The sequence below is a fragment of the Streptomyces sp. NPDC103540 genome (assembly GCF_055584445.1).
Genome location: NZ_JBVJMA010000004.1, coordinates 286,318 through 517,003 on the forward strand (window position 1 = coordinate 286,318; position 230,686 = coordinate 517,003).

Annotated in this window: 187 protein-coding genes, 1 tRNA gene, 1 pseudogene and 1 riboswitch (2 of these 190 running past the window's edge); of the genes and pseudogenes, 91 read left to right on the forward strand and 98 right to left on the reverse strand. The window is 73.3% G+C overall.

The genetic code is table 11. The annotated features are described in order from the left end of the window. The 3 genes from ACZ6ZI_RS12135 to ACZ6ZI_RS12145 form a co-directional block, all read right to left on the reverse strand. Positions 1-130, reverse strand: the 5' end (the start) of a protein-coding gene (locus ACZ6ZI_RS12135; protein ID WP_469519038.1) for a GNAT family N-acetyltransferase. Its footprint begins 710 nt before the window's first position; the window shows 130 of its 840 coding nt (coding positions 1-130); it begins with the start codon at positions 128-130; its stop codon lies beyond the left edge, outside the window. A 260-nt stretch (positions 131-390) separates the two neighbouring features. Next, positions 391-1,191, reverse strand: a complete 801-nt coding sequence (locus ACZ6ZI_RS12140; RefSeq protein ID WP_469519039.1) for a PaaX family transcriptional regulator — start codon at positions 1,189-1,191, stop codon at positions 391-393. Positions 1,192-1,195: 4 nt separating this feature from the next. Continuing rightward, positions 1,196-2,815 (reverse strand): AMP-binding protein, encoded by a 1,620-nt coding sequence (locus ACZ6ZI_RS12145; protein WP_469519041.1) that lies wholly within the window; start codon positions 2,813-2,815, stop codon positions 1,196-1,198. A 119-nt stretch (positions 2,816-2,934) separates the two neighbouring features. Here ACZ6ZI_RS12145 and ACZ6ZI_RS12150 point away from each other — a divergent pair, with 119 nt between their 5' ends. The 3 genes from ACZ6ZI_RS12150 (at position 2,935) to ACZ6ZI_RS12160 (ending at position 5,093) form a co-directional block, all read left to right on the forward strand. Further along, a complete protein-coding gene (locus tag ACZ6ZI_RS12150) occupies positions 2,935-4,059 on the forward strand; it encodes an acyl-CoA dehydrogenase family protein (RefSeq protein WP_363052826.1) in 1,125 nt (374 codons plus the stop codon). Then, a complete protein-coding gene (locus ACZ6ZI_RS12155) occupies positions 4,056-4,487 on the forward strand; it encodes a RidA family protein (protein WP_363052828.1) in 432 nt (143 codons plus the stop codon). The genes ACZ6ZI_RS12150 and ACZ6ZI_RS12155 overlap by 4 nt, the downstream gene beginning before the upstream one ends. 231 nt (positions 4,488-4,718) lie before the next feature. Further along, the gene (locus ACZ6ZI_RS12160) at positions 4,719-5,093 is read left to right on the forward strand and encodes an ankyrin repeat domain-containing protein (RefSeq protein WP_469519044.1); all 375 of its coding nucleotides are present in this window, start codon (positions 4,719-4,721) and stop codon (positions 5,091-5,093) included. A gap of 76 nt (positions 5,094-5,169) precedes the next feature. Here ACZ6ZI_RS12160 and ACZ6ZI_RS12165 read toward each other — a convergent pair whose 3' ends face one another. Together ACZ6ZI_RS12165 and ACZ6ZI_RS12170 are read right to left on the reverse strand one after the other, a co-directional pair. Beyond that, on the reverse strand, positions 5,170-5,715 hold the full coding sequence (locus ACZ6ZI_RS12165; RefSeq protein ID WP_469519046.1) for a hypothetical protein: 546 nt from the start codon (positions 5,713-5,715) through the stop codon (positions 5,170-5,172). Positions 5,716-6,139: 424 nt separating this feature from the next. Continuing rightward, complete coding sequence (locus ACZ6ZI_RS12170) at positions 6,140-7,510, reverse strand: aminopeptidase P family protein (protein ID WP_469519048.1); 1,371 nt, start codon at positions 7,508-7,510, stop codon at positions 6,140-6,142. 171 nt (positions 7,511-7,681) lie between these two features. On the opposite strand from ACZ6ZI_RS12170, the gene ACZ6ZI_RS12175 reads away from it, so the two are divergent. The 14 genes from ACZ6ZI_RS12175 (at position 7,682) to ACZ6ZI_RS12240 (ending at position 24,422) form a co-directional block, all read left to right on the forward strand. Continuing rightward, a complete protein-coding gene (locus tag ACZ6ZI_RS12175; RefSeq protein ID WP_469519051.1) occupies positions 7,682-10,084 on the forward strand; it encodes a collagenase in 2,403 nt (800 codons plus the stop codon). Between the two features lie 112 nt (positions 10,085-10,196). Next, on the forward strand, positions 10,197-11,396 hold the full coding sequence (locus tag ACZ6ZI_RS12180; RefSeq protein ID WP_469519054.1) for an NAD(P)/FAD-dependent oxidoreductase: 1,200 nt from the start codon (positions 10,197-10,199) through the stop codon (positions 11,394-11,396). Continuing rightward, on the forward strand, positions 11,396-11,713 hold the full coding sequence (locus ACZ6ZI_RS12185; RefSeq protein WP_469519057.1) for a (2Fe-2S)-binding protein: 318 nt from the start codon (positions 11,396-11,398) through the stop codon (positions 11,711-11,713). The genes ACZ6ZI_RS12180 and ACZ6ZI_RS12185 overlap by 1 nt, the downstream gene beginning before the upstream one ends. Continuing rightward, positions 11,694-13,187, forward strand: coding sequence for an FAD/NAD(P)-dependent oxidoreductase (locus ACZ6ZI_RS12190; RefSeq protein ID WP_469519060.1), 1,494 nt, complete (start codon positions 11,694-11,696; stop codon positions 13,185-13,187). The genes ACZ6ZI_RS12185 and ACZ6ZI_RS12190 overlap by 20 nt, the downstream gene beginning before the upstream one ends. 135 nt (positions 13,188-13,322) lie before the next feature. Next, the gene (locus tag ACZ6ZI_RS12195; RefSeq protein ID WP_469519063.1) at positions 13,323-14,249 is read left to right on the forward strand and encodes a dihydrodipicolinate synthase family protein; all 927 of its coding nucleotides are present in this window, start codon (positions 13,323-13,325) and stop codon (positions 14,247-14,249) included. A 181-nt stretch (positions 14,250-14,430) separates the two neighbouring features. Further along, on the forward strand, positions 14,431-15,435 hold the full coding sequence (locus tag ACZ6ZI_RS12200; protein WP_469519065.1) for a proline racemase family protein: 1,005 nt from the start codon (positions 14,431-14,433) through the stop codon (positions 15,433-15,435). Further along, entirely contained in the window at positions 15,432-16,472 is a 1,041-nt protein-coding gene (locus tag ACZ6ZI_RS12205) for a proline racemase family protein (RefSeq protein ID WP_469519068.1), read from the forward strand. Before ACZ6ZI_RS12200 ends, ACZ6ZI_RS12205 begins: the two co-directional genes overlap by 4 nt. Beyond that, positions 16,469-17,449 (forward strand): ornithine cyclodeaminase family protein, encoded by a 981-nt coding sequence (locus ACZ6ZI_RS12210; protein ID WP_469519071.1) that lies wholly within the window; start codon positions 16,469-16,471, stop codon positions 17,447-17,449. Before ACZ6ZI_RS12205 ends, ACZ6ZI_RS12210 begins: the two co-directional genes overlap by 4 nt. A 61-nt stretch (positions 17,450-17,510) precedes the next feature. Further along, entirely contained in the window at positions 17,511-18,221 is a 711-nt protein-coding gene (locus ACZ6ZI_RS12215) for a GntR family transcriptional regulator (protein ID WP_469519072.1), read from the forward strand. A 353-nt stretch (positions 18,222-18,574) separates the two neighbouring features. Further along, positions 18,575-20,320: an ABC transporter substrate-binding protein gene (locus ACZ6ZI_RS12220; RefSeq protein ID WP_469519074.1), complete on the forward strand. Its 1,746-nt coding sequence runs from the start codon at positions 18,575-18,577 to the stop codon at positions 20,318-20,320. A 22-nt stretch (positions 20,321-20,342) separates the two neighbouring features. Next, positions 20,343-21,401 carry an ABC transporter permease gene (locus ACZ6ZI_RS12225; RefSeq protein WP_469519077.1) on the forward strand — a complete coding sequence of 353 codons (1,059 nt, stop codon included), beginning with the start codon at positions 20,343-20,345 and terminating at the stop codon, positions 21,399-21,401. Beyond that, entirely contained in the window at positions 21,398-22,384 is a 987-nt protein-coding gene (locus tag ACZ6ZI_RS12230; protein WP_363052857.1) for an ABC transporter permease, read from the forward strand. The genes ACZ6ZI_RS12225 and ACZ6ZI_RS12230 overlap by 4 nt, the downstream gene beginning before the upstream one ends. Next, positions 22,384-23,427 carry an ABC transporter ATP-binding protein gene (locus tag ACZ6ZI_RS12235; protein ID WP_469519079.1) on the forward strand — a complete coding sequence of 348 codons (1,044 nt, stop codon included), beginning with the start codon at positions 22,384-22,386 and terminating at the stop codon, positions 23,425-23,427. The genes ACZ6ZI_RS12230 and ACZ6ZI_RS12235 overlap by 1 nt, the downstream gene beginning before the upstream one ends. Beyond that, positions 23,424-24,422, forward strand: a complete 999-nt coding sequence (locus ACZ6ZI_RS12240; RefSeq protein ID WP_469519082.1) for an ABC transporter ATP-binding protein — start codon at positions 23,424-23,426, stop codon at positions 24,420-24,422. The genes ACZ6ZI_RS12235 and ACZ6ZI_RS12240 overlap by 4 nt, the downstream gene beginning before the upstream one ends. Before the next feature lie 85 nt (positions 24,423-24,507). On the opposite strand, the gene ACZ6ZI_RS12245 is transcribed toward ACZ6ZI_RS12240, so the two are convergent. After that, entirely contained in the window at positions 24,508-26,595 is a 2,088-nt protein-coding gene (locus ACZ6ZI_RS12245; protein WP_469519085.1) for a S9 family peptidase, read from the reverse strand. A gap of 82 nt (positions 26,596-26,677) precedes the next feature. On the opposite strand from ACZ6ZI_RS12245, the gene ACZ6ZI_RS12250 reads away from it, so the two are divergent. Both ACZ6ZI_RS12250 and ACZ6ZI_RS12255 read left to right on the forward strand, forming a co-directional pair. Beyond that, positions 26,678-28,243 (forward strand): MFS transporter, encoded by a 1,566-nt coding sequence (locus ACZ6ZI_RS12250; RefSeq protein ID WP_469519087.1) that lies wholly within the window; start codon positions 26,678-26,680, stop codon positions 28,241-28,243. A gap of 34 nt (positions 28,244-28,277) precedes the next feature. Continuing rightward, positions 28,278-28,835: a hypothetical protein gene (locus tag ACZ6ZI_RS12255; protein WP_469519090.1), complete on the forward strand. Its 558-nt coding sequence runs from the start codon at positions 28,278-28,280 to the stop codon at positions 28,833-28,835. Positions 28,836-28,901: 66 nt separating this feature from the next. Here the strand turns inward: ACZ6ZI_RS12255 and ACZ6ZI_RS12260 are convergent, their stop codons facing one another. From ACZ6ZI_RS12260 to ACZ6ZI_RS12285, 6 genes are all read right to left on the reverse strand, one after another. After that, on the reverse strand, positions 28,902-29,549 hold the full coding sequence (locus ACZ6ZI_RS12260) for a dihydrofolate reductase family protein (RefSeq protein WP_469519093.1): 648 nt from the start codon (positions 29,547-29,549) through the stop codon (positions 28,902-28,904). 91 nt (positions 29,550-29,640) lie between these two features. Beyond that, positions 29,641-31,032, reverse strand: a complete 1,392-nt coding sequence (locus ACZ6ZI_RS12265; protein ID WP_469519096.1) for a cytochrome P450 — start codon at positions 31,030-31,032, stop codon at positions 29,641-29,643. A 543-nt stretch (positions 31,033-31,575) separates the two neighbouring features. Next, the gene (locus ACZ6ZI_RS12270; protein WP_469519099.1) at positions 31,576-33,306 is read right to left on the reverse strand and encodes an ADP-ribosylglycohydrolase family protein; all 1,731 of its coding nucleotides are present in this window, start codon (positions 33,304-33,306) and stop codon (positions 31,576-31,578) included. After that, positions 33,303-34,022, reverse strand: coding sequence for a DarT ssDNA thymidine ADP-ribosyltransferase family protein (locus tag ACZ6ZI_RS12275; protein ID WP_469519101.1), 720 nt, complete (start codon positions 34,020-34,022; stop codon positions 33,303-33,305). The genes ACZ6ZI_RS12270 and ACZ6ZI_RS12275 overlap by 4 nt, the downstream gene beginning before the upstream one ends. Beyond that, entirely contained in the window at positions 34,019-35,404 is a 1,386-nt protein-coding gene (locus tag ACZ6ZI_RS12280; RefSeq protein WP_469519103.1) for a 3'-5' exonuclease, read from the reverse strand. The genes ACZ6ZI_RS12275 and ACZ6ZI_RS12280 overlap by 4 nt, the downstream gene beginning before the upstream one ends. Before the next feature lie 128 nt (positions 35,405-35,532). Next, complete coding sequence (locus tag ACZ6ZI_RS12285; protein WP_363052873.1) at positions 35,533-37,062, reverse strand: helix-turn-helix domain-containing protein; 1,530 nt, start codon at positions 37,060-37,062, stop codon at positions 35,533-35,535. Between the two features lie 629 nt (positions 37,063-37,691). Here ACZ6ZI_RS12285 and acnA point away from each other — a divergent pair. The 4 genes from acnA to ACZ6ZI_RS12305 all read left to right on the forward strand — a co-directional run bounded on the left by acnA (position 37,692) and on the right by ACZ6ZI_RS12305 (position 44,096). Beyond that, positions 37,692-40,406, forward strand: a complete 2,715-nt coding sequence (acnA, locus tag ACZ6ZI_RS12290; RefSeq protein WP_363052875.1) for an aconitate hydratase AcnA — start codon at positions 37,692-37,694, stop codon at positions 40,404-40,406. Between the two features lie 340 nt (positions 40,407-40,746). Beyond that, a complete protein-coding gene (gene ngcE / locus ACZ6ZI_RS12295) occupies positions 40,747-42,174 on the forward strand; it encodes an N-acetylglucosamine/diacetylchitobiose ABC transporter substrate-binding protein (RefSeq protein WP_469519106.1) in 1,428 nt (475 codons plus the stop codon). A 38-nt stretch (positions 42,175-42,212) separates the two neighbouring features. Further along, the gene (locus ACZ6ZI_RS12300) at positions 42,213-43,157 is read left to right on the forward strand and encodes a carbohydrate ABC transporter permease (protein ID WP_363052879.1); all 945 of its coding nucleotides are present in this window, start codon (positions 42,213-42,215) and stop codon (positions 43,155-43,157) included. Positions 43,158-43,169: 12 nt separating this feature from the next. Then, complete coding sequence (locus ACZ6ZI_RS12305) at positions 43,170-44,096, forward strand: carbohydrate ABC transporter permease (RefSeq protein WP_469519108.1); 927 nt, start codon at positions 43,170-43,172, stop codon at positions 44,094-44,096. A gap of 40 nt (positions 44,097-44,136) precedes the next feature. On the opposite strand, the gene ACZ6ZI_RS12310 is transcribed toward ACZ6ZI_RS12305, so the two are convergent. Both ACZ6ZI_RS12310 and mgtA read right to left on the reverse strand, forming a co-directional pair. Then, positions 44,137-44,865 carry an MgtC/SapB family protein gene (locus tag ACZ6ZI_RS12310; RefSeq protein WP_469519111.1) on the reverse strand — a complete coding sequence of 243 codons (729 nt, stop codon included), beginning with the start codon at positions 44,863-44,865 and terminating at the stop codon, positions 44,137-44,139. Between the two features lie 43 nt (positions 44,866-44,908). Beyond that, positions 44,909-47,629 carry a magnesium-translocating P-type ATPase gene (gene mgtA, locus ACZ6ZI_RS12315; RefSeq protein ID WP_469519114.1) on the reverse strand — a complete coding sequence of 907 codons (2,721 nt, stop codon included), beginning with the start codon at positions 47,627-47,629 and terminating at the stop codon, positions 44,909-44,911. Between the two features lie 558 nt (positions 47,630-48,187). Between mgtA and ACZ6ZI_RS12320 the strand changes: the two genes are divergently transcribed. From ACZ6ZI_RS12320 to ACZ6ZI_RS12345, 6 genes are all read left to right on the forward strand, one after another. Then, positions 48,188-49,402 carry an ROK family transcriptional regulator gene (locus ACZ6ZI_RS12320; RefSeq protein ID WP_469519117.1) on the forward strand — a complete coding sequence of 405 codons (1,215 nt, stop codon included), beginning with the start codon at positions 48,188-48,190 and terminating at the stop codon, positions 49,400-49,402. 118 nt (positions 49,403-49,520) lie between these two features. Next, on the forward strand, positions 49,521-50,633 hold the full coding sequence (locus ACZ6ZI_RS12325; protein ID WP_363052887.1) for a sugar ABC transporter substrate-binding protein: 1,113 nt from the start codon (positions 49,521-49,523) through the stop codon (positions 50,631-50,633). A 180-nt stretch (positions 50,634-50,813) separates the two neighbouring features. Then, on the forward strand, positions 50,814-51,602 hold the full coding sequence (locus ACZ6ZI_RS12330; RefSeq protein WP_363052889.1) for an ATP-binding cassette domain-containing protein: 789 nt from the start codon (positions 50,814-50,816) through the stop codon (positions 51,600-51,602). Positions 51,603-51,628: 26 nt separating this feature from the next. Beyond that, complete coding sequence (locus tag ACZ6ZI_RS12335) at positions 51,629-52,927, forward strand: sugar ABC transporter permease (protein ID WP_469519586.1); 1,299 nt, start codon at positions 51,629-51,631, stop codon at positions 52,925-52,927. Positions 52,928-53,170: 243 nt separating this feature from the next. Continuing rightward, positions 53,171-55,087, forward strand: a complete 1,917-nt coding sequence (gene dxs, locus ACZ6ZI_RS12340; protein WP_363053042.1) for a 1-deoxy-D-xylulose-5-phosphate synthase — start codon at positions 53,171-53,173, stop codon at positions 55,085-55,087. A gap of 115 nt (positions 55,088-55,202) precedes the next feature. After that, the gene (locus tag ACZ6ZI_RS12345) at positions 55,203-56,699 is read left to right on the forward strand and encodes an amino acid permease (RefSeq protein ID WP_469519124.1); all 1,497 of its coding nucleotides are present in this window, start codon (positions 55,203-55,205) and stop codon (positions 56,697-56,699) included. 93 nt (positions 56,700-56,792) lie between these two features. On the opposite strand, the gene ACZ6ZI_RS12350 is transcribed toward ACZ6ZI_RS12345, so the two are convergent. Further along, positions 56,793-57,905, reverse strand: a complete 1,113-nt coding sequence (locus ACZ6ZI_RS12350) for an LCP family protein (RefSeq protein WP_469519126.1) — start codon at positions 57,903-57,905, stop codon at positions 56,793-56,795. 133 nt (positions 57,906-58,038) lie between these two features. On the opposite strand from ACZ6ZI_RS12350, the gene ACZ6ZI_RS12355 reads away from it, so the two are divergent. Then, positions 58,039-59,169 (forward strand): PLL family lectin, encoded by a 1,131-nt coding sequence (locus ACZ6ZI_RS12355; RefSeq protein WP_469519129.1) that lies wholly within the window; start codon positions 58,039-58,041, stop codon positions 59,167-59,169. On the opposite strand, the gene ACZ6ZI_RS12360 is transcribed toward ACZ6ZI_RS12355, so the two are convergent. From ACZ6ZI_RS12360 to ACZ6ZI_RS12375, 4 genes are all read right to left on the reverse strand, one after another. Beyond that, positions 59,121-60,206: a hypothetical protein gene (locus ACZ6ZI_RS12360; protein WP_469519131.1), complete on the reverse strand. Its 1,086-nt coding sequence runs from the start codon at positions 60,204-60,206 to the stop codon at positions 59,121-59,123. The two genes, ACZ6ZI_RS12355 and ACZ6ZI_RS12360, sit on opposite strands and share 49 nt — an antisense overlap. Beyond that, positions 60,203-61,120, reverse strand: a complete 918-nt coding sequence (locus ACZ6ZI_RS12365; RefSeq protein WP_469519588.1) for an N-acetylneuraminate synthase family protein — start codon at positions 61,118-61,120, stop codon at positions 60,203-60,205. Before ACZ6ZI_RS12365 ends, ACZ6ZI_RS12360 begins: the two co-directional genes overlap by 4 nt. Positions 61,121-61,126: 6 nt before the next feature. Further along, positions 61,127-61,909, reverse strand: a complete 783-nt coding sequence (locus tag ACZ6ZI_RS12370) for an acylneuraminate cytidylyltransferase family protein (protein ID WP_469519134.1) — start codon at positions 61,907-61,909, stop codon at positions 61,127-61,129. 97 nt (positions 61,910-62,006) lie between these two features. Continuing rightward, positions 62,007-63,329, reverse strand: a complete 1,323-nt coding sequence (locus ACZ6ZI_RS12375; RefSeq protein WP_469519136.1) for a DUF6716 putative glycosyltransferase — start codon at positions 63,327-63,329, stop codon at positions 62,007-62,009. Between the two features lie 264 nt (positions 63,330-63,593). On the opposite strand from ACZ6ZI_RS12375, the gene ACZ6ZI_RS12380 reads away from it, so the two are divergent. Further along, the gene (locus ACZ6ZI_RS12380; protein WP_469519139.1) at positions 63,594-64,571 is read left to right on the forward strand and encodes a glycosyltransferase family 2 protein; all 978 of its coding nucleotides are present in this window, start codon (positions 63,594-63,596) and stop codon (positions 64,569-64,571) included. Next, positions 64,568-66,307, forward strand: a complete 1,740-nt coding sequence (locus tag ACZ6ZI_RS12385; RefSeq protein WP_469519142.1) for a polysialyltransferase family glycosyltransferase — start codon at positions 64,568-64,570, stop codon at positions 66,305-66,307. The genes ACZ6ZI_RS12380 and ACZ6ZI_RS12385 overlap by 4 nt, the downstream gene beginning before the upstream one ends. Before the next feature lie 106 nt (positions 66,308-66,413). Here the strand turns inward: ACZ6ZI_RS12385 and ACZ6ZI_RS12390 are convergent, their stop codons facing one another. The 6 genes from ACZ6ZI_RS12390 to ACZ6ZI_RS12415 form a co-directional block, all read right to left on the reverse strand. Next, complete coding sequence (locus tag ACZ6ZI_RS12390) at positions 66,414-68,543, reverse strand: 3-hydroxyacyl-CoA dehydrogenase NAD-binding domain-containing protein (protein WP_469519144.1); 2,130 nt, start codon at positions 68,541-68,543, stop codon at positions 66,414-66,416. Next, positions 68,540-69,766, reverse strand: coding sequence for a thiolase family protein (locus ACZ6ZI_RS12395; protein ID WP_469519146.1), 1,227 nt, complete (start codon positions 69,764-69,766; stop codon positions 68,540-68,542). Before ACZ6ZI_RS12395 ends, ACZ6ZI_RS12390 begins: the two co-directional genes overlap by 4 nt. 64 nt (positions 69,767-69,830) lie before the next feature. Next, the gene (locus tag ACZ6ZI_RS12400; RefSeq protein WP_469519150.1) at positions 69,831-70,658 is read right to left on the reverse strand and encodes a ferritin-like domain-containing protein; all 828 of its coding nucleotides are present in this window, start codon (positions 70,656-70,658) and stop codon (positions 69,831-69,833) included. A gap of 128 nt (positions 70,659-70,786) precedes the next feature. Further along, on the reverse strand, positions 70,787-72,064 hold the full coding sequence (locus ACZ6ZI_RS12405) for an HRDC domain-containing protein (protein ID WP_469519151.1): 1,278 nt from the start codon (positions 72,062-72,064) through the stop codon (positions 70,787-70,789). 124 nt (positions 72,065-72,188) lie between these two features. Further along, positions 72,189-72,851, reverse strand: a complete 663-nt coding sequence (locus ACZ6ZI_RS12410) for a helix-turn-helix transcriptional regulator (RefSeq protein ID WP_007267191.1) — start codon at positions 72,849-72,851, stop codon at positions 72,189-72,191. A gap of 299 nt (positions 72,852-73,150) precedes the next feature. After that, on the reverse strand, positions 73,151-73,807 hold the full coding sequence (locus ACZ6ZI_RS12415; protein WP_469519153.1) for a DUF3000 domain-containing protein: 657 nt from the start codon (positions 73,805-73,807) through the stop codon (positions 73,151-73,153). A gap of 91 nt (positions 73,808-73,898) precedes the next feature. Here ACZ6ZI_RS12415 and hemE point away from each other — a divergent pair, with 91 nt between their 5' ends. After that, complete coding sequence (gene hemE, locus ACZ6ZI_RS12420; RefSeq protein WP_469519156.1) at positions 73,899-74,963, forward strand: uroporphyrinogen decarboxylase; 1,065 nt, start codon at positions 73,899-73,901, stop codon at positions 74,961-74,963. A gap of 73 nt (positions 74,964-75,036) precedes the next feature. On the opposite strand, the gene ACZ6ZI_RS12425 is transcribed toward hemE, so the two are convergent. Together ACZ6ZI_RS12425 and ACZ6ZI_RS12430 are read right to left on the reverse strand one after the other, a co-directional pair. After that, a complete protein-coding gene (locus ACZ6ZI_RS12425; protein ID WP_469519158.1) occupies positions 75,037-76,419 on the reverse strand; it encodes an FAD-dependent oxidoreductase in 1,383 nt (460 codons plus the stop codon). A 60-nt stretch (positions 76,420-76,479) separates the two neighbouring features. Further along, positions 76,480-77,571 carry a DUF4349 domain-containing protein gene (locus ACZ6ZI_RS12430; protein ID WP_469519160.1) on the reverse strand — a complete coding sequence of 364 codons (1,092 nt, stop codon included), beginning with the start codon at positions 77,569-77,571 and terminating at the stop codon, positions 76,480-76,482. A 140-nt stretch (positions 77,572-77,711) separates the two neighbouring features. Between ACZ6ZI_RS12430 and hemG the strand changes: the two genes are divergently transcribed. Further along, the gene (hemG, locus tag ACZ6ZI_RS12435; RefSeq protein WP_469519163.1) at positions 77,712-79,160 is read left to right on the forward strand and encodes a protoporphyrinogen oxidase; all 1,449 of its coding nucleotides are present in this window, start codon (positions 77,712-77,714) and stop codon (positions 79,158-79,160) included. A 23-nt stretch (positions 79,161-79,183) separates the two neighbouring features. After that, the gene (hemQ, locus tag ACZ6ZI_RS12440; RefSeq protein WP_363052919.1) at positions 79,184-79,897 is read left to right on the forward strand and encodes a hydrogen peroxide-dependent heme synthase; all 714 of its coding nucleotides are present in this window, start codon (positions 79,184-79,186) and stop codon (positions 79,895-79,897) included. A 105-nt stretch (positions 79,898-80,002) separates the two neighbouring features. On the opposite strand, the gene ACZ6ZI_RS12445 is transcribed toward hemQ, so the two are convergent. The 4 genes from ACZ6ZI_RS12445 to ACZ6ZI_RS12460 all read right to left on the reverse strand — a co-directional run bounded on the left by ACZ6ZI_RS12445 (position 80,003) and on the right by ACZ6ZI_RS12460 (position 85,171). Then, positions 80,003-81,655 (reverse strand): alpha/beta fold hydrolase, encoded by a 1,653-nt coding sequence (locus tag ACZ6ZI_RS12445; RefSeq protein WP_469519167.1) that lies wholly within the window; start codon positions 81,653-81,655, stop codon positions 80,003-80,005. Between the two features lie 134 nt (positions 81,656-81,789). After that, a complete protein-coding gene (locus ACZ6ZI_RS12450) occupies positions 81,790-82,803 on the reverse strand; it encodes a TIGR04222 domain-containing membrane protein (RefSeq protein WP_469519169.1) in 1,014 nt (337 codons plus the stop codon). Next, positions 82,800-84,278 (reverse strand): MbnB/TglH/ChrH family RiPP precursor modification enzyme, encoded by a 1,479-nt coding sequence (locus tag ACZ6ZI_RS12455; RefSeq protein WP_469519172.1) that lies wholly within the window; start codon positions 84,276-84,278, stop codon positions 82,800-82,802. The genes ACZ6ZI_RS12450 and ACZ6ZI_RS12455 overlap by 4 nt, the downstream gene beginning before the upstream one ends. Before the next feature lie 143 nt (positions 84,279-84,421). Next, positions 84,422-85,171 carry an aminoacyl-tRNA hydrolase gene (locus tag ACZ6ZI_RS12460; RefSeq protein WP_469519175.1) on the reverse strand — a complete coding sequence of 250 codons (750 nt, stop codon included), beginning with the start codon at positions 85,169-85,171 and terminating at the stop codon, positions 84,422-84,424. A 71-nt stretch (positions 85,172-85,242) separates the two neighbouring features. On the opposite strand from ACZ6ZI_RS12460, the gene ACZ6ZI_RS12465 reads away from it, so the two are divergent. After that, complete coding sequence (locus ACZ6ZI_RS12465) at positions 85,243-85,917, forward strand: AIM24 family protein (protein WP_469519178.1); 675 nt, start codon at positions 85,243-85,245, stop codon at positions 85,915-85,917. 40 nt (positions 85,918-85,957) lie between these two features. Continuing rightward, the gene (locus ACZ6ZI_RS12470; protein WP_469519181.1) at positions 85,958-86,206 is read left to right on the forward strand and encodes a hypothetical protein; all 249 of its coding nucleotides are present in this window, start codon (positions 85,958-85,960) and stop codon (positions 86,204-86,206) included. A 30-nt stretch (positions 86,207-86,236) separates the two neighbouring features. Here ACZ6ZI_RS12470 and ACZ6ZI_RS12475 read toward each other — a convergent pair whose 3' ends face one another. The 5 genes from ACZ6ZI_RS12475 to zapE all read right to left on the reverse strand — a co-directional run bounded on the left by ACZ6ZI_RS12475 (position 86,237) and on the right by zapE (position 91,339). Beyond that, a complete protein-coding gene (locus ACZ6ZI_RS12475) occupies positions 86,237-87,133 on the reverse strand; it encodes a polysaccharide deacetylase family protein (protein WP_469519184.1) in 897 nt (298 codons plus the stop codon). Between the two features lie 17 nt (positions 87,134-87,150). Beyond that, the gene (locus ACZ6ZI_RS12480; RefSeq protein ID WP_469519187.1) at positions 87,151-88,059 is read right to left on the reverse strand and encodes a PPK2 family polyphosphate kinase; all 909 of its coding nucleotides are present in this window, start codon (positions 88,057-88,059) and stop codon (positions 87,151-87,153) included. Between the two features lie 114 nt (positions 88,060-88,173). Continuing rightward, positions 88,174-89,616 (reverse strand): alkaline phosphatase PhoX, encoded by a 1,443-nt coding sequence (locus ACZ6ZI_RS12485; protein ID WP_469519190.1) that lies wholly within the window; start codon positions 89,614-89,616, stop codon positions 88,174-88,176. 178 nt (positions 89,617-89,794) lie between these two features. Next, entirely contained in the window at positions 89,795-90,220 is a 426-nt protein-coding gene (locus ACZ6ZI_RS12490; RefSeq protein ID WP_469519194.1) for an OsmC family peroxiredoxin, read from the reverse strand. Positions 90,221-90,280: 60 nt separating this feature from the next. Beyond that, complete coding sequence (zapE, locus tag ACZ6ZI_RS12495) at positions 90,281-91,339, reverse strand: cell division protein ZapE (RefSeq protein ID WP_469519590.1); 1,059 nt, start codon at positions 91,337-91,339, stop codon at positions 90,281-90,283. Between the two features lie 84 nt (positions 91,340-91,423). Between zapE and ACZ6ZI_RS12500 the strand changes: the two genes are divergently transcribed. The 4 genes from ACZ6ZI_RS12500 to msrB all read left to right on the forward strand — a co-directional run bounded on the left by ACZ6ZI_RS12500 (position 91,424) and on the right by msrB (position 94,768). Continuing rightward, positions 91,424-92,206 carry a pyrimidine reductase family protein gene (locus tag ACZ6ZI_RS12500; protein ID WP_469519197.1) on the forward strand — a complete coding sequence of 261 codons (783 nt, stop codon included), beginning with the start codon at positions 91,424-91,426 and terminating at the stop codon, positions 92,204-92,206. A gap of 147 nt (positions 92,207-92,353) precedes the next feature. After that, positions 92,354-92,821 (forward strand): indole-3-glycerol phosphate synthase, encoded by a 468-nt coding sequence (locus ACZ6ZI_RS12505; protein ID WP_363052931.1) that lies wholly within the window; start codon positions 92,354-92,356, stop codon positions 92,819-92,821. A 126-nt stretch (positions 92,822-92,947) separates the two neighbouring features. Next, entirely contained in the window at positions 92,948-94,342 is a 1,395-nt protein-coding gene (gene murC, locus ACZ6ZI_RS12510; RefSeq protein WP_469519201.1) for a UDP-N-acetylmuramate--L-alanine ligase, read from the forward strand. Between the two features lie 15 nt (positions 94,343-94,357). After that, positions 94,358-94,768: a peptide-methionine (R)-S-oxide reductase MsrB gene (gene msrB / locus ACZ6ZI_RS12515; protein WP_469519205.1), complete on the forward strand. Its 411-nt coding sequence runs from the start codon at positions 94,358-94,360 to the stop codon at positions 94,766-94,768. Positions 94,769-94,869: 101 nt separating this feature from the next. Here the strand turns inward: msrB and ACZ6ZI_RS12520 are convergent, their stop codons facing one another. The 5 genes from ACZ6ZI_RS12520 to ACZ6ZI_RS12540 form a co-directional block, all read right to left on the reverse strand. Beyond that, positions 94,870-95,787, reverse strand: coding sequence for an NAD-dependent epimerase/dehydratase family protein (locus ACZ6ZI_RS12520; protein WP_469519208.1), 918 nt, complete (start codon positions 95,785-95,787; stop codon positions 94,870-94,872). Then, positions 95,784-97,202 (reverse strand): cytochrome P450, encoded by a 1,419-nt coding sequence (locus tag ACZ6ZI_RS12525; RefSeq protein WP_469519211.1) that lies wholly within the window; start codon positions 97,200-97,202, stop codon positions 95,784-95,786. The genes ACZ6ZI_RS12520 and ACZ6ZI_RS12525 overlap by 4 nt, the downstream gene beginning before the upstream one ends. 62 nt (positions 97,203-97,264) lie before the next feature. Further along, the gene (locus ACZ6ZI_RS12530) at positions 97,265-98,866 is read right to left on the reverse strand and encodes a class I adenylate-forming enzyme family protein (protein WP_469519215.1); all 1,602 of its coding nucleotides are present in this window, start codon (positions 98,864-98,866) and stop codon (positions 97,265-97,267) included. Continuing rightward, a complete protein-coding gene (locus ACZ6ZI_RS12535; protein ID WP_469519218.1) occupies positions 98,866-99,615 on the reverse strand; it encodes a glycosyltransferase family 2 protein in 750 nt (249 codons plus the stop codon). The genes ACZ6ZI_RS12530 and ACZ6ZI_RS12535 overlap by 1 nt, the downstream gene beginning before the upstream one ends. Then, positions 99,612-100,634, reverse strand: coding sequence for a 3-oxoacyl-ACP synthase III family protein (locus ACZ6ZI_RS12540; RefSeq protein WP_469519221.1), 1,023 nt, complete (start codon positions 100,632-100,634; stop codon positions 99,612-99,614). Before ACZ6ZI_RS12540 ends, ACZ6ZI_RS12535 begins: the two co-directional genes overlap by 4 nt. 191 nt (positions 100,635-100,825) lie before the next feature. Here ACZ6ZI_RS12540 and ACZ6ZI_RS12545 point away from each other — a divergent pair, with 191 nt between their 5' ends. The 3 genes from ACZ6ZI_RS12545 (at position 100,826) to ACZ6ZI_RS12555 (ending at position 103,310) form a co-directional block, all read left to right on the forward strand. Further along, positions 100,826-102,352 (forward strand): hypothetical protein, encoded by a 1,527-nt coding sequence (locus ACZ6ZI_RS12545; RefSeq protein ID WP_469519226.1) that lies wholly within the window; start codon positions 100,826-100,828, stop codon positions 102,350-102,352. Positions 102,353-102,379: 27 nt separating this feature from the next. Next, positions 102,380-102,718, forward strand: a complete 339-nt coding sequence (locus tag ACZ6ZI_RS12550) for a hypothetical protein (RefSeq protein WP_469519229.1) — start codon at positions 102,380-102,382, stop codon at positions 102,716-102,718. 61 nt (positions 102,719-102,779) lie between these two features. Next, positions 102,780-103,310 carry a hypothetical protein gene (locus ACZ6ZI_RS12555; protein ID WP_469519231.1) on the forward strand — a complete coding sequence of 177 codons (531 nt, stop codon included), beginning with the start codon at positions 102,780-102,782 and terminating at the stop codon, positions 103,308-103,310. Positions 103,311-103,325: 15 nt separating this feature from the next. Here the strand turns inward: ACZ6ZI_RS12555 and ACZ6ZI_RS12560 are convergent, their stop codons facing one another. Further along, complete coding sequence (locus ACZ6ZI_RS12560) at positions 103,326-105,878, reverse strand: GTPase-associated protein 1-related protein (RefSeq protein WP_469519234.1); 2,553 nt, start codon at positions 105,876-105,878, stop codon at positions 103,326-103,328. A 706-nt stretch (positions 105,879-106,584) separates the two neighbouring features. On the opposite strand from ACZ6ZI_RS12560, the gene ACZ6ZI_RS12565 reads away from it, so the two are divergent. Next, on the forward strand, positions 106,585-108,645 hold the full coding sequence (locus ACZ6ZI_RS12565; RefSeq protein ID WP_469519236.1) for a phosphocholine-specific phospholipase C: 2,061 nt from the start codon (positions 106,585-106,587) through the stop codon (positions 108,643-108,645). A 186-nt stretch (positions 108,646-108,831) separates the two neighbouring features. Beyond that, on the forward strand, positions 108,832-109,590 hold the full coding sequence (locus ACZ6ZI_RS12570) for an alpha/beta fold hydrolase (protein ID WP_469519239.1): 759 nt from the start codon (positions 108,832-108,834) through the stop codon (positions 109,588-109,590). A 61-nt stretch (positions 109,591-109,651) separates the two neighbouring features. Here ACZ6ZI_RS12570 and ACZ6ZI_RS12575 read toward each other — a convergent pair. Together ACZ6ZI_RS12575 and ACZ6ZI_RS12580 are read right to left on the reverse strand one after the other, a co-directional pair. Beyond that, a tRNA-His gene (locus tag ACZ6ZI_RS12575) sits at positions 109,652-109,724 on the reverse strand. Positions 109,725-109,837: 113 nt separating this feature from the next. Next, positions 109,838-110,761, reverse strand: coding sequence for a CTP synthase C-terminal region-related (seleno)protein (locus tag ACZ6ZI_RS12580; RefSeq protein WP_469519241.1), 924 nt, complete (start codon positions 110,759-110,761; stop codon positions 109,838-109,840). 94 nt (positions 110,762-110,855) lie between these two features. On the opposite strand from ACZ6ZI_RS12580, the gene ACZ6ZI_RS12585 reads away from it, so the two are divergent. Then, entirely contained in the window at positions 110,856-111,698 is an 843-nt protein-coding gene (locus ACZ6ZI_RS12585) for a LysR family transcriptional regulator (protein WP_469519244.1), read from the forward strand. A 28-nt stretch (positions 111,699-111,726) separates the two neighbouring features. Here the strand turns inward: ACZ6ZI_RS12585 and treZ are convergent, their stop codons facing one another. Beyond that, entirely contained in the window at positions 111,727-113,478 is a 1,752-nt protein-coding gene (treZ, locus tag ACZ6ZI_RS12590; RefSeq protein WP_469519247.1) for a malto-oligosyltrehalose trehalohydrolase, read from the reverse strand. 110 nt (positions 113,479-113,588) lie between these two features. Here treZ and ACZ6ZI_RS12595 point away from each other — a divergent pair, with 110 nt between their 5' ends. Further along, positions 113,589-114,161 (forward strand): FHA domain-containing protein, encoded by a 573-nt coding sequence (locus ACZ6ZI_RS12595; RefSeq protein ID WP_469519250.1) that lies wholly within the window; start codon positions 113,589-113,591, stop codon positions 114,159-114,161. A 129-nt stretch (positions 114,162-114,290) separates the two neighbouring features. Beyond that, the gene (locus ACZ6ZI_RS12600; RefSeq protein ID WP_469519253.1) at positions 114,291-114,749 is read left to right on the forward strand and encodes a GNAT family N-acetyltransferase; all 459 of its coding nucleotides are present in this window, start codon (positions 114,291-114,293) and stop codon (positions 114,747-114,749) included. 5 nt (positions 114,750-114,754) lie between these two features. On the opposite strand, the gene ACZ6ZI_RS12605 is transcribed toward ACZ6ZI_RS12600, so the two are convergent. The 3 genes from ACZ6ZI_RS12605 to lpdA form a co-directional block, all read right to left on the reverse strand. Continuing rightward, entirely contained in the window at positions 114,755-115,618 is an 864-nt protein-coding gene (locus ACZ6ZI_RS12605) for an SDR family NAD(P)-dependent oxidoreductase (protein ID WP_469519256.1), read from the reverse strand. 166 nt (positions 115,619-115,784) lie between these two features. Further along, positions 115,785-117,044, reverse strand: a complete 1,260-nt coding sequence (locus tag ACZ6ZI_RS12610) for a M14 family zinc carboxypeptidase (RefSeq protein ID WP_469519258.1) — start codon at positions 117,042-117,044, stop codon at positions 115,785-115,787. Between the two features lie 233 nt (positions 117,045-117,277). Then, positions 117,278-118,708: a dihydrolipoyl dehydrogenase gene (gene lpdA / locus ACZ6ZI_RS12615; RefSeq protein WP_469519261.1), complete on the reverse strand. Its 1,431-nt coding sequence runs from the start codon at positions 118,706-118,708 to the stop codon at positions 117,278-117,280. Positions 118,709-118,791: 83 nt separating this feature from the next. Here lpdA and ACZ6ZI_RS12620 point away from each other — a divergent pair, with 83 nt between their 5' ends. Beyond that, on the forward strand, positions 118,792-119,697 hold the full coding sequence (locus ACZ6ZI_RS12620; protein WP_469519264.1) for a LysR family transcriptional regulator: 906 nt from the start codon (positions 118,792-118,794) through the stop codon (positions 119,695-119,697). Positions 119,698-119,985: 288 nt separating this feature from the next. Here the strand turns inward: ACZ6ZI_RS12620 and treY are convergent, their stop codons facing one another. Further along, complete coding sequence (treY, locus tag ACZ6ZI_RS12625) at positions 119,986-122,298, reverse strand: malto-oligosyltrehalose synthase (RefSeq protein WP_469519267.1); 2,313 nt, start codon at positions 122,296-122,298, stop codon at positions 119,986-119,988. Positions 122,299-122,380: 82 nt separating this feature from the next. On the opposite strand from treY, the gene ACZ6ZI_RS12630 reads away from it, so the two are divergent. Further along, positions 122,381-123,661: an MFS transporter gene (locus tag ACZ6ZI_RS12630; protein ID WP_469519270.1), complete on the forward strand. Its 1,281-nt coding sequence runs from the start codon at positions 122,381-122,383 to the stop codon at positions 123,659-123,661. Here ACZ6ZI_RS12630 and glgX read toward each other — a convergent pair. Continuing rightward, positions 123,646-125,760, reverse strand: a complete 2,115-nt coding sequence (gene glgX, locus ACZ6ZI_RS12635; protein ID WP_363053046.1) for a glycogen debranching protein GlgX — start codon at positions 125,758-125,760, stop codon at positions 123,646-123,648. The two genes, ACZ6ZI_RS12630 and glgX, sit on opposite strands and share 16 nt — an antisense overlap. Before the next feature lie 297 nt (positions 125,761-126,057). Between glgX and ACZ6ZI_RS12640 the strand changes: the two genes are divergently transcribed. Next, a complete protein-coding gene (locus ACZ6ZI_RS12640; RefSeq protein ID WP_469519274.1) occupies positions 126,058-127,317 on the forward strand; it encodes an SAV2148 family HEPN domain-containing protein in 1,260 nt (419 codons plus the stop codon). A gap of 119 nt (positions 127,318-127,436) precedes the next feature. Continuing rightward, positions 127,437-128,156 carry an exonuclease domain-containing protein gene (locus ACZ6ZI_RS12645; protein WP_469519276.1) on the forward strand — a complete coding sequence of 240 codons (720 nt, stop codon included), beginning with the start codon at positions 127,437-127,439 and terminating at the stop codon, positions 128,154-128,156. Positions 128,157-128,192: 36 nt separating this feature from the next. Here ACZ6ZI_RS12645 and ACZ6ZI_RS12650 read toward each other — a convergent pair whose 3' ends face one another. Together ACZ6ZI_RS12650 and ACZ6ZI_RS12655 are read right to left on the reverse strand one after the other, a co-directional pair. After that, on the reverse strand, positions 128,193-128,855 hold the full coding sequence (locus ACZ6ZI_RS12650) for a hypothetical protein (RefSeq protein ID WP_469519278.1): 663 nt from the start codon (positions 128,853-128,855) through the stop codon (positions 128,193-128,195). Positions 128,856-128,875: 20 nt separating this feature from the next. Continuing rightward, on the reverse strand, positions 128,876-129,736 hold the full coding sequence (locus ACZ6ZI_RS12655; protein ID WP_469519594.1) for a phosphotransferase enzyme family protein: 861 nt from the start codon (positions 129,734-129,736) through the stop codon (positions 128,876-128,878). A 163-nt stretch (positions 129,737-129,899) separates the two neighbouring features. Here ACZ6ZI_RS12655 and mgt point away from each other — a divergent pair. The 3 genes and pseudogenes from mgt (at position 129,900) to ACZ6ZI_RS12670 (ending at position 132,879) form a co-directional block, all read left to right on the forward strand. Then, positions 129,900-131,188 (forward strand): annotated as a pseudogene (gene mgt, locus ACZ6ZI_RS12660) (macrolide-inactivating glycosyltransferase). After that, positions 131,185-131,748 (forward strand): DUF1697 domain-containing protein, encoded by a 564-nt coding sequence (locus ACZ6ZI_RS12665; protein WP_469519281.1) that lies wholly within the window; start codon positions 131,185-131,187, stop codon positions 131,746-131,748. Before mgt ends, ACZ6ZI_RS12665 begins: the two are co-directional and overlap by 4 nt. Positions 131,749-131,877: 129 nt before the next feature. Next, the gene (locus ACZ6ZI_RS12670; protein WP_469519284.1) at positions 131,878-132,879 is read left to right on the forward strand and encodes a ketopantoate reductase family protein; all 1,002 of its coding nucleotides are present in this window, start codon (positions 131,878-131,880) and stop codon (positions 132,877-132,879) included. 73 nt (positions 132,880-132,952) lie between these two features. Here the strand turns inward: ACZ6ZI_RS12670 and ACZ6ZI_RS12675 are convergent, their stop codons facing one another. From ACZ6ZI_RS12675 to ACZ6ZI_RS12740, 14 genes are all read right to left on the reverse strand, one after another. Beyond that, entirely contained in the window at positions 132,953-133,702 is a 750-nt protein-coding gene (locus ACZ6ZI_RS12675; RefSeq protein WP_363052963.1) for a sirohydrochlorin chelatase, read from the reverse strand. A gap of 10 nt (positions 133,703-133,712) precedes the next feature. Then, a complete protein-coding gene (locus ACZ6ZI_RS12680) occupies positions 133,713-134,609 on the reverse strand; it encodes an ABC transporter permease (RefSeq protein WP_363052964.1) in 897 nt (298 codons plus the stop codon). Beyond that, a complete protein-coding gene (locus ACZ6ZI_RS12685; RefSeq protein WP_469519288.1) occupies positions 134,596-135,390 on the reverse strand; it encodes an ABC transporter ATP-binding protein in 795 nt (264 codons plus the stop codon). The genes ACZ6ZI_RS12680 and ACZ6ZI_RS12685 overlap by 14 nt, the downstream gene beginning before the upstream one ends. Positions 135,391-135,422: 32 nt before the next feature. Further along, the gene (locus ACZ6ZI_RS12690) at positions 135,423-136,562 is read right to left on the reverse strand and encodes an aliphatic sulfonate ABC transporter substrate-binding protein (protein WP_469519292.1); all 1,140 of its coding nucleotides are present in this window, start codon (positions 136,560-136,562) and stop codon (positions 135,423-135,425) included. Between the two features lie 215 nt (positions 136,563-136,777). Then, entirely contained in the window at positions 136,778-138,121 is a 1,344-nt protein-coding gene (locus ACZ6ZI_RS12695; protein WP_469519294.1) for a sulfate adenylyltransferase subunit 1, read from the reverse strand. Positions 138,122-138,123: 2 nt separating this feature from the next. After that, entirely contained in the window at positions 138,124-139,065 is a 942-nt protein-coding gene (cysD, locus tag ACZ6ZI_RS12700; RefSeq protein ID WP_363052968.1) for a sulfate adenylyltransferase subunit CysD, read from the reverse strand. Further along, positions 139,062-139,607: an adenylyl-sulfate kinase gene (gene cysC, locus ACZ6ZI_RS12705; RefSeq protein WP_363052969.1), complete on the reverse strand. Its 546-nt coding sequence runs from the start codon at positions 139,605-139,607 to the stop codon at positions 139,062-139,064. Before cysC ends, cysD begins: the two co-directional genes overlap by 4 nt. 26 nt (positions 139,608-139,633) lie before the next feature. Beyond that, the gene (locus tag ACZ6ZI_RS12710) at positions 139,634-140,350 is read right to left on the reverse strand and encodes a phosphoadenylyl-sulfate reductase (protein WP_469519298.1); all 717 of its coding nucleotides are present in this window, start codon (positions 140,348-140,350) and stop codon (positions 139,634-139,636) included. Continuing rightward, entirely contained in the window at positions 140,347-140,526 is a 180-nt protein-coding gene (locus ACZ6ZI_RS12715) for a hypothetical protein (RefSeq protein ID WP_054227894.1), read from the reverse strand. Before ACZ6ZI_RS12715 ends, ACZ6ZI_RS12710 begins: the two co-directional genes overlap by 4 nt. Then, positions 140,523-142,229, reverse strand: coding sequence for a nitrite/sulfite reductase (locus ACZ6ZI_RS12720; RefSeq protein ID WP_363052971.1), 1,707 nt, complete (start codon positions 142,227-142,229; stop codon positions 140,523-140,525). The genes ACZ6ZI_RS12715 and ACZ6ZI_RS12720 overlap by 4 nt, the downstream gene beginning before the upstream one ends. Before the next feature lie 218 nt (positions 142,230-142,447). Further along, the gene (locus ACZ6ZI_RS12725) at positions 142,448-142,531 is read right to left on the reverse strand and encodes a putative leader peptide (RefSeq protein ID WP_363053047.1); all 84 of its coding nucleotides are present in this window, start codon (positions 142,529-142,531) and stop codon (positions 142,448-142,450) included. 413 nt (positions 142,532-142,944) lie between these two features. Further along, positions 142,945-143,508 carry a GNAT family N-acetyltransferase gene (locus tag ACZ6ZI_RS12730; RefSeq protein WP_363052972.1) on the reverse strand — a complete coding sequence of 188 codons (564 nt, stop codon included), beginning with the start codon at positions 143,506-143,508 and terminating at the stop codon, positions 142,945-142,947. Between the two features lie 5 nt (positions 143,509-143,513). Further along, positions 143,514-144,779 carry a GAF domain-containing protein gene (locus tag ACZ6ZI_RS12735; RefSeq protein ID WP_469519598.1) on the reverse strand — a complete coding sequence of 422 codons (1,266 nt, stop codon included), beginning with the start codon at positions 144,777-144,779 and terminating at the stop codon, positions 143,514-143,516. A gap of 420 nt (positions 144,780-145,199) precedes the next feature. Continuing rightward, positions 145,200-146,855 (reverse strand): acyl-CoA dehydrogenase family protein, encoded by a 1,656-nt coding sequence (locus ACZ6ZI_RS12740; RefSeq protein ID WP_469519304.1) that lies wholly within the window; start codon positions 146,853-146,855, stop codon positions 145,200-145,202. A 17-nt stretch (positions 146,856-146,872) separates the two neighbouring features. Here ACZ6ZI_RS12740 and ACZ6ZI_RS12745 point away from each other — a divergent pair, with 17 nt between their 5' ends. Both ACZ6ZI_RS12745 and rsgA read left to right on the forward strand, forming a co-directional pair. Then, positions 146,873-147,988, forward strand: a complete 1,116-nt coding sequence (locus ACZ6ZI_RS12745) for a YihY/virulence factor BrkB family protein (RefSeq protein ID WP_363052974.1) — start codon at positions 146,873-146,875, stop codon at positions 147,986-147,988. 398 nt (positions 147,989-148,386) lie between these two features. After that, complete coding sequence (gene rsgA, locus ACZ6ZI_RS12750; protein ID WP_469519308.1) at positions 148,387-149,505, forward strand: ribosome small subunit-dependent GTPase A; 1,119 nt, start codon at positions 148,387-148,389, stop codon at positions 149,503-149,505. Positions 149,506-149,617: 112 nt separating this feature from the next. Here the strand turns inward: rsgA and ACZ6ZI_RS12755 are convergent, their stop codons facing one another. Next, positions 149,618-150,103, reverse strand: coding sequence for a DUF456 domain-containing protein (locus tag ACZ6ZI_RS12755; protein ID WP_363052976.1), 486 nt, complete (start codon positions 150,101-150,103; stop codon positions 149,618-149,620). 24 nt (positions 150,104-150,127) lie between these two features. Further along, complete coding sequence (locus ACZ6ZI_RS12760; protein WP_469519601.1) at positions 150,128-151,105, reverse strand: helix-turn-helix domain-containing protein; 978 nt, start codon at positions 151,103-151,105, stop codon at positions 150,128-150,130. A 1,133-nt stretch (positions 151,106-152,238) separates the two neighbouring features. Here ACZ6ZI_RS12760 and ACZ6ZI_RS12765 point away from each other — a divergent pair. The 3 genes from ACZ6ZI_RS12765 (at position 152,239) to ACZ6ZI_RS12775 (ending at position 154,717) form a co-directional block, all read left to right on the forward strand. Then, positions 152,239-153,321, forward strand: coding sequence for a protein phosphatase 2C domain-containing protein (locus ACZ6ZI_RS12765; RefSeq protein WP_469519311.1), 1,083 nt, complete (start codon positions 152,239-152,241; stop codon positions 153,319-153,321). Between the two features lie 262 nt (positions 153,322-153,583). Then, positions 153,584-154,177, forward strand: coding sequence for a thiamine pyrophosphate-dependent enzyme (locus tag ACZ6ZI_RS12770; protein WP_469519314.1), 594 nt, complete (start codon positions 153,584-153,586; stop codon positions 154,175-154,177). An 87-nt stretch (positions 154,178-154,264) separates the two neighbouring features. Continuing rightward, positions 154,265-154,717: an ATP-binding protein gene (locus tag ACZ6ZI_RS12775; RefSeq protein ID WP_469519316.1), complete on the forward strand. Its 453-nt coding sequence runs from the start codon at positions 154,265-154,267 to the stop codon at positions 154,715-154,717. A gap of 53 nt (positions 154,718-154,770) precedes the next feature. On the opposite strand, the gene ACZ6ZI_RS12780 is transcribed toward ACZ6ZI_RS12775, so the two are convergent. Further along, on the reverse strand, positions 154,771-155,829 hold the full coding sequence (locus ACZ6ZI_RS12780) for a DUF2637 domain-containing protein (RefSeq protein ID WP_363052980.1): 1,059 nt from the start codon (positions 155,827-155,829) through the stop codon (positions 154,771-154,773). 192 nt (positions 155,830-156,021) lie between these two features. Next, entirely contained in the window at positions 156,022-156,897 is an 876-nt protein-coding gene (locus tag ACZ6ZI_RS12785) for a (2Fe-2S)-binding protein (RefSeq protein WP_469519320.1), read from the reverse strand. A 173-nt stretch (positions 156,898-157,070) separates the two neighbouring features. Here ACZ6ZI_RS12785 and ACZ6ZI_RS12790 point away from each other — a divergent pair, with 173 nt between their 5' ends. Continuing rightward, positions 157,071-157,706, forward strand: coding sequence for a GntR family transcriptional regulator (locus ACZ6ZI_RS12790; protein ID WP_469519603.1), 636 nt, complete (start codon positions 157,071-157,073; stop codon positions 157,704-157,706). 91 nt (positions 157,707-157,797) lie between these two features. Here the strand turns inward: ACZ6ZI_RS12790 and ACZ6ZI_RS12795 are convergent, their stop codons facing one another. Then, positions 157,798-158,559 (reverse strand): hypothetical protein, encoded by a 762-nt coding sequence (locus tag ACZ6ZI_RS12795; RefSeq protein WP_469519606.1) that lies wholly within the window; start codon positions 158,557-158,559, stop codon positions 157,798-157,800. A gap of 173 nt (positions 158,560-158,732) precedes the next feature. After that, positions 158,733-160,409, reverse strand: coding sequence for a PucR family transcriptional regulator (locus ACZ6ZI_RS12800; protein ID WP_363052983.1), 1,677 nt, complete (start codon positions 160,407-160,409; stop codon positions 158,733-158,735). A gap of 254 nt (positions 160,410-160,663) precedes the next feature. Here ACZ6ZI_RS12800 and ACZ6ZI_RS12805 point away from each other — a divergent pair, with 254 nt between their 5' ends. The 5 genes from ACZ6ZI_RS12805 (at position 160,664) to ACZ6ZI_RS12825 (ending at position 167,585) form a co-directional block, all read left to right on the forward strand. Further along, positions 160,664-161,557: an FAD binding domain-containing protein gene (locus ACZ6ZI_RS12805; protein WP_469519323.1), complete on the forward strand. Its 894-nt coding sequence runs from the start codon at positions 160,664-160,666 to the stop codon at positions 161,555-161,557. Between the two features lie 2 nt (positions 161,558-161,559). After that, positions 161,560-162,165 (forward strand): (2Fe-2S)-binding protein, encoded by a 606-nt coding sequence (locus ACZ6ZI_RS12810; RefSeq protein ID WP_363052985.1) that lies wholly within the window; start codon positions 161,560-161,562, stop codon positions 162,163-162,165. Between the two features lie 2 nt (positions 162,166-162,167). Beyond that, entirely contained in the window at positions 162,168-164,573 is a 2,406-nt protein-coding gene (locus ACZ6ZI_RS12815) for a xanthine dehydrogenase family protein molybdopterin-binding subunit (protein WP_469519327.1), read from the forward strand. A gap of 321 nt (positions 164,574-164,894) precedes the next feature. Beyond that, the gene (locus tag ACZ6ZI_RS12820) at positions 164,895-166,358 is read left to right on the forward strand and encodes an NCS2 family permease (protein WP_363052987.1); all 1,464 of its coding nucleotides are present in this window, start codon (positions 164,895-164,897) and stop codon (positions 166,356-166,358) included. A gap of 75 nt (positions 166,359-166,433) precedes the next feature. Next, positions 166,434-167,585: an XdhC family protein gene (locus ACZ6ZI_RS12825; RefSeq protein ID WP_469519330.1), complete on the forward strand. Its 1,152-nt coding sequence runs from the start codon at positions 166,434-166,436 to the stop codon at positions 167,583-167,585. Positions 167,586-167,776: 191 nt separating this feature from the next. Here ACZ6ZI_RS12825 and ACZ6ZI_RS12830 read toward each other — a convergent pair whose 3' ends face one another. Both ACZ6ZI_RS12830 and cobN read right to left on the reverse strand, forming a co-directional pair. Then, positions 167,777-169,993, reverse strand: a complete 2,217-nt coding sequence (locus ACZ6ZI_RS12830; protein ID WP_469519333.1) for a terpene synthase family protein — start codon at positions 169,991-169,993, stop codon at positions 167,777-167,779. Between the two features lie 260 nt (positions 169,994-170,253). After that, positions 170,254-173,865, reverse strand: a complete 3,612-nt coding sequence (gene cobN / locus ACZ6ZI_RS12835; RefSeq protein ID WP_469519337.1) for a cobaltochelatase subunit CobN — start codon at positions 173,863-173,865, stop codon at positions 170,254-170,256. 53 nt (positions 173,866-173,918) lie between these two features. Then, a riboswitch (cobalamin riboswitch) is annotated at positions 173,919-174,018 on the reverse strand. A gap of 422 nt (positions 174,019-174,440) precedes the next feature. Between cobN and ACZ6ZI_RS12840 the strand changes: the two genes are divergently transcribed. The 3 genes from ACZ6ZI_RS12840 to ACZ6ZI_RS12850 are packed head-to-tail and all read left to right on the forward strand — an operon-like array spanning position 174,441 to position 177,972. Then, complete coding sequence (locus ACZ6ZI_RS12840) at positions 174,441-175,823, forward strand: cobalamin biosynthesis protein CobG (RefSeq protein WP_469519339.1); 1,383 nt, start codon at positions 174,441-174,443, stop codon at positions 175,821-175,823. Further along, entirely contained in the window at positions 175,820-176,467 is a 648-nt protein-coding gene (locus ACZ6ZI_RS12845; protein WP_469519341.1) for a precorrin-8X methylmutase, read from the forward strand. Before ACZ6ZI_RS12840 ends, ACZ6ZI_RS12845 begins: the two co-directional genes overlap by 4 nt. Continuing rightward, positions 176,464-177,972 (forward strand): precorrin-2 C(20)-methyltransferase, encoded by a 1,509-nt coding sequence (locus tag ACZ6ZI_RS12850; protein ID WP_469519342.1) that lies wholly within the window; start codon positions 176,464-176,466, stop codon positions 177,970-177,972. The genes ACZ6ZI_RS12845 and ACZ6ZI_RS12850 overlap by 4 nt, the downstream gene beginning before the upstream one ends. Positions 177,973-178,085: 113 nt before the next feature. On the opposite strand, the gene ACZ6ZI_RS12855 is transcribed toward ACZ6ZI_RS12850, so the two are convergent. The 5 genes from ACZ6ZI_RS12855 to ACZ6ZI_RS12875 form a co-directional block, all read right to left on the reverse strand. Then, positions 178,086-178,586, reverse strand: a complete 501-nt coding sequence (locus ACZ6ZI_RS12855) for a hypothetical protein (RefSeq protein WP_469519345.1) — start codon at positions 178,584-178,586, stop codon at positions 178,086-178,088. 244 nt (positions 178,587-178,830) lie between these two features. Beyond that, positions 178,831-179,607 (reverse strand): cobalt-precorrin-6A reductase, encoded by a 777-nt coding sequence (locus ACZ6ZI_RS12860; protein WP_469519348.1) that lies wholly within the window; start codon positions 179,605-179,607, stop codon positions 178,831-178,833. After that, positions 179,597-180,346 (reverse strand): precorrin-4 C(11)-methyltransferase, encoded by a 750-nt coding sequence (cobM, locus tag ACZ6ZI_RS12865; protein ID WP_469519350.1) that lies wholly within the window; start codon positions 180,344-180,346, stop codon positions 179,597-179,599. The genes ACZ6ZI_RS12860 and cobM overlap by 11 nt, the downstream gene beginning before the upstream one ends. Next, on the reverse strand, positions 180,343-181,641 hold the full coding sequence (cbiE, locus tag ACZ6ZI_RS12870) for a precorrin-6y C5,15-methyltransferase (decarboxylating) subunit CbiE (protein ID WP_469519354.1): 1,299 nt from the start codon (positions 181,639-181,641) through the stop codon (positions 180,343-180,345). The genes cobM and cbiE overlap by 4 nt, the downstream gene beginning before the upstream one ends. Then, on the reverse strand, positions 181,638-182,855 hold the full coding sequence (locus tag ACZ6ZI_RS12875) for an MFS transporter (protein ID WP_363053000.1): 1,218 nt from the start codon (positions 182,853-182,855) through the stop codon (positions 181,638-181,640). Before ACZ6ZI_RS12875 ends, cbiE begins: the two co-directional genes overlap by 4 nt. 205 nt (positions 182,856-183,060) lie before the next feature. On the opposite strand from ACZ6ZI_RS12875, the gene ACZ6ZI_RS12880 reads away from it, so the two are divergent. Beyond that, a complete protein-coding gene (locus ACZ6ZI_RS12880) occupies positions 183,061-184,047 on the forward strand; it encodes an ArsR/SmtB family transcription factor (protein ID WP_469519357.1) in 987 nt (328 codons plus the stop codon). A 145-nt stretch (positions 184,048-184,192) separates the two neighbouring features. Then, a complete protein-coding gene (locus ACZ6ZI_RS12885) occupies positions 184,193-185,629 on the forward strand; it encodes an FAD-dependent oxidoreductase (protein ID WP_469519360.1) in 1,437 nt (478 codons plus the stop codon). 47 nt (positions 185,630-185,676) lie between these two features. Here the strand turns inward: ACZ6ZI_RS12885 and ACZ6ZI_RS12890 are convergent, their stop codons facing one another. Then, entirely contained in the window at positions 185,677-186,582 is a 906-nt protein-coding gene (locus ACZ6ZI_RS12890) for a trypsin-like serine peptidase (RefSeq protein WP_469519362.1), read from the reverse strand. A gap of 226 nt (positions 186,583-186,808) precedes the next feature. After that, positions 186,809-189,160: an immune inhibitor A domain-containing protein gene (locus tag ACZ6ZI_RS12895; protein WP_469519365.1), complete on the reverse strand. Its 2,352-nt coding sequence runs from the start codon at positions 189,158-189,160 to the stop codon at positions 186,809-186,811. Between the two features lie 236 nt (positions 189,161-189,396). Here ACZ6ZI_RS12895 and ACZ6ZI_RS12900 point away from each other — a divergent pair, with 236 nt between their 5' ends. Beyond that, positions 189,397-190,128, forward strand: a complete 732-nt coding sequence (locus tag ACZ6ZI_RS12900) for a tyrosine-protein phosphatase (protein WP_469519368.1) — start codon at positions 189,397-189,399, stop codon at positions 190,126-190,128. Positions 190,129-190,589: 461 nt separating this feature from the next. Further along, on the forward strand, positions 190,590-192,659 hold the full coding sequence (gene fusA / locus ACZ6ZI_RS12905) for an elongation factor G (RefSeq protein ID WP_469519371.1): 2,070 nt from the start codon (positions 190,590-190,592) through the stop codon (positions 192,657-192,659). A 114-nt stretch (positions 192,660-192,773) separates the two neighbouring features. Here fusA and ACZ6ZI_RS12910 read toward each other — a convergent pair whose 3' ends face one another. Further along, complete coding sequence (locus tag ACZ6ZI_RS12910) at positions 192,774-194,798, reverse strand: CASTOR/POLLUX-related putative ion channel (protein WP_469519374.1); 2,025 nt, start codon at positions 194,796-194,798, stop codon at positions 192,774-192,776. 191 nt (positions 194,799-194,989) lie between these two features. Between ACZ6ZI_RS12910 and ACZ6ZI_RS12915 the strand changes: the two genes are divergently transcribed. Further along, positions 194,990-195,355, forward strand: a complete 366-nt coding sequence (locus ACZ6ZI_RS12915; RefSeq protein WP_363053008.1) for a zinc ribbon domain-containing protein YjdM — start codon at positions 194,990-194,992, stop codon at positions 195,353-195,355. Positions 195,356-195,419: 64 nt separating this feature from the next. Here the strand turns inward: ACZ6ZI_RS12915 and ACZ6ZI_RS12920 are convergent, their stop codons facing one another. Together ACZ6ZI_RS12920 and ACZ6ZI_RS12925 are read right to left on the reverse strand one after the other, a co-directional pair. Further along, complete coding sequence (locus ACZ6ZI_RS12920) at positions 195,420-197,243, reverse strand: TerD family protein (protein ID WP_469519377.1); 1,824 nt, start codon at positions 197,241-197,243, stop codon at positions 195,420-195,422. 311 nt (positions 197,244-197,554) lie between these two features. After that, complete coding sequence (locus ACZ6ZI_RS12925) at positions 197,555-198,670, reverse strand: magnesium and cobalt transport protein CorA (protein WP_469519379.1); 1,116 nt, start codon at positions 198,668-198,670, stop codon at positions 197,555-197,557. 67 nt (positions 198,671-198,737) lie between these two features. Between ACZ6ZI_RS12925 and ACZ6ZI_RS12930 the strand changes: the two genes are divergently transcribed. Both ACZ6ZI_RS12930 and ACZ6ZI_RS12935 read left to right on the forward strand, forming a co-directional pair. Beyond that, positions 198,738-199,865: a winged helix DNA-binding domain-containing protein gene (locus ACZ6ZI_RS12930; RefSeq protein ID WP_469519382.1), complete on the forward strand. Its 1,128-nt coding sequence runs from the start codon at positions 198,738-198,740 to the stop codon at positions 199,863-199,865. Between the two features lie 105 nt (positions 199,866-199,970). Beyond that, on the forward strand, positions 199,971-201,521 hold the full coding sequence (locus ACZ6ZI_RS12935) for an AMP-binding protein (protein ID WP_469519386.1): 1,551 nt from the start codon (positions 199,971-199,973) through the stop codon (positions 201,519-201,521). Between the two features lie 75 nt (positions 201,522-201,596). On the opposite strand, the gene ACZ6ZI_RS12940 is transcribed toward ACZ6ZI_RS12935, so the two are convergent. Further along, positions 201,597-202,085, reverse strand: a complete 489-nt coding sequence (locus tag ACZ6ZI_RS12940; RefSeq protein ID WP_469519388.1) for a glutathione peroxidase — start codon at positions 202,083-202,085, stop codon at positions 201,597-201,599. A gap of 41 nt (positions 202,086-202,126) precedes the next feature. After that, positions 202,127-203,044: a hypothetical protein gene (locus ACZ6ZI_RS12945; RefSeq protein ID WP_469519389.1), complete on the reverse strand. Its 918-nt coding sequence runs from the start codon at positions 203,042-203,044 to the stop codon at positions 202,127-202,129. Positions 203,045-203,313: 269 nt separating this feature from the next. On the opposite strand from ACZ6ZI_RS12945, the gene gcl reads away from it, so the two are divergent. Next, entirely contained in the window at positions 203,314-205,095 is a 1,782-nt protein-coding gene (gene gcl, locus ACZ6ZI_RS12950) for a glyoxylate carboligase (RefSeq protein ID WP_363063210.1), read from the forward strand. A 165-nt stretch (positions 205,096-205,260) separates the two neighbouring features. Here gcl and ACZ6ZI_RS12955 read toward each other — a convergent pair whose 3' ends face one another. Continuing rightward, positions 205,261-205,656, reverse strand: coding sequence for a cupin domain-containing protein (locus ACZ6ZI_RS12955; RefSeq protein ID WP_469519394.1), 396 nt, complete (start codon positions 205,654-205,656; stop codon positions 205,261-205,263). 52 nt (positions 205,657-205,708) lie between these two features. Here ACZ6ZI_RS12955 and ACZ6ZI_RS12960 point away from each other — a divergent pair, with 52 nt between their 5' ends. Then, positions 205,709-206,695 (forward strand): GlxA family transcriptional regulator, encoded by a 987-nt coding sequence (locus ACZ6ZI_RS12960; protein ID WP_469519396.1) that lies wholly within the window; start codon positions 205,709-205,711, stop codon positions 206,693-206,695. A gap of 566 nt (positions 206,696-207,261) precedes the next feature. Here the strand turns inward: ACZ6ZI_RS12960 and ACZ6ZI_RS12965 are convergent. From ACZ6ZI_RS12965 to ACZ6ZI_RS12975, 3 genes are all read right to left on the reverse strand, one after another. Beyond that, positions 207,262-208,719 carry a catalase gene (locus tag ACZ6ZI_RS12965; protein WP_363063228.1) on the reverse strand — a complete coding sequence of 486 codons (1,458 nt, stop codon included), beginning with the start codon at positions 208,717-208,719 and terminating at the stop codon, positions 207,262-207,264. Positions 208,720-208,958: 239 nt separating this feature from the next. After that, positions 208,959-209,849, reverse strand: coding sequence for a 2-hydroxy-3-oxopropionate reductase (locus ACZ6ZI_RS12970; RefSeq protein ID WP_363063204.1), 891 nt, complete (start codon positions 209,847-209,849; stop codon positions 208,959-208,961). Between the two features lie 75 nt (positions 209,850-209,924). Further along, positions 209,925-210,758, reverse strand: a complete 834-nt coding sequence (locus ACZ6ZI_RS12975) for a TIM barrel protein (RefSeq protein WP_363063201.1) — start codon at positions 210,756-210,758, stop codon at positions 209,925-209,927. 125 nt (positions 210,759-210,883) lie between these two features. On the opposite strand from ACZ6ZI_RS12975, the gene ACZ6ZI_RS12980 reads away from it, so the two are divergent. The 8 genes from ACZ6ZI_RS12980 to ACZ6ZI_RS13015 all read left to right on the forward strand — a co-directional run bounded on the left by ACZ6ZI_RS12980 (position 210,884) and on the right by ACZ6ZI_RS13015 (position 218,433). Beyond that, on the forward strand, positions 210,884-211,135 hold the full coding sequence (locus tag ACZ6ZI_RS12980) for a YkoF family thiamine-binding protein (protein ID WP_363063199.1): 252 nt from the start codon (positions 210,884-210,886) through the stop codon (positions 211,133-211,135). Continuing rightward, positions 211,132-211,530, forward strand: coding sequence for a helix-turn-helix domain-containing protein (locus ACZ6ZI_RS12985; RefSeq protein WP_363063197.1), 399 nt, complete (start codon positions 211,132-211,134; stop codon positions 211,528-211,530). Before ACZ6ZI_RS12980 ends, ACZ6ZI_RS12985 begins: the two co-directional genes overlap by 4 nt. Positions 211,531-211,684: 154 nt before the next feature. Next, positions 211,685-212,200, forward strand: coding sequence for a 2-oxo-4-hydroxy-4-carboxy-5-ureidoimidazoline decarboxylase (gene uraD, locus ACZ6ZI_RS12990; protein WP_363063195.1), 516 nt, complete (start codon positions 211,685-211,687; stop codon positions 212,198-212,200). A 2-nt stretch (positions 212,201-212,202) separates the two neighbouring features. Then, positions 212,203-212,592, forward strand: coding sequence for a hydroxyisourate hydrolase (uraH, locus tag ACZ6ZI_RS12995; protein ID WP_007267387.1), 390 nt, complete (start codon positions 212,203-212,205; stop codon positions 212,590-212,592). A 1-nt stretch (position 212,593) separates the two neighbouring features. Next, entirely contained in the window at positions 212,594-213,517 is a 924-nt protein-coding gene (pucL, locus tag ACZ6ZI_RS13000; RefSeq protein ID WP_469519403.1) for a factor-independent urate hydroxylase, read from the forward strand. 191 nt (positions 213,518-213,708) lie between these two features. Then, positions 213,709-215,112, forward strand: coding sequence for an 8-oxoguanine deaminase (locus ACZ6ZI_RS13005; protein WP_469519406.1), 1,404 nt, complete (start codon positions 213,709-213,711; stop codon positions 215,110-215,112). 354 nt (positions 215,113-215,466) lie between these two features. After that, complete coding sequence (locus tag ACZ6ZI_RS13010; protein WP_469519410.1) at positions 215,467-216,867, forward strand: nucleobase:cation symporter-2 family protein; 1,401 nt, start codon at positions 215,467-215,469, stop codon at positions 216,865-216,867. Positions 216,868-217,368: 501 nt separating this feature from the next. Beyond that, complete coding sequence (locus ACZ6ZI_RS13015; protein WP_469519412.1) at positions 217,369-218,433, forward strand: Rossmann-fold NAD(P)-binding domain-containing protein; 1,065 nt, start codon at positions 217,369-217,371, stop codon at positions 218,431-218,433. Here ACZ6ZI_RS13015 and ACZ6ZI_RS13020 read toward each other — a convergent pair. The 5 genes from ACZ6ZI_RS13020 to ACZ6ZI_RS13040 all read right to left on the reverse strand — a co-directional run bounded on the left by ACZ6ZI_RS13020 (position 218,430) and on the right by ACZ6ZI_RS13040 (position 223,415). After that, positions 218,430-219,062 (reverse strand): 3'-5' exonuclease, encoded by a 633-nt coding sequence (locus tag ACZ6ZI_RS13020; RefSeq protein ID WP_469519414.1) that lies wholly within the window; start codon positions 219,060-219,062, stop codon positions 218,430-218,432. The genes ACZ6ZI_RS13015 and ACZ6ZI_RS13020 overlap by 4 nt on opposite strands. Before the next feature lie 94 nt (positions 219,063-219,156). Further along, positions 219,157-220,440, reverse strand: a complete 1,284-nt coding sequence (locus ACZ6ZI_RS13025) for a GDSL-type esterase/lipase family protein (RefSeq protein ID WP_469519416.1) — start codon at positions 220,438-220,440, stop codon at positions 219,157-219,159. A gap of 252 nt (positions 220,441-220,692) precedes the next feature. Continuing rightward, the gene (aceB, locus tag ACZ6ZI_RS13030; protein WP_469519419.1) at positions 220,693-222,312 is read right to left on the reverse strand and encodes a malate synthase A; all 1,620 of its coding nucleotides are present in this window, start codon (positions 222,310-222,312) and stop codon (positions 220,693-220,695) included. 273 nt (positions 222,313-222,585) lie between these two features. Then, positions 222,586-223,242 carry a nucleotidyltransferase family protein gene (locus ACZ6ZI_RS13035; protein WP_469519422.1) on the reverse strand — a complete coding sequence of 219 codons (657 nt, stop codon included), beginning with the start codon at positions 223,240-223,242 and terminating at the stop codon, positions 222,586-222,588. Continuing rightward, on the reverse strand, positions 223,173-223,415 hold the full coding sequence (locus ACZ6ZI_RS13040; RefSeq protein WP_469519424.1) for a hypothetical protein: 243 nt from the start codon (positions 223,413-223,415) through the stop codon (positions 223,173-223,175). Before ACZ6ZI_RS13040 ends, ACZ6ZI_RS13035 begins: the two co-directional genes overlap by 70 nt. 88 nt (positions 223,416-223,503) lie before the next feature. Between ACZ6ZI_RS13040 and yczR the strand changes: the two genes are divergently transcribed. After that, the gene (gene yczR / locus ACZ6ZI_RS13045) at positions 223,504-224,991 is read left to right on the forward strand and encodes a MocR-like transcription factor YczR (RefSeq protein WP_363063178.1); all 1,488 of its coding nucleotides are present in this window, start codon (positions 223,504-223,506) and stop codon (positions 224,989-224,991) included. A 19-nt stretch (positions 224,992-225,010) separates the two neighbouring features. Here the strand turns inward: yczR and ACZ6ZI_RS13050 are convergent, their stop codons facing one another. After that, the gene (locus tag ACZ6ZI_RS13050; protein WP_469519429.1) at positions 225,011-225,640 is read right to left on the reverse strand and encodes a response regulator; all 630 of its coding nucleotides are present in this window, start codon (positions 225,638-225,640) and stop codon (positions 225,011-225,013) included. Further along, the gene (locus ACZ6ZI_RS13055) at positions 225,637-226,953 is read right to left on the reverse strand and encodes a sensor histidine kinase (RefSeq protein ID WP_469519432.1); all 1,317 of its coding nucleotides are present in this window, start codon (positions 226,951-226,953) and stop codon (positions 225,637-225,639) included. The genes ACZ6ZI_RS13050 and ACZ6ZI_RS13055 overlap by 4 nt, the downstream gene beginning before the upstream one ends. Before the next feature lie 134 nt (positions 226,954-227,087). Between ACZ6ZI_RS13055 and ACZ6ZI_RS13060 the strand changes: the two genes are divergently transcribed. Together ACZ6ZI_RS13060 and ACZ6ZI_RS13065 are read left to right on the forward strand one after the other, a co-directional pair. After that, a complete protein-coding gene (locus ACZ6ZI_RS13060) occupies positions 227,088-228,176 on the forward strand; it encodes an ABC transporter permease (RefSeq protein WP_469519434.1) in 1,089 nt (362 codons plus the stop codon). Beyond that, positions 228,173-228,874: an ABC transporter ATP-binding protein gene (locus tag ACZ6ZI_RS13065; RefSeq protein ID WP_469519437.1), complete on the forward strand. Its 702-nt coding sequence runs from the start codon at positions 228,173-228,175 to the stop codon at positions 228,872-228,874. The genes ACZ6ZI_RS13060 and ACZ6ZI_RS13065 overlap by 4 nt, the downstream gene beginning before the upstream one ends. A 128-nt stretch (positions 228,875-229,002) precedes the next feature. Here the strand turns inward: ACZ6ZI_RS13065 and ACZ6ZI_RS13070 are convergent, their stop codons facing one another. Next, positions 229,003-229,806: an IclR family transcriptional regulator gene (locus tag ACZ6ZI_RS13070; RefSeq protein ID WP_363063168.1), complete on the reverse strand. Its 804-nt coding sequence runs from the start codon at positions 229,804-229,806 to the stop codon at positions 229,003-229,005. Positions 229,807-230,133: 327 nt separating this feature from the next. On the opposite strand from ACZ6ZI_RS13070, the gene allB reads away from it, so the two are divergent. Then, positions 230,134-230,686, forward strand: the 5' portion of a protein-coding gene (gene allB / locus ACZ6ZI_RS13075; protein ID WP_469519440.1) for an allantoinase AllB. It continues 791 nt past the right edge of the window; 553 of the gene's 1,344 nt are visible here — the first part of the coding sequence; its start codon is at positions 230,134-230,136; its stop codon lies beyond the right edge, outside the window.

Genomic DNA, 230,686 nt, shown 5'->3' on the forward strand with positions numbered 1-230,686 from the left:
CGTGCGGTCCGCGCCGTTCCAGGGTGTCCAGGACGGTCACGAGGTGGGTGTCGACGACGGGCCGGGCGGTCACGGCCCGGCGCGCGGCGGGTGGGAAGGCCGCCGGATCGGTGCTGAAGGTCCAGGTCATGCCCCATCGTGCCGGGGCGCGCGGCGGGCCGCACCGGGATTTCGCACGGGACCGTCTCCCCCGTGCGGGGGAGCGGGTCCCCCCGCACGGGGGAGGGCGGGGGCCCGCGGTGTTGGGATCTTGCGGTGAGAGCGAAGGGAGGGTGCCGGACGGCACCCCGGGCCCCGCGGGGCCCCGGACGAGGAGGAACCGTGAACGGTCGGGCAGGGGCAGGGGCAGGGGCAGGGGCAGGGGCAGGGGCAGGGGCGAGGGCGTGGCGCTCAGGGGTGGACGAAGAGCGCGCCGGTGGCGTGCAGACGGCCGTGGAGTTCGGTGAAGACGGCGGCGGCGCGGTCGCCGGGCCAGTCCGAGGGCAGGAGGTCGCGCGGCAGCCCCGGGTCCGCGTAGGGCAGCCGCCGCCAGGTGTCCAGGACCTGGAGGTAGTCCCGGTAGGCCTGCTCGGGGGAGGGTTCGGGACCGCACTGGAGGGCGCGCAGGACCGGTTCGTGCCGGTCGAGGAACTCCTCGTGCTGTTTGGCGAGCGCGGCCAGGTCCCACCAGCGGGCCACCGCCTCGGCGGTGGGGGCGAAGCCGAGGTGGGCGCCCCGGAACAGCTCCACGTAGGCGGTGAGGCTCAACCGTTCCAGGGTGTGCCCGGTCTCCTCGGCCACCTGGGCGGGGGCGATCCACACCCCCGGGGCGACCGATCCGAAGCCCAGCCGGGCGAGGCGCGAGCGCAGCAGGTGCCGCTTGTTGCGTTCCTGCTCGGGGACGGAGAAGACGGCGACGAGCCACTCCTGCGACACCGGGGCGGTCCCGTAGATCCGCCGGTCCCCGTCGTCCAGCAGCTGCCGGGCCTCGTCCGAGAGGGCGTAGGCCGCCGCGCCGTCCGCGGCCTTGGCGGGCAGCAGGAAGCCGCGCCGCTTCAGCCGGGACACGGAGGAACGGACGGAGGGCGCGTCGACGCCGGCCGCGCCCAGCAGGCGGACCAGCGCGGACACCGGCACGGGCCCCTCGAAGGCCCGCCCGTAGGCGCCGTAGAACGTGACGATCAGGGATCGCGGAGTGTGCTGCTCGACCACGGGTTCACTCTAGATCGCGCAGCCGGAACCGCTGCAGTTTCCCGGTGGCGGTCCGCGGCAGCACGGGCACGAAGACGAAGGAGCGGGGGCACTTGTGCGGGGCGAGCTCGCTGCGCATGAAGTCCCGCAGGGCCTCCTCGCCGAGGGACACCCCCTCGCGCAGGACGGTGTACGCGACCACGACCTGTCCGCGGCGCTCGTCGGGCCGGCCGACCACGGCGACCTCCACGACGTCGGGGTGGCGCAGCAGGGCCTCCTCGACCTCCGGGCCGGCGATGTTGTACCCGGAGGAGATGATCATGTCGTCGGCGCGGGCGACGTAGCGGAAATAGCCGTCGGGATCGCGGACGTAGGTGTCGCCGGTCAGGTTCCAGCCGTCCCGCACGTAGTCGCCCTGCCGCGGGTCCGCCAGGTAGCGGCAGCCGACCGGGCCGCGCACGGCCAGCAGTCCCGGTTCGCCGTCCGCGACGGGCCGCCCGGACGCATCGACGATCCGGGCCTCCCAGCCGGGGACCACCCGCCCGGTGGTGCCGGGGCGGATGTCCTCGTCGGCGGCCGAGATGAAGATGTGCAGCAGCTCGGTGGCGCCGATGCCGTTGATGATGCGCAGTCCGGTGCGGTCGTACCAGGCCTGCCAGGTCGCGGCGGGCAGGTTCTCGCCCGCCGACACGCAGCGGCGCAGCGCGGACAGGTCGTAGGCGCCGGTGTCGTAGGGGCCCAGGGTGTCCAGCATCGACCGGTAGGCGGTGGGCGCCGTGAACAGGACGGTCACCCGGTGCTCGGCCAGGGCCGGCAGCAGCTGACGGGGTGCGGCCTGCTCCAGCAGCAGCGCGCAGGCCCCGGCGCGCAGCGGGAAGACGACCAGTCCGCCCAGACCGAAGGTGAACCCGAGGGGCGGGCTGCCGGCGAACACGTCGTCGGGTCGGGGGCGCAGCAGATGGCGGGAGAAGGTGTCGGCGACGGCGAGGAGGTCACGGTGGAAGTGCATGCACCCCTTGGGGCGTCCGGTGGTCCCCGAGGTGAAGGCGATCAGCGCCACGTCGTCGGCGGAGGTGTCCACGGCGGCGTAGGGGGCGGTGTGGGCCTCGGCCAGGCGCAGCAGATCGTCCGGTTCCCGGCCCCCGTAGGCGGTGATCCGCAGACCCGGCACCTGGGCCTTGGCCAGGTCGTCGAGGGCGTCGGTGTGACACAGGGCGTGCCGTACCTCGGCCATCGCGCACACGGTGGCCAGCTCCTGGGCCCGCTGCTGCGCCAGTACGGTGACGGCGACCGCTCCCGCCTTCATCACCGCCAACCAGCAGGCGGCGAGCCAGGGGCCGGTGGGTCCGCGCAGGAGCACCCGGTTGCCGGGGACCACGCCGAGGTCCTCGGTGAGGACGTGGGCGACGCGGTCGACGCGGTCGCGCAGTTCCCCGTACGACCACACCTCGCCGGATCCGCCGCGGAAGGCCGGGCGGTCGGGCCCGAACCGCTCGATGGTGGCGTCGAGGAGCTCGGTGGCGCAGTTCAGCCGGTCCGGATAGGCCAACTCGGGCAGTTCGAACAGCAGCCGCGGCCAGGCGTGCGCGGGTGGCAGGTGGTCGCGGGCAAAGGTGTCGGCGTGAGCGGAAGGCTTGAGCTCCAAGGCGGGTTCGCCCCCTTGCAACGTCCGGAATTGGGGTGGAGCCGGCCGTGCGGTCGCCTTCAAAGCGTATCGTGATGGTGACGGCAGTCAACAGGACGCGATAAGACTGGGGCATTCGGATGACCGGATTCGCGCTCGGGGCGGAAGAAGAGGAATGGTGCGCCGGTCTGCGCGCCATGGCGGGCGAGCGGCTCAGGCCGCTCGCCGAGAAGGGTGAACCCGGCCGGGTGAACCGGCCGCTGCTGGCGACACTGGGGGAACTGGGCCTGCTGGACCGGGTGTTCACCTCCGGGGCGTTGCAGTTGTGCCTGCTGCGCGAATCCCTCGCCTACGGGTGCACCGAGGCGGAGACGGCCCTCGCCCTCCAGGGTCTGGGCGCGGACCCGGTGCTGCGCGCGGGCACCACCGCCCAGCAGGACCGGTGGTTGCCGGGGGTGCGTTCGGGCCGGCTGGTGGCGGCCTTCGCGCTCAGCGAGCCGGGGGCCGGTTCGGACGCGGCGGCCCTGGCCCTGGCGGCGGAGCCGGACGGCTCCGGCTGGCGGTTGCGGGGGGAGAAGTGCTGGATCTCCAACGCCCCCGAGGCGGACTTCTACACGGTCTTCGCCCGCACGGGCGAGGCCCCGGGGGCGAAGGGCGTCACCGCCTTCCTGGTGCCGGGCGACCGTCCGGGGCTCACGGGCCGGGCCCTGGACATGCTCTCGCCGCACCCCATCGGCTCCCTGTCCTTCGACGGGGTGCCGGTCGGCCCCGAGGACGTCCTGGGCGAGCCCGGGCAGGGCTTCGCCGTCGCGATGCGGACGCTGAACCTCTTCCGGCCGAGCGTGGGCGCGTTCGCCGTCGGCATGGCGCGGGCGGCCCTGGACGCGACCCTGTCCCACACCCGCGACCGCACCGCCTTCGGCGGGGTGCTGGCGGACCTCCAGACGGTCGCGCACCGCGTGGCGGAGATGGCCACCCGCACCGAGGCCGCCCGCCTGCTGGTCTACGCGGCGGCGGGCGCCTACGACCGGGGCGCCCCGGACGTGCCGAGGCGCGCGGCGATGGCCAAGCTCCTCGCCACCGAGACCGCCCAGTACGTGGTGGACCACGCCGTGCAGCTGCACGGGGCGGTCGCACTGCGGCGCGGCCACCTGCTGGAGCACCTGTACCGGGAGGTGCGCGCCCCCCGCATCTACGAGGGGGCGAGCGAGGTGCAGCGGAGCATCATCGCGAAGGAGCTCTACCGGGAGGTGGCGGCCCGATGAGCCCCGACCGTGCCGACGCGCCGGGCGCGGGCGGCCTGGAGCGGATCAACCCGGTGGAGCTGTCGCCCGCGACGGGATTCACGCACGCCGTCACCGCCACCGGGGGCCGGCTGGTGTTCCTCGCCGGGCAGACCGCGTTGGACGGCTCAGGCAAGGTCGTGGGGGAGGACCTGCCGGCGCAGTTCGAGCGGGCCCTAGGCAACCTCCTCACCGCCCTCGCGGCGGCGGGCGGCGCCCCGGCGCACCTGGCCCGGGTGACGGTGTACGCGGTGGACGTGGAGGCGTACCGCGCCCACGCCCCCGAGCTGGGCCGGATCTGGCGCGCGCTGGCGGGCCGGGACTACCCGGCGATGGCGGTGGTCGGAGTCGTCCGCCTCTGGGACACCGAGGCCCTCCTCGAACTCGACGGCATCGCGGTCCTCCCCTGACGACCCGGCCCCCTCCCTTCCCCACGCTGCCGCCCGGGCGGTCCGTCCGGATGCCTTGCCGACCGGACGGAGCCGGGGCGGGGTGGGGGATCGGCGCGATGGGTGGTGGCGGTCCCGTCGCGCCGAGCGGCCGGGCCGCGCCACCGCTCGACGCGCGCGGCCCACGGCCCGACCGTGTGATCGCCGTCTCCGACCGCTTCGACCCCGACGGCCCGTAGGATGCGAGGCCGGATGACCGAGAACTCCTGGACCCCCGCGCATCAGGCCGTCGAGGCGGGCGACTTCGACGGGTTGATCCGCCTCCTCGACGAGGGGGCGGGCGTGAACGAGGTCTGTAGTGGGGTGACCCTGCTGGAGCACGCCATCGACCTGGAGGGTGACGCGGCGCTTCGGTCGGGAAGCCCGATCGACAGTCGCCTCACCGTGATTCTGCTGGCCTACGGGGCGGATCCGATACCGCGGCCACCCGGGCGGATGAGCGCGGTCGACCTGGCCGACTTCCACGGCCACGACATCGCGTACCGCCTGATCGACCGCATCACCGAGGCCACCGCCGCCGCCGACCGCCCGCGCGGTGCGCCGTGGTTCCGCAGACGGAGCCGGTAGGCCCGGACTCGCCCCCGGGGGGCGGGTGTTCCGGTCACGACACCACGACCTGTCCGATAGCGGACCAGCCAGGTGACTACGTGCCGGACACGCCTTGGCTCATCAGCGGCGAGCCGACCAGTTGCCAGGTGATGGCGCCCTTCTTGTCGCCCTCGATGTCGTAGACGACCGTCGCGTCGCCGGACCACTGCTTGCTCGGGTCCAAGGTGGCCTCCGGGCTCAGGCAGGTGAAAGCGCCGTTGTTCGTGGCGTTGATGTCGGCCGTGAGGTCACAGGTCTTGCTGTTGACCACGACGTCGGTGCCGCCCGGCACACGGCTCTCCAGCCGCGTCGTGACCTTGAACGAGGCGAAGCGCTTGCTGTTGTCGATCTCGCCGTCGTTGATGAAGCCCCAGTTGACGGTCGCCTTCCCGCGGACCTTGTTGCCCGGGAGGGCCTCGACGCAGGTCGGCACGTAGAGCTGCGCCTCGGGGATCGTGCCCGGCATCGACTGGATCCGCCCGTTGGCATCGGCCGCTGAGCAGGTCTGCGCCGCGGCGGCGGACTGCGAGACGGAAATGATCCCCGAGAAGACGACGGAGGCTGCGGCGACCGCGGAGGCCCGGAGAAGGTGCTTGTTCATAAGGATGTATCCCCCATGTGATTGGGAGTCGATCTTAGGCGGCCGCACTCGACCCGGAGAGCGTTTTTGCAAGTCAGAGCCTATGTGGCCGGCATTCACCCCCCGCCCGGAACCGTGGGGAAGGGGCGCTGGACCCCTGCCGTTGCAGGCGCCGGCCGATGCCGCGACACAAGCGGAATCCGGGCGCGGCGGAGGCGAGGCGATTATTGGCCGAAGCTTCACGGTGGCCGTGGTCCCGGCTTCGACAAGGCGATCCACCGTGACCGCGACCTGGTCGCGGCAGAGCGCGCTTTGCCCCTCCCAAGCGGTTCCGTGCGATCGCGACCAGGTCCGATCGGCTCGCCGGCCGCCACCGTTCCGGAATCCTCCCAACCCCGCTGATCCTCTGACTCCACGAGCCAGAGGATCTTTTGTCGGACACGCCCTACCCGTTCAGGAGGTTGCCCATCCACTCCTCGATGGCCGTCGGCGTGCGCGGCAGGGCCCCCGACATCAGGCGGGCTCCGTCGGCGGTGACGACCAGGTCGTCCTCGATGCGTACGCCGATGCCGCGCAGTTCGGCGGGGAGGGTCTCGTCGTCGGGCTGGAGGTACAGGCCGGGTTCGACGGTCAGGACCTGACCCTCCTCCAGGACCCCGTCGAGGTACGTCTCGGCGCGGGCCTTGGCGCAGTCGTGGACGTCGAGGCCGAGCATGTGCCCGCTGCTGCACAGGGTGTAGCGCCGGTGCAGGTCGCCGTCCGCGTCCTTGAGCACCCCCCACTCCGTCAGGCCCTCCGCGATGACCCGCATGCCGGCGCGGTGGAAGTCCCGGAAGCTCGCCCCGGGGCGCAGCGCGGCCATGCCGGCCTCCTGGGCGGCCAGGACCAGCTCGTACACCTGGCGTTGGACCGGCGAGAAGCGGCCGGACAGCGGCAGGGTGCGGGTGATGTCCGCGGTGTAGAGGGTGTCGGTCTCCACGCCCGCGTCGAGGAGCAGCAGGTGGTTCGGGTCGAGGGGGCCGTCGTTGCGGATCCAGTGCAGTACGCAGGCGTGCGCGCCGGAGGCGGCGATGGTCTCGTAGCCGGTGCCGTTGCCCTCGGCCCGGGCGCGCAGGCCGAAGACGCCCTCGATCCAGCGTTCCCCGCGCGGGTGCGCGAGGGCGCGCGGCAGGGCCCGTACGACGTCCTCGAACCCGGCGGTGGTGTGGTCCACGGCCAGTTGGAGCTGTTCGACCTCCCAGGCGTCCTTGACGAGGCGCAGTTCGGACAGGGCGCTCGCCAGCTCGGCGTCCGTGTCGGCGCGGCGGGCCGGAGGCGAGCCGAGGGCGTCGAGGTGGGCGCAGCGGATGCCGGTCAGGGTTTCGGCCTCGGCCAGGTCCGGGCGGCGGCCGACCCAGAACTCGCCGTAGCGGCGGTCGCGGAAGAACTCCTCGTTCCCGTCGGCGCGCGGTGAGCGCGGCCGCAGGTACAGCACCGCCTCGTGACCGTGCGGCCCGGACGGTTCCAGCACCAGGACGTGACCCACCTGGTCCTCGCCCGTCAGTCCGGTCAGCCAGGCGTACGCGCTGTGCGGGCGGAAGCGGTGGTCGCAGTCGTTCGTGCGCACCTTCAGCTCGCCGGCCGGGATGACGAGCCGCTCGCCGGGGAAGCGCGCGGAGAGCTTGGCCCGGCGAGCGGGGGTGACGGCGTGGGCGGGCACGCGAGCGGACGCGGAGAGCGGTGATGCCGCCCAATTCCCCGCCATGAAGCGGGACAACTCCGCCGATACCGGCAGGTCGTGGCTGCCGATGTTGAGGCGCGAGCGGGTGTCTGTCACGGAGGCTCCCTCAAGAAGCGCTGAACTGGTGGGCGCACAGGTCTTGCCAGTGCAATTTCACATTACTATGTTACAGCTCACACCGCGGCACGTTAATCCCCGTCAAACGCCGCGTGAAGCAGGGCAGTTCACGCAGATTTCCCCCACTCCCCTCCACGCCAGGAGTTTTCGGTGTCCCAGCACAGAGCCGTGCGTACCTCCCTCCTCTCCGCCGCCGTCGCGGTCACCCTCCTCGCCACCGCCGGCCAGGCCGTGACCCAGGCCGCCGAGCGGGGCGCCCCCGTGGCGGCGAACGGCGCCACCGCGCCCGCGACCTTCGCCTCCGGGGCCCCCGGTTCCACCGCGCCGAACCCCTTCGACGAGGTCGAGCACGTGGCCGACGCCCGGCAGCCCGTCGCCGCCCCCGCGCCGGCCCCCGGCGGCAAGGCCGCCTCCGACGGCCGGATCCCCGGCGCCGCCCCGGCCGTCTCCACGCCGAACTCCACCGCCTCCGCCGAACGCGCGGAGAAGAGCCGCGCCGCGGCGGCCGCGCCCACCGCCCGGAGCGTGGCCGGCGGCGTCCCCTGCACCCTCGACGGGATCACCGGCCTCGGCCCCGAGCAGTTCGCCGACTTCCTCGGCGACCAGGCCGTCCTCGCCGACGGCTGCCTGCGCGGGCTGATCTGGACCTGGGACGCCCGACTGGCGCCCGTCATGTCCGACGCCCACGTCCAGGCGGTCGCCCGCCGCATATCCGGCCTGGCCGCCGCCCACGACGGCGCCAACTCCTCCCACCTGGAGGAGATGTTCACGTACCTGCACGCCGTCGCCTACCACGACTTCTCGCGCGACGAGATCGACACCACCGACGCCCCGACCGTCGCCGCCGTCCGCAAGGCCATCGACGACTTCGGCAACGCCGCGCGCACCTTCGACGCGACGCCCTCCAACGCCCGCACCCTGCGCGAGGCCCTCTACGCCGCGGGCCCCGGCCTGCGCCAGCACCAGCTCGGCCTGATCAAGAAGGTCCTGGCCACCCTCGACGCCTCCCACCCGGCGACCAACCGCGACCCCGGCTGGGGAGGCGCCGCCCTCGCCGCGCTGTCCACCAACTACCTGGGCGTCTACCCGGGCAACAACGACGCCGCCTTCCACGCGGCGGCCAAGGCCGACCCCTCCTACCGCGAGGCCTTCAAGGCCCTCGCCGGGTACACCCACCTCAAGGGCACCGCGAACGCCTGGGTGGTGCGCGACGCGCTCGGCGAGTACGGCCGCTTCGGCCAGATCGCGGGCCTGCGGGACTCCGTCGTCGCCGACCTCGGCGCCCTGCTGGGCCCGGTCAAGGCGGACTTCGGCAGCGAACCGTGGGCCAAGCTCGTGTCCTGGCTGAACTTCTACGAGGCCTGCAAGCCGTACGCGGTGTGCAAGGACGACATCGAGAAGCAGATCTTCCCGTACACCTACTCCTACGACGGCGGCGCCATCAAGGTCCGCACCGCCCTGGACCGGGCCACCGTCGACCAGCTCTACTACGCGAGCAAGCAGGTCAAGTCGCAGTTCCACCGCGTCATAGGCACCGACCAGCCGCTCGCCGGGGACCCGAACGCCACGCTGAACATCGTGCTCTACGCCTCCCGCGCCGACTACGAGAACTACCACCCGATCCTGACCGGGTACGACACCAACAACGGCGGCATCTACATCGAGAACGGCGCCACCTTCTACACCTACCAGCGCCGCGTCCCCCAGGATTCCTCGCTCACTCTCGAAGAGCTCTTCCGCCACGAGTACACGCACTACCTCAACGGCCGTTTCGCGGTCCCCGGCTTCTTCGGCCAGGGCCCCTGGTACGAGGGCGACCGGACCACGGCCATGGACGAGGGCACCGCCGAGTTCTTCGACGGCGCCACCCGCGACAACGGCATAGCCGTGCGCAAGTCCCTGGTCAAGAGCATCATCGGCGACACCGCGGGCGGCGGACCCCGCATGACGGTGCAAGAGATCCTCAACGCCACCTACGACGGCGACGGATTCCGCTTCTACAGCTACGCCGGCACCTTCTTTGAGTTCCTGTGGGCGGAGAAGCCCTCGGCGCTGCGCGAGATGTACACGCACCTGCGCAACAACGACGTCGCCGGATACGACGCCTGGCGCGTGCGGATGGGCTCGGACTCCTACCTCCAGCGCGACTACAACCGCTTCCTGGACGCGCAGATCGCCAAGGTCGACCAGCTGTTCGTGCCGAACACCACCTTCACCCCGAACGAGCAGCTGCGCGACTCCGCCCTCGCCTCGGTCAAGTCCTCCTTCGCGACGGCCACCTACAACACCCCGGACTGCGTGGAGAACGGCGAGCCCGGCAAGCGCCGCTTCACCTGTACCGGGCGGATCACGGCGAACCTGAAGAACTGGCGCAGCGACGACCAGAACTTCAAGGACATGTCCGAGACGGTGGACTACTTCATCCTCGACCGGGCGGGCGCCGCCTCGAACAACCTGGCCGACATGAACTGCTCCTTCGGGCCGTTGGAGATCTGGTCCAACAAGACCGCGGGCACCTCCTCCTACAACTGCGAGGGCCCGCTGCGCGGCTGATCCCGGCCGCCGCAGGCCCCAGGCCGGTCCCGGACCCGAACGGGGGGCGGGACCGGCCGGGGCACCCCAGGAGTCACTGGGAACCTTCTAAAGAATGTGACATATTACTGCCGTGTCCCAGACCCCATCCCCGGACGTCGTGATCATCGGCGCCGGCGTCGTCGGAGCCGCCTGCGCGTACTACGCCCGCGCCGCCGGCCTCTCCGCGGCCGTGGTCGACCGCGGCCCCGTCGCCGGCGGTACGACCGGCGCCGGGGAGGGCAACCTCCTGGTCTCCGACAAGGAGGCCGGCCCGGAACTCGACCTCGCGCTCCTGTCCACCCGCCTGTGGCGCGAGCTGGCCGACGTCCTGCCCGCCGAGACGGAGTACGAGGCCAAGGGCGGCCTCGTCGTCGCCCCGGAGGAGACCACCCTGAAGGCCCTGCGCGCCTTCGCGGAGGGCCAGCGCGCCCGCGGGGTCGAGGCCGTCGAGGTGGACCGCGACGCGCTGCGCGAGCTGGAACCGCACCTGGCCCCCGGCCCGGCCGGAGGCTTCCTCTACCCGCAGGACGCCCAGGTCCAGCCCGCGCAGGCCGCCGCACGGCTGCTCGCCGCCTCCGGTGCCCGCACCCACCTGGGGGAGGAGGTCGTCGAGGTGCTCACCTCGGACGGCGCCGTGCGCGGCGTGCGCACCGCGGCCCGGACTCTCCTGGCCCCGGCCGTGGTCAACGCGGCGGGCACTTGGGCCGGGGAGGTCGCCGCCCTCGCGGGGACCACCCTGCCCGTCCTGCCGCGCCGCGGGTTCGTCCTCGTCACCGAACCCCTGCCCCGGGTGGTCCGCCACAAGGTCTACGCCGCCGACTACATCGCGGACGTGGCCAGCGACTCCGCCGCGCTCCAGTCCTCGGCGGTGGTCGAGGGGACGCCCGCGGGGCCGGTGTTGATCGGCGCGACCCGTGAGCGCGTCGGGTTCGACCGGGGCCTGTCGCCGCAGGCCCTGCGCCGCCTCGCCGCGCAGGCGGCCGCGCTCTTCCCCGTACTGGCCGACGTCCGCGTCATGCGGACCTACCACGGCTTCCGCCCCTACCTGCCCGACCACCTCCCGGCGATCGGCCCCGACCCCCGGGTCCCCGGGCTGTTCCACGCCTGCGGCCACGAGGGCGCGGGCATCGGCCTGGCCCCGGCCACCGGCGCGCTCCTCGCCGCCGCCCTCACGGGCGGTGAACCCCCGCTGTCCGCGCACCCGTTCCGCCCCGAGCGGTTCGACGGGGCCCCGGAGGGGGAGAGCCCGCCGGACGGGCGGTCCCGTAGCGTTCCGAGGAGGAACCCCTGATGCGCCGTCGCAGCCCCCGCTCCCTGGTGGGCGGCGCCCCCGAGCCCGCGCACACCGTCACCTTCGACGGTCGTGAACTGCCCGCCCTGCCCGGCCAGTCCGTCGCCGCCGTGCTGTGGGCCGCCGGGATCCTCGCCTGGCGCACCACCCGCGAGGGCGGCGCCCCGCGCGGCGTGTTCTGCGGGATCGGCTCCTGCCACGACTGCCTCGTCACCGTCAACGGCCGCCCCAACCAGCGCGCCTGCCTCGTCCCGGCCCGCCCCGGGGACGCCGTCACCACCCAGGAGGGCACCGGCCATGGCGACCTCGCCGTCTGAACCGTCCCGCGGCGCGTCCGCCCCACCGTCCGCCGCGCCGGCCGCCCCACCGTCCGCCTCACCGGGTCGCGCCGAACCCCCCGCCCGCGCCGCGACGCACGACCTGGCCGTCGTCGGCGCCGGCCCCGCCGGCCTCGCCGCGGCCGTCACCGCCGCCGACCTCGGCCTGCGGGTCGCCCTGCTCGACGCCGGCGAACGCCCCGGCGGCCAGTACTACCGCCACCCCGCCCCCGGCCTCGGAGCCGCCCGCCCCCAGGCCCTGCACCACGACTGGCGGGCCTTCGCCGCCCGCGAAGCCGCCCTGCGCGCCCACGTGTCGGCGGGCCGGGTCGCCTACCTGCCGCTGCACCACGTCTGGACGGTGCTCCCCGAGGGCGACGGCTGGATCCTGCACGCCGTCGCCGGCCCCGAGGAGGCCGCCGCGACCCTGCGCGCCCGCCACGTGCTCCTGGCCACCGGCGCCCACGAGCGCCAACTGCCCTTCCCGGGCTGGACCCTGCCCGGGGTCATCGGCGCGGGCGGGGCGCAGGCCATGCTCAAGGGCGGTCTCGTCCTGCCCGGCCGGCGGATCGTCGTCGCCGGCAGCGGCCCCCTGCTGCTCGCCGTCGCCGGGTCGCTGGCCGCCGCCGGTGCGCGCGTGCCCGCCGTCGTCGAGGCCGCCTCCTACACCGGCTACGCCTCCGGCGCCGCGGCCCTGCTGCGCAACCCCGGCAAGCTCGCCGAAGGCGCCACGTACGGCGGAGCCCTGGTGCGCCACGGCATCCGCCTGCTCACCCGGCACGCCGTGACCGAGGCCCACGGCCGGGCCCGGGTCGAGGCCGTCACCCTCACCCGCCTGGACCGCGACTGGCGCCCCGTGCCCGGCACCGCGCGGCGCGTGCCCTGCGACGCGGTCGCGGTGGGCCACGGGCTCGTGCCCCAGCTCGAACTGGCCACGGGCCTCGGCTGCGCCACCCGCCCGGCCCCCGACGGCACGGTCGCCCTGGAGCTGGACGCCGCGCAGCGCACCTCGGTCCCCGGGATCTGGTCCGCCGGCGAGACCGGAGGCATCGGCGGGGCCCGACTGGCGCTGACCGAAGGGGAGATCGCCGCCCACGCCATCGCCGGCCGGTCCGTGCCCGCCCGCCTCGGGCGGGCCCGCGCCCGGCTTCGGGCCTTCGCCGGGGCGATGGCCGCCGCCCACCGCCCCGGATCCGGCTGGACCGACTGGCTGACCGACGGAGCCGACGTGTGCCGCTGCGAGGAGGTGCCGGCGGGCACGATCCGCGAGGCGGTCCGCGACCTCGGCGCGCGGGACGCCCGTACGGTCAAACTGCTCACCCGGGCCGGGATGGGCTGGTGCCAGGGGCGGATGTGCGGCCCCGCCGTGGCGGCCCTCGCGGGGGCGGAGCCGACCGCCGACCGCCGACCGCTGTCCTGCCCGGTCCCGCTGCGCCACCTCGCGGCGCTGCCGGAGACGCCGCCGGCCCCGTAGCCCGCGCGCCGCGACCCCGGCGTGGTCGCCACCACCGAACTTCCCCCGTCCGGCCGCCGATCGGGCCCCTCCGGGCCCTTGTGGCCGACTCGCACCCACTAGTAAAATGTCACACACCACACTAGGGAGCCACCCATGACCCACGCGCCCACCCCCGCGCCCCGTCCCGACACCCGCACCCGCCCCTGGCACGGCATCATGGTCGCCACCGCCCTGCCCCTGCGCGAGGACCTCGGCGTCGACTACGACGCCTACGCCGAACACGTCGCCTGGCTGATCGCCGAAGGCTGCGACGGCGTGGTCCCCAACGGCTCCCTCGGCGAGTACCAGACCCTCACCGACGAGGAGCGGGCCCGGGTCGTGCGCACCGCGGTCGAGGCCGCGGGCGACGGTGCCCGCGTCATGCCCGGCGTCGCCGCGTACGGGAGCGCCGAGGCCCGCCGCTGGGCCGAACAGGCCGCCGAGGCCGGAGCCGGCTCCGTACTCCTGCTGCCGCCCAACGCCTTCCGCGCCGACGAGGTCACCGTCCGCGCCCACTACGCCGACGTCGCCCGCGCCGGGGTGCCCGTCGTCGCGTACAACAACCCCATCGACACCAAGGTCGACCTCACCCCCGACCTGCTCGCCCGACTGCACGGCGACGGCAGCATCGTCGCCGTCAAGGAGTTCAGCGGCGACGTCCGCCGGGCCTACGAGATCGCCGAACTCGCCCCGGGCCTCGACCTGCTCATCGGCGCCGACGACGTGCTCCTCGAACTGGCCCTGGCCGGCGCCGTCGGCTGGATCGCCGGCTACCCCAACGCGCTGCCGCGCTCCTGCGCCACCCTCTACCGGGCCGCCGTCGCCGGCGACCTCGACACGGCCCTGCCGCTGTACCGGTCCCTGCACTCGTTGCTGCGCTGGGACTCCAAGACCGAATTCGTCCAGGCCATCAAGCTCTCCATGGACCTGGCCGGACGCCCCGGCGGAGCCACCCGCCCGCCGCGCTTCCCCCTCACCGGGGAGATCGACGCCGCCGTCCGCGCCGCCACCGAGAAGGCCCTCGCCGAGGGACTCCACTAGGCCCTCCCTTCCGGATCCGGCCCGTACCGGCCCGCGTCGTTCGGCATCACGTCCCGACGCCGCGGGCCCGACCGGCGGGATCCGGGGAAATGATCCGGGACGATCCGGGGTGATCCGGGCCGTCCCCCAGGGGGACCGACGAGCGGCCGGCCACCGGCCCGCAGACAGGAGGGGGCACCCGATGCGCACACGTCACGTCTACCACGCGGTCGACTCGCACACCGAGGGCATGCCGACCCGGGTGATCACCGGGGGAGTCGGGGTGATCCCCGGCGCCACCATGGCCGAGAAACGGCTCCACTTCATGGCGCACTCGGACCGGGTCCGGACCCTGCTCATGTACGAGCCGCGCGGCCACGCGGCGATGAGCGGCGCCATCCTGCAACCCCCCACCCGACCCGACGCCGACTTCGGCGTCCTCTACATCGAGGTGTCGGGACTGCTGCCCATGTGCGGGCACGGCACGATCGGGGTGGCCACCGTCCTCGTCGAGACGGGCATGGTCCCGGTCGTCGAGCCGGTCACCACCGTCCGCCTCGACACCCCGGCAGGGCTCGTCTCGGTCGACGTCCGCGTCGAGGACGGCGCCGCCACGGCCGTCACCCTCACCAACGTCCCCTCCTTCTGCGTCGGCCTGGACCTGAAGGTCGACGTCCCCGGCTTCGGGACGGTCACCCACGACCTCGCCTACGGCGGCAACTTCTACGCCTTCGTCGAACTGGACGACCTCGGGCTGCCCTTCGACCGGGCCCGCGGGGACGACCTGCTCGCGGCCGGCCTCGCCGTCATGGAGGCGATCAACTCCTCGCCCGGACGGCCCGTCCACCCCGAGGACCCCGCCATCGCCGGCGTCAAGCACGTCTACCTCGCCGCCCCCGGCTCCGACGCCCGCCGCTCCCGGCACGCCATGGCCATCCACCCCGGCTGGTTCGACCGTTCGCCCTGCGGGACGGGCACCAGCGCGCGCATGGCCCAGCTGCACGCCCGGGGGCTGCTGCCCCTGGACACCGACTTCGTCAACGAGTCCTTCATCGGCACCGAGTTCACGGGCCGCCTGATCGGGGAGACCACCGTGGGCGGGGCGCCCGCCGTCGTCCCCACCGTCACCGGCCGGGCCTGGATCACCGGCACCGCCCAGTACTTCCTCGACCCGTCCGACCCCTTCCCGGGAGGGTTCCTGCTGTGACGCCCCCACCCACCGCGCCGACCGGCGTCCGCGCCACCGACTACCACACGGCGGGCGAACCCTTCCGGATCGTCGACCTCACCACCGACCCCGTCGCCCCCGCCCCCGGGGACACCGTCGCCGAACGCTGCGCCACCGTCATCGGCGCGGGCGGCTCCGGCACCGCCCCGCGCCGGGGCCCGCTGGACGACGTACGACGCCTGCTCGTGCAGGAGCCGCGCGGGCACGCCGGGATGTACGGCGGGTTCGTCGTGCCGCCCGACGACGACGGCGCCCACTTCGGGGTGCTGTTCTGGCACAAGGACGGCTGGTCCACCGCGTGCGGCCACGGCACCCTCGCGCTCGGCGCCTGGGCCGTGGACACCGGGCGGGTGGCGGCCCCCGCCGACGGGGACGTCGAGGTGCGGATCGACGTCCCCTCCGGCCGGGTCGCCGCCACCGTCCACCGGACCGCCGGCCGCACCACCGGGGTCACCTTCCGCAACGTCCCGGCCCGCGTGGGCGCCCGCAAGGTACCCGTCGCCACCACCCTCGGCATGGCCGAGGTCGACATCGCCCACGCCGGCGCCTGCTACGCCTCCGTCGCGGCCCGGGACCTGGGCCTGACGGTCGACCGGGCCTGCCTGCCCGAACTCGTCCGCGTCGGCCGCGAGATCCGCTCGGCGCTCGCCACCCACCCCGCGACCTGGCACCCCGACGGACCGCTGCTCTCCGGCGTGTACGGGGTGATCCTCCACGAGGAACTGCGCGACACCCCCTTCGGCCCGCACCAGCGCAACGTCACCGTCTTCGCCGACGGGCAGGTCGACCGCTCGCCCTGCGGCTCCGGGACCTCGGCCCGGCTGGCGCTGCTCGCCGAGGACGGGCGCCTGGGGGCGGGGGAGGACCTGCTCCACGAGTCGGTGGTCGGCACGGTGTTCACCGGTCGCGCCCTCGCGGGAGGGGTCACCGAGGTCACCGGCACCGCCTACCGCACCGGCGAGCACCTCTTCACCGTCGACCCGCACGACGCCCTCGCCGCGGGCTTCACCCTGTGACGGGCCGGGCGTCGACGTCGACCCCGGCCGCCCCGCTGCCGCAGTTCGGCGCGGAGCGGACGGCCGCGCTGCTCACCCCCGCCCGGGCCGCGGACGCCCTGGCCGACGCCCTGCGCGCCGGACTCGACCCGGAGGGCTGCCCGCGGCGCACCGCCGTGGCCACGCCCGGCGGCGAACTCCTGCTGATGCCGGCCGCGTCGGAGGCGTACGCGGGCGTCAAGATCGCCGGGGTCGCCCCCGGGAACCCGGCGCGCGGCCTGCCCCGGATCACCGGCGGCTACCTCCTCCTCGACGGTCCCACCCTGCGCCCGCTGGCCCTGATGGACGGCGAGGCCCTCACCGCGCTGCGCACCCCGGCGGTCTCCGCGCTGGCCCTGCGGCGACTGGCCCCGACCGGGCGGGCGCTGCGACTGGTGCTGTTCGGCTCGGGGCCGCAGGCGTACGGGCACCTCGAAGCGATCCTGGAGCTGCGGGAGTTGGCGGAGGTGATCGTCGTGGCCCGGGATCCCGGGCGGGCGGGCCTGCTGGTCGCGCACGCCCGCTCGCTCGGCGCCGACGCCCGGACGGGCACGTCGGAGGCGGTGGCGGAGGCGGACCTGGTGGTCTGCTGCACCAGCACGCGCGAACCGCTGTTCGACGGGCGCCTGGTGCCCGACGGGGCGGTGGTGGTGGCGGTCGGCTCGCACGAGCCGGACGCCCGGGAGACGGACACGGCCCTGGTGCGGCGGTCCGCCGTGTACGTGGAATCGCGCGCGGCGGCGCTGCGGGAGGCGGGGGACCTGCTGGTGCCGGAGGCGGAGGGGGCCATCGGGCCCGGTCATATCACCGCCACCCTGGCCGACCTGGTCGCGGAGCGGATTCCCGCGGGAGGGCGGGCGGGTTGTCCACAGCTCTTCAAGAGCGTCGGCATGGCCTGGGAAGATCTTGCCGTGGCGGTCGCGCTCTACGAGGCCGCCGGAGCAGATGGCACAACGTGACATTGTACGCTGGTGCTCCTGCCCAACTGTGGCGGTGTCGGGGGTCTCGGAGGAAGAGCACATGGGTGACCTGAAGCAGAACAGTCTCATCAAGGCCCAGGAACGGCTCCGCGACCAGGTCGGCCACGCCCTCCGAGCGGCCCTGATAGCGGGCGAGCTGCGCCCGGGAAGCGTCTACTCCGCGCCCGGCCTCGCCGCCGAACTCGGCGTCTCGGCCACGCCCGTGCGCGAGGCCATGCTCGACCTGGCCCGCGAGGGCCTGGTCGAGCCCGTGCGCAACAAGGGCTTCCGCATCACCGAGGTCAGCGAGCGCGACCTCGACCAGTACACCGAACTGCGCACGATGATCGAGGTCCCGACCATCGGCCGGATCACCGAGATCGCCACGGCCGAGCAGCTGGAGGCCCTGCGTCCGGTGGCCGAGGAGATCGTCGCCAACGCGCGCGAGCACAACCTCATCGGCTACCTGGAGGCGGACCGCCGCTTCCACCTCGGCCTCCTCGCCCTCGCGGGCAACGACCGCCTCGTGGAGACCGTCGGCGACCTGCGCAAGCGCTCCCGCCTGTACGGCCTGACGGGCCTGGACGAGGCGGGCAAGCTGGTCTCCTCGGCCGAGGAGCACATCGAGCTGCTCGACCTGATGCTCACGGGCGACGCCGAGGCGGCCAAGGCCTGCATGCAGCGCCACCTCGGACACGTCCGTTCCCTCTGGGCCCAGGGCCGTGACGAACCCGTGGGCCGCCCGTCCGGCGGTCTCGGCTCGGGCGTCTAGGACTTCCGGAGCCCTCCGGGGCCCTCGGGCCCGCGTCGGGGTCGAGGGCGGGACCGTACCCGCGTACGCGCGACGGGCGCGGGTGGAGAAGTGGGTCGCGAGCGGCCGGCGGGGGTTCCCGCCGGCCGCTTCCGCGTGCGCGCCGGCCGACGCTTCGGGAGCCCGGCCGCGGACCGGCGCCCGCGGACCGCGGACCGGCGCCCGCGGACCGCATCGGGTCGCGTCAACGGGCCCTGGACCGCGCCGATTTGGACACGGCTGGATAACGGCGCCGCCAACCCCTTGTCAGTACAATTTCACATTACTATGTTACCGGTCACATCATAGAGCGCGGCCCTTCACTGGAGTGACCCATGACCAAGCGCACCCAACTCGCCCTCGCCACCGCCCTGGTGGCGGCCCTCGCACTCGGCGCATCGGGCTGCTCCGACAACGCGAAGGCCCCCGCGGCGAGCGGCGGCGGCGTCAACCCCGCCGCCGCCAACGACGGGAAGATCCTCGGCGGCACCCCGGTCAAGGGCGGCACCCTCACCGTCCTGTCCAACCAGGACTTCGCCCACCTCGACCCCGCCCGCAACTGGGTCATGCCGGCCATGGACTTCGGCACCCGCCTGCTCTACCGCACCCTCGTCACCTTCAAGGCCGAACCCGGCAAGGGCGGCAGCGAACTGGTCCCCGACCTCGCCACCGACCTCGGCACCCCCTCCGACGGCGGCAAGACCTGGACCTTCACCCTCAAGGAGGGCGTCAAGTACGAGGACGGCACCCCGATCAGGGCACAGGACATCAAGTACAACGTCGAGCGCTCCTTCGCCCCCGACCTCACCGGCGGCCCCGACTACGCCGCCCAGTACCTGGCCCGCACCGAGGGCTACAAGGGCCCCCTCCAGGGGCAGCACCTCGACTCCATCAAGACCCCCGACGACCGCACGATCGTCTTCGAACTCAAGCGCCCCGTAGCCGAGTTCTCCGCGACCGCCACCCTCCCCACCTTCGCGCCCGTCCCGCAGTCGCAGGAGAAGGGCACCCAGTACGACGCCCGCCCCTTCTCCTCCGGCCCGTACCGGATCGACTCGTACGACCGCGACAAGAAGCTCGTCCTGGTCCGCAACGAGCACTGGGACCCGAAGACCGACACCGTCCGCAAGGCCTACCCCGACCGCTTCGTCGTCGTCATGGGCCTCAAGGGCGGCCAGATCGACGACCGCATCATCGCGGGGGAGGGCGCCGACGCCTCCACCGTCCAGTACGCCGACATGCGCCCCGAGAGCGCCCCCAAGGTGCTGCCCAAGCCCGACGTCAAGGCCCGCCTCCTCGCCGAGTCCCAGGGCTGCACCGAGATGCTCCACCTCAACAACTCCCGCGCCCCCTTCGACGACCCCAAGGTCCGCGAGGCCATGCAGTACGCCGTCGACAAGGAGGCCGTCATCACCGCCGGCGGCGGCCCCGCCCTCAACGAGGTCGCCACCGCCTACCTGCCGCCCGCCCTCTCCGGCGGCAAGCAGGCCGACACCCTGAAGATCCCCGCCGCCGGCGACCCGGCCAAGGCGAAGGAACTCCTCAAGGCGGCCGGCAAGGACAAGCTGAAGGTCTCCCTCGCCGTCTCCACCGGGGACAAGGGCAAGGCCGAGGCCCTCCAGCAGGGCCTGGCCCGCGCCGGCGTCGAGGTGGTCGTCGACACCATCGACCCCGGCGCCTACTACGACGTCATCGGCGACCTCTCCACCACCCCCGACATGACCCTCTCCGGCTGGTGTCCCGACTACCCCTCCGGCTCCACCTGGATCCCCTTCGTCTTCGACGGACGCACCATCAAGGAGAAGGGCAACCAGGGCAACAACAGCCAGTTCCGCGACGAGGCCACCATGAAGCGGATCGACGAGATCAACGCCATGGCCGATGCCAGGCAGGCCAACCAGGCCTGGATCGACCTCGACGCCGAGATCATGAAGAAGTCGCCGTCCGTCCCGCTCCTGCTGGAGCGCAAGCCGCTGCTGGTCGGCCCCAACGTCGCGGGCGCCTACGGCCACCCCGTGTGGACCGGCAGCATCGACTACGCCACCGTCGGCCTCAAGGACCCGTCGAAGAGCCAGGGCTGAGGAAGCCGGAGCCGACGACACCATGACCACCACCGCACCGGACGCCGGCGGGCCCACGCCCCCGGCCCCGGACGGCGCACCGGCCCCGACCGCCCGCGAGGAGGCCGTCGCCAAGGAGGCCATCGCCAAGGAGGCCATCGCCAAGGAGGCCGCCCGCGAGGGGGACGCCCGCGCGACGGCCCCCGGCAGCAGCCCCTGGCAACTGGCCCGACGGGAACTGGGCCGCCGCCCCGCCGTCCGCGTCAGCCTCTGCGTCGTCCTCCTGTTCGTCCTGATGGCCGTCGCCGCGCCCTGGCTGGGCGCGCTCGGCGGCTGGTCCCCGGACGAGTTCGACAAGACCGCCATCGACCCCTACCTCGGCGGACAACCGCTGGGCTCCCTCGGCGGCATCAGCGCCGAGCACTGGCTCGGCGTGGAACCCGTCACCGGCCGCGACCTGTTCGCCCGCGTCGTCCACGGCGCCCAGGTCTCCCTCCTCATCGCCTTCGCCGCCACCGCCATCGTGGTCCTGACCGGCACCGCGGCCGGCATCGCGGCGGGCTACTTCGGCGGTCGCGTCGACGCCGCGCTCTCCCGGCTGATGGACCTCACCATGTCCTTCCCCTCGCTGATCTTCATGATCGCGATGCTGTCGGTGGCCAAGGACGTCAACCGGATCGTGCTCATGACCGCCGTCATCGGCCTCTTCGGCTGGCCCGGCGTCGCCCGCGTGGTCCGCGGCCAGACCCTCTCCCTCAAACACCGCGAGTACGTCGACGCCGCCCGCGTCGGCGGCGCGACCTCCTGGCGCATCCTCACCCGCGACATCCTCCCCGGGGTGTCCGGACCGGTCATCGCCTACACCACCCTGCTGATCCCCGGCATGATCAGCACCGAGGCCGCGCTCAGCTACCTCGGCGTCGGCGTCCGCCCGCCCACCCCGTCCTGGGGCCAGATGATCGCCGAGTCCGTCGCCTTCTACGAGACCGACCCCATGTACTTCGTGATCCCGAGCGTCTTCCTCTTCCTCGCCGTGCTCGCCTTCACCCTCCTCGGGGACGCCCTGCGCGACATCCTCGACCCGAGGGGCGGCCGCACGTGATCCTCTACCTCCTGCGCCGCCTGATCGCCCTGGCCGCGGTGCTCCTGGCCATCGCCGCCGTCACCTTCCTCATCTTCTACGTCCTGCCCTCCGACCCGGCCGCCGCCGCCTGCGGCAAGACGTGCAGCGCCGAACGCCTCGCCGACGTACGCGTCCACCTGGGCCTCGACCAGCCCCTGTGGCGACAGTTCGCGGACTTCGTCACCGGCATCTTCACGGGCCGCACCCTCGGCACCGGCCAGTACGCCCTGCACTGCGACTTCCCCTGCCTCGGCTACTCGTACGAGAACTCCCTGCCCGTCTGGGACCTGCTGATGGACCGGCTCCCGGTCTCGGCCTCCCTCGCCCTCGGCGCGGCCGTCCTGTGGATGGTCCTGGGCCTCGGCGCCGGCGTCACCGCCGCCCTGCGCAAGGACTCCGCCACCGACAAGGCCCTGATGGTCGGCGCCGTCGCCGCCGCCTCCCTGCCGGTCTACTTCACCTCCGTCATGCTCATCTACGGAGTCATCCGCATCGCCGGACTCCTGCCGTACCCCACCTACCGCGCCCTCACCGACGACCCGCTCGCCTGGGCCGGCAACCTCCTGCTGCCCTGGATCGCGCTCGCCCTGCTCTACGCCGCCATGTACGCCCGCCAGAGCCGCGGTTCGATGATCGAGGCGATGGCCGAGCCGTACATCCGCACCGCCCGCGCCAAGGGCATGCCCGAGCGCACCGTCGTCGTCAAACACGGCCTGCGCTCCGGAATGACCCCCATCCTGACCATCTTCGGCATGGACCTCGGAGGCCTCCTCGCCGGAGCCGTCATCACCGAGTCCATCTTCGGCCTGCCCGGCATCGGCCGCCTCTTCTACGGGGCGCTCGTCAACTCCGACCAGCCGGTGGTCCTCGGCGTCACCCTGCTGGCCGCCTTCTTCATCGTCGTCGCCAACCTCGTCGTCGACCTCCTGTACGCCGTCATCGACCCGAGGGTGAGGTACTGATGCCCCCTCCCACCGCCACCCCCGACGCCCCGCTGCTCCACGTCCGCGACCTGCGCGTCACCTTCACCACCCCGCGCGGCACCGTCCGCGCCGTCGACTCCCTCGACTTCACCGTCGAGGCCGGACGCACCCTCGGCATCGTCGGCGAATCCGGCTCCGGCAAGTCCGTCACCTCCCTCGCCGTCATGGGCCTGCACCGCGAAGGCGCCGAGGTCACCGGCTCCGTCACGCTCGCCGGACGGGAACTGAACGGCCTCGGCGAGAAGGAACTCTCCGCCGTGCGCGGCCGGAGGATGGCCATGATCTTCCAGGACCCGCTCTCCAGCCTGCACCCCTACTACACCGTCGGCGAGCAGATCGCCGAACACTTCCGGGTCCACTTCAAGGCCGGCCGGGCCGCCGCGCGCAGACGCGCGGTCGACATGCTCGGCGAGGTCGGCATCCCCGAACCCGCCCGACGCGCCGGGGAGTACCCGCACCAGTTCTCCGGCGGCATGCGCCAGCGCGCGATGATCGCCATGGCCCTGGCCTGCGAGCCCGACCTGCTGATCGCCGACGAACCCACCACCGCCCTCGACGTCACCGTCCAGGCCCAGATCCTGGAACTGATCGCCCGCCTCCAACAGGAACGCGGCCTCGGCGTCGTCATGATCACCCACGATCTGGGCGTGGTGGCCCGCGTCGCCCACGAGGTGCTCGTCATGTACGGCGGCCGGGCCGTCGAACAGGCCCCCGTCGACGCGCTGTTCGCCGACCCCGCCCACCCCTACACCCGCGGACTGCTCGACTCCCTGCCGCGCCTGGACTCGGCCGACGACGTCCCCCTGCCCTCCATCCCCGGCTCCCCGCCGTCCCTGCTGGCCCCCGCCCCGGGCTGCGCCTTCGCCCCGCGCTGCCCCCGCGCCGCCGCTGCCTGCACCGGGACGCGTCCGCCGTTCGAGACGTACGGGGACCACCCGGAGCGCGGCGTCGCCTGCCACTTCCCGGGAGACCCGCGGCCGGCCGGCGCGGGGACCCGTAGCGCCGAGGAGGCGGCCCGATGAGCCAGAACCCGCCCGCCGGGGGCGCCGCCGCGCCCCTGCTGTCCGTACGCGACCTGACGATGACCTTCCCCGGGAAGCGGACCCTGACCGGGCGCCGGGGGGCGCCCGTGCGGGCCGTCGACGGGGTCTCCTTCGACCTGGAGGCCGGCCGGACCCTGGGGCTCGTCGGGGAGTCGGGCTGCGGCAAGTCCACCACCGGCCGGATGCTGGTCCGGCTGCTGGAGCCCACCTCCGGCAGCGTGACGTTCGAGGGCAGGGACATCAGCCGGCTCTCGCAGGGGGCCCTGCGGCCCCTGCGCCGGAACATCCAGATGGTCTTCCAGGACCCGCACTCCTCCCTCAACCCCCGCCAGACGGTGGCCCGCATCATCTCCGACCCGCTGCTGGTCCAGGGGTGGAGCGCGGCCGACGCCCGCCGCCGGGCCGCCGACCTGATGGAGCTGACGGGACTGATCCCCGAGCACATCGACCGCTATCCGCACGAGTTCTCCGGCGGACAGGCCCAACGCATCGGCATCGCCCGCTCGCTGGCCACCAACCCCCGGCTGGTCATCGCGGACGAACCGGTCTCCGCCCTCGACGTGTCGGTGCAGGCGCAGATTGTCAACCTCATGGAGCGGCTGCGCGCCGAACTCGGCCTCGCCTACGTGTTCATCGCGCACGACCTGTCCGTGGTCAAGCGCGTGTCCGACCGGGTCGCCGTCATGTACCTCGGCCGGATCGTCGAGATCGGGGACAAGCGGTCCCTCTACGAGGACCCGCAGCACCCCTACACCCGGGCGCTGCTGTCCGCGGTCCCGCTGCCCGACCCGGCGGCGGAGCGGCGGCGCGAGCGGATCGTGCTCCTCGGTGATCCGCCGAGCCCGGCCTCCCCGCCGCCGGGGTGCGGCTTCCACCCGCGCTGTCCGAAGGCGCAGGAGGTCTGCCGCACCGAACGGCCGGTACTGAGAACGGCCGCCTCGCGCGAGGTGGCGTGTCACTTCCCGGGTGACTGACGGGGATCCACGGGAAGAGGAAGGGCCCCGGAGCCGATGAAGCCTCCGGGGCCCTTCCGCGTGCGCGTCGAGCACCGTACGCCGTCTAGACGGCCAGGACCTCGCGGAAGAAGGCCAGCTCCTGGGCCATCACCTTCTCCCGGGTGCCGTGCGGGGTCATGTGCGTGACGCCGGGCAGGGCCAGCAGCCGGTGCGGGCGGCCCGCGTCGGTGAGGGCGCGGGACAGGCGCAGGGTGTGCGAGGGGTGGACGTTGTCGTCGGCCAGGCCGGTGACCAGCAGCAGGGGCCGGCTCAGCGAGGGCGCGTCGGGGATCAGCGAGTCCCGTTCGTACACCTCGGGGTGCTCCTGCGGCAGGCCCAGGTAGCGCTCGGTGTAGGCGGTGTCGTAGTGGCGGAAGTCGGTGGGCGCGGCCCCGGCGGCGGCCGCGTGGAAGACGTCGGGCCGGCGCAGCACGGCCAGGGCGGACAGGTAGCCGCCGTAGGACCAGCCCCGTACGCCGACCCGGCCGAGGTCCAGGTCGCGGTGGCGGGCGCCCAGGGCCCGGAGCGCGGCGACCTGGTCCTCCAGGGTGACGTCGGAGAAGCCCCGGTGCACGGCGTGGGTGAAGGCGGGGGAGACGTAGGGGGTGCCCCGGTTGTCGACGGTGACCACGGCGAAGCCCTGGTCGGCCCACCACTGCCGGGCCTGCCAGCGGCGGGGCTCGGCGCAGACGTCCTGGAAGCCGGGGCCGCCGTAGCTGTCCATCAGGACGGGCAGTCGGTGTCCGGGCACGTGGTGGCGGGGCAGTACGAGTGCGGTGGGGAGGCCGTGCTCGGTGACGCGTTCCAGGAGGGGGACGACCCGGTGGGGCAGCGGGGCGGACAGGTCGGCCGGGGCGAACTCCCGGCCGTCGGCGGTGCGTCCGGCGAAGCGCACTCCGTCGGCGTCGGCGGAGGTCAGCAGCAGGGCGCCGGCGTCGGCGGCGGCCACGGAGTGCACCCCGGGGCCGTCGGCGAGCGGGGTCCGCTCGCCCGTGGTGGGGTCGAGCAGCAGGACCTGCTGTTCGGAGGGGTCGCGCAGGCCGGCCTCGACGATCAGGCGTCCCTGGTGGACGCCGACCACGCGGCGCACCTGGATTCCTTCGTCGGTGAGGGGTTTGCCGTCGACGGCGAGCCCGCGGGCGGCCCCGTCGGGGGTGTCGACGGCGGTGAGCGTCCGTCCGTCGGCCAGCCGCGCCGGGGTGCCCGGCACCATCGGGTCCACCCAGCGGGGGTGCGTGGTGCGCGACAGCTCGCGGGTGCGGCCGGTGGTGGGGTCGGCGGTGAGCAGCAGGACGGTGCGCTGGAGCCGGTCCTGGACGGTCAGCAGGATCTCGCCCGGGCCCGCGTCGCCGTCGCCGTCGCCGGTCCAGTCGACGTCGGAGACGTACGGGAACTCCTCGGCGTCCCAGTCGAGGCGCACCCGGGCGCCGTCCGGGCCGAGCACCCACAGCCGCACGTCGGCGTTGGGTCCGCCGGCCTCCGGGTAGGCGAAGTCCTCGGCCGGCAGCTCGGGGTGCGCGGGGTCGGCGAACCAGCGTCGCGGCAGGGCGCTCTCGTCGACGCGGGCGGCGAGCAGGCTCTGCCCGTCCGGTGCCCACCAGTGGCCCCGGGCGCGTCCGAGTTCCTCGGCGGCGGCGAACTCCGCGATGCCCCAGCGGGCCCCGTCGTCGGGGCTGATCCGCCCGCCCGGGACGGTGTGGAGGGCGTCGTCGTCGCCGACGTAGGCGGTGCGCGAGCCGTCGGCGTTCGGGCGGGGGTCGAAGGCGGGGACGGCGGTCGGCAGTTCCTCGGGGGGCGCGTCCGCGCCGGCGGTCACCGCGTGGAGCCGTCCGTGGAGGGAGAACACGGCGCGCCGGCCGTCGGCGGTCAGGGCGTAGGAGCCGATCCCGTCGGCGACCAGGCGGGTCCGTTCGCGCAACCGGCGCTCGGCGAGCGGGAGTCGGCCTCCGGGGACGCGCAGGGCGCGGGGGTCGGCCAGCAGGGTCTCGGCGCCGGTGGTGGTGTCGAGGACCCAAAGGGCGTCGAGCGGGTCGGTGGGGCCGGACGAGCGCAGGAACCACAGGAGACGGCCGTCGTCGCCGAACGAGAAGGCGCGGGGGGCTCCGTGGGTGAAGCGTGCGGTGTCGGCGGAGAGCCTGAGGAAGGGGTCCATGACGGCAGTGTGGCATGTGAAATATCACATGGCCTAGCCCATTCGAGTGGTGGTCCTTGAAAACCGGACATAGCGTCGACTAGTGGACCCGAACGCTCAGCCGACCAACAACGGGACCGACGGCACGGTCCGAGGGAGCGGAAACGGACTGGCCCTGTTCGTCATCGCCTCCTGCCAGCTCATGGTCGTTCTCGACATCACCATCGTGAACATCGCGCTGCCCCACATCCAGACCGCGCTCGACTTCTCGACCGAGAGCCTGTCCTGGGTCGTCAACGCCTACACCCTCACCTTCGGCGGACTCCTCCTCCTCGGCGGACGCACCGGCGACATCCTCGGTCGCAAACGGGTCTTCATCTTCGGCGTCCTGCTGTTCGGCCTCGCCTCCCTCCTCGGCGGCCTCGCCCAGAACGCCGGCCAGCTGATGGCCGCCCGCGCCCTCCAGGGAGTCGGCGGCGCCATCGCCTCCCCGACCGCCCTGGCCCTGATCACCACCACCTTCCGCGAAGGCCCCGCCCGCAACCGCGCGTTCGGCGTCTTCGCCGCCGTGTCGGCGGGCGGCGGCGCGATCGGCCTCCTCGCCGGCGGCCTCCTCGTCGAATGGCTCGACTGGCGCTGGGTCCTGTTCGTCAACGTCCCCATCGCCGCGCTCATCGCCGTCCTCGCCGCCCGCGTCCTGCGCGAATCCGAACGCCGCCCCGGACACTTCGACCTCGCCGGCGCGCTGCTGTCCACCGGCGGCATGGTCGCCCTCGTCTACGGGTTCATCCGCGCCTCCCAGGAGGGCTGGCGCGACGGGGTGACGCTCGGCTCCTTCGCCGCCGCCGTCGTCCTGCTCGCCCTGTTCGTCTTCAACGAACGCCGCTCCCCCCAACCCATCACGCCGCTGCACATGTTCGCCGACCGCAACCGCGCCGGGACCTACGGCATCATGCTCTTCCTCGCCTGCGCGATCTTCGGCATGTTCTTCTTCCTCACCCTCTTCGTCCAGAACGTCCTCGGCTTCAGCCCGCTCCGGGCCGGCCTCGCCTTCCTCCCGGTCAGCGTGATGATCGCGCTGGCGGCCGGCTTCGCCTCACAGCTGCTGCCCCGCTTCGGACCCAAACCCTTCATGGTCGCGGGCGCGCTGTGCTGCGCCGTCGGACTGGCCTGGCTGACGCGTACGGACGTCGACTCCACGTACCTGGGCAGCGTGCTGGGGCCGATGGTGGTCTTCGCCACCGGCATGGGCCTCCAGTTCGTGTCGCTGACCCTGATGGCCCTGTCCAACGTGCCCGACCGGGAGTCGGGCGCGGCCTCCGGCCTGCTCAACACGATGCAGCAGATCGGCGGGTCGCTCGGCCTGTCCATCCTGGTCACCGTCTTCGGCACGGCGAGCCGGCACGAGGCCAAGGTGCAGGTGCCGGCCTTCCTGGAGAGCGCCGGACCCGTACAGAAGGCCCTCTTCGCGCGCACCGGGCAGCTGCCCGGACCGTGGGCCGAGCGCGTCCTCACCTCGGGCGTGAGCGCGTCCTTCGTCGCGGCGTCGCTGTTCACCCTCGTCGGCGCGGTGATCGCGGTGTTCGTCATCCAGGTCCGCCCCTCCGACCTGGCACGACTCCAGGGCAACCACACCCCGGCACCCGTCCCGGGCGAAAAGGGTCTGTAGGGTCGACGGATCATCGGACCACGGGGGGACACCAATGTACGGATCGACCATGCGCCGCGCGGCGCTCGCGACGCTCACCGTCACGCTGGCGGCGTTCGCCGTCGGCTGCGGCGGCGAGGAGAAGCCGGCCGCGCCCACCGCCAAGCCCCCGGCCTCCGCGCCCGCTTCGGCTCCGGCTCCGGCCTCGAGCCCCTCCGCCTCCGCCTCGGCCTCCCCGTCGAGCCCGCGCGGCGCCTCCGCGTCCCCCGCGTCCCCCTCGGCCTCCGGGGGCACGACCGCCACGCCGCCCGAACTGGTCCGCGACGCCTTCGCGGGGCTCCAGGCCACCCTCCAGGAGTCGTGCACCCCGGGCAACTGCGCGTACTTCCTCGGACGGGTCCACGACGAGCTCCACCGCATGGACCGCGCCATGAAGGCCGACGCCAAGGGGCCGGGCCACTTCCCCGAGCCGATCGCCCTGATCGCGAAGCTCGACAAGGAACTCGGCGGGGACCGGACCTTCGAGAACCTGAAGAAGCACCAGAGCGTCCTGATCTCCACCCGCGACGAGATCAACAGCTGGATGCAGGACCACCCGGACGACTACCGCTAGTCCGGTCCCGGTCCCGGTCCCGGCCCCGGCCCGGCCCCGGCCCCGGCCCCGGTCCGGGGCCCGGGGTCACCTCCGCCAGAACAGGTGGTGCGTGACCTCGCCGCCCGGGCTCGGCACCACCTCCAGGTGGAACCGGTCGAGCAGCTCGGCGGGCGACTCCCACAGCCGCGCCCCCGACCCCAGGTCGACGGGGGACACCGCCACGTGCAGGGTGTCGACGAGGTCGGCGTCGAGGAACTCCCGGATGACGCCGGCCCCGCCACCGAGGCGCACGTCCTTGCCCCCCGCCGCCTCCCGCGCCCGTGCGAGCACGGCGGCCGGCTCGCCGGCGACGAAGTGGAACGTGGTGTCGGAGAGCGTGAACGACGGGCGCTCGTGGTGGGTCATGACGAACACCGGGGTGTGGAACGGGGGCTCGTCGCCCCACCACCCGCGCCAGTCGTGGTCGCGCCACGGACCGCGCTGGGGTCCGAACTTGTTGCGGCCCATGATCTCGGCCCCGATGTTGTGCCCGAAGTCCCGGGTGAAGTAGTCGTCGAGGCCGCGGCTCCCGCCCGGCTCGGTGCGCCCCGGCCAGCTCGCCGTCGCCCCGGCCCAGGCGAACATCTCCGCGGGCTCGGCGTGCCCGAACGGCCGTTCCAGGCTCTGCCCCTCGCCGGCGCCGAACCCGTCGCGCGAGACGTTGAAGTTCTGGACCCTCAGCAGTTGCTCCACCCCGCCATCCAACCCGCACCGCCCCCCGCCCGCGACCGCCAACCCGGGGAATCCCGCGCCGCGCGGGACCGCGGCGGACGACACGGTCGGCTCAACGGTCCACCCGACGGATCCGGCAGCGCGAGGGACCCTCCGTACGCAGGGTGATCCCGGCGCTCACCGGGACCTCGGTGTCCACGGCCTCGAACTCGTACGCGCGCAGGATCATGGCCAGCGCGATCACCGACTCCAGCATCGAGAAGTGCTGGCCTATGCAGGCGCGCGGCCCGCCGCCGAAGGGGAACCAGGCGTAGCGCGGCCGCGCCGCCTCCGCCTCGGGGGTGAACCGGGACGGGTCGAAGCGGTCCGGCTCGCTCCAGTAGGCGGGGTGGCGGTGCGTCACCCACGGCGAGAGGATCACGTCGGCCCCCGCCGGGATGGTGTACCCGCCGATCTCGGTCGCGGCGACGGCCCTGCGCCCGATCACCGGGGCCGCCGGATAGAGCCGCATGGCTTCCTTGAGGACCCGGGTCAGGTACGGCAGACGGTCCAGGTCCGCCGCCTCGGGCGTACGGTCGCCCAGTACGCGGGAGACCTCCTCCCGGGCCCGCGCCTGCTCCTCGGGGTGACGGCCGAGCAGGTGCAGGGCGAAGCCCAGCGAGGTCGCGGTCGTCTCGTGACCGGCCAGCAGGAAGATCAGCACCTGGTCGCGCAGCTCGGTGGCGTCGAAGGCGGCGTCGTCCGCGCTCTGCGCGGCGGCGAGCAGCGTCAGCAGGTCCTCGCCCGGGCCCTCGCCGCGGGAGGCGTCGCGCCGCCCCGCGATGATCGCGTCGCAGACGGCGTACAGCTCGTCCATCGCGGCGGCGGCCCGCCGGTTGCCGGGGGTCGGCCAGCCGCGCGGGATGTTGGCGGGGGAGTAGCCGCGGCGCAGCACGTACTCGGTGATGACCGGGAAGCACCGGTCGACCACGTCCACGGTGGTCTCCACGTCGGTGCCGAAGAGGATGCGGGCGACGGCGCGCAGGGCCAGGTGCATCATCTCGGAGGAGACGTCGACGATCCCGTCCCGCGCCCGCGCCCAGGAGGCGAGGACGGCGTCGGTCTCGCCGGCCACGGCCGTGGCGTACCCGTCGACGCGCCTGCGGGTGAACAGCGGCTGCACCAGTCGGCGCTGCCGCAGGTAGTCCTCGTCCTGGCTGGTCAGCAGTCCGTTGCCGAAGGAGGTGCGGACCTCCTGGTAGAAGGTGTTGTCCTTGCGGAAGTTGGCCGCCTCGCCGGCCAGCACCCGCTGGGCGCCCTCGGCCGAGAACACGCAGTACAGCTCGGCGCGCAGGCCGGGCGGGCCGGCGAGGACCCGTACGACGTCCCCGTGCCGCCGGTTGGCGCGCAGGTAGGTGCCGAGCGAGTCGGCCTTCAGGTCCGGGAGCGATCCGAGCAGCGGGACCCCCTCCAGGTCGGGGATCGACGTACCCGTACCCGTGCCGTGCCCGGTGTCCACTGCCATGGCCGCCCCCTCGAAACCGTACCGACGGACCGATTCTGACGCTCGAACCCGTGTTCCGGCGAGGTCGTCTTCAGGTCATCCGGCCAAAAGGCACCGGCTCGCCGCACCTTTGGCACGTACGCCCCGACCCGCTCCGAAGACGTCGCGGGGGCGGCCCCCGCGGCGTGCGGGGACCGCCCTCCGGAGGACGTCATGACCTGCGACCGGGTTAAATGTCCCGGAACTCTGCTGCATGCATTCCGACCTGCGGAAACTAGGCTCTGCCAAGATCACCTTGCGCAAGCCCTGCACGAACGGGCTGGTCTGCATATCGGGCGGCCCTCTCGTACATGCTCCGGACCGCCTGACGGACCTTCGCACCTGCCCCAGAGACCCGGTGGACTTGCCTACGGAGAGTAAATGCCGGAGTAGCGTGTCCGAGGCGGTCCGCGAGGGTGTAAATGTCGACTTCGTTCGCCAGCGCCGTGTTGGCGATGCGGTGTCGGAGGGCGCGCATGTCCTTGTTCCGCGACCTTGAGGCGACATACCGGCCACGAGGTCCTGCTATGCGGCGGGGCGCCCATCCACCGGCCAAACCAGGACCTCGTGGCCGTCCGGGTCGATCACCCGCAGAGAGCCCGGGATGTCGCGGGGGCCCCGCGGGGTGACCGGCACGTTGTACTTCTCCACCATGGTTGTGATGCGCGCCGGGTCCGAGGTCTGCACGGTGAACTGCAACGGTCCTGCCGTCGGAGTGTCCAGGGGGCCCGACATCTCCAACAGGGCCAGCCAGGGCGTCACGTACAGCACAGGCCCTCTGTCTTGCACAGGAAGCCCGAGTACCTCGCCGTAGAACTTCCGGGTCTCAGCGAGGTTGCGTACGTGGATGGCCATGCGGGTCACCGTCGCGGTGGGGGCGGCGCGCGGTTCCTGGCCTACGAGGGCCGGAGACCCTCCCCGCTTCACCGCGCGATCCACGTACATCGACTGGCCATCGTCCAGGGTCAGTGCGAAGCGCGTGACGTCCTGGCTCTTGCTGTCCAGGCTGTAGTGCCGCACCTGTGTCACAGCGCGGCCGTCAACGAATCGCTCCGTGCTCCCGTCCTTCGTGAGGGAGCTGAGCCACTGGGCCTGTTGCACCTCCCGGCGATCCTTCTCGGTTGCGTCCGAGGCAGGGAGAGGTTCAATCAACGCGGCGGCCGTGCGCGAGAGGCAGGCGTTGTCCTGCACCTCGCGCATGAGCGGCGCAATCCAGTCCGTGCCGTGCAGAGCGCCGAGCAGAGCGGCGGTCATCGAGGCGAGCGTGTCGGTGTCGGCACGGTCCAGGAAGGCAGCCCTGAGTAGCCCCATGGTCGGACGTACGGAGGAACGCGCCGCCAGGTAGCAGGCGGCGGCCGCCGAGACGGTTCCTGCGCCATTGCGCTGCTTGTCGAAGCAGCCGAGCGCCGCGAGGGTCTGCGCGTCGTCGGCAAGGGCAGCCCGCTCCAAAGATGATCGCGCCGTTGCGAGCAGCGTGTCCATCTCCCGAGCGGTGTCGGCCCATACTGTCTCGAACGAACCACCGGTGGCGTCCGTGAAGGCGGCTGACCAGCCCTCGGGGAGGCCCCCGCGCGCGAGGGCGGGGTCGCGCCACTGTGGCATGTCGGCCAGGGCGAGCACGACGTCCCCGTACTCGCCGGCGTCCTGCTGACGTAGTGTGTGTCGGATGGCCAGGGCGTAGACCGCCGCGCCTAGCAGCGCGCGCGGATGCCCGTGGGTTAGAACCCCGTCGGCCACCACGCGCGACATCAGTCGCTCGGGAGAGGAGTCGGTCAGCGTGTGGACGGCGTGGGGTGCGATCCTCATGGCCACACCGTTGGCCCCGGCGTTGAAGTAGGCGCCGGTTTTCGTGCGTTGACCCTCCCAAGGGCGGGCACCGGCCTGCCAGCTGCGGCACGCGCTGAGCACGGCCCGACCGCCACCGCGCTGGTAGAGCGGCCATGCCGGGAGCTCGACTTCGGTGAGCCAGGTCCGCCAGTCGTCTCCGCGTAGGCAGGCGCGCGCCGTGGCGAGCAGTAGCTGGGTGTCGTCGCTGTACTCGCCCGCTGCGACCGGGTCCCGGTAGCGGGTGTACTGGCTGCCTGCCCAGCGCGCCCACGGACGGAAGGCGAGAGCCGGGGCTATGGTGCGCGAGGCCTGACCTCCGACGATGCCGCTGCGCTGCTCCTGTGGCCAGCCCAGGGCATCACCGACGGCTGCCCCGAACAGCAGCCCGCGGGTACGGTCCAACAGGTCTGCCGGCTTCTGTCCGGTCACCGGGTCATCCCATCACTCTGCGGCGGCACCCAGACGGCCTCGGTGAGGGGAGGCCCGTTGCGCACGCGGCTGCTCAGTCGATTCCTATCAAACAGCACCGGCTCCACGAGCCAGGTCAAAGGCGGTACTTCTGCCTTGAGGACGCGTAGCCGTGCCAGCTCGTTGCCCACCGCCTCGTGGCTGGGCATGGCGACGGCCAGTATGTGTTTGAGTTCAATGGGGCCCGGTACCAGCACCTCCGCCTGCAGGTTGGTGGCGGCCCCTTGGAGATGGGCAGCTCCGCGCGGCCAGCCATCGCTCGTTGCGGCGAAGAGTTCCATCAGCGCGTCGGGGCCAGGGCGCAGTCGCGCGCCGTTCTGCTTCGCTGCGTTGCACGGTGCGAAGAGCGTGCCCTCGCGCAGGGCTAGCTCCACGTCGAGGAACAGGCAGATCCAGTCCGGGTAATTCTGGTGGTCGGGCTTCTGCCGAGCCTGTGCGAGGTAGTAGCCGTTGGGGAACTGGAAGGTGCAGCACACCTTGTCGGGCTGTTGGTCGAACCTCTGGCGATCGGTGGGGGTGAACTGCTCGGGTGCCGCTTCAGCGAGGTCCTTGCTGCTGCGGATCGCCCCGTCGCGCAGGATATGCGGGAAGCTACGGGCAGGGGTGAAGTGAGCGAGCCGGGTGGCGTTGCTCCGTCGCAGCGCTTCGGCCAGGGCGAGGCCGCTGGTGCGGGTCATGGCTGCACCTCCGCGCACAGGCCGTCACCCTCGGGCAGCAGGCGCGTCTTCGTTCCGCTGTAGGTGATGACCAGGTCCGACTTGGCGCGAGTGATCCCGACGTAGAGGAGCTTCGACTCCCGCTCGAACGCGTCGTCCACGCCCAGTGCCTTGACCACTTCGGGAAGGGGCACTGCGTTCTCAGAGCAGAAGGGCATCAGGACTGTGTCGAACTCGAGGCCCTTCGCTGAGTGGTACGTGGTGCAGTACACCCCCGGCGCGTAGTCCCAGCGGAACTTCTGGTCCTTGTCGATCCGGCGAGCCGTCAGACCCGTGCAGGCCTCGTCCACGTCGGCCCAGGTACGGCCGAGTACGGCGACTGTCCCCACCTGGCCCAACTGCCGGGCGGTCGACTGGATCACCGAGATCTCCTGTGCGCGGTCGGTGCACGCGACGAGAGTGGGCAGCGAGCCCTTGGAGCGGGGCGCGATCGGTGGCACAAGCTCGTCGGTGCGGCCGAAGAAGGGCAACTCGCTCAGCGCAATGGCGAAATCAGCGATGGCGGTGGAATTGCGATAGTTGTCCTTGAACATTTCGACGCGGGCCACTTTCAGGCCGCAGGCCCGCCACGACATCCCCTGCCCGTAGATCTGCTGGGCGTAGTCGCCGAAGAAGGTCACAGAACCCTCGGGGTCGACCACCTCCGCGAGCGACCGGATCTCCTCCGGGGAGAGGTCCTGGCCCTCGTCGATGATCACGTGCCGGTATATTCGCGGCCCGTCATCCGCGGCCTGATGGTCGCGCACAGCGGCGGCCATGTCGTGCCAGTCGTACGTGTGGCTCTCCGCTGCCCGCCGCAGCCGGTACTCCTGCGCGATCTCCCAGACGACCTCGCGCAGCGAAACGCTGAGGGGCGTCCGGCGGCCCAGTCGGTCTACGGCCTCGTACGCCTCCCAAGTACGCAGGCCCATGCCGGAGATCCAGGCGATCTCGTCCTCGAACCATCCGGGATCCCTCTCGAAGAACTTGTGCGTCGCGTATCTCGAGGACACAGCCTTCAGGGCGGACCGGATCAGCCGCCGGCGAGCATGGGACGAGGCGATCGCCTGGCCCTTCATCGCGCCGTGGTGATGCAGGAAACCGCGGGCGAACCGGCCGTAGGTGCGGATGTCGAGTCGGTCTGTTTCGCCGGCGAAGTGTTTGAGGTAGGAGACGAGAGCGTTGTTGTAGGTCACGAGCAGAGTTCTGCCGGAGCCCGCCACTCCTGGATCTGACAAGTACAGCGCCCGCAGCATGGCCATCACGGTCTTGCCGGTTCCCGCCGTACCGAGAACCACGTGATGGCCGACCGCGGGCAGGTACGCCACGTCCGACTGCCGTCCCACCGGCTCCGGAAGCCCCATCCCCCACCCCTTCAGCTCTGAGGCACCGTCAGTGCCTCTGTGAAGGATGCCTGTTCTGCCCGGATGGTCCAGATGGTTTTGCGCCAAGGGCCCCGCCAGGGCCAGGCGGGGCCCGGATTCCGAGTCCCTCAGATGTCCCGGAAGATCTCGATCTGCGCGCCGACCGAGTTGAGGCGCTCGGCGAGTTCCTCGTAGCCGCGGTTGATGACGTAGACGTTGCGCAGGACCGAGGTGCCCTCGGCCGCCATCATCGCGAGCAGGACGACCACCGCGGGGCGCAGGGCCGGCGGGCACATCATCTCGGCCGCGCGCCAGCGGGTGGGGCCCTCGACCAGGACGCGGTGGGGGTCCAGGAGCTGGAGGCGTCCGCCGAGGCGGTTGAGGTCGGTCAGGTAGATGGCCCGGTTGTCGTACACCCAGTCGTGGATCAGGGTCTGGCCCTGGGCCGCGGCCGCGATGGCGGCGAAGAAGGGGACGTTGTCGATGTTGAGCCCGGGGAAGGGCATCGGGTGGATCTTGTCGATCGGGGCTTCGAGCTTCGAGGGGCGCACCGTCAGGTCGACCAGGCGGGTGCGGCCGTTGTCGGCGACGTACTCCGCGGAGCGGTCGTGGTCGAGGCCCATCTCCTCCAGGACCGCGAGCTCGATCTCCATGAACTCGATCGGGACCCGGCGGATCGTCAGCTCCGACTCGGTGACCACGGCGGCGGCCAGCAGGCTCATCGCCTCGACCGGGTCCTCGGAGGGGGAGTAGTCGACGTCGACGTCGATCACGGGGACGCCGTGGACGGTGAGGGTGGTGGTGCCGATGCCCTCGACCTCGACGCCCAGGGCCTCCAGGAAGAAGCAGAGGTCCTGGACCATGTAGTTGGAGGAGGCGTTGCGGATGACGGTGACGCCGTCGTGGCGGGCCGCGGCCAGCAGGGCGTTCTCGGTGACGGTGTCCCCGCGCTCGGTCAGCACGATCGGGCGGTCGGGGGAGACGCCGGCCTCGACCTGCGCGTGGTAGATGCCCTCGGTGGCGGTGATGTCCAGGCCGAAGCGGCGCAGGGCGATCATGTGCGGCTCGATGGTGCGGGTGCCGAGGTCGCAGCCACCGGCGTACGGCAGGCGGAACTGGTCCATCCGGTGCAGCAGGGGGCCCAGGAACATGATGATGCTGCGGGTGCGGCGGGCCGCCTCCGCGTCGATGGCGTCCATGTCGAGGCGGGCCGGGGGGACGATCTCCAGGTCCACGCCGTCGTTGATCCAGCGGGTGCGGACGCCGATGGAGTTCAGCACCTCCAGGAGGCGGTAGACCTCCTCGATGCGCGCGACCCGACGCAGGACCGTACGACCCTTGTTGAGCAGCGTGGCGCAGAGCAGGGCCACGCAGGCGTTCTTGCTCGTCTTGACGTCGATGGCGCCGGAGAGCCGTCGGCCGCCGACGACGCGCAGGTGCATCGGGCCGGCGTAACCCAGGGAGACGATCTCGCTGTCGAGCGCTTCGCCGATTCGGGCGATCATCTCAAGGCTGATGTTCTGGTTGCCGCGCTCGATGCGGTTCACGGCGCTCTGGCTCGTGCCGAGCGCGTCGGCGAGCTGACTCTGTGTCCAGCCACGGTGCTGCCGGGCGTCACGAATGAGCTTGCCGATGCGTACGAGGTAGTCGTCTGCCATGGGTGCACGGTATCTCAGATATGAGATGGAGATCGCTTCGGGCGGGGCGGACGGGTGTTACTGCCCGTCAGTTCGCGCTCCCGGTGCGGCGGGTGCGCGGGGTGTGAGCTGCGTCGTTGTCCGTCGGGGCGGGTGGGGCTGTTGTTGTTTCCGGAACACAAAAGGAAGTTGGTCCGTTTTGCGCGTCCTGTGATGAATTGGAGCACGGTGTACGGGGCTCCGCCCGGCGGGTTCGGCCGTTCGGTGGCACCGACGCCTCCCGACCCCGGCGCCTCGTCGCCCCCTCCGCCCGCCCCGACCGCCGGCCCGCGCGCGACCCCGCCGGGGGAGCGGGCGGGCCTCGTCCGCGGCTCCCGCGGCGGCTCGGCCGGGGGTGTCCGACGCGGGCGTCCGGGCAGGCCCGTGCCCCCGGTCGACGGAAGGTCGCGACGGGTCGTGGGGCGCGCGCCTCGTCGTCGCCCCGGACATGTACTAGAGTTATCTCGACATCGAGATATCTGCCGAAGGCGTACCGCAGCCGCCCCCGCTGGTAAGGGTTACCTAACTTAGCCTTACCTTAGCGGATTGGCCAGAGGGCGTGGCGGCAGGATTGCGGTAATACGCGCGAATCATGCATGAAGGAGACTGTCGTGTCGGCGAACAGCTTCGACGCCCGCAGCACGCTGCAGGTGGGCGACGAGTCGTACGAGATCTTCCGGCTGGACAAGGTCGAAGGCGCCGCCCGCCTTCCCTACAGCCTGAAGGTCCTGCTGGAGAACCTGCTCCGTACCGAGGACGGCGCGAACATCACCGCCGACCACATCCGGGCGCTCGGTGGCTGGGACTCCCAGGCCCAGCCCAGCCAGGAGATCCAGTTCACGCCGGCCCGCGTGATCATGCAGGACTTCACCGGCGTCCCCTGCGTCGTCGACCTCGCCACCATGCGCGAGGCCGTCAAGGCGCTCGGCGGCGACCCGGCGAAGGTCAACCCGCTGTCGCCGGCCGAGATGGTCATCGACCACTCGGTCATCGCCGACAAGTTCGGCACGAAGGACGCCTTCGCGCAGAACGTCGAGCTGGAGTACGGCCGCAACAAGGAGCGCTACCAGTTCCTGCGCTGGGGCCAGACCGCCTTCGACGACTTCAAGGTCGTCCCCCCGGGCACCGGCATCGTCCACCAGGTCAACATCGAGCACCTGGCCCGCACGGTCATGGTCCGGGGCGGCCAGGCCTACCCCGACACCCTGGTCGGCACCGACTCGCACACCACCATGGTCAACGGCCTGGGCGTGCTGGGCTGGGGCGTCGGCGGCATCGAGGCCGAGGCCGCGATGCTCGGCCAGCCGGTCTCCATGCTGATCCCGCGCGTCGTCGGCTTCAAGCTGACGGGCGAGCTGCCCACCGGCACCACCGCCACCGACCTCGTGCTGACGATCACCGAGATGCTGCGCAAGCACGGCGTCGTCGGCAAGTTCGTCGAGTTCTACGGTGAGGGCGTCGCCGCCACCTCCCTGGCCAACCGCGCCACCATCGGCAACATGTCGCCGGAGTTCGGCTCCACCGCCGCGATCTTCCCGATCGACGGCGAGACCCTGAAGTACCTGCGCCTGACCGGCCGCGACGCCCAGCAGGTCGCGCTCGTCGAGGCGTACGCCAAGGAGCAGGGCCTGTGGCTGGACCCGGCCGCCGAGCCGGACTTCTCCGAGAAGCTGGAGCTCGACCTCTCCACGGTCGTCCCCTCCATCGCCGGCCCGAAGCGCCCGCAGGACCGCATCGTCCTCGCCAACGCCGCCGAGCAGTTCGCCGTGGACGTACGCAACTACGTCAGCGACGACGAGGAGGCCGGCAAGGAGTCCTTCCCGGCGTCCGACGCCCCGGCCGCCGCCAACGGCGTCCCGACCCGTCCGACCCAGGTCACCCTGGCCGACGGCACCTCCTTCGAGATCGACCACGGCGCCGTCACCGTCGCCGCGATCACCTCCTGCACCAACACCTCGAACCCCTACGTCATGGTCGCCGCGGCGCTCGTGGCCAAGAAGGCGGTCGAGAAGGGCCTGACCCGCAAGCCCTGGGTCAAGACCACCCTGGCCCCCGGCTCGAAGGTCGTCACCGACTACTTCGACAAGGCCGGCCTGACCCCGTACCTCGACAAGATGGGCTTCAACCTCGTCGGGTACGGCTGCACCACCTGCATCGGCAACTCCGGTCCGCTGGACGAGGAGATCTCGAAGGCGATCAACGAGCACGACCTCGCGGTCACCTCGGTCCTCTCGGGCAACCGCAACTTCGAGGGTCGCATCAACCCCGACGTCAAGATGAACTACCTGGCGTCCCCGCCGCTGGTCGTCGCGTACGCCATCGCGGGCTCGATGAAGGTGGACATCACCAGCGAGGCCATCGGCACCGACGCCGAGGGCAAGCCGGTCTTCCTCGCGGACATCTGGCCCTCCGAGGCCGAGGTCAACGACGTCGTGGCGAACGCCATCGGCGAGGACATGTTCAGCAAGTCCTACCAGGACGTCTTCGCGGGCGACGCCCAGTGGCAGGCGCTGTCGATCCCGACGGGCAACACCTTCGAGTGGGACCCGCAGTCGACCTACGTCCGCAAGCCCCCCTACTTCGAGGGCATGACGATGGAGACCACCCCGGTCTCCGACATCGCCGGCGCCCGCGTGCTGGCGAAGCTGGGCGACTCGGTCACCACCGACCACATCTCCCCGGCCGGCGCGATCAAGGCCGACACCCCGGCCGGCAAGTACCTCACGGAGCACGGCGTCGAGCGCCGCGACTTCAACTCCTACGGTTCCCGCCGCGGCAACCACGAGGTCATGATCCGCGGTACGTTCGCCAACATCCGCCTGCGCAACCAGATCGCGCCGGGCACCGAGGGCGGCTTCACCCGCGACTTCACGGTCGAGGGCGCGCCGGTCTCCTTCATCTACGACGCCTCCCAGAACTACCAGGCCGCCGGCATCCCGCTGGTCATCCTGGCGGGCAAGGAGTACGGCTCGGGCTCGTCCCGCGACTGGGCCGCCAAGGGCACCGCGCTGCTCGGCGTCAAGGCCGTCATCGCCGAGTCCTACGAGCGCATCCACCGCTCGAACCTGATCGGCATGGGCGTCCTGCCCCTGCAGTTCCCCGAGGGCGCCACCGCGGCCTCGCTCGGCCTCACCGGCGAGGAGACCTTCTCCTTCACCGGTGTGGAGGAGCTGAACGACGGCACCACCCCGCGCACCGTCAAGGTCACCACCGACAGCGGTGTCTCCTTCGACGCGGTCGTCCGCATCGACACGCCGGGCGAGGCCGACTACTACCGCAACGGCGGCATCATGCAGTACGTGCTGCGCAACCTGATCCGCGGCTAAGGACCAGGGCACGCCAGGCGGAGGCCAATCAGTCTCCCCGGCGCCGACAGTCGGCACCATAGGGCCGTATCCCCTGCGAAGGGGATACGGCCCTTCCGCTTTTCGCGGCGAGGTCTCAGATGACGGACAGGTCTCAACTCGGAAAAGCCGGGAACGATCCTTGTGCACGATCTTGCTCCGGCGAGCGGAAGTGGACTATACCTGTGCCCGTCCGGGGCCACCGCGCGACGAGCGGGCCCGGACCGGGGGATGGCGGTGACCTGCGATGATGCCCTCCTGGGCAGCAACTGCCGTGATTTCCGGCCTCCTTCACACTTCTGACGAAGGCGAGGACATGAGCATGGGATCCACTGGTGAGGGCCTCGGCCGCCGTGATCTGATCAAGCGTTCCGCGGCGCTCGGACTGATCGCCGTGCCGACGATGAGCTTCCTGTCGGCCTGCGCCTCCGGCGGCGAGGACACCTCCACGAAGGGCCCGGACAAGGGGCTCGTGTCCAAGGAGAACCCGTTCGGCGTCGCCAAGGGCGGCAAACTCGACGTGGTCGTCTTCAAGGGCGGTTTCGGCGACGACTACGCCAAGGCCTGGGAGGCCGCCTTCGACAAGAAGTGGGGCACCACCAGCTCCCACCTCGGCACCCAGGAGATCGCCGCCAAGCTCCAGCCCCGCTTCAACGGCGGCAACCCGCCGGACGTCGTCGACGACTCCGGCGCCCAGCAGATCAAGGTCGACGTACTCGCCAAGGGCGGCCAGCTGGCCGACCTCACCGTCGTGCTCGACGCCCCCTCGCTCGACGACCCGACCAAGAAGGTGCGCGACACCCTCATCGCGGGCACCGTCGAACAGGGCACCCAGGGAGGCAAGTTCGTCTCCCTGAACTACGTCTACACCGTGTTCGGCCTCTGGTACTCCGGCAAGCTCTTCAAGGAGAAGGGCTGGACCGAGCCCAAGACCTGGGACGAGTTCCTGGCCGTGTGCGCCAAGGCCAAGGAGGCCGGCATCGGCGGCCTGGCCCACCAGGGGAAGTACCCGTACTACATCAACGTCGTGATCATGGACCTGATCGCCAAGAAGGGCGGTCTGGAGGCCATGAAGGCCATCGACAACCTGGAGCCGAACGCCTTCGAGGGCAACGCGGCCGCCCTGGCCGCCGTCGAGGCGGTCTACGAGGTGGTGGAGAAGGGCTACCTCATGCCCGGCACCAACGGCCTCACCCACACGGAGTCCCAGACCGCCTGGAACCAGTACCGGGCGGCCTTCATCCCCTCCGGCTCCTGGCTGGAGAACGAGCAGCTCAAGCAGACCCCCGACGACTTCGACATGAAGTTCCTGCCGGTGCCGGTCCTCGCCGACAGCAAGCTGCCCTTCACCGCCATCCGCGCCGGCGCCAACGAGCCCTTCATCGTCCCGGAGAAGGCCGCCAACAAGGCCGGCGGCCTGGAGTTCCTGCGCTCCATGCTCTCCCGCGAATGGTCGACGATCTTCGCCCAGCAGGCCAACTCGCTCACCGTCGTCAAGGACGGCGTGGACCCGAGCGTCAAGCTCCGCCCGGGCACCCAGTCGGCCGTGGCCGCCGTCAAGACGGCCGGGGAGAACACCTTCAACTACCTCTACCCCGACTGGTACAGCGAGATGGACACCGAGATCCAGAACGCGTCCAATGAGCTGATGGCCCAGCGGATCCAGCCAAAGGAGTGGATCAAGCGGGCACAGGCTGCGGTAGACAAGGCTGCCAAGGACCCCAACGCCAAGAACAACCACCGCAGCTGACCCCACGTCCACCGGCAGCGTCATCAGGGACGGACACCATGAGCCAAGTAGCCAGGGGCAGGGGACGGACCGGCTTCATCGCCGGCTTCCTCATCCTGCCGCTCGCCCTGTATCTGACTTTCGTCATCTGGCCGTACGTTCAGACGTTCGGCTACTCCTTCACCAACTGGTCGGGCCAGTCGCCGACGTTCGACTTCGTCGGCCTGGAGAACTACTCGGCCCTGATGAAGGACGAGGTCTTCCGCGGCGCCCTGTGGCACAACCTGCTGCTCCTGGTGTTCGTCCCGACGATCACCATCCTGCTCGCCCTCTTCTTCGCCTTCATGGTGAACGCGGGAGGGCGCAGCGGGGCCGGCGGGGTGCGCGGCGTCCGCGGATCGGCCGTCTACAAGATCGTCTACTTCTTCCCGCAGGTCCTCTCCCTCGCCATCCTCGCCGTCCTCTTCGGCGCCGTGTACCGCAGTGACGCAGGCGGCCTGCTGAACGGGTTCCTCGCCAAAATCGGCCTCGTCGACCCGGCCCGTCCCGTCGAATGGCTCAACCAGCCCAACCTGGTCCTGTGGTGCCTGCTGCTCGTGGTGGTCTGGCACGGCGTCGGCTTCTACCTGGTCCTCTTCTCGGCCGCCATGCAGTCCGTGCCCAAGGACATCTACGAGGCCGCCCTGCTCGACGGCGCCGGCCGCGCCCAGACCTTCGTCAAGGTCACGCTGCCCCTGCTCTGGGACTCCGTACAGACCTCGGCGGTCTACCTGGGCATCGCCGCGATGGACATGTTCGTCCTGGTGTCGACCATGACCTCCGGCCAGTTCGGCGGCGGCCCCGACCACCACAGCGAGGTCATGGCCACCGTCCTGATGCGCAACTTCCTGTACTTCGGCAAGAGCGGCTACGCGTGCGCCATGGGCGTCGTAATGCTGGTCCTGACGATGATCCTCTCCGTCATCACGCTGCGCGCCACCCGCCGCGAGCGCATCGAGTTCTGAGCGGGAGACACCGTGACCACAGTCATCAAGGCACCCGGCGAGTCCGCCGCCGAGAAGTCGGGCGGCGGCGGCAGGCCGAAGGGGGACCGGAAGACCGGCTCCGAGGGCGTGGTGCTCAACGTCTTCTCCCACGGCTTCCTCGCCCTGTGGGCCATACTGATCGTCCTGCCCCTGATCTGGTTGGCGCTCGGCTCCTTCAAGACCGACTCGCAGATCGGAGGCTCGGCCCTCAGCTGGCCCTCCAACTGGCACTTCGACGCCTTCGCCCGGGCCTGGGACAAGGGCATCGGCGGCTATTTCGGCCACACGCTGATCGTGCTGGCCTTCTCCGTGCCGCTGACCATGCTGCTGGGCTCGATGGCGGCGTACGTCCTGGCCCGCTACCCCTTCCGGGGGAACCGGATCGTCTACTACTTCTTCGTCAGCGGGGCGATGTTCCCCGTGTTCCTGGCGCTCGTCCCGCTGTTCTTCATGGTCAAGCGCCTGGACATGCTGAACACGTACCAGGGGCTGATCCTGGTCTACGTCGCCTACTCGATGCCCTTCACCGTCTTCTTCATGCACTCCTTCTTCCGCACCCTGCCGACGGCGGTGCACGAGGCGGCGGTGATCGACGGGGCCTCCGACACCCGGATCTTCTTCCAGGTGATGCTGCCGATGGCCAAGCCCGGCCTGATCAGCGTGGGGATATTCAATGTCCTGGGCCAGTGGAACCAGTACATCCTGCCCTCCGTGCTGATGCAGCCCCAGAGCGGATCGGACCCCGAGCGCTACATGCTCACCCAGGGCCTGATCCAACTCCAGTACCAGATGGGCTACGAGACGGACCTGCCGGTGCTGTTCGCCGGCGTGACCATCGCGATGATCCCCATGCTGGTGGTCTACCTCTCCTTCCAACGCCAGATCCAGGCCGGACTGACCTCCGCCACCCTCAAGTAGCGCGCCCGGCGGCGGCGCCCCGCGTCGGCGGGGCGCGCCGTCAGCGGGCGCCGTCGGGGACCACCGACCAGCCGACCGCCGAGACCGACGGGTCGAGCGAGAGGTTGCCCACCGCCTCCTCCAACGCGCGACCCTCCTCGCCCTCGGCGGTCAGCAGCGCCGAGACCGTCACCAGTCCCGGGGCCGGGCCGTCGACACTGCGGATCTCCCGCAGTCGGCAGCCCGGCCGGCCCAGCGCGTCGACCACGCGGCGGCGGAGGTGGGCCTCCTCCGCCTCGGGGCAGACCGCCTCGAAGTGGTAGTCACGGGCGACCTCGGCCCCGCCGCGCGGCGCCCGGTCCAGCCGCCGGCCCAGCGGGCGCAGCAGCAGGTTGGCCCCGACGACGCCCGCCGTGCCGCAGGCCGCCAGGACGAACAGGCCCACCCCGGCCAGGCAGCCCACGGCCGCCGAGCACCACAGGGTGGCGGCCGTGTTCAGGCCCTGGATGCCGAGCCCGTCCCGCATGATGACCCCGGCGCCGAGGAAGCCGATCCCGGAGACGATCTGCGCCGCGACCCGCGAGCCGTCGTACCCGACCTCCGAGACCGTGCTCAGGAAGCCGTACTGCGAGAGCAGCACGAACAGTGCCGCCCCGCCCGCGACCAGGGCGTTCGTCCGCAGGCCCGCCATTCGGGCCCGCCACTGCCGCTCCAGGCCGACGATCGAGCCGAAGCCGAGCGCGGCGGCCAGGTGCGCGGCCATCTGTCCTTCACTGATGATCGTGCTCATCGCCGTCCTCCTTCCCCGCCTCCCGGCGCGGTGTCCGTTCCGGCTACAGCCAGGTGCCGAAGCGGCGGATGTACCGGGTCTTCACGAACTGCGTGAGCGTGCAGTACGCGAGCAGCACGCCGACCAGCCACGGGAAGTAGGAGGCGGGCAGGGCCACGAAGCCCAGCGAGGGGGCCAGCGGCGAGAACGGCAGCCACAGCCCCGTCAGCACCGCGAGGACGGTCATCACCATGACCGGCCAGGAGGCGCGGGACTGGACGAAGGGGATCTTCCGGGTGCGGATCATGTGGACGATCAGGGTCTGCGAGAGCAGTCCCTCGACGAACCAGCCGGACTGGAAGAGCGCCTGGTGCGACTCGCTGTTCGCGGCGAACACGTTCCACATGATCGCGAACATGGCGATGTCGAAGATCGAGCTGATCGGGCCGATGGTGACCATGAAGCGGAGGATGCCCTTGGCGTCCCAGTTGCGCGGCTTGCGCAGGTACTCCTCGTCCATGCGGTCCCAGGGGGTGGCGAGCTGGGAGATGTCGTAGACGAGGTTCTGCACCAGGAGCATGATCGCGAGCATCGGCTGGAAGGGGATGAACGCGCTCGCCACCAGGACCGAGAAGACGTTGCCGAAGTTCGAGGACGCCGTCATCTTGATGTACTTGATGGTGTTGCCGAAGGTGGTGCGGCCCTGGACGACGCCCTGCTCCAGGACGGTGAGGTCCTTCTCCAGCAGGATGATGTCCGCCGACTCCTTGGCGATGTCCACGGCGGTGTCCACGGAGACGCCGACGTCGGCGTCGCGCAGCGCGGCCGCGTCGTTGATGCCGTCCCCGAGGAAGCCGACGGTGTGCCCCTCGGCTTGGAGGGCCCGTACGATCCGGGCCTTCTGGACCGGGTTGACCTTGGCGAAGACGCTCGTACGCGCGGCCAGCTCGCGCAGCGCCGTGTCGTCGAGGCCGTCGACCTCGCCGCCCGAGACCACGTGGCCGACCTCGATGCCGACGTCGGCGCAGACGCGCGCGGCGACCAGCTCGTTGTCGCCGGTGACCACCTTGACCGTGATGCCCTTGTCGGCGAGGCCGCGCAGGGCCGCGGCGGCGGAGGCCTTCGGCGGGTCGAGGAAGGCCAGGAAGCCGACCAGGGTCAGGCCGTCCTCGTCGGCGACGGTGTAGGTGTCGCGCGGGGCGTCGACGGTGCGCGTGGCGACGGCCAGGACGCGCAGGCCCTGGCGGTTGTGGTCCTCGGCGACACGGGTGACGCGGTCGCGCAGCCGCTCGTCGAGTTCCACCGTCTCGCCGCGGTCGCGCAGGTGGGTGCAGAGGGCGAGGACCTCCTCCACCGCGCCCTTGGTGATCACGACGTGCTCGGCGGGGCCGGCGCCGGCGGCGAGGGCGTTGCGGGACAGGACCACGGACATGCGGCGTCGGGCGAAGTCGAAGGGGATCTCGTCGACCATCGAGAACCGTGCGTCGACGACAACCTCCTCGGCCTCGTCCACGCGGTCGATGACCGCCCGGTCCATCAGGTTGCGCAGGCCCGTCTGGAAGTGGGCGTTGAGGTAGCCGTACTCCAGGACCTCGCCGTCCTCGGCGCCGTGCACGTCGAGGTAGCGGTCCAGGACGATGCGGTCCTCGGTCAGGGTGCCGGTCTTGTCGGTGCACAGCACGTCCATCGCGCCCAGGTTCTGGATCGCGTTGAGCCGCTTGACGACGACCTTCCGCCGGGACATGGCCACGGCTCCGCGCGCCAGGTTGGCGGAGACGACCATGGGCAGCATCTCGGGGGTCAGGCCGACCGCCACCGCGACACCGAAGAGGAATGCTTCGTTCCAGTCGCCTTTGGTGAACCCGTTGACCATGAAGACCACCGGGACCATGACCAGCATGAAGCGGATCAGCAGGAAGCTGACCCGGCGCACGCCGTTGTCGAAGTTGGTCTGCGGGCGCTCGCCGACGAGCGAGCCGGCCATGGAACCGAACCAGGTGTCGGCGCCCGTGGCCACGACGACGCCGGTCGCCGTGCCGGAGGTGACCGAGGTGCCCATCAGGCAGAGGTTGTCGGCCTCGACGGGGTCGCCGGAGCCCTCCCGCCCGAGGTCGTCCGGCCGGGTGTCGGCCTTGGCGACCGGCAACGACTCGCCCGACAGCGCGGCCTGAGCGACCATCAGGTCCTTGGCGGTGACGAGCCGCAGGTCGGCCGGGACGATGTCGCCCGCCGCGAGCCTCACCACGTCGCCCGGCACCACCCGGTCCATCGGCACCTCGAAGGTGGTGGGCGCCGCGCCGCTGCCGACCCGCCGCTGGACCGCGCAGGTGGTGGTGACGAGCCGTTGCAGCGCGTCGGCGGCGCGGCCCGAGCGGTACTCCTGCCAGAACCGCAGCAGACCGCTGACCCCGACCATCACGCCCAGGATGACGACGCCCGGATCGGCGGGGTCCTGCCAGAACATCACGGCCGCCAGGAAGACCAGGACGCCGATGAAGGGGTTGCAGTACGCCTTGGCGAGCTGGACGAACCAGCGCGGCGCGCGCTCGCGGTCGACGGCGTTCGGACCGTGGAGCTCCAGGCGCAGCGCGGCCTCGGCGTGGGTGAGGCCCTCGCGCGAGGAGTCGACGTCCTGGAGCACCCGCACGACGGGGCGGGCGGCGACGGCCGCGAGGCGCTCGGCGACCCGGCGGGTCCCGGCCTCCAGTTCGGCGGCCCTGCGCTCGCGGCGGGTGCGGCCCGGCGGCGCGAGCTTGGTCGGGGTACGGGGGGTGAGCATGGTCATGACGAATCCCTCCCTCCACGGTGCCGGAGCGGCGCGCGGCCGCGCGGTCACGTGGAGTGGTCATGGTGCGGCGCGGCGTGGCGCGAGGGGCCACGGCCGAGCCGAGGGGCATGGGTGGCGCGTGCCCGGCACGAAATGCGGGGCATGCGCGAGGAATGAAAAGATGCACGGAGCGGCGAAAGGCGGTGCCGCACGTACGCGCGGAAGGTCGGCCGGCCCGGAAGGGTCAGCGGACGTGAGCGCTGCGAGGACTTCGGTCGGGACTCATCCCGAACACCTCCTTGCGTAGCGCTGTCATGGCGGGCGCCCGATCCGACCGGAAAAGTCGCAGATGACCGGCGCCTCAGCGACCGTAGCACGATCTCGGAGCGCCGTTGTTCATACTTTTGGTCGGACGTGTCCGGTTCGTGCCGTGTCAGCCTCTTGACGTCGGGAGGGGCAAAGGCTCGACTTAAGGTTCACAAGTTGGAGAGACGCCGGGGTCCTGGAACTCGCATCCGCGACGCCCGGCCGGGGGGCGACGGCCGGCCGTCGCTTATGGGCAGGAGTGGATGAGTCGTGCAGACTCCCGGATCGCAGTCGTCACTGCATCGCGCGAATCTCGAACGGGTCGTGCGGGCCGTACGCCTCGCGGGATCGCTGACGCAGGCGGAGATCGCCCGCACCACCGGACTGTCGGCGGCCACGGTCTCCAACATCGTCCGTGAGCTCAAGGAGGGCGGGACGGTCGAGGTCACCGACACCTCCGCCGGGGGTCGGCGGGCGCGCAGCGTCTCCCTCAGCGGGGACGCGGGCATCGTCATCGGGGTGGACTTCGGCCACACCCACCTGAGGGTGGCCGTCGGCAACCTCGCCCACCGGGTGCTGGCCGAGGAGTCCGAGCCGCTGGACGTGGACGCCTCCTGGGTGGAGGGCTTCGACCGGGCGGAGGCGCTGGTCGGACGCCTGGTCGAGGGCATCGGCGTCAGTCTGGACAAGGTCGTCGGGGTCGGTCTCGGCGTCCCCGGTCCCATCGACGTGGAGTCCGGGACCCTCGGCTCCACCGCCATCCTGCCGGGCTGGGCCGGGATCAACCCCCGCGAGGAGCTCTCGCGCCGCCTCGGGGTGCCCGTCCACGTGGACAACGACGCCAACCTCGGGGCCCTGGGCGAGTCGGTGTGGGGCAGCGGCCGCGGGGTCAAGGACCTCGCGTACATCAAGGTCGCCAGCGGCGTCGGCGCGGGCCTGGTGATCAACGGTCAGATCTACCGGGGTCCGGGCGGCACCGCCGGGGAGATCGGGCACATCACCCTGGACGAATCGGGTCCCGTCTGCCGCTGCGGCAACCGCGGCTGCCTGGAGACCTTCGCCGCGGCCCGCTACGTCCTGCCCCTCCTCCAGGGCAGCCACGGACCGGAGTTGACCATGGAGCGGGTGGTCGAGCTGGCCCGCGACGGGGACCCCGGATGCCGTCGGGTGGTGACCGACGTGGGCCGCCACATCGGCAGCGCGGTGGCCAGCCTGTGCAACCTCCTGAACCCGAGCAGGGTGGTCCTGGGCGGCTCCCTGGCCGAGGCCGGTGAACTGGTCCTGGCTCCGATCCGTGAATCGGTGGGGAGGTACGCGATCCCCAGCGCGGCGCGCCGTTTGTCGGTCCTCACCGGGTCGTTGGGCAGCCGCGCCGAGGTCCTCGGCGCGCTGGCCCTCGTCCTGAGCGAGATGGGCGATTCAACGCTTTTGGCGGAAAATGGGTCTGGGGTGCGGGCACCCGCGGTCATGTCTTCAAACAGATAACGGATGGCACCGTTGTCATCTCGTTAAGGATTCACTCCTTGACGGCAAACTCGCGGCCGGGGTTGACTCACATCCACCTCGGCCGCGGTGTTGCGGCCTCGTCAGGGAGGTTCAACCCATGAACACGCGTATGCGTAGAGCCGCCGTTGCCGTCGCCGCCGGCGCCATGGCCGTTTCGCTGGCCGCCTGTGGCAGTGCCAAGGAAGCGGGCGACAAGCCGAAGGAATCGGGCGCGGCCAAGGGCGACGCGATCAAGGTCGGTCTGCTCCTGCCGGAGAACCAGACCGCGCGCTACGAGAAGTTCGACAAGCCGCTGATCGAGAAGAAGGTCGCGGACCTCACCGGCGGCAAGGCCGAGGTCGTCTACGCCAACGCCAAGCAGGACGCGACCACGCAGAACTCCCAGGTCGACACGATGATCACCAACAAGGTGGACGTGCTGATCCTCGACGCGGTCGACGCCAAGGCCATCGCGGGCGCGGTCAAGCGGGCCAAGGACGCGGGCATCCCGGTCGTCGCCTACGACCGCCTCGCCGAGGGCCCGATCGACGCCTACACCTCCTTCGACAACGAAGAGGTCGGCAAGGTCCAGGGCAAGGCCCTGCTGGAGGCGCTGGGCGACAAGGCCAAGGACGGCCAGATCGTCATGATGAACGGTTCGGTCACCGACCCGAACGCCGCCCTGTTCAAGAAGGGCGCGCACTCCGTCCTCGACGGCAAGGTGAACATCGGCAAGGAGTACGACACCGTCGAGTGGAAGCCGGAGAACGCCAACACCAACATGGCGGGCGCCCTTTCCGCGCTCGGCAAGGACAAGGTCATCGGCGTCTACTCCGCCAACGACGGCATGGCCGGCGGCATCATCACCGCCCTCAAGGCGGCCGGCCTGTCCCCCCTGCCCCCCGTCACGGGCCAGGACGCCGAACTCGCCGGTGTGCAGCGGATCGTGTCCGGTGAGCAGTTCATGAGCGTCTACAAGCCGTACGCCCCCGAGGCCGCGGCCGCCGCGGAGATGGCCGTAGCCCTCGCCAAGGGCGAGAAGATCGACGGCGTCATCAACAACAAGGTCGACAGCCCGACCACCAAGGGCGTCCCGTCCGTGCTGATCCCGGTCGTCTCCCTGACCAAGGCCAACATCAAGGACACCGTCGTCAAGGACGGCGTCTACAAGGTCGAGGAGATCTGCACCGACAAGTACGCGGCCGCCTGCGCCACCCTCGGCCTGAAGTAGGCCCCGCCGCCTCCCCTCCGGGGGACCCGGCCCTCCTGCCCTGCCCGGCGCCCCGCCCTCTCCACCCCGCCACCCGCGGGGCGCCGGGCAGAATCGTTTCCCCGCTTTTCGCTCGTACCCCCCATCCGCCCCGCTCCTGCTCTTTTGCACGACATCCCCGCCGGTCAGGCGGCGAAGGAGATGGTTCATGTGTCCGCTGCGCCCGTGCTGGCGTTGCGAGGGGTCTCGAAGCGGTTCGGCGCCGTCCAGGCCCTGACCGACGTAGAACTCGAGATCCACTCCGGTGAGGTGGTCGCCCTGGTCGGCGACAACGGCGCCGGCAAGTCCACGCTGGTCAAGACGATCGCCGGCGTGCACCCCATCGATGACGGAGTCATCGAGTGGGAGGGCCGCCCGGTCTCCATCGGCAAGCCCCACGACGCCCAGAACCTGGGCATCGCGACCGTCTACCAGGACCTCGCGCTGTGCGACAACATCGACGTCGTCGGCAACCTCTTCCTGGGTCGCGAACTCAAGCGCTTCGGCATCCTCGACGAGGTGGAGATGGAGCGCCGCGCCCGCGAACTCCTGACCACCCTGTCCATCCGGATCCCCAGCGTCCGCATCCCCATCGCCTCGCTCTCCGGCGGTCAGCGCCAGACCGTGGCGATCGCCCGCTCCATGCTGGGCGAGCCCAAGCTCGTCATCCTCGACGAGCCCACCGCCGCCCTCGGCGTCGAGCAGACCGCACAGGTGCTCGACCTCGTGGAGCGGCTGCGCGAGCGCGGTCACGCCGTGATCCTCATCAGCCACAACATGGCCGACGTCAAGGCCGTCGCCGACAAGGTGGCGGTCCTGCGGCTGGGCCGCAACAACGGTGTCTTCAGCGTCGCCGACACCTCGCAGGAAGAGATCATCTCCGCCATCACCGGGGCCACGGACAACGCCGTGACCCGCCGGGCGGCCCGCACCGGGGAGGCCCGCAAGTGAGCACCCACGACCCCGTCGTCGATCCGCTGGGCAAGGGTCCCGTCGGAGAGCCGGCCGACCGCGGACACGTCGACCCGGTCAACCCGGCGGCCGCGGCCGACGCGATCCCCGCGGTCGACCCCCGCCTGCTCGTGCGCGAGCAGGGCCTCTCCGGTTACCTGAACGAGTTCCGTCGCAAGTTGAAGGCCGGTGACCTGGGCTCCGTACCGGTCGTCCTCGGCCTGATCGTCATCTGGAGCATCTTCCAGGGGCTGAACTCGAACTTCCTCTCCCCGGAGAACCTCACCAACATCGCGATCACGATGGTCGCCACCGGCATGATGGCCGTCGGCATCATCTTCGTGCTCCTGCTCGGCGAGATCGACCTGTCGGTCGGCTCCGTCAGCGGTGTCTCCGGGGCGATCGTCGCCGTCCTCGCCGTCACCAACGGCGTGAACGAATGGGTCGCGATCCTCGCGGCCGTCGCCGGCGGCGCGCTGATCGGCTCGATCCACGGCTTCTTCTTCGCCAAGGTCGGCGCCCCCGCCTTCGCCGTCACCCTGTCGGGCCTGCTGTTCTGGTCCGGCGCCATGCTCCAGATCCTCGGCAGCAACGGCACCATCAACCTCGACTCCGAGGGCGTGGTCGGCAAGCTCACCACGTACTACTTCTCCGACGTGGCCGCCGGCTACGGGCTCGCGGCGGTCGCCGTGGTGGCGTACTTCCTCGCCACCTACTTCGACAACCGTCGCCGCGAGGCCGCCGGGGTCCCCTCGCGGCCCCTCACCGAGATCCTGCTGCGCACCGGCGTCCTGGCCGTCTTCACCTTCGGCCCGGCCGTGGTGTTCAACCAGTACAAGGGCCTGCCGCTCGCGGTCGTGCTCTTCATCCTCGCGCTGGTCGGCACCGACTTCCTGCTGCGCCGCACCACCTTCGGCCGCAACGTCTTCGCCCTCGGCGGCAGCGTCGAGGCCTCCCGCCGCGCCGGCATCAACGTGGCCGGGATCCGCATCGCGGTCTTCTCGATCGCGGGCACCTTCGCGGCCATCGGCGGCCTCTTCTGGGCCTCCAAGATCGCGGCGGCCAACCAGAGCGCCGGCGCCGGCGACCTGCTGATGAACGTCATCGCCGCGGCCGTCATCGGCGGCACCAGCCTCTTCGGCGGCCGGGGCCGGACCTGGAACGCCCTCCTCGGCGTGATGGTCATCACCTCCATCCAGTACGGTCTGGCCCTGGAGGGCATCGCGACCCCGATCCAGTACATGATCACGGGCGCGGTGCTGCTCGCCACGGTCGTCATCGACTCGGTCACCCGCAAGACCCAGAAGTCGGCCGGGCGCGCCTGACACCCGGCCCCACCTGGACGTACCCGTCACGGTGCCCGGTGCCACACTCCGTGTGGCACCGGGCACCCGTGCGTACACCTGCGCGCACAGCCGTGCGGGTATACGCCCGTATGAGAGGTGTGACGGAGCGACGGGGTGTACAGGTATGACAAAGGTGTGACCCTGGCGGTACCGCCCGATGACGGCCCGCGCGAGCGGAACATTAGACTCGACAGACCAGCAAGCAACTGCAAGGAGGCACGGGTGCTGCTGACCCGCATCAAGGGACCGCGCGATCTGGACCGGCTCGGCCGCGAGGAGCTCGACCAGCTCGCCGACGAGATCAGGTCCTTCCTCGTCGACGCCGTCTCCAAGACCGGCGGGCACCTCGGCCCCAACCTCGGCGTGGTCGAACTGACGATCGCCCTGCACCGGGTCTTCGAATCGCCCAAGGACAAGGTCCTCTTCGACACCGGCCACCAGGCCTACGTCCACAAGCTGCTCACCGGCCGCCAGGACTTCGGCAACCTGCGCTCCAAGGGCGGCCTCTCGGGCTACCCCTCGCGCGCCGAGTCCGAGCACGACGTGATCGAGAACTCGCACGCCTCCACGGTCCTCGGCTGGGCCGACGGCCTCGCCAAGGCCAACGAGGTGCTCGGCCGCGAGGACCACCACGTCGCCGCCGTCATCGGCGACGGCGCCCTGACCGGTGGCATGGCCTGGGAGGCGCTGAACAACATCGCCGCCGCCAAGGACCGCCCGCTGGTCATCGTCGTCAACGACAACGAGCGCTCGTACGGCCCCACCATCGGCGGCCTCGCGAACCACCTCGCGACCCTGCGCACCACGGACGGCTACGAGCGCTTCCTGGCCCGCGGCAAGGAGCTCCTGGAGCGCACGCCGGTCGTCGGCAAGCCGCTCTTCGAGACCCTGCACGGCGCCAAGAAGGGCCTGAAGGACTTCATCGCCCCGCAGGGCATGTTCGAGGACCTGGGCCTGAAGTACATCGGCCCCATCGACGGCCACGACATCGAGGCCCTGGAGTCCGCGCTCCAGCGCGCCAAGCGCTTCAGCGGCCCCGTCATCGTCCACTGCCTCACCCAGAAGGGCCGCGGCTACACCCCGGCCCTGGAGCACGAGGCGGACCGCTTCCACGCGGTCGGCGTCATCCACCCGGACACCGGCCTGCCGGTGAAGACGGCCGCCGCGAGCTGGACCTCCGTCTTCGCCGACGAGATGGTCAAGCTCGGCCACGACCGCGAGGACGTCGTCGGCATCACCGCCGCCATGCTCCACCCGGTCGGCCTCAACAAGTTCGCCGAGGCCTTCCCGGACCGGATCTACGACGTCGGCATCGCCGAGCAGCACGGCGCCACCTCGGCCGCCGGCCTGGCCACGGGCGGCGTCCACCCGGTCTTCGCCGTCTACGCCACCTTCCTCAACCGCGCCTTCGACCAGGTCCTGATGGACGTGGCCCTGCACAAGTGCGGCGTCACCTTCGTCCTGGACCGCGCGGGCGTCACCGGCGACGACGGCGCGTCCCACAACGGCATGTGGGACATGTCGATCCTCCAGGTCGTCCCCGGCCTGCGCCTGGCGGCCCCGCGCGACGCCGAGCAGCTGCGCGCCCAGCTCCGCGAGGCCGTCGAGGTCAAGGACGCCCCGACCGTCGTGCGGTTCTCCAAGGGCGTCGTCGGCCCGGCCGTCCCGGCCGTGGGTCGCATCGGCGGCATGGACGTCCTGCGGGCCCCGGCCCCCGAGGTCACCCGTCCGGACGTGCTCGTCGTCGCCGTCGGCGCCCTCGCGCCGATGTGCCTGGAGATCGCCGACCTCCTCGACAAGCAGGGCATCACCTCGACCGTGGTCGACCCCCGCTGGGTCAAGCCCGTGGACGAGGCCCTGGCCCCGCTGGCCGACCGCCACCGGGTCGTCGTCACCGTCGAGGACAACGGCCGCGCGGGCGGCGTCGGTTCCGCCGTCGCGCAGGCGCTGCGCGACGCGGGCGTCGATGTCCCGCTGCGCGACTTCGGCATCCCCCAGCGGTTCCTCGACCACGCCCTCCGCAAGGAGATCATGGCCGAGATCGGTCTGACCGCCCCGGACATCGCCCGCCAGGTCACCGGGCTCGTCGCCAAGCTGGACGGACGCTACGAGAGCGAGCAGGCCGCCACCGTCGACTAGCCGAGGGGCCGCCGAGGCGGCCGGATCGCGCGGTTGCACGTCACGGGCCGGGAGATCACCCTGGAAGGGTGGGCCTCCCGGCCCGTTCGTGCGTCGTCACCTCTCGGAGGCGTCGGTGAGCAAGGATCTGAACAGCCCATTCCGCACCAAAACGGTGGAGCAGTCCATCCGCGACACGGAGGAGCCGGAACACGCGCTCCGCAAGTCGCTCTCCGCCTGGGACCTCACGGTCTTCGGTGTGGGCGTCATCATCGGCACCGGCATCTTCGTCCTCACGGGCATCGCCGCCCGGAACAACGCCGGTCCGGCCACCGCCCTGGCCTTCGTGGCGGCGGGCATCGTCTGCGCCCTCGCGGCGCTCTGCTACGCCGAGTTCGCCTCCACCGTCCCGGTGGCCGGCTCGGCCTACACGTTCTCGTACGCCTCGATCGGCGAGCTGCCCGCCTGGATCATCGGCTGGGACCTGGTGCTGGAGTTCGCGCTCGGCACCGCCGTCGTGGCGGTCGGCTGGTCCGGCTACGTACGCCATCTCATGCACACCAACCTCGGCTGGGACCTGCCGGCCTCCCTGTCCGGCCCCGATGGCGGCGGCACCTTCGACCTGCTGGCCTTCCTGCTGGTCCTGGTGCTGACCGCGATCCTGGTGGTGGGCACGAAGCTCTCGGCCCGGATCACCGCGGTGGTCGTCGCGATCAAGGTCACCGTGGTGCTGCTGGTCATCATCGCGGGCCTGTTCTTCATCAAGGCGGACAACTACAGTCCGTTCATCCCGCCCGCCCAGCCGCAGGAGGCCGGCGGCGGCCTGCACGCGCCGCTCGTCCAACTCCTCTTCGGCTACGAGCCCACCAACTTCGGCGTCATGGGCATCTTCACCGCGGCCTCCCTCGTCTTCTTCGCCTTCATCGGCTTCGACGTCGTGGCCACGGCGGCCGAGGAGACCAAGAACCCCCAGCGGGACATGCCGCGCGGCATCCTCGGCTCGCTCCTCATCTGCACGGTGCTCTACGTCGCCGTGACGCTGGTGGTCACCGGCATGCAGAAGTACTCGGAGATGTCGCCGACCGCACCGCTCGCCGAGGCCTTCAAATCCGTGAACCAGCCGTTCTTCGCCGGTGCCATCAGTCTGGGCGCGTCCGTCGGTCTGATCACGGTCTGCATGATCCTGCTGCTCGGTCAGACCCGCGTGTTCTTCGCGATGAGCCGTGACGGACTGCTGCCGCGCGTCTTCTCCGTCACCCACCCGAAGTACCGCACCCCGTACCGGGCAACCCTCCTGCTCGGCTGCGTCATCGCGGTCGTCGCCGGGTTCACCAGCCTGGCGAAGCTCGCGGAACTGGTGAACATCGGCACCCTGTTCGCCTTCGTGGTGGTCGCCCTCGGTGTGATGGTCCTGCGCAAGACCCGCCCCGACCTGCACCGTTCCTTCCGCACCCCGTGGGTCCCCGTGGTCCCGATCCTCTCGATCGCCGCCTCGCTCTGGCTGATGCTCAACCTGCCGGCCGAGACCTGGATCCGGTTCGCGATCTGGATGGCCCTCGGGTTCCTCGTCTACTTCGCCTACGGCTACCGCAACAGCCGCCTGCACAAGACCGGCCGGGACGCGGAGTTCTGAACACCCGCCGACCGCCCGGCAGGGCGCGGCGGGCCCCGCGGGAAGCACCTCCCGTACGGGCCCGCCGCGCCCTGCCGCGTCGGGCGCCGGGGCTCACCCCTTGGCGGGGGCCTTGGCGGGGGAGTCCTTCGCCGACGCCGGGACCTTCTCGTCGTTGCGCAGGGCCTCCCACAGCCGCGTCGCCTGCGGCTCGGCCACGACCACGCGGTTGCGGTCGACCTTGTCGTAGTCCACCGGCAGCATGATGGTCTCCATCGTCCCCGGGTCCACGCCCTTCACGCTCCGCGCGAAGTCGGACAGGGCCGTCAGAGAGGCCAGCTCCTTGTCGGTGGTCAGCGACTTGGTGGCGGCGTCGGCGAGCTTGTAGAGGCGGGCCGGGTTGCCGAAGGCGTCCTGCTTCTTGATCTCGCTCAGCATGGCCAGCATGAACTGCTGCTGGAGGCCTATGCGCCCGAGATCGCTGCCGTCGCCGTACCCGTAGCGGGTCCGGACGAACTTCAGCGAGTCGGTGCCGTTCAGCCGGTGCGTGCCCGCGTCCAGCTTGAGGCCGCCCTTCGAGCCCTTCATCGGCTTGTCCAGGGTGACCGTGACCCCGCCGAGGGCGTCCACCAGCCCCTTGAAACCGGCGAAGTCCACCTCGACGAAGTGGTCCACGCGGATGCCGGACATCTGCTCCACCGTCTTGACGACGCAGGCCGGACCGGCCAGCGCGTAGACGGAGTTGAACATCACCCGCTGCGCCCCGGCGACCGTCTCGCCGTCCGCGTCCTTGCACTCGGGCCGGGTGATCAGGGTGTCGCGCGGGATGCTCACCGCGGTCGCCCGGGCCCGGCCCTTGGGTATGTGCACCAGCATCGCCGTGTCGGAACGGGCCCCGCTGACGTCGCCGTGGTCGAGGTCGCCGTTGGCGCCGGCCCGCGAGTCGGAGCCGAGCACCAGGATGTTCTGCGCGTCCGCGACCACCTTGGCGGGGCGGTTGTCCGTGCCGATGGCCTGGTCCAGGTCGACGCTGTCGATGTTGCCGTTGAGGTGCTCGTACGCCCACCAGCCGCCGCCGGCCGCGACGAGGACCAGCCCGGCCGCCGTCCAGGCCAGACCCCGCCGGATCCGGCGGGCGCGCGAACGGGGCGGGCGGGGGGTGTCCGGCCGCGGCGACGGGTCCGCGTCCTCGACCGTCTTCGTCGTGGCGCTGGTGTCTGCTGTCATGCCCGGGGACCGGCCTTCCGAACGGATGTGTGGATTCTCGCGGGCTACAACATAGGGCAGGAACACGTCAGAAAGCCCCCGGGGTATCCTCGTTCTCTCTTTGAGGGCGACGGGAAAGGACTGTCCGGGGTCCATGGGCACGCGATCGAAGAGCGGGACGCGCACCTCCCCGACCCGACCCTCCGGACCGGGGACCTCCCCTGCGCACGAGCGCAACCCCGCCGCCGCGGGCCCCCTGGCGGGACGCTGGCTCCTCGCCGGCAAGGACGGTCGCCTCAGCGCCTACGCCCGCGCCGAGGGCGGCCTGCTGCGCTGGACCGAGCGGAGCCCCGGCGGCCCCGACTGGGACGGCCCCGACCTCTTCCCCACCGACGGCCTGACCGACCTCGCGGTGGGTCAGGGACTCGACGGGTACGCCCACTTCGTCGGCCGGCGCCGCACCCGCGACGGGGACACCGAGACCGTCACCTACCACCACGCGGTCCAGTACCAGAGCGGCCGACCCCTGGGCCCCTGGGAATCCCTCGGCACCCTCTACCAGCGGCGCGAGCAGTCCCACCGGGGCGGCCCGCCGAGCGTCGCGGTCGACGGCGGGGGAGCCCCGTACGTGTTCGTCCGCAACGCGGGGCGCGGCTTCCACGTACGCCGCCAGGACGCGAAGGGCGCCTGGGTCGCCTGGCAGGACCTGCACGGCAGCAAGACCTTCGAAGGGGGCTGCGCCGGCTCCACCTCCGAGGGCCGCGTCCTGCTCGCCGCGCCCGGCGAGAAGGGCGTCTCCCTGTGGGCGCAGGGACGCGACGGCGGCCCGCCGGCGAAGGGCGCGGACGTCCCCCACCCGGCGCGGGACGGCTCGCTGTGCCTGGTGGAGACGGCGCCGGGCCGCACCACCCTCTTCTGGCACGCGGCCGACGGCAGCGGGGTGTTCGGCCACCGCGAGGGGGCCGGCGTCCTCGCCCTGGGCGGGGGCCCGGCCGGCCGGGGGGCGCTCGCCGCCGTCCGTACCGTCGTCGACGGCCACGACTGCACGGTGCTGGCCCACCGCGCGGCCGACGGGCGCTGCGCGCTGGCCGCGTACCCCACGGAACTCGAGGCCGCCGGGCTGTGGTGGACCGAGATCGGCGAGGAGGGCCTGGAGGCGCCGGCCCTCGCCGTGGACGCCCTGGGGCGGGTGGTCGTCGCCTCGATCGGGGTCCGGGGCGAGCTGCTGGTGACCCGTCAGAAGGACAGCGCGTCCCTGTCGCTGGGCTCCTGGCACCGCTGCTGACGGTACGCCCGCCCCCGGCCCTGCGGCGGGACGCTCGCCAGGCCGTGCCGGGCCACCGCCAGCGCGGAGATCCGGCGCAGGAAGTCCACCGAACGCTCCGCCGTGTCGGGGGTGATCCACGCCTCGTCGAGCTCGCACAGCTCCACGCGCACGGGCGAGCCCGCGAGGACGATCGGCAGGGTGTAGGCGACGGTGGACGCGAACGTCAGCACCGTCTGCCCGATCGGCTCGGTGAGCGCGGTCAGTTCGAGCGGCAGCTCCGGGTGGACGATCTCCAGGCCGGTGGCGACCGCGATGCGTTCCAGCTTCGGCGGGCTCTCCCGGCGGTGCGCCAGGTAGCGGCGCGCCGAGCGGGCGCGGGCGATCCAGCCGATGGCCTCGACGTACCGGTCCTGGTCGACGACCCCGGTCTCCACCAGGGAGCTGCCCGCGAGGTCGGCCCCCGCCCGCACGCGCACCGGCCCGAAGGTCTCCCGGCTCCAGGCGTACTCGTTGGCCCGCACCTCGGTGCCCGGCGGGGCGGTGACGGGCATGCAGGTGAAGAAGGTCGCGCGGTCCAGCTCGGCGCGGGCCAGCCACCGGTTCACGGCCCCGCCCTTGGCGGCCGGCCTGGCCTCGCCCTGGTGCCACCGGGTGAGCTGCGCGCCCTCGGTGAGCAGGCTGACGAGTTCGGTCGTGGCGGTGCCGTCGTCGACCACGACGACCTCGCGCGCCTTGGAGCGCGGCAGCAGCAGTTGGATGGTGCGGGAGAACAGGTCCCCGATCACCAGTCGGTCCGCGCCCGCCACCGCCCGTCCGAGCCGCACCAGTTCGTGCGCCCGCCCGAGGTAGCCGGCGCGGACCTCGTAGCGTCGCCAGACCAGGCGGGCGCGGGAGGCGAAGGCGCACAGCCGCCGGACCTGCGCGCGGGAGCGCGGGTCCGTCGGCTGGAGGACGGCGATGGTGAGGGACGCTGCCTCGCCCGGGTGGACGTGGGCCCACTCCAGGACGTTCAGTAGTTGAGCCGGGCTCTCCACCAGGGCGAGGGTTTCGGTCATGCCGAGGCCGTCACGCCTTCGCCGGCGAGGACGCCCGGGACGCGGCGGAGCTTCCTCATCGGGGCGAGTTCGGAGTCGTAGACGCGCTTGACGCCGTCGCCGAGGGCGGTCTCGATGGTGCGGATGTCGCGCACGAGGCGGGTGAGGCCGCCGGGCTCGACGGAGGCGGCCTGGTCGGAGCCCCACATCGCCCGGTCGAGGGTGATGTGCCGTTCGACGAAGGTGGCGCCGAGGGCGACGGCGGCCAGTGTGGTCTGGAGGCCGGTCTCGTGGCCGGAGTAGCCGATGGGCACGTTCGGGTAGGCCTCCTGGAGGGTGTTGATCACCCTCAGGTTCAGCTCCTCCGCCTTCGCCGGGTACGTCGAGGTGGCGTGCAGCAGGACGGTGTTCTCGCTGCCCAGCACCTCCACGGCGTGCCGGATCTGCTGCGGCGTGGACATGCCGGTCGACAGGATGACCGTCTTGCCGGTGGCGCGCAGCGCGAGGAGCAGCTCGTCGTCCGTCAGGGAGGCGGAGGCCACCTTGTGGGTGGGCACGTCGAACTTCTCCAGGAAGGTGACGGCCTCGGTGTCCCAGGGGGAGGCGAACCAGTCGATGCCGCGTTCGGCGCAGTGCGCGTCGACGGCGCGGTATTCGGTCTCGCCGAACTCGACGCGGTGGCGGTAGTCGATGTAGGTCATCCGACCCCAGGGGGTGTCGCGTTCGATGTCCCACTGGTCGCGCGGCGTGCATATCTCGGGCGTGCGCTTCTGGAACTTCACCGCGTCACAGCCCGCGTCGGCGGCCGCGTCGATCAGCGCGAGGGCGGATGCGAGGTCGCCGTTGTGGTTGATCCCGATCTCGCCGATCACGTAGGTGGGCCGGCCGGGGCCGACCTCACGGTTCCCGATGCGGCGGATCCGGTTGCTGTGCACCACTGTTCAGAGTTCCTTTCGGGGGTACTGCGGGGTTCGCGGCGGGGAGGGGGCCGCCGGGTTCTGCCGGGCCGCCGGCACCCCGCCCGGGGGCGGGGCGTCCAGCAGGGGGGCGAGGGCGCGGGCCCGGGCGAGGTCGCCCGGTTCGTCGATCTCGATGGCCCGCTCGGGGGCCGTGGGCACGAGCTGGACGCGTCCGAAGAAGCGGTGGCCGTGCGCGCGGAAGCCGTCGGCGCGCATGGCGTAGACGGAGCCCGTCTCCAGGTACTCGGGCGTACGGTCCTGGCGGCGCGGGCGGAAGGAGCTGTCGTGGTTGACGCCGTCCGCCCGGTGCCCGGGGCCGGCGTCCGGCGTGGCGCTCCACAGGAAGCCGTGGAAGGGCGCCGCGGTGAAGGAGCAGTCGGCGCCGTCCCGCACGACGGCGAGGACGCAGGCGTCGACCTCCTCGGCCGTCAGGAACGGGCTGGTGCACTGGACGAACACCAGCACGTCCACCGGGGGCGCCTGGCCCTCCTCCAGCCGGTCCAGGGCGTGCGCCAGCGCCGACTCGCTGGAGGCCAGGTCCGAGCCGAGTTCGGCCGGGCGCTCGACGACCTCGGCGCCGGCGGCGCGGGCGGCGGCGGCGATGGCGCCGTCGTCGGTGGACACCACCACCCGGGTCACGTGGGCGGCGTCCCGGCAGGCGCGGACGGCGCGGGCGACGAGGGGGACCCCGCCCACCTCGGCGACGTTCTTCCCGGGGATGCCCTTGGAGCCGCCCCGGGCGGGTATGACGGCGGTGACGTTCACGAGGTTCTCCCCGGGGTGTCGAGGGTGGCAGGGCGGGTGGTGCGCGGGCGGGCGGCCCGGTGGCGGGCGCCCCGGGGGGCGCGGGCGCGGACGGCGGTCACACGCCGCCCCACTGCTGGATCTTCGGGGCCACGCGCTGGACCCCGAACCGGTAGGCGACCCGCAGGACGCGGCGCGAGGTGCGCCGCATCGGGCCGGAACCGCGCCCGGGGACCGCCCCCGCGCCGGGCGAGCCGTCGGGGTCGAGGCCGCGGCGGCGCAGCAGCGTACCGACGTATTCGGGGGCGCTGTCGGCCGTGTAGTACGGGGAGATCGGGGGCAGTGGAATCCCGCGCAACGCGACGATCCGTTCGCGGAGTTCACCGAAGGGATCGGCCGAGCGGATTCCCTGGTCGACCGTCCAGGATTCGTGCGCGAGGGGAGCGGCGCCCTCGTCTATGGCCGACCAGTCGGTGACGCAACCCGAGCCGACGAAATAGTGGTTTCCGTGTATTTCCCGCACGCCGAGATCGCTCAGGATCGCGGTCGGCATTCCCCGGTGCATCGATTCCAGGGCGGCCGTGGAACTCACCGTCACCAACAGGTCGGTGCGGTCGAGGGTCTGGGACATGTTGCCGTACACGAAATGCAGATTGGGCGGCAATGGCTCGTCGAGTTGTTCGGCGAGCGACTGGTAGTGATAGGCCTCCACATGGGTGGTCGCCTCGCCCGGCTTGCTGCGGAGTTTGACGAGGACGTCCCGGCCGGGGCGCAGTCGCGCGTGGGATATCGCGCGGCGCAGCATGTACAGACGGCCGTTCCGGTCGGCGGGCACGGACGGTTGAACGGCGAAACACACGGTATAGGGGTGTTCGGCGTGCGTCCGGTTCATGTCGTAGGGCCGTTGGTCGAGAAAGGGCAGGGCGGTCTGCACGATGCAGGATCCGGGAATTCCGAGGGGCTCGTACGTCTCGCGGAAACGACGCCGGTCGAAGGGGCTGTTCGCGAGGACGATGTCGGCGCCGGCGCGCAGCAGGAGGCCGTCCGCCATCTTCTCGTAGACCACGCCGACGTAGCCGGTCATCAGGATCGGCCGGCGCGGGGATCCGGCGAAGCGGCGGGCGAGGGCGTGCAGGGCCGCGTGCGTGGCGCCGCCGACCGTGCCCAGGATGATCAGATCCGCCTCGTCGAGTTCCGGGGCCGCGGCGAACTCGGCGAGTGTGGCCTCGGTGAGGGAGGCGGGGGCGATGCCCACCTCGGCCAGTTGGCGGGCCGTCGGGGTGCTCCGGCCGCGGAGCATGTGGGCGTGGACCTCGCTGCCCGGTGCCAGACCCACCGCGAGCCCCGCGCCCCATTTCCAGCGGGTGTCGGAGTCTGCGAGCACGTGGATGCGCACTGGTGATTCCCGGTTCGGTGGGGGAGGCCCAACTGCCTTCGACATACCCACAGGTGGGCGGTGGCACAGCCTGGATCGCCGCGCAGTCCGACAGAACCATACATGCTGATCTCGGCTTTACATGTCACGGGGACGCGTCGATGGAGAAGGAGTTGTACGTCACACCCCGGTGATCGTTCGGGGTCGCGTACGGCTTCTGCCATGATGGCCGATGTGTTACCCGAACGTAGGCCGGTGGAGTGCGCGGACACCCCGTCCGGGCGGCCTGGCGAGGGTGTGGTGAAAATGGGGAGATGGTGAGTGCTTCCGATGGTGACCCTTTCGGTGATCGTCGCGATGTGTGACGTCAGGGACTACTGCCGGACGGCACTCAAATCCCTGGCGCTGAATGCGCGGGAGGATTTCGAGTTCATCGTCGTGGACGACGGATCCGTTGACGGAACGTCAGAGATTCTCCAGGAGATGGTGCCCCGGATTCCCGGCGCCCTGTTGATACGCAATCAGCGGAACCTGGGCATATCGGCCACCCGGAACATCGGTCTCGCGGCCGCCCGCGGGCGGTTCTTCACCTTCCTCGACGGGGACGACTGGTACGCCCCGGGATATCTCGCGCAACTCGTCGGCTGGATGGGTCAGTCCGGCGTCGACTTCCTGCGCACCGGCCACGTCCGCGTCTACGGCAGGAAGCGGAAGATCGTCACGGCGCCGCTCGCCCCCCGCGCGCTTCCCCTCGACCCCACCGACTACATCGGACCCGTCGACGCCTCCACCTTCATGGACTACCCGCAGTCCTGGGCCGGCATCTACGACCGCGAGCGCCTGCGCGAGGTCGACGCCCTCTACTTCGACGAGAGCCTGCGCACCGCAGAGGACCGCCCCTGGTTCTACAAGCTGCACCTGCGCACCCGTTCCTTCGGGGTCGTCGACCTCCACGGTGTCTTCTACCGCCGCGACGTGTCGACTTCGCTCACCAAGGCCCCCGACGAACGACAGCTCGACTTCCTCCCCGCCTTCCGACTGATTTTCGAAGAGCTCGCCGGCCACCCCCGCGGATATGAACTGTCCTTCAAGGCGATGCGAACTCTGTGCGCCCTCGTCGTCATTCACATGGACCGCGCCGAGTCGTACGAGGAACTCACCCGGACCCTGCTCATGGAGCGCGCCGCACTGCTCCTCGACGAACTGCCCCGGGACGTCCTCGAAGGGACACTGGAGGGAATGGACTCCGTACGCGTGAACAAGCTCAGGGCACTGCTCTCCCACCGGCAGGGCGTCGCCGGCCGATGACCCGCATATTCGCCGCCTCCACCCTCTACGGCGCCATGACCGTCGCCGCCGCCATCGACGCCGGCCAACTCGGCGACGACGACCGCGAACGCGTCCTGCTCGTGTGCAACAACGTGGACATCCCCGAAGTCGCCACACCGCTGCACCACATGCCCGGCGCCGCCCCCGTCCTCGAACGCTTCCACCGCGTCGTCTACTGGAACGACCTGATCTACCCGTTCCACCCGGCCCTGTGGTCCCCGCGCGACGAGGACGCCCCCCTGTGGCGCACCGTCATGGCCGAGAAGATGGGACTGCGCCCCGGCCCCCTGGAACTCGTCGTCGAGTCCATCCAGGTCAAACCCGCCCAGACCCTCTGCAAGATCTTCTCGGACGCCACCCTCGCCGTCTACGCCGACGGCGTCATGAGCTACGGCCCCACCCGCAACGACCTGCCCCGCTCCCTGCACGGCCGGATCACCCGGGTCCTCTACCTGGACCTGGTCCCCACGCTGCTGCCCATACTCCTGACCGAGTACGGGATCCCCTCCGAGCCCGTGCACACCGGCGCCGTCCTCAAGCTGATGGCGGAGGTCACCGAGGAGTGCGGGCCGATCCTCGAACGGGTGATCCCCGCCGACCTGGCCGCGCGCGGCCCCGAGACCGCCGTCCTGCTCGGCCAGTACCTCTCCCCGCTCGGCATCCTCACCGAGGAGGAAGAGGAGGAGCTGCACCTGCGCATGTTCCACGGCGCGCTGCGGCTCGGCTTCACCTCCGTGGTCTTCAAACCGCACCCCAGCGCCCCCTCCAGCCTCGCCGACACCCTCGGCGAGGCGGCCCGCGCGGCGGAGGTCCCCTTCCTCGTCCTGGACGTCCCCGTCCTCGCCGAGGCCGTCTTCGCCCACCTGGCACCGCGCCGGGTGATCGGCTGCTTCTCCACCGGCCTGTTCACCGCCCGCGCCCTCTACGGGATCCCCGTGGCCCAGATCGGCGCGCTGGAGGTCATCCGCCGGATGCGGCCGTACGCCAACAGCAACCGCATCCCCGCCACCCTCACGCACGCCCTGCTGCCGGACCTGGAGGAGGAGGCGGGCACCGTCGAGGACCGGGTGCTCGACGTGGAGCACATCCGCTCCGAGGTCACCCCGTACGTCCAGGCCGTCGGCTACTGCATGCAGCCCAAGCGGTACGCCTTCCTGCGCGAGGTCGCCGAGTCCTACGTGGCCGCCGCCGTCGAGCGGTGGGACGAGCGCCCCGAGCTGTCCATGCACTTCAACGAGCGCACCCGCGTCCGCCTGGACCTGCCGGGCCCGCGGACCTGGAAGTGGCGCCGCGGCACGGGCTGGACCTTCCTCGCCACGCGCGAGCGCGGCCTGGACGACGCGCCGTTCACCGACATCACGCTCGGCGGGTTCGCCTCCCTGGTGGAGGCCAGGGACGACCGGGGCGTGCTGGAGGTCGGCGCCCGCCTCCTCGCCGAGTACGAGAACCTCGACCTGCTCGTCGGCATGGCCCAGGCGCACATCCGCCGCAAGGAGACCGAGCAGGCCGAGCGGCGCCTGCGGCGCGCGATGGAGATCTCCGCCGACAGCGGGCGGGCCCTGGTGTGGCTGCGGATCGCGGAGACCGCCGCGAAGATGGGCCGGGCCGGCGACGAGATGCGCCGCGAGGCGGGCCGCAACGCCCTGCGCATCAACCCCGAGTCGCCCGCCGCGCAACGCCTGGTCAAGCCGGGCCGCCTCGGCCGCAGGAAGTGACCCCCGCCGGCCGGCGGCGTACGCCCGCCGGTCGGCCGCCGGCCGCGCACGCGGAAGGGCCCGCCCGCACCCCTGGTGCGGACGGGCCCTTCCACTGTCGCGCGGACTAGGCGGGGACGCTCGCGGTGCCCGGGGCGAGGAACCGCTTGCCGTTCACCCGCTCCGAGACGCCCTCACGGTCCAGGTACGGCGTGATGCCGCCCAGGTGGAAGGGCCAGCCGGCGCCCGTGATGAGGCAGAGGTCGATGTCCTGGGCCTCGGCCACGACACCCTCCTCCAGCATCAGGCCGATCTCCTGCGCCACCGCGTCGAGGACGCGGTCGCGGACCTGCTCCTCGGTCAGGACGGAGTCGCCCTGCACCAGGAGGGCGGCGACCTCGGGGTCCAGCTCCGGCTTGCCGGAATCGTAGACGTAGAAGCCGCGCTTGCCGGCCTTGACCACGGCCGCCAGGTTCGGGGAGACCGTGAAGCGCTCCGGGAAGGACCGGTTCAGGGTCTCGGAGACGTGCAGACCGATCGCCGGGCCGACGAGCTCCAGCAGCACCAGCGGGGACATCGGCAGGCCGAGCGGCTCGATGGCCTTCTCCGCCGTGGCCACCGGGGTGCCCTCGTCGATGACGTTCTGGATCTCGCCCATGAAGCGGGTCAGGATGCGGTTCACGACGAACGCCGGGGCGTCCTTGGTGAGGACCGCGGTCTTCTTCAGCTTCTTGGCGACACCGAAGGCCGTGGCCAGCGAGGCGTCGTCGGTCAGCTCACCGCGGACGATCTCCAGCAGCGGGAGGATCGCGACCGGGTTGAAGAAGTGGAAGCCGACCACGCGCTCGGGGTGCTTGAGCTTCGAGGCCATCTCCGACACCGACAGCGAGGAGGTGTTGGTGGCGAGGATCGCGTGCGCCGGGGCGACCGCCTCGACCTCCGCGAACACCTTCTGCTTGACGGACATCTCCTCGAACACGGCCTCGATGATGAAGTCCGCGTCCGCGAAGCCCTCGGCCTTGTCCAGGACGCCGGTCACCAGGGCGGTCAGGCGGTTGGCCTTGTCCTGGTTGATGCGACCCTTGCCGAGCAGCTTCTGGATCTCGGCGTGGACGTAGCCCACGCCCTTGTCCACGCGCTCCTGGTCGATGTCGGTGAGGACCACCGGCACCTCCAGGCGGCGCAGGAACAGCAGCGCCAGCTGCGAGGCCATCAGGCCCGCGCCGACGACGCCGACCTTGGTGACCGGACGGGCCAGCGACTTGTCCGGGGCACCGGCGGGGCGCTTGCCGCGCTTCTGCACCAGGTTGAAGGCGTAGATGCCCGAGCGCAGCTCGCCGCCCATGATCAGGTCCGCGAGGGCCCGGTCCTCGGCGTCGAAGCCGGCCTGGAGGTCGCCGTCCTTGGCCGCGGCGATGATGTCCAGCGCGCGGTAGGCGGCCGGAGCGGCGCCGTGCACCTTGGAGTCCGCGACGAAGCGGCCCTTGGCGACGGCCGCGTCCCAGGCCTCGCCGCGGTCGACGTCGGCGCGGACGACCTCGGTGGTGCCGTTCAGGACGTTCGCCGTCCAGATCAGCGACTGCTCCAGGAAGTCGGCGCCCTCGAAGATCGCGTCGGCGATGCCGAGCTCGAAGACCTGCTTGCCCTTCAGCTGCCGGTTCTGGTTGAGCGAGTTCTCGATGATGACCGAGACCGCGCGCTCCGCGCCGATCAGGTTCGGCAGGATGGCGCAGCCGCCCCAGCCCGGAACCAGGCCGAGGAAGACCTCGGGCAGCGAGAAGGCCGGGATGGCCTTGGAGACGGTGCGGTACGAGCAGTGCAGACCGACCTCGACGCCGCCGCCCATGGCCGCGCCGTTGTAGTACGCGAAGGTCGGGACGGCCAGCGCCGAGAGGCGCTTGAAGACGTCGTGGCCGCCCTTGCCGATGGCCAGCGCCTCGTCGTGCGCCTTCAGCAGCTCGACGCCCTTGAGGTCGGCGCCGACCGCGAAGATGAACGGCTTGCCGGTGATGCCCGCGCCGACGATGGAGCCCGCGAGGGCCTCCTGCTCGACCTGGTCGATCGCCGCGTTCAGGTTGGCGAGGGACTGCGGGCCGAAGGTGGTCGGCTTGGTGTGGTCGAAACCGTTGTCCAGCGTGACGAGCGCGAAGCGCCCGGCGCCGAACGGCAGGTCCAGGTGACGGACGTGCGCGGAGGTGACGACCTCGTCCGGGAACAGCTCGGCCGCACCCTTCAGGAGCTCGGCGGTGGTGCTCACTTGGCGTCTCCCTCGGCGGTGAAGTTCGGGTTCTCCCAGATGACGGTCGCGCCCATGCCGAAGCCGACGCACATCGTGGTCAGGCCGTAGCGGACGTGCGGCTGCTCCTCGAACTGGCGGGCCAGCTGCGTCATCAGGCGGACGCCGGAGGAGGCCAGCGGGTGACCGAAGGCGATCGCGCCGCCGTACTGGTTCACGCGGGCGTCGTCGTCGGCGATGCCGTAGTGCTCCAGGAAGGCCAGCACCTGGACGGCGAAGGCCTCGTTGATCTCGAACAGGCCGATGTCCTCGATGGACAGGCCCGCCTGGGCGAGGGCCTTCTCGGTGGCCGGGATCGGGCCGTAGCCCATGACCTCCGGCTCGACGCCCGCGAAGGAGTACGAGACCAGGCGCATCTTGACCGGGAGGTTGTTCTCGCGGGCGAAGTCCTCGGACGCGATGATCGCGGCCGTGGCCCCGTCGTTGAGACCGGCGGCGTTGCCCGCGGTGACCCGACCGTGCGTACGGAAGGGGGTCTTCAGGCCGGCCAGGTTCTCCAGGGTGGTGCCCGGACGCATCGGCTCGTCGGTGGTGACCAGGCCCCAGCCCGTCTCGCCGACCTCCGCGTTGGTGTTGCGCACCGAGATCGGGACCAGGTCCTGCTGGATCTTGCCGTCGGCGTACGCCTTGGCGGCCTTCTCCTGCGAGCGCACGGCGTACTCGTCGGCGCGGAGCTTGGTGATCGTCGGGTACCGGTCGTGCAGGTTCTCGGCGGTCATGCCCATGAACAGGGCGGACTCGTCGACCAGCTTCTCGGAGACGAAGCGCGGGTTCGGGTCGACGCCCTCGCCCATGGGGTGGCGGCCCATGTGCTCGACACCGCCGGCGAGGGCGACGTCGTAGGCACCGAAGGCCACACCGCCCGCGACGGCGGTGACGGCGGTCAGCGCGCCGGCGCACATGCGGTCGATGGAGTAGCCCGGGACGGACTGCGGGAGGCCCGCGAGGATGCCGGCCGTGCGGCCCAGCGTCAGGCCCTGGTCGCCGATCTGCGTGGTCGCGGCGATGGCGACCTCGTCGATCTTCTTGGGGTCCAGGTCCGGGTTGCGGCGCAGCAGCTCCCGGATGGCCTTCACGACGAGGTCGTCGGCGCGGGTCTCGTGGTAGATGCCCTTCGGGCCCGCCTTGCCGAACGGGGTGCGGACGCCGTCGACGAAGACGACGTCCCTGACGGTACGAGGCACGTTGGCTCTCCTCCAGGTGCGGGTGTGCACTGCCGCGCGGGGGCGTCCATCGCTGAGCGCCCGCTCACCCCGCCATGCTACTTGCGAGTAACTGGTGTGGACACCCCCTCGCCGAGGAGCGGCGAACGTCACACTCCGCCCTCCGCCCGCGCCGGGGTCGCCGCGGGGCGCCCCACCCCCGCCCCGGCGCTCCCGTCGCGCATCGCCGAGGCCATGGCGGCCGAGTCGCGCACCACGCCCGCGACGAAGGAGCGCCGGTCGGTGCCGAGGGCGCGCAGGGCCGGCCCGTGGTCGGCGGCCACCACGACGGCCCGCCCGCGACCATGGCCCGCCAGCCCGCGACCGCCGCGCGGCGGGCCGGTCCGGGGAGCGGGGCCAGGCCCTCGTGCAGCCGCCGGCAGTGGAAGGGGACGTGGCGTTCCTCGTCCGCCACCAGCCGGGAGGCGACCTCGGCGGTGAGCGGATCGCCGACCCCGTCGCGCAGGGCCCGGTAGTACCCGAGGGCCACCGACTCGGCGACCATCAGCACCATCAACTCCAGCCGCAGCCCCATCAGTCGCCGGGCCTTCACGAAGACCGCGTCGCTCCAGTGGCCCGTCAGGGTCGGCGCCCCGGCGGCCGCGAGCAGCAGGGCCAGCAGGCGGGCGTGGTTCTGTTCCTCGGCGATGAACAGGCGGATCGCCGCGGAGTACGAGGCGTCCCCGGCGCCGTCGGCCTTGGCGCGCAGCGCGGAGCCGTCGCCGTCCTCGCCGACCTGGAACGTCTGGAGGCTGCGGACCAGCTCCGGGGGCAGGTGGGCCCCGATGCTCCAGTCGGGGTCCCCGAGGGTGGCTCGCCGCTCCCGCTCGGCCTCGAAGTCGCGGACCCATGACGCGTACAGATTTTTGATCATGTTCAAGAAAATAGATCTTCTTGAGCGTGTTCAAAAGAGTGTGGATGTCATGACCGCGTAACAGAACCGCGTAACGGAAGAGCCCCCGGCGGGAAGCCGGGGGCTCTTGACGTCGTGCGGGGGTCCGCTCAGGCGGTCGCGCCGAGGGCGGTGACCAGGGCGGCGGTGACCTGCTCGATCTGCCAGGGGCGGGCGCCGTACCCGGCGAGGGCCGCCGCCACCGTCTCGGGCGTCGGTCGCTGCGGGGGCTCCCAGCACAGCCGGCGCACGGTGTCCGGGGTGATCAGGTTCTCCTGCGGCAGGTTCAGCCGCTCGGCCAGCGTGGTGACGGCCGTGCGGGCCGCCGACAGGCGTGCCGCGGCGGCCGGGTCCTTGTCCGCCCAGGAGCGCGGCGGAGGCGGACCGGCCGGGGTGGCACCCGGCTGGGGCAGCTCGTTCTCGGGCAGCTCCTTGGCCCGGTCCACGGCGGCCATCCACTGGTCCAGCTGGCGGCGCCCCATCCGCTGCCCGTACCCGGGCAGGGCCGACAGCGCGTGCACGTTCGCGGGGAGGGCCAGGGCCGCCTCGACGATCGCGGCGTCCCCCAGCACCTTCCCGGGGGACACGTCACGGCGCTGCGCGATCCGGTCGCGGGACTCCCACAGCTCCCGTACGACCGCCATCTGCCGGCGGCGGCGGACCTTGTGCATGCCGGACGTGCGCCGCCACGGGTCCTTGCGGGGCGGGGCGGGCGGCGCGGCGGCGATGGCGTCGAACTCCTGACGGGCCCACTCCAGCTTGCCCTGGCGGTCGAGCTCCTTCTCCAGGGCGTCGCGCAGGTCCACGAGCAGCTCCACGTCCAGGGCCGCGTAGCGCAGCCACGGCTCGGGCAGCGGGCGGGTGGACCAGTCGACCGCGGAGTGGCCCTTCTCCAGGACGTAGCCGAGGACGCTCTCGACCATCGCGCCGAGTCCGACCCGGGGGAAGCCGGCCAGTCGGCCCGCGAGCTCGGTGTCGAACAGCGTGGTCGGGGCCATGCCTATTTCGCGCAGGCACGGCAGGTCCTGGGTGGCGGCGTGCAGGATCCACTCGGTGTCGGAGAGGGCCTCGCCGAGCTCCGACAGGTCCGGGCAGCCGACCGGGTCGATCAACGCCGACCCGGCGCCCTCGCGGCGCAGCTGCACCAGGTAGGCGCGCTGGCCGTAGCGGTATCCGGAGGCGCGTTCGGCGTCGACGGCCACGGGGCCGGTGCCCGCGGCGAAGGCCGCGACCACCCGGGCGAGGGACTCGGGGTCGGCCACGACCGGAGGGATCCCCTCACGGGGTTCCAGCAGGGGAATGGGCCCATCGGACGAAACCTCTTCGTCCGGGGGGCCGCCCCCGGTGGTGGTGCGCAGGTGTGCTGCGGTCTCTTGGGCGTCGGTCACCGGTCAAGGGTATCGGTGGATGTGACGCGCCCGTCGCCGGAACGTTCCGTCGACGGGCGCGAGGGGGGAGAGGGGGCGTTTCCGGGGGTTCCCCGGGGGTTCGCCCGGGGTATTCCGGACGGGCTCAGTGGATGATCCCCGTCCGCAGGGCGACCGCGACCATTCCGGCCCGGTCGCCGGTGCCCAGCTTGCGGGCGATCCGGGCGAGGTGGGACTTGACGGTGAGGGCGGACAGGCCCATCGAGACGCCGATGGCCTTGTTGGACTGGCCCTCCGCGACGAGGCGCAGGACCTCGACCTCGCGGCCGGAGAGCTCTCGGTAGCCGCCCGGGTGGCTCGGGGCACCCGGGGGGCGGCGGTGCATGCGGGCGGCGGCGGCGCCGATGGGGGCGGCGCCGGGCCGGGTGGGGAGCCCGATGTTGGTCCGCGTACCGGTGACGACGTAGCCCTTCACACCGCCGGCGAGGGCGTTGCGCACGGCACCGATGTCGTCGGCGGCGGACAGGGCCAGGCCGTTCGGCCAGCCGGCGGCGCGGGTCTCGGAGAGCAGGGTGAGACCGGAACCGTCGGGCAGGTGTACGTCGGCCACGCAGATGTCGCGCGGGCTGCCGACGCGGGGGCGGGCCTCCGCGATGGACGACGCCTCGATCACGTCACGGACTCCGAGGGCCCACAGATGGCGGGTCACGGTGGAACGGACGCGCGGGTCGGCCACGACGACCATGGCCGTCGGCTTGTTCGGGCGGTAGGCGACCAGGCTTGCGGGCTGCTCGAGAAGAACGGACACCTAGGCCTCCTGGGGGAGTGGCGGGACGGGCCGGCTCGGGGAAGGAAGCCGGTGCGAACCGTGCGGATGGTCACTGACTCCTTCGGCACGTCACCCGCCCGGCTTTAGGGAATGATCACGATTTGGTGAGTAACAATTCGGGCAATTCGGACGCACGATCGATCACGGTACGGTCAGAAGCCCGCAGCGCGCGCACGGTTTTGACAGCCCGTCAACGCCGCGATCGGCCGTCGCCCCCCTCGCGCGCGCCCCCGGACGGCCGCGGGGCCGCGTCCGATCGGCCCCGCGCGCCCCGTCGCCTACGGGTGGTGCGGACCCCGACGCTGTGGCAGGGACACCACGCCCGTGGCCGTGTCCGTCGGCCCCACCGGGGGCAGCCCCGCGACCTGGCACAGCAGCTCGCACCACGCCGACAGGTGCGCCGGGGTGTCCGGCACCCCACCCACCCCCTCGCGGGGCGTCCACGAGGCCCTGATCTCGATCTGGGTGGCCGGACGCCGCTCCCCGAGCCCGCCGAAGTAGTGCGAGCTCGCCATGGTGACGGTGCCGCTCGCCTCCCCGTACGTCAGCCCGCGTGCGTCCAGCGCCCCGGTCAGCCAGGACCAGCAGACCTCCGGCAGGAGTGGATCGGAGGCCATCTCGGGCTCCAGTTCCGCCCTGACGAGCGTCACCAGCCGGAAGGTGCCCCGCCACGCCTCGTGCCCGTCGGGATCGTGCAGCAGGATCAGGCGCCCGTCGGCCAGATCGTCCTCGCCGTCGACGACCGCCGCCTCCAGCGCGTACGCGTACGGCGCCAGGCGCTGCGGCGGCTTCGTCGGGTCGATCTCGATCCCGGGCCGCAGTCTCGCCTTCCTCAAGCCCTCGACCGCCCGCCGGAACGGGAGCGGGACGGAGGTCTCCTTCGCGCTGTCCGTACCGTCGGCACCATCTGAAAATCGTCCCTGAGCCGCAGCCATGCCGGGAAGACTAGGCGGAACGAGCGGCCGTACGGCGCAGGGACACCCGGGCCGGGCCGGGCACTTCTTCATACGTGCGAAGATTTGGGTCGTGAGCGCCAACGAACCCCTCAAGGGCCAGCCGAGTCAGACGTACGATTCCGCCTTCCTGAAGGCGTGCCGGCGGGAGCCGGTGCCGCACACCCCGGTGTGGTTCATGAGGCAGGCCGGCCGCTCACTCCCCGAGTACCGCAAGGTGCGCGAGGGCACGGCCATGCTGGAGTCCTGCATGCGCCCCGACCTGGTCACCGAGATCACCCTCCAGCCCGTGCGGCGCCACGACGTCGACGCGGCGATCTTCTTCTCGGACATCGTCGTCCCGCTGAAGGCCATCGGCGTCGACCTCGACATCAAGCCGGGCATCGGCCCTGTCGTGGCCCAGCCGATCCGCCGCCGCGAGGACCTCGCACAGCTGCGCGACCTCACCCCGGAGGACGTCTCCTACGTCACCGAGGCGATCGGCATGCTCACGGGTGAACTGGGCGGCACCCCGTTGATCGGCTTCGCCGGAGCGCCTTTCACCCTCGCGAGCTACCTCGTCGAGGGCGGTCCCTCGAAGAACCACGAGCACACCAAGGCCCTCATGTACGGGGACCCCGGGCTGTGGGCCGAGCTGCTCGACCGGCTCGCCGAGATCACCTCGGCCTTCCTGAAGGTCCAGATCGAGGCCGGCGCCTCCGCGGTGCAGCTCTTCGACTCCTGGGTCGGCGCGCTCGCCCCGGCCGACTACCGCCGCTCCGTGATGCCCGCGTCGGCGAAGGTCCTGGAGTCCGTCGCCTCGTACGGCGTCCCGCGCATCCACTTCGGCGTGGGCACGGGCGAGCTCCTCGGCCTCATGGGCGAGGCGGGCGCGGACGTCGTCGGCGTCGACTACCGGGTCTCCCTCGACGAGGCCGTCCGCCGCGTCGGCCCCGGCAAGGCGCTCCAGGGCAACCTGGACCCCGCCGTCCTCTTCTCCACCCCCGAGGCCGTCCAGGCCAAGACCGACGAGGTCCTGGCCGCCGCCGCGGGTCTGGAGGGCCACGTGTTCAACCTCGGCCACGGCGTCCTGCCGACCACCGACCCGGACGCCCTGACCCGTCTCGTGGACTACGTCCACACCCGGACGGCCGTCTGATCCACCCGCCGGACGCCGGCGCCGCCGCGGGAGCGGGGGCGCCGGCGTCCGCGCGTCCGGCCCGGCGGGGCGCCTACACCCCCGCCGCGCGGACCGCGGTCACCGCCTTGCGGGCCGCCACCAGGACCGGGTCCCAGACCGGGGAGAACGGCGGGGCGTAGCCCAGGTCCAGCGACACCACCTGCTCCACCGTCATCCCGGCCGTCAGCGCGACCGCCGCGACGTCCACCCGCTTCGCGGCCCCCGCGCCGCCGACGATCTGCACGCCGAGCAGCCGCCCCGTACGCCGCTCCGCCAGCATCTTCACCGTCATCTCGGCCGCGCCCGGGTAGTACCCCGCCGTGTTCGTCGAGCGGATGGTCGCCGTCACGAACCGCAGGCCCGCCTCCAGGGCGTCGCGCTCCCGCAGCCCCGTACGGGCGATCTCCAGGTCGCAGACCTTGCTGACGGCCGTGCCGACCACCCCGGGGAAGGTGGCGTAGCCGCCGCCCACGCCCGAGCCGATGACCTGGCCGTGCTTGTTGGCGTGCGTGCCGAGCGGGATGTGCCGGTTGCGGCCCGCCACCAGGTCCAGGACCTCCACGCAGTCACCGCCCGCCCAGATGTCCTCGTGGCCCCGCACCCGCATCGACAGGTCCGTCAGCAGACCGCCCGACTCGCCGAGCGGCAGCCCCGCCTCCCGCGCGAGCGCCGTGCGCGGCTCCACGCCGATGCCCAGCACCACCACGTCCGCCGGGTACTCCTCCCCGGACGCGGTGGCCACCGCGCGGGCCCGGCCCTCCTCGTCCGTGAGGACCTTCGTCACCTCGGCGCCGGAGACCGTACGGATCCCCATGGCGTTCATCGCGCTGTGCACCAGGCCGCCCATGTCCGGGTCCAGCGTCGACATCGGCTGCGCGCCCCGGTGCAGGACGGTCACCTCGAAGCCCCGCCCGACCAGGGCCTCCGCCATCTCGACGCCGATGTAGCCGGCGCCGACGACCACCGCCCGGCGGCCCTCCACCCGCTCCAGCGTGCCCATCAGGCGGGTGCCGTCGTCCAGCGACTGCACCCCGTGCACCCCGTGGGCCCCGATCCCGGGCAGCTTCGGACGCACCGGCCGGGCGCCCGTCGCCAGGACCAGCTTGTCGTAGTCCGTCCAGGACTCGACGCCGCTGTCCAGGTCCCGGGCGCGCACCCGGCGGCCCGCCACGTCCAACTCCACGACCTCGGTGCGCATCCGCAGGTCGATGTCGCGCTCCCGGTGCTCCCGCGGCGTCCGCGCGACCAGCTCGTCGCGCTCCGCGACCTGCCCGCCGATCCAGTACGGGATCCCGCACGCCGAGTAGGAGGTGAAGTGGCCCCGCTCGAACGCGACGATGTCCAGCTCCGCCGCGCCCCTCAGCCGCCGGGCCTGCGACGCGGCGGACATCCCCGCCGCGTCGCCGCCGACCACCACCAGTCGTTCCTTCGCCATCGTCCGCCCCGTTTCCGTCCCGTGTTCGGTTACGGGGACACGCTACGGGCGGACGCGCGCTCAGCCCTCCCCGTCGTCCCCGCCCCCGGTGGGCACGGCGGACGGCCCGTCCGCGGGTGCGGCGGCGGGTGCGGCGGCGGTATCGGTGGGAGTCGCCGCGGGCCCGGCCTGGCGCGGCACCCGAACCGGCCCGCGCCCCTTGCCCGGCGCCGCCGGACGCAGCCGCCGGTAGGTCCGCCAACCGAGCAGCACCAACGCGGCCGTCAGCGCGAACGGGGCCACCGCGGCCAGCGCCAGCAGCAGGTACCGCACCAGCGTGGCGAACACCGACCAGCCGCCGGCCAGGGCGTCGCCGAGTCCCGGCTCCTTCTCCTTCTCCTCCTTCTTCTCCTGCGGCTTCGGCGCCGGCTCGGAGACCGACAGCGTGATCGTGCCCATCGCCGTCCGGTCCTTCAGCGCGGCCTGCTGGGCGAGCAGCGACTCCAGGTCGGCTTGGCGCCGGCTCAGCTCGCTCTCCAGCATCACCACGTCCGACAGGCCCGAAGCCTTCTCCATCATGTCCCGCACCCGGGCCACGCTGGCCTGCTGCGAACGGACCCGGCTGTCGACGTCCGCGACCCGCTCCGTCACGTCCTGCGCCTCGACCTTGCGGTTCAGCAGCTTCCCGCCGCCCTCCAGGGCGGCGATCACCGCGTCGAAGCGCTCCCCGGGCACCCGCACGGTCAGCGTCGAGCCCATCCGGCCGCCCTCGCCGCGCTCCGTCGACTCGTTGCCGACGTAGCCGCCCGCGTCCTCGGCCGCCGTACGGGCCGCCGCCAACACCTTCTGCGGCTCGGTCGTCTCGATGGACAGACTTCCCGTACGGATGACGTGCGGGCGGACCGCGGCCGGCTGCTGCCCGGCCTTCGCGTCCGCCGCCGAAGGGGCCGCCGCGGGAGGAGCGGCCTCGGCCGCCCCCGGCTTCGCCGCACCCTCGGCCGCGCCGGCCCCCGGCTTCGCCCCCGGCCCGGCTCCCGCTTCCCGCGGGGCGACCGCGGCCTTGTCGGAGGCGGACGTGGCCCCGTCGGCCCCGCACCCGGTCACCGCGAGCACCCCGGCGAGCGCCATGGCCGCCAGACCCGCCGTCGAACGACGTCTGTGGAACGCGTGCATCGTGAATACCCCCCGAGGGATCGGCTGATGTCGCCGTTTCGACGTCCAGGGTCCCGTCCCGGGTTTCGCACGCACGGCATCGAGGCGGTCCCGATGAGGTCACGGTCCGGCCTCACCGAGCGGTCTGAGACGATGTGTCCATGAACGAAGCGGACATGCGTACGGGTCGGCCGGCACCAGCCGGCCACGTCGTCGTCGTGGGCGGCGGGATCGCCGGCCTCGCCGCGGCACACCGGCTGCTCGCCGACGGCCTGCGCGTGACCCTGCTGGAGGCCGCCCCCCGCCTCGGCGGCAAGCTGCGCGCGGGCGAACTCGCCGGACTGCGCGTCGACCTCGGCGCGGAATCCGTCCTCGCCCGCCGCCCCGAGGCCGTGGCCCTGGCGAAGGCCGTCGGCCTCGCGGACGCCCTCCAGGCCCCCGCCACCACCACCGCCCACCTGTGGACCCGGGGCGCCCTGCGGCCCATGCCGCGCGGCCACGTCATGGGCGTCCCCGCCGAGTCCGGCCCGCTCGCCGCCTCCGGCGTGCTCTCCCCCGAGGGACTGGCCCGCATCGACGCCGAGCGCACGCTCGACCCCGTCGAGATCGGCGAGGACGTCGCGGTCGGCGCGTACGTCGCCGCCCGCCTCGGCCACGAGGTCGTCGACCGGCTCGTGGAACCCCTCCTCGGCGGGGTCTACGCGGGCGACGCCTACCGCATCTCCCTGCGCGCCGCCGTCCCCCAGCTCTACGAGGCCGCCCGCACCCACGCCCTGCTCGGCGAAGGCGTGCGCGAGATCCAGCGGCGGGCCGCGCGCTCGCCCCAGGCCGCCGGCCCCGTCTTCGCCGGCATCGACGGCGGCATCGGCCGGCTCCCCGAGGCCGTCGCCGAGGCCTGCCGGGCCGCCGGGGCCGACCTGCGCACCGGAGCCCCCGTGCGCGAGGTCGCGCGCACGCCGCACGGCTGGCGGGTCGTGACCGGCGACGAGGCCATCGAGGCCGACGGAGTCGTCCTCGCCGTCCCCGCCGAACCGGCCGCACGCCTGCTCGCCCCCCTCGCCCCCGCCGCCGCCGAGGCGCTGCGCACGGTCGAGTACGCGTCGATGGCCCTGGTCACCATGGCCTTCCGCCGCTCCGAGCTGCCCGAGTCGATCACCTCCGGCGAGGCCAGCGGGTTCCTCGTACCCCCCGTCGACGGCCGCACCATCAAGGCCTCCACCTTCTCCGGCAACAAGTGGGCCTGGGCCGGCGCCGACCCCGACCTCTTCCCGCTGCGCACCTCCGTCGGCCGACACGGCGACGAACAGGACCTGAAGCGGGACGACGGCGAACTCGTCGACGTCTCCCTCGCCGACCTCCGCGAGGCCGTCGGCCTGACCGCCCGACCGGTCGCCTCCACGGTCACCCGCTGGGACGGCGGCCTGCCCCAGTACCCCGTCGGCCACCTCGACCGCGTCGCCCGGATCCGGGACGCCGTCGCGCCGCTGCCGGGCATCGCCCTGTGCGGCGCCCTCTACGAAGGGGTCGGCATTCCGGCCTGCGTCGCCAGTGCCGGGAAGGCGGTCGACGCGGTGCTCGCCGCGATGGCCACCCCTGGCGCAGACCACTGATCAGCACACGGGACAATGGACACATGACTGCACCAGAGAAGATTCCCAACGCGGGGAAGAAGGCGAAGGACCTCAACGAGGTCATCCGCTACACCCTGTGGTCCGTCTTCAGGCTGAAGGACGTCCTGCCGGAGGACCGCGCCGGCTACGCCGACGAGGTCCAGGAGCTGTTCGACCAGCTGGCCGCCAAGGACATCACGGTCCGGGGCACCTACGACGTGTCCGGCCTGCGCGCCGACGCGGACGTCATGATCTGGTGGCACGCGGAGACCGCGGACGAGCTGCAGACCGCCTACAACCTGTTCCGCCGCACCCGCCTGGGCCGCGCGCTGGAGCCGGTGTGGTCGAACATGGCCCTGCACCGCCCCGCCGAGTTCAACAAGTCGCACATCCCGGCCTTCCTCGCCGACGAGGTCGCCCGCGACTACGTCAGCGTCTACCCGTTCGTGCGCTCCTACGACTGGTACCTGCTGCCCGACGAGGACCGTCGCCGCATGCTCGCCGACCACGGCAAGATGGCCCGCGGCTACCCCGACGTGCGCGCCAACACCGTCGCCTCCTTCTCCCTGGGCGACTACGAGTGGATGCTCGCCTTCGAGGCCGACGAGCTCTACCGCATCGTCGACCTCATGCGTCACCTGCGTGCCTCCGAGGCCCGCATGCACGTCCGCGAAGAGGTGCCCTTCTACACCGGGCGCCGCAAGTCCGTCGCCGATCTGGTGGACGGGCTCGCCTGATACCTCCCCTGGGGGGAAGGACCGGAGGACCGCAGACCAGCGGCCCCCGGTGATCGGGAGGCCCTGCCCCCGAATCGACGCAGCCGGAGACCCCGCCCCGGAAGTTCAGACGACGTGCGGCGCAAGCGCCCTGGGAGCGCTTGCCGCCCGGTCGTCCAGCGACACCGGCGCGGGCTCCGGATGCGGCGCGCACGCGACGCGCCACCCCGGAGTGGCACCCGTCAGCAGGTACCGCTCCACGTGCCCGTCCACGCAGCCGTTGCGTCCCCCCACCACCCCGTGCGCCCCGGCGCCCCGCTCGGTGACCAGCGCGGCCCGCGGCCCGAGCCGCCGTTGCAGCTCCAGCGCCCCCGCGTACGGGGTCGCCCCGTCCCGCTCCGCCGCGACCACCAGGGTCCCCGCGAGCGGGGCCACCTCCCCCTCCCGCGCGCCGACCGGCGTCGGCCGCTGCCGCACGGGCACCGGCCAGGACGCGCACGGCAGGTTGAGGAAGGCGTTCGCCCAGGTCTCGAAGGGCGCCCGGCGGGCCAGTTCGGTGTTGTCGCGGTCCCAGGTCTCCCAGTCGGCGGGCCACGGGGCGTCGTTGCACAGCACCGCCGTGTACACCGCGGTCGCGTTCGCCGCCTCCCGCGCCGTGTCCGGATCGGGCGCCGCCTGGGCGACGAGCGGACCCGGATCGCCCCGCAGGAACGCTGCCAGGGCGGCCGCCCGCCGCGGCCACACGTCGTCGTAGTAGGCCGCCTGGAGGTACGCGGCGTGCAGTTCGCCCGTCCCCACGACCCCGCCCGCCGGGGTGCGGGCCACGGCCCCGCGGACCCGCTCGTAACTCTCCCGCACGGCCTCCGCGGTGGTGCCGAGCCCGTACGTGGCGTGGTGGCGGGCCGCCCAGGCCCGGAAGTCGGCCCAGCGGCGTTCGAAGGCGGGGGCCTGGTCGAGGTTGTTGCGGTACCAGACGCGGCGCGGATCGGGGTCCACCGCGGAATCGAGGACCATGCGCCGGACCCGGTCCGGGAAGAGGGTGGCGTACACGGCCCCCAGATAGGTGCCGTACGAGGCCCCCATGAAGGTCAACCGCCGCTCCCCGAGGGCCGCGCGCAGCACGTGCAGGTCACGGGCGTTGTCCAGGGTCGTGTAGTGCGCCAGCGCCGTCCCCGCGCGGCGCGCGCAGCCGAGGGCGTAGGCGCGGGCGGCGGCCCGCCGCTCCTGCTTGTAGGCGGGGGAGGGATCCGCCGGCACCTGGGTCGGAGGGCGGCGGCGTTCGCCCGGGTCCTCGCAGGTCAGCGGGGCGGAAGGGCCGACGCCGCGCGGGGCGTAGCCGACGAGGTCGTAGGCGGCCGCGATCCGCCTCCAGGCGGGCCGCGTCGCCAGCAGCGGGAAGTACGTCCCGGAGGCGCCCGGCCCGCCGGGGTTGTGGACCAGCGCGCCCTGACGAGCGGCCCCGTCCCGCCCGGTGGCGGGGACCCGGCTGACGGTCAGGGGGATCCGGGGGCCGTCGGGGCGGGCGTAGTCGAGCGGGACGCGCAGGGTCGCGCAGCGCACGGGGAGCGGGAGGCCCTCGGCGGCGGGGCAGGGGCCGAAGGAGAGGCCCTTGCCGGCCCCGGCCCGCGCCGCGGCCTCGGCGGCGACCCGCTCGGCTCCCGCGTTCTCGACGGAGCCGAGGACGGACGGGCCGTCGTCCGCGCGGGCCTGTGCCGGGGCGCTCAGGGCGAGGCACAGGACCGCCGCGACGGTGCCGTGGCGTGCGAGCGTCGTCCGCATGGCGCCCCTCTCATCTCATCGACAAGTCCGATGAGATGCCGCCGGCGGCGCCCTGTACAGGTCCGCCGCCGGGTGTCGGGCGCCGTACCCCCGTTCGCCCCAACCGCGCCCGACCCGCAGGGGGTGACGGAGCCTCAGGAACTGCTGGAACAGCTCGAACCGGAGCTGGAACTCGAACAGCTCGACCCGGAGCTCGACCCGGAGCAGCTCGACCCGGACGAACCGGAGCAGCTCGACCCGGAGGACCCGCACCCCGAGGACCCGCCGGAACCGCCGCCGTCGCTCGCGGCGCACCACACCATGGGGGCGGCGGCGCAGGAGTCGGAGGAGCCGGAGGCACGGTGCGAGCCGTTGCCCGACCCGTACCCGCGCGCCTGGGCGGCGGCCAGCCGGGTACTGCGGGCGGCCGGTACCAACTGCTCGCGCAGGTACGGGTCGTGCAGCCCGGTCAGTCCGAACAGCGAGACCGCCGTCGAAGCGGCCGGGTCGCTCTCGTGGCGGGCCCGCACGGCCAGGAGCGCCTGCCGTCCCGCCGGGGTCAGCCGCCTCCCGGCCCGCTTCGCGCACACGGTACCGATGACGATCCCGGCGAGCAGGGCGGGGAAGACCTGGACGATGAACGGCACCCCCGGGTCCGACTCCAGGGCCAACGCCACGAAGGTCAGCGGCAACGAGAAGGGAACCAGCAGCCCGCACACCACCGCCAGGGCGACGCCCCACCGGCGCAGGCGGCGTCCGCCGCCCGGCGGCAGCAGCAGCCCGCGCGCCGCCAGCGCGTCACCGACCGCCTGCACGGCCGGGTCCAGCATCGCGGCGTAGCGCACCTGGTAGAGCCAGCCGGAGGAGGCCCGCAGGAGGGCCTCGGCCACGGCGTTCTCGGCGGGGCCGACCGCCCGCGCCCCGGTCCGCATCCGTACGATCCCGGGGCCGCCGACCGTCAGCCGGCCGTCCCCGAGCAGCGAGACGAGGGCCGCGTCGATCACGTTCCCCGGGCCACCGACCAGGAACGCGGCCTCCGCCAGGTCGTGCAGGGCGGGGGAGGCCCCGGCCGTGGCGGACCGCGAGCGGTACAGGCCGCGCAGCAGCACCGCGGCCGAGGCGATCACGCCGATCCAGATGACGGCGGCGATGACGTCGAAGGGGCTCACGCGGCCCTCCCCACCAGGGCACGGGCCCAGCGCACGATCCGCCGGGGCGGTCGGGCCCCGGAGCGGTCCCGCCACCAGGCGGTGAGCCGGCGGCGGGCCGCCGGGTCCCGCGGCAGGTCCTGGATCAGCAGGTGTTCGGCGAAGTCGAGGGCGTCGCGACGGTACCCGGCCGTCATGGGACGGTGACGGGCGTAGCCGAGGAAGGCCTCGCGGTAGGGGGCGGGGCCGCCCAGGATCCGGGGGAGCTCCGGCGCGACCTTCGCGACCACCGAGGCGCGCTTGGCGGCGAGCGCCCGCGCCTGGACGCGGACGCGCCGCCGGTCGAAGCCCTCGGGCACGGGGGTCCCCGCGACCAGGGCCGACAGCAGGGCCGCCTGCCCGAGCGCGACGCGCGTGCGCGCGGCGTCGTCGACCGCGCCGACCCCGGGCGCCCCGGCCGCCTCCGGGGTACCGCCGATCTCCGGGGCACCGCCGGCCTCCCCCGTACCACCGGGCTCCGCCGCCTGCTCCGCGTCCTTCGCGGCGTCGGCTTCCGCCTGGGTCGCGTCGGCTTCAGGCGCCGCGTCGGCTTCAGGCGCCGCGCCGGCTTCCGGAGCCGTGGCGGCGGCGCCGGACCGTCCTCGGGCGGTCGGCCGCGGGGTGTCCTTCGGCGCGGTGCCCCGGGCCGTCACCACCTCGCGGATGCGGGCCAGTTCCCCGGCCAGCTCCTCCTCGGGCGGGAAGTCGTCGTCCCGCTCCAGCAGGACGCCCGGCGGGTCGACCCGATCGCGCAGCCCCGCCAGGACGTCGAGGACCACCGGCGGCACCGGGTGCGCGTGCGTGTCGTGCCAGACGCCGTCGCGCTCCACCCCACCGGCCACGTGCACGTACGCGAGCGCTTCCAGCGGGATGCCGTCCAGTACGGCGGCGGGGTCCTCGCCCCGGTTGACGCGGTTGGTGTGCAGGTTGGCGACGTCCACGAGGAGGCGTACGCCGGTCCGCTCCACCAGCTCCGTCAGGAACTGTCCCTCGGTCAGCTCCTCCCCGGGCCAGGACAGCAGCGCGGCTATGTTCTCCAGCGCCAGCGGCACCGGCAGCGCGTCCTGCGCGATCCGGACGTTCTCGCACAGCACGTCCAGCGCGTCCCGGGTCCGGGCCACGGGCAGCAGGTGCCCCGCTTCGAGCACGGGAGAGGAGGTCCGTACGAAGGCGATGTGCTCGGTGACCAGCGGCGCCCCCAGGGCCACCGCCCGCTCGCCCAGCGCGGCCAGCTTGCCCGCGTCCGGACGGTCGGCGCCGCCCAACCCCAGCGACACCCCGTGCGGGACCACGCGCACCCCGCGCTCGCGCAACCGCAGCAGCGACTCGGGCAGGTGGCCCGGGCAGACGTTCTCCGCCACCACCTCGACCCAGTCCAGGCCGTCGAGCCGCTCGACCGCGTCCGCGATCTCCGGCCGCCAGCCGATCCCCACCCCCAGGCGTTCCATGGGCTTCATGTCCCCCTCGCCCCCTCTCACTGTTCCTGTGCCGGTGTCATCGCCCCGACCTGGTCGGGCCAACCGTGAGGAGGGGACGTTCAGAGCAACATTTGAGGTTCCGGGCTCCGGGGCCGTCTCACCTGGCGGTCCGCCCGGATCGCTCAGAGCCGGGCGCGCAGGGCGGGGTGGTCCGAGACGACCGTGCAGGAGCCCGGAGCGATCTCCGTGAACCCGGCGTCCCGCACCACCGGGAGCCCGCTCCCGCTCAGCTCGGCCCACCGCTCGCGCGGGGCGGTGCGCACCGCCAGGCGGAAGCCGTCGGCCAGCCACGCCCGGCGCTCGGCACCGGTCAGTTCCCACCACGCCAACTGCGCGGCGTGCCCGGCCTGGGCCATCGCCTTGCCCGCCGACATGTCGAGGTCCGGGTTCAGCCACAGCACCGGCAGCCCCGCCGGCGCCTGCGCGACCGGCTCCGGGTCGTCCAGGTCGGTGCCCGACACCTGGAGCTTGGCCAGCTCCTTGGGCCAGCCGTCGAGCGGGACCGGCGGGAAGACCCGTACCTCCGCGGCCTCGCCGTGCACGGTGACGCCGGCCAGCGCGCCCGCCTTGCGCCACTCCGCGCCGCGCGCCCGCCGCACCACCTTGCGGATCCGGGCGTCCTGCCAGTCCCGTACCGCGGCGGCCCACTCGCCCTCGCCGCGCGCCCGCTCGTCCGTCAGCAGCACCAGCACCGCGCGGGCCGCCGTCTCCAGGGCGTCCGTCCGGGCCGGCGGCGCGTCCTTCTCGATGCGCACGACCAGCGGCAGCACGAACTGCGGGGCCTCGTCGCGGATCGCGTGCTCCTGCCGGAACGGGCTGTCCGCCCCCACGGCGGGTACGTCTCGGGTGTCATGCGTGTGCCGGGTGCTCATCCCACCAAGGATGCCAGGCTCCACCCTGAGGAGGATGTCGAGGGGGCGGCGGCCCGGCGAGGATCGACGGCATGAAGAGTGACCTTTTCGCGTCCGAGAACCTCGCGCGGGCGTCCGTCGCGCCCGGCATGACCCTGCAGAACGCCAAGTCCGTCAAGTACACCGTCGACGGCGAGATGTTCGCCCGCCAGGGTTCGATGGTCGCCTTCCGGGGCGACCTGAGCTTCGAGCGCAAGGGCCAGGGCATAGGCGGCATGCTCAAGCGGGCCGTCACGGGCGAGGGCCTCGCCCTGATGTCCGTACGCGGGCGCGGCGAGGCGTGGTTCGCACACCAGGGCGGGCACTGCTTCCTCGTCGAGCTGGAGCCCGGTGACGCGCTGACCGTCAACGGCCGCAACGTCCTGTGCTTCGACCCGACGCTCTCCTACGAGATCAGGATGGTCAAGGGCGCCGGCATGACCGGCGGCGGCCTCTTCAACAGCCTCTTCACCGGCACCGGCAAGCTCGCCGTGGTCTGCGACGCGAGCCCGATCGTCATCCCCGTCACCCCGCAGGCGCCCGTCCACGTCGACACCGACGCGGTCGTCGGATGGAGCGCGGCCCTGGAGACCGGGCTGCACCGCTCCCAGTCCGTCGGGTCGATGATCCGCGGCGGCTCCGGCGAGGCCGTCCAGCTCAGGCTGAGCGGCGAGGGCTTCGTCATCGTCCGGCCCAGCGAGGTGACCGAGGCGGCGGCCTCCCACTGACCCGACCCCGCCTCCGGCGGCCCCGACTAGGCTCGGGGGCATGGAACGCGAGCGCGCACCGCAGCACCGTCCCGCCGAGCCGGCCGGACACGTCGAGTCCACCGAGCCGGCGGACGCGGCCTCGTACTGTCCCGCGCCCGCCGTACCGGCCGGGCGGGTGCCCGGTCCGCCGTACGCCGACTGCGTGCGGTGCGGCGAACCCACCGAGTACGGGGTCGCCACCCCGGGCGTCGTGCTGTGCCCGGTCTGCGAGTGGCAGGACGCGCAGCGCTCCGCCTGCTCGGGCTGACGCGACGACCCCCTCCCGCGGCCGGCCCGGCTACTTCCCGATCAGCTCGGACACCTTCACGAACCGGTAGCCGCGCTTGCGCAGCTCCGGGACGATCTTCCGGATGGCCTCCTCGGTGACGGGCGCCGCGCTGCGCGTGCAGTGCATGACGACCACCGAGCCGGGCTTCACCCCGGCCAGCACCTGCTGCGCCACGGCGTCGGGGTCCTTGGCGAAGGCGTCTCCGCTGACCACGTCCCACTGGACCGCGGTGACCTTGGCGGCGGAGATGGCCCGCAGCGCCCGGTCGTCGTAGCAGCCGCCGGGGAAGCGGAAGTAGGGGACCGTGTTGACGGCCCCGGCCGTGCGGAACGCGGCGAAGGCCCGGTCGACGTCGGCCCGTGCGGCCTCGTCGTCCAGGGCGGGCAGCCCGTAGCAGGGGGACGTGAAGGCGTGGTGGCTGTAGGAGTGGTTGGCGATCTCGAAGTTCGGGTCGGTGCCGATGGCCTTCGCCTGGTCCGGGTACTCCTCCGCCCAGCGGCCCGTCATGAAGACGGTCGAGGGCACCTGGAGCCGGCGCAGGGTGGCGATCAGGTCCGGGTTGTCGAACCTCTCGCCCGAGGCGGCGCGGGGGCCCTGATCGGAGGTCATGTCGGCGTCGAAGGTCAACGCCACGACCTTGTCGGTCTGCGCGCGGGCCCGCTCGAAGACGGGGGTCAGGCCGTTCGGGCCGGGGGCCATGGTCGGCGCCCTGCCCGGGGCGCCGGGGCGCGGGGAGACGGGCGCGGCGGCGGACGGGGAGGCCGGGGCGGAGCCCGGTGCGGAGGCCGCCGGCTTGCCGATGCGTGCCTGGCCGCCGTCCTGCGACGTACCGGTGCCGCCCCCGCATCCCGCGAGGGCGGCACTGAGCGCGGCCACGGCCGCCACTTTGCGTACAGAAAGGGTCACGTACGCAAAATATATGACTATGTGGCAAGCAGACGTTTACGGCACTCGGCGACGTCGAAGTCGCCCGGCGGGTACTTCGGGCCGATCTCCTCCAGGTGCTCCAGCAGGAGGGTGCCGACCGCCCAGTCGCGGTACCACTTGTGGTCCGCCGGGACGACGTACCAGGGCGCCGCCTGCGTGGAACACCTCTCCAGCGCCACCGCGTAGGCCTCCTGGTACGCGGGCCACCTGCCGCGGTCCTCGATGTCGCCCGGAGCGAACTTCCAGTGCTTCTCCGGGTCGTCCAACCGCTTCAGCAGCCGCTCGCGCTGCTCCTCGCGGCCGATGTGCAGGAACACCTTGACCACGGTCACGCCGTCGTCGACGAGGGACCTCTCGAAGAGGTTGATCTCCTCGTAGCGCCGCTCCAGCCGCTCGCGCGGCACCAGCTCGCGGACCCGGGCGACGAGGACGTCCTCGTAGTGCGAACGGTCGAAGATGCCGATCTCGCCCGCGCGGGGGAGCGCCCGCATGATCCGCCAGAGGAAGGGGTGGTCCCGCTCCTCGGGCGTGGGCGCCTTGAAGGCCGTGATCCGGCAGCCGGACGGGTTGAGCAGGCCGATCACGTGCTTGACCGTGCCGCCCTTGCCGGAGGTGTCCATGCCCTGGAGGACCAGCAGCAGCCGACGCCGGTCCCCGCCCGTGCTCGCCGCGTACAGCCGCTCCTGGAGCGTGGCCAGCCGACCGGCCGCCGCGGCGGTGGCCGCGACCCCGGCCGCCTTGTCGACGGGGCCGCCGGGGAGGGAGTCGGTCCGGTACGAGCCGAGGTCCACGCGCGCCCCGGGCGCCACCCGCAGCGATGCCCGGAGCGGGCCCTCAGGGCCGGCGCCGCGCTCCGCGTGCTCCCGTTCCCCGCCCCGTCGCGAGGTGCCGCTCTTCTTCGCCACCGCCGGCCACCCGCCTCCGTCGATCCCGTCCGCCGCCCTTCGATCCTCCACCGGATCGAAGGGGGCCGCGACGCGGCGGCCACGGCCACGGCCAGGGGCGCGGCCCCGGCCCGCTCACCGCCAGGGCCCCGTCACCGCGAACGTCGTCCCGGGGGCGTAGGCGTTGACGTACAGGGTCCGCCGGTCCGGGGAGAAGGTCACCCCCGCGAACTCCCCCCACTCCGGTGCCGCCGGCCCGCCGATGTCCTGCGCGTTGCGGGCGACCGGGTAGACCTCGCCGTGCGGGGTCACCCCGAAGACGTACTGTTCCCCGGCGCCGTCCTCGCACACCATCAGCCCGCCGTCGGGTGCCGGGCAGATGTTGTCGGGGGAGTCCCCCGGCAGCCGGACGTCCGAGGACGGGCCGAAGCGGACGTCCAGCCGCAGCCGGGAGCGCAGCGGGTCGAGGAACCAGACCTGCCCGTGGTGGTCGGCGCCGGCCCCCTCGGCCGCGCGGGCGAAGCTGGAGACGAAGTACACCCCCGTGCCGCCCCAGTAGCAGCCCTCCAGCTTCTGGGCGTGCGTGATCCCGCCCGGCCCGAAGTCCTGGAACCGGATCGGCGTCCCGGCGGCCGACGGATCGGGTACGGGCACCCACTCGACGGGGAACTCCGCCCCCGGCTCGTCCACCACGGACAGGTCGGGGAGACCGGGCACCCGCAGGGCCTCCAACCGCCCCCCGGCCCGAAGCGAGCCGGGGCCGCCGAGGGGGCGCGCGGGCAGGAAGCGGTAGAAGAGGCCGAAGGGGCGCACGAAGGCGTCCTCCGTCTCGTAGACCACACCGCGGTACGGGTCCACGGCGACGGCCTCGTGGGCGAAGCGCCCGAGCGCCGTCAGCGGGACCGCGCCCAGTCGGTGGGGGTCGGCGGGGTCGACCTCGAAGACGTGGCCGTGGTCCCGGGCGTACCCGTCGGTGCCCGCCCGGTCCTCCGTCTCCTCGCAGCTCAGCCACGTGTTCCAAGGGGTGCGGCCGCCCGCGCAGTTGACGGCGGTACCGGCGAGGGCCACCCGCTCGACGCGGACCCCGCCCGCCGCGTCCAGCTCCAGCACGGTGCAACCGCCCCGGGCCGCCGGGTCGTACGTGAGCCCCTCCACGGCCGGCACCCGCAGCGCGGCGCCGACGCGGTTCTCGTGGTTGCGCACCAGACGGACCCGCCCCTCGCCCGCGTCGAACGCGGCCATGCCGTCGCAGTTGGCCGGTACGGGGCCCTCGCCCGAGCGCAGCGGGTCCCCGGCGCGCGACAGGACCCGGTACGAGAACCCCTCGGGCAGGTCGAGCAACCCGCGCGGATCGGGCCGCAGGGGCCCGTACCCCCCGAACCCGGCCGTGGACCCGCCGGCCGTGGACCCGCCGGCCGCAGACCCGAACCCGGCCGCCGACCCGGGCGGGGCGCCGGGCGCCGGCCCTGCGGGGGGCACGGCCGCGCGGCTGCCCGCCGTCCCGGCGAACAGGGCGCCGAGCGCTCCGCTGAAGGCGATCGTGCCGGCCGCGAGCAGGCTGCGTCGGGTGACGGACATCGGCAACTCCCCGGTGGGCGACTGGAGATGACCGGCCCGTGGTACCACGCGGGGCGGGCGCGGAGCCCGCGACGCGAGCGCCGTCGCGGCGGCCTCACCCGGTCCGTCACCCCACCGGGCCCCCGCACGACGCGTGCGGGGGCCCGGTGGGGTGGACGGAACGCCGCCGATCGGAGGATCAGGCGAGTTCGGCGCTCAGGGTGATCGTCGTACCGGTCAGCGCCTGGCTCACCGGGCAGTTCTTCTTGGCGTCCTCGGCGGCGGCGGCGAAACCGGCCTCGTCCAGACCCGGGACCTCGCCCTTGACGGTCAGGTGGATGCCGGTGATGCCCTCACCCGGCTGGAAGGTGACGTCGGCCTTGGTCTCCAGGCGGGTGGGCGGGTTGCCCGCGCCGGCGAGACCGTGGGAGAGGGCCATCGAGAAGCAGCTGGAGTGGGCGGCGGCGATCAGCTCTTCCGGGCTGGTCTTGCCGTTCGCGGCCTCGGCGCGGGAGGGCCAGGAGACGTCGTACGAGCCGATGCCCGAGGAGTCGAGGCTGACGACGCCCTTGCCCTCCAGCAGGTTGCCTTCCCAGACGGTGTGCGCGTGACGCGTGGTGGCCATGGTGATCCCTTCGCAGACGTGGAAACGGCCGGGCCCAAGGAGCGCCCGGCCGTCCCAAACCTACTGGGCCACCAGGGGTTTCGCGTCGCGCGCGAGCGCGGTGAGCCGCGATATCGCGCGGAAGTACTTCTTCCGATAGCCGCCGTTGAGCATTTCTTCACTGAAGAGCCGGTCGAAGGGGACCCCGGAGGCGAGGACGGGGACCTCGCGGTCGTACAGCCGGTCGGCGAGCACGACCAGGCGCAGTGCGGTCGACTGGTCCGGCACCGGGACGACGTCGGTCAGGCAGACCGCCGCTATCCCGTCCGTGAGGGCGCCGTAGCGGCTCGGGTGGACCTTCGCCAGGTGCTCCAGCAGTCCGGGGAAGTCGTCGAGGCTCGCGCCGGCGGTGGCGTACGCGGCCTTCGCGACCTGCTCGTCGGAGAAGGGCGCCGGTGCCTCGGGCAGGCCGCGGTGGCGGTAGTCCTGGCCGTCGATGCGCAGGGGGCGGAAGTGCGAGGACAGGCCCTGGATCTCCCGCAGGAAGTCGGCGGCCGCGAACCGGCCCTCGCCGAGCTTGCCGGGCAGGGTGTTGGAGGTGGCGGCGAGGGCCACGCCCTGCTCCACGAGGCGGCTGAGCAGGGAGGAGACGAGGACGGTGTCGCCCGGGTCGTCCAGCTCGAACTCGTCGATGCACAGCAGGCGGTGTCCGCCGAGGGTCTGGACGGTCTGCTGGAAGCCGAGGGCGCCGACCAGGTTCGTGAGCTCCACGAAGGTGCCGAAGGCCTTGAGGGCGGGCTCGGCGGGGGTGGCGTGCCACAGGGAGGCCAGCAGGTGGGTCTTGCCGACGCCGTAGCCGCCGTCGAGGTAGACGCCCCGGGGGCCGGCGGCGGGTGCGGCGGGCTTGCGGGAGAACCAGCGGCGCTTGGCGGGACCGGTGGCGTGCGCGCCGCCGAGCCCGGCGGCGAAGTCGGCGAGGACGGTGACGGCCTCGGCCTGGCTGGGCTGCGCGGGGTCCGGGTTGTAGGTGTCGAAGCGGACCGAGTCGAAGCGGGGCGGCGGCACCATCTCGGCCACCAGCCGTTCGGCGGGTACGCGCGGCTCGCGGGCGCACAGGGCCTGCGGACCCGCGTCGGCTATCGGGGGCCGCCCGGAGGCGGGACCGGGGGTGGAGAGAGAGGTCGACACAGCTCTTAACTCTACGGGGCGTGTCAGACTGCACCGATGCGCCGCCTGTTCCCTGTGACCGATCAGACATCCGCCCCGTCCCGGGACCTGACCGACCGCGCGTGGTCGCTCGACGAGCTCGCCGAGGCCTACGCCTATCCGCCGCTCGCCCCCGAGGCCCACTGGCTGCGGGCGAACATGGTCTCCACCCTCGACGGCGCCGCGCAGCACGACGGGCGCTCCCAGCCCATCTCGGGCGAGACCGACATGCGGATCTTCGGCACCCTGCGGGCGCTGGCCGACGTGGTCGTGGTGGGCGCGGAAACGGTTCGCCAGGAGGGGTACCGCCCGGCCCGCGCCCGGGAGGCCTTCGCGGCCCGCCGCGAGGCCGCCGGGCAGGGCCCGGCGGCGGCCATCGCCGTGGTCACCGCCGGCCTGGACCTGGACTTCGGCCTGCCGCTGTTCACCTCCCCGCTGGTGCCCACGCTCGTGCTCACCGGCTCCGGCGCCCCCGCGGACCGGGTGGCCGAGGCCCGCGCGGCCGGGGTCGAGGTGGTGGTGGCCGGTGACGGGGCCGCGGTGGACCCGCTGCGGGCCGTACGGGAGCTGGCGGCGCGGGGGCTGCGCCGGCAGCTGACCGAGGGCGGTCCCCGGCTGCTGGGCCAGTTCGTGGCGGCCGACGCGCTGGACGAGCTGTGCCTGACGATCTCCCCGACCCTGACGGCCGGCAACGCGCAGCGGATCGCCGGCGGGCCGTCCGTCACGGTTCCGCACCGGCTCGCGCCGGCCTGCGTACTGGAAGAGGCCGGGTTCCTCTTCACGAGCTACCGTCGGATCTGAAGAGAGGCGGAATTTGTCGTTCCGCTTCGCTTCCGGTGGGCACATTCCTGGGCACATATATCTGCGCAGGCCCCGCGTCACAGCGGGGCAGGATGGTTTCCGCCGGGGCCGGCCGACCCGCCCCGGCGCACGAAGGAGAGGGCGTCCGTGTTCACGAGCGTATTGATGATCGAGCAGCCGCTGACCACGGTCGACGTGGACTTCGTCACCACCCTGCACGGAGACGACCGGGTCTCGTTCGTCGTCCTCATGCAACCCAGGGGCGACCAGGACCGACTGCTCCGCGCCATCGACGACGTCGCGCTCGGCGAACTGCCCGAAGCACTCCACGAGGCCGACGTGCCCGAGGGCGACGCCGCCCGCGGCCCCGCCGCCCAGGCCCTCGAACACTCCCTCGCCGCCCTGCGCAAGAAGGGCGCCACGGCCGTCGGACACCTCGTCGAGAACCATCCCCTCGACAAACTCAAGGCCGTCGTCGACGAGACCGCGGCCGACGAGGTGATCGTCCTGACCGCCCCCCACTTCGTCGAGGAGTTCTTCCACCGGGACTGGGCCTCCCGGGCCCGGCACAAGGTCGGGGTTCCCGTGCTCAAACTGTTCGCCCACAACGAATAGGCTGGGCGGGCACAGCCCCCGCACGACGCACCACGCGGCACGCACCACCACACGCAGCACGCACGACACCACGCAGTGCGCACGACACCACGGAGTGCGCACGCACACGATCCTGGAGCGACCTGAATGAAGCCCGGCCTGCCGACCGCGATGGAACGGCCCCACTTCATCGGCATCGGCGGCGCCGGCATGTCCGGCATCGCGAAGATCCTCGCCCAGCGCGGCGCGAAGGTGGCCGGCAGCGACTCCCGAGACTCCGAGACCGCCCAGGCGCTGCGCGCCCACGGCGCCACGGTCCACCTCGGGCACGCCGCCGACCACCTCGCCGCCGACTCCACCTGCGTGGTCGTCTCCAGCGCCATCCGCGCCGACAACCCCGAGCTGGCCCGCGCCGCCGAGCTGGGCATCCCCGTCGTGCACCGCTCCGACGCCCTCGCGGCCCTGATGGACGGCCTGCGCCCCATCGCCGTCGCCGGCACCCACGGCAAGACCACCACCACCTCGATGCTGGCGGTCTCCCTCTCCGCCCTCGGCCTCGACCCCTCGTACGCCATCGGCGGCGACCTGGACGCCCCCGGCTCCAACGCCCACCACGGCGAGGGCGACATCTTCGTCGCCGAGGCCGACGAGAGCGACCGCAGCTTCCACAAGTACACGCCGCGGGTCGCGATCATCCTCAACGCCGAACTCGACCACCACGCGAACTACGCGTCGATGGAAGAGATCCACGAGTCCTTCGAGACCTTCGTCGGCAAGATCGTCCCCGGGGGCACCCTCGTCGTCGCCCACGGCCAGGAGGGCGCCGCCGAGATCGCCCGCCGCGTCGCCGACCGCGACGGCCTGAACGTCGTCACCTACGGCGAGGACGAGGCCGCCGACGTCGGCATCACCAAGATCACCCCGCGTGGTCTGACCAGCGAGGTCACCGTCCTCCTCGACGGCCGGATGCTCACCTTCACCGTCTCCGTGCCCGGCCGCCACTACGCGCACAACGCCGTCGCCGCCCTCGCCGCCGGCGTCGCCCTCGGCATCCCGGCGCACAACCTCGCCTCCGCCCTCGGCAAGTACACCGGCGTCAAGCGCCGCCTCCAGCTCAAGGGCGAGGCCGCCGGCGTCCAGGTCATCGACTCCTACGCGCACCACCCGACCGAGATGACCGCCGACCTGGAGGCCATCCGCGGCGCCGCCGGCGACGCCCGCATCCTGGTCGTCTTCCAGCCGCACCTCTTCTCCCGCACCCAGGAGCTGGGCAAGGAGATGGGGCAGTCCCTCTCCCTCGCCGACGCCTCCGTGGTCCTCGACATCTACCCGGCCCGCGAGGACCCGATCCCGGGCATCACCAGCGAGCTGATCATCGCCGCCGCCCGCGCCGCCGGGGCCGACGTCAACGCCGAGCACGACAAGGGCGCCGTCGCCGACGTCATCGCGGGAATGGCCAAGCCCGGCGATCTCGTTCTCACCATGGGCGCGGGCGACGTCACGGATCTGGGACCGCAGATCCTCGCCCGCCTGTCGAACTGAGGGAGCGGGAACGTCATGGCGTACGAGGTCCAGAAGACGGACGAGCAGTGGCAGGCCGAGCTGACCCCGTCCGAGTACCAGGTGCTGCGCCTCGCGGGCACCGAGCCGGCCTTCCGGGGCGAGTACACCGACACCAAGACGGAGGGCGTCTACTCCTGCCGCGGCTGCGGCGCCGAGCTGTTCCGTTCCTCGGAGAAGTTCGAGTCGCACTGCGGTTGGCCGTCGTTCTTCGACCCCAAGGACAGCGAGGCCGTCGAGCTGGTCGCCGACGCCTCCCACGGCATGGTCCGCACCGAGGTGCTCTGCGCGCGCTGCGGTTCCCACCTCGGCCACGTCTTCGAGGGCGAGGGCTACCCCACCCCGACCGACCAGCGGTACTGCATCAACAGCATCTCCCTGCGCCTGAACCCGACGCAGGAGGGCTGACCCCCCGGCCGCCCGGCGGCCGACCCCACGGGTGTCCGTGAACTCCCCGAGGGCCCTCCCGCATCCGCCCCGCGCGGATCGGGAGGGCCCTCGGGCCGTGTTCAGGCGTTCCGGACCACCTCCGCGAGGTGGTCGTCCAGGGTGCGCCCGGGGATCCAGCCGCGGGACCGGGAGCGGGCCAGGTCCAGGACGACCGGATGCGACAGCTGGTCCACCGCGTAGCGGCTGAGGACCGGCTCCCCGCCCGTCAGGCGGGCCGCCGCCTGGGCCGCGCGGGCCGCCGTACGGGCCACCGGGAGCGGCAGGTGCCGGATCCGGGCCCGCACCCCGTGGGCCCGCAGCACCGCGCCGACCGCCGCGTCCCGCCCGTAGGGGGCGGCGTCCGCCACGTTGTACGCGCCCGGGGGCCAGCCGACCGCCGCCAGGCAGGCGTCCGCGAGGTTCTCCACCGCCGTCAGGCTCAGGCGCACGTCCGGACCCGGCAGCAGCAGGGTCCCCGCCCGGACCCGGGACAGCAGGCGGGGCAGCAGCTGCGTGTCACCCGGCCCGTACACCGCCCGGGGCCGCAGCACGACCGCCCCCGCCGCCAGGGCCAGCGTCTCGCCCGCCGCCTTCGTACGGCCGTAGGCGTTCAGCTGTCCCGTCCGCGGATGCCCCTCGGCGATCCGCTCCCGGCCGGAGCGCGGGTCGTACACACTGGCGCTGCTCACCCACACCACCGGCCGGCCGGCGGCCGCCCGCAGCAGCCGGGCCGTACCGTCCACGTTCACCGCCCGCATGGCCGCCTCCGCCCGCGCCCCCGGCGCGGGATCGCCCACGGCCGCCGCGCAGTGCACCACGACGTCGACGCCGCTCAGGTCCGGCTCGGCGCGCGCGGCGTCCCAGAACCGGTGTTCCCCGACCGGGCCCGGCCGGCGGCCCAGCCCCACGACCGAGGCCCCGCGCGCGGCGGCCTCCCGGGCCACCCACCCGCCGCAGAAGCCGCTCGCCCCCGTCACCGCGACCCGCGCCCCCCTCACGCCGGGCCCCCCGCGCCGCCGCCCGCCGGGCACGCGCCCGCCGGGGCGGGGCCCGTCGCCGCGAGGCCTGCGGGGCCGTGGCCCGCTTGCGCGCAGCCGTCCGGCGCCGGGCCGCCCCCCGCCGGGCCGCCCCCCGCCGGGCCGTCCGGCGCCGGGCCGTGGCCTGCCGCCGCGAGGCCTGACGCCGCAGGGCCTGACGCCGCGGGGCCTGGCGCCGCGGGGCCGTGCCCCGTCTCCGCGTGGCCTGCCGTCGGGCCGCCGTGCGCCGCCGTTCCGGCGTCCGCCGCGCAAGCGCCGGGGCGCGGGCGGGTGGGGGCCTTCGGGGTGGCGCCGGGGCGTACCGTCAGGCGCCGCCAGCCCGGCAGGGCGGCCCGCCGGTCGACCCGGGCCCGCGCCACCACCGGCCGGTGCGGCGCCAGCGCCTCCAGTACGTCGCCCAGCAACACGACCGCCAACCGGGCCCCGGGACACGCGTGCGGCCCCGCCCCGAACACCAGCCGGGCCACCCCGGGCGCGACCGGATCCCGCCCGTCGGGGTCACGCCGGTGCGCCCCGACCGCGTGCCGGGCCACCAGCAGCAGCCGGTCCCCGCGCCGCACCGGGCACCCCCCGACGGTTCCCGCCCCGGCCGCTACCCGGGGCAACACCGGCGAGGCCGCCGTCACCCGCAGCAGTTCGTCCACCAGGGCGGGCCGCGTCGCGGCGTCGCCCGCCTGCCCCCACAGCCCCGCGTCCGCGCACCAGGCGACCGCCCGGGGCAGTGCCGCCACGGTGGTGTTCACCGCCGCCACCGCCACCATCGCGGGCAGCGCCCCCCGCCCCGGACCCAACAGCCCCCGCAGCCGCGCGGCGCTCCGCTCCGCCCGCGCCCGCGCACCCGGCCGGGGCGGGCCCGGCAGGTGGCTCCGTACGGAGGCGGCGGCGGCCTCGGCGGCGGCGCCTGCCAGCTCCCGCGCGTCGGCCTTCACGTCCAGCAGGGCGCACACCACCGACCCCGAGAGGACCCGGGCCAGCGCGACCACGTCGACCTCCCCGCCCCGGGCCAGCGGCGCCAGCTCCCGCGCCAGCAACGGCCGCCACACGGCCCGCAGCTCCTCCACCCCGGCCGCGCCGAGCCGCTCCGCCAGCGCCCGCCGGTCCGCCCGGTGCCCGCCGCCCTCCTGGTCGAACAGCACGCCCCCGTCCCCGCGCAGCGCCTCCCGGGCGGCCCCGCCCGTGGTGCCGGCCGCCGCCCGGTCCAACGGCAGCCGCGTCAACGCCTCCCGGTACGCGTCGGAGCCGTGCACCAGCACGGTCCGGCCGAGCCGCCGCACCGGACGGCCCCGACCGGCCCCGAGCAGCGCGAACAGCAACGGCCGGGCGAACAGGTAGACCCTGCGGTCCCGGCGTCGGGCCGCGGCCCGGTAGGTGGTCATGGGACGGTGAACCTCTCCGGAGACGGTGGTGGTGTACGCGTACGGGCGCTTCCCGGGCCGGCTCACGCCCGGCCCCCCGCGCCGCCGGCCCGCCCGGCGGCCAGCCGTCGGGCCGCGAGGGCCGACACCGCGGCCCGGTCCGGTTTGCGCGAGCGCCCCGACAGCGGGATCCGGGCGAACAGCAGCGCGTCCGGCCGGGCCGCGCCCATCCGGCTCAGCGGCCCCGACAGGGCCGCGCGCAGGGCGGGTTCGCCGACCCCGGGCCGCGGCTGGACCACCGCGACGAGCCGTTCGTCGCCGTCGCCCGCCGGAACCCCGACGAGCACCCCCAGCTCCACCCCCGGCACGTGCAACCCGGGCTCGTACAGGCCCGGGTAGATGTTCTCCGCCCGCCGCAGCACCATGTCCTTGCAGCGGCCCTCCAGCACGATGCGGCCCGCGCCGTCCAGCCGCGCCCGGTCGCCCGTACGCACCCACGGATCGGGTTCCTCCCCCAGGTAGCGGTCCCGGGCCGCGGGCCCGGCCAGCAGCAGCTGCCCGTCCGCGTCCGGTACGGCGCGCACCCCGGGCAGCGGGGCGCCCACCAGGTCGCCCGCGCCCTCGAAGGCCGCCTTCTCCCGGGACTCCACCGCCGCCGCCGGGAACAGCTCGGTCAGCGCGTACACCCCCCACGCCTGCTCCGCGCCGGCCTCCCGCACCCGCCCGAGCAGCGCCGCGCTCGCCGGCGCCGAACCGGTCCACACCCGCCCCCCGAACCGGGCGCCCGCGCCCAGCGCGTCCCGCAGCTGCGGCGGCGTCAGGTACGTGTCCCGGGGCCGCAGCCGCGCCAACTGCCGGGCCAGCACCCGCGGGGAACGGGCCGGCAGCGCGACGGGGGCCCCGCGCGTCAGCGAGGGCACGAGCACGAAGAACGTGCCGCCCAGCACCGGATCGCCCGCCCGCCCGGCCCCGCCGCGCCCACCGGCGGCGCCGGCCGGGCCCGCGCCCCCGCCGAAGCCCCCGCCCGAGCCGCCGCCGAAGCCGTGGCCGAAACCGTCTCCGCCGTCGAACAGCGCGGCCACCGTCTCCATCCCGGCCGCCAACCCCGCCCGGGTGTGCACCACCGCCCGGGGCCGCGAGGTGGTCCCGGAGGTGAACACGATCACCGCGTCCGCGTCCTGGGGCCCCGCGTACACCGGCACCCCCACCCGCGCGGCCGTCAGGTCCAGCGCGGGCGCGCAGCCCGGCAGCCTCGGGCCGACCGTGGCCACCGGCCCCAGCCCCGCCAGCTCCGGCAGTTCCAGCGCGGCCCGTCGGGCCAGCGGGCGCGCCCAGCCCGCCACCGCCTGCGCCGCGGCGTCGGCCAGCACCAGCGCGGGCCGCGCCAGCGCGAGCCGGGCCCGCAGCACCTCGGCCCCCGCCCCCGGGTCCAGGACGGCCCCGCGCAGCCCGAGCCGCCACAGGGCGAGCAGCACCGCCAGCGCGCGCGGCCCGGGCCGCACCGCCACCCCGACGGTGTCCCCGGCGCGCAGCCCGCGCGCGTGCAGCGCCGCGGCGAACGCGTCGGACAGCTCGGCGAGTTCACCCCGCGTGGCCCGCACCCGGGTCGCCCCCGAACGGGCCGCGGTCAGCACGGCCGGCCGCTCCGGGCGCGACCGCAGCGCGTGATCGAGTCGGTCCAGCATCAGCGGGGGTCCGTTCCGTGCGCGCCGCTGCCCTGGTCCAGGTACCAGCGGGCGGTGCCCGCGATCCCGTAGGCCCGCAGGCGCCGCGTGGAGTTCTCCACGACCATGCCCCGGCAGCGGCTGATCCGGTCGGTGTGACGGCGTACGGCGTTCAGGAACAGCCGGTCCGTCGGCGAGGGGCGCCGGGGCATCCCGCCCACGGCCAGGTACAGATCGGCGGTGATCGCCATGTTGTTCCCCGCGTGCATCCGGTACGGGGCCCGGTAGCCGTGCCGGCGCGCGTGCAGCGGTCGCAGCCGCCCGAACAGCGCGGCCAGCGCCACCAGGGACGCGAAGAGCGTCCGCCCGAGGGGGCCGTGCTCGTCGCGCCGCGCCGTGATCCGCCCGCACACCAGCCCTCCGCGCAGCGACAGCGCGGAGCGCGCGGAGCCCGCCCATCCGGGTCCCGGCAGGCAGTCCGCGTCCGTACGGGCCAGCAGGACGGCGCCCCGGTCGATCGCGTACCGGAAGCCGGTGTCCACCGCCGACCCCACCCCCTTCTCGGGCTCCTCGATGACCTCCACCGGGAACGGCGCCCGCGCCGCGAACTCCCGCGCGATCCGCCCCGTACCGTCAGAGGAGGCGTTGTCGACGACCAACAGCGTGAAGTCCCGGTCGTGTTGGGCCGCGAGCGCCGACAGCGTCCCGGCCAGTCGGGCCTCCTCGTCGTGCGCGGGGACCACCACCCACATCGGCGCGCGCCCGCTCACGACTTCTCCCAGACCATCGTCATGATGCTGATCCCGCCGCCGAGGCCCACGATCAACACCCGCTCACCCGGAGCGAGTTCTCCGAAAACCCGGTCCAACTGGACGCCGATGGAGGCGCTCGCCACGTTCCCCAGCTCCGGAACCGTCACCACCAGCCGGTCCGACGGCACGCCCGTCAGCTCCGCGAACCGCTCCAGGTACGGCACCGTCACCTGGTGCACCAGCACCTTCGCGAAGCCGTCCACGTCCATGCCCACCCGGTGCAGCGTCCGGTCGACGACCGCCGTCCCCACCTTCTCGAACACCCCGCGCAGCTCGTGCCCGTCGCCCCGGAAGTACGTGTACGCGTCCCCGCGCGGGTGGCGCGAACCGCCGCCCGGGATCCCCCCGACCTCCCAGTGCTCGGAGTGGGTCTCGCTGTCCACGTCCAGGATCCCGCCGCGCTCCACCGCCTCCACCACGACGGCCGCCCCCGCGTCCCCGAACGTGTAGCCCGCGAAGCCCGCCCGGAACTCCGCCAGGTCGGCCGGATCGGTGCGCACCGCCCGGCTCGGGGTCTCCCCGGTGACCACCAGCGCCCGCCGGGCCCGGCCGGCGAGGATCGCGCTGCGGGCCAGGTCGACGCCGTTGACGAAGCTGTTGCAGGCGTTCGTGACGTCGACGGCGTGCGCCCGGGAGCCCAGGTCGGCCTGCACGATGTGGGCGGTGGCCGGCTCCACCACGTCCCGCGAGGCGGAGGCGAACACCAGCAGGTCCACGTCCATCGGGCCGAGCCCGGCCGCGTCCAGGGCCCGACGGGCCGCGCCGGCGGCGAGCGTGGAGGCGTACACCCCCGGCGCCGCCACCCGGCGCGAGACGATCCCGGTGGCCAGGGTCAGCAGCCTCGGCGGCAGGCTCAGGCCGCTGCGCCGGGCCACCTCCCGCTGGAGGTCGTCGGAGGACAGGACGTCCTCGGGCAACAGGCTGCCGACCGCGGTGATCCCCACCCGCGGCCGTGGATCGTGTGACTGTATGAGCATGCCCCCACGATGGCGACCGGCGTCCGCCCGGTCCTGAGTACGGATGCTCAGATCCCGTACGGGGAGGCTGAGTAGGCCTGGGCGCTCCCCCCTACGGCCACCCCGCCGCACCACCCCCGACAGGGACTGTCGAACCCCTGGGCCCGGCCGACCCGTATCCGTATCGTGGATCGACCACAGGGGGAGGGGACATGGGGGAAGGCAGAGGATTACAAGGCCTCGTCCCGTACGGGGACGACGCCACGGACCGGTGGCTGAGCGCCACCGTCCACCTCGACGAGGAGTTCGCCCGCGAGGCGGCGGCCGAACTCGTCGAGGACCGGCTCACGGCCCTGGGGCCGGCCCTGGGCGTCGACCTGGTCGGGCTCGCCCGGCACGCCCGACTGGCCCGACGTCGGGGCGACGTGCGCGACGCCCTCCTCGTCGGCCTGTTCGCGGTCCTGGCGGGCTGCGTGGTCCTGGGCTGGCACGGGGTCGTGGAGGGGCGCCCCGAACTCCTCGGCCGCTCCCTGCTCGGGCTCGTGGGCACGTGCGCCGCCGCCTGGGCCCTGGTGCTGACCTTCGAGCACCGCGGCCGGACGCTGGCCCTGGAGGTCATCGAGGCGGCCGCCCCGGCCGCCACCCTGGCCCCGCCGCTGGGCGAGGCGCTGGAGGAGCGCCTGCGCGAGCAGGAACGGGCCAACGTCATCCCGTACTGGGCCGGCGCCGAGCGCGAGCACCCCTTCGTCGGCAGCGGCGTGTCCCTGCGCGAGCGGGTCTGGCAGCCGATCGACGTCGGAACCCCGGCCGCGGCCCCGTCGGGCGACGGAACGCTGGAGATCGTCCCGTTCGACGTGGTCGAGCTGCACGCCTTCGTCGTCGAACAGATGGGGAGCATCGCCGGACTGGGCGGACTGCGCGCCGGCGAGAGGCTGTACGTCCTCGGCACGCGCGTGGGGTACGCGGACGCGGCCCTGCTGCCCGACCGGCTGGGCCGGCCGCGCGCCGTCGTCCCGCCGGAGATGGTGCGGGCCGCCCTGGCCGCCCCCGGCTCGGGCATGCGCACCTACGTGTGCCTGGAGCGGGCCGGCGAGGGCGGCCGGGTCATCGTCTCCATGCACCTGCGGGCCCGCCTCCAACACCCCAGCCTCACCTGGGAGGTGGCCGCCTACGTGGTGCCCCCGCTCGACTTCCGCTTCGACCGGGTGCGGGCCCTGCGGCTGGACGCCTTCGGCCGGTGGCTGACCCTGTTCACCTCGACCACGCGGCGGTTCCTGCCCGACCTGTGCACGTCCCCCCTGCGGCTGCTCCGCAAGGGCCGGGCCGTGCTCGCGCACCGGTGGGGGCTGTGGCACGCGCGGTGGCTCATCGGCCGGCAGCACCTGGAGTACGACTACGGGGCCACCGGCAGCCTGCGCGCACGCGTCGGTTCCTGGTCCCGGATGGGCTTCTCCGACAACACCGACACCCTGGACTACCTCCAGCGCCTCCAACAGGGCGTCCTCACCGCGACCGAGCGGTTCCTGAAGGACCACAACGTCGACACCACCTCCTTCGAACAGGCGAAGCAGGTGATCAACCACCACAGCTACACCTTCCACGGCCCGATCAACGGTCCGGGCAACTACGGCTCCCACGGCACGATCGACCTGGCCGGCCCCGGCCCCGGGCGCGAGCCCGGCAAGGGCCAGGGGCCCGCGGGCCCCGGGGGTCAGGCCCCGGCCCCCGCCCGGCCCTGAACCCGTACCCGGCGCGAGAGGACCGCGATGGGCACCTACCACTTCCACGGGGACGTCAACGGCCCCGGCAACTACGGCGACCACGGCGTGATCCACGTCGGGCGGGTGCCGGACGAGGACGACGACGCCCGGGTGCTGCGCCTGGCCGCCGAACTCGCCCGGCGGCTGGACGAGGAGGGCGCCGCCGAGGAGGGGGTCGAGGCGGCGCGGATCCTGAACGACGAACTGGAGGAAGCGGGCCGGGAACACCGCGCTCCCGAACCCGGCCTGATCCGCCGGTGCCTGGAGACCGTCACCCTCGGCCTGGGCGCGGGCAGCGGAGCCCTCGCGCTGACCCGCGAGCTCACCCTCCTCCTCGGCGGCTGACGGCCGGCCCGTACCATCCGGGGGACAGGGGGCTCGCACGCGTCCCCGGACAGGGGGCTCCATGCGGTCGACCGTCTCGCGGCCGGTGCCGCGGCGGCTCGGCGGTGCCGTCGCGGCCGGCCTGGCCCTGGCGGCGACCTCGGGGTGCACGGCTCCCGTCGACGCCGTCGCCGGCATCTCCGTGACCGCCGACGGCCGCCTCCTCGGCGTCATGATGGTCTGCGGGCACCGGATCGACGGCGCGACCCTCCACGTCGACGGCGACGGCGTGGACGAGGCCGTGACGGTCGGTTCGTGGACCGCCGACCGCCCCCTCACGGCGGGTCTCGCCACCTGGCCCCTCGAATCCCCCGCCGCCGGCTGGACCGCGACGCGACCCCCCGGACCGCTCGCCGCCGGGACCACCTACACCCTGTACGGCTGGACCGAGGACGGCTCGTCGTCCTCGCTCCAGGTCTCCTTCACCCCGGCCGACCGGGAGGGGCTCACCCCGGGAACGGTCCGCCGCGCCGCGGTCCCGGACGGGGTCGGCGCGTCCGCGACCACCGTCCCCGTCGCGGAGTTCGAGGCCGGGGCCTGCCACGACGTGTAGGCCGTCGGGCTTCCGTCACCCCTCGGGATCCCGTCGGTCCCGACCCGAGAACAGGCCGCGCAGGCGTCCGAGGCCGGGTGGGCGGTGCCAGGCACGGAACTCCTCCGCCCCGCGAGCGCCCGTCCGGGCCAACTCCGCCTCTACGGAGGCCAGTTCCCCGCGCCCCAGGCTCCGCACGGCCGGCAGCAGGATCCCGTCGAGCAGCTCCGTACGGGCCTGACGCCACAGCGGGCCGCCCTGCGGATGCGCGGACCAGTCGACGAAGCGGTCCGCGACGTAGCGCGGGGACCGGCGCAGCCGCTCCGCCACCGCCTCCTCGTGGGCGGCCGTCCGGTACGCGGCGAGCAGTGCGGCGTCCTCGCACCCGGCCAGGGCCCGGGGGCCCCCGTCGTCGGGGCGGTCCGGGCGGAGCAGCGCCCGGGACAGCGCCCCGTACGCCCGGTCGCGGGCGCCCGCGTCGGGGGAGAGGGCGCCGAGCTCCAGGGTCCGGCGCACGGTGGCGGCGTCCGGCCCGACCGTGCCGGACCGCAGCTGCCCGGCCAGTTCCAGGAGCAGCAGCGACGGGCGCGCCGCCGCGGGCAGTTCCGCGCCGAAGGCCGCCAGCAGGCGCGGCGCCAGCTCCTGCGCCGCCGGGTCGGAGGCGGGGGCGCGGGCCGCCGCGAGGACGAGCGGCTCCCAGGTGCCGGCCTCGTGGTGCAGCGGGGCGCCCGTCAGGGCGAGGACCAGCCCGGCCTCGTCCGCCCGCATCGGTTCCCCGCCCCACACCAGCCGCAGGGCGGTCCGCAGCACGAGCGGTTCGGCGTACGGGGAGACCCCGGCCGCCGCGAGCAGGGAGTTCAGCGCGCCGACCCGGTCCGGCTCCCGGTCCGGGGGGCGGGCGGCGGCCCGCGCGCACATCGCCAGGTGCGGCTGCGTCCCGGTGGCCCCGAGCCGGGGGCCGGACCGGGCGAACAGTCGGACCCCGGCGTCCGGGTCGCCCGCGGCGAGGGCGTCCAGCCGGTCGAGCACGAGGGTCCGCAGGACGGGCAGGGCCGCCATCTCGGCCAGGGCCCCGGCGCCGCCGGGCCCCTCGGGGTCGGCCAGCAGCGCCGACGCCAGCCGCCGGGCCGTCTCGTGCGGCGCCGCCCCCGCACGCGGCGCGGCAGGTCCCGATGCCGGGGCCGGAGCCTGGGGCGGGGCAGGTGCCGGAGCCGGAGGCAGGGGCTCGGCCGGGACCGGTGCCCTGGTCGGGACCGGGACCGGGGGCGCGGCAGGTGGCGGAGCGTGGGGCGGTGCCGGGACCGGTGTCGCGGCCGGTGTCGGAGCCGGGGCCTGGGGCGTGGCAGGCATCGGCGCCGGGGTCGGAGCCCGGGGCGAGGCCGGTGCGGGGATCGGCGGCGCGGCGGGTGGCGGGGCCGGGGCCCGGGGCGGGGCAGGCATCGGCACTGGGGTCGGGGCCGGAGCCCAGGGTGCGGCCGGTGCCGCTGCCGGGATCGGTGCCGGGGGTGCTGCCGGGGGCGCCGAGGGCACGGCCGGTGCCGGAGTCCCGGGCGGGGTCTGGGGGGCGGCAGGCGCCGCGGCCTGGGCCCGGGTCGGGGCCGGGGGCGCGGCAGGTGTCGGGTGCGGAGTCGGTGTCGGCGGTGTGTCGGGGCGCGGTGCGGGGAGGGTCGGCGGGGCGGGGTCGGCGGGTATGCCGGCCTCGGCGGCGAGGGCGTCCAGGCGGGCGGCGTCGTACGGGTCCCCGGGCAGGCGGCGTATGCGCGCGAACAGTTCCGGGCGCCCCGCCCGCCAGACCCGCGCGGCCGACCGCGCCCACGGGTCCGGGGTCGCCCCGGGGTCGGGGGCGGGCCCGCGCGTGGCGTCGTGGATCCGGTAGCGGCGTTCCGCCAGGGCCGACCCGTCCGCGTCCTCGGGCAGCACCCCGACGAGCTCCTGGCGGGCGGAACCCGGGTGCCGGGTGTAGGTGGTGAAGGTGAGCCACTGGGCCCGCTCGTGCGGCAGCACGCTGCACGCGAGCATCACCCAGCGGGCCACGGCCGCGCTGTCGGGCTCGACCAGCGCGATCGGCGGGGCCGCCGGATCCTGGGCGAGCCGTCGCACGTCGGCGAAGAACGCCGGCAGCCACGGCCCCCGGGCGGCGACGAACTCCGTCAGGGCGGCCCGGTCGTGCGGGCCGGGGACGGGGATCCGGGCGAGCGGCGGGGGCGGACCGTCCGGCGGGGTCCGCGCGGCCCACTGCGGGGAGTCCCAGGCCGTGATGGGCAGCGCGCCCGTCGCGGGCGCGAGGTCGGACCACGGCAGGTGCACGGCGTGCGCGTGGAAGCCCCCCGGGTCCGTGCCGTCCGCGTACCCCGCGCGGGCGAGCAGCCGGCTGCCGTCCGACAGGAGACTCAGGCTCAACGCCACCGGGAGCGCCGCGCGTTCCCGTGCCGTCGGGCGCGCGGGGGCGCCGGCCGGCGGCTCGTAGCGGACCAGCTCCCCGGCCTCCTCCGCCGCGCTCGCGGACACCCCGGAGGTGGCGGCGCTGGGGAGCCACCGCGGACCGGGCCCCTCGGGCGCGCTCGCGTAGTGCAGCTGCGGCAGGTTCACGGCCGACCCCCCGCCCGCCCCGGCTGCGCCCGTTCGGGCTTCGCCAGGCCCGCGTTCGCCAGGCCCGGCCGCGCCCGTTCCGGCTTCGCCAGGCCCGTGTCCGCCCGACCCGGCTGCGCCCGTTCGGGCTTCCTCAGGCCCGCGTTCGCCAGGCCCGGCCGCGCCCGTTCCGGCTTCGCCAGGCCCGCGTTCGCCAGGCCCGGCGTCGTCCGGCCCGCGTCCGTCCGGCCCGGCCGCGTCCGTCCTGACGTAGTCCCGCCCGGCCGCGTCCGAACCGCGTGCGTCCGCCGGCGCGCGTCCGTCCCGCCCGGCCGCGTCCCGCCCGGGGCGCGCGGCGCACCCGCGGGCCCGGGGGCCCAGGCGGTCTGTCGCCCGGGGCGCGCTCCGCCGTACCGTTCGACCGGCGGCGCGCACGCACCGCCGAGGCCACCGCCGTTCGACGCGCCGCAGCCCGCCGTCCGGGCACGCCCGGACACCTTCCCCGCCATTCGCTCCACGCCCCCCGTGCCGTGTGCACCGCACCGCAGGAGGACATTGCAGCAGATCCGCACACCGTTCGGGAGACGCACCCCCCGCCCCGCAGGCCTTCCGTTCGCCCGCTGTACGGCCGGACGTCGGCCGCCGATCCCCGTCCGGTACCCCGGGCCCGCTGTCCTTGGGGCGCCCCTCGCCTCCCCCCCCGTCTCATCCCCAGAGGTCGTCACCCATGACAGAGCTGAACCGTCGCAGGTTCCTGCGGATCGCCGGCGGAGCCGCCGCCTTCACGATGCTGAACGAGAGCATCGCGCGGGCCGCCGCCATTCCGGCGCAGGGCGCCACCGGGACGATCCGGGACGTCGAGCACGTCGTCGTCCTCATGCAGGAGAACCGTTCCTTCGACCACTACTTCGGGGCGATGAAGGGCGTACGCGGCTTCGGCGACCCCCGACCGGTCCTCCAGGACAACGGCAAGTCCGTCTTCCACCAGTCCAACGGGACGAAGGACGTCCTCCCCTTCAACCCGCAGGTCGAGGACCTCGGGATGCAGTTCCTGGAGGGACTCAACCACGACTGGGCCGGCGGCCACCAGGCCTACAACAACGGCAAGTACGACAAGTGGGTGCCCGCCAAGACGGCCACGACCATGTCGTACATGACGCGGAACGACATCCCGTTCCACTACGCCCTGGCGGACGCCTTCACCGTCTGCGACGCCTACCACTGCTCCTTCATCGGCGCCACCGACCCCAACCGCTACTACCTGTGGACGGGTTACACGGGCAACGACGGCGTCGGCGGCGGTCCGGTCCTCGGCAACCAGGAGGCCGGGTACGGCTGGAAGACCTACCCCGAACGGCTGGAGGCGGCCGGGGTCTCCTGGAAGGTCTACCAGGACATCGGCGACGGCCTGAACGCGGCCGGCTCCTGGGGCTGGATCAACGACGCCTTCCGGGGCAACTACGGCGACAACTCGCTGCTCTACTTCAACGCGTACCGCAACGCCCAGCCCGGCAGCCCCCTGTACGAGAAGGCCCGCACCGGCACGAACGCCAAGGCGGGCGAGGGCTACTTCGACCGGCTGCGCGCGGACGTGGTGAACGGGACCCTTCCGCAGGTCTCCTGGATCGCCGCCCCCGAGGCCTTCAGCGAGCACTCGAACTGGCCGACGAACTTCGGCGCCTGGTACATCTCGCAGGTCTTGGACGCGCTGACCGCGAACCCGGCGGTGTGGGCGAAGACCGCCCTGTTCATCACCTACGACGAGAACGACGGCTTCTTCGACCACGTCGTCCCGCCCTACCCGCCCGCCTCGTCGGCCTGGGGCCTGTCCACGGCGAGCGTGACCGGCGACCTCTACGCCGGGGGCGGCGGCTACGCGGCGGGCCCCTACGGACTCGGCCCGCGCGTCCCGATGATCGTGGTCTCCCCGTGGAGCAAGGGCGGTTACGTCTGCTCCGAGACCTTCGACCACACCTCGGTGATCCGCTTCATGGAGCAGCGGTTCGGCGTGCGGGAGCCCAACATCTCGCCGTGGCGCCGCGCCGTCTGCGGCGACCTCACCTCGGCCTTCGACTTCGCCCGGGCGGACTCCGCGCCCGCCGCGCTGCCCTCGACGGCCGGGTACGTGCCGCCGGACCGCAACCGTCACCCCTCCTACCGCCCGACCCCGCCGGCGACCGGCACGCTGCCCCGGCAGGAGGCCGGCTCCAAGCCGACCCGCGCCCTCGGCTACAGCCCGTACGTGGACGGCAGGGCCACCGTCTCCACCGGCAAGTTCACCCTGACCTTCGCCTCCGGTCCCACGCTCGGTGCCCACTTCCACAGCACCTCCGGCAACCGCACGGACGGCCCCTGGCCCTACACGGTCGAGGCGGGCAAGACCCTCTCGGACACGTGGAGCACCAGCTCCTCCACCGGCAACCGCGTCGACCTCACCGTCTGGGGCCCGAACGGCTTCCTGCGCACCTGGAAGGGGCCGGCGAAGAAGGCGGGCCCCGAGGTCACGGCCCGCCACGACGCCGCCACGGGCAACCTCGCCCTCGCCCTGACCAACTCCGGTACGACCGCCGTGAACCTGACGGTGACGAACGCCTACGGCGGCGCGCCCAGGACCCTCAGGGTCGACGCGGGCGCCACGGTCGCCCACGCGGTCGACCTGAGCGCGACGGGCCGCTGGTACGACGTCTCGGTCGCCTCCGACGCGGACGCCGGCTTCCTGCGCCGCTTCGCCGGACACGTGGAGACCGGCGCCCCGGGCGTCTCCGACCCGGCGATCAGGACCGTCTGAGCCGCTCCCGCGCCCGCGCGGGGCCGCCGCTCCGGGGCCGCGAGGCCGCCGGGGCGGCGGTGGTCCCCGTCCGACGGTCCGTCGTCCGGCTCCGGGAGGGATGTCGGCCGGACGGTGTGATCGTAGGCCCGGCGGGCAGAACGTACGGCGTCGGTTTTCCACGTCATCGTCACCGAGGGAGAACGCATGGCCATCGCCCACCGTCGGATCGGCACCGGACCCGTCCGCGTCATCGTGCTGCACGACTGGTTCGGGACCTCCGCCAACTGGGGCTCCGTGCTGGACTACCTGGACCCCGAGGGGTTCTCGTACGCCTTCCTCGACTACCGGGGCTACGGCGACCGCCGCGACGTCGCCGGCGCCCACACCCTCGCCGAGATCGCCGACGACGTCCTCGCCCTCGCCGACCAGCTCGGCTGGGACACCTTCTCCCTGCTCGGCCACTCCATGGGCGGCAAGGCCGTCCAGCAGGTCCTCGCCCGCTCCCCGGAGCGGATCGAGAAGCTCGTCGGCCTCACCCCCGTGCCCGCCGCGCCCTACGAGATGGACGAGGCCACCCACGCGCTCTTCCACGGCGCCGCCGAGGACCCGGAGAAGCGTCGGATCATCCTCGACCTGGTCACCGGCAACCGGGCCGGCCGGTACTGGATCGACCGGATGGTGGCGCACTCCCTGAGCGTCTCCCGCCCCGAGGCCTTCGCCGCCTACCTGACCGACTGGCAGTCCCTCGACCTGACCTCCGCCGTGAAGGGCAGCACGGTCCCGGTCCTGGTCCTCGTCGGGGAGTACGACCTCGCCCTGACCGCCGAGGTGATGCGCGTCGGCTGGCAGGGCCTCTACCCGAACTGCCGCGTCCACACGATTCCCGGGGCCGGCCACTACCCGCCGCACGAGACCCCGGTCGCCTTCGTCACGGAGGTCGAGGCCTTCCTGCGCCGGCCCTGAGGCCGGAACGCGAAAAGCCCCGTGGCGTACGAGGCGAACCTCGTACCCCACGGGGTCGAAGGGTGAGTGACGGGACTTGAACCCGCGGCCACCTGGACCACAACCAGGTGCTCTACCAGCTGAGCTACACCCACCACGACGGGCGGCGTACCGCCCGTTCGTCGTGCACGCACAGCATAGCCGATCGAAAGGGTGCTCCCGCGACGGGATATTCGCCGGTCGCCCAGCCGGTCGCCCAGCCGGTCACTCAGCCGGCCGCCCGGCTCGCGGCCAATGTGGCGGCCAGGCGGGTCGTCAGGCCCTCGCGGCGTCGGGCGGCCCGTGCCACGGCGGCCTCGGCCAGCGCCCGGATCGCCGGATGCGGACGCGACCCGTCGCCCGCCAGCTCCGGCTGGAAGAGCGTCGCCAGGAAGAAGGGGTGCCCGGGCAGCTCCGCGATCCGCACCCGCCCCTCCTCGTCACGGCCCGACATCCGCAGGCCGTGCGCGGTGAGCGTCGGCAGGTACCGGGGCGAGGGCCCGTAGTCGCAGTGGTAGCGCTCCACGGACCGTTCCGCGCCCAGCGCCGACTCGGCCAGCGAGCCCGGCTCGGTGCGGACCAACCCCTCGTGCCCCACCAGCGAGCAGGCCAGCGGTGCGATCAGCGGCTCCACGGCGTCCGGCTCCTCCTCGGCGTGCGCCGCGTCCGTCAGCCCGCAGACCGTACGGGCGTACTCCAGCAGCGTGTGCTGGAAGCCGCCGCAGGTCCCGAGGAAGGGGATCCCCTCCTCGCGGGCCACGCGGATCGCGGCCAGCGCCCCGGCCGTGCTCGCGTACGGACTGCCGGGCAGCACCCACACGGCGTCGAAGAGGGCCAGGCCGCCCGAGGCGGCCTCGGTCCCCGCGTCGGCGGTGGGGATCCAGTAGGCGTCCAGGACCAGGCCCTCGCGCGCCGACAGCGCCTCCAGCAGGACCGGGATCCGGGTGTGGGACTTCACGTGCGGGGAGCGGTCCCCGACGAGGGCGATCCGCGCGACGGGACGGACACCGGACCCGTTGCCGGTGCGACCGGACGGCCGGTCGGACGGTCGGTCGGACGGTCGGTCGGACGGTCGGGCGGAGGGCCGGTCGGAGGGCCGGTCGGAGGAAGAGCGGGTGACGGGACCGGTGTGCGGCGCGCTGGTGGAGGTCATGGAGCCCATCCTGCGACCCGATCCGCATTCAGCGCCAACGATTGTTCCTGCACCCTCGATAAGCATCACTGATGGACTGCGTCATGCTGGACCCATGGACCCCCACCTCCTGCGCACCTTCGTCACCGTCGCCCGCCTCGCATCCTTCTCCGCCGCCGCCCGGGAACTCGGCTACACCCAGTCCGCCGTCTCCCAGCACGTCGCCGCCCTCGAAGGCGACCTGCGCACCGAGCTGCTCACCCGTCGCCCCGTCGCCCCCACCCCCGCCGGGGCACGGCTCCTCGAACACGCCGGACCCCTGCTGCTGCGCCTGGACGCGGCCCGCGCCGACGTCCTGCGCCTGGCCGCCGAACCCCCCGGCCGCGTCACCCTCGCCGCGTCCCCGCTCGCCGTCGGCCCCCGCCTCCTCGCCGCCCTGCCCGCCACCGGGGTCACCCTGCGCGTCCTGCCCCCGAACGAGGTGCCGGCCGCCGTCGCCGGCGGGCACTGCGACCTCGGCCTCGTCGACGGACTCGCCGCCCCCAGCGACCCGCTGCGTCTGCCCGACGTGGCCCCGCTGACCGTGACCGGGGTCACCGAGGAGGAGCTCGCCGTGCTCCTGCCCGCCGACCACCCCTTCGCCGCCCGGACCACCGTCCGCCTCGACGACCTCGTCGACGCCCGATGGCTCGACGCCCCCGATGTCGGCCTGCCCCTCACCGCCGGGCGCTCCGCCCTGCGCTACGACGGCACCGACCTGCTGGCGCTGTGCGCCCTCGCCGCCGCCGGCCACGGCATCGCCCTGCTCCCGCGCCGCGTCGCCGAGGCGGCGGGCGTCGGCGTCGCCCTGCCGCTCACCTCCACCCCGCGCCTGGTGCACCGTACGGAACTGCTCGCCCCGGGCACGCCGACCGGCGCGGCCGCGGCCCTCGCCGCCCGCCTCACGGCAGTCGCCTAGGCCCCGCCGGCGCCCGGCGCACCACGGCCTACGGCCCCAGGACCACCGCCGATTCGCCCGGTACGTGGATCCGCCCGTCCGCGCCCGGATGTTCGACCGGCTCCCAGGCGGCCAGCACCCGCACCCCGTTGCGCCCCAGCGCGATGGTCACCGGCTCGGGCGACAGGTTCACCGCCACCCGGACGTCGCCGCGTCGGAAGGTCAGCCAGCGCCGCTCCTCGTCGTGGGCGACCCGCACCGCCGCCAGGTCCGGATCGCGCAGGTCCGGCTGGGAGCGGCGCAGCGCCACCAGGGTCCGGTACCAGTCCGCCAGCCGGGCGTGCGGCTGCGTACCGGGCTCCGACCAGTCCAGGACGGAGCGGTCGCGGGTCGCCGGGTCCTGCGGGTCGGGAACCTCCTCCGCCTTCCAGCCGTGCGCCGCGAACTCCCGCCGCCGGCCCGTGCGGACCGCCTCCGCCAGCTCCGGGTCGGGATGGTCGGTGAAGTACTGCCACGGGGTCCGCGCCCCCCACTCCTCGCCCATGAACAGCATGGGCACGAACGGCCCCGTCAGCGCCACCGTCGCCGCGCAGGCCAACAGGCCCGGGGACAGGGAGGCGGAGGGCCGGTCGCCGAGGGCCCGGTTGCCGACCTGGTCGTGGGTCTGCGTGTAGCCCAGGAACCGGTGCGCGGGGGTCCGCCGGCGGTCCACGGGCCGGCCGTGCGTGCGCCCCCGGAAGGAGGACCAGCCTCCGTCGTGGAAGAAGGCCCGGGTCAGGGTCTTGGCGAGGGCGCCGAGCGGGGCGAGCGCGAAGTCCGCGTAGTACCCCTGCGATTCGCCGGTCAGCGCACAGTGCAGGGCGTGGTGGAAGTCGTCGTTCCACTGGGCGTGCACGCCCAGCCCGCCGGCCGCGCGGGCCGTGGTGAGGCGGGGGTCGCACCGATCAGACTCGGCGATCAGGAACAACGGCCGCGCGCTCTCCACCGCCAGCTCGTCCACCGCCGCCGCCAGCTCCTCCAGGAAGGTCAGCGCCCGCCCGTCGGCCAACGCGTGCACCGCGTCGAGCCGCAGCCCGTCGATCCGGTAGTCCCGCAGCCAGGCCAGCGCGCTGCCGATCAGGTACGCGCGGACCTCGTCCGAGCCGGGCGCGTCCAGGTTCACCGCCGCGCCCCAGGGCGTGTGGTGGGTGTCGGTGAAGTACGGCCCGAAGGCGGGCAGATGGTTGCCGGAGGGCCCCAGGTGGTTGTGGACCACGTCCAGCACCACGCCCAGCCCCGCCGTGTGCGCGGCCTCCACGAACCGGGCGAGACCGGCCGGGCCCCCGTACGGTTCGTGCACCGCCCAGGGCGCCACCCCGTCGTAGCCCCAGCCGTGCCGGCCCGGGAAGGGGCACACCGGCATCAGCTCCACGTGCGTCACCCCCAGCGAGGCCAGGTGCGGCAGGCGCTCGGCCGCCGCGTCGAAGGTGCCCTCCGCGGTGAAGGTGCCGACGTGCAGCTCGTACAGCACGGCGTCCTGGAGCGGGGTGCGCGGTCCCGGGGAGGTGGGGGTCAGGGCGGCGAGGTCGACCACGGCCGACAGGCCCTCGGGGCCGTCCGGCAGCCGGCGCCCGCGCGGATCGGGGCGCGCGACGGGGTCGTCGCCCAGCAGGAACCCGTACCGGTCGCCGTCGCGCGCCGGGGCGTCGACGTGCCACCAGCCCCGACGGTCCGGTCCCGGGTCCGGTGTCATCTCGTAGGAGGTGTCGTTCAGTCGCATGGCGACCCGACCTGTCAGCGGTGCCCAGACCTCGAACTGCACGGACGGTCCCCTCGTCTCCGGCGGTGTCCAGCATGCGTATCGTGCCCATCATTCCGCCGACGCCGGGGGAGTTCTGGACACTCCGCACCCGACGGGCCGACAATCACCCTGTGACGTCGAGTTTCGAGTTCCCCGCACACCCCGCCCCGCGGGTCTCCGACGCCGAGCGCGACCGGGCGCTCGGGCAGCTCAGGGAGGGTGCCGCCCTGGGCAGGCTCTCGCACGACACCTTCCTGCGCCGCATGGAACTCGCGCTCGTGGCCCGCCGCTCCGAGGACCTCGCCGTGCTGCTCGCCGACCTGCGCACGCGCGAGGGCCCCGCCGGCGCCGAAGGGCCGTGGAGCCGTCGGCTGTTCGGCTGGGTGGGTCGTGCCTCCGCCGTGTCCGCGGGGGTCCGCCGCGCCTGGCACGTGGAGCGCCTGCCCAAGCTGCTGCTGCCGCACCCCGCGACGGGTCCGCTGCGCATCGGCCGGGACCCGGGCAACGGCCTGAGGCTCAGCCACGAGACGGTCTCGCGGGCCCACGCCGAGCTGGGCCTGCGCGACGGCGCGTGGATCCTGACGGACCTGGGCTCCACCAACGGCACCACCGTCAACGGCCGGCGGGTGACCGGGTCGGCCGTCGTCCGCGACGGCGACCAGATCGGCTTCGGACACATGAACTTCCGGCTCAGCGCGCACTGAGCCGCCGCGGGGCGGGGTCCCGTTCCGTCGCAAGGTCGCGTGGCCGGGGTGCGGTGCGAGCGTGCGGTGCGCGCGGGAGTCGGGGCCCCGACGGCGGCGCGCGGGATGGCCGAGCCCCAGGATGGGCCCATGACCCGTACACCCGTCGTCCGCCCCGCCCGCCCCGAGGACCTCCCCCGCCTGGTCGAGCTCGTCCACGAGCACATCGCCTTCGAGCGGGCCGCGCCCCGCCCCGACGGCCTCGCCGACCGGCTCGCCCCGCTGCTGTTCGCCGATTCGCCCCGGCTGTGGGTCCTGTTGGCCGAGGACCCCCGGGGCGCGGTGGTCGGATACGCGGCCTGCTCCGAGGAGTTCTCCTTCTGGGACGCCGCCCCCTACCTGCACATGGACTGCCTCTACCTCGCGGAGGAGGCCCGGGGCCACGGCCTCGGCGCTGCCCTGACGGCGGGCGTCGCGGACCTCGCCCGGGAGCGCGGCCTGGCCCGCGTCGAATGGCAGACGCCCGACTGGAACGAAGGGGCGATCGCCTTCTACGACCGGCTCGGCGCGGACTCCCGGCCCAAGCGGCGCTACTCCTGGCCGGTGTAGCCGGCTCAGGCCCCGGCGGCCGGCGCGGGGATCGCGTGCTCCGCCGCGCGGCTGACCTCCTCCCAGGCCGCCCACGTCTCCATGCGGCGGCGTGACACGTCGAAGGCGACGTCGTAGACCATGCTGCCCAGCAGCAGGCGGCTCGGCGGCTCCTCGCTGTCGACGAGGGTCAGCAACGCGCGGGCGGCGAGGCTCGGGTCGCTGTCGACGGAGCCCTCGGCGTACTGGCGGGCCAGCTCCTCGCGGAGCGGTCCGTAGGCGTCCAGGGGGTTCGTGTTGCTCATCGCGGTGTAGAGGCCGGTCCAGTAGCCGCCGGGCTGGACGATGCTCACCTTCACGCCGAAGGCGGCCGCCTCCATGGCGAGGGACTCGCTCATGCCCTCCAGGGCGAACTTGCTCGCGCTGTAGAGGCCGGTGCCGGCGAAGCCCGCGAGGGCGCCGATGCTGGAGATCTGCACGATGTGTCCCGAGCCCTGCGCCCGCAGGGTCGGCATCACGGCCTGGCTCACCCACAGGGCGCCGAAGAAGTTGAGGTCGAACTGGGCGCGGGCCTCGGCCTCGGTGAACTCCTCGACCATGCCCATCGCCAGCGCGCCCGCGTTGTTGACGACGATGTCGAGCCGTCCGAAGTGGTCGACGGCCCGGGCGACCGCCGCGAAGACCGCCTCCCGGTCGGTGACGTCGAGTCCGAGGGGCAGGACCCGCCCCGGGTGGGCGGCGGCCAGCTCCTCCAAGGGGGCGAGGGTGCGCGCCGCGACGGCCACCCGGTCGCCCGCCGCGAGCGCGGCCTCGGCGAAGGCCCGGCCGAGACCCCGGCCGGCACCGGTGATGAACCAGACGCGGTCGGTGGGTGTGGCTGAGGTGCGCATGCGGGCTCCCGTTCGGTAGGGCGAGACGTTTCGTCTCGCTCATGTCCCCAGTGTGGATCATGCGGCGGGACATTGTCAAGACGAGACGTCTCGTCTCGTTAAACTTTCTCCCGGACGCCCGAACGCCGCCCGGCGCCTCCCGGGCGGCGTTCGCCTCGACGGCGGTTCATTCGAGCGGCCGGTCGCGGTCGTTCAACCGCCCGTACGCCGCCAGCACCGTCCGCGACTGGTGCTCGACCTGCGTGGCCACCGGTACCCACCGGGCCTGGAAGCGGTCCGCGAACTCCTCGCACCACCCCGTCACGAGCCGGTCCAAGCCGGGCGCCGCCGGGTGCCCCTCCGCCCGCAGCACCCGCAGCAGCATCGCGGCCGCGCGCAGCGACAGCCGCCGCCCGAAGGCGTCGATGCTGCCGATGGACGCCGCCGTGGCCTCCGTCGGCGCCCCGGCGCCCGTCCACTGCGCGGCCACCGCGGGGATCAACCCCAGGGTCCAGTCCACGGCGCGCAGCAACGCGACCCCCGGCCCGGCCCCCCGGGCGCCGCCCCGCAGGCGCGCCACCCGCGCGGACTCCTCGACGAGCCGCTCCGCGAGCATCCTGAGCGCGCCCCGGGGGTCGGGGTGCGGAGCGGGGTCGTCCACCCGGTCGGAGGCCCACATGGGCACCTCGACGATCGCGGTGGTGCCCTGGTGCCGGTGGGCGCGGTACCAGGTGCTGAGCCGGACGTCCTCCGGGTGGAAGGCCCCGGACGGCCGGTCCCGCTCCGGCATGACGTAGATCCCGGGCCCGGGGGAGGTCCAGCCGGCGGCGTCCGAGGCCCCGGTCTCCACCGGGATCCGCAGCTCGGCGGCGGAGATCCCGAAGGGCTCGGCGAGGCCCGGGATGTCCCGCGTCAGCTGCACCCAGGACCCGCCGAGGTCCGTCCCGTGCAGGGAGACCTGGAGGACGGGCCGCAGTTCGTCGATGAGCGCGCCCAGCGCGAGCGTCTCGGGCGGGAGCCGGTCCGGGGTCAGTAACGACGGCGCCCACTCCGGCTGTTCGGGACCGGGCGGCCGGAAGAAGTTGCGGTGGTAGTCGGCCAGCGAGCGCGGGCGCGGGGTGCGGTGGAGGTCGGCCCCGTCGGGGTCGGCGCAGAGCAGGAAGTGCCACCCGGCGTCGCTCCCGCCCGCCCGGATCACCCGGCGGGCGAGGCCCAGGGCGGTCGCCCCGCCGACGGGCTCGTTGGCGTGGGCCCCGGCGACCACGAGCACCTCGCGCGGCCGGACGCCGCGCCGCCGGGCGACGCTGAGCAGCCACAGCGGTCGCCCCGCCCGGGAGGTCCCGGCCTGACGGAGCCGTACGAGCCCGGGATGCTCGTCCGCCAGGGCGTGTGCGGCCAGGGCGAGTTCGCGGGGGCTGGGGTAGCGCATGTCACGGAGGAGGGTCACACCCCATGCCATGCCCGCCCGACCGGCGGACTACCGCGCGAGGGCGCGCCGATCGCCGTCCGGAGCGGCCCGGGCCGTGCCTTTCGTATCGGGTCGGGCCCGCGACGCCCGGCGCCACGGGGTCTCCCCGGGCCCGCCGGGCCGGGGGAGGCCTCGCGACGTTCCCGTCGGACGCGCCGCGGCCCGATCCGACCTGATCCGGTCCGATCCGGCCCGATCCGAAAGGCAGCGAACTACCGCTGGTGCAGTCCCCGGCCCGCCAGGCTCAGGAAGGCCTCCCCGACCGCCTCCGAGAGGGTCGGGTGGGCGTGGACGTGGCGGGCCACGTCCGAGGGCTCCGCGTCCCAGCCCACGATCAGCTGGCTCTCCGCGATCATCTCCGACACGTGCGGCCCCACCAGGTGCACCCCGAGGACCCGGCCGCCGCGTTCCGCGACCACCTTCACCGTGCCGCCCTGCCCGTGCACCATCCCCTTCGCCACCGCCGTCAGCGGCATCGTGTTCATCACCACGTCGTACGACGCCTCCCGGGCCCGCGCCTCCGTCAGCCCCACCGACGCGGTCTGCGGCGTCGAGTACGTCACCCGCGGCACCGCCGCGTAGTCCACCGGGGCGCTCGCCACCCCGGCCAGGGTCTCCGCCACCAGCAGCCCCTCCGCGAACGAGGCGTGCGCCAGCCCGAGGGAGGGCGGCGGCAGCAGGTCGCCGACCGCGTGGACGCCGGCCGTCGCCGTCTCCAACCGGGACCAGTCCGCCGGTGCGACGAACCCCCGCGCGTCGGTGGTCAGTCCGGCCGCGGCCAGGTCCAGGCCGTCGGTCACCGGAACCCGGCCGACCGCGACCAGCAGCCGTTCGGCGGTGACCTCCCGCACCTCCCCGCGCTCCGTGCGCACGCTCGCCCGTACGCCGCCGGCCGCGAGCCGCTCGACGCCCTCCACGCGCGCCCCGGTGCGTATGTCGATCCCCCGCTTGCGAAGCCCCCGCGCCAGGTGCCGCGAGACGTCCGCGTCCTCCAGCGGGACCAGCCGCTCCGCCGCCTCCACCAGCGTGACCGCGGCCCCCATCGAGCGGTGGAAGGAGGCGTACTCCACCCCGATCGCCCCGCCGCCCAGCACCAGGACCGAGGCCGGCATTCCCGGGGCGAAGAGGGCGTCGTCGCTGGTCACGACCGTGTGCCCGTCGGGCTCCAGACCCGTGGGGGTGCGCGGGCGCGAACCGGTGGCGAGGACGATCCCCCGGGTGGCGGTGAAGGAGCGGCCGTCCTCGGTGCGGATCGAGCGCGGGCCGGTCAGCCGGGCCCCGGAGCGCACCACGAACACCCCGGCGTGTTCCAGGTGGCCCTCGACCCCCTTGTGGTTGCGCGAGACGATGTCGTCGCGGGTGGCCGTCAGCGCGGCCCAGTCCACCGACTCGACGCTCGCCCGCACCCCCCACCGCTCCCGGGCCTCGGTCACCGCGTCGACGAGTTCCGCCGCGTGCAGCATCGCCTTGCTGGGGATGCACCCCCGGTGGAGGCAGGTGCCGCCGACCTTGTCGCGTTCGGCGAGCAGGACGGTCAGGCCCAGGGCGGCGGCGCGCAGGGCGGTGCTGTAGCCGCCGGTGCCGCCGCCGATCACGATGACGTCGAAGGTGGTCGGATCGCCGGTGTTCTCCGTGGAGTTCATGGCTCAAGCCTGCGACGGTCGAGGCCGCGGATCCAACGCAATGATCTTCTCGGAGCCATGCACGTTCCTTATGCTCCCAGGTCATGAGCCTGCGTCAGATGGAGTACTTCCTCACCGTGGTCGAGGAGTCCTCGTTCACCCGCGCCGCCGAACTCCTGCACGTCACCCAGCCCGCCCTGTCCCACCAGGTGAAGGCGTTGGAGCGGTCCGTGGGAGGGGAGTTGTTGGAGCGGCTGCCCCGGGCGGTGCGGCTCACCGCGATGGGACGGGCCTTCCTGCCGCACGCGCAGCTCGCCGTGCGCAGCGCCCGGCAGGCGCAGCGGGCGGCCCGGGCGGCGGCCGGCGCGGTGGGCGGGGAGCTGCACCTGGCCACCGTGCACGCCGTGGCCGTCGGGATGCTCCCCGCGGTCGCCGCGCGCTGGCGGGCCGAACACCCTGGGGTGTCCCTGGTGTTGCGCGAGTACGGGTCCACGGAGGCGTTGGAGGAGCAACTGGAGCGGGGCGTCGCGGACCTGGCGGTGGGGCCGGAGCCCAAGGAGTGGACGGGGCCCGTGGTGCCTCTGGGCCGCGAGGAGTTGGTGGTGGTGGTGCCCTTCGACGACCCGCTGGCCGGGCGCGGCGCGGTGCGGCTCGCGGAGCTCGCGGGCCGGGACTGGATCCGTTGCGCGATGGAACCGCTGGTGCAGGGGCAGCCCGTGCTGGACTGGGCGTGCGGGACGGCGGGGTTCACGCCGCGCACGGTGGTGCGTACGGAGCACACCTCGACGGCGGTGCGGATGGCCGCCGCCGGGGTGGGGATCGTGATGGCCCCGGCGCACATGGCGCGCGGCGCGGTCGGCGAGGACTGCGCCCTGCTCACGCTCGACCCGCCGTGGCACCGGCCGCTCGCCGTCTTCTCCCGGGTCCCGCTGACGGGCGCCGCGGCGGCCTTCGCGCGCCTGCTGGCGCAGCACGAGGCCGCCCTCCCCGCAGCCCGCACGGGCGAGTGAGCCGAAGGGGGCGCGTCGGCGAAGGAGGGCGAACGCCCGGAGGAAACGCGAGGAACGAGCGTTTTCGAGGACGTACGCCCTCCTGGAGCCGACTGCGGCGCCCCCGGAGGCGAACCGAGCCCCAAAAGGGAGGACGTGCGCCCTCCTGGAGCCGACTTCTGCGCCCCCGGAGGCGAACGAGCCCCAATAAGGAGGACGTGCGCCCTCCTGGAGCCGACTTGCGCGCCCCCGGAGGCGAACCGGGCCCGAAGAGGGTGTGCCCCGGCCCCGGCCCCGGCCTCCTGCGGCTCACCTACGGATCCACAGCCCCACCGGTCCGTCGGCCAGGAGCGTCGCCACGTGGAGGTCGCCCCGGTGGGGGGCCGTCGCGCTGGTGGGGGTGACGGGGTGCCAGTCGCCCGGGGGCAGGGTCAGGCGGGTCCCGCGCCAGCCGCCGGAGCCGGCCAGCCGGTGGGACAGTCGGGTGACGGCCACCAGCAGGTCGGGGGAGCGGGTGAAGGCGACGAGGTGGTGCGCGGCCGGGCCCTCGGCGCGGAGCGGGTCGTAGCCCCGGAAGAGCGCGGGCCGGTCGCGGCGCAGCCGCAGCAGGGTCGCCGTCAGGGCCAGTTTCTCCCCGGAGGTGTCGTGCGGGGAGGTGCCCGCGTCCAGGGCCGTCAGCGTCTCGCGGGGGAACTCGGCCGGGCGGCGGTTGTCCGGGTCCACCAGGGCCCGGTACTCGGCCTCCGAGCCCTGGTAGACCTCGGGGACGCCGGGCATGGCCAGGTGCAGCAGGGTGGCCCCGAGCAGGTTGGCGCGGGCGGCGCGTTCCAGGGCGGGCTCCGGCGCCGCCGGGGTCTTGGGCACCAGGTCCGGTACGCCCGCCTCGTACGCCTCGTCGGGGTCGGTCCAGGAGGTGCGCAGCCCCGCCTCCCGGGCCGACTTGAGCAGGGCCGCCGCCAGCCGGGCGGCCCGCTCGGGGGCCTCGCCGAGGCCGAGCGCGCTCTGCCGGGCCACCCAGCGCAGCTGGGGGTCCGCCCCGGCCGTGGCGGGCCGCTCGCCGCGCGCCCGGTGGGCCGGGTCCGCGTCCATGGTCTCGGGGGCTTCGGAGAGGACCGCGATGCGGGCCCGTACGTCCGCGCTGCGTTTGGTGTCGTGCGTGGACAGGACCGTTCCGGAGGCGGGCCAGAGCCGTTCCAGGTGCGCGCAGTACGCGTGGAACTCCTCGGGGTCGACGGCCGGGGAGCCGGGTTCCCCGCCGACCTCGTTGGCCGACAGCAGCGGCGCCCAGCGGTAGAAGGCCCGGTCCTCCAGGGACTTGGCGCGCAGCGCGGCCGAGGTCTGGGCGAAGCGCGCGGCGAAGGCCGGGTCCCGGGCCAGCAGGTCGCGTACGGCCTCGACCGCCTCCGCGCCGGCGCGGGCCGCGGCCCGGTCCAGGGTCGGGGGCGAGGGCAGGGGGCCCTCGGGGTAGGGCCGGTAGACGGGATACGCGATCAGCAACTCACGTACGGCCTTCGCCAGTTCCGGCCCGCTCAGGCGTTCCAGGGCGGCCAGTTCGGCGGCCAGGTCCACGGTCAGCACCTCGCGGGTGGCGGCGGCGGCCGTCTCCCGCCAGTCGGGCAGTCCGGTGAACCGCCCGTACGCGCGGCCCAGTTCGGCGGCGCCGTGCGGGTCGGTGAACAGGCCGTCGATCCGGTGCAGGGCGTCGTAGCCGGTGGTGCCCGCCACCGGCCAGTCGGGCGCGAGGCGCTCCTCGCGGGCCAGGATCTTCTCCACCACCACCCAGCAGTCGTCCCCCGCCTCGGCCCGCAGCCGCCGCAGGTACCCGGCGGGGTCCGCGAGCCCGTCCACGTGGTCGATCCGCAGTCCCCGCACCACCCCGTCGCGGACCAGTTCCAGTACCTTCGCGTGGGTGGCGGCGAACACGGCGGGGTCCTCGACCCTGACCCCGATCAGGTCGGAGATGGTGAAGAACCGTCGGTAGTTCAGGCCGGTACGGGCCTCCCGCCACCACGCCGGGCGGTACCACTGCGCGGCCAGGAGCTCCGGCAGCGGCAGGCTTTCGGTGCCCGCGCGCAGCGGGAACTCCGCCGCCCCCGGGCCGCCGTGCCGCAGGACCCCGGCCCCGGCGTCGACCGTCCAGTCGCCCGGCCGCGCCGGTTCGCCGAGCACGGGCAGCAGCAGCTGTCCGCCGCCCGCCTCCCAGTCGATGTCGAACCAGCGCGCGTACGGGGAGTGCGGCCCCTCCCGCAGCACTTCCCACAGGGGCCGGTTCAGCCGGAGCGGCGTCGGGACCGCCATGTGGTTCGGGACGATGTCGAGCACCAGGGCGAGCCCGTACCCGCGCGCCGTGGCGGCCAGCGCCCGCAGCCCGTCCTCGCCGCCCAGCTCCGCCCGGACCCGCGCGTGGTCGGTGACGTCGTAGCCGTGCGTGGAGCCGGGCACCGCCTCCAGCACGGGGGAGAGGTGGAGGTGTGACACGCCGAGGGAGGAGAGGTACGGTACGGCCGCCTCGGCCGCCGCGAAGGGGAACCCGGGGTGCAGTTGGAGACGGTAGGTGGACGTCGGGACGACGGCTTTCGGAACATCATGGTCCGATTTCCTGCTGGAGTACTGCTGGGTCATGAGAACGTACGTACCCCGTACGCGCGATTCCGTGCCATGACCCAATGCATCCGGGTGACTGCACCGCGTTAGTGTTCCTCGGGTGTTTGGAACCGTCGACACCTATCGAAAAGTCATCGCCCTGACCGGGCCCCTCCTGCCGCTCATATCCTTCCTCGCCCGACTGCCCGTCGCGATGTCCCAGTTCGGGAGCGTCCTGCTGGTCGCCGAGACCAGCGGCTCCCTCGCCACCGCCGGCATCGTCGGTGGCACCCTCTCCGCCGGCCAGGTGGTCTGCGGACCCGTCCTCGGCCGACTGGCCGACCGCCACGGACAGCGCACCGTCGTCCTGGCCGCCGCCGCCGTCAACGCGGTGGCCACCGGCGCGCTCGTCGCCGGGGCCCTTTCCCACCTCGCCACGGTTCCCCTGGCCGCCATCGGCGCCGTCACCGGCGCCTCCGTCCCGCTGATCGGACCGCTCGCCCGCAGCCGTTCGGTGGCGCTGGCCCACCGGGCCAAGGCCGACGAGGGGGTCGTGGGCGCCATCCACTCCCTCGAAGGCACCCTCGACGAGGTCTCGTTCGTCATCGGCCCCGCCCTGGTGGGCATGGCCGCGCTCCTCGCGCACCCGGCCTTCGCCCTCGCCGGGGCCGCCGCCCTCGTGGCCGGGTTCGGCACCGTCTTCGCCCTCCACCCGAGCGCGTCCGTCACCGCCGGCTCGCCCGCGCCCGTACGCCCCGCGGGCCGCCGGGTGCGGCAGCCCGCCGTCGTCCACGCCGTGCGGGGTTCCCTCTTCCTCCAGGGCGCCATGTTCGGCGCCTGCCAGGCCGGCATCGCCGCCCTCACCGTCAGGCTGGGCGTGCCCGGACAGGCCGGCATGGTCTACGCCGCCATGGGCGTGGTCAGCGCCGCCGTCGGCCTGGGGATGGGCGCGCTGCCCGCCCGCTTCGGGCTGCGGCTGCGCTGGCGCCTGGCCACCGCCGCCGGACTGGCCCTGTCCGTCCCGCTGGTCTTCACCGACAGCCTGCTGCCCCTGTACGCCGTCGTCACCGTACTGGGGGCCGCCTGCGCCCCGCACCTGATCACCGCGTTCGCGCTCACCGAGCGGTCCGTGGAGCCGGCCCGGCTCGCCGAGTCCATGGCTTTCGCCGCCAGTTCGCTCGTCGCCGGTCAGGCCGTCTCCCTGGCCCTCGCCGGACGGCTCGCCGAGCGGTACGGGCCCGCAGGGGCCTTCGCCGTGGTCACCGCGGCCGCCGCGCTCTGCCTGTGCCTGGCCCTGTTCACCCGCGTGCCCGCCGCTCGCTCGCACGCGCTGCCCACGGCCGGGGCGCCCACCGCGGACCGCGCCGCCGCGAAGGAGAGCGCGGCCTACGCCGGACGCTGAAGCACCACCAGGCACCGTCCCGTCAACGCCACCCGGTCCCCGGCCGCGAACTGCGGTCCGGTGCCGGGTGGCGGCACCTCGGCCCGCGCCGTGTCCACGACCAGCCGCCAGTGCGCGCCGTGCCCGACCGGGACGGTGAACTCCTGCGGTTCGGCACCCGCGTTGAACATCAGCAGGAACGAGTCGTCGGTGATCCGCTCCCCGCGCGTGCCGGGCTCGGAGATGGCCTCGCCGTTGAGGAACACCGTCAACGCCTTCGCGTGCTGCGCCTGCCAGTCCCGGGCCCGCATCTCCTCGCCGTGCGGGGTGAACCAGGCGATGTCGGAGAGCTCGTCGTGGGTGCCCTCGACGGGACGGCCGTGGAAGAAGCGCCGCCGGCGGAACACCGGGTGGTCGCGGCGCAGCCACACCATCCGCCGGGTGAACTCCAGCAGCGCGGGCGCGGGTTTGCCCGGCTCGGGCCAGGTCACCCACGACAGGTCGTTGTCCTGGCAGTAGGCGTTGTTGTTGCCGTCCTGGCTGCGCGCGAACTCGTCGCCGTGGCTCAGCATCGGCACCCCCTGGGAGAGCATCAGCGTGGCGGTGAAGTTCCGCATCTGGCGCTCGCGCAGCTCCCGCACCTCCGGGTCCTCGGTGGGGCCCTCCACCCCGCAGTTCCAGGACCGGTTGTGCGTCTCGCCGTCCCGATTGCCCTCCCGGTTGGCCTCGTTGTGCTTCTCGTTGTACGAGACGAGGTCGTGGAGGGTGAAGCCGTCGTGGCACGTCGTGAAGTTGACCGAGGCCAGGGGGCGGCGTCCGTCGTCCTGGTACAGGTCGGAGGAGCCGGTCAACCGGCCCGCGAACTCGGCCAGGGTGCGCGGCTGTCCGCGCCACAGGTCCCGCACCGTGTCGCGGTACTTGCCGTTCCACTCGGTCCACAGCGGCGGGAAGTTGCCCACCTGGTAGCCGCCCTCGCCCAGGTCCCAGGGTTCGGCGATCAGCTTCACCTGGCTGACGACGGGGTCCTGCTGCACCAGGTCGAAGAACGAGGAGAGCCGGTCCACCTCGTGGAACTGTCGGGCCAGCGTGGCCGCCAGGTCGAAGCGGAAGCCGTCCACGTGCATCTCGGTCACCCAGTACCGCAGTGAGTCCATGATCAGCTGGAGAACGTGCGGGGAACGCATCAGCAGGGAGTTCCCCGTGCCGGTGGTGTCCGTGTAGTGCCGGGGGTCGTCCGCCAGCCGGTAGTACGAGGCGTTGTCCAGCCCCCGGAAGGACAGCGTCGGCCCCAGGTGGTTGCCCTCGGCCGTGTGGTTGTAGACCACGTCGAGGATCACCTCGATCCCCGCCTCGTGCAGCGCCCGCACCGCCGACTTGAACTCCAGCACCTGCTGCCCCCGGTCGCCCGAGGCGTAGCCGTTGTGCGGGGCGAAGAAGCCGATGGTGTTGTAGCCCCAGTAGTTGCTGAGCCCGTCGTTGACCAGGCGGTGGTCGTTGACGTACTGGTGCACCGGCATCAGCTCCAGCGCCGTCACGCCGAGCTTCGTCAGGTGCCCGATCACCGCCGGATGCGCCAGGGCCCCGTAGGTGCCCCGCAGTTCCTCCGGCAGTTCGGGATGACGCATCGTCAATCCCTTGACGTGCGCCTCGTAGAGCACCGTGTGGTGGTACTCGTGGCGCGGCGGCCGGTCGTTGGCCCAGTCGAAGTACGGGTTCACGACGACCGAACTCATCGTGTGCGGAGCCGAGTCCAGGTCGTTGCGCGAGTCCGGACGGCCGAAGTGATAGCCGTAGACCTCCTCACCCCAGCGCACGCCGCCGCTGATGGCCCGTGCGTACGGGTCCAGGAGCAGCTTCGCCGCGTTGCAGCGCTGCCCCCGCTCGGGCTCGTAGGGTCCGTGCACCCGGAAGCCGTAGCGCTGGCCCGGCATGATCCCGGGCAGGTAGGCGTGCCGGACGAAGGCGTCCGTCTCGCGCAGTTCTACGGCCGTCTCCGAGCCGTCGTCGTGCAGCAGGCACAGTTCGATCCTGCGCGCGGCCTCCGAATAGACCGCGAAGTTGGTGCCGGCGCCGTCGTAGGTGGCACCCAGGGGATACGCCTGTCCCGGCCAGACCTGCATCGAGAACGCCACTTCCCATCCTTCTCGCGCCTGATCCGGCGTGGATCACGTCACTGCCAGATCTTCCCCGAAAGACGGCCCGCACGCGGGAACTTGGGTTGCTCCTGCCGGGTGACCCGGATAGCCGACCATCGGTTCAACCGACTGTCGGGGCATCACATAATGAGTCAACGGACTGTCCGCCCGCGGGCCGTAGGGTCACCCGGGGGCGACTTCGGGCTGCATCGGGACGCGCGCGCGGAGTACCCTTCCGTGATCACTGGAGACGGGCGTCCAGACGCAGAAGGCGGTGCACGGGTGAGCTCGGGAGGTCTGGAGCTGCCCCCTGGTGACAGCGGTCACGAGGGTGGCCCGGCGGACGCCCCTGGGGGTGTGTCCGGGGCGGTGGCGGCCGGGACGGTGTCGCTGACCGCACCGACGGCCGGCGACGCGCGCGCCGGCGCCGAGCTGGACTGGGGCGCGGACGCGTGGAGCGAGGTCCGGACACGGGCCCAGCGTGCCGGTCGTGCGTACATCTGGCTGAACCTCATCGAACAGCGGCTGCGGTCCGTGGTCGGCGCCGTGCTGCGTCCGGTCTACGAGCCGGTGCACGGCGGCGACGACTGGGTGGTGGCCGCCGCCGGTCCCGCCGGCCAGGAGTGGGTGCAGCGGGCGGTGGCCGTCCGCGAGGTCAGCCGCCGCAAGGGCTACCTCCTCGACCCGGCCGACGACAACGTGCTCAGCTTCCTCACGCTCCCGCAGCTGCGGGAGCTGATGGTCCAACACTGGCCGTGCTTCGAGCCGTACTTCGACGACCGTCGCGAGATCGAGCTGGCCCTCGACGAGCTGGAGGTCACCCGCAACGTGGTCTCCCGCAACCGTGCCCTGTCGCGGGCGGTCCTGGAACAGGCCGAGCGGGCCTCGGCGCGACTGTTGGAGGTCCTCGGGGCCGGATCGGGCAGCCCGTCGGCGAACCGGCTGCCCATCGACGCGGTCGAGGACCTGGTCGGGGACCGCTACGCGGACGTCATCTCGGTCCACCCCGACCGGGTGCGGCTCCAGCGGCAGCTCCCGGCGGAGGACCTCTTCGGGGGCGCGCGCCGGCTGGACGCCATCGGGATAGGCCTCAACCTGCTGGTGCAGAACTTCTCCGGGCGCCGCCTGGTCCGGCTGACCGAGGCGGGCTGCCGGGTCCGGCTGCTGTTCCTGAACCCGGCGAGCAGCGCCGTCAAACGGCGCGAGCGGGAGCTGGGCCTGCGCAAGGGCGAGCTGAGCCGGTCGGTGGAGATGAACATCCTGCACGTGCGTCGGGTGCGGGCGGGGCTCCGGGACCCCTCGCGCTTCGACATCCACGTCTTCGACGAGACCCCGCGCTTCACCGCCTACCTGGTGGAGGGGGAGTCCTCGGGGATCGCGGTGGTCCAGTCGTACCTGCGCCGGGCCCGGGGCATGGAGTCGCCGGTGCTGGTCCTGCGCGGGGGCGGGCGCGGGGTCCCCAAGGACGCCGACCACGGACTGTTCACCACCTACCGGGAGGAGTTCGAGTCGGTGTGGGAGGACTCCAGGCCGGTGTCGTGACCCCCCCCGGGGAGTCCCCGGCGGTTCCCCGGGCGGCCTCCGTCGGCCCCGGCGGTCGGGGTGTCAGTGGCGCGTGGCACGCTGAAACGCGTAGACCGACACACGGGGGAGGGCGCTTCATGGGGGCGTGGCACGGGGGAGCACTGATCGGATTCGACCTGGAGACCACCGGCACGGAGCCGGGGGAGTCCCGGATCGTGACGGCCGCGGTGGTCGAGGTGCGGGGCGGCGAGGTGCGCGAGCGGCGCGGCTGGCTCGCGGACCCGGGCATACCGATCCCGGAGCAGGCGTCCGCCATCCACGGGATCAGCACGGCGCGGGCCGTCGCCGAGGGCCGCCCGGTGCGGGAGGTGGCCGAGGAGGTGGCGCGGGCCCTGGTCGGGCACTGGCGCGCCGGCGCGGTGGTGGTCGCGTACAACGCGGCCTTCGACCTGACGCTGCTGACGGCGGAGTTGGCCCGGCACGGGCTGCCCTCGCTGGCCGACCGGCTGGGCGGCGCCGAGACGGGGCCGGTGATCGACCCGCTGACCATCGACCGGGCCGTCGACCGCTACCGGCGCGGCAAGCGGACGCTGGAGGCGGTGTGCGGGGTCTACGGGGTCACCCTGGACGCCGCGCACGACGCGGGCGCCGACGCGCTGGCGGCGGTGCAGGTGGCGCGGGCCCTGGCCGCCCGGTACCCCGAGGTGGCCGACCTGACCCCGGCGGACCTCCACGACCGGCAGGGCACCTGGCACGCCCGCTGGGCCCGGGACTTCCAGTCGTACCTGCGCCGGCAGGGCAGCGCGGACGCGGTCATCGACACGGCGTGGCCGCTGCGGGACCTCGTACCGGCGTAGCCGCTGTACCGGCGTGGGCGGCTCCTCCCGCCGGGGCTATCGCGGGGTGGAGGACCGCGGATCGGACGCCGACGCGGCGGGGGCCCACCGGTGCCGGTACTCGATGTGGAGCTCGCGGTTGCCCGAGCCCCTGTGGCAGGGGTACAGCCGTTGGCAGTAGTGCCGGTCGGGGAAGGCGAGCGCGCGGCCGGGGCCCTGCCCCGCGACGTCGGCGAACAGGGGCGCCGAGTCCCGGAAGGCCCGCGGGGTGCCCGTCATGAAGAGCGTGTCGGCGTGGACGTGTTGGCGGAAGTCGTCCCGGTCGTCCCAGTGGCCGGGGGCGGGGCCGTCGTCCCGCGCCTCCCACGAGGGCCCGGGCAGTTCGACCGTCCGCGGTCGCGCCGGGCCCAGCCGCGCGCGGACCTCCTTCCACCGGGAGGGCGCGAACCGCAACGAGCGGTGGAGCAGCACGAGGTCGAGCGGGCGCTCCCCGGGGGTGTGGGGGGCTCCCCGCAGCGGCAGGTGGATCAGGGAGCGCGGCGAGGTGGCCGCCAGGCTCCACAGTCCGGCCAGGAGCCGGGCCGCGTCCTGGTCGACGTACGCCCCCAGCCACCAGCCGGCGTCGAGCAGCAGGGCCCGGGCCGGGGGCCGGGCCGGGCGGATGACGTTGAACTCCTCCGGGCCGAGTCGGGCCCGGTGGAGGGAGAGGCGCAGTTTCACGCACCCTTGGTAGCGCAGTCTCAGAAGGGGTGCCAGCGCATTTCGGCGTCCCCGTCGCGCAGCGAGGCCACGCGGCGGCGGAACTCGGCCCGTGCCTTCGGGTTGCCCGGCGCGTGCTGGGCGACCCAGGCGCAGCTCGCCGTCTCGCGGGCGCCGCGCAGGAGCGCGCAGCCCTCCCACGCGCGCACGTCCCACCCGTACGCCGTGACGAAGGCCTCGTAGGCGGAATCGGGCAGGCCGTACCGGTCGCGGGACAGGGCCATCACGACGAGGTCGTGCTCGCGCAGGTCGCCCGAGACGGTCTCCAGATCGACCAGGACGGGTCCGTCCGGGCCGACGTGCACGTTGCGGGGCAGGGCGTCGCCGTGGATCGGGCCCGGCTCCAGGTGTGGGGCGAGCGCGGCGACCTCGCCGGCGTAGGCGTCGCGCCGGGCCCGCAGGTAGCGGGCGTCCTCGGGGTCCACGTGGTCGCCGGCCAGCCGCAGCCAGCGCTCGACCCCGCCCAGCAGGTCCCGGGCGGGCAGCGCGAACGGCGGCGCGGGCAGTGCGTGGAGCACCCCGAGCAGGGCGGCGAGGTCCTCGGGGCCGGCCGGGCGCACGGCGTCCGGCAGCCGGTGCCACAGGGTCACGGGGTGTCCGTCGACCAGGCGGGGCGCCGGTTCGGCCGCGCGGACCGCGGGGACGCCCTCGGCGGCGAGCCAGCCGGCCACGGCCACCTCGCGCCCGGCCCGTTCCAGCAGCCCCGCCTCCCGGCCGACCTTCACCACCAGGTCGCCGATGGCGAAGACGGCGTTCTCGCCGAAGGCGAGCAACTCGGCCTTCGCGCCGGGACCGGTCAGTCCGGCCTCCGTCAGTACGTCCCTGGCCCGCGCCTCGTCCATGCCGCCCGTCTCGTCCTTCGCCGGATGCCGATCAGTGCGCACAGTCTCGCATCCGGGCCCCGCGCGACCGGCCGGCCCCGCGCGACCGGCCGGCCCCGCGCGACCGGCCGGTCCCGCCCGGAGCGGGCGGGGCGCGGGGAGCGGGTCGGAGGCGGTCGCGAAAATGGAGTTGTACGAGACGTATCGTCTCGTTATGGTGGCGGCATGACCTCAGGCACGCCTTCCCCCGAGCCCACCCGGCCCGCCCACATCGCGATGTTCTCCATCGCCGCCCACGGGCACGTCAACCCCAGCATCGAGGTGATCCGGGAACTCGTCGCCCGCGGACACCGCGTCAGCTACGCCATCCCCGCCTCCTTCGCCGACGAGATCGCCGAGACCGGGGCGACCCCGGTGATCTACACCTCCACGCTCCCCACCGACGACGAGCCGGAGGCCTGGGGCACCGAACTCATCGACAACCTGGAGCCCTTCCTCCACGACGCGATCCAGGCGCTCCCGCACCTCGCCGCCGCCTTCGAGGGCGACGAACCCGACCTCGTCCTGCACGACATCACCTCCTACCCCGCCCCCGTCCTCGCGCACCGCTGGGGCGTCCCCGCCGTCTCCCTCTCCCCGAACCTGGTCGCCTGGGAGGGCTACGAGCAGGAGGTGGCCGAGCCGATGTTCGCCCCCCTCAAGGCCTCCGAGCGCGGACAGGCCTACTACGCCCGGTTCGCGGCCTGGCTCACCGAGAACGGCCTCGGCGACCAGGTCGACCGCTTCCAGGGACGGCCGCGCCGCAGCATCGTGCTCATCCCGCGCGCCCTCCAGCCCCACGCCGACCGCGTCGACCCGTCCGTGTACACCTTCGTCGGCGCCTGCCAGAGCGACCGCGCCGCCAACCGGGGCACCTGGGACCGGCCCGCCTCCGCCGAGGGCAGGAAGGTGCTGCTGGTCTCGCTCGGCTCCACCTTCACCAAGCAGCCCGCCTTCTACCGCGCCTGCGTCGAGGCCTTCGGCGGCCTGCCCGACTGGCACGTCGTCCTCCAGATCGGCAGGTTCACCGACGAGGCCGAACTCGGCGAGGTCCCCGACAACGTCGAGGTCCACCGCTGGGTCCCCCAGCTCGACGTACTGCGCCAGGCCGACGCCTTCATCACCCACGCGGGCGCCGGCGGCAGCAAGGAGGGCCTCGCCACCGCCACGCCGATGGTCGCCGTACCGCAGGCCGTCGACCAGTTCGGCAACGCCGACGTCCTCGCCTCCCTCGGCGTCGCCCGGCACGTCCCGATGGAACGCGCCGACGCCGCCACCCTCAAGGCGGCCGTCCTGGAACTGCTCGCCGACCCCGAGGTCGCCGTACGCGCCGAGGCCGTCCGCGCGCAGATGGCCGCCGAGGGCGGCACCCGGGCGGCCGCCGACCTCATCGAGGCCGAACTGTCACAGGGGGCTCCTACGCTGCTGCCATGACGAACCCGAGCACGAGGACCACGTACGCGGCGCTGCTGCGCGGCATCAACGTCGGCGGCAACAAGAAGGTGCCGATGGCGGAGCTGAGGACCGTACTGGAGGGGCTCGGCCACCGCGACGTGAAGACCTACCTCCAGAGCGGCAACGCCGTCTTCACGGCCGAGCGCGCGGACCCGGGGGCGCTGGCCCGGGAGCTGGAGACGGCCATCGAGGCCCACTTCGGCTTCCGGGTCGCCTGCCTGGTCGTCGACGGCCCCCACCTGCGCGCCGTCGCCGAGGCCTGCCCCTTCCCGGCCGCCGAACTGGAGGGCCGGCAGCTGCACGCCACCTTCTTCTCGCGACAGCCCGACCCCGAGCGGTTCGCCGCCCTCGACGCGCGGGCCTTCCTCCCCGAGGAGTTCCGCGTCGGCGACCGCGTCCTCTACCTCTACGCCCCCGACGGCCTCGGCCGCTCGAAGCTGGCCGAGGCGCTGGCCCGACCCGCCGTGGTCAAGGGCCTCGACGTCACCACCCGCAACTGGAACACCGTCGCGAAACTGGTCGAACTGACGCGGGACTGACCCCGCCCGACGCCTGCTCGCCCACGCCCCCCCGACGCCTGCTCGCCCACGCCCTGCGACGCCGCCCCGCGTCCACCCCGAAGGCGCCCCGACCCCGGGTCGGCCCGGGCGATGTGTCAGGCTCTGATCATGCGTTACATCGTCATCGGCGCCGGAGCGATCGGCGCGACCATCGGCGGACGACTCGCGGACACGGGCCGGGAGGTCGTCCTCGTCGCGCGCGGCGCGCACGCCGAGGCCCTGCGCGCCGACGGGCTGCGGCTCACCACCGCCGCCGGCACGCGCGTCCACCGCCTCCCCGTGGTCACCGGCCCGGCGGAACTCGGCGAACTGCGCCCCGACGACGTCCTGCTGCTGGCCGTCAAGACCCAGGACGCCGTCGCCGCCCTCGACACCTGGGGCGACGCCGAGGTCGCCGGCGGCGGTACGGCGGCGCAGCGGCTGCCGCTGCTGTGCGCGCAGAACGGCGTGGAGAGCGAACGCCTCGCCCTGCGGCGCTTCGCGCGCGTGTACGGGGTGTGCGTCTGGCTCCCCGCGAGCTTCCTGGAGCCCGGCGTCGTCGAGGCGCTGTGCGCCCCGCTGACCGGGATCCTGCACCTGGGGAAGGCGGCCGGGGGGACCGACCGGCGCGTCCGCGAGATCGCGATCGACCTGGAGAAGGCGGGCTTCGCCGCGCCCGTCGTCGAGGACGTCATGCGCTGGAAGCACGCGAAGCTGCTGGGGAACCTGGGCAACGCCATCCAGGCCACCACCGGCCCCGAGCCCGACCCGGCGAAGGCGGCGCTGTTGCTGCGGGCGATCCGGGAGGCCGAGGCCGCCTACGCGGCGGCCGGCATCGCCCACACCTCGCAGGAGGAGCAGGCGCGGGCCCGTGAGGGCCGGGTGGTCCCGCCCGCCGGGGTGCGCGGCGGCTCCTCCTGGCAGAGCCTGGCCCGCGGCACGGGCTCGGTGGAGGCCGACTACCTCAACGGGGAGATCTCCCTGCTGGGCCGGCTGCACGCGGTCCCCACCCCGGTGAACGACACCCTCCGCCACGCCGCGAACATCTTCGCCCGCGAGGGCCTGCCGCCGGGCGCGATGTCGATCGGCGACCTGACCGCCCTCGCCGACGAGGCCGCGGCGCGTTCCTAGAACCGGAAGACCCCCTGCCCCACGCGCGTACGCATGGGGGCGGGGGGTCTTCCGGTGGTCCGCCCGGGGCGGGTCAGGCCGTGGCCAGCAGGGGCACGCGCCGCGGCGCCGCGTCGAAGCGGCGCAGCAGGAGGCGGGCCAGTTCCGGGGCGTCGCCCAGGACGTCGGCCACCACGTCGGCGCCGGCCGCCGCGGCGCCCGCCGCGATGCGGTCCGGGAGCCGGCCGGGGGCGATGACGTAGGGGGCCACGGCCACCCGACGGGCGCCCTCGGCGCGCAGGGCCCGTACGGCGTCCTCCGTACGGGGCAGAGCGGCGGAGGCGAACGCAGGCCGCACGGCGCACCAACCGGTGTGCCGCCACTCCCGCGCGATTTCAGCGATCACTGCGATCGCCTCCGGGTCCGATGAGCCGGCGGACGCGAGCACCACGGCGGTGTCGGCCCGGTCGGCGGGGGTGAGGCCGGCCTCGGCGAGGCGGCGCTCCAGGGCGCCGACCAGCAGCGGCGAGGGCCCGAGGACCTCCGCCACCCGCACCGAGACGCCCGGCAGGCGGGAGGTCGACTCCGCGAGCACCGCCGGGATGTCCGCCTTGGCGTGGAAGGCACGCGTCAGCAGCAGCGGGACGGCCACGACCTCCCGTACGCCGGACAGGTACAGCGAGGCCAGCGCCTGCGGGACCGTCGGGGCGTTGAAGTCCAGGAAGGCCGTCTCCATCCGCAGCCCGGGGCGCAGCGCCCGCGCCCGCCCGACGAGGGCGGACACGGTCGCGGCGTGCCGCGGATCGCGGCTGCCGTGGGCGATGACCAGAAGTGCGCGGGACACGGGAGCCGACTCAGCTCTTGACCAGCAGGCCGCGGCTGCGCAGCACCCACCGCTCGACCGGGCTGAAGATCAGCAGGTCGATGGCGATGCCGACGACCAGGATCAGCAGGATCGCGAGGAACACGCCGGGCAGGTCGATGTTGTTGCGGCCGTTCTCCAGCAGCTGACCGAGGCCGAGGCCGAGGTCGGGGGAGCTGGCGATGATCTCGGCGGCCATCAGGGAGCGCCAGGAGAAGGCCCAGCCCTGCTTGAGGCCGGCGAGGTAGCCGGGGAGCGCGGCGGGCATGACCACGTGCCGGGCGCCGCTCAGTCCGGTGGCGCCCAGGGTGCGGCCGGCCCGAAGGAACAGCGGCGGGATCTGGTCGATGCCGGAGACGAGGCCGTTGGCGATGGAGGGGACCGCGCCGAGCAGGATCACCGTGAACATCATGGCGTCGTTCAGGCCGAACCACAGGACGGCCGGGGGCACCCAGGCCACCGAGGGCAGCGACTGGAGGCCCTGGAGGATCGGGCCGATGGCCGCGCGGACGAACTTCACCCGGGCGACCAGCAGCCCGAGCGGGGTGCCGATGGCCAGGGCCAGCAGGAAGCCGAGCAGACCGCGCGAGACGCTGGTCCAGATGACCTCCAGCAGGGTGCCCTTGAGCCACATCTCGGACAGGCTGTCCCAGACCGCGGAGGGGGCGGGCAGCTTGGTCTCGTCGGTGACCTTCGCCGTGACGAGGATCTGCCACACCACCAGCACGAGGCCGACGGCGAGCAGCGGGGGCAGGACCTTCTTGGTGAAGACCTCCCGGACCGGCGTCCGGTGGGTCTGGACCGCGTCGAGGGCGTCGAGGCCGGCTTCCAGACCGGCCAGGTCGTCGTGCTTGGCCGTGGCCTTCGCGGTGGTGTCAGTGCTGGCCATGGCGGCGGATCTCCCCACGCAGGTGTTCAGTGATCTCAAGGGACAGCTCCGCGACGTCCGCGTCCTCGATGCGGCGCGGCTGGGGGATGTCCACGGTCCACTCCTTGGCGACCCGGCCGGGCCGCGAGGAGAGCAGGACCACGCGCTGGGCGAGGCGCACGGCCTCGCGCACGTTGTGCGTGACGAAGAGGACGGACAGCCCGGTCTCGGCCCAGATGCGGGTGAGTTCGCCGTGCAGCACGTCACGGGTGATGGCGTCGAGCGCCGCGAAGGGCTCGTCCATCAGCAGCAGGCGGCTGTCCTGGGCGAGGGCCCGGGCCAGGGCCACGCGCTGGCGCATGCCGCCCGACAGCTCGTGGACGCGCTTGCCGTACGCGCCGCCGAGGCGGACCAGCTCCAGCAGTCGTTCGGCCTCCGGCCTGCGGTCGGCCTTGGCGACCCCGCGCAGGCGCAGGGCGAGTTCGATGTTCTTGCCCGCGGTCAGCCACGGGAAGAGGGCGTGCTCCTGGAACATGAGCGCGGGACGGCCGGAGGTCTCGATGGATCCGGCGGACGGCTTGTCGAGACCCGCGACGAGGTTCAGCAGGGTGGACTTCCCACACCCCGAGGCCCCCAGGATGGTGACGAACTCTCCGGGAGCGACATCGAGGCTGATGTCGTCCAGGACGAGCTGCGTACCGGCCGGGCCGGTGAAGGACTTCGAGACGTGCTCGATGCGTGCGGCGGCGTGCGTTCCCTGCGCCGTCGTGCCCTCGGCAGCCTTGGCGAACGTGGTGGCCATGGTCGTCACCTCCTGGGGTCTGGACTGCGGACTTACTTGGCGCCGAGACCGGCGTCGGAGACCTCGGGCTTGCCGGCGGCCTTCAGGACCTTGTTGAGCGGCTTCAGGTCGTAGATCCCGGCGAGGTCGGGCTCCTCGATGAGCTTGGCCTTGACGGCCCAGTCGGACTGGGTCTTCAGGGTGCTCGCCAGCGGGTCGTCGGTGACGAGGATGGACTGCCAGGCCGGGTCGATGATCTTCGCGTCCAGCGCCTTGCCGCTCTCCGCCTGGAGCCTGGCGTTCGCCGAGGCCTTCGCCTTCTCCGGGTTGGCGTTGATCCACTCGTTGGTCTTCACCGTGCCCGCGAGGACGGCCTCGACCACGTCCGGGTGCTCCTTGAGGAACTTCTGCGACACGATGATGTTCGTGATCACGAACTTCTTGTCGGGCCACAGGGCGGTCTCGTCGAGGAGGACGCTGCCGCCGTCGGAGACGAGCTTGGAGGCCGTGGGCTCCGGCACCCAGGCGCCGTCGATCGAGCCCTGCTTGAAGGCGTCCGGGGTGACCTTGTTGTCCGTGCGGACGACGGAGACGTCACCCTTGCCGGACTCCGGGTCGACCTTCCAGCCCTTCTCGTTGATCCAGTTGAGGAACGCGACGTCCTGCGTGTTCCCCTTCTGCGGGGTGGCGATCTTCTTGCCCTTGAGGTCGTCCAGGGTCTTGATCTTGTCCGGGTTCACGACGAGCTTCACGCCGCCCGAGGCGGAGCCGGAGATGATCCGCAGGTTCGAGCCCTTGGACTTGACGTAGCCGTTGATCGACGGCGAGGGGCCGATGAAACCGATGTCGAGGGAGCCGCCGTTGAGGGCCTCGATCTCGGAGGGGCCGGCGTTGAAGGACTGCGGCTTGATCTTGGTGCCCTGCAGTTCCTTCTCGATCAGGCCCTCCTGGAGGCCGACGAGCGCGGTGGCGTGGGTCAGGTTCGGGAAGTACCCGATGCGGACCTCGGAGGCGGAGAGCTTCTTCGCGCCGTCCGCGGCGGGGGCGGCGCTGTCGGCCTTGCCCTTGGGCTCGTCCTTCGCGGCCTCGGAGCCGTAGCCGCACGAGGCGAGGGCACCGATCAGCAGCGGCAGGGCGGCGGCGGCGACGAGGCCGCGGCGCAGGGTCTTGGCGGTGGTACCGGTGGCAGGCACGGGAGGGGTTCCTCTCGTCGCGTCATGGCGTCATGACGCACGTCTTCGTTTCGTGAGCAAGGACAGGTACGGCTGGTGGGGGGTGAGGGCGCGCGAGCGGTGCGCGTACGTCATCGCGCACATCGCGCCACCCCTCCCTGGCCGCTGCCGAGGACGCCGCTGCCCACGCGGCCGCCCTCCTTCGCGAAGGTGGAGTAGATGTCGGCGAGCATGGTCTAGAAGTCCCACCCTTCCTCGTCGGCCTGGACGGTGGTCTCGGCACGCGAGGCGAAGGACTCGCCCGCCATGCCCGCCGCCAGGGTGGTGCCGTCGGCCGGGTCGATCAGCAGGAAGGACCCGGTGCGGCGCGAGTCGGCGTACGCGTCGAGCGCGAGGGGCTCGGCGGTGCGGACGACGACCCGGCCGATGTCGTTGGCCACGAGCTGCCCGGGGTTCGGGTGCTGGGAGAGGTCGTCGAGGGTCAGCCGCGAGGGGATCTCCTTGACGATGGCCTTGACCGTGCGCGTGGTGTGCTTGATCAGCACCCGGGCGCCCACGGCCAGCGGCTGGTCGGCCACGTGGCAGACGGTGGCGACCACGTCCTGCGTGCCGGCCGGCGCGCTCGCCGTCGGCGCGATCAGGTCGCCGCGCGAGATGTCGATGTCGTCCTTCAGGCGCAGCGTCACCGACTGCGGCGCCCAGGCGATGTCCACGGACTCGCCCAGGGCGTCGATGCCCTCGATGACCGAGGTGCGGCCCGACGGCAGGACGGTGACGGCCTCGCCGACGCGCAGGACGCCGGAGGCGATCTGGCCCGCGTAGCCGCGGTAGTCGGGGTGCTCCGCCGACTGCGGGCGGATCACGTACTGGACGGGGAAGCGGGCCGGGCAGGCCGTCAGGTCGTGGCTGACCGGGACGGTCTCCAGGTGCTCCAGGACGGTCGGGCCGCCGTACCAGTCCATGTTCGCGGACGGCTCGACCACGTTGTCCCCGGCCAGGGCCGAGATCGGGATGGCCGTGATCTCGGGGACGCCGAGGTCGGAGGCGTACGCGGTGAACTCCTCCGCGATCTTCGCGAAGACCTTCTCCTCGTAGCCGACGAGGTCCATCTTGTTCACGGCGAGGACCACGTGCGGGACGCGCAGCAGGGCGGCGACGGCGGCGTGCCGGCGGGTCTGCTCGATGACGCCGTTGCGGGCGTCGACGAGGACCACGGCCAGGTCGGCCGTGGAGGCGCCGGTGACCATGTTGCGGGTGTACTGCACGTGCCCGGGGGTGTCGGCGAGGATGAACCGGCGCCGGGCGGTGGCGAAGTAGCGGTAGGCCACGTCGATGGTGATGCCCTGCTCGCGCTCGGCGCGCAGGCCGTCCGTGAGGAGGGCCAGGTCCGGGGCCTCCTGGCCGCGCTGGGCGGAGACGGCCTCGACGGCCTCCATCTGGTCGCTCAGCACCGACTTGGAGTCGTGCAGCAGCCGGCCCACCAGCGTGGACTTGCCGTCGTCGACGGAACCGGCGGTCGCGAACCGCAGCAGGGTGGTCGCCGACAGGTCGGCGAACTGCTCGGTGGGGGTGGTGGTCATGGTTAGAAGTACCCTTCGCGCTTGCGGTCTTCCATCGCGGCCTCGGACATCTTGTCGTCGGCGCGGGTCGCGCCCCGCTCGGTGAGGCGGGAGACGGCGATCTCGGCGATCACGGCGTCCAGCGTGGTGGCGTCGGAGTCGACGGCACCGGTGCAGGACATGTCGCCGACGGTGCGGTAGCGGATCAGGCGGGTCTCGGGGGTCTCGCCCTCCTTGGCGCCGCCCCACTCGCCGGCCGTCAGCCACATGCCGTTGCGCAGGAACACCTCGCGCTCGTGGGCGAAGTAGATCTCCGGCAGCTCGATGCCCTCGCGGGCGATGTACTGCCACACGTCCAGCTCGGTCCAGTTGGACAGGGGGAAGACGCGCACGTGCTCGCCGGGGGCGTGCCGGCCGTTGTAGAGCTGCCACAGCTCGGGACGCTGGCGGCGCGGGTCCCACTGGGAGAACTCGTCGCGCAGGGAGAAGACGCGCTCCTTGGCGCGGGCCTTCTCCTCGTCGCGCCGGCCGCCGCCGAAGACCGCGTCGAAGCGCAGCGACTGGATGGCCTCGGTGAGCGGGACCGTCTGGAGCGGGTTGCGGGTGCCGTCGGGGCGCTCGCGCAGCTTGCCGGCGTCGATGTACTCCTGGACGGAGGCCACGTGCAGGCGCAGCCCGTGCCGGGCGACGGTGCGGTCGCGGTACTCCAGGACCTCGGGGAAGTTGTGCCCGGTGTCCACGTGCAGCAGGGCGAAGGGGACCGGCGCCGGGGCGAAGGCCTTCAGCGCCAGGTGCAGCATGACGATCGAGTCCTTGCCGCCGGAGAAGAGGATCACCGGCTTCTCGAACTCGCCCGCCACCTCGCGGAAGATGTGCACCGCCTCGGATTCGAGGGCGTCCAGGTGGGACAGCGCGTAGGGCGCGTCGGCGTCGGACTCGGTGTGCAGGTGCGCGGCGGTGGTCATGCCAGACCCCTCTCGGTGAGCAGTGCGTGCAGGGCGTCGGCCGACTCCCGCACGGTCTGCGTGTGCGACTCGATGCGCAGGTCCGGGGAGACCGGAACCTCGTACGGGTCGTCGACCCCGGTCAGACCGGAGATCTCGCCCGCCGCCTGCTTGGCGTACAGACCCTTCACGTCACGCTCGGAGCAGACCTCGACCGGGGTGGCCACGTGGACCTCCAGGTACGCGGTGTTCTCGGCGGCGTGCCGCTTGCGCACGGCCTCCCGGCTGTCGGCGAACGGCGCGATGACCGGGACGAGGGCCTTGACGCCGTTGCTCGCGAGGAGCTCGGCGACGAATCCGATGCGCTGGACGTTGGTGTGCCGGTCCTCGCGGCCGAAGCCGAGGCCCGCCGAGAGGAACTCGCGGATCTCGTCCCCGTCGAGGACCTCCACCCGGTGCCCCTCGCCGCGCAGCCGCTCGGCGAGGGCGTACGCGATGGTGGTCTTGCCCGCGCTCGGCAGCCCGGTCAGCCACACGGTGGCGCCCTGGTCGCTCACGCTCATCTGCTCTGTCTCCGTAGGTCGATTCATCAGCCGTGCAGTCCGCACTCGGTCTTGCCGCGCCCGGCCCACCGGCCGGCCCGCGCGTCCTCGCCCTCCGCCACGCGGCGGGTGCAGGGGGCGCATCCGACGGAGGCGTAGCCGTCCATCAGCAGCGGGTTGGTGAGCACGCCGTGCTCGGCGACGTACGCGTCCACGTCGTCCTGCGTCCAGCGGGCGATCGGGGAGACCTTCACCTTGCGGCGCTTCTCGTCCCAGCCGACGACCGGGGTGTTCGCCCGGGTCGGGGACTCGTCGCGGCGCAGGCCCGTCGCCCACGCCCGGTACGCGGTCAGGCCCTCTTCCAGGGGCTTGACCTTGCGCAGGGCGCAGCACAGGTCGGGGTCGCGGTCGTGCAGCTTCGGGCCGTACTCGGCGTCCTGCTCGGCGACCGTCTGCCGCGGGGTCAGGGTGATGACGTTGACGTCCATCACCGCGTCCACCGCGTCCCGGGTGCCGATGGTCTCCTCGAAGTGGTAGCCGGTGTCCAGGAACACCACGTCCACGCCGGGGAAGGCGCGGGAGGCGAGGTGGGCCACCACCGCGTCCTCCATGGAGGAGGTGACGCAGAACCGCGGGCCGAAGGTCTTCGCCGCCCAGGTGAGGATGTCCAGGGCGGAGGCGTCCTCCAGGTCACGGCCCGCCTGCTCGGCCAGTTCCTTGAGGGAGGCGCCGTTTTCGAGACGCACGTCCTGATCGGTGGTCATATCTCTTCCCCTCCAGCGGTGTCGGACCGGACACCCCGGGCCAGCAGCCCGAGGTACTTGAGCTGGAAGGCTCGGTTGCAGGCCCTGCATTCCCAGGCGCCGTGGCCGGTTTCGTTCGGAAACAGGTCCTCGTCGCCGCAGTACGGGCAGTGGAACGGTGCGGCGCGCTCGCTCACGACAGGCTCTTGTCGTCGGCGCGCGCGACCCAGGTCGCGAAGCGTTCGCCCTCTTCACGCTGCTCCTCGAAGCGCGTGACGACCCGCTCGACGTAGTCGGGCAGTCCGGCCGAGGTGACCTTCAGGCCGCGGACCTTGCGGCCGAAACCGGCCTCCAGGCCGAGCGCGCCGCCCAGGTGGACCTGGTAGCCCTCCACCTGCTCGCCGTTCTCGTCCAGGACCAGCTGGCCCTTGAGACCGATGTCCGCCACCTGGATGCGGGCGCAGGCGTTCGGGCAGCCGTTGATGTTGATGGTGATCGGCTCGGCGAAGTCCGGCAGGCGGCGCTCCAGCTCGTCGATCAGCGAGGCGCCGCGCGCCTTGGTCTCGACGATGGCCAGCTTGCAGAACTCGATGCCGGTGCAGGCCATCGTGCCGCGGCGGAACGGGGACGGCTTGACGCGCAGGTCCAGCGCCTCCAGGGCCTCGACGACGGAGTCGACGCGGTCGGCCTCGATGTCGAGCACGATCATCTTCTGCTCGGCGGTGGTGCGCAGTCGGCCGGAGCCGTGCCGCGCGGCCACGTCGGCGATCTTGACGAGGGTGGCGCCGTCGACGCGGCCGACGCGGGGCGCGAAGCCGACGTAGAAGCGGCCGTCCTGCTGCGGGTGGACGCCGACGTGGTCGCGCCACTGTCCGCTGGGCTGCTCGGGCGCGGGGCCGTCGGTCAGCGGGCGCTTCAGGTACTCGTCCTCCAGGACCTGGCGGAACTTGGCCGGGCCCCAGTCGGCGACGAGGAACTTCAGGCGGGCGCGGTTGCGCAGGCGCCGGTAGCCGTAGTCGCGGAAGATCGAGATGACGCCCTCGTAGACGTCGGGCACCTCGTCGAGCGAGACCCAGGTGCCCAGGCGCACGCCCAGCTTGGGGTTGGTGGAGAGGCCGCCGCCGACCCAGACGTCGAAGCCGGGGCCGTGCTCGGGGTGGTTCACGCCGACGAAGGCGATGTCGTTGATCTCGTGCGCCACGTCGAGCAGCGGCGAGCCGGAGATCGCGGACTTGAACTTGCGGGGCAGGTTGGAGAAGTCCTTGTTGCCGACGATGCGGCGGTAGATCTCGTCGATGGCGGGGGTGCCGTCGATGATCTCGTCCTGGGCGATGCCGGCGACGGGCGAGCCGAGGATGACGCGGGGGGTGTCACCGCAGGCCTCGGTGGTGGACAGCCCGACGGCCTCCAGGCGGCGCCAGATCTCGGGGACGTCCTCGATCCGGATCCAGTGGTACTGCACGTTCTGGCGGTCGGTGAGGTCGGCGGTGCCGCGCGCGAACTCCTCGGAGATCTCGCCGATGACGCGCAGCTGCTCGGTGGTCAGCCGGCCGCCGTCGATGCGGACGCGCAGCATGAAGTACTTGTCGTCCAGCTCCTCCGGCTCCAGGATCGCGGTCTTGCCGCCGTCGATCCCGGGCTTGCGCTGGGTGTACAGGCCCCACCAGCGCATGCGGCCGCGCAGGTCGTTGGGGTCGATCGAGTCGAAGCCCGTCTTGGAGTAGATCGTCTCGATGCGTGTCCGCACGTTGAGACCGTCGTCGTCCTTCTTGAACTGCTCGTTGCCGTTGAGGGGCGTGTGGTGTCCGACGGCCCACTGACCCTCGCCGCGGTGACGGCCGGTCTTGCGGCGCGCTGCGGCTGCGGGGGCGGCTGCGGGCGTTTCAGGGGTGGCGGCCATGGCGGGTACGTCCTTCTTCAGCGGCTCTAAGCAGGGGGCAGGGGGCGGCGGCGTGCCCCCGATAACACTGGCGCCTCTGAGCAGGGTGCGGCCGAATGTCACCCTTTGGCCGGGTTTGCCGGCGTGTCAGGGCGTGTTCGGCCTTGAGGGGGCTTGCGAGGGTTCGACGCGTCCGCTGCGGCGGGGACGGCGGCGACGTGCGGCGGTGGCTGGTTCCGTCAGCGTGCCGGACAGATGGCGCTGGATACGCGGCCGAGGTCGACGTGACGTCGACTCACCAAGGCGATTCCGGCTCCATTCATGGCGGAAGCGTGGCATGGGCCGATTGGAGGAGTCCACTACTGTCCACTATGCGGACTAACTCGTCTCGAATCTCGGGACCGCGTGATCGGAGTCACGTGTGGGGCGGCCTGGAGGGGACCCCTCCGCTTCTGGCCGGTTCTCTACGCCACCCCGTCGCCCCGGCCGGATACGGCCCCCGGGAGCGCCGGGAACGGGGGTGCGGGTGCGGGGTCGGCCGCGTCCGCGGATCGGGCGGGCCGGGCGGTCGCGGCCCCGCCGGGGGCGCGGTCGCCCCTCCGCCCCCGCGACCCGCCCTCGCGGGGAGACGTGTGTCCACCATGCGGACGCCGGGGGCGGAGGGGGCGGTGGGGGCGAGGGCGGGGGAGGTTGCGGAGGGGGTGGGCGTGTCGGGTGCCCCGGGCGGGGCCTGGGGTCAGGCGCCGGGCCAGGGGCCCGGGGTCGGCGTCGGCACCTTCTCCTCGGTTTCCGTCCGGAAGACCCGGAAGCCGCGCCGCCGGTAGTTGTCCATCGCCGTCGGTCCGTCCTCGCTGCACGTGTGGACCCACACCCGGCGCGTCGGCTCGCGGTCCGGCCAGCGGGAGGCCAGGTCCCACGCGCGGGCCGTGCCGAACGTCAGCAGGTGCCCGCCGATGCGGCGCCCCCGGAAGTCCGGCAGCAGCCCGAAGTACATGATCTCCACCACGCCGTCGGCCTGCGGATCGAGTTCGATGTAGCCGGCCGGCGTCCCCCGGTCGTACGCGACCCAGGTCTCCACTCCCGGCCGGGCCAGGTACTCCACCCACTGCGCCCGGGTCAGCGACAGCCGGTCCGTCCAGTGGATGTCCCCGCCCACCGAGGCGTACAGGAACCGGCTGAACTCCGGCGAGGGCACTTCCGCCCGCTCGATGCGGACCTCCGGGCCCGGGACGGTCGCCGCGACCAGGTCCTCGGGGGAGTTCATCTCCAGGGACCACGTGGTGAGAGTGATGGTGCTCATGCCGTTCAGGGAATCACGCCCTGCCCCGAACGGCCCAGGCGGGCCCGGACCACCGCCGGGGCCGTGGAGTGCGGCAGCAGCCGCGCGGGGTCGCGCGGGCGGATCAGCTCCACCTCCACGTCCTCCGCGAAGCGGTACGGCCGGTGGGTCAGGACCCCCGCCAGGTGCCGGCGTACGCGCGACAGCTCCGCGCGCACCGTCACCGTCCGGGTCGGGTCGCCGAACAGCTCCGCCGCGAGCTCGGCGGCCGAACGCCCGCGCGGGGACTCCGCCAGCAGGAACAGCAGCTCCGCGTGGCGCGGGCTCAGCTCCTGCGACCAGCTGCCGGCGGCCCCGTACACCGTCGCCGACCAGGATCTGGGCCGGCTGAGGTCCAGGACCACGCGGCTGACCGCGGGCGCGGCGGCGGGCGACTCCTCCAGCCGCAGCAGCCACCCGCCGGGCAGCGGCTCCGCCACGCAGTCGCCCAGCTGCGGGATCCACAGCCGGCCCGGCGCGAGCGCCTTCGGCAGCGGGATCCGGTCGGAGGGGGCCAGCCCCGTCACCGCCGCCGTCCAGCCGTGCGGGTCCACCGCCACGGCCCGCCCGGGCAGCCGCGCCAGCAGTGGCGCCGCCACCGCCCGCAGCCGCTCCAGCGACTCCAGGTGCCGCAGCCGCAGCTCCCGCTCGGCCAGCCGGGCCACGGAGGTCACCCAGGCCAGGGTCGCCGGGTGCATGGTGGCCAGCGGCCCGCTGACGTCGACCACGCCGAGCAGCTGCCCGTCACGGGGGTCGCGTACGGGGGCGCCCGCACAGGTCCAGTCGTGGTGGCTGGAGACGAAGTGCTCCGCCGAGAACACCTGCACCGGCCGCCGGGCCACCAGGGCCGTCCCCACCCCGTTGGTCCCCACCACGGCCTCGTCCCAGTCGGCCCCCACCGCGAAACCCAGCCGGTCCGCCTTGCGCAGGACCGCGGCGTGCCCCTCCCGCCACAGCAGCCGCCCGTCGGCGTCGGCGACGACCATGATGTGCAGGGCCTCGTCCAGCGCGGGCAGCAGCCCCTCGCGCAGCACCGGGAGGATCTCCCGCAGCGGCGACACCTGCCGGCGCTCCTCGGTCTCGGAGGCCGACAGCAGGCGCGAGCGGGCGTCGCGGTCCGGGTGGACCCCGCCGGCCAGCATCCGCCGCCAGGACTCGGCGATCTCCGGCCGCGGCGTCGCCGGGGGGCGATCCCCGGCCAGTGCGGCCGCCCGCACCCCCTTGAGCAGACGCGCCGCCTCCCGCGCGTCCATGGCCGTGATGCGCGCCACGTCGACCGCGTTGCCTGCGGTGTTGGCCACCGGAACCTCCCCGTGCTGAACAGGACGTACTGCGGAGGCCGCCGGGCCGCCCCGTACCCGCCCGTACCCGGGGCATGTGCGGGTGGCACCCGCCGTCGGCGGTCCTCCGAGCCGAGCCGAAGGTCTGAAGGGTTGCAACGGTATGCAACTCTCGCCAACCTCCGGTCACCCGACCGAAACTATCGGCACGCCGCAGAGCGGCGTGACAGCTCCTTCCTCGGGGCTTCTCGGATCAGGGGTGGTGCCGAGTCGGCGCGGCGCCACCCCCGATCTGTCCTCACCGGGCCCGGATCCCGGTGCTGAGTGGTTTGGGGACCACGACGGGGAGAGGACCGCGGCGGTTTGGGGACCGCCACGCTCCATCGGACCCGATCAGCCCGAGATCCGTGCCCGTGACACCACCGCGCGCAGGTCGAGACCGTGCGGCAGGGTGCCGAAGGCCGCGCCCCAGTCACCGCCGAGCCGGGAGGCGCAGAACGCGTCCGCCACCTCCGGCGGCGCCCACCGCACCAGCAGCGAGCCCTGCAACACCAGGGCCATCCGCTCCACCACCCGACGGGCCCGCGCCTCGATGCCCTCCAGGTCGGCCAGCTCCGTCAGCAGGTTCTTGATCGCCGCGTCCAGACGGTGGTCGGCGCCCCGCGCCAGGCCCACCTCCGTCAGGAAGGCGTTCAGGGCCATGGGCTCCCGTTGCAGGGCGCGCAGCACGTCCAGGGCCTGGACGTTGCCGGAGCCCTCCCAGATCGAGTTGAGCGGGGACTCGCGCAGCAGCCGGGGCAGCCCCGACTCCTCGACGTAGCCGTTGCCGCCCAGGCACTCCAGGGCCTCCGCCACCATCGGCGTACAGCGCTTGGTCACCCAGTACTTCGCGGCGGGCACCGCGAGGCGCAGGAAGGCCCGCTCCTGCTCCGTGCCGGCGTCGTACGCGGCCGCGAGGCGCAGCGTGAGGACGGTCGCCGCCTCCGACTCCAGGGCGAGATCGGCGAGGACGTTGCGCATCAACGGCTGCTCGATGAGCGGCGCTCCGAAAGCGGAGCGGTGCTCCGCGTGGTGGACGGCCTGCGTCAGCGCCTGCCGCATCAGCGAGGCGGAACCGATCACGCAGTCCAGCCGGGTCGCCGCGACCATCTCGATGATGGTCCGCACCCCCCGGCCCTCCTCGCCCACCCGCCGCGCCCAGGTCCCGTCGAACTCGACCTCGCTCGACGCGTTCGACCGGTTGCCCAGCTTGTCCTTGAGCCGCTGGATCGCGAACGCGTTGCGCGAACCGTCCGGCAGCACCCGCGGCACCAGGAAGCACGTCAGGCGGTCCTGCCCGGCGGCGGAGGCCTGGGCCAGGACCAGGAAACCGTCCGACATCGGAGCCGAACAGAACCACTTGTGCCCCGTCAGCAGGTACTCCCCGGGAGCGTCCAGGGCCACCGCCCGGGTGGTGTTCGCCCGGACGTCGCTGCCGCCCTGCTTCTCGGTCATCCCCATCCCGAACAACGCCCCGGCCTTCCGGTCGGCCGGCAGCAGCCCCTCCTCGTACACGTGCGAGGTCAGCCGCGGCTCCCACACCGCCGCCAGCTCGGGGTCCGCCCGCAGCGCCGGGACGGCGGCGTGCGTCATCGAGACCGGGCACCCGTGGCCCGCCTCGGCCTGGGACCACAGGAAGAAGCCGGCCGCCCGCCGCAGGTGCCCCGCGGGGCGCCCCCAGGCGTCCGTCAGCCCGGCGGTCACGGCGTGCCCCAGCAGCCGGTGCCAGGCCGGGTGGAACTCCACCTCGTCGATCCGGTTCCCGTAACGGTCGTGCGTACGGAGTTTCGGCGGGTTCTCGTTCGCCAGCCGACCCCATTCCTGGGCCTGGGACGAGCCCGCCGCCCGACCCAGCGAGGTCAGCTCCTCCCTTGCCTCGTCGCGGAGTTCGGGGGCCGCGTCGGCCAGGTGCCGTTCGACGCCCTCGGTGAGGGCCCGGTCGCCGAGGTAGACCTCGTGGCCCACCAGGGGCGGGACCTGATTGCTGACTGTGTGGGTGGTGGCTGCCATGCCGATACCGTAAGGACGTGCAGCCAGCAAAAGAAACACCCGAGCGGATCCCAGGACGGCTCCATCGGGCCCGCGCCCTCTATCGCAACGTCTCCAAGCGGAAGATGGCCTGGCTGCTGCTCAAAGACACCGTCAACTCCTGCATCGAGTACCGCATCCTCGGGCTGGCGGCCGAGGCGGCCTTCTTCACCCTGCTCTCCCTGCCCCCGCTCTTCCTGGGCCTGCTCGGCCTCCTCGGCTACGTGGACGGCTGGACCGACACCCAGTCGGTCGCCAGCATCGAGGAGAACATCCTGCGCGCGGTGGGCACCATCCTGTCCGACCGGGGCGTCAACGACATCGCCAAACCGATGCTCGACGACGTCACCAGCCGCGGCAGACCCGACCTGATCTCCCTCGGCTTCGCCTTCGCGCTGTGGTCGGGCTCCCGGGCCGTCAACGTCTTCATCGACACCATCACCGTCATGTACGGCCTCGACGGCCAGCGGGGCATCGTCAAGACCCGGCTGCTCGCCTTCCTGCTGTACGTGATCGCCCTGGTCATCGGCGCGGTGGTGCTGCCGCTGATGGTCGCCGGACCGGACGTGGTCGTCCGGCTCGTCCCGTGGAGCACCGAGGTGATCGCGGTGCTGTACTGGCCGACCGTCACCCTGCTCTCCATCGCCTTCCTGACCACGCTCTACCACGTCTCCGTACCGGTTCGTTCGCCGTGGATCGAGGACGTCCCGGGCGCGCTGGTGGCGCTCGCGATGTGGGTGCTGGGCTCGTTCCTGCTGCGGATCTACCTGACCAACACGGTGGAGGGGCCGACGATCTACGGCTCGCTGGCCGCGCCCGTGGCGATCCTGCTGTGGATCGGCATCTCGGCGTTCGCGGTGCTCGTCGGCGCCGCCGTCAACGCCGCCATCGACCGGGTGTGGCCCTCGGTGGCCACGGCCGCGGCGCGCGAGGCGAACGAACGGGTCCGCGAGGCGGAGGCCGCCCAGCTGGTGGCGCGGGCCGCCGCCTGGCGGGCACTGGCCGAGGGGGAGTCGGAGGACGACGAGGACGCGGGGATGCCGTCGGAGTTCCCCGAGCGCTGGTCGAACTTCCTGCCGCCGGACGACTACACCTCCCGGCTGCGCAAGCACTGACACCGGCGACACCGGCCCCCCGCCCGCCCGCGCCCACGGACGCCCGCCCCCCCACGGTGGCGGGCGTCCGGTCGTTTCCGGGGCGCCGGATCGGGGCGGGCGCGAACACGGGCGGAAGGCCTGCGGAAGGCCCGCGGAAAGGCCCGCGGAAAGCCTGCGGAAAAAGGATTGGCGCCGGGGCGAAGGGCCTTGTTACGGTGAACCCGTTCCCGCCGATCGGTGGGTGACCACAGACCGTTGTACGACCCGGAGGTGAGTTCATTGATGACTGCTGTCGAGCAGGGTGCCGTTCGCACTCAGAAGCCCATCAATGTCACCCCCGTGGTCTCCGGCTGACCTCACACCTTCTTCGCGCGCCGAGGCGCGCGCTGCCGGGGCCACCCTGTGAAGGGTTCCCCTTGACTCTCTCTTCCTTCCCCTCTTCCTCTTCCTCCTCCGCTTCCCGCTCCGTCCTCGCCCCCTACGGCTGGGACGACGCGTGGGCGGTCGAGTTCGAGCCGTACGCCGACCGGGGACTCCTCCCGGGCCGGGTCGTGCGCGTGGACCGGGGCCAGTGCGACGTCATGACCGAGGACGGCATCGTCCGCGCCGACACCGCCTTCGTCACCCCGCACGACCCGCTGCGCGTCATCTGCACCGGCGACTGGGCCGCCGTCGAGGCGAGCGGCAACCCCCGGTACGTCAAGGCGTACCTGCCGCGCCGTACCGCCTTCGTGCGCTCCACCTCCTCGCAGCGCTCCGAGGGCCAGATCCTCGCCGCCAACGTCGACCACGCGGTCATCGCCGTCTCCCTCGCCGTCGAACTCGACCTCGGTCGGATCGAGCGCTTCCTCGCCCTCGCGTGGGAGTCGGGGGCGCAGCCGATCGTCGTCCTCACCAAGGCCGACCTCGTACCGGACCCGACCGCGCTGGCCCACCTCGTCCAGGACGTGGAGACCGCGGCCCCGGGCGTGCAGGTGCTGACCGTCTCCTCCCACACCGGGGAGGGCACGGACGTCCTGGCGGCGATCGTCGCCGACGGCACGAGCGTGCTGCTCGGCGTCTCCGGCGCCGGAAAGTCCACCCTGGCGAACGCGCTGCTCGGCGCGGACGTCATGGAGGTCCAGGAGATCCGTGACGTCGACGGCAAGGGCCGTCACACCACGACCACCCGCAACCTGCTGGCCCTGCCCGGGGGCGGTGTCCTCATCGACACCCCGGGGCTGCGCGGGGTCGGCCTGTTCGACGCCGAGGCGGGCGTCGGGCAGGTCTTCTCGGAGATCGAGGAGTACGCCGCCCGGTGCCGCTTCCACGACTGCGCGCACGTCGCGGAGCCGGGCTGCGCGGTGCTGGAGGCGCTGGACTCGGGGGCGCTGCCCGAGCGACGGCTGGAGAGCTACCGCAAGCTGCTGCGGGAGAACCAGCGGATCGTCGCGAAGACGGACGCCCGACTGCGGTCGGAGATCCGCCGGGACTGGCGCCTGAAGTCCGCGGAGGGCCGCGCCAACTACGCCGCGAAGCGCAACGGCAGGGCCTGACCCGCAGGAGCCGGGTCGGCCCGCCGTCCGACCCGGCCACGGCCCGTCCGACCCGGCCACGGCCCGCCGGGTCCGGCGGGTGGCGCCGATCGGGCCCGGCGGGTGGCGAGGGTCAGGAACCCGCCAGGACCGCGCCCAGCCAGGCGGCCGCCACCATCAGGCACGCGAACAGCTCCACCAGCACGCTCGTCCCCACCGCCCGCATCACCGTCCGCACCGAGGCCCACGCCTCGCCGTGCGTGCCCAGCCGGCGGCGTTCGCACAGGTAGACGCCGCCCACGAAACCCGGCACCGCGCCCACCACCGGCAGCGCCACGAAGCCCACGAGCGCGCCCGCGCCCGCGTACACCGCCATCCGACGGCTCACGCCCACCCCGCGCAGCCGGCGCGGCGGGAGCTGCCACTTCACCACCTGCACCACCAGCAGCAACACCGTCGTGGCGACGAGCAGCGCCCACGCGGGCGTCGACCGTTCGCCCATCGCCCACCACAGCACGCCCGCCCACACCAGCCAGGTTCCCGGCACCCCCGGGACCAGCACCCCGAGCACCCCGAGCAGCAGCACCAGCCCCACCAGGAGCAGCTGAGGCAGATCCATCTGCCCAGCGTGACCGACCGGGGTCTATCGGGCCACCCAGCCCCGCCGGTACGCCTGCCAGCCGAGCTGGAGCCGCGTGGTGACCCCGGACAGCTCCATCAGCCCCTTCACCCGCCGCTGTACCGTGCGCAGCCCCAGCTCCAGGTGCTTGGCCACGCTCGCGTCCGTCATCCCCGCCAGCAGCAGCGAGAGGATCTCCAGGTCCACCTCGTCCGGGCCTCCGGCGCCCTCCTCGGCGCAGCCCGTCGCCCCGAGCCGCAGCGGCAGCGCCTCCCGCCACGCCGCCTCGAACAGGCCCCGCAACGCCTCCAACAGCCCCGACGCGTGCACGACCAACGCGGCCGGCTCCGCCCCGCGCGGGGTGAGGTGGACCATCGCCAGCGAGCGGTCGGCGATCACCAGCCTCGTCGGCACCCGGTCCGTCACCCGGATCCGCTCACCGCGCGCCAGGGCGGCCCCGGCCTCCCGGATGCCCCCGGACAGGGCGAGCGCCTCCCGTTCGAGCACGACCCGGTGGGTGACGCCCCGTACGAAGGCCCGTTCCCCGGCCTCGTCGTCGAGGCGCGGCTCCGCCTCCGGCCGGCTGGTCACCAGCGCGCACACCTCCTGCGTCGCGCCCAGCCGGAGCTGGTGGAAGCGGTGCGCCACCGCGCTCGCCCCGGTCACCACCTCCACCAGGTCGTGCACGGCAGGCTCGCCCGCCTCCGCCCGGTACTCCCGCGCCAGCAGCACCGCCGCCAGCTCCGCCCGCTCCAACTCGTGCCGCTGCCGCGTCAGCAGGGCGCCCAGCGCCACCCCCGGCGGCGCGGCCACCCAGCGGCCCGGGCGGGCCGAGGACTGTGCGGCCAGGCCGTGCCGTTCCAGGTGCCGCAGGGCCCGTTCGGTCTGCGGCACCGGCAGCGTCAGCCGGTGCGCCAGGTCCGGGACCTCCGCCGCGCCCAGCGCCACCAGCGCGCGGTAAGCCGACTCCTGGCCCTCGTCCAGGCCTATCGCCCCCAGCAACCCGTCCACCCCCATCTCGTGCCGATCCCGGCGGGAAGCGGCCACGGCGCGATCCCGCCTCGGACATCATCGCCGCACCCACCGCCGCTCCGCCAAGGCGACGGCCGGCGCGGTACCCACATCCGCCGGTCACGAGCCGTCCGCGCGGCAACTTTGCCGTGCGACAACGCGGTTGGCCGGAATTCGCCCGGGGAGGGCGATGTGTCCGCCCTCGCGTACCGCGCCGGGGCGGTCGTACGGTCACCCGGAGGGTCGCGCGGACGTACGAAGTCCGCTGTTCCGTACGGGACATGGGGAGGACGGCCGGCGGGCGGCGGCCGGGTCGACCCATTTCGCGCGTTCGGGGTTTTCCGCCGCCCGGGGAGGCCGACAATGAGGGCATGAGTCAGCGGGGCGCGCAGGACTGGTGGCAGAAGCTCTACGAGGATCCGGACGCGGCACCCGAGCCCGATCCGGGGGACACGCTGGACCACCGGTTCCGTTCGGCGTCCGGGCTGGTGACGCAGGCGGGACCGGCCCCGGACGGGCCGGGGGAGTCCGCCGGACCGGCCGGGGCGCCGCCTGCGCAGACCGCGCCGGGCACGACCACGACGCCGACCGCGCCCCCGTCCGCGCCCGCCGAGCCGGTGCTTCCGGCACCCCGCGCGGGCGACGCGGCGCCCGGGGCCCCGGCGCGCCGGGCGACACCTGCCGAGCCCCCGGCGCCCTCGGCGGCCCCCGAGCCCATCACAGCCCCGGCGCCTCCCGAGGCGTCCGCACCCCTGGCGCCCCCCGCGCCCACGGCGCCGCCCGCACCCCCTTCACCGGCGCCCCCGACGGCAGGGCGCCCGGGCCCGCCTCCCGCGTCCGCGTCGGCGTCGGCTCCCGCAGGTCCCGCACCCGCGGCGCCTCCCGCCGCGTCGCCCGCGTCCGCGGTGCCTCCCGCCGCGTCGACGCCCGCCGCGCCGGCCCCCGTACCGCCCGTGCCCGCCGCCGGCCCCGTACCGCCTCCCCACCCGTCCGCGCCCCCCGCGCCCCCTTCGCCGCCGCTGCCCGCGCAGCGCGGCGCCGGTTCCGGCCCGGAGCCGGCCCCGCCGCCACCCGCGTGGCGGGACCCGCGCCTGTCGGGGGCGACCGGGTACGCGCGGGGCGACGTGACGGTGCCCCCGGCGCCGGCCGCCGACCCGGCCGAAGCCCCGGACACCGACCCGCCCGGGCCCGCCGCCGAGCCGCCCGCGTGGCGGTGGGGCGCACCCGCGGCGCCGGCCGGGAGGCCCGCGCGGGCCGCGGAGCCGGAGCCGGAGCCCGTACCGCCGGCGGCGCCGCGTCCCCCGTCCCGCCCGGCCCCGCCACCGCCCCCGCCGTTCGAGACGGTCGACCGTCCCGAGCCCGCCTTCCTCGGAGACCGGGCCCCCACCTACGCCGCCGAACCGGGAGCGCTGCCCGCGGCCGACCCCGCCGCGCTCGACTTCCTGACCCCCGACACCGTGCTGGAGGGGGCCCGCTACGGCACCTACACCCTGCGCGCCGCCTCCCTGCGCGGGGACTCCGCCCGCTACCGGGGCGAAGCCCGTCGGGACTTCCTGCTCACGGCCCGCTTCGGCAGTGGTGACGACGGCCTGGTCCTGGTCGTCCTGGCCGGCGGGGACCGGGCCGCCCCAGGCGCCCGGGAGGCCGCCGCCGAACTGGGTCGATCCGTCGCGGCGGCCGTCGGGCGCAGCCGCGAGCGGCTCACCGACGACGTACGGGCGGGGCGGCGCGAGGCCCTGCTGTCGGGCCTCCAGCGGCTCACCGACCGGGGTTACGGTCGGCTGCGGGCCCACGCGGCCGAACTGGGACTGGCCGAGGAGGCCTACACGGCGGGGCTGCGCGGGGTCCTGCTGCCGCTGGACCCCCGCTGTCCCAACCGGGTGTGCTTCGGCGCGGGCGCGGGCGGGGTCTTCCGGCTCCGGGACGGCCGCTGGCAGGACCTCGAACCGCCCGGCCCGGTCACCCACACCGAGGGCGGCGCGGGCTTCCGCTTCCGCGCGGCCGTGGCCCGCCCCGGCGACACCCTCCTGTTGTGCTCCGGCGGTCTCGCCGACCCCATGCGCGAGGAGGGACTGCTCCCCGCCGAGCTGGCCGACCGCTGGTCCCAGGGCGACCCGCCGGGCCTGGCGGCCTTCCTCGCGGACACCCAGCTCCGCCTCAAGGGCTACGCCGACGACCGGACGGCGGCCGCGATCTGGGAGGCGTGACCGGGCGGACGGCCCGGCGAGGAGGCGGCGCGGCGGATCCTCGACGCCCTCGGCGACCCCCGTCCGCTCGGCGGCGTACCGGAGCCCTCCGCGTCGTGCCGGAGCGCCCCGCGGCGCGTGGCCGCGGGGCGCTCCGGCAGGTTCGGTCGCCCATCTGCCCGTCGCCCGAAACGCCGTTGCAGGTGGTGGTGGGTGGCGCGTCGGATTGCTCCGTTCGGGTGGGTCCGCGCGGCCTCGCGGGTCCGGTGAAAGCCTGTCCCGCATGGGCGGGGCAGGCGTGGCGCGCTATCGTTCCCCGAACGTCGGGCGTCGCGGCGACGGCTCCTTCGTCACGGACCGCGTCCGTCAAGTGGTGTCGATGTCGGGCGATGGTGGATTCTCGGTGCCGATGGGAGATTTCCTCCCCCTCGTGCAGTACGGCCCGCCCGTCAAAGTGGTCGTTTTCAGCGATTCGTCGCCCGTAGTGGCCGAGCGTGACCTGTCGATTTTCGGCCTCCCCTCCCGGGCGGCGACCCGCCGGAACCCCGACCGCGCCGTCGTCGGCCCCGCGACCGGTGCCCACGGGGTCCGCGTGGGGGAGCCCCGGCAGCTCACAGGGGCCGCGAGGGGCGTACTCCGGCACCGGACGCCGGCCCGGGCGGGCGGGCCGGCCGCCCCCGCACCCCTGTCGGTTCCACCGAAGGGCGGCGTCGGCGCGGTGACCGGATTCGCATGTTCGGCCGGGAAGATCGCGCTCGACGCGGGGGCGGGGCGGATGATCGGCACGGCTCGACATGGCTCGATCCGACCTGCGCGACGTGCAGCGACCCCGAGCCCGCAGGAGTGCGGAATTCCCCGGGGGGCATGCATTCCGTAGACCTGTTCGAGGAACGAGTGACGTGGGAGGGGCATCGCCGTGCGGGTGGGGGCGAATACCGGGAAGGTGTGGAAGCGGGGAGTGCCGGTGCCGAGGGAACCCTCGGTCGAGGGCGGCGAGCCGGCCCCGATCGCGGCGGCGGTCGCGTCGGAGGTCAGACGCAGCGTCCGGCGCTCGGACCTGAAAGCGGTGGGAGAGGTCCGCCGGGAACTGCGGGAGCTGATGCGGCACCGGTGCCGGGCGGAGGCGGCCGACGTGGCCGAACTGCTCGTCACGGAGCTCGTCACCAACGCCCTCGTCCACACCGACCACGGCGCGGAGGTGTCCGCGAGCCTGCGGGCCGCCCGACTACGGGTCGAGGTCCGCGACTTCAACCCCCAGCGCGTCCGGCCCTTCGTACCGTCCGCCGACGACGGTACGCACGGCCGGGGCCTGCTGTTGGTGGAGGCGCTGGCCGACGCGTGGGGGGTCGATCCGCTCGCCCTCGGGCGCGGGAAGGTCGTGTGGTTCGAGCTCGACGCCGGCGGCCCGCACACATGACGGCGGGGGAGCCCCAGGGGCACCCCCGCCGTCCGTCGGTCGCCGCACCGCGGCTAGCCGAACTGCTGTTCCAGATCCTTCAGTTTGCGCTCCAGCGAGTCGAGTCGGGGGATCGTCTGGGTGTCGTCCTCGGCGGTGAGGTCCACCGTCCGGGGCCCGGGCGGATCGACGGGTTCAATTCCGTTCACGGCCTGGAGTGAGGGCCTTCGGCGTAGTGGCAGCTGCCCCGCTTCCGATATGGCCGGCTCCGCGCCGACCGGCGCGGAGCCCGACCCCGGGGCCAACCCGGGCACGTCGACCTGGCGTGCGCGGGCCCGCCCGAAGGCCCTGTTCTGCCGGCCCAGCGCCTTGATGTGCGCCCGGTCCAGGCGGTGTTGCTCCCGCCTGCGGTGCCGGTCCTGCTCCCGCTCCTTCTTGTCCTCGCGGACCTCGTCCACGGCCTCGTCCAGGGTCCGCACCCCCTCCAGCAGCATGAGCGACCACGCGCCGAAGGTCTCCCGGGGGGCCCGCAGCCAGCGGACCATCCGGATCTGCGGCAACGGCCGCGGGATCAGGCCCTGTTCGCGCAGTGCCGCCCGGCGGGTCTGCTTGAGGGCCCGGTCGAAGAGCACGGCCGCCGAGAGCGACATCCCGGCGAAGAACTGCGGGGCGCCGTCGTGGCCGAGGCCCCGGGGCGCGTGCACCCAGTTGAACCAGGCGGCCGCGCCCGCGAACAGCCAGACCAGCAGGCGCGAGCCGAGCGCGGCGTCGCCGTGGCTGGCCTCCCGTACGGCGAGCACCGAGCAGAACATGGCCGCGCCGTCGAGACCGAAGGGGACCAGGTACTCCCAGCCCCCGGAGAGGTTCAGGTTCTGCCGGCCGAAGCCGACCAGCCCGTGGAAGGAGAGCGCCGCGGCGACCGCCGCGCAGCAGAACAGCAGGACGTACGAGGCGGTGCCGTAGACGGCCTCCTTGCGCCGTCGGCGCTCCTCGCTGCGTTCCCAGCTGTCGTCGGCCGCGGCCTTCTCGCCCTCCCGCCTGCCCCGGGCCAGCACCGCCACTGCCGCAAGTACGCCCAGGATCAGCAGGCTGCCGGGCAGCAGCCAGTCCAGCGATATGTCGGTCAGTCTCATGCGGTTGTCCCTTGCCTCGCGTATGCGGCTTTCCGGGCGCCATAGTGGCGCAGCAGGTCCGTGGTGCACGCGGGTTTCGGGGCAAGTGGACGCCTTCGGGGGGCGGGGCCCGTCGGATAGGGTGTTGTGGCTCGAACTACCGCTCGGCGAAGTCGAGTTGCGTTCGAATCCGGTTCACGCCTGTGGGTGGCTTCAGCCTGCGGCGGCCACCGCCGTGAGGCGGGCGACCCGCTCCTCGTCGCAGGTGCGTGGGCAGGTCGTGCAGGTGTCCTCCGGGCGGATCGTGTAGAAGAAGCAGCATCCGGCCCGGTCCCGGGTGACGTGTTCCGTCCCGTCCGGGGCCCGCAGGGTGCGGAAGTGCGCGCCGCCCGTGTACGGGGCGGTCGTGCCGGGCAGCAGCAGTTCCAGCTCGCGCAGGGCGCGCCGCTCCTCGCCGAGCAGCCCGCCGACGTACCAGAGCCCCTCGACGACCTCGTCGGTGGCCATCGACCACAGGGCGCGACGGCCACGCCGCAGTCGCGGGCCGAAACCTTTCAGCAGCGGTTCGAGGTGACGGGACACCGCTGCCCGCACCTCTTCCCGCAACGCCTCCTCGTCGGCCACCACGACGGCGCCGGGCAGCCCCGCCGCCGGGTCGTCCGGCAGGCACGCGAACTCCTCCACGCGCACGGACAGCAGCCCCCGGGTCCGGTGGAAGGCCACGGCCTCCACCGGCAGCCGGGGCACCCTGCGCGCGAGGAACCACGGGAGCGTGAACAGCAGGCAGGCGGGCCAGGCGTAGCGGTGCAGGCCGAAGCCCGCCACCACGTCGGGCCGACCCCGGCGCCCGTAGTCCCGCAGGACCTGCGCCTCGTCCCAGGCGAGGAAGGCGTCGAGCGCCTCCCCGCCGGCCGCGAGCTCGTCCGCGCCGACCCATCCCACACCGCGAGGGAGGGGTTCGTGCGCGTCGCGCTCCACGATCCGCAGACCGGGGTAGGCGGCCGTCAGGCGCCCGTACGCGTCCGCCGCCGGAGAGCCGGCCGGGGCGGGTGCACAGGGGCGCGGGACGTCGAGAGCCGAGCCGGTCATGGGGGACCACCGCATCACACGATCGTTGGAAGGTTAGCCTTACCTTACCTGATTCGGGAGGGGTGGGAACCCCGTGCTCCGACCTCTTTCGCCTATTCTCTGAACCGGTCGAACACCAGGAGGAGGACCGAGTGCGTGAAGCGGCCCGGCCCCGGGTGTACGAAGCGCCCCCGATGCCGGCGCAGAAGGTGCTGCGCCATTCGGTGCGCGGGCAGGTCCTCGACGCCCTGCGCGCCGCCCTCGTCGACGGCGAACTGGTCCCCGGGGAGATCTACTCCGGCCCCGCGCTCGGCGAGCGGTTCGGGGTCTCCGCGACCCCCGTGCGCGAGGCGATGCAGCAGCTGGCGCTCGAAGGCGCCGTGGAATGCCTGCCCAACCGGGGCTTCCGGGTCATCGCCCGCACCCCCCGGGCACTGGCCGAACTGGCCGAGGTGCGGGCCCTGCTGGAGGTGCCCGTCATGCTCCGGCTGGCCCGCACCGTCCCGGCCGCGACCTGGGAGTCCCTGCGCCCGGCGGCCCGGGCCACGGCCGAGGCGGCCGCCGCCGGCGACCTGCCCGGGTACGGGGACGCGGACCGGGCCTTCCACCGCGCGGTGCTCTCCCTGGCCGACAACGGCCAACTGGTGCGGATCGCGGAGGAACTCCACCGCCGTGCCCAGTGGCCCCTGCCCGGAGCCCCGCGGGTGCGCCGCGCGGACCTCGTGGCCGACGCGGCGGAACACGCCGCCCTGCTGGAGGCCCTGATCGCCCAGGACCTCCCGGTGGTGGAGTCGCTCGTACGGGAACACTTCGCGGGCTCCCCGCTCTGAGCGCCCCCCGCCCGGCCGCGGCGGACCCGATCCCGTTCGGAACCGCCGCGGCCCGCACGCGCCCGATCCGCCCGACCGGCGCGGCGCGCGCTCAGGCCGGGGCCGGGCCGCGCAGCTGGTCCGCCAGCCAGGTCGGGATCCCGCCCAGGAGGTGGAAGAGCCGACGGGCCTCCGCCCGCAGCCGGGCGGCCTCCGGCTCCGGCTCGGCCTCCGCCAGCGCCGCCAGCGCGGGCGCCGTACCCACCAGGAACCCCAGCTCCTCGCGGATCCTGAGCGACTCCGCGAACCCCTTGCGGGCCTCGGCCACCTCCCCGTCGCGCAGGGCCAGCGCCGCCAGGTGCCGCCAGGTGAAGGACAGCAGCAGGGTGTCCCCGTGGGCCAGGGCCCCGGCGTGCGCCCGGTGGTACGCGGGACGGGCCGCCTGCGGGGCGTCGGCCAGGTGTTCGGCGACCAGGCCCCGCCGGAAGTCCAGCAACGGTCGCGTCCGCGAGGTCGGGGACAGCAGCGCCGCCGCCCGGCCCAGCGCCGAGCGGGCCTCGTCGGCCCGGTCGCGCACGCCGAGCACGGTGGCCGCGTAGGCCAGCTGGCCCCGCTCGCAGGCCGCCGCGCCCCGCTGGTCGTCGTCCCGGGCCACGGCCTCGGCCACCCGCAGCGCGTCCTCCGCCTCGCTCCAGCCCTGGCCGGTGAACAGACACCGCTCCACCAGCAGCGCCGTGCGCTGCACGGCCGCTCCGGCGTCGTTCACGTGCGGCGTCAGCAGGGCCGCCGCGTCACTCCAACAGCCGCGCGAACGCAGCCGCCATATCGCCCGCTGGAGAGGGTCGTCGCCCCCTGTCGATCCCGCACCGGACATGGCGGTATCCGCCACATTGCCCTCCCCGAAGCAACCAAGCAGCACGTCGTTGAGCCCTTGGGGCGAAATGAGAGCACGGATCGGTCGCATCGGCCAAGGGGTCGGGTGAACTCTTTCACAAAGTCCGGACGGCTCGTCAGCCGGCCCCGACCGACCCCCCGGTCGGGATTCGGTCAGCTCATGCGCAGGGCCAGGAAGAAGTCCAGCTTGTCCTCCAGGCGCGAAAGGTCCCGCGCCGTCAGCTGCTCGATTCGCCCGACGCGGTAGCGCAGCGTGTTGACGTGGAGGTGCAGACGGGTCGCGCAGCGGGTCCAGGAACCGTCGCAGTCCAGGAAGGCCTCCAGTGTCGGGATGAGCTCCGCGCGGTGGCGCCGGTCGTAGTCGCGCAGCGGGTCGAGCAGCCGGGCCGTGAAGGCGCGGCGCACGTCGTCCGGCACGAACGGCAGCAGCAGGACGTGCGAGGCCAGCTCGTGGTGACCGGCGGCGCAGACCCGGCCCGGGCGGGCCGCGGCGACCCGGCGGGCGTGCCGGGCCTCCTCCAGCGCCCCCCGCAGCCCCTCGGCGGAGTGCACGGCCGCGCTGACGCCGAGCGTCAGGCGCCCGTCGTCGGCGAGACCGGCGGCCAGGGGCTCGCGTACGGCGGCCAGCAGCGCGTCGGCGTGCAGCGCGGAGTCCGGTCCCCGGTCCTCGCCCGCGTCGCCGGGGAGGGCGGGCAGCGGCACCAGGGCGATGGCCTCGTCACCCGCATGGGCCACCGCGATCCGGTCGGAGGGCTCCGGTCCGGCCATCGACGGGTCGACGAGGATCTCCTCCAGCAGCGACTGAGCCACCGGGCCGCCGGGGATGTCCCCGCCCTCCCAGTCCACCCGCGCCACGACGACCTGCCAGTGCGGGGCGCCGCCCAGACCCGGCAGCAGCACCGGGGCCGCGACCCGCAGGCGGGCCGCGATCTCGGCGGGCGCCGCGCCCGTCTGGACCAGCTCCAGGACCTCCTGGGCGAGCCTGCGCCGCACCGTGCGGGCCGCGTCCCGGCGGTCCCGCTCGACGGCGATCAGCTGAGTGACGCCCTGGAGCAGGTCGAGGCGCTCGGCGGGCCAATCGCCCGCGTCGGCCTCCACGGCCAGCAGCCAGTCCGAGAGCACGGTCTCGCGCACGTCACGGGCCGCGGGACCCGGCCCCCGGCCGTGTCCCCTGATCGGGAACAGGGAGTACGTAATACCCTGGATGGACATCCGGTGCGGGCCCCTGCGGCCGGTCCGGACCGCCGCGAGGTGTTCGCTCGCCAGCGCCGCGCACACGCCCGGGGCCAGCGGTTCGCCCGCGCCGGCGATCTGCCGGCCGGTGGGCGAGAGCACCCAGGCCCGTAGATCGAGGTCCGTGGTGAGCAGATCCAGCACCACGTCGGGTCCGCCGCCCGCGGGGCCCGACGTCATCAGCCGCCGGTGGCGGTCCACGACGGCCGCGAGGTCGCCCGCGCGCTCCCCGGAGACCTGCCGCACCACGTACTCGGTGATGGTGGCGAATGCAACGTCCTCGTTCACGGCGAACAGTGGGAGCCGGTTGCGCAGGCAGGCCGAAACGAGATCGTCCGGGATGTCGCCCAGCTCCGCCTCGCCGGCGGCGAGGCCGGCGACGCCCGCGCTCGCGAGGATTCGTACGAACGGCTCGGAGTCGGCTGAATTTCTTCGCCAGGCCAGGCCAGTGAGGACGAGCTCGCCCCCGGAGAGGTATCGGCTGGGATCCCTCAGGTCGGTCGTCATGACCCCGCGGACCGTCCGGTCGAGTTCTTCCTCGCCGCCCAGCAGCCGCAGCCCCAGCGCCTCGGTTTCCAGCAGTGCGCGCAGCCGCATGATGTCGCCGCCGATCTGTCTCGTTTGTTGCCGTTGGAAATCGGGCAGGTCGTCGCATCCTGCCTTTCATACGAATCTACAAGACGAGGGAGCCCGTCAGCCAACCGCTTCATGGTTTCGGTGACTGCACCCGAGGGACGCCTGGCTTGTGTACTGGCTCCACACCGCGTTAACAGCACGTGAACGACCAGTCGAGGGCCCTTCGGCCTCCTGGCTTGAAGTGAACGACCCGATTAAGAAGAAGAGAGCCGCACATGGACTTCCTTCGCCCCGCCAGCTGGGAGGAGGCGCTCGCCGCTAAGGCCGAGTACCCCACAGCTGTGCCGATTGCGGGTGGCACCGACATCATGGTCGAGATCAATTTCGACCACCGCCGTCCGGAGTACCTCCTCGACCTCAACCGCATCGGGCTGCTGCGGGAGTGGGAGGTAGGCGAGGAGGTCACCAAGCTGGGCGCCTCCGTCCCGTACACCCAGATCATGGAGAACCTGCGCGAAACGCTGCCGGGTCTCGCGCTCGCCTCGCACACGGTCGCGTCCCCGCAGATCCGCAACCGCGGCGGTGTCGGCGGCAACCTCGGTTGCGCCTCGCCCGCCGGTGACTCCCACCCCGCCCTCCTCGCCGCCGGCGCCGAGGTCGAGGTCGAGTCGGTCCGCGGCTCGCGCCTGATCCCGATCGACGAGTTCTACACGGGCGTCAAGCGCAACGCGCTGGCCCCCGACGAGCTCATCAAGACGATCCACATCAAGAACGCGTCCGGTCCGCAGCAGTACTCGAAGGTCGGCTCCCGCAACGCGATGGTCATCGCGGTGTGCGCCTTCGGTCTGGCGCTGCACCCGGACTCCCGCACGGTCCGCACCGGCATCGGTTCGGCCGCGCCGACCCCGATCCGGGCGAAGGCCGCCGAGGAGTTCCTGAACGCCGCGCTCGAAGAGGGCGGCTTCTGGGAGTCGGGCAAGGTCATCACCCCGTCGATCGCCAAGCAGTTCGGTGAGCTCGCCTCCGGCGCGGCCAACCCGATCGACGACGTCCGCGGCACGGCGAAGTACCGCCGCCACGCGGTAGGCATCATGGCTCGCCGCCAGCTCGTCTGGACGTGGGAGCAGTACCGCGGCACCAACGGCCGCTCGCTTGAAGGGGCTGCGTAACCATGCGCGTCAATTTCACTGTCAACGGCCGTCAGCAGGAAGCGGACGACGTCTGGGAGGGCGAGTCCCTCCTCTACGTCCTGCGCGAGCGCCTGGGCCTGCCGGGTTCGAAGAACGCCTGTGAGCAGGGCGAGTGCGGTTCCTGCACCGTCCGCCTCGACGGCGTGCCGGTCTGTTCCTGCCTGGTGGCCGCCGGTCAGGTCGAGGGTCGCGACGTCGTGACCGTCGAGGGCCTGGCCGACTTCGCCAAGCAGCGCGAGGAGCACGGCCACGGCGGTGCCTGCGGCACCGGCGGCGGCTGCGGCGGCAAGGGCGTCTCCACGGACGAGGCCAAGCGCTGGGCCGCCAAGCCCGGTGACTCCCAGACCGGTGAGGGCGTCGAGCTCTCCGCCATCCAGCAGGCGTTCATCGACGCCGGCGCCGTCCAGTGCGGTTTCTGCACCCCGGGTCTGCTCGTCCAGGCGGACGCGCTGCTGGAGGAGAACTCCGACCCGTCCGACCAGGACATCCGTGAGGCCCTGTCCGGCAACCTCTGCCGCTGCACGGGCTACGAGAAGATCCTCGACGCGGTCCGCCTCGCGGCCGCCCGTCAGGGAGAGGCGGTCTGACCATGGCTCAGAACACCCGCACCGTACCCGCAGGTACGCCGACGAACGTCACCCAGAAGCACAACAAGGGCGGCATCGGCGAGTCCATCCTCCGCCCGGACGGCACCCTCAAGGTCACCGGCGAGTTCGCGTACTCCTCGGACATGTGGCACGAGGACATGCTGTGGGGCCAGACCCTGCGCAGCACCGTCGCGCACGCCGAGATCGTCTCGATCGACATCTCCGAGGCGCTGGCCATGCCCGGCGTGTACTCGGTGCTGACGTACGACGACCTGCCGGCCGAGATGAAGAACTACGGCCTGGAGATCCAGGACACCCCGGTCCTCGCCAACGGCCGGGTGCGCCACCACGGTGAGCCGGTCGCCCTCGTGGCCGCCGACCACCCGGAGACCGCCCGCCGCGCGGCCGCCAAGATCAAGATCGACTACCGTGAGCTGCCGCTCGTCACGGACGAGGCCTCCGCCCTCGCCGAGGACGCGCCGCTGATCCACGAGGGCCGCAACGACCACCACATCGGTCACGTCCCGCACCCGAACATCGTGCACCGCCAGCCGATCATCCGCGGCAACGTGGAAGAGGCCCGCAAGCGCGCCGACGTCATCGTCGAGGGCGAGTACACCTTCGGCATGCAGGACCAGGCCTTCCTCGGCCCGGAGTCCGGCCTCGCCGTGCCCTCCGAGGACGGCGGCGTCGAGCTGTACGTCGCCACCCAGTGGCTGCACTCGGACCTCCAGCAGATCGCCCCCGTCCTCGGCCTGCCGCCGGAGAAGGTCCGCATGACGCTGTCCGGCGTCGGCGGTGCCTTCGGTGGTCGCGAGGACATCTCGATGCAGATCCACGCCTGCCTCCTGGCCCTGGCCACGAACAAGCCGGTCAAGATCGTCTACAACCGGTTCGAGTCCTTCTTCGGCCACGTGCACCGCCACCCGGCGAAGCTCTACTACGAGCACGGCGCCACCAAGGACGGCAAGCTCACGCACATGAAGTGCAAGATCGTCCTGGACGGCGGCGCCTACGCGTCGGCCTCCCCGGCGGTCGTGGGCAACGCCTCCTCGCTCTCGGTGGGTCCGTACGTCCTGGAGGACGTGGACATCGAGGCGATCGCGCTCTACACGAACAACCCGCCCTGTGGCGCGATGCGCGGCTTCGGCGCCGTCCAGGCCTGCTTCGCCTACGAGGCCCAGATGGACAAGCTGGCGGCGAAGCTGGGCATGGACCCGGTCGAGTTCCGTCAGATCAACGCCATGGAGCAGGGCACGATCATGCCCACCGGCCAGGTCGTGGACGCCCCGGCGCCGGTCGCCGAGCTGCTGCGCCGGGTCAAGGCCCGCCCGCTGCCGCCGGAGCGCCAGTGGGAGTCGGCCGGCGAGGGCGCGGACGTCCGCGCGCTGCCGGGCGGTCTGTCGAACACCACCCACGGCGAGGGCGTCGTGCGCGGCGTCGGCTACGCGGTCGGCATCAAGAACGTCGGCTTCTCCGAGGGCTTCGACGACTACTCCACCGCCCGCGTGACGCTGGAGGCCATCAACGGCGAGGCCGTCGCGATGGTCCACACGGCCATGGCGGAGGTCGGACAGGGCGGCATCACCGTCCACACGCAGATCGCCCGCACCGAGCTGGGCGTCACGCAGGTGACGATCCACCCGGCCGACACGCAGGTCGGCTCCGCCGGTTCCACGTCCGCCTCGCGGCAGACGTACATGACCGGTGGCGCCGTGAAGAACACCTGCGAGGCCGTCCGCGAGGCGGTCCTGGAGATCGGTCGCCGCAAGAACGGCTCCTACCACCCCGCGTGGGCCACCGCCGAGCTGCTGCTCGAAGGCGGCAAGGTCGTCACCGACGGCGGCGAGGTCCTCGCGGACATCGCGGAGCTGCTGGAGGGCGAGGAGCCGATCGACATCGAGCTCGAGTTCCGCCACGCGCCGACCGAGCCCTTCGACCTGGTCACCGGCCAGGGCAACGGCCACGTCCAGTACACCTTCGCCGCGCACCGCGCCGTCGTCGAGGTGGACACCGAGCTGGGCCTGGTCAAGGTCGTCGAGCTGGCGACCGCCCAGGACGTCGGCAAGGCCCTGAACATGCTCTCCGTGGTCGGCCAGATCCAGGGTGGTACCACCCAGGGCCTCGGCGTCGCGATCATGGAAGAGATCATCGTGGACCCGAAGACCGCGAAGGTGCGCAACCCCTCCTTCACGGACTACCTGATCCCGACCATCCTCGACACCCCGACCATCCCGGTCGACGTCCTGGAGCTCGCCGACCCGAAGGCCCCGTACGGCCTGCGCGGCATGGGCGAGGCCCCGACCCTCTCGTCCACCCCGGCCGTCATCGCGGCGATCCGGCAGGCGACGGGTCTGGAGATCAACAAGACGCCGATCCGTCCGGAAGCCCTCACCGGCACCCTCTAGGACGGCGTGGTCCGGGGGCCGCGAGGCCCCCGGACCCCCACGAACTTCCGGGCGGTGTGACACGGGAACGTCACACTTCCAGTCGCACCGCCCGGATCACGAAGTACCGCTCCGCTCGCGGTCCTCGTCACCTGGCAGAACCCCTGCGCAAACCCCCATGTAGTACCAGCGGTCACCCCCGCACTACCCGCAGTACACGCAGTGCACATCTCGCGTCGCCTCGGGCCGTCACCCCGGGTCGTGCAGCCAAACGCAGTTTCCCAAATCCCGCGTCTCCAATCTTTATGCGGGTGCCCCTTTGAACCTTGGGAGTTAGGCACCATGACCCAGTCATCTGTGGAGCCCAAGACCACCGCGGAGGAGGCCGGCGACGGTTCTCTGAACCCCGCCGGGCGCTCTTGGCTCGACCGGTATTTCCACATAACGCACAGAGGATCCAACGTCGGAAACGAAATTCGTGGCGGCGTCACGACTTTCATGGCGATGGCGTACATCCTCCTGCTCAACCCGCTGATCCTCTCCGGCAAGGACGTCGCCGGAGACACCATGAGCCAGAAGGCTCTGATCACGGCCACGGCCTTCGCCGCGGCCCTGACCACGCTCCTCATGGGCTTCGTGGGCAAGGTCCCGCTCGCCCTGGCCGCCGGCCTCTCCGTCTCCGGCGTGCTCGCCTCGCAGGTCGCCCCCCAGATGACCTGGCCGCAGGCCATGGGCATGTGCGTGATGTACGGCGTCGTGATCTGTCTCCTGGTCGTCACCGGCCTCCGCGAGATGATCATGAACGCCATCCCCCTCGCACTCAAGCACGCGATCACCATGGGCATCGGCATGTTCGTCGCCCTGATCGGTCTGGTGAAGGCCGGCTTCGTCGGCGCCGGACCCGAGTTCGGTCCCCCGGTCCAGCTCGGTTCGGTCGGCGAGCTCGCCGGCTGGCCCGTCCTGATCTTCTGCGTCACCCTGCTCGCCATCTTCATGCTCCAGGCCCGCAAGGTCCCCGGCGCCATCCTGATCGGCATCGTCGGCGGCACCGTCCTCGCGGCGATCCTGAACGCCGTCGCGGACATCGACCCGAAGGCCTGGAAGAACGGCGCCCCCACCCTTGAGGGCTCCGCGGTCTCCATGCCCGACTTCTCCCTCTTCGGCGAGGTCTCCTTCGGCGGCTGGGGCGACGTCGGCGTCATGACGGTCGGCATGATCGTCTTCACCCTCGTGCTCGCCGGCTTCTTCGACGCGATGGCCACCATCATCGGCGTCGGCACCGAGGCCAAGCTCGCCGACGACAAGGGCCGCATGCCGGGTCTGTCCAAGGCCCTGTTCATCGACGGCGCCGGTGGCGCCATCGGTGGCGTCACGGGTGGCTCCGGCCAGACCGTCTTCGTCGAGTCCGCGACCGGCGTCGGCGAGGGTGCCCGCACGGGCCTCGCCTCCGTCGTCACCGGCCTCTTCTTCGCCGCCTGCCTCTTCTTCACCCCGATCACCCAGATCGTCCCGGGTGAGGTCGCCTCCGCGGCCCTGGTCGTCATCGGCGCGATGATGATGCAGAACGCCCGCCACGTGGACTGGGCCGACAGCGCGACCGCCATCCCGGTCTTCCTGACCGTGGCGATCATGCCCTTCACCTACTCGATCACCCCCGGTGTCGCCGCCGGTGTGATCTCCTACGTGGCCATCAAGGTCGCGCAGGGCAAGGCCCGCGAGATCGGTGCCTTCATGTGGGTCCTGACCGGGGTCTTCCTGGTCTTCTTCGCCCTGCACCCCATCGAGGCGTGGCTCGGCGTCAAGTAAGGCGGGACAGGCGATCCGCACCTGACCCTCCACGCATCCGATACTGGAATCCGAACCTCTCCGAGGAGGCCGAACATGCTGGACATCGCCGAAGAACTGAACCGGTGGGTCGAGCAGGGACGTGACTTCGCCGTCGCCACCGTCGTGGCGGTCGGCGGGAGCGCACCCCGGCAGCCCGGAGCGGCACTCGCCGTCGACGGCGAGGGCACGGCCATCGGTTCGGTTTCCGGCGGATGCGTGGAGGGCGCGGTGTACGAGCTGTGCCGGCAGGCGCTGGAGGACGGCGAGACCGTCCAGGAGCGCTTCGGCTACAGCGACGACGACGCCTTCGCCGTGGGTCTGACCTGCGGCGGCATCATCGACATCATGGTCACCCCGGTGCCCGTGGGTTCGCCGCAGCGCGCGGTGCTCGCCCGGGCCCTGGCCGCCGCCTCCCGGGGCGAGGCCTCGGCCGTGGCCCGGATAGCGGACGGCCCGGCCGAGCTGATGGGCCGCGCCGTGGTCGTCGCGGGCGACGGCTCCTGGGAGGGCGGTTTCGGGGGACACCCCGAGCTGGACCGCACCATCGCCGAGGAGGCCCGCGCCATGCTCGACGCCGGCAGGACCGGCGTGCTGGAGATGGGCGCCGACGGCCGGCTCTGCGGAGAGCCGCTCAAGGTGCTCGTCGAGTCCAGCGTCCCGCCCCCGCGGATGATCGTCTTCGGGGCCATCGACTTCGCCTCCGCCCTGGTGCGGATCGGCAAGTTCCTCGGCTACCACGTCACCCTGTGTGACGCCCGGCCCGTCTTCGCCACGAAGAACCGTTTCCCCGAAGCGGACGAGATCGTGGTGGACTGGCCGCACCGCTACCTGGAGACCACCCGGGTCGACGCCCGGACCGTCCTGTGCGTCCTCACCCACGACGCCAAGTTCGACGTGCCGCTCCTGGAACTCGCCCTCAAACTTCCCGTCGCCTACGTCGGCGCCATGGGCTCCCGCCGCACCCACGAGGACCGCAACAAGCGCCTGCGCGAGGTCGGCGTCACCGAACTCGAACTGGCCCGACTGCGCTCCCCGATCGGCCTGGACCTCGGCGCCCGCTCCCCGGAGGAGACGGCCCTGTCCATCGCCGCCGAGATCGTCGCGAACCGCCGCGGCGGCACCGGCGCGGCCCTGACCGGCGCGCACATCCCGATCCACCACGACAGCTCGCACACCGTGGTCACCCGGATCGGTTCCGTGGCTTGAAGGGCTGCCCGGGGGCCTGAGGGCCGACCGACCTGACGGCCGCGCTCCACCCCGGACCCTTCACGCAAGGGCACGCCCCCGAGGGCGTGCCCTTCGTCGTTCCCCGGCCCCGCGGCCGGTGGCCGGGCCGGACCCGGAAGGGCCGGGCGGGGCGGGGCCGGGCGGGCCGGGCGGGCCCCGGGCGGGGCGGGCTAGGCGGGGCGGGAGAGGCGGGACGCGGCCATCCCGAATCCCGGCCCCCACACCCCCGTCGACAGCGCGTCGCCCGGACGGTGCAGGTCCTCCTCCCGGTAGCGCCGGCAGTTCCGGTGCCAGTGCAGGATCCCGGCCATCCAGTCCCGGAGTTCACCGACGTACGCGTCCATCGCCGCGCGGGCCCCGGCGTCCAGCTCCCAGTCGTCGTAGAGCACGGGCAACTGGTGCGCGACGATGTGCTCGAACTCCTCGGTGCGCCGGGTCATCAGGGCGTGGCAGATCCGCAGGGCCTCCGGATAGCCGATGTCGAAGAAGTTGCGGGTGACGAGGACGTGGTTGTGCACCTCGCCCTCGACCTCCACCTCCTTCTGGTAGGAGAAGAGGTCGTTCATCATGCAGCCGGTGTCGGCCGCCGCGTTCTCCAGGGCGCGGACGGTCCCGGAGGCGTAGAGCGCCTCGGGGACGCCGCGGTCGGCGTGACCGAGCCGGCACATGTACATCGTCAGGTGGGAGCCGAAGGTGCTCCGGCGCATCTCCGCGTAGTCCACCGGGTCCGGGACGCGGTGCGCCGCCCGGTTCTCCACCTCCCACACCCAGCTCTCCACCATGCTCACGATCGTGGCCCCGAACCCGGCCCGCACGGCCGCGTTCTTGTCCCGGGTCGTGCGCACCCACAGGTCGGCGAGGGAACGTTCCATCGCGGTGACCGGAACCGGCTGGTCGGCGTGGTCGACCGGGATCATCGACACCAGCCGGGCCGTGGTCGCCTTCGCGGCGGCGATGTCCCCGGTCCGACCGAAGACCACCGGGTAGTAGTCGTCCGCGTACGTCCCCCAGGTCAGCCAGCACGCGTTGAGGAGCAGCGCGTCGGGGTCGGCGTCCGGGTCGATGCCGGCGGAGCAGAGCGCGAAGTCGTAGCCGCGCAGCCGCTCCTCGGTCCAGATCGCGGAGCCGGGGTCGCCGGGCCGCGCCTCCAGCAGGCCCATCCGGCGCGCCCAGGCGACGGAGCCCTCGCGGGCGTGGCCGAGGTGGGGGCTGAGGGTGAGGGGGAAGGGCATGTGGACGTCCGGCACCACGGACGGTCCGGTGCGCTCGTGGGGTACGTGGGCGCGCGAGCGGGCGCGCAGTTCCAGCGAGCGGCGGTTGAAGACGGACCGCAGGTCGAGGGCGGTGGTGCCCAGGCCCTTCGGGAGGAAGGGCAGGGTGAGCGGGGCGGTGGGGCGGGCCTCCTCGTTCATGTACCGGCTGGAGACCATGTGCCATTCGTGGCCGCCGGACTGCCAGTCCTGGAGGCCCTTGACGTAGGCCAGGACGGCGGCGACGTCGACCGGGTCCAGGGCGTGGTCGACGAACAGCCGGGGCAGTTCGACGAGCGCGGTCTCCTCGAACTGCTGGAGGCGCGAGGTCAGCAGGTCGTTGGTGGTCTCGGCGGCCTCCTGGGTGGTGCATTCCAGGAAGGTCTCCAACACCAGCACGGCGTTGGAGAGTTCGCCCTCGTCGGTGACCTCGCGACGGTACGAGAAGAGGTCGTTGCGCAGGTGCACGGCGTCGGAGAAGGAGTCCCGCAGGACCCGCAGGGGGCGGGAGTGCGCGACCCGGGCCGGCACCTCCGCGGAGACGTACTCGATCAGCCCCGCCGACCAGGGGGCGCCGCCCACCTTGCGGCGCATCTCGATGTACTCCAGGGGGTTCGCCACCCGCCCGATGTCGATGTTGGCCAGCTCCCACATCGACTCGTCGAGCAGGTTCCGCGTCGACAGGGCGAACCGTTCCCGCCAGTCCAGGGACATCGCCGGGACGGTCCGCGCCCACAGGTCCGCGAGGCCCGCCTCGACGGGGTTGGTGGGCTCGGGGAAGCCGGCGGCCAGGTCCATCGGCATGAAGGCGGCGAGCCGGTCGAGGTAGGCCTTGGCGCCGACGCGGTCCTGCGTGCGCTTGAACGTCTCAAGGAAGTGGTCGTCGAAGAAGAAGACCCACACGTACCAGTCGGTGACCAGGGACAGGGCGTCGGCGTCGCAGTCGGGATGGGTGTGCGCGCACAGCAGCGCGTAGTCGTGGGAGTCGAGGTCCGCCTCCTCCCACACGCCGGAACCCTCCAGCATCCCGAAGCCGCGGGCCCACCGCTTGGTGTGGGCCCGCGCGCTCTCCAGATGGGGGTTCAGTCGTGCCGGATGGGGCACGTAGAAGTCCGGCAGTCGAAACGGCTGCGTCACGGCTCGGTCGGCCTTTCGTCGGGGCGCGGGGACCGGCTGCCCCGGCCCCCCGCACGAGATCAGCAGGGCCCTACCCCCGACACCGGCCCGCCATGGAGGAGTTCACCGCTTCAGGTGACGACCCCCCGGTTCCGCCGTGTCCGGCGCCGCCGCGGGCTAAGAGGGCCCGGCACGCGCGGACGCCGACGGGGACGTGAACGCGGACGCCCCCGCGCCTCGGAGGGAGGGGCGGGGGCGTTCGGGGGCGGGGCGGGGGGCGGTTATTCCGCCTCGGCCTCCAGGTTGCCCTCGGTGTCCAGGTAGACCTGGCGCAGGGCTTCGAGGACCTGCGGGTCCGGCTTCTCCCACATGCCGCGCGACTCCGCCTCCAGCAGGCGTTCCGCGATGCCGTGCAGGGCCCACGGGTTGGCCTCCTCCAGGAAGGCGCGGTTCGTCGGGTCCAGGACGTAGGTCTCGGTCAGCTTGTCGTACATCCAGTCCGCCACCACGCCCGTCGTGGCGTCGTAGCCGAAGAGGTAGTCGACCGTCGCCGCCAGCTCGAAGGCGCCCTTGTAGCCGTGGCGACGCATCGCCTCGATCCACTTCGGGTTGACCACGCGGGCCCGGAAGACACGGCTGGTCTCTTCGACCAGCGTGCGGGTCTTGACCGTCTCGGGACGGGTCGAGTCACCGATGTAGGCCTCGGGGGCCGTGCCGCGCAGGGCGCGGACGGTGGCCACCATGCCGCCGTGGTACTGGAAGTAGTCGTCCGAGTCGGCGATGTCGTGCTCGCGGGTGTCCGTGTTCTTCGCCGCGACCGTGATCCGCCGGTAGGCGCTCTCCATCTCGTCGCGGGCCGGACGCCCCTCCAGGCCGCGGCCGTAGGCGTAGCCGCCCCAGACCGTGTAGACCTCCGCCAGGTCGGCGTCGGTGCGCCAGTCGCGGGAGTCGATCAGCTGGAGGATGCCGGCCCCGTACGTACCCGGGCGCGAGCCGAAGATGCGGGTGGTGGCGCGGCGCTCGTCGCCGTGGGCGGCCAGGTCCGCCTGGGCGTGGGCCCGGACGAAGTTGTCCCCGGCCGGCTCGTCCAGCGAGGCCGCGAGCCGCACCGCGTCGTCCAGCAGGCCGATGACGTGCGGGAACGCGTCACGGAAGAAGCCCGAGATGCGCAGCGTGACGTCGATGCGGGGACGGCCCAGCTCGTCGAGCGGGATCGCCTCGATGCCGGTGACCCGGCGGGAGGCCTCGTCCCAGACCGGGCGCACGCCCAGCAGGGCCAGGGCCTCGGCCACGTCGTCGCCCGACGTGCGCATCGCGCTCGTGCCCCACAGGGACAGGCCGACGGAGGCCGGCCACTCGCCCTGGTCGGTGCGGTAGCGGGTGAGCAGGGACTCGGCCAGGGCCTGGCCCGTCTCCCACGCGAGGCGGGAGGGGACGGCCTTCGGGTCCACCGAGTAGAAGTTGCGGCCGGTCGGCAGGACGTTGACCAGCCCGCGCAGCGGCGAGCCCGACGGGCCGGCCGGCACGAAGCCGCCGTCCAGGGCCTTCAGCACGTGCGCGATCTCGTCCGTCGTGCCGCCCAGGCGCGGGACGACCTCGTGCGCGGCGAAGGTGAGCACCGCCGCCACGTCGGGGCCGTGGTCCGCCGCCACGGAGGCCACCGCGGCCGGGTCCCACCGCGCGTCCTCCATCGCCTGGACGAGACCGCGCGCCGTCTCCTCCACCGCGTCGGCCGAGGTGCGGGTGGCGGCCGACTCGTCGAGGCCGAGGGCCTCGCGCAGGCCGGGCAGGGCCGTCGTACCGCCCCAGATCTGACGGGCCCGCAGGATCGCCAGGACCAGGTTGACGCGGGCCTCGCCCGTCGGGGCGCCGCCCAGGACGTGCAGACCGTCACGGATCTGGGCGTCCTTGACCTCGCACAGCCAGCCGTCGACGTGCAGCAGGAAGTCGTCGAAGCCGTCGTCGTCCGGACGCTCCTCCAGACCCAGGTCGTGGTCGAGCTTCGCCGCCTGGATCAGGGTCCAGATCTGCGCCCGGATCGCCGGCAGCTTGGCCGGGTCCATCGCGCTGATCTGCGCGTACTCGTCCAGGTGCTGCTCCAGGCGGGCGATGTCGCCGTACGACTCCGCGCGCGCCATCGGCGGCACCAGGTGGTCGACCAGCGTGGCGTGCACGCGGCGCTTGGCCTGGGTGCCCTCGCCCGGGTCGTTGACCAGGAACGGGTAGACGAGGGGGAGGTCGCCGAGCGCGGCGTCCGGGGCGCAGGCCGCGGACAGGCCCGCGTTCTTGCCCGGCAGCCACTCCAGGTTGCCGTGCTTGCCCAGGTGGATCATCGCGTCGGCGCCGAAGCCGCCGTCCTCGGCCGCCGCCTGGATCCAGCGGTACGCGGCCAGGTAGTGGTGCGACGGCGGCAGGTCCGGGTCGTGGTAGATCGCGATCGGGTTCTCGCCGAAGCCGCGCGGGGGCTGGATCAGGATCAGCAGGTTCCCGCGGCGCAGGGCGGCCAGGACGATGTCGCCCTCGGGGTTCGCGCTGCGGTCCACGAACATGTTGCCCGGGGCCTCGCCCCAGTGCTGCTCGACGCTTTCGCGCAGCTCGGCCGGCAGCTCCGCGAACCACCGCTTGTAGTCGGCGGCCGGGATGCGGACGGGGTTGCGGGCGAGCTGCTCCTCGGTCAGCCAGTCCTGGTCGTGGCCGCCCGCCTCGATCAGGGCGCGGATCAGCTCGTCGCCGTCGCCCGACACCAGCCCGGGGATCTCCTCGACGGGACCGAAGTCGTAGCCGCCGGCGATCAGGGTGCGCAGCAGCTCCACGGCGCTGGCCGGGGTGTCCAGACCCACCGCGTTGCCGATGCGGGAGTGCTTCGTCGGGTACGCGGACAGGACCAGCGCGAGCCGCTTGTCGCGCCGCTCGATGTGGCGCAGGCGGGCGTGGCGCACGGCGATGCCCGCGACGCGGGAAGCGCGCTCGGCGTCGGCGACGTAGGAGGGGAGGCCGTCCTCGTCGATCTCCTTGAAGGAGAACGGGACGGTGATCAGGCGGCCGTCGAACTCCGGGACGGCGACCTGGGTGGCGGCGTCGAGCGGGGACAGGCCCTCGTCGTTCTCCTCCCAGGTGCCGCGCGAACCCGTCAGGCACAGCGCCTGGAGGATCGGCACGCCGAGGCCGGCGAGCGCGCCCGCGTCCCAGGACTCGTCGTCCCCGCCCGCCGAGGCGGTCGCGGGGCGGGTGCCGCCGGCCGCGAGGACCGTGGTGACGACGGCGTCGACGGACTCCAGGGCGCGCAGCAGCTCCGGCTCGGGGCTGCGCAGGGAGGAGACGTAGAGCGGGACGGGCCGGCCGCCCTTCGCCTCGATCGCGTCGCACAGGGCGTGCACGAAGGCGGTGTTGCCGCTCATCTGGTGGGCGCGGTAGTAGAGCACCGCGACCTCGGGGCCCGCGGCGTCGGCCGGCGCGGTGCGCTCCAGCGGACCCCAGGTGGGGGAGGCCGCCGGGGGCTCGAAGCCGTGGCCGGTCAGGAGCACGGTGTCGGAGAGGAAGCGCGCCAGCTGGTCGAGGTTGGCGGGGCCGCCGTGCGCGAGGTAGGCGTGCGCCTCGGCCGCGATGCCGATCGGGACCGTGGAGGCCTCCATCAGCTGGGCGTCCGGGGCCTGTTCGCCGGTGAGGACCACGACGGGACGGGTCTGGTCGGCGGCCAGCAGCAGGTCGAGCCCCTCCTGCCAGGCGCGCAGCCCGCCGAGGAGGCGTACGACGACCAGCTCGACCCCGTCGAGCAGACCGGGCAGGTCGTCGAGGGGGAGCCGGGAGGGGTTCGCGAACCGGTACGGGACGGGGCCGTCCGCGGCGCGGGCGCTGAGCAGATCGGTGTCGGACGTCGACAGCAGCAGGATCATGCGGCGGCAGGCCTTCCTCGGGGTTTCCGCGCCCCGGGCAGTGAGGACAGCGGGAGTTCCTGACTCACCCCGCGGAGCGTTCCGCGGGATTCACAGTGGCGGGACCGCGCCGGAATCTCACCGGGCTTCCTCCCATGTCGCCGTCCTCGGCGATGACGGGCCGAGCGGCCCGTCGGAAGGTCATCTTAGGGGGCCGGGCCCCTGGTCGGCAGTGGGGGTCGGGCGGCGGATCCACGACGGTCCCGCCGCGAAGGCCGTGCCCGCCGGAGCGCGGCGCAAACGCCCCGCAGGCCGGTGCCGCGGCTGCCCGCGGGGCCCGGCGGGGCGGCGCGGGGCGGGTCCCGGCGGGGCGCGGGGCGCGGGGCGGGGCGCGGGGCGGGGTTCGGGGTTCCGCTCGGGGCGGGCGCGGGTCCAGTCCGGGTCCGGGTCCGGGTTCCGTTCGGCGCGGGGTGCGGGACGGGGTGCGGGACGGGGTTCGGGCCGGTGGGTGGGGTGGTGGCGGGTGTCGGGGGGCGCGGGTCCGGGTGGCGACGGCCACAGGTCGGGGCGCGGGATTCGTGGGTATGCTCGCGGCCATGCCCCAGCCCCCCTCCGCCGCACCGCGGGACGAACCCGTCATACGGGACCGCGGTGACGCGTGCCCCGGCGCGCTGCGCCTGCACGCGGCGGACGACGGGCACCTGGCGCGCGTCCGGATCCCCGGCGGGCTGCTCACCACCGCGCAGGCCCTCGCCCTCGCCCTCGCCGCCGACCGCTTCGGCGACGGCCGGCTGGAACTCACCTCGCGCGGCAACGTCCAACTGCGCGGCCTGCCCGACGGCTGCGGCGCCGGGCTCGCCGAGGTCCTCGACGGGGCCGGGCTGCTGCCCGCCCCGAGCCACGAGCGGGTCCGCAACATCGTCGCCACCCCGCTGTCCGGGCTCTTCGACGACGGCCGCCCCGACGTGGCGCCGTGGGTGCGGGAACTCGACCGGCTGCTGTGCGCGAGCACCCGGGCCGCCGCCCTGTCCGGCCGGTTCCTGTTCGCCCTCGACGACGGGCGCGGTGACGTCGCCGCCCTCGACCCCGACGTGACGGTGCTCGGCCGGCCGGCGGGCACCGAGGGCGCGACGCACGCCCCCCGCGCGCTGCTGCGCCTCGGCGCCGCCGCCGACGCGGTCGAGGTGGCCGCGGCGGACGCGCCCCGGGCGGCCCTGCTCGCGGCCCTGTGCTTCCTGGACGCCGCCGAGGCCGCCGGCACCCGCGCCTGGCGCGTCGCCGAACTCCCCGCCGAACACGCCCCGGACGCCGCCCGGTTCGCCGAACGGCTGGCCGCCGCCGGGATCGCGGCGACCGCGCTGCCGCACCCGTCGTGGCCGTACGCGCCCCCGCCGAGGCCCTGGGGTGCCCCCGCGGGCAGGCACGGGTCGCTGTGCGTACTGCCCCCGCTCGGCCGGGCGGCCTCCGCGCAGTGGCGGATCCTGGCCGAAGCCGCCGCCGACGCGGCCGACGCCCCCGACGCCCCCGGCGGGCTGCGCGTCACCCCCTGGCGGAGCGTCGTCGTGCCCCGCGCGGGATCCGGCGCCGCCGCCCGTGTCGAGGCCGCCGGTCTCGTCCTGGCCCCCGACGACCCCTGGGAATCCGTCACCGCCTGCACGGGGCGTCCCGGCTGCGCCAAGTCCCTCGCGGACGTGCGCGCCGACGCGCTGGGCCTCGTACGGGCCGCGCGCGGACCGCTGCCCGTGCACTGGTCGGGCTGCCCACGCCGCTGCGGCCACCCCCGGGGCACCGCCTGGGTGGACGCGCTCGCCACCCCCGACGGCTACGAACTCTCCGTCCACGGGCGGCGGTTGCCGCACCACCCCGACCTCGCCACGGCCCTCGCGGCCGCACGTGGCACCCCCGCACCCGCCGAGGCGCCGCCCGCCGAAGCGCCACCCACCGAAGCCGCAGCCATCCACGCCGCAGTGAAGAAATGAGCGAGAACACCGTGTTCGAGTACGAGAAGGACGGCGCCGCGATCTACCGCCAGTCCTTTGCCACGATCCGCGCCGAGGCGGACCTCTCCGGGCTGCCCGCCTCGGTCGCCCAGGTCGCGGTGCGCATGATTCACGCCTGCGGTATGACCGACCTCCCCCAGGACCTCGGCTACACCCCCGAGGTCGTCCTGCGCGCCCGCGCCGCCCTGCACGCGGGCGCCCCGATCCTGTGCGACGTCCAGATGGTCGCCAGCGGGGTCACCCGCAAGCGACTGCCCGCGGACAACCGGGTCGTCTGCACCCTGTCGGACCCGTCCGTGCCCGAACTCGCCGCGCGGATGGGCACCACCCGCAGCGCCGCGGCCCTCGAAGTCTGGCGCGACCAGGGCCTGTTGGAAGGCTCCGTGATCGCCGTCGGCAACGCCCCGACCGCGCTGTTCCGGTTGCTGGAGATGATCGAGGAGGGCGCCCCGCGCCCGGCCGCCGTCATCGGCGTGCCCGTCGGCTTCATCGGCGCCGCCGAGTCCAAGGACGCCCTCGCCGCCCACCCCTCGGGCCTCGACCACCTGATCGTGCGGGGTCGGCGCGGCGGCAGCGCCATCGCCGCCGCCGCCGTCAACGCGATCGCGAGCGAGGAAGAATGAGCACCGGTCACCACAGCGCCGTCCGGGGGAAGCTGTACGGAGTGGGGCTCGGCCCCGGCGACCCGTCGCTGATGACCCTGCGGGCCGTCGAGGTCATCGCCGAGGCCGACGTCATCGCCTACCACAGCGCCCGCCACGGCCGGTCCATCGCCCGCTCGATCGCCGCGAAGCACCTGCGCTCCGATCACGTCGAGGAACCGCTGGTCTACCCGGTCACCACCGAGACCACCGACCACCCGGGCGGCTACCAGGGCGCGATGGAGGAGTTCTACGAGGCCTCCGCCGCCCGTCTCGCCGCCCATCTGGACGCCGGGCGCACCGTCGCCGTCCTCGCGGAGGGCGACCCGCTCTTCTACGGCTCCTACATGCACATGCACAAGCGGCTCGCCGACCGCTTCGAGGCCGAGGTGATCCCCGGGGTCACCTCGGTGAGCGCCGCCGCCGCCCGGCTCGGCACCCCGCTCGTCGAGGGCGAGGAGGTGCTGACGATCCTGCCCGGCACCCTGCCCGAGGAGGAGCTGACGGCCCGTCTCGCGGCCACCGACTCGGCGGTCGTGATGAAGCTCGGCCGCACCTTCCCCGCCGTTCGGCGGGCCATGGAGGGCAGCGGCCGGCTCGCCGAGGCCCGCTACGTGGAACGCGCCACCATGGCCGGCGAGCGGACCGGGGTCCTCGCGGACACCGACCCCGACAGCGTCCCGTACTTCGCCGTCGCCGTCGTCCCCAGCCGGATCGGCAACCCGGGCAGCGTCCCGTCCGGCCCCGGCGGGGTCGTGGTCGTCGGCACCGGGCCGGCCGGGCCGCTGTGGCTGACCCCCGAGACCAAGCGGGCGCTGGCCGACGCGGAGGTCCTCGTCGGGTACACGACGTACCTGGACCGGGTCCCCGTCCGGCCGGGGCAGGTCCGCCACGGCTCCGACAACAAGGTCGAGTCGGAGCGCGCCGAGTTCGCCCTCGACCTCGCGCGGCGCGGCAAGCGGGTGGCCGTGGTCTCCGGCGGCGACCCCGGCGTCTTCGCCATGGCCACCGCCGTACTGGAGGTCGCCGGGCAGCCCGGTTACGAGGACGTGCCCGTACGGGTCCTGCCGGGGGTGACCGCCGCCAACGCCGCGGCCGCCGCGGCCGGGGCCCCGCTCGGCCACGACTACGCCACCGTCTCGCTGTCCGACCGGCTCAAGCCGTGGGAGGTCATCGCGGAACGGCTGCGCGCGGCCGCCGCCGCCGATCTGGTGCTCGCCCTGTACAACCCGGGCTCGCGCAGCCGCACCTGGCAGGTCGCGCAGGCCAAGGAGCTGCTGCTGGAGCTGCGTTCGCCGAGTACCCCGGTGGTGGTGGCCCGCGACGTGGGCGGCCCGGAGCAGTCGGTGCGGGTCGTCGAGCTCGCCGCACTGGAGCCCGCCGAGGTGGACATGCGCACGCTCCTGCTGATCGGCTCCTCGCAGACCCGGGTCACCGAACGCGGCGACGGGTCCCGGGTGACGTGGACCCCGCGCCGCTACCCGTGACGGCGTAGGTACCGGCGCGGGACCGGAATCGGGACCGGGAACGGGGACGGCGGCCCGGGGCGAGGAGCCCCGGGCCGCCGTTCGTCTTCCACCCACCCCCGTCGGCCGGGCGGTCAGCCCGAGCAGCCCGCCAGCACGTCGGCGCAGCCCACGACGCTGCGCGGGTCCACCGTCAGCAACTGCCACGACAGCACCCCGGCCGGCGGCGAGTCGTCCTGCGGCGCGGGCTCGATGTGCGCGGTCAGCGGCGCGCCCGCCGGGAAGTTGAGCCGCGTCACCTCACCGGCCGCGCACGGCACGTCGAACGACCGGTCCCCGGCGCCGCCCTCCCGCGACAGCACCAGCGTCACCCGGGGGCTCTCCTCGCTGTCGCAGGCGATGTCGAAGCGGTACGGGCGCTCCCCGCCGGTCTCCAGCGCCTTGTCCAGCCCGGCCGCGAGGAAGCCGGTGCCGCGCATCGTCACCCGACCCTCGCCGATGTCCTTCCCCAGCGTCTCGTCGGCCCGCTGGAGCGCGTCGTCGGGCTCCCAGCCCCGGGGCTCCGCTTTCTCTCCGCAGCCGGTGAGGAGCGCCGCGGCGGCGAGGACCAGGACGAGGGGGTGACGTATCCGCATGGCCTCAGACTAGAGGGTGCGGAGGGTGGGTGGGGGCCGGCGGGGGAGGGTATTCGCGCCGGTCGGAAGGGTGATGGGGACGATCCGGGCCAGGCCGGGCGGGTGTTTCCCCAAAGTTCGCCCCACGGCCCGCCCGCACGGCCCCAAGGGCCCGTCCGCGCCCGCCGAAGGGCCCCGTCCGCGCCGGCCGAAGGGCCCCGTCCGCGCCGGCCGAAGGGCCCCCGCGCACCGGACGGACGACCCGTCAAAGCGGTCCGAAAGGCTCCCGGGAGGCGCCGAGCCAGCGGAGCGCGGCCTCCACCGAGTGCGCCTCGGGGACGTGTGCGGGCGTCGGCGGACGGCGGACGACCAGGACCGGCACGCCCGCCTCACGGGCGGCGGTGAGCTTCGGCGCGGTCGCGGAGCCGCCGCTGTCCTTCGTGACCAGCAGGTCGATCCGGTGGCGGGCCAACAGCTCCCGCTCCTGCGCCAGGTCGAACGGTCCGCGCGCCAGCAGCACTTCGAGGCGCGGCGGCACCGGCCCCTGCGGGGGGTCCACCGAACGCACCAGGAACCAGGTGTCGGTGAGCGGCGCGAAGGTGTGCAGGCCCGTCCGGCCCGTCGTCAGGAACACCCGGTCGCCCAGCTCCGCCACCAGATCGGCCGCGTGCGCCAGGGAGTCCGCGAACGTCCAGGCGTCCCCGGGCCCCGGCGTCCAACCCGGCCGGCGCAGCGCGAGCAGCGGGACCCCCGTCAGGGCCCCCGCCCCCGAGGCGTGGAAGCTCATGTGCTCGGCGAAGGGGTGCGTGGCGTCGACGACCCGGGTGACGCCGTGCTCGGCGATCCACCGCGCGAGCCCCTCGACCCCGCCGAAGCCGCCCACGCGGACCTCGCCCGGCGGCAGCACCGGCGAGGCCACCCGGCCCGCCAGGGAGGTGGTCACCCGGTACGCGGGATCGCCGGCCAGTGCCTGCGCGAGGAGGCGGGCCTCCGTCGTGCCGCCCAGGACCAGGACGTGCTCCGGGTCCCGCTCAGCAGACATGCCGGTCGCGTTCGGGGGAGTACAGGTGGCTGTCGCGGAACTGCTCGGCGCCCAGGGTCCGGCCCACGATGATGACCGCCGTACGGACCAGGCCCGCCTCCTTCACCCGGGGGGCGATGTCGGCCAGGGTGCCGCGCAGGACCAGCTCGTCGGGGCGGCTGGCCATCGCCACGACCGCCGCCGGGCACTCGGCCCCGTAGTGCGGCAGCAGTTCCTCGACGACCCGGTCCACGTAGCGCGTCGCCAGGTGCAGCACCAGCAGCGCCCCGCTGCGGCCGAGGGTGGCGAGGTCCTCGCCGGGCGGCATCGGCGTGGCCTGCTGGGCGACGCGGGTCAGGATCACCGTCTGGCCGACGGTGGGGACGGTCAGTTCCCGCTTGAGGGCGGCCGCCGCCGCGGCGAACGCGGGCACGCCGGGGACGACCTCGTAGGGGATGCCGGCCGCGTCCAGGCGGCGCATCTGCTCGGCCACCGCGCTGAAGATCGACGGGTCGCCGGAGTGCAGCCGGGCCACGTCCAGACCCGCCTCGTGGGCCCGTACGCACTCCGCCACGATCTCGTCCAGGTTCAGCCCCGCGGTATCCACCAGCCGCGCGTCCGGCGGGCATTCGGCCAGCAGCTCGCGCGGGACCAGGCTGCCCGCGTACAGGCAGACGGGCGCGGCGGCCAGTGTCCGGGCACCGCGCACGGTGATCAGGTCGGCGGCGCCCGGGCCCGCTCCGATGAAGTACACGGTCATGGCTGATCCTTCGCGCTCGCGGTGTCGGACTCGGAGAGGGGGGAGGCGGTGGTCGGGGCGGGCGGTTTGGCGACCGACCACTGGGTGACCGGCATCGCCTGCCGCCAGCCGGTGAAGCCGCCGACCGGCACGGCGTGCGAGACGGCCAGCTTCACCAACTCGCCGCCGTGCCGCCGGTAGTGCTCGGCGAGGACCGCCTCCGACTCCAGGGTGACGGTGTTGACGACCAACCGGCCGCCGGGCGCCAGCGCCGACCAGGCCGCGTCGAGCAGGCCGGGCGCCGTCAGCCCGCCGCCGATGAACACGGCGTCGGGGGCGGGCAGCCCCTCCAGGGCCGCCGGCGCCGCGCCGACGACCACGCGCAGGCCCGGCACGCCCAGCGCCGCCGCGTTGCGGGTGATGCGGGCCGCCCGCTCGGGCACCCGCTCGACCGCGACCGCCCGGCAGGACGGGTGCGTACGCATCCACTCGATGCCGATCGAGCCGGAGCCGCCGCCGATGTCCCACAGCAGCTCCCCGGGGGCCGGAGCCAGCGCGCACAGCGTCGCCGCGCGCACGTGCCGCTTGGTGAGCTGCCCGTCGTGCTCGTACGCCACGTCCGGCAGTCCGGGCGTCGCGCCGAGCCGGGGCGCCGGGTGCGAGGGGTCGCGCCGGCAGTCGACGGCGACGACGTTGAGGGGATCGCCGGGCGGGTGCTCCCAGTCCAGCGCGCGGCCCTCGTACGCGTCCTCGTGCTCGGAGCCGAGCCGCTCCAGCACCCGCATCCGGCTCGGGCCGAAGCCCCGCTCGCGCAGCAGCGCCGCGAGGGCGGCCGGGGAGTCGGCCCCGGCGCTGAGCACCAGCACCCGCCGTCCCTCGTACAGCGCCGCCGCCACCCGGGCCACCGGGCGGCCGACGACGGTGACGACCTCGGTGTCCTCCACCGGCCAGCCCAGACGGGCGCAGGCGTAGGACACGGAGGAGGGGTGCGGGTGGATCCGCAGGGCGTCGGGGCCCAGCTCCTCGGACAGGGCCCGGCCGATCCCGTAGAACATCGGGTCGCCACTGGCCAGGACGACGATGCGGCGCCCCGCGTGTTCGGCGGTCAGCTTCGGCACGGCCGGGCGCAGCGGGCTGGGCCAGGCGACGCGCAGCCCCGGGCACTCGGCGGCCGGCAGCAGGTCCAGCTGGCGCGGCCCGCCGATCAGGACCTCGGCCGAGGCGAGCGCGGACCGCGCGCCGGCGGTGAGCCCGGCCCAGCCGTCTGCGCCGACGCCGACGACCGTCACGGGTACGGGGGGTGCTGCGGAGCTCACTGAGCGGTACCTCGGGGAACGGTCGAAGGGGTGTGCGGCGGATGGACCCGCAGCTTACTGGGGTGCAGGCCCGGCTCCAGTGCCAGGGTGACCAGGACGGAAGCGGCCGCCAGCACGGTGATCGCGAGCGCCGGGGAGGTGTACTGGGCGAGCGCGCCGGCGAGCGCCGCGCACACCCCCTGGAGGGTCAGCATCCCGGCCGAGTGGAGCCCGAGCGCCTGGCCCTGGGTGCCCTCGGGCAGCAGCGGTACGAGGCGTTCCTGCATCAGGAGCCCGGCCGAGTAGCCGGTGGAGGCCAGGGCGACGGCGCCGGCGGCCAGGAGGGGGCCCGGTTCGAGGAGGAACACCAGGTAGGGGACGGCGAGCAGCAGGCGCAGCGGCGCCGCGAGCCGCACCCGCAGCCGAGGGGGCAGCCACCGGCCCGCGACGGTGTCCCCGACGAGCATCCCGGCGGCGGCGCAGCCGAAGAGCAGGCCCGCGTGGGCGGGGTCGTAGGGGACGAACAGGGACTCGCAGCCGACGATCAGGCCGTTGGGCACCCACAGGGCGAGGTACAGGGTCCGGCGGGCCGGGTGCGAGAGCAGGAGGCGGTTGACGCGCCAGGTCTCGCCCGGCCCGGCCCGCCCGGCTGCCCGGGGCGCCCGGGGGCGCAGGCCGAGTACGACGGTCAGGGCCGAGGCCAGGCCGAGGGCGGCGGCCACCAGCAGCGCCCCGCGCGGGGACAGCGCGGTCAGCAGCAGCCCGCCGGCGGCGAAACCGGCGATCTGCGCGACGCCCCCGCAGACGGCCAGCAGCGAACGGGCCGGCAGGTAGTCGTCGGGCGGGAGGATCTCGGTGAGCAGGCCGTAGCGCACGCCACCCGCCAGGGAGTCGGCGAGCCCCTGGCCCAGCAGGACCGCGAACGCCGCCCACAACGGCAGGCCGGGCGCGGCGAGCAGAGCCGTCCCGACGGAGGCCGCCGCCGCCAGGGCGGCGAGCGCGCCGCGCGGGGGCAGCCGGTCGGCGGCGGACAACAGCAGCGTCGCGCCGAGCACCTGGGCGACGGAGGGGCCGAACATGGCCAGGGCGGACAGCAGCGGGCTGCGGGTGCGGTCGTAGACGAGGACGCCGAGGGCGAGCGAGCCGAGGGTGGAGGCGCCGATGCGCAGGGTGGCGGCCGCGAAGAACGGGGTGAACTCGGGCACGCGTGCGAGCGAGCGGTAGGTGCGGGGCATGCGGGGAGTCTCGGGGCGGGCTCGCGGGTCGCCTAATGTTTCGCGTGGGGGCGAAACCCGGACGGGGCACGCCGCGCCGCGAGGCCGGGGGCCGGTGGGGCCGCGGGGCGCCGGGCCGATGTGGCTCGGGGCGACGGGCGGACGGGGTGACGGGCCGCCGGGCGGACGGGGTGACGCGGCGACGGGCCGACGGGAGGGCGGGGTCGTGGGGTGGTGGCGCATCGACACCGACGCGCTCGCGGGCAGCCGTTTCGTGCTCTCCGCGCCGGCCGAGACCGTGGCCGCCCTGATGGCCCTGCACTGGCGCACCGCGGCCCACCCCGGAGACCGGACCTGGCTCGCGCGGACCCTCCCGTCCTACGAGGCCCACCTGGCCGCCGACCCCGTCGCCGCCGCCCTCGTACGGGCCGCCTTCGGACGCCAGTGGATCGCCGGCTTCCTCACCCCGCCGCCCGACGGGCGCCCCGTGGAGGAGGAACTGGCCGTGATCCGGGCTACCCCGGACGCGGTGGTCCGCACGGACCTGCGCGCCGCCTCCGGACCGCTGCCCGAGGTCCTGCACCGGGCCCGGGGCCTGGGGCCGAGGACGGCCGAGGTGCTGGAGTGGGTGTGGGAGCGGGCCGTACGCCCCGACTGGGAACGGCGGCGCCGGGTCGCCGAGGCCGACGTCCTGGTGCGGACCGGGCACCTGAGCCGGGGCGGCTGGGCCGCGGCCCTGTCCGGGATGCGGCCGGGCATGGCGTGGCTCGGGGAGGGGCGGCTGCGGATCAATCTCCAGGACCGGCCGCCGCGCGAACTGTCGGGGGACGCGGGGCTGGTGTTCGTCCCCGTGACGCCCGGACACGGGTGGGTGTCCTGGACGGGGCGCCGGCGGCACGCGCTGGTGTACCCCTGCGAGGGGCAGCTCACGCAGGCGGTCGGCGGGGCCGGGGCCCCGGCCGGTACCGCCCCGCGGGCGCTGGTGCGGCTGCTGGGACCCGTGCGGGCGCGGGTGCTGGTGTTGCTGGAGAGCCCCAAGTCCACGACGCAGCTCGTCGCCGTGACGGGGCTGAGCCTGGGCGCGGTGGCCGGGCAGCTCAAGGTGCTGCTGGAAGCCGGCCTCGTCCTGCGCCGCCGCACGGGCCGCACGGTGCTCTACACCCGCCTCCCCGCGGGCGACGTCCTGGTCAAGGCCGCCTCGCCCCCACCCTGACCCGGATCGACGGCCGGGCCCCTGGAACCCGGCTCGCCGTGGGCGAAGCGCGCCCCCCGCCCGCCCCCGCCCGCCCCGCCGCGCATCCGTCCGCCCCCGCCCGGGGTCTGACGCGGCGCGGCGCGGCGGCGGGACACTCGACCGCATGGACGACACTCCGGACAACCACCCAGACCGCACGGGGGGCGACGGGCCGACGGACGACCACGCCCTGGTCCTCGGAGCCGGCCTGGCCGGGCTGCTGACCGCCCGGGTGCTCGCACGGCGCTTCGCGCGCGTGACCGTCGTCGAGAAGGACGAACTCCCCTCGGACGGACCGGACTTCCGGCCGGGCGTGCCGCAGTCCCGGCACGCCCACCTGCTGTGGTCCAAGGGCGTGGAGGTGATCGAGCGGCTGCTGCCCGGCGTCACCGACGAGCTGAAGGCCGGCGGGGCCGCCCTGCTGGAGTCCCCGCGCGACTTCCTGTGGCTCAGCCCCGCCGACTGGTTCCACGCCGTGCCGGGCGCCCCGATCCTCGTCGCGAGCCGGGAGCTGCTCGACTGGACGGTCCGCCGTGCCGTGCTGCGCGAGGGCGCGGGCCGGATCCGGATCACCGCCGGCCGCACCGTCACCGGCCTGCACCCCGGTCCGGACGGCCGCTCCGTCGCCGGCGTGACCCTGCGCGACACCGCCGAGCCGCTCACCGCCCGCCTCGTCGTCGACGCCACCGGACGCACCTCGAAGACCCCCGCCTGGCTCGCCGCGCTCGGCCACGCCGCGCCGCGCACCACCCGCTACGACTCCCACCTCGGCTACTCCAGCCGCTACTACGCCGCCCCGAAGGACCCCGCCCGCCGCTGGCACGGCATGTACGTACAGGGCCGCCCCGACAGCCCGCGCGGGGGAGTGCTGGTCGCCCTCGACGGGGACCGCTGGCTGGTCACCCTCATCGGCAACGGCGAGCACGCCCCGCCGACCAAGGCCGACGGGTTCCTCGCGTTCACCCGCGGCCTGCGCAGTCCCGCCCTCCACGACGCCATTCGCGACGCCGAACCGCTCTCCGAACCCACCGGCTTCCGCGGCACCGCCAACGAGTGGCGCCACTACGAGCGCCTGGAGGACGGCCCCGACGGCCTCCTCGTCGTCGGTGACGCGGCCTGCCGATTCAACCCCGTCTACGGACACGGGATGACCGTCGCCGCCCTCGGCGCGGACGCCCTGGACCGGGCCCTGGCCGGCCTCGCCCCGGAGCACGTCCCCGCGGCCACCCGCACCCTCCAGCGGCGCACCGCCGAGGCCGCGTCCGTCGCCTGGCAGATCGCCACCAGCGAGGACCTGCGCTACCCCGGCACCGAGGGGCCGCCGCCCGACCGCGCCACCCGCGTCCTGCAGGGGTACATGTCCCGGGTGATGGTCGGCGCCAACACCGACCCGGCCATCTCCGCCGCGTTCTTCGGGGTCCTGTCCCTGTCCGCCCCGCCGAACACCCTCCTCGCGCCGTGGACGGTGCTGCGCGTGCTGTCCAAGTGGCGCCTGCCCACGGCTCCGGCCACCGCCGCCTACCCGCCGCACCACCTCCCTCCGGCCTCCGGGGAGGGGTGAGGCGCCCGGTCCTCACCCGAGGGCGGGGTCCTGACCCGAGGGCGGGGTCAGTCCCGGATCGCCCGCTCGTAGAGGGCGGCGATCCCGTCGCCGAACCCGCTGCTGTACGAGGTCAGTTCGTCCCCGCCGCCGTCCCGACCGCCGATCAGCCCGATCAGCCGCCCCGTCGTGCTCAGGACGGGGCCGCCGCTCGTCCCGTTCGGTACGTCGGCGCAGTCCAGGCGCAGCTGCGTCGGCCCGGCCGGCACGGCGGTGCCGGCGCAGCCCAGGGGCTCCTCGGAATCGTTCGGGTAGCCCACCAGCCGGGCGGCGGCGGGCAGTTCGGCGCGGAGTCCGATCGGGTGCGCGCCGGCGACCTCCTCCAGACGTGGTCCCGGCGGGCCGGCGCGGCGCACCCGGATGAACGCCACGTCGTAGTCGGGGTCGGAGGACTCGACCCAGCGGGGGTCCACCTCGACACGGGTGGGCACCCACACGCCGTAGGGGGCGCCGCCGTCCCGGTAGCCGGGGACGAAGGCGAGGTTGGTGCGGAAGCCGCCCGCATACACGCAGTGCGCGGCGGTGGCGATCAGGTCCCCGCCGGGGGAGTGGACCACGGAGGCCGAGCAGTGGTGGTCGCCGTCCCAGTCGGCGCCGGGGGAGAACAGCGCCCCGATCGCCGCCTCGGCGGGAACCGCCCGGGCCCGCGGCGGATCGGCGGGCGGCGTGTCCGAGGGCGGTGTCGCGCCGGTGGTCGGCGTCGGCGTCGGCCGCGCGAGGGGCGGTGCGGCCCGGGTGATCCGCTCCACCCCGGCCGCGGCCTCGTCGGCGAGCGCGGCGTCCTGCACGTAGGCCTCGCGCTCGGGATCCCCGGTGGCGACGTGCCCGAACAGGACCCCGCGGCCCACCACGAAGGCCACCAGCAGGCAGCAGGCACCTCCGAGCGCCCACAGGCCGACGGTCCTTCGCCTCACCGCGCCGCTCATCCGTCCCCGCTCCGCCTTCGTCGTCGCCCCGCCCGCGCCCCGCGGCCCGTGCTTCCCCCCAAGGTGGCACATCCCCCGCGCCCCCCCGTGGCCGGGCCGGGCAGGGCCGGGACGCGCGCCGCCCCGCCCCGGGGGTTCGGGGCGGGGCGGCGTCACCCCGGCGTCACCCCGGCGCCGGGCCGGGGATCAGGCGTCAGGCGTCAGGCGTCAGGCGTCACGGGGAGGGGGTCAGTTGGATCGTGGCCTGGTGCGTGGTCGCGGACTCCCGCACGATCTCGATGCGGGTGCCCGTGTCCGGGACCTTGACGCCGACCTGCGGCAGGTCCGCGTTCCAGTACGAGCCGTGCCGGTCGTCGAAGACCGCCACGCCGGGGCGGGAGGGCACCGTCAGGGCGACCCCCGCCCTGTGCAGGGTGATCCGGTCCGTCGCGCGGGTGGAGAAGGGCGCGTCGAAGGTCTGGGCCCGTGCGTTCAGGAGGGTGCCGTCCGCGAAGCGCAACGGTTCGGGCCGCGCGTCGATCGGCAACAGCATGCCCGAACCCGGGTGCGCCTTGGTGGTGTTGTCGCTGTGGGCGGTGTCCCAGAGCCAGATCAGCACGCCCTGCTGGTAGGGGTAGAACTCCACCTTGTCGCCACCGAACCCGAAGTTGTACGGCCCGGTCTTCAGGAAGGTGCCGTAGCCGGTGTGGCGGCGGTTCTCCACGAAATAGGCGCGCGGGTGGGACTCGCTGCCCGTACGCCCCTCCGTACGCGACCACTTGACGGCCGTCCAGCCGTTCGCGCCCTGCTCCGCGCCGTCGCGCAGCACCTCCCGCACGGCGCCGTCGGGGGCCCCGGCCGTGACGCGTACGGCGTCGAAGGCGACGCCCCGCCCGTGGGTGTTGCCGTCCGAGGTGACGCGCAGCCGCAGTTGGGGAACCGTACCGGCGAAGCGGTCCAGCGGGACCTCCAGGGCGGCCCAGCCGGTCGAGGTGCCCGAGAGGCCCTTCGCGGGGACGGCCGCGCCGTCGACGGTGGCGGGCAGGGCGCTCCAGGTGGTGCCGCCGTCCGTGGAGGCCTCCACCGTCAGGAAGTCGAAGTCCCGCTCGATGTCGTACCAGACCCGGGCGTCCAGTCGGGCCGAGGAGGCCCCGGTCAGGTCGACCGTACGGGTCAGGGTGTTGTCCATGAAGTCGCCCGTACCGCTCCACCACTGGCTGCCGCCCTCGTACGGGTCGGCCAGCTCGGTCCGGGTGACGGACGGCGGCAGGTGCACCAACAGGGCCTGCGGATCACGGGTGTTGTAGCCGGAGACGCCGAGGACGGCCCGGGTGCGGCGGCCCGCGTCGGCCTCCGTGTACTCCAGCCAGCCCAGCTGGAGCTTGCTCCAGGGGTCGAGGTCGCCGGGGAACTCCCCGGTGGTGTTCGCCCCCTTGCCCAGGTAGGAGGCCGAGGACATCAGCGACCAGAAGTTGACGCTGTTGTCGCCGTCCGAGCTGTAGAGGTCCGGCAGGCCCAGGTCGTGTCCGAACTCGTGGGAGAAGAGGCCCGCGCCGCTGTTCTCGCCGCCGGTCAGGTAGTCCCCGGCCCAGATGCCGGTGTCACCGACCGGGGTGCCGCCCGCCTTGTTGCCCTCCGGGCCCGCGCTGCCGGCCTGGTTCCAGTACGCGAACCAGCGGTGCGCCCACACGGCGTCCTTGCCCTGGGCGCCGCCGCCCCAGGTCTGGTCCTTGCCGGCGTGCACGACCACCAGGTGGTCGAGGTAGCCGTCCGGTTCGTCGAAGTTCCCGTCGTGGTCGGCGTCGTAGCGGTCCCACACGTCGTACTCGGCGAGCTGCCCGCGGATCTGTTCCGGGGTGCGGCCCTTCGCGCGCTCGGCCCCGTACCAGGCGGTCGTGGCGTCGCGGATCATGTCCCAGTTGGTGCGGCACTGGCCGGGCTCGGTGCAGTTGTCCGTGCCGTAACGGGCCTCGTTGTAGGGCAACTTGACCCAGTCCGTGACCGTGCCGTCCAGGTCGTAGCGGCCGGAGGACTGGAGGCGGTAGTAGGCCCGCATCGAGGCCGATCCGGGCTCGGTGGAGAAGAACTGCCGCTGGTAGTAGGCGCGGTCGAAGTCCTTGCGCCACAGGGTGTGGTTGTCGTCCTTGGCGGGCTTGCCGATCGTGTTGTGCAGGGGCCCGGGGGTGCCGCCGAAGCGGGGGTCGGTGGCCTCGCCGAATTCGGCGAGGATGACGAAGACCTTGTCCTTGCGCTCCCGGGCGAGTTCGACGTAGCGCTTGCCGATCTTCGCGGTGCGCGGGAGGGTGCCGTCCGCCTCGGCCCGCAGCCCGGAGGGGCGCGCGGAGTCGGGGGCGGAGCCGCCGGCGGCGATCTCCTCCAGGGCCTGCCGGCGCAGGGACTGGCGCTGGAGTTCCAGCGGGGCGGGCGGTGGGGCCGCGGCGTGCTCGGGGGCCTGCGGGGAGGCCTGTGCGGTGGGCGGGGGCGGCGCGGTGGCCGCCTGGGCGGATGGGGACAGCAGGGTCAGGGCGGCGAGGGATATCGCCGCTCCCGCCGAGGTGAGCAGGAGTTCGAGGCGACGTCTGCGCAACGTGGTCGGCCTTCCGGAGGGGTGCGTCGGGCTTCGAGCGAAGCGGGGGTAATATTTCACATGTCACACGTGATGGATAGGGGGTGGGTGGGGGCGGGGTGCTCGCGCCCGAACTCCGTTCGCCCCGCCCGCTGTTCCGCCGCCGCGCCGCCGGCCGCCACCCCTTGAGTCCGGCGCGGATCCCACCGCATCCTGATGATCACCGCAACGCGCCCCACCGGTATTCAGGAGCCTCCGTGCCGCACAGCCGCCACATCCCCTTCGAGCGCCTGCACAACTTCCGTGACCTGGGCGGATATCGCACCGCCGACGGCCGCACCGTCGCCTGGGGGGCCCTCTACCGCGCCGACTCCCTCGGCAAGCTGAGCGGCGCCGACTGGGACCGCTTCCTCGACCTCGGGGTACGGACCGTCATCGACCTGCGCTACCCCTGGGAGATCGAGGCCAAGGGCCGGATACCGGAGCCGGAGCGCTTCGCGTACGCCAACCTCAGCATCGAGCACCGCCCCTACGACCAGGCCGCCATCGACCCGGACGTCGACCCCTGGCGCTACCTCGCCGACCGCTTCGCGGAGGTCGCCGAGGACGGGGTCGAGGAGATCCGCGGCGCCCTCGAACTGATCGCGGACGGAACCGGTCCGACCGTCTTCCACTGCACCTCCGGCAAGGACCGCACCGGCCTGATCGCCGCCTTCGTCCTGACCCTGCTGGAGGTCCCCGAGGAGGAGATCCTCGCCGACTTCGCCCTCACCGAGCTGGCCACCGCCCGCCTCACCGCCGACTGGCACGCCGCCCACCCCGGCCGCACCATGCGCTGGCCCTCGTACGGCCGCGCCCCGGCCACCGTCATGTCGCTGGTGCTCGCCGACCTGACGGCCCGATACGGATCCCCCACGGCCTACCTCACCGGGACCGTCGGCATCACCCCGGACACCGTCGCCCGCCTGCGGACCCGCCTCCTCGTCTGACGCGCGCCGCGCGCGCCGCGCCGCGCCGGTGGCCGGGCCGGGCGGGGTGGCCGGGCGGGGTGGCCGGCGCCCGGCGGGGGCCGTGCCGGGCCCGGCGAAAAACCCGGTGCCCCCGTGCCCGCCCCGCCCCTAGACTCGCCGACACGCCCCGCCCGACGGGCCCGGCGTGAACCGATGCCGAGCGAAGAGACGAGAAGGGGAACCAGGCCATGCGTACGCACACCGACCGTGCCGCCGCCTCCGTTCCCCCCTGCCGGTACGACGTGATCCTGGTGTCCCGCCGCGTGCGGTGACCGGCTGCGCGGCCGTCACCGTACGCCCCCGGCGCACGCCCGGGTTCTTCCCCTCCCCGCCCCTCCGCAGGCCCCTCGGGCCGCGTGACGGGGGCGACGGGGGTGCTCCCGCACCGTGACCGGGACCATCGCGCCGCCAACGCCCCGTCATTCGAAAGGCCCCCGGCCATGCGCGCCACCCCGATCCACGACACCCTCCGCGCCGTCCGCAACATCGGCATCCTCGCCCACGTCGACGCCGGCAAGACCACCGTCACCGAGCGGATCCTCTTCGCCACCGGCGCCGTCCACAAGCGCGGCGAGGTCCAGGACGGCACGACCGTCACCGACTTCGACGCGCAGGAACGCGACCGCGGCATCACGATCTTCGCCGCCGCCGTCAGCTGCACCTGGGACGGTCACCGCGTCAACCTCATCGACACCCCCGGCCACGTCGACTTCGCCGACGAGGTCGCACGCTCCCTGCGGGTGCTCGACGGGGCGGTCGCCGTCTTCGACGCCGTCGCCGGCGTCGAACCGCAGAGCGAGTCCGTCTGGCGGCAGGCCGACCGGTACGGCGTCCCGCGCATCGCGTTCGTCAACAAGCTGGACCGGGCCGGCGCCGACCTGGACGGAGCCGTCGCGTCCCTGCGCGAACGGCTCGGCGCGGTCCCGCTGGTGGTCCAGCTGCCGATCGGCCGCGAGGACGGCTTCACCGGAGTCGTCGACCTCCTGCGCATGCGCGCCGTGCTGTGGCCCGCCGACGGCGGGCAACGGCAGGACGCGCCGGTCCCCGAGGACCTGCGCGAGGAGGCGGCCCGGCGCCGCCGCCTGCTGGAGGAGACCGTGGCCGAACTGCACCCGGACGCCCTGGAGGAGTTCTGCGCCACCTCGACCGTGACCGAGGCCACCCTGGTGCGGGCCCTGCGCGAGCTGACCCTCGCCGGGGACGGACTGGTCGTGCTGTGCGGCTCGGCGTACCGCAACCGCGGCGTCGAACCGCTGCTGGACGCCGTACGCGACTACCTGCCCGCACCCGCCGACATGCCGCCCGTACGCGGCACGTCGGCGGACGGGAACACCGAGACGCGGCGCGAGCCGGACCCGGCGGCGCCGTTCACCGCGCTCGCCTTCAAGGTGACGGCCACCCCGACCGGGCGGCTGACCTACCTGCGCGTCTACGCCGGAACCCTGCGCAAGGGCGACTCCGTCCTGGACGCGGGCGGCGGCCGGACCGAACGGATCGGCCGGATCCTGCGCGTCCAGGCCGACCGGCACGAGGAGAGGGAGGAGGCGACGGCCGGTGACATCGTCGCCGTGATCGGGCTGAAGACGGCCCGCGCCGGGACGACCCTGTGCGCCCCCGGGGCGCCGCTGGTCCTCGAACCGCCCTCCGTGGCCGAACCGGTGGTGTCCGTCGCCGTCGAGGCGGCGCGCGGCACCGAGACCGGCCGGCTCGCGACCGCGCTGGCCCGCCTCACCGAGGAGGACCCCTCCCTGGTGGTGCGTTCCGACGAGGAAACGGGCCAGACCGTGCTGTCGGGGATGGGCGAACTGCACCTGGAGGTGGCGGTGGAGAAGATCCGACGCGGGCACGGGGTGGAGGTCGTCGTGGGCCGGCCGCAGGTCTCCTACCGGGAGACCGTCGTGGCCGGGGTCACCGGCTTCGTCCACCGGCACGTCAAACAGGACGGCGGATCGGGCCAGTTCGCGCACGTCGTCCTCGACGTCGAGCCACTGGAGGGGCCCGGCTTCGAGTTCCGCTCGACGGTCACCGGCGGACGCGTCCCGCAGGAGTACGCGCGGGCCGTGGAGGCCGGCTGCCGCGACGCCCTCGCCGAGGGACCCCTCGGCGGGCATCCGGTGACGGGCCTGCGGGTGGTCCTCACGGACGGGGCGACCCACTCCAAGGACTCCTCGGAGCCGGCGTTCCGGGCGGCCGGCCGGTTCGCGCTGCGCGACGCCCTGCGCGCGAGCACCCTGGAGCTCCTGGAGCCGGTGGCCGAGGTCACCGTGACCGTCCCCGAGGACGGCGTCGGGGGAGTGCTCGGCGACCTCGCGGCCCGCCGCGCCCGGATCTCGGGATCCACCACCGAGGGCGGGACGGCGCTGCTCACGGCGACGGTGCCGCTGGCCGAGCTGTTCGGCTACGCGTCCCGCCTGCGCGGCCGCACCCAGGGCCGCGGCACGTTCACGGCCCGCCCGAACGGCCTCGCCCCGGTCCCGCCGGCGACGGCGGCCACCCTCCTGGGCGGCTGACCGACCGGGCCCTCCGGCCCACCCCGCCCCGCCCGGGTGGGCCGGAGGCTTCCGGGGCCCCGGGGGCCCGGGATCCCCCGGCCCACCGGCCCACCGGCCCCCGTCTCCGCCCGGTCAGCTCTCGGCGAGCACGATGATCCGGTCCGCGTCGGTGAAGCGGATCCGCTGCCGCTTGTCGGGGTTGACGTGCACCCCGTGCGCCGGCGCCGTCCCCGACCCGGCGGCCGAGCGGTAGCCGACCGCGCACTCGCGCCGCCGCCCGGCCGACGCGACCACGGTCGCGAAGCTGACCTCCCGCCCGGTCCGGACGTAGTCCGCGGCCGGCCTGAGGTACAGCTCGTGGCCCTCCGCGTCGAACAACTCCGCGAAGACGGCCGCGAGATGGCGGTTCTCCGAGATCTGGGTCATCAACAGGCTGATCAGCCGCCCGCTCACGATGAAGTCGGCGCCCTCACGGGCCGGAGCGAGCAGCCGGTTGCCGTCGTCGGACAGTTCGGTCGTCAGCGCGAGGCGACGGTTCGCGGCCCGCTGCACGGCCCGCAGGTGCAGGAGCGTCACCAGCGTCCGGTCGTCGGCGAGCGCCTCCGGGTCGACCGCCCGCCAGGCGGGGACCACGGCCGTGGGGGAAGGCAGGGCGAGGGGGAGGGCGGGGAGCGTCGCCGGATCCGTCTCGCCCATCACGATCACGGCGTCGTACGCCGGCACGTCCAGCTTCGCCAGCACCCGCGCGTCGGTGACGTCCGCGTAGAGGAAGGCCACTTCGAGGTGGCGGCGCATCACGGCGAGGGCGACCGGCCCGCCGGCGTCGACCCCGTCCCCGGCGAGCGCCACCACGTCGAGGGTGGTTCCGGGGCCGACGTACCGGTCGAGCTGGTCCACGACCAGCGGGGCGCGACGGTTCCAGCCGAGCAGCAGCAGCCGCTGGGCCGGCGGGGTCCGGGGGCCGGCCGTCACGATCGCGTCCGCCTCCACGCAGCCGGACACGTCCTGCGGCACGGCCGTGTCGTCGTCCCGCGAGACGACGACGATCCGGTCGCCCGCCCCGATCTCCGCGCCGGGGTCCGGATTGAGCGCGACGGAGCCGTCGGCGCGCAGCAGCCCGACCACCGAGGACGTGGCGAACGCCAACAGGGCCTCGCCGAAGGCGCGCCCGCCCAGGGCGCCGGCGGGGACCGTGTAGAACTCGTCGCCGTCGAAGTCCAGCAACTCCTGGTAGACGAGGGACAGGCCGGGCTGCCTCGCGGTCTGGACGAGGAGCCGCGCGGTGATCTCGTCGACGCACAGCACGTGTCCCGCCGGCCCGGCGGCCAGCGAGGCCGTTCCGTGGTGGCGGGGTTCGCGGACCGCGGCCACCACCACCGCGTCGCCGTCCTCCCCGAGGGCGACGGCGTCGACGACGGCGGCGTCGAGCGCGAGCAGCGTCTTCACGACCTGCGCGTCGCCCGCGTCCCCGCCGGGCGGCAGGACGAGCACGGCCTTCGCCGTGCCCGGGCTCACCCGGCGCAGCGCGGCCGGGTCGGTGGTGCTCCCGTTGCGGCAGATGATCCGGGTCCGGCCGCGGTCGGGAAGCCGGGTGGCGATCTCCTCCTCCATCTCCACCTTGTCCTTCGGGGCGAGCACGGCGACGGCCGACCGGCGCTGGTTGGCGTTGGCCTCGACCAGCTCCCCGAGCACAGGGAAGACCTGGTCCGACCAGCCGAGGACCACGGTGTGCCCGGCCTCGACCACGGTGGAGTGCCCCAGGCGCAACGACATGAGGCGTCGGTCGATGCCGGTGGTGATCAGACTGACGAGCGTCGACACGAACAGCAGCGCGATCAGGGCGAGCACCACCGAGGCCAGCACGTGGACGGGGGAACCGGTCGCCCCGCCGATCTTCAACGTCTGCCCGATGCTGGCCCACATGGCGAGGAGCCGCCCGGAGAGGGTGGCCGGGGCCGGCCGGTCGGACCAGACGAAGACGGCGCTCACCGGGACGACGGCGATCAGGCAGGCCAGGGCGAACCAGCCGATGAGCAGCCGCGTGCCGCCGGCGACGAGACGGTCGAACCGGTAGCGGTACCGGAGCCGCAGCCGCAGGGCCCTGGTGTACTGCTGAGACTCCTGCGAGTCCTGCGACTGCTGCGACTGCTGCGCCACGCGAGCTCCCGGGACGTGAACGACACGACGCGCCCGCGGGGGCGCCCCGACGCGGTCCGCTCCCGACCGGGGTCGCTCCCGATCGGGCGCGCGTCCACCCTAGGCAGGTGCGGCCGGCGGGCTGGCCGGAGTGCCTCCGGCTCACCCGGAGGTATGAAACGCGCAGGTCGCGCGCCGCGCATACTGGAGCCGTGACCGAGAATTCGCTGCCCCCCTGCCCCGTGTGTTCGAGCGCCTACACGTACGAGATGGGCGCGCTGCTGGTGTGCCCCGAGTGCGCTCACGAATGGCAGCCCGAGGCCCCGTCGGCCTCCGGCTCCGGGGAGGCGCCGGGGGCCAGGGTCGTCAAGGACTCCGTCGGCAACGTGCTCGCCGACGGGGACACCGTGACGGTCGTCAAGGGCCTCAAGGTCAAGGGCAGCCCGTCGGGCATCAAGGCCGGTACGAAGGTCCGCAACATCCGCCTCGTCGACGGCGTCGACGGCCACGACATCGACTGCCGCATCGACGGATTCGGAGCGATGCAGCTGAAGTCGAGCGTGGTCCGCAAGGTCTGACCCGCGCACGGGCGGCGCCCCCGCGCACCGGCGGCGCCCGCCCCGGGGCAGGGCGCCGCCGGTGTCACGCGACCTCGATGCCGTATCCCCGTACGAGCTCCTCCAGGCCGTGGTCGTAGCCCTGCCCGACCGCACGGAAGCGCCACTGCGCGCCCCGACGGTAGACCTCGGCGAGGAGCAGCGTCCGCTCGCTGGTGGCGGCGTCGAGGGCGGCCTGCGCCAGGGCCGACGCGTCACTGCCCGGTGCGACCGTGATCTGGAGGGCCCCGATGTCGCCGAAGGTTGCGGCCCCGTCGATCGCCGCCGCGACCGCGACGCGGTGGACGGCGGGCGGCAGGGCGGCGAGGTCCAGCGTGACGGTCTGCTCCGTGGGGCCGTCGCACAGGAGCCGGGTGGTTCCGTCGGGGCTCTCCGGGGCGCCGTAGAAGACGAAGTCCCCGTCTCCGGACACCTGTTCGTCCTCGTCGAGGACGAAGGCGACCACGTCGATCTCGCAGTCCGTCTGCCGCGCCCAGGAAGCGCTCAGGTGCCAGCGGCCGTCGACGGGCAGGGCCGGCAGATCGACGACCCCGCCGCGGGGGAGGACCTCGGTGGACGCGCCGGCGTGGCTCGGGACGTCGGCGTCGGCGTCGGCGTCGGCCCGTACGGGCGCCGGCGCCCCGAGCCACGCGGGATCGTGGACCGGCAGCCCCATGGACGTGATGCGGGCCATGCGGCGGTCCTGCTCGCCGCCGGGCAGGAGCACGATGTCGGTGACGCTCGCCGACAGGTTGATCGCGGCGGCACCGCCCATCTCCACGACCCGGGTCCGGCAGTCGGCGGCCTCCTGGTGCGAACCGCCCAGCACCAGGACGCGCCGCCGCCCGAACGGCCTGGCGACGAACGCGGCCGCGGTGGTCGCGGTGGTCGGGGCGGTCGGGGCGGTCGGGGCGGGGGCCGGGGAGGAGGTCCGTGCCGGCTGCTTCTGATGGGGCGTTCCGGGACGCACGTCCTCCAGCAGCTTCACGAACGCCGGCTCGTCGAGGACGGGAACCCCTTCGGCGACGGCCCGGCGCGCCTTCGCCGAGCCCGAGGCGGCGTCGTTGGTGACGAGGACACCGGTGTGGCGGCTGACCGAACCCACCACGTTCAGGCCGGCGGCGACCGCGCGGGCGACCAACTCGGCCCGGGCCAGGTCGGTCTCGCCCGTCAGCGCGACCTTCATCCCCTGGACCAGCGGGCCGCCCGCCTCCGGACGGCCCGGGTTGCGGTAGGCGCACGGGGTCTTCGGCGGCTTCGGCGCGAACTTCGGGTCCTGCCGGGGCGGGCAGGGCACGAGCGGCAACGGCAGGTCCAGCCGTACGGCCTCCGACAGCGACGCGCGGAAGATCCCCGCGAGGACACGGGTGTCGTCGAGCGCGTCGTGGGCCCTGCTCTGCGGTACGCCGTAGTGCGCGGCCAGCGACGCCAGGCTGAGGTCCGCGGTCGGCGGCTCCACGCGCCGGTTCAGCGCCAGGGTGCACAGGCGCCGCGCGACGGGTAGGTGGAGCCGGGCGCGCGCGAACTCGTGCGCGAGGAAGTCGTAGTCGAACTGCGCGTTGTGGGCCACCAGGACCCGGTCCCGCAACAGCGCGCCGACGCGCCCCGCGACCTCCTCGAACGGGGGAGCGTCGCGCAACCGCTCCGCCGTCAGCCCGTGCACGTGCACGGGACCCGGATCGCAACCCGGGTTCACGAGGGTGCTGAACTCCCCGTCCGGCGCACCGTCCGGCCCGAACGTCAGCACCGCGATAGACAGTATTCGGTCGCGCCGCGCGACCAACCCGGACGTCTCGACGTCCACCAGCGCCCAGTGGTGCGCGTAGTCGGGCAGGTGCGAGGCGTCGAACGCGGCGATATCGGAAAGCATGACGCAAAGGATCACCGGCAAGCCGCGACCGGTACAACCCGAATGGCCATTTGTCCCATTTCCCCGGGAGGGATCCTCTTGTAGGCCCCACACCACCCCACCCCGGCGGGATCAGCGACAGAGCCCCAGCACGAACCCGTCGAAGTCCGGGAATTCGACGCTCGCCCGCTCGATGACGGCGGCCGCCGACCGCCGGCCCGGCGAGAACCCTTCGGCGACGACCGTGAGGCCCCGATGGGGACGCGAGGTCCGGTCGGTCGCGTACGCGAGGTTCGCTTACGTTAAGTCGATCAAGCTCGTTTGGTGGATCGCTACAGCCAGTCGCGCTTCTTGAAGATGACGTACAGGCTTGTGCAGACGACCGCCATCAGCAGGATGGCGAAGGGGTAGCCGGCGGCCCAGTGGAGTTCGGGCATGACCTCGAAGTTCATGCCGTAGATGGTTCCGACCAGGGTGGGGGCGAAGAGGATGGCCGCCCAGGAGGAGATCTTCTTGATCTCCTCGTTCTGTTCGAAGCCGGCTTCCGCCAGGGCGCGCATCTCGGCGTTCTGTTGTTGCGAGACCAGGGTGGCGTTGACCGTGAGGATTTCCGTCAGGGCCTGGCGGAAGCCGTCCACGCGTTCGCTGGTGTGGGTGACGTGGTCGGCCACGTCGCGGAGGTAGCGCTGGAGTTCCTCGTCCGTGCCGTACTTGGCGAAGCCCGCCATCAGGGCGTGCAGCATGCCGACCAGGGGGCGGGTGGCGCGTTGGAACTCGACCATCTCGCGGGAGAGTTCGTAGATGCGGCGGGAGACCTCCGGGTCGCCGCGGAAGACTTCCGTCTCGATCTCGTCCATGTCGTTCTGGACGCCCGCCACGACCGGGGCGTAGCCGTCGACCACCGCGTCGAGGATCGCGTAGAGGGCGGCCTCGGGGCCCAGGGAGAGGAGCTCCGGGGTTTCCTCCATGCGGCGGCGGACCGCCGAGAGGTCGGGGGCGGCGCCGTGGCGGACGGTGATGAGGAAGTCCGGGCCGACGAAGACGTGGAGCTCGCCGAACTCGACCTCCTCCGGGGCGTCGAGGTAGCGGGCCGCGCGCAGGACGACGAAGAGGGTGTCGCCGTAGCGTTCCAGCTTGGGGCGCTGGTGGGCCTCCAGGGCGTCCTCGATGGCCAGCGGGTGGAGGTTGAACTCCGCTTCCAGCGAGTGCAGTTCGGCCTGCGTCGGGCGATGGAGGCCGATCCAGGCCATGCCGTCGGGCCGTTCGCGCAGTTGCCGGAACGTGTCGGCCAGGGTGGCGGGGGAGGCCGCGCGGCGGCCGTCGCGGTAGACGGCCGAGTCGACGACGCTGCGGTGGTCCGGAGGCAGCGGGGAGGGGGAGGGGGTGGGGGTGGTGGAGGGCGGGCGGTGGCGGTCGGGTCGGGCGGGTCGGTTCGGGCGCTCCGGCATCGCAGGTCGGCTTTCCGGTCGGGGATCGCGGACAGAACCTGACCGCGACGCGGGATAGCTTTCCGGTATGGCCTCCACGACGCATCCCGTACTCGACACCCGCGCTCTGAACCGTGCCACGCTCGCCCGCCAGCTGCTGCTGAGCCGCGCCGAGAGGTCCGCCGAGGACGCCGTGGCGCACCTGCTCGGACTCCAGGCGCAGAACGTCAAGCCCCCGTACTTCCAGCTCCACGCCCGCCTCGCCGGGTTCCGGCCGGCCGAGCTGGCCGCGCTCATGGAGTCGCGCCGAGTGGTCCGGATGGTGACCATGCGCTCCACCATCCACACCCACACGGCCGAGGACGCCCTCACCCTGCGCCCCCTCGTCCAGCCCGCCCGCGACCGGGAGGTCAACGCCTTCCGCAAGGGCCTCGTCGGCGTCGACCTCGACGCGCTCGCCGCCCGCGCCCGCGCCTTCGTCGAGGAGGAGCCGCGCACCATGGGGGAGATCCGCGAGGAACTGCTGCGGACGTGGCCCGACGCCGACCCGCAGTCGCTGTCCGTCGCCGCCCGCTGCCTGTTGCCCCTCGTCCAGGTGACCCCGCGCGGGGTGTGGGGCCGCAGCGGCGCCGTGCGGCTCACCACCGTCGAGCGGTGGCTGGACCGGCCCGCCGGGCAGGCGCTGCGCATCGACGACGCCGTGCTGCGCTACCTCGGCTCCTTCGGGCCCGCCTCCGTCAAGGACATGCAGACCTGGGCCGGCCTCACCCGGCTGCGCGAGGCCTTCGAGCGGCTGCGCCCGCGCCTGCTCGTCTTCCGCGACGAGAGCGGCGTCGAGCTGTTCGACCTCCCCGACGCGCCCCGGCCCGACGCCGACACCCCGGCGCCCCCGCGCTTCCTGCCCGAGTTCGACAACCTGCTCCTCTCCCACGCCGACCGCTCCCGCGTCGTGACGCCCGAGGCCAAGGGCCGTACCTGGACGGGGAACCAGGCCCATCCGACGCTGCTGGTGGACGGGTTCCTCGCCGGGCTGTGGCGGTTGGACCCCGCGGGCGGCGCCGCCGCCGGCACGGCCGACGGTCCGGGGTTGACCGTAGAGCTGTTCGGCGCGCACTCCAGCGCGGCTCGCGAGGAGGTCGTGGCCGAGGGGGAGAGGCTCCTCGTCGAGATGGGCGGCGGCCCGGGCGCCGTGCGTTTCGGGCCGATCCGCGGCTGAGCCGGCCGGAGGGGACCGCATCGGCACCGGGTGCGGGGACCCGTTTGTGCCAGACTCCGCACCAGCTGACGTACTTGTCTGGACACTGGACACAGGAGCGTGCACATGCGGATTCCGATGACCGTCGCGGACTTCCTCGACCGGGCGGAGCTGGGGTTCTCCTCCAGTCCCGGTGTGATCGACGAACCCGATCAGCCCGGCCGGCCCGTCGCGGAGTCGACGTACGGACGCCTGGGTGAGCGGGTGCGCGCCTGGCAGGCGGGGTTCGACGCGTTGGGCATCGGCGAGGGCGAGCGCGTGGCGGTCGCGAGCCACAACTCCGCCCGTCTGCTGGAGCTGTTGTTCGCCGTCCCGATGAGCGGCCGGATCTGCGTACCGATCAACTTCCGTCTGAGGCCGGAGGAGATCGCCTACGTCATGGAGCAGAGCGGCGCCTCCGTGCTGCTGGTCGATCCCGAGCTGGACGCCGCCACCTCCGCCGTTCCCGCCCGCCACCGCTTCGTCCTCGGCGAGGAGACCGACACCGGGCTGATGCGGTTCGGCGTCGAACCGCGTCCCTGGTCGAAGCCGGACGAGGACGCGACCGCCACCATCAACTACACCTCGGGGACCACCGCCCGCCCCAAGGGCGTCCAGCTGACGCACCGCAACATCTGGGTCAACGGGCTCACGTTCGGGCTGCACACCCGCGTCTGGGAGCGCGACGTGTACATGCACACCCTCCCGATGTTCCACTGCAACGGCTGGGGCATGCCCTACGTGATGGCCGGACTCGGGGTCAAGCAGGTGGTGCTCCGCAAGGTCGACGGCGCGGAGATCCTGCGCCGGGTCGACGAACACGGCGTCACGCTGATGTGCGGCGCGCCCGCCGTGTGGAACGCCGTGCTCGACGCGGCGGCAGGCTGGGAGGGCGAGATCCCGGGCCGCGACCGCGTACGCATCGTCTGCGCGGGCGCCCCGCCGCCGAGCCGCATGATCGAGCGGGTGGGCGAGGAGCTGGGCTGGGAGTTCACCCAGATCTACGGCCTGACCGAGACCTCGCCGCTGCTCACCTTCAACCGGACCCGACCCGAGGACGCCGCCCTGCCCGCCGCCGAGCGGGCGCGCAAGCTCGCGCGCGCGGGGCTGCCGGCGCTCGGCGTGAAGCTGGAGGTGTCGGGGACCGGTGAGGTCCTGGCCCGGTCCAACGTCGTGTTGGAGGGGTACTGGGAGAAGCCGCAGGAGACGGCGGACGCGCTGGAGGACGGCTGGTTCCACACGGGCGACGGAGGGGAGATCGACGGGGCCGACGGGCACCTCACGATCTCCGACAGGAAGAAGGACGTGATCATCACCGGCGGCGAGAACGTGTCGTCGATCGAGGTCGAGGACGCGATCTTCAGCCATCCGGCGGTCGCGGAGGTTGCCGTCATCGGCGTGCCGCACGAGAAGTGGGGCGAGACGATCAAGGCCCTGGTGGTCCTGGCCGAGGGGACCGAGGCGGGGGAGGTGGGCGAGGCCGACATCATCGCCCACTGCAAGAAGCGGATGGCCGGGTACAAGGCGCCGACGAGCGTCGAGTTCCGGGAGGCCATCCCGCGCACGGCCACCGGCAAGATCCAGAAGTTCAAGCTCCGCCGACCCTACTGGGAGGGCCTGGACCGCCAGGTCAACTGAGATCCGGGGCCCCGCCCGGCCCCGCCCGCCCCGGAGGGGGCAGGGCAGGGCCGGACGGGGTCGACCGCGCGGCGACTAGGCCGGCAGCTGCGCCTCGATCGCGGCGATCACCTCGGGGGCCTCGGGCTCGGTGCGCGGGCGGAAGCGCGCCACGACCTCACCGGCGGGGGAGATCAGGAACTTCTCGAAGTTCCACTGGATGTCCCCGGCCTCGCCCTCGGCGTCCGCGGTCTTCACCAGCTCTGTGTACAGCGGGTGCCGGTTCTCGCCGTTCACCTCGGTCTTCTCCAGCATCGGGAAGGTCACGCCGAAGCCCGCCGCGCAGAAGGTCTGGATGTCCTCCGCGGTGCCCGGCTCCTGCCCGCCGAACTGGTTGCAGGGCACGCCGATGACGGTGAAGCCCTTCGCCTCGTACGCGAACTGCAGACGGGCCAGCCCCGAGTACTGGGGGGTGAGCCCGCACTGCGAGGCGGTGTTCACCAGCAGGATGGCCTTGCCCTTGTGGGCCGCGAGGCTGGTGGGCTCGTCGTCCAGGGTGGTCAGCGGGATGTCGTACAGGCTCATCGGGCTCTCCTCGGCGGAATCTCGGTCTTCGACCTCCGAGCCTAGGCCCCCGTCCCGACCAGGATGTCCGCCGGGTCGTTGACCGGCTGGGGCATGCCCGTGAGGTCCATGACGAACAGCGGTATCCCCAGCTCGTCCGCGCGGACGCGGGCCTCCTCCGTATATCCCGCCAGGGAGAAGTAGACGCTGGTCGCCGAGGCCGTCAGACCGTTCAGCCAGACGCACTCCACCGCCCGCAGCCCGGCGGGCGCCGTCGTCGGGTCCACCTGGGCCACCATGCCCGGGGCCCGCAGGTCCACCGCCGCCGAGGGGATCGGCAGCCCGTCGGGTTGCCGTACGTCGCGGAACCCCAGCCAGCGCAGGTACAGCGCGGCCGTCACCACCGCGTCCCGGGCGGTACGGATGGTCACGGGCCGGAACGCCGGCCGCGGCACCGCACCCCGACTCCCCGCCGACCCGGACCCGGACCCGGACTCGGGACCAGGGCCGGTCCCCGGGGCGTACGGGGAGCGCGGACCGGAGTCGGCGCCGGAGTGCGGGTCGGGCGCCCCTGGAGCGGTGCCCGTCGCGCCCGCGCGCGCGTCGCGCCGCGCCGGCCCCCGTACGTCGTCGCCCGCCGCGCCCGCGCCCGGCGCGGACCCGGTGGCCCCGGCGGATCCCGCGGGGCCGGGCGGTCGCGGGGACTCGGCGGCCTGCGGCGGGCGTACGGGGATGAGGACCACCGTCCCGCACGCCCCGCAGCCCACCTCGGGGTGCGGCCACTCGCTCTCCCGCCCGCAGGCCCCGCACCGCACCGCCACCCAGCTCTCCGACCAGGTGCGATGCGTCAGGGGCAGGGGTTCCGCGGCGAGGTCCAGCGGTGGCGCGACCGGACTCCCGCAGGCGCAGGGGAAGACCGGGGCGGTGTAGCCGTTCTCGCGCAGGCATCCCGGGCAGCGCACCGGTACCGCTTCCGCCATGAGACCTGGACCCCCTCCGTCGCTGTGCGTACGTACATGCTCCACCACCGGCGACCGCCGGCGCGGGCGAGGGCGCGGATTCGCGCCGATCCGCCCCCGGACGGCCGGCCATTTGTGCAACTCACCGAACGGGATGCGGCTTTTGGTGGGTTCCGGGGTGCCGCACCGCCTTGACGAGCGGGAAGACGCCGCTTAGCTTGTTCCGTATAGCAGAACAAAAATTCCGGATGACGGAAAAAGTCTGACCGCCAGACCCGCAGGAGAACCTGATGCCTCGTATGACAGCCGCCGCAGCTGCAGTTGAGATCCTCAAGCTTGAGGGTGTCGAACAAGCGTTCGGCGTGCCCGGCGCTGCGATCAACCCGTTCTACCGCGAGCTCAAGAACGTGGGCGGCATCAACCACACGCTCGCCCGCCACGTCGAGGGCGCCTCGCACATGGCCGAGGGGTACACCCGTGCCAAGGCGGGCAACATCGGCGTCTGCATCGGCACCTCGGGTCCCGCCGGCACCGACATGATCACCGGCCTGTACTCGGCCATCGCGGACTCGATCCCGATCCTGTGCATCACCGGTCAGGCTCCGGTCTCGAAGCTCCACAAGGAGGACTTCCAGGCCGTCGACATCGCCGCGATCGCCAAGCCGGTCACCAAGGCCGCGACGACCGTCCTGGAGGCCGCGCAGGTCCCCGGCGTCTTCCAGCAGGCCTTCCACCTGATGCGCTCCGGCCGTCCGGGCCCGGTCCTCATCGACCTCCCGATCGACGTCCAGCTGACCGAGATCGAGTTCGACCCCGCGACCTACCAGCCGCTGCCGGTCTACAAGCCGCAGGCCAGCCGTGCCCAGGCCGAGAAGGCCCTGAGCTTCCTGCTGGAGTCCGAGCGCCCGCTGATCGTCGCCGGCGGCGGCATCATCAACGCCGACGCCTCCGACCTGCTGGTCGAATTCGCCGAGCTGACCAACATCCCGGTCATCTCCACCCTCATGGGCTGGGGCGTCATCCCGGACGACCACGAGCTGGCCGCCGGCATGGTCGGTGTCCAGACCTCGCACCGCTACGGCAACGCGACCTTCCTGGAGTCCGACGTCGTCCTCGGCATCGGCAACCGCTGGGCCAACCGTCACACCGGTTACAACCTGGACGCGTACCTGGGCGACCGCAAGTTCGTCCACGTCGACATCGAGCCCACCCAGATCGGCAAGATCTTCGCCCCCGACTTCGGCATCGCCTCCGACGCCAAGGTCGCGCTGGAGCTCTTCATCGAGGTCGCCAAGGAGCTCAAGGCCGAGGGCAAGCTGCCCGACTTCGGTGCCTGGGCCGCCTCCGCCCAGGAGCGCAAGGCCACCCTGCTGCGCCGTACGCACTTCGACAACATCCCCATGAAGCCGCAGCGCGTCTACGAGGAGATGAACAAGGCCTTCGGCCCGGAGACCCGCTACGTCACCACCATCGGCCTCTCCCAGATCGCCGGCGCGCAGATGCTGCACGTCTACAAGCCGCGCCACTGGATCAACTGCGGCCAGGCCGGCCCGCTCGGCTGGACCATCCCGGCCGCCATCGGTGCCGCCACCGCGGACCCGGAGACCCCGATCGTCGCGCTCTCTGGCGACTACGACTTCCAGTTCATGATCGAGGAGCTGGCGGTCGCCGCCCAGCACAAGGTCCCCTACGTCCACGTCCTCGTGAACAACGCCTACCTGGGTCTGATCCGTCAGGCGCAGGGCGGCCTCGGCATCAACTTCGAGGTCAACCTCGAGTTCGAGAACATCAACACCCCCGAGCTCGGCGCCTACGGCGTCGACCACGTCAAGGTCGCCGAGGGCCTGGGTGTCAAGGCGATCCGCGTCACCGACCCGAACGAGCTGGGCGCCGCCTTCGAGCAGGCCAAGAAGCTGGCCCAGGAGTTCCAGGTCCCGGTCGTCGTCGAGGCGATCCTGGAGCGCATCACCAACATCTCGATGAGCAAGACCGTCGACATGAGCGACGTCACCGAGTTCGAGGAGCTCGCGACCGAGCCGGGCCACGCGCCCACCGCGATCAAGGCCTTCTGAGGTCCCTGAGCCTTCTGAGCCTTCTGAGGCCCCTGTAGGTCCCTGAAGGTTCCTGAGGCCTCCGGGCCTCGCGGGCAGCACACGCCGCGGCCCCCGTTCCCCCTCTGTACAGAGGGGAGAACGGGGGCCGTCGTGCGTCGTGCCCGCGGGTCCGGGAGGGCGCGCTCAGGAGCCGAGGACGTGGCCCGTCGTCGCGTCCACGTGGGCCGGGACGGCCTCGTGGCGGTCGCCGACGGTGGAGGTCCCGGTCGGCTCGAACATGAGGATCGAGGCGCCGGACGGCGCGGAGGGCCTGTGCTCGGTGCCCCGGGGGACGGTGAAGACGGCGCCCCGGGGCAGCACGACCGTCCGCTCGCCGTCCGGCTCGCGCAGGGAGATGCGCAGCTCGCCTTCGAGCACGAGGAAGAACTCGTCGGTGTCGTCGTGGGCGTGCCAGACGTGCTCGCCGTGGACCTTGGCGACGCGTACGTCGTAGTCGTTGACGCGCGTGACGATACGGGGGCTCCACAGGGCCTCGAAGGAGGCCAGGGCATCGGCGAGGGCGAGGGGTTCGTGGCTCATGACCCCATCGTTCCCGCCGGCGCGCGGCCTCCGTGAGTGCTACGAATCGCACATGCCGCAAGAATCCTCGCAACCGTCCTCGCCGCCCCACCGGGTCGTCGTCATCGTGGACGAGAACTCCAACCCCTTCGAGCTCGGCTGCGCGACCGAGGTGTTCGGCCTGCGCCGCCCCGAGATCGGCCGCGACCTCTACACGTTCGGCCTCTGCTCGCCCGAGCCCCGCACGGTGATGCGGGACGGGTTCTTCACGCTGACCGGGGTCGCCGATCTGGAGGCGGCCGACACGGCGGACACCCTGATCGTCCCCAACCGGCCCGACACCGACGTGCCCCGACGCCCGGCCGTCCTGGACGCCGTACGGCGGGCACACGCGCGCGGAGCGCGCCTGATCGGCTTCTGCAGCGGCGCCTTCACGCTGGCCGAGGCGGGGGTCCTCGACGGCCGCCGGGCCACCGCCCACTGGCAGTGGGCGCCGGCCTTCCGGGCCCGCTTCCCCGCCGTCCGGCTCGAACCGGACGTGCTGTTCGTGGACGACGGGGACATCCTGACCGCCGCGGGCAGCGCCGCCGCGCTCGACCTCGGGCTGCACGTCGTGCGCCGCGACCACGGGGCGGAGGTGGCCAACGCGGTGAGTCGCCGGCTGGTGTTCGCCGCGCACCGCGACGGAGGGCAGCGGCAGTTCGTGGAGCGGCCGGTGCCCGAGCAACCGGACGAGTCCCTGGCCCCCGTCCTCGTATGGGCCCAGGAGCGGCTGGACGCGCCGCTGACGGTGTCCGACCTCGCGACGCGGGCCGCGGTCAGTCCGGCGACGTTGCACCGCCGCTTCAGGGCCCAGCTCGGTACGACGCCGTTGGCGTGGCTCACGGGGGAGCGCGTCGCGCTGGCCTGCCGGCTGATCGAACGGGGGGAGTCCGGCTTCGACCTGGTCGCACGGCGCAGCGGGCTCGGTACGGCGGCCAACCTGCGCGCGCTGATGCGGCGAGAGACGGGGCTCAACCCGTTGGCGTACCGCCGCCGCTTCGGACCGGGGACGCCCTGACCCCGTCCGGCCCGCCCCACCCGTCAGGCTCGCCCCACCCCGGCCGCGGCGAGAGGGGTCGGGGCAACGACAAAGCGCCGAGTCACGGGACCGTCCGTGACTCGGCGCTCTGGTTTGTTACCGCCCGACGGAGCGAGGCTGGCGCGACAGGACGTTCGCACCGCCGGGCGGAGTCGAGTCGGCCGCGGGTGGTACCCGGCGGCCGGAGGCCGGCGCAGCCGGCCCGATGCCCGCGCAGCGGTGCGAGGGCGGCGTCCGAAAGGGGACGTTCGCACCGCCGGGCGGAGAGGGTGGGGAGGTTGTCCTCTGTACAAGGGACTCTGTGCGTGGCCCTTGTACAGAGGAGGGGATGGCTGGGACCGTGGCGGGCGGCGACGAGAACTTCGGCATCGTCTCCCTCAGGTCAAGAGACGGGCCTCGGAACCCATTACCACCGCACTGGCTCGCACGCTCGCCACGGTCCTCGTCCTGCCCTCACCGCGTACCACCCCTCATCCGGGTACGTGGATCGGGCTCGGCACCCGGGGTCTGACCTCCCGTCAGACCCCCGGTGCAGCTTGATCGGCTCAGGCGTCGCGCAGGGCGCGGACGGCCTCCTCGACGCGCTTGCCGTAGTCGGCGTCGGCGGCGTGGAAGTGAGCCAGGTTCTTCTCGATGACGTCCTCCAGGGTGACCTGAGACAGGCCGCCGGCGATGTTCGCCACCAGACGCTGCTTCTCGGCCTCCGACATCAGGCGGTAGAGCTCACCGGCCTGGAAGAAGTCGTCGTCCTTGGTGTGGGCCGGGGCCTCGTGGGTGCCCGTGTAGCCGGAGACGGCCTTCGGGGCGCCGAGGGCGAGACCGGTCTCGGCCGGGCCCTGGTACGAGTTGGGCTCGTAGTTCTTGTCGTGGCGCGAGCCGTTGCGCAGCGCCATGACGCCGTCGCGGCCGTAGTTGTCGGCCTTCGTCGCCTTCGGGGCGTTGACCGGCAGCACGGTGTGGTTCACGCCGAGGCGGTAGCGCTGGGCGTCGGCGTAGGCGAACAGGCGGCCCTGGAGCATCTTGTCCGGCGAGGCGGTGATGCCCGGGACGAAGTTGTTCGGGGAGAACGCGGACTGCTCGACCTCGGCGAAGACGTTGTCCGGGTTGCGGTCGAGGACCAGGCGACCCACGCGCTGCAGCGGGTAGTCGGCGTGCGGCCACACCTTGGTGAGGTCGAACGGGTTGAAGCGGTAGTCCGCGGCCTCGGCGGCGGGCATGATCTGGACGTAGAGGGTCCAGCTCGGGTTCACACCGCGCTCGATGGCCTGGAGCAGGTCGGTCTGGTGCGAGTTCGCGTCCTTGCCGACCAGCTCGGCGGCCTGCTCGCCGGAGAGGGAGCGTATGCCCTGGTTCGTCTTGAAGTGGTACTTGACGAAGAAGGCCTCGCCCTGGGCGTTGGTCCACTGGTAGGTGTGGGAGCCGTAGCCGTTCATGTGGCGGTAGGACGCCGGGATGCCGCGGTCACCCATGAGCCAGGTGATCTGGTGCGTCGCCTCGGGGGCGTGCGCCCAGAAGTCCCAGACGTTATCCGGCTCCTGCTTGCCCGTGAAGGGGTCGCGCTTCTGGGAGTGGATGAAGTCGGGGAACTTGATCGGATCCTTGATGAAGAACACCGGGGTGTTGTTGCCGACGAGGTCGTAGTTGCCCTCTTCGGTGTAGAACTTCAGGGCGAAGCCGCGCGGGTCGCGGACGGCGTCCGCGCCACCGAGGGAGTCGGCCACGGTGGAGAACCGCAGGAAGGTCTCGGTCTTCTTGCCGACCGTGTTCAGGAACGCCGCGCTGGTGTACGCGGTGACGTCGTCGGTCACCTCGAAGTAGCCGTAGGCGGCGGAGCCGCGGGCGTGCACCACGCGCTCCGGGATGCGCTCGCGGTTGAAGCGGGCGAGCTTCTCCAGGAGCTGCTGGTCCTGGACCAGGAGCGGGCCACCGACGCCGGCGGTGGCGGAGTTCTGATTGTCGGCGACCGGGGCGCCGGACTCGGTCGTCAGCGTGCGCTTCGACATGGTGACCTTCCGTACGGATAACTGCTGACGGAATGCGTCTTCCGTCATGCGGAACAGCCTAATTTCGGCGTGAACGCGACGTCAACAGTTTGTTGAACAAAGATGGGAGAGAGGAAATCCGGACGGTGCCGGCGCTTGGGCGCGACAGGACAGGTGTCAGCACCGGCACCATCCGGAAACTCAGGCCCCCGTGAGGGGGAGGGGCGGCCCTGTCAGCGGGCCGCCGCGGGGAGGCTCGCTCAGATCTGGGCGCCGGAGAGGCGCTCGACCGCGCGGAGCAGGGCGGAGTGGTCCAGGCCGCCGTCACCCTGGGCGCGCAGCGAGGCGACGAGCTGGGCGACGACCGCGCCGACCGGCAGGGCCGCACCGACGTTGCGGGCGGCGTCGGTGACGATGCCCATGTCCTTGTGGTGCAGGTCGATCCGGAAACCGGGCTTGAAGTCGCGGTTCAGGAAGTTGTCCTTCTTGCGGGTCAGGACCGTGGAGCCGGCCAGACCGCCGTTGAGGACGTCCAGGGCGGCCTGGAGGTTCACGCCGGACTTCTCGAGGAAGACGACGGCCTCGGCGCACGCCTGGATGTTCACCGCGACGATGAGCTGGTTGGCGGCCTTGACGGTCTGGCCGGAGCCGTGCGGACCGCACAGGACGATGACCTTGCCGAGCGCCTCCAGGATCGGCAGCGCGGCGTCGAAGTCGGCCTGCTCGCCACCCACCATGATCGACAGGACGGCCTCGATGGCGCCGGCCTCGCCGCCGGACACCGGGGCGTCGATGACGCGGATGCCCTTCTCTGCCGCGTTCTTCGCCAGGTCGACGGAGGTCTGCGGGGTGATCGACGACATGTCGATGATCAGCGCGCCGGACTTGGCGTTCTCCAGGATGCCCTCGGGGCCGTAGGAGATGGCCTCGACGTGGGGGGAGGCGGGCACCATCGTGATGATGACGTCCGCGTCCTTGACGGCCTCGGCGATCGAGCCGGCGGCGGTACCGCCGGCGGCGGCCAGGCGGTCCAGCTTGTCCTGCTCCAGCGTGAAGCCGGTGACCGAGTAGCCGGCCTTCAGCAGGTTCTCGGCCATGGGGGAGCCCATGATGCCGAGGCCGATCCAGGCGATGTTGGGGAGGGTGCTCATGATGAGGGTCCTTCTCTTAATGCTTCGTACGAAAAGTGCGAGGGGTGCCTGGCCGATCGACCGGACTTCTTGCGCCTAGCGGGCGGCGCGGGCCTCGACCGGGAGGAATCCGAAGGACGCCGCGGCGTCCTCCGCCTTGTACTCGAGGCCTACCCAGCCCTCGTATCCGGCCTTCTTGAGCTGGTCGAGGAGCGCCTCCAGGGGCAGCTCGCCGGTGCCGGGGGCACCGCGGCCGGGCTTGTCCGCGATCTGGACGTGGCCGGTCTTGGCGGCGTACTTTTCGATGACCTCGGAGAGGTCCTCATCGTTCATCGCCAGGTGGTACAGGTCGAGGAGGAACTTGGCGTTCCCGAGGCCGGTGGCCTCGTTGACCTTGTCCACCACCTCGATGCCGGCCGGGGCGCTCACCAGGGGGTAGAGCGGCGACTCGGGCTTGTTGAGGGTCTCGATCAGGAGGATCGCACCCACGCGGTCGGCGGCGCGGGCCGCCACGACCAGGTTCTCCAGGGCCAGCTCGTCCTGGACGGCCGGGTCCACACCCTCGACGCGGTTGCCGTAGAGGGCGTTCAGCGCCTTGCAACCCACCGAGGCGGCGAAGTCCGCCGCCACGTTGATGTTGGCGTTGAAGCGGTCCGACTCCTCGCCGGGGACCGATACCGCGCCGCGGTCCGGGCCCGGCAGCTTGCCGGCGTAGAAGTTCAGGCCCACCAGCTGGGTGCCGGCGTCCTCAAGAGCCTTCTTGAGGGCGTCGAGCTCCTCCTGAGCGGGGGTGGGGGTCTCGATCCAGGGCCACCACAGCTCGACCGCTGTGAAGCCCGCCGCGGCGGCGGCCGCGGGGCGCTCCAGGAGCGGGAGTTCCGTGAAGAGGATCGACAGGTTCACATCGAAGCGCTGGTCCGTGTATCCCATGAGGGGTGTGCGCTCCTTCCGTATTGCGGAAGTTATTTTCTGCTTGATGGAAGACTGCAAGCCGGGCGGCGCACTTGTCAAGTGCGGACTCCCGAAAAATCGTGACCGCGCAGTAGGTTGACCGCGTGCGATTGAGAGTGGAGTTCACGACCGAGCCCTTCGACCTCGAAGAGCCCCCCGCCCATGCCGTGGCCGCCCGCGAGGTCATCCAGAAGGCGCAACTGGACGCGGTGGACGTCGGCCCGTTCGGCAACACGGCCGAGGGTGCGTCCGACGAGGTGCTGACCGCGGTGGCCGCGCTGCTGCGCGACTCGCTGGAGGCCGGCGCCACGCGCGTCTCCCTCCAGGTCAACGTGATCCGGGAGGAGACCCCGTGACCGAACCCCGCGACCACCCCTTCGTCACCGCGGTCAAGCCGCTGGTCGACGCGATGGGCGGCGAGCTGATGGATCCCGCCCTGGCGCAGCCCGACGACGTCGTGCTGTCGTGGGAGGGGCGGGAGCTGCTGGCCGTGCGCCTGCCCCAGCTGTCCGATTCGCTGGACCACATCCTGGCGGCGCTGGAACGTCGGCACGGTGTGCCGCTGGCCCAGCTCGACCGGAAGTCCAAGCAGGACGTGGTACGCATACTGGAGGCGCGGGGCGCCTTCTCGGTCCGCCACGGTGTGGAGACGGTCGCGGGGGCCCTGGGCGTGAGCCGTTTCACCGTCTACAACTATCTGAACAGGGATTCCGCCACCCAGGCGAAGTCCGCCAAGAACAGCCGGGAGTGAAGGGCGACTCACTCGCCGTGACGAGCCGCCGCCCAATTCATCCGGGCGGCGGCTTTTGTGTACGGGAAGTTTCAACAAAGTGTTGACGCCGTGTTGTCGAGGGCGTTAGCTATGCGCAGCCCGTCAAAGCAACAACAGGCCACGGAGGCCTACCGTGACTTCGAGTCCGACCCCGGGTCTCACCCGGTTCAACGCCTTGGACGACAGCGCGGCCACGGCCGAGCTCCACGAGGTGTGCGCCAGTTCGGCGTGGGGCGGCAAGCTCCTCGCCCAGCGCCCCTTCGCCACCGCCGATGCCCTGTTCGCCGCGAACGAGTCCGCCATGGCGGAGCTCACCGCAGAGGACCTCGGCGAGGCGATGGCAGGCCACGCGCCGATCGGCCGGCCGAAGCCGGGAGACCCGACCTCCGCCCGCGAGCAGCGCGGCATGGCCGGTGCCTCGGAGGAGCTGAAGAACGAGCTCCTCGAACTGAACCTGGCCTACCAGGAGAAGTTCGGCCACGTCTTCCTCATCTGCGCCACCGGCGCGACCGGTGAGTTCATGCGGGACGCGGTCAAGGTCCGGATCGACAACTCGCCGGAGCGGGAGCGAGAGATCGCCCGCGGTGAGCTCGTCAAGATCAACCGGATTCGTCTGACCCGCCTCGTCGAGCTCGCAGAAGGAGAGTGACCATGAGCACCGAGACCACCGCGTCGGTGTCCACCCACATCCTGGACACCAGCATCGGCCGCCCCGCCGAGGGCGTCGCCATCTCCCTGTCGGCCCGTGCGGGGCTCGACGGCGAGTGGGCGGCCCTGGGCGGCAGCGCCACCGACGCCGACGGGCGTTGCAAGGACCTGCCGGCGCTGCCGGAGGGCACCACCCACGTACGTCTCGACTTCGAGACCGAGACGTACTTCTCAAAGAAGCAAGCCGAGGCGCAGCAGGACGCCCCCCGCGTAAGGGACAGCGGTGCGTTCTTCCCCGAGGTAACGATCACCTTCGCGGTGAACCCGGGCGAGCACTACCACGTACCGCTGCTGCTCAACCCGTTCGGCTACTCCGTTTACCGAGGGAGCTAGCATGGCCACGATTCTGGGCCAGAACCAGTACGGCAAGGCAGAGAACCGCGTCGTCAAGATCACGCGGGACGGCGACACCCACCACATCAAGGACCTGAACGTCTCGGTCGCCCTCTCCGGCGACATGGACGACGTCCACTACTCCGGCTCGAACGCCAACGTGCTGCCGACGGACACCACCAAGAACACGGTGTACGCCTTCGCCAAGGAGTACGGCATCGAGTCCGCCGAGCAGTTCGGCATCCACCTGGCCCGTTGGTTCGTGAACAGCCAGGAGCCGATCCAGCGCGCGCGCATCCGGATCGAGGAGTACGGCTGGGACCGGATCGCCACCTCGGACGCCAACTCGAAGTTCATCGGCTCCGACGAGGTCAACCACTCCTTCGTCCGCAAGGGCATGGAGACCCGCGTCACCCAGATCACGTACGACGGTCAGAACTGGGAGGTCATCTCCGGCCTCAAGGACCTGATCGTCATGAACTCCACGAACTCCGAGTTCTGGGGTTACGTGAAGGACAAGTACACGACCCTCCAGGAGGCGTACGACCGCATCCTGGCCACCCAGGTGTCGGGTCGCTGGCGCTTCAACTGGACCGACGACGAGCAGCGGATGCCCAACTGGGAGAAGTCCTACGCCGAGACCAGGAAGCACATGCTCCAGGCCTTCGCGGAGACCTACTCGCTGTCGCTCCAGCAGACCCTGTACCAGATGGGTTCGCGCATCATCAACCACCGTTCGGAGATCGACGAGGTCCGCTTCTCGCTCCCGAACAAGCACCACTTCCTCGTCGACCTCGAGCCCTTCGGCCTCAAGAACGACAACGAGGTCTACTTCGCCGCGGACCGTCCGTACGGTCTGATCGAGGCGACGGTCCTCCGCGACGGCGCTGACGCCCGTATCCCCGTGGACATGACCAACCTCTAGTACGACACGCTCGTCCCGGGGCTCCGCAGTGGCCCCGGGGCGGGCGACACCCCCACCAACTTCCTGAATCGGCACCCGGACGCAACACATGGGGCGGCAGTACTGTCAGCTGTCAAGGCCCCCGGCTCCGGCACTCAAATCCCCTGGGTTTTGCCGTGCCCGCACCGCCACTGAAAGCACGAGGAAGTCCCATGGCAGCATCGGCAGCCCATGACAGCGCGGTCGAGCGCATCGTCATCGAGAACTGTGCGATCGCGACCGTCGACGCGAACGACACCGAGTACGCCTCGGGTCACGTGGTCGTCGCCGGCAACAAGATCGAGTTCGTCGGCGCGGGCAAGGCCCCCGCGAACCTCGAGAACGTAGTCCGCCGCATCGACGGCACCGGGCACCTCGTGACTCCCGGTCTGGTCAACACGCACCACCACTTCTACCAGTGGATCACGCGTGGCCTGGCCACCGACCACAACCTCTTCAACTGGCTCGTCTCGCTGTACCCGACGTGGGCGCGCATCGACGAGCAGATGACGTACACGGCCGCGCAGGGCTCCCTCGCCGCGATGGCCAAGGGCGGCGTCACCACCGCCATGGACCACCACTACGTCTTCCCGAAGAACTCGGGCGACCTCTCCGGCTCGATCATCCGCGCCGCCTCCGAGATGGGCGTCCGCTTCACCCTCGCCCGCGGCTCCATGGACCGCAGCGAGAAGGACGGCGGCCTGCCGCCGGACCACGCCGTGGAGACCCTCGAAGGCGCCCTGGCCGACACCGAGGCGACCGTGAAGAAGTACCACGACGCCTCCTTCGACGCGATGACCCAGGTCGCCGTCGCCCCCTGCTCCCCCTTCTCGGTCTCCACCGAGCTGCTCAAGCAGGGTGCCGAGCTGGCCCGTCGCCTGGGTGTGCGCCTGCACACGCACGGCTCGGAGACCGTCGAGGAAGAGCAGTTCTGCAAGGAACTGTTCGGCATGGGCCCGACCGACTACTTCGAGTCCACCGGCTGGCTCGGCGAGGACGTGTGGATGGCGCACAGCGTCCACATGAACGACTCCGACATCGCCGCGTTCGCCCGCACCAAGACCGGTGTCGCGCACTGCCCGTCCTCCAACGCCCGTCTGGCCGCCGGCATCGCCCGTGTCCCGGACATGCTGGCCGCCGGCGTCCCGGTGGGCCTCGGCGTGGACGGCACCGCCTCCAACGAGTCCGGTGAGCTGCACACCGAGCTGCGCAACGCGCTGCTGATCAACCGTCTGAACCCGGTCCACCGCGAGCGCGCCCTGAACGCGCGCCAGGCCCTGCGCCTGGGCACCTACGGTGGCGCCCAGGTCCTCGGCCGCGCCGACAACATCGGTTCGCTGGAGGTCGGCAAGTGCGCCGACCTGGTGCTGTGGAACCTGAACACCTTCCTGCACTCCTCGATCGCCGACCCGGTCACGGCCCTGGTCTTCGGTGCCGCGGCCCCGGTCACCGCGTCGTTCGTCAACGGCAAGCAGATCGTCGAGAACAACCGCCTCCTCTTCGCCGACGAGGACGCCATCGCGGTGTCCACCCGTGAAGAGGCCCAGCGCCTGGCGCGCATCTCCGCGCAGGCCTGATCCCACGGAGTCCGGTCGGGGGGGACGGCCCCCGGCCGGCGGCCGCGGACCCGAGCGGGGTCCGCGGCAGCCGTTCCCGGGAAGCGCCCGAGGACCATTCCGAGGGCGCTCCCGGGGGCGGTGACTCGTGACACTTGCGCCACAGCTCCTGTCTCGCGCCACTGCCACGGCACAACCCGGCCCCGCCGGCCGGTCGCCACCGCGCGGAACGATTTTTGGGCGAATCGATTCCGCACCCCTTGGGACGAGCATTCGCAGCACCCACAACTCCATACAGGCTCGACTCGCACCGCTTTCGCACCACCTCCATGACACCCACGTCCCTGCCGACGTGTTACCCGACCGGAGGAAGCCGTGGCCAACGCGCCCAGGTTTCGCAAAGACGCAGTCGCAGTACCGGAGGAGAAGCACCCGGTCGACGAGACCCTGCCTCCTCTGAAGATGTTCACGAGCGGCCTCCAACACGTGGCCGCCATGTACGCGGGTGTAGTGGCCCCGCCCATGATCGTCGGACCCGCCGTCGGTCTCTCCGCCACCGAAACGGCCTTCCTGATGGGCGCCTCGCTCTTCACGGCCGGCCTCGCCACCCTCCTCCAGACCCTCGGCTTCTGGAAGATCGGCGCCAAACTCCCCTTCGTCAACGGCGTTTCCTTCGCCGGTGTCACCCCGATGATCGCCATCGGCAAGGGGGAGGGGGACAACGCCATCCCCATCATCTTCGGCGCGATCATCGTCGCCGGCCTCGTCGGATTCCTCGCCGCCCCCTACTTCGGCAAGCTCGTCCGCTTCTTCCCGCCCGTGGTCACCGGCACCGTCATCACCCTGATCGGCGTCTCGCTGCTCCCGGTCTCCTTCAACTGGTCGCAGGGCGGCAACAGCACCGCCTCCGACTACGGCTCGATGCAGAACATCGGCATGGCCGCCCTCACCCTCGTGATCGTCCTGCTGATGCGCAAGTTCCTGCGCGGCTTCCTCCAGCAGATCTCGATCCTGCTCGGCCTCGTCGTGGGCACGCTGATCGCGATACCCCTCGGCATGACCAACTTCGACGCGGTGAGCAACGCCGACGTCATCGGCTTCCCCACCCCCTTCCACTTCGGCGCCCCGCAGTTCCAGGTCGCCGCCATCATCTCGATGTGCATCGTCATGCTCGTCTGCATGACCGAGTCCACCGCCGACATCCTGGCCCTCGGCAAGATCGTCGGCCGGCCGGCGGACGCGAAGACCATCGAGGGCGGCCTGCGCGCCGACACCCTCGGCAGCGCGCTCAGCCCGCTGTTCAACGGCTTCATGTGCAGCGCCTTCGCACAGAACATCGGGCTCGTCGCGATGACCAAGGTGCGCAGCCGCTTCGTGGTCGCCGCGGGCGGCGGCATCCTGATCCTGCTCGGCCTGTGTCCGATGGCCGCCTCCGTCATCGGGGTCGTGCCGCTGCCCGTCCTCGGCGGCGCCGGCATCGTGCTCTTCGGCTCGGTCGCCGCGAGCGGCATCCAGACCCTGGCGAGCGCGGCCATGGAGAAGGGCGAGAACGCCCTGATCGTGGCGGCCTCGGTCGGCATCGGCCTGATCCCGATCGCCGCGCCGCAGTTCTACCACGCCTTCCCCAAGGACCTGCTGGTCGTCCTCGACTCCGGGATCAGCACCGGCTGCGTGGTGGCCATCCTGCTCAACCTGGCCTTCAACCACCTCGGTTCGAAGAAGGACGGGGCGAAGGAGGAGGAGGGCGCGGGAGCCGAGCCGGCCTTCGCGCACTGACCGCACCGACCGCACGACCGCACCCCATCGACCCCGGTCCGATCCACCGGCGCCCCGGCGGCGGTGCGTACGTCACCCACTGCGGGTGTGGCGTACGCACCGCCGCTTCGTGCCGTCCGGGGCCGGGCGGGGACCCGGGCACGACGCCGGGCCGGCAGGGCCGGCCGGTACGGATCGCTGCCGGGGCCGGTACGGCCCCGCACGCCGGGCTCCCCGTGGCGCGAGGGGCGCGGAGCGCGGCGAGGGGCGGCAGGGACCGGAGTTCCGGTGCCGATCCGGCTTGTCACGTACGCCGTGCGGAAAGACATCCCCTGCGCACGCGGGACCCGTCGGACCGGGCCCGCGCGCCGCGCCCTCCCCTCGCCCGTACCCCGACGGACCGCCACCGCCCGCACCGCCCCGGCCCCGCCGGGTCGCGCCGAGGGCTGCCCGCGGACCGCCTGGGCGCGGGGGAGAAGGGGCCGTCCCCACCACCTCTCCGACCCGACAGGCGGTACAGCGATGGCAGACGTCCCACAGCTCTGGATGCGCAGCGAGACCCGCCCCACCGAGCGGCGCGCGCCGCTCACCCCCGACGGCGCCGCGCTCCTCGTCGAACACGGCGTACGGATCACCGTGGAGGAGTCGGACCACCGGGTGTTCCCGCTGGAGGAGTACGCCGCCGCGGGGTGCCGCACCGCGCCGGCCGGCTCGTGGGCCGAGGCCGCGCCCGGATCGGCGTACGTCCTCGGGCTGAAGGAACTCCCGGCGGCCCCCGAGCACCTGCACCACCGGCACGTCTACTTCGGGCACGCCTACAAGGGCCAGACCCAGGGCCCCGAACTGCTGCGCCGCTTCCTCACGGGCGGCGGGACCCTGCTGGACCTGGAGTACCTCGCCGACGCCCAGGGACGCCGCCTGGCCGCCTTCGGCTACTGGGCCGGGTACGCGGGCGCCGCCCTGGCCGCGCTGCACGCCCGCGGCCGGCTGACGGCCCCGCTGGTCCCGATGCCCCGGCCGGAACTCGACGCCCGGCTGCGCGCCTGCCCGGCCGACGGATTACGGGCCCTGGTGATCGGCGCCGGCGGACGCAGCGGCCGGGGCGCCTGCGACGCGCTGACCACCGCCGGCATCCGCGTCACCCGCTGGGGCCGGGCCGAGACCCGCGCCCTGGACCGGGCCGCCCTCCTGGACCACGACATCCTCGTCCACGCGGTGCTCACGGACCGGCCCCGGGCCCCCTTCCTGACCCCGGCCGACCTCGACGCCGCGGGCCGGCGCCTCTCGGTCATCGCCGACATCACCTGCGACACCGGCTCCGAGCTGCACCTGCTGCCCGTCTACGACCGGCTCACCGACTGGCGGACACCGGCCCTGCGGCTGCGCGCCGCCCCCCGACCGCTGGACGTGATCGCCATCGACAACCTGCCGTCCCTGGTGCCGGCCGAGGCGGCGCGGGCCTTCTCGGCGGACCTGCTGCCCAAACTCCTGGCCCTGCACGCCCCGTCCCCCGACCCGGACTGGCTGCGCTGCCGCGCCGCCTTCACCACGGCCCTGGCCGGCCTGCCGCACCAGCGCGGTTCCTAGGGCCTGTCGACCGGCCCTTCCCCCTCCGGCTCCCACAGCATCAGGTTGCTCATCAACTCCGCCTGTTCGATGGCGTCGTCGAGCGCGTGGTGCGTGTGGGGGCGGCGGGAGAGGAGCGCGCGCGGCATGCGGCCCTTGACGGCGGCGCGCAGCGGGACGCGGGCCTTCGTCGCGTACAGGGTCTTCATGTCCAGGCAGCCGGAGTGCCCGAAGGGGCTGTCGTCGCCGAACTCGATCAGGTACCAGTACAGGAACGTCCAGTCGAAGGAGGCGGGATAGCCGCACATCACCGGCTGGGCCCCGGCGGAGACCTCCCGCACCCAGGCGCGGAACTCCGCCATGGCCGCGGCCGGTTCGGCGCCCTCGCGCAGGAGGCGGTCGCGGTCCAGTCCGCTCACGGCGAGCGCGGCGTCCACCCACCGCTCGCCGATCGGGCGCAACTCGCGGTAGAAGGTGTGCCGTTCCGGGTCGGCCGGGGTGTAGGTGCCCCCGTCCTGGCGGCCGGCCACGCAGGCCCCGAAGCTGATCATGGAGTAGGGGCCGGGGATCGGTCCGTCGGCTTCGACGTCGACGGAGATGTACAGGCTCGGACGGTCGCGTCGGCCGGTGCGTACGGGGCGTGCTGTCATGGACCCGATCCTGACAGCACGCCCCGCCGGGCTCATCCGGTTTTCCGCCGTCCCCCGACGGGCGCGACGTGGGTCGCGCGGCGGGCTGCGCGGGCTACGAGGCGGGCGTCAGGTACATCCCCGTGTGGTCGCCGCCGGCGGTGTTGCGGCACCCGACGGTGGAGTTCGCGGGCTGGGCCACGGCCAGGGACAGGCAGCGCCCGACGGCGAGTTGGCCGAAGTAGTTGGGGTGCATGGACTCCTGGATCAGGCCCTGCGACTCGTTGTTGTCGATCCAGCGGGCCCACTCGCTCGTGCGCCCGGAGGCGGGCGCCGAGGAGCTGACCTGCTTGCTGGCCTTCGCGCACACCTCACGGCCCTGGAGCATGTCCCGCAGGTCGAGGAACTGCACGCCCTTGGCCGTCGCGACCTGCTTGATGCGGTTCGCGATCTGCGGCACCAGGGAGTCGCGCGCCCAGTCCGAGTCGCGGTTCCAGAAGGGGCAGCCGCCGGTGTTGAGCCGGCTCCAGTCGCTCTGGGTGTAGCGGTTCTCGGCGCCCCGGGGGATCGGCGAGGGGTAGGACTGGAGGACGATGCGGTACGAGGAGTCCGTGTAGCCGGCCCCGCGCATGACGGCGCGGATCTCGTCGACGGACTTGCCGACGCCGGCCATCACCGCGTCGATCTTCCGGTCGACCCCGTACTGCTGGTCGTCGTGGCAGTACGAGCCCCAGAGCACGAAGTCGTACGCGCAGTCCTTGATGATGTCGGCGAAGCCGAGGTCGTTGCCGCCGATGGACAGCGCGATGACCTTGACGTCGCGGCTCGCGGCGACGGCCGCGAGCTGATCGGCCTGCGGGGCCTCGCCCTTGAAGGCGACGCCGCCGTTGGCGGCCCGGAAGACGTTCTGCGAGGTCGCGCCGGAGCAGGCCAGGTTCACGGCCGTCTCGGCGATGCCGCCGGCGCTGATCACCTCGGCCGAGTCCGAGCGGTGGCAGCCGCCGGCGGTGGTGCCGTAGACCTTGGAGGGGTCGTACGCGCTGCCGCTGATCCAGGCCCGGTCGGTGCCGACCCGGCTGCCGCTGTTGGTCAGGCTGTTGCCCTTCCAGCGGCCGGCCTCGCCGGAGATGTAGCTGTCGCCCATGGACACCACGGCGGTGGGGCCGGTGCCGGGCCCGGCCGCGGCCGGCGTCGCACCGCCGGCGAGCAGCGCCGTGACGGCGAGGGGGAGTGCCATCGCGGCGCCCGCCGACCGTCGCACGCGCCTGCGGGGGGCCCTGTCCTTGTCGGCCTTGCGGAATCCGATCACTGCGGAACTCCTGCGGTCGGCCACGCGGAAGTCGCCAACAACTTCGGTGCGTGGCTGGGTAAGTGGGGGTACCTCCGGCGCCGGTGGCATCGGAAAGGTGACACGCGCCCACTTGTTACCGCTAGGTACAGCGAGGTCACGATGGAATAACGGCCGACCGTTCGTTCGGCCGTCCGGCCCCTGCCGCGACCGTGTTCCGGCAACGCGGCCCGGCCTTCGGGGCGTTGTCCCGCGAACGGTCGGGCAAAGCGCGGAGCGAACGCCTCCGCCCCCGTTGCCGGCAAGGCGACGGGGGCGGAGGCGTGGTTCGGCCGCTGTGCGTTTCCGGCCGAATCGTGTGGGTCAGCCCACGAGTCGGTCGTACGCGGGGAGGGTGAGGAAGTCCGCGTAGTCGGCGTCGAGGGAGACCTGGAGGAGGAGGTCGTGGGCCTGCTGCCACTTCCCGGCCGCGAAGGCCTCCTCGCCGACCTCGGCGCGGATCGCGGCGAGCTCCTCGGCGGCGATCGCGCGGGTCAGGTCGGCGGTGGCGAGCTCGCCGTTCTCGAACACGACGCCGGCGTTGATCCACTGCCAGATCTGGGAGCGCGAGATCTCCGCTGTGGCCGCGTCCTCCATGAGGCCGAAGATGCCGACCGCGCCGAGGCCGCGCAGCCACGCCTCGATGTAGCGGACGCCGACCTGGACGGCGTTGCGCAGGCCCTCGTAGGTGGGCTTCGCGTCGAGCGAGTCGATCGCGATGAGCTCGCCCGGGGCCACCGAGACGTCCTCGCGCAGGCGGTCCTTCTGGTTGGGCTTCTCGCCGAGGACCGCGTCGAAGGAGGCCATGGCGATCGGGACCAGGTCGGGGTGGGCGACCCAGGAGCCGTCGAAGCCGTCGTTCGCCTCGCGGTCCTTGTCGGCCTTGACCTTCTCGAAGGCCACCCGGTTGACCTCGGCGTCCTTGCGGGACGGGATGAAGGCCGCCATGCCGCCGATGGCGTGGGCGCCGCGCTTGTGGCAGGTGCGGACCAGCAGTTCGGTGTAGGCGCGCATGAACGGGGCCGTCATGGTCACCGCGTTGCGGTCCGGCAGGACGAACTTCTCGCCGCCGTCACGGAAGTTCTTGACGATGGAGAAGAGGTAGTCCCAGCGGCCCGCGTTCAGGCCGGCCGCGTGGTCGCGCAGCTCGTAGAGGATCTCCTCCATCTCGTACGCGGCGGTGATCGTCTCGATGAGGACGGTCGCGCGGACGGTGCCCTGCGGGATGCCGACGTAGTCCTGGGCGAAGACGAAGATCTCGTTCCAGAGGCGGGCCTCCAGGTGCGACTCCGTCTTCGGCAGGTAGAAGTACGGGCCCTTGCCGAGGTCGATCAGGCGCTTGGCGTTGTGGAAGAAGTACAGGCCGAAGTCGACGAGGGAGCCGGAGGCGGGGCCGCCCTCGAAGCGGAGGTGGCGCTCCTCCAGGTGCCAGCCGCGCGGGCGCATCACGACGGTGGCGAGCTGGTCGGCGGGCTTCAGGGCGTACGCCTTGCCGGTGCGCGCGTCCGTGAAGTCGATGCGGCGCTCGTAGGCGTCGATGAGGTTGAGCTGGCCGAGGACGACGTTCTCCCAGGTGGGAGCCGAGGCGTCCTCGAAGTCGGCGAGCCAGACCTTGGCGCCCGAGTTCAGGGCGTTGATGGTCATCTTGCGGTCCGTCGGACCGGTGATCTCCACGCGGCGGTCGTTCAGCGCCGCCGGGGCCGGGGCCACCTTCCAGTCGCCCTCGCGGACCTGTGCGGTGTCCGGGAGGAAGTCGAGGGTGGAGGTCCGGGCGATCTCGGCGCGGCGTTCACCGCGTCGGGCGAGGAGCTCGGCGCGGCGGGGGGCGAACCGCCGGTGGAGCTCGGCCACGAACGCGAGGGCCGCTTCGGTGAGGACTTCGTCCTGCCGGGGCAGGGGCTCGGCGTCGACGATGGCCAGCGGGGACGGCGCTGGTGCGGACATATCTGTCACTCCTTCAGCGGCGGTGCCTGGCGGCCGCGGGGAATGCTCGCGCGAGACGGCACGCAGTGCCGTCGGGTGTGGAGAGTTCCGGGTAACGGTCGCGGGCGCCGTCTGTGGGTTCAGGGCGCTTCTGACCAGTGGATAGTAATTTCCTCATGGTGGAAGTTCAATGGTTTGTTGATGTCGAGATTCTCTGAGTCGACAGATTCCACTTGCCGGTGGCCCTCAGTGCCATCGCGGTCACAGCCCGCTCAGGCCCCGCACGAGCCCCACTCAATCCAGTCGTGCCAGGTCGGGCGGGGTGTCGATGTCGAAAGCGGCCGCGATGTCCCCGCACTCCACCAGCATGACCTCCTTCGCGTGTTCCCTCAGATGGACACGCGCACCCCGGTCCCCCGTGGCCGTCGCCGCGATGTCCGCCCACCGGTCCGCCCCGAAGAGCACCGGGTGACCGCGCTCCCCGTCGTACGAGGCCGCCACCAGGCTCGCGGGCGAGCGGTACGCCCCGCGCACCCGGGCCACGGCGTCCGGACCGATGCCCGGCTGGTCCACCAAGGAGACCAGCGCCGCCCCCGCCCCCGTACCGGCCAGCGAGGCCAGGCCCACCCGCAGGGACGAGCCCATCCCCTCGGCCCACTCCGGGTTGTCCACGACCACGCAGCCGCTCAGGTCGGCCCGCTCGCGGACCTCGGCGGCCGAGGCGCCCAGCACCACGTGGATCGGCGCGCAGCCCGCCTCGCGGAGCACGCGCACGGCGTTCTCCACCAGCGGGCGCCCCCGATGGGTCAACAGGGCCTTGGGGCGCCCGCCGAGCCGGCGGCCACCCCCCGCGGCGAGGAGCAGCCCCGCGACCACCGGGGTCACGGCAGGGGTCGCACGGCCCGGTTCGAGGGCGCCGGCGGAAGGCGTACGGTCTGGTTCGGTTGGCATGTCAGCGATTCTCGCCCCTGCGCCGCGCGCCCGGGGCGGGGAGCCCGGCCGTGCGTCGACAGCCGCCGCACGGCGGCCCACAGCGCCCGCACGCGCAGCGGCTCCGCGATCCGGTTCCCGGCGGCGGCCACCAGCGCCCGCTCGTCACGGTCGGTGAGGAAGTGCTCCGTCATCGTGGCTTCTCCTTGCCAATCGGGGGCCAATACCGCGAGTCTGGACCTCGATTGGCCTGGCAGGCAGAGCCAATCGGGGGAGGTTGGCATGGCGAACGGGCGAGTGGTCCACACGGCGGACAGGACGATCGGCAGCCGCCAGCTCGCGGCCATGCTCCCCGCGGAGGTCCGGGCCCGCCCCGGCTACCGGGCCCTCGCCGACGCCGTCCGCACCCTGATCCTCGACGGCCGCGTCGCCCTCCACGTACGCCTGCCCGCCGAACGCGAACTCGCCGAGGCCCTCGGCGCCAGCCGCGCCACCGTCACCGGCGCCTACGACCTGCTGCGCGAGAGCGGCTACGTCCGCAGCCGGCGCGGCTCCGGCACCTGGACCGAACTCCCCGACGGCCACGCCCCCGTCGGGGCGCACGCCATCGTCGGCGCCGGCGGCTACCACGCCGACGGCGATCCCGGCATCGACCTGGCCATCGCCGCCATGGGCGCCCCCGACGGCAGCCTCGCCGACGCCCTCGCCTGGGCCGCGCCCCGTCTGCCCGCCCTCACCCACAGCCCCGGCTACCACCCCTTCGGCCTGCCCGACCTGCGCCGGGCCGTCGCGGACCGCTTCACCCGCCGAGGGCTGCCCACCCGCCCCGAGCAGATCCTCGTCACCGCCGGCGCCCAGCAGGCCTTCGCCCTCGTCGTGAGCCTCCTGTGCCGCCCCGGGGACCGCGTCGTCACCGAGAGCCCCACCTACGCCAACGCCCTCGACGCCCTGCGCCACGCCCGCCTGCGCACCGGATCCATCGCCGTCTCCGACACCGGCTGGGACATGGACATCGCCGAGTCCACGCTGCGCCAGACCGTCCCCCGACTGGTCTACGCGATACCCGACTTCCACAACCCGACCGGCCTGCTCATGCCCGAGGAGCAGCGGCTGCGCCTGCTCGCCGCCACACGCGCCACCGGGACCTGGCTGGTGGTGGACGAGACCATCGCCGACATCGCCCTGGACGTGCCCGCGCCCGCCCCCACGGCCTCGCTCGCGCCGCGCTCCGGCGCCGACCACGTGATCACCATCGGCTCCCTCAGCAAGACCCACTGGGGCGGCCTGCGGGTCGGCTGGGTCCGGGCCGGAGCCAAGCTGATCACCGAACTGGCCGCCGTCCGGGTCAGCGCCGACATGACCGGCTCGGTCCTGGACCAGGTCGTCGCCCTGCGGCTGATGGAGGGCCTCGACCGCTCCCTGCCGGTCCGGCTGGAGCAACTGCGCGGACAGCGCGCCGCCCTGATCGCCTCCCTCCAGCGCCACACCCCCGAGTGGTCCTGGCGGGTGCCGCCCGGCGGCCTCTCGCTCTGGGTGGACCTCGGGGAACCCGTCAGCTCCGCCCTCGCGGAGCGGGCCGCGGCGGCCGGCGTGCACATCGGGCGCGGGGCCCGCTTCGGCGTCGACCCCGGCACCTTCGAACACCGGCTCCGCATCCCGTACACCCTGCCGGCGGCCCGCCTGGACGAGGGCGTACGCCTCCTCGCGCGGGCCTTCCACGACGGCGTCCCGCTCGCCCCGGGCGTGGAGCGGCCGTACTGGGTGGCCTGAGGCCCGCCGCCGGCCTCCGCTACGGGGTGCGGATCAGGCGGCGTCCGGCCGCCGCCGCCACCGCCGAGGTGCGCGAGTCGACGCCGAGCTTCGCGTAGACGTGCACCAGGTGGGACTTGACCGTCGCCTGGCTGAGGAACAACCGCTTCGAGATCTGCTGGTTCGACAGCCCGTCCGCGACCAGCTGGAGCACCTCCAGCTCCCGCTTCGTCAGCGCCTCCGCCGGGGTACGCATCCGGTCCATGAGCCGCAGCGCCACCGCCGGCGCCAGGGCCGACTGCCCGGCGGCGGCCGTGCGCACCGCCGCCGCCAGCTCCTCGGGCGGGGCGTCCTTCAGCAGGTACCCCGAGGCGCCGGCCTCCACCGCCGCCAGGATGTCGGCGTCGGTGTCGTACGTGGTCAGCACCAGGACGCGCGGCCCGTCGGGCAGCGCGGTGATCGCCGCGGTGGCCGCCGAGCCGTGCATCCCGGAGCCGAACCGGAGGTCCATCAGCACCACGTCCACCGGCTCGGACGCGGCCAGTTCCACCGCCCGCTCGGCGGTGGCGGCCTCGGCGACCACCGCGAAGTCCGGCTCGGTGTCGAGGACCGCGCGCAGCCCGGCGCGGACCACGGGGTGGTCGTCGGCGAGCAGGAGACGGATGGTCACGGTGCCTCCACGGGCAGCGGCAGGGTGACGGCCACGGCGGTGCCCTGGCCCGGATCGGACTCCACGGTGAACAACCCGCCCAGGCTCTCGGCCCGCGCCCGCATCGCCGGCAGGCCGAAGCCGCCCTCCCCGGACGGGGCGCGGGCGGGTTCGAAGCCCTCGCCGTCGTCGACGACGTCCAGGGTGACGGAGTCGTCCATGAAGGTCAGGGTGATCCCGGCGCGCCCCGCCCGCGCGTGGCGCACCACGTTGGCCAGCGCCGACTGCGCGATCCGCAGCAGGGCCACCTCGTAGGGCGTGGGCAGCTCGCGCAGGGTGCCGCTGACGGAGAAGCGCACGAGCGGCCCCGGCGCGTCCGCGCACAGCCGCTCCAGGGCGGCGGCGAGCGACCCGTGCTCCAGGTCCGGGGGAGTCAGGGCCCGTACGAAGCGCCGTGCCTCGGCGAGGTTCTCCTGGGCGGCCCCGCGGGCCCGGGCGATGTGCGCCAGGGCGGCCGCCGCGCCCCGGTCGGCGGTCACGCCCCCTCCGGCGGTCACGCCCCCTCCGGCGGTCACGTCACCCCCGACGGGCACGTCACCCCCGGCCGGTGCGCCCGTGCCCGCGCCGGCCGCCGCGCCCGGGCCCGTACGGTCCTCGGACAGGGCGCGCTCCGCCGCCCGCAGCAGCAGCTGGATCGAGGACAGGCCCTGGGCCAGGGTGTCGTGGATCTCCCGGGCGAGGCGTTCGCGCTCGGCCAGGATCCCCGCGCCCCGCTCGGCGACGGCCAGCTCGGCGCGGGTGGCGATCAGTTCCTCGATCAGCTCGCGGCGCCGCTCGCTCTCGCGGTACAGCGCCTGGTATCCCAACACCGTCGCCACGGCCACGGCCCCGCCGAGCACCGGCCCGAGGAAGGCGCCCGGGTTCGGGGCCCCGCTGTGCGCGACGAAACCGCCGATCGCCGCGCAGGCGGTGACCGCCACGGCGGCGACGGCCCAGCGCAGCCGCAGCAGGTGCAGCTCCAGGAAGTACAGCGGGAAGGCGATCCACAGCCCGTCGGGGGAGACCACCAGCAGCGCCGCCCAGGCCGCGCCGACCGCGCCCAGCCAGATGCCGGCGGCCCGTGCGGAGCGGCTCACGGAGGGGGCCCGTACGCCGGCCGCGTAGACGGCGAGGAGGAGGACGCAGACGGCGACCACCAGGCCGGCGCGGGGCGCGGAGCCGGCGACGGCGCGGGCGGCGGCCAGTGCCAGCAGTCCGAGGAACAGGGCGTGCAGGCACAGCCGCAGCACGCGGGAGACGGGGGTCAGGGGGCGGGAGCGGGGGGCGGAAGACATCTCCCGACCAGCGTAAGCGGGCGGCGGGGAGCCCCGGTCAACCAAAAGTTCGATGTCCGCGTGCCACCTTCGATACCAGGATCCCTACCGTGGCGCGATGCCGCGCGCCCACGGGGAGGACCAGGCTGGGGATCATGTTCGTCGCATGGAGAGATCTACGGTTCGCCAAGGGCCGCTTCGCCCTCATGGGTTCGGTCGTCGTGCTGATCACGCTGCTGGTCGGCCTGCTGTCCGGGCTCACCTCCGGACTGGCCCGGGAGAACGTCTCGGCCATCACCGGCCTGCCCGCCTCACGACTGGCCTTCGCGGCGCCGGCGGGGGACCGCGAGGTCTCCTTCACCGACTCCCGGCTGCCCGAGAGCGCCTGGCGGTCCTGGCGCGAGCGGCCGGGGGTGAGCTCCGCGCAGCCCCTCGGCATCCGCACCACCAACGCCGTCTCGGGCGAGCGCACGGCCGCCGTCTCCGTCTTCGGCGTCGAGCCGGCGGGATCGCTGCCGCCCGCCGGCGCCGGGCTCGTCCAGGGGTCCGTCGTCCTCGCGCACAAGGCGGCCGAGGAGCTCGGCGGGCTGCGCGCCGGCGGCAAGGTCCGGATCGGGCCGCTGGAGCTGACGGTGGCCGCGGTGTCCGGCACCGCCGCCTACAGCCACACCCCGGTCGTCTGGATGGACCTGAACGACTGGCAGCGCGTCGGCAATCCGGGCACCTCCCCGGAGACCCTCGCCACCGTCATCGCGCTGGAGACCTCGGACTCCGCGGACCTCGCCGCGGCGGACCGGGCCGCGGGGACGGCGTCACGGACGATCGACGAGGCGCTCGGCGCCATAGGCTCCTACCAGGCGGAGAACGGCTCGCTCCAGCTGATGCGCGGGTTCCTCTTCGCCATCTCCGCGCTGGTCATAGGGGCCTTCTTCACGGTGTGGACGATCCAGCGCGCCCCGGACGTCGCGGTGCTGAAGGCACTGGGTGCCTCCACCCCGTACCTGCTGCGGGACGCGCTCGGCCAGGCCGTGGTGATGCTCGCCCTCGGCACCGGCCTCGGCACGGCCCTCGCGACCGGCATCGGCGCGCTGATCGGCGGCGGTGACGTGCCCTTCGTCCTCGACGCCCGCACCGTGCTGGTGCCCGCCGCGATCATGATCGCGCTCGGCGCGCTGGGCGCGGCCCTGTCCATCCGGCGGATCACCGCCGTCGACCCGCTGACCGCCCTCGGGAGCGCCCGATGACCCTGCTCGTCCACGACGTCACGCTCACCTACCCGGACGGCGACGGTCGCCTCACGGCGCTCGACTCCGTCGACCTGGAGGTCCCGGCGGGCACCCTGACCGCCGTCATCGGGCCCTCGGGCTCCGGTAAGTCCAGCCTGCTGGCGGTGGCCGCCACCCTGGTCACCCCGGACTCCGGCCGGGTCGTGGTCGCCGGGCGGGACGCCACGGCGCTGGGGGCCGCCGAGAAGTCGGCCCTGCGCCGGGAGCGGATCGGGATCGTCTTCCAGCAACCCAACCTGTTGCCCTCCCTGACCGCCGCCGAGCAGCTCCAGGTGATGGCGCACCTCTCGGGCCGACCGGCCGGGCGGCTGCGCGCGCGGGCCTTGGAACTGCTCGACGCGGTGGGGCTCGCCGACCAGGCCGACCGGCGCCCGCACCAGCTCTCGGGCGGGCAGCGCCAGCGGGTGAACATCGCCCGCGCCCTGATGAACGAGCCCGCCGTGCTGTTGGTGGACGAGCCGACCAGCGCCCTGGACCACGAGCGGGGCGCGGCGGTGCTCGACCTGCTGGTGACCCTCACCCGGGAGCGGTCCACGGCCACGGTGCTGGTCACGCACGACCACGCGCACCTGGAGCGGATGGACCGCGTCGCGACGATGACCGACGGCCGCCTCACCCGGTCGGACGCACCCGCGCCGACCGTCCCGGCGGCCTGAACCCCCGGCGGCCTGAACCCCCGACGGGCCGAACCCCGACGGGCCGAACCCACCCCGTTGCGCCGGAGCCCCGGCCCCCTCCGAAGGGGGCCGGGGCTCCGGCGTAACGGGAAACGGCGCGCCGGCGGTTACGCCGGGTTCTGGCTCTGGAGGGCCACCGACAGCTCGGCGGCCACGCCCTGGAGGATCGGCACGAAGGACTCGGCCACGGCCTCCGTGACCCGGCCGGCCGGGCCGGAGATGGAGATCGCGGCGGCGGTCGGCGAGTTCGGCACCGACACGGCGAGGCAGCGGACTCCTATTTCCTGCTCGTTGTCGTCGACCGCGTAGCCCACCTTGCGGACCTGCTCCAGGGCGTCCAGGAAGCCCTCGGGCGTGGTGATGGTCTTCTCGGTCGCGGCCGGCATGCCGGTGCGCGCCAGCAGGGCGCGGACCTCGTCGGCCGGGGTGTAGGCGAGCAGGGCCTTGCCCACGCCGGTGGAGTGCGGCAGCACCCGTCGGCCGACCTCGGTGAACATGCGCATGGAGTGCTTGGAGGGCACCTGGGCGACGTAGACGATCTCGTCGCCGTCCAGCAGGGCCATGTTCGCCGTCTCGCCGGTCTCCTCGACCAGGCGGGCGAGGTAGGGGCGGGCCCAGGTGCCCAGGAGGCGCGACGCGGACTCGCCCAGGCGGATCAGACGGGGCCCGAGGGAGTACCGTCGATTGGGCTGCTGCCGGACGTAGCCGCACGCGACGAGCGTGCGCATCAGGCGGTGGATGGTGGGCAGCGGGAGGCCGCTGGCGGCGGAGAGCTCGCTGAGGCCGACTTCGCCCCCGGCGTCGGCCATGCGTTCGAGCAGATCGAAGGCGCGCTCCAGGGACTGGACGCCACCGCCCGCGGCGGTGGGCTTGGCGGAAGCGTCGGTGGTGCTGGCGCTGGACGTCGGCACGGCGCGGTCCTTTCGGTGCTGGCAGGCAAGGAAGCAGCCTACCCGTCGGTCGGCGACGGCCCTAGATCCGGGGCCCTGCCCTCCTCGCCGGTCAGAGGTGGTTTGTCCTGGTGGCGGACCCCCTCCGGAAGGTACTGGCCCGATGGTGGGTGGTGGTAGCTACATTCTGGATAGTGAAATCTTAATTCCATCCTGTGGAAACCTCCAATTGCGGTGCAAGCCGGTCAGCCGTCCCTCCGGACGCTCTTGACTGGCCCCGGATCGGGGTGAAGACTCCGTCAACAGAACGTTGAATTTCGCTCTGTGGAAGTAGATGGGGAGGTTCCGGTGGCCGACGTGGCTGTGGAACTGGTACTGCGCTCGACGCGCGTCATCACCCCCGAGGGGACGCGCGCCGCCTCGGTGGCCGTCGCCGGCGGGAAGATCACGGCCGTGCTGGAGCACGGGGCCGAGGTACCGGCCGGAGCCCGACTGGAGGACTTCGGCGACGACGTCCTCCTGCCCGGCCTGGTGGACACCCACGTCCACGTGAACGACCCCGGCCGCACGGAGTGGGAGGGCTTCTGGACGGCCACCCGCGCCGCCGCCGCCGGTGGCATCACCACCCTCCTCGACATGCCGCTCAACTCCCTGCCGCCGACCACCACGGTCGACAACCTCCGCGTCAAGCAGGAGGTCGCCCGCGCCAAGGCGCACGTGGACGTCGGCTTCTGGGGCGGCGCCCTCCCCGACAACGTCAAGGACCTGCGCCCGCTGCACGACGCCGGGGTCTACGGCTTCAAGTGCTTCCTGTCGCCCTCGGGCGTCGACGAGTTCCCCGAGCTCGACCAGGAGCAGCTGGCCGCCTCCCTCGCCGAGATCACCGGCTTCGGCGGCCTGA

Coding starts and splice junctions, on each gene's coding strand:
- ACZ6ZI_RS12150 (WP_363052826.1), top strand. CDS start 2,935: ATGACCGGATTCGCGCTCGGGGCGGAAGAAGAGGAATGGTGCGCCGGT.
- ACZ6ZI_RS12155 (WP_363052828.1), top strand. CDS start 4,056: ATGAGCCCCGACCGTGCCGACGCGCCGGGCGCGGGCGGCCTGGAGCGG.
- ACZ6ZI_RS12160 (WP_469519044.1), top strand. CDS start 4,719: ATGACCGAGAACTCCTGGACCCCCGCGCATCAGGCCGTCGAGGCGGGC.
- ACZ6ZI_RS12165 (WP_469519046.1), bottom strand. CDS start 5,715: ATGAACAAGCACCTTCTCCGGGCCTCCGCGGTCGCCGCAGCCTCCGTC.
- ACZ6ZI_RS12185 (WP_469519057.1), top strand. CDS start 11,396: ATGCGCCGTCGCAGCCCCCGCTCCCTGGTGGGCGGCGCCCCCGAGCCC.
- ACZ6ZI_RS12190 (WP_469519060.1), top strand. CDS start 11,694: ATGGCGACCTCGCCGTCTGAACCGTCCCGCGGCGCGTCCGCCCCACCG.
- ACZ6ZI_RS12195 (WP_469519063.1), top strand. CDS start 13,323: ATGACCCACGCGCCCACCCCCGCGCCCCGTCCCGACACCCGCACCCGC.
- ACZ6ZI_RS12200 (WP_469519065.1), top strand. CDS start 14,431: ATGCGCACACGTCACGTCTACCACGCGGTCGACTCGCACACCGAGGGC.
- ACZ6ZI_RS12215 (WP_469519072.1), top strand. CDS start 17,511: ATGGGTGACCTGAAGCAGAACAGTCTCATCAAGGCCCAGGAACGGCTC.
- ACZ6ZI_RS12220 (WP_469519074.1), top strand. CDS start 18,575: ATGACCAAGCGCACCCAACTCGCCCTCGCCACCGCCCTGGTGGCGGCC.
- ACZ6ZI_RS12225 (WP_469519077.1), top strand. CDS start 20,343: ATGACCACCACCGCACCGGACGCCGGCGGGCCCACGCCCCCGGCCCCG.
- ACZ6ZI_RS12235 (WP_469519079.1), top strand. CDS start 22,384: ATGCCCCCTCCCACCGCCACCCCCGACGCCCCGCTGCTCCACGTCCGC.
- ACZ6ZI_RS12240 (WP_469519082.1), top strand. CDS start 23,424: ATGAGCCAGAACCCGCCCGCCGGGGGCGCCGCCGCGCCCCTGCTGTCC.
- ACZ6ZI_RS12245 (WP_469519085.1), bottom strand. CDS start 26,595: ATGGACCCCTTCCTCAGGCTCTCCGCCGACACCGCACGCTTCACCCAC.
- ACZ6ZI_RS12255 (WP_469519090.1), top strand. CDS start 28,278: ATGTACGGATCGACCATGCGCCGCGCGGCGCTCGCGACGCTCACCGTC.
- ACZ6ZI_RS12265 (WP_469519096.1), bottom strand. CDS start 31,032: ATGGCAGTGGACACCGGGCACGGCACGGGTACGGGTACGTCGATCCCC.
- ACZ6ZI_RS12275 (WP_469519101.1), bottom strand. CDS start 34,022: ATGACCCGCACCAGCGGCCTCGCCCTGGCCGAAGCGCTGCGACGGAGC.
- ACZ6ZI_RS12280 (WP_469519103.1), bottom strand. CDS start 35,404: ATGGGGCTTCCGGAGCCGGTGGGACGGCAGTCGGACGTGGCGTACCTG.
- ACZ6ZI_RS12285 (WP_363052873.1), bottom strand. CDS start 37,062: ATGGCAGACGACTACCTCGTACGCATCGGCAAGCTCATTCGTGACGCC.
- ngcE (WP_469519106.1), top strand. CDS start 40,747: ATGGGATCCACTGGTGAGGGCCTCGGCCGCCGTGATCTGATCAAGCGT.
- ACZ6ZI_RS12300 (WP_363052879.1), top strand. CDS start 42,213: ATGAGCCAAGTAGCCAGGGGCAGGGGACGGACCGGCTTCATCGCCGGC.
- ACZ6ZI_RS12310 (WP_469519111.1), bottom strand. CDS start 44,865: ATGAGCACGATCATCAGTGAAGGACAGATGGCCGCGCACCTGGCCGCC.
- mgtA (WP_469519114.1), bottom strand. CDS start 47,629: ATGACCATGCTCACCCCCCGTACCCCGACCAAGCTCGCGCCGCCGGGC.
- ACZ6ZI_RS12325 (WP_363052887.1), top strand. CDS start 49,521: ATGAACACGCGTATGCGTAGAGCCGCCGTTGCCGTCGCCGCCGGCGCC.
- ACZ6ZI_RS12330 (WP_363052889.1), top strand. CDS start 50,814: ATGGTTCATGTGTCCGCTGCGCCCGTGCTGGCGTTGCGAGGGGTCTCG.
- ACZ6ZI_RS12350 (WP_469519126.1), bottom strand. CDS start 57,905: ATGACAGCAGACACCAGCGCCACGACGAAGACGGTCGAGGACGCGGAC.
- ACZ6ZI_RS12355 (WP_469519129.1), top strand. CDS start 58,039: ATGGGCACGCGATCGAAGAGCGGGACGCGCACCTCCCCGACCCGACCC.
- ACZ6ZI_RS12360 (WP_469519131.1), bottom strand. CDS start 60,206: ATGACCGAAACCCTCGCCCTGGTGGAGAGCCCGGCTCAACTACTGAAC.
- ACZ6ZI_RS12375 (WP_469519136.1), bottom strand. CDS start 63,329: ATGTCGAAGGCAGTTGGGCCTCCCCCACCGAACCGGGAATCACCAGTG.
- ACZ6ZI_RS12380 (WP_469519139.1), top strand. CDS start 63,594: ATGGTGACCCTTTCGGTGATCGTCGCGATGTGTGACGTCAGGGACTAC.
- ACZ6ZI_RS12385 (WP_469519142.1), top strand. CDS start 64,568: ATGACCCGCATATTCGCCGCCTCCACCCTCTACGGCGCCATGACCGTC.
- ACZ6ZI_RS12400 (WP_469519150.1), bottom strand. CDS start 70,658: ATGATCAAAAATCTGTACGCGTCATGGGTCCGCGACTTCGAGGCCGAG.
- ACZ6ZI_RS12415 (WP_469519153.1), bottom strand. CDS start 73,807: ATGGCTGCGGCTCAGGGACGATTTTCAGATGGTGCCGACGGTACGGAC.
- ACZ6ZI_RS12425 (WP_469519158.1), bottom strand. CDS start 76,419: ATGGCGAAGGAACGACTGGTGGTGGTCGGCGGCGACGCGGCGGGGATG.
- ACZ6ZI_RS12430 (WP_469519160.1), bottom strand. CDS start 77,571: ATGCACGCGTTCCACAGACGTCGTTCGACGGCGGGTCTGGCGGCCATG.
- hemG (WP_469519163.1), top strand. CDS start 77,712: ATGAACGAAGCGGACATGCGTACGGGTCGGCCGGCACCAGCCGGCCAC.
- hemQ (WP_363052919.1), top strand. CDS start 79,184: ATGACTGCACCAGAGAAGATTCCCAACGCGGGGAAGAAGGCGAAGGAC.
- ACZ6ZI_RS12445 (WP_469519167.1), bottom strand. CDS start 81,655: ATGCGGACGACGCTCGCACGCCACGGCACCGTCGCGGCGGTCCTGTGC.
- ACZ6ZI_RS12455 (WP_469519172.1), bottom strand. CDS start 84,278: ATGAAGCCCATGGAACGCCTGGGGGTGGGGATCGGCTGGCGGCCGGAG.
- ACZ6ZI_RS12460 (WP_469519175.1), bottom strand. CDS start 85,171: ATGAGCACCCGGCACACGCATGACACCCGAGACGTACCCGCCGTGGGG.
- ACZ6ZI_RS12465 (WP_469519178.1), top strand. CDS start 85,243: ATGAAGAGTGACCTTTTCGCGTCCGAGAACCTCGCGCGGGCGTCCGTC.
- ACZ6ZI_RS12470 (WP_469519181.1), top strand. CDS start 85,958: ATGGAACGCGAGCGCGCACCGCAGCACCGTCCCGCCGAGCCGGCCGGA.
- ACZ6ZI_RS12485 (WP_469519190.1), bottom strand. CDS start 89,616: ATGTCCGTCACCCGACGCAGCCTGCTCGCGGCCGGCACGATCGCCTTC.
- ACZ6ZI_RS12490 (WP_469519194.1), bottom strand. CDS start 90,220: ATGGCCACCACGCGTCACGCGCACACCGTCTGGGAAGGCAACCTGCTG.
- ACZ6ZI_RS12500 (WP_469519197.1), top strand. CDS start 91,424: ATGCGCCGCCTGTTCCCTGTGACCGATCAGACATCCGCCCCGTCCCGG.
- murC (WP_469519201.1), top strand. CDS start 92,948: ATGAAGCCCGGCCTGCCGACCGCGATGGAACGGCCCCACTTCATCGGC.
- msrB (WP_469519205.1), top strand. CDS start 94,358: ATGGCGTACGAGGTCCAGAAGACGGACGAGCAGTGGCAGGCCGAGCTG.
- ACZ6ZI_RS12525 (WP_469519211.1), bottom strand. CDS start 97,202: ATGACCACCTACCGGGCCGCGGCCCGACGCCGGGACCGCAGGGTCTAC.
- ACZ6ZI_RS12530 (WP_469519215.1), bottom strand. CDS start 98,866: ATGCTGGACCGACTCGATCACGCGCTGCGGTCGCGCCCGGAGCGGCCG.
- ACZ6ZI_RS12540 (WP_469519221.1), bottom strand. CDS start 100,634: ATGCTCATACAGTCACACGATCCACGGCCGCGGGTGGGGATCACCGCG.
- ACZ6ZI_RS12545 (WP_469519226.1), top strand. CDS start 100,826: ATGGGGGAAGGCAGAGGATTACAAGGCCTCGTCCCGTACGGGGACGAC.
- ACZ6ZI_RS12550 (WP_469519229.1), top strand. CDS start 102,380: ATGGGCACCTACCACTTCCACGGGGACGTCAACGGCCCCGGCAACTAC.
- ACZ6ZI_RS12555 (WP_469519231.1), top strand. CDS start 102,780: ATGCGGTCGACCGTCTCGCGGCCGGTGCCGCGGCGGCTCGGCGGTGCC.
- ACZ6ZI_RS12565 (WP_469519236.1), top strand. CDS start 106,585: ATGACAGAGCTGAACCGTCGCAGGTTCCTGCGGATCGCCGGCGGAGCC.
- ACZ6ZI_RS12570 (WP_469519239.1), top strand. CDS start 108,832: ATGGCCATCGCCCACCGTCGGATCGGCACCGGACCCGTCCGCGTCATC.
- ACZ6ZI_RS12580 (WP_469519241.1), bottom strand. CDS start 110,761: ATGACCTCCACCAGCGCGCCGCACACCGGTCCCGTCACCCGCTCTTCC.
- ACZ6ZI_RS12585 (WP_469519244.1), top strand. CDS start 110,856: ATGGACCCCCACCTCCTGCGCACCTTCGTCACCGTCGCCCGCCTCGCA.
- ACZ6ZI_RS12600 (WP_469519253.1), top strand. CDS start 114,291: ATGACCCGTACACCCGTCGTCCGCCCCGCCCGCCCCGAGGACCTCCCC.
- ACZ6ZI_RS12605 (WP_469519256.1), bottom strand. CDS start 115,618: ATGCGCACCTCAGCCACACCCACCGACCGCGTCTGGTTCATCACCGGT.
- lpdA (WP_469519261.1), bottom strand. CDS start 118,708: ATGAACTCCACGGAGAACACCGGCGATCCGACCACCTTCGACGTCATC.
- ACZ6ZI_RS12620 (WP_469519264.1), top strand. CDS start 118,792: ATGAGCCTGCGTCAGATGGAGTACTTCCTCACCGTGGTCGAGGAGTCC.
- treY (WP_469519267.1), bottom strand. CDS start 122,298: ATGACCCAGCAGTACTCCAGCAGGAAATCGGACCATGATGTTCCGAAA.
- glgX (WP_363053046.1), bottom strand. CDS start 125,760: ATGCAGGTCTGGCCGGGACAGGCGTATCCCCTGGGTGCCACCTACGAC.
- ACZ6ZI_RS12645 (WP_469519276.1), top strand. CDS start 127,437: ATGGGGGCGTGGCACGGGGGAGCACTGATCGGATTCGACCTGGAGACC.
- ACZ6ZI_RS12655 (WP_469519594.1), bottom strand. CDS start 129,736: ATGGACGAGGCGCGGGCCAGGGACGTACTGACGGAGGCCGGACTGACC.
- ACZ6ZI_RS12665 (WP_469519281.1), top strand. CDS start 131,185: ATGACGAACCCGAGCACGAGGACCACGTACGCGGCGCTGCTGCGCGGC.
- ACZ6ZI_RS12670 (WP_469519284.1), top strand. CDS start 131,878: ATGCGTTACATCGTCATCGGCGCCGGAGCGATCGGCGCGACCATCGGC.
- ACZ6ZI_RS12680 (WP_363052964.1), bottom strand. CDS start 134,609: ATGGCCAGCACTGACACCACCGCGAAGGCCACGGCCAAGCACGACGAC.
- ACZ6ZI_RS12685 (WP_469519288.1), bottom strand. CDS start 135,390: ATGGCCACCACGTTCGCCAAGGCTGCCGAGGGCACGACGGCGCAGGGA.
- ACZ6ZI_RS12695 (WP_469519294.1), bottom strand. CDS start 138,121: ATGACCACCACCCCCACCGAGCAGTTCGCCGACCTGTCGGCGACCACC.
- cysD (WP_363052968.1), bottom strand. CDS start 139,065: ATGACCACCGCCGCGCACCTGCACACCGAGTCCGACGCCGACGCGCCC.
- cysC (WP_363052969.1), bottom strand. CDS start 139,607: ATGAGCGTGAGCGACCAGGGCGCCACCGTGTGGCTGACCGGGCTGCCG.
- ACZ6ZI_RS12710 (WP_469519298.1), bottom strand. CDS start 140,350: ATGACCACCGATCAGGACGTGCGTCTCGAAAACGGCGCCTCCCTCAAG.
- ACZ6ZI_RS12720 (WP_363052971.1), bottom strand. CDS start 142,229: ATGGCCGCCACCCCTGAAACGCCCGCAGCCGCCCCCGCAGCCGCAGCG.
- ACZ6ZI_RS12725 (WP_363053047.1), bottom strand. CDS start 142,531: ATGAATGGAGCCGGAATCGCCTTGGTGAGTCGACGTCACGTCGACCTC.
- ACZ6ZI_RS12730 (WP_363052972.1), bottom strand. CDS start 143,508: ATGAGCACCATCACTCTCACCACGTGGTCCCTGGAGATGAACTCCCCC.
- ACZ6ZI_RS12735 (WP_469519598.1), bottom strand. CDS start 144,779: ATGGACGCGCGGGAGGCGGCGCGTCTGCTCAAGGGGGTGCGGGCGGCC.
- ACZ6ZI_RS12740 (WP_469519304.1), bottom strand. CDS start 146,855: ATGGCAGCCACCACCCACACAGTCAGCAATCAGGTCCCGCCCCTGGTG.
- ACZ6ZI_RS12755 (WP_363052976.1), bottom strand. CDS start 150,103: ATGGATCTGCCTCAGCTGCTCCTGGTGGGGCTGGTGCTGCTGCTCGGG.
- ACZ6ZI_RS12770 (WP_469519314.1), top strand. CDS start 153,584: ATGGGCGGGGCAGGCGTGGCGCGCTATCGTTCCCCGAACGTCGGGCGT.
- ACZ6ZI_RS12780 (WP_363052980.1), bottom strand. CDS start 155,829: ATGAGACTGACCGACATATCGCTGGACTGGCTGCTGCCCGGCAGCCTG.
- ACZ6ZI_RS12785 (WP_469519320.1), bottom strand. CDS start 156,897: ATGACCGGCTCGGCTCTCGACGTCCCGCGCCCCTGTGCACCCGCCCCG.
- ACZ6ZI_RS12790 (WP_469519603.1), top strand. CDS start 157,071: ATGCCGGCGCAGAAGGTGCTGCGCCATTCGGTGCGCGGGCAGGTCCTC.
- ACZ6ZI_RS12795 (WP_469519606.1), bottom strand. CDS start 158,559: ATGTCCGGTGCGGGATCGACAGGGGGCGACGACCCTCTCCAGCGGGCG.
- ACZ6ZI_RS12800 (WP_363052983.1), bottom strand. CDS start 160,409: ATGCGGCTGCGCGCACTGCTGGAAACCGAGGCGCTGGGGCTGCGGCTG.
- ACZ6ZI_RS12805 (WP_469519323.1), top strand. CDS start 160,664: ATGGACTTCCTTCGCCCCGCCAGCTGGGAGGAGGCGCTCGCCGCTAAG.
- ACZ6ZI_RS12810 (WP_363052985.1), top strand. CDS start 161,560: ATGCGCGTCAATTTCACTGTCAACGGCCGTCAGCAGGAAGCGGACGAC.
- ACZ6ZI_RS12815 (WP_469519327.1), top strand. CDS start 162,168: ATGGCTCAGAACACCCGCACCGTACCCGCAGGTACGCCGACGAACGTC.
- ACZ6ZI_RS12820 (WP_363052987.1), top strand. CDS start 164,895: ATGACCCAGTCATCTGTGGAGCCCAAGACCACCGCGGAGGAGGCCGGC.
- ACZ6ZI_RS12825 (WP_469519330.1), top strand. CDS start 166,434: ATGCTGGACATCGCCGAAGAACTGAACCGGTGGGTCGAGCAGGGACGT.
- cobN (WP_469519337.1), bottom strand. CDS start 173,865: ATGATCCTGCTGCTGTCGACGTCCGACACCGATCTGCTCAGCGCCCGC.
- ACZ6ZI_RS12840 (WP_469519339.1), top strand. CDS start 174,441: ATGCCCCAGCCCCCCTCCGCCGCACCGCGGGACGAACCCGTCATACGG.
- ACZ6ZI_RS12845 (WP_469519341.1), top strand. CDS start 175,820: ATGAGCGAGAACACCGTGTTCGAGTACGAGAAGGACGGCGCCGCGATC.
- ACZ6ZI_RS12850 (WP_469519342.1), top strand. CDS start 176,464: ATGAGCACCGGTCACCACAGCGCCGTCCGGGGGAAGCTGTACGGAGTG.
- ACZ6ZI_RS12855 (WP_469519345.1), bottom strand. CDS start 178,586: ATGCGGATACGTCACCCCCTCGTCCTGGTCCTCGCCGCCGCGGCGCTC.
- ACZ6ZI_RS12860 (WP_469519348.1), bottom strand. CDS start 179,607: ATGTCTGCTGAGCGGGACCCGGAGCACGTCCTGGTCCTGGGCGGCACG.
- cobM (WP_469519350.1), bottom strand. CDS start 180,346: ATGACCGTGTACTTCATCGGAGCGGGCCCGGGCGCCGCCGACCTGATC.
- ACZ6ZI_RS12875 (WP_363053000.1), bottom strand. CDS start 182,855: ATGCCCCGCACCTACCGCTCGCTCGCACGCGTGCCCGAGTTCACCCCG.
- ACZ6ZI_RS12885 (WP_469519360.1), top strand. CDS start 184,193: ATGGACGACACTCCGGACAACCACCCAGACCGCACGGGGGGCGACGGG.
- fusA (WP_469519371.1), top strand. CDS start 190,590: ATGCGCGCCACCCCGATCCACGACACCCTCCGCGCCGTCCGCAACATC.
- ACZ6ZI_RS12920 (WP_469519377.1), bottom strand. CDS start 197,243: ATGCTTTCCGATATCGCCGCGTTCGACGCCTCGCACCTGCCCGACTAC.
- ACZ6ZI_RS12925 (WP_469519379.1), bottom strand. CDS start 198,670: ATGCCGGAGCGCCCGAACCGACCCGCCCGACCCGACCGCCACCGCCCG.
- ACZ6ZI_RS12930 (WP_469519382.1), top strand. CDS start 198,738: ATGGCCTCCACGACGCATCCCGTACTCGACACCCGCGCTCTGAACCGT.
- ACZ6ZI_RS12935 (WP_469519386.1), top strand. CDS start 199,971: ATGCGGATTCCGATGACCGTCGCGGACTTCCTCGACCGGGCGGAGCTG.
- ACZ6ZI_RS12940 (WP_469519388.1), bottom strand. CDS start 202,085: ATGAGCCTGTACGACATCCCGCTGACCACCCTGGACGACGAGCCCACC.
- ACZ6ZI_RS12945 (WP_469519389.1), bottom strand. CDS start 203,044: ATGGCGGAAGCGGTACCGGTGCGCTGCCCGGGATGCCTGCGCGAGAAC.
- gcl (WP_363063210.1), top strand. CDS start 203,314: ATGCCTCGTATGACAGCCGCCGCAGCTGCAGTTGAGATCCTCAAGCTT.
- ACZ6ZI_RS12955 (WP_469519394.1), bottom strand. CDS start 205,656: ATGAGCCACGAACCCCTCGCCCTCGCCGATGCCCTGGCCTCCTTCGAG.
- ACZ6ZI_RS12960 (WP_469519396.1), top strand. CDS start 205,709: ATGCCGCAAGAATCCTCGCAACCGTCCTCGCCGCCCCACCGGGTCGTC.
- ACZ6ZI_RS12965 (WP_363063228.1), bottom strand. CDS start 208,719: ATGTCGAAGCGCACGCTGACGACCGAGTCCGGCGCCCCGGTCGCCGAC.
- ACZ6ZI_RS12970 (WP_363063204.1), bottom strand. CDS start 209,849: ATGAGCACCCTCCCCAACATCGCCTGGATCGGCCTCGGCATCATGGGC.
- ACZ6ZI_RS12975 (WP_363063201.1), bottom strand. CDS start 210,758: ATGGGATACACGGACCAGCGCTTCGATGTGAACCTGTCGATCCTCTTC.
- uraH (WP_007267387.1), top strand. CDS start 212,203: ATGAGCACCGAGACCACCGCGTCGGTGTCCACCCACATCCTGGACACC.
- pucL (WP_469519403.1), top strand. CDS start 212,594: ATGGCCACGATTCTGGGCCAGAACCAGTACGGCAAGGCAGAGAACCGC.
- ACZ6ZI_RS13005 (WP_469519406.1), top strand. CDS start 213,709: ATGGCAGCATCGGCAGCCCATGACAGCGCGGTCGAGCGCATCGTCATC.
- ACZ6ZI_RS13015 (WP_469519412.1), top strand. CDS start 217,369: ATGGCAGACGTCCCACAGCTCTGGATGCGCAGCGAGACCCGCCCCACC.
- ACZ6ZI_RS13020 (WP_469519414.1), bottom strand. CDS start 219,062: ATGACAGCACGCCCCGTACGCACCGGCCGACGCGACCGTCCGAGCCTG.
- ACZ6ZI_RS13025 (WP_469519416.1), bottom strand. CDS start 220,440: ATGCCACCGGCGCCGGAGGTACCCCCACTTACCCAGCCACGCACCGAA.
- aceB (WP_469519419.1), bottom strand. CDS start 222,312: ATGTCCGCACCAGCGCCGTCCCCGCTGGCCATCGTCGACGCCGAGCCC.
- ACZ6ZI_RS13035 (WP_469519422.1), bottom strand. CDS start 223,242: ATGCCAACCGAACCAGACCGTACGCCTTCCGCCGGCGCCCTCGAACCG.
- ACZ6ZI_RS13040 (WP_469519424.1), bottom strand. CDS start 223,415: ATGACGGAGCACTTCCTCACCGACCGTGACGAGCGGGCGCTGGTGGCC.
- yczR (WP_363063178.1), top strand. CDS start 223,504: ATGGCGAACGGGCGAGTGGTCCACACGGCGGACAGGACGATCGGCAGC.
- ACZ6ZI_RS13055 (WP_469519432.1), bottom strand. CDS start 226,953: ATGTCTTCCGCCCCCCGCTCCCGCCCCCTGACCCCCGTCTCCCGCGTG.
- ACZ6ZI_RS13060 (WP_469519434.1), top strand. CDS start 227,088: ATGTTCGTCGCATGGAGAGATCTACGGTTCGCCAAGGGCCGCTTCGCC.
- ACZ6ZI_RS13065 (WP_469519437.1), top strand. CDS start 228,173: ATGACCCTGCTCGTCCACGACGTCACGCTCACCTACCCGGACGGCGAC.